Origin of the sequence: Streptomyces sp. NPDC005706 (assembly GCF_040631045.1) — a bacterium.
In the GTDB taxonomy this organism is placed as follows: Bacteria; Actinomycetota; Actinomycetes; order Streptomycetales; family Streptomycetaceae; genus Streptomyces.
In genome coordinates this window covers 343,149-573,834 of sequence record NZ_JBEXYS010000001.1, presented here as the reverse complement: position 1 = coordinate 573,834, position 230,686 = coordinate 343,149, and the positions used below count along the sequence as shown (strand labels likewise).

The 230,686-nt window shown below is 72.3% G+C and carries 195 protein-coding genes, 4 tRNA genes and 2 pseudogenes (2 of these 201 only partly in view); 77 read left to right on the top strand and 124 right to left on the bottom strand.

Going from position 1 to position 230,686, the window contains the following annotated elements; genetic code table 11:
• The 3 genes and pseudogenes from ABZ478_RS02515 to ABZ478_RS02505 all read right to left on the bottom strand — a co-directional run.
• On the bottom strand, nt 1-193 hold the 5' portion of the coding sequence (locus ABZ478_RS02515) for a hypothetical protein (RefSeq protein WP_359544656.1). The gene continues 176 nt to the left of window position 1, outside the view; 193 of the gene's 369 nt are visible here — the first part of the coding sequence; it begins with the start codon at nt 191-193; its stop codon lies beyond the left edge, outside the window.
• Between the two features lie 256 nt (nt 194-449).
• Nucleotides 450-686: pseudogene (locus tag ABZ478_RS02510) on the bottom strand (RHS repeat-associated core domain-containing protein); the annotation flags it as partial.
• 73 nt (nt 687-759) lie between these two features.
• Complete coding sequence (locus tag ABZ478_RS02505) at nt 760-1,947, bottom strand: sialidase family protein (protein ID WP_359544655.1); 1,188 nt, start codon at nt 1,945-1,947, stop codon at nt 760-762.
• Between the two features lie 145 nt (nt 1,948-2,092).
• Here ABZ478_RS02505 and ABZ478_RS02500 point away from each other — a divergent pair, with 145 nt between their 5' ends.
• The 4 genes from ABZ478_RS02500 (at nt 2,093) to fxsT (ending at nt 10,511) form a co-directional block, all read left to right on the top strand.
• Nucleotides 2,093-3,343: a hypothetical protein gene (locus tag ABZ478_RS02500; RefSeq protein WP_359544654.1), complete on the top strand. Its 1,251-nt coding sequence runs from the start codon at nt 2,093-2,095 to the stop codon at nt 3,341-3,343.
• A 120-nt stretch (nt 3,344-3,463) separates the two neighbouring features.
• Nucleotides 3,464-5,059 (top strand): hypothetical protein, encoded by a 1,596-nt coding sequence (locus ABZ478_RS02495; RefSeq protein WP_359544653.1) that lies wholly within the window; start codon nt 3,464-3,466, stop codon nt 5,057-5,059.
• Nucleotides 5,060-5,121: 62 nt separating this feature from the next.
• Nucleotides 5,122-6,120 carry a MoxR family ATPase gene (locus tag ABZ478_RS02490; protein WP_359544652.1) on the top strand — a complete coding sequence of 333 codons (999 nt, stop codon included), beginning with the start codon at nt 5,122-5,124 and terminating at the stop codon, nt 6,118-6,120.
• Complete coding sequence (gene fxsT, locus ABZ478_RS02485; RefSeq protein WP_359544651.1) at nt 6,117-10,511, top strand: FxSxx-COOH system tetratricopeptide repeat protein; 4,395 nt, start codon at nt 6,117-6,119, stop codon at nt 10,509-10,511. The genes ABZ478_RS02490 and fxsT overlap by 4 nt, the downstream gene beginning before the upstream one ends.
• Nucleotides 10,512-10,524: 13 nt before the next feature.
• On the opposite strand, the gene ABZ478_RS02480 is transcribed toward fxsT, so the two are convergent.
• From ABZ478_RS02480 to leuA, 3 genes are all read right to left on the bottom strand, one after another.
• Nucleotides 10,525-11,694, bottom strand: a complete 1,170-nt coding sequence (locus tag ABZ478_RS02480) for a hypothetical protein (protein ID WP_359544650.1) — start codon at nt 11,692-11,694, stop codon at nt 10,525-10,527.
• 81 nt (nt 11,695-11,775) lie between these two features.
• A complete protein-coding gene (locus tag ABZ478_RS02475) occupies nt 11,776-12,471 on the bottom strand; it encodes a TerB family tellurite resistance protein (RefSeq protein WP_359544649.1) in 696 nt (231 codons plus the stop codon).
• 184 nt (nt 12,472-12,655) lie between these two features.
• Nucleotides 12,656-14,377, bottom strand: a complete 1,722-nt coding sequence (leuA, locus tag ABZ478_RS02470) for a 2-isopropylmalate synthase (protein WP_359544648.1) — start codon at nt 14,375-14,377, stop codon at nt 12,656-12,658.
• A gap of 352 nt (nt 14,378-14,729) precedes the next feature.
• Between leuA and ABZ478_RS02465 the strand changes: the two genes are divergently transcribed.
• From ABZ478_RS02465 to ABZ478_RS02450, 4 genes are all read left to right on the top strand, one after another.
• Nucleotides 14,730-15,800, top strand: a complete 1,071-nt coding sequence (locus ABZ478_RS02465; RefSeq protein ID WP_359544646.1) for a M4 family metallopeptidase — start codon at nt 14,730-14,732, stop codon at nt 15,798-15,800.
• A gap of 21 nt (nt 15,801-15,821) precedes the next feature.
• Complete coding sequence (locus ABZ478_RS02460) at nt 15,822-16,088, top strand: protealysin inhibitor emfourin (RefSeq protein WP_358927307.1); 267 nt, start codon at nt 15,822-15,824, stop codon at nt 16,086-16,088.
• Nucleotides 16,089-16,157: 69 nt separating this feature from the next.
• A complete protein-coding gene (locus tag ABZ478_RS02455) occupies nt 16,158-17,471 on the top strand; it encodes a GH1 family beta-glucosidase (protein ID WP_359544645.1) in 1,314 nt (437 codons plus the stop codon).
• The gene (locus tag ABZ478_RS02450) at nt 17,468-18,718 is read left to right on the top strand and encodes an MFS transporter (RefSeq protein ID WP_359544644.1); all 1,251 of its coding nucleotides are present in this window, start codon (nt 17,468-17,470) and stop codon (nt 18,716-18,718) included. Before ABZ478_RS02455 ends, ABZ478_RS02450 begins: the two co-directional genes overlap by 4 nt.
• A 3-nt stretch (nt 18,719-18,721) precedes the next feature.
• On the opposite strand, the gene ABZ478_RS02445 is transcribed toward ABZ478_RS02450, so the two are convergent.
• Nucleotides 18,722-19,567 carry an NAD(P)-dependent oxidoreductase gene (locus ABZ478_RS02445; protein ID WP_359544643.1) on the bottom strand — a complete coding sequence of 282 codons (846 nt, stop codon included), beginning with the start codon at nt 19,565-19,567 and terminating at the stop codon, nt 18,722-18,724.
• Between the two features lie 123 nt (nt 19,568-19,690).
• On the opposite strand from ABZ478_RS02445, the gene ABZ478_RS02440 reads away from it, so the two are divergent.
• Nucleotides 19,691-20,539 (top strand): helix-turn-helix transcriptional regulator, encoded by an 849-nt coding sequence (locus ABZ478_RS02440; RefSeq protein WP_359544642.1) that lies wholly within the window; start codon nt 19,691-19,693, stop codon nt 20,537-20,539.
• Nucleotides 20,540-20,557: 18 nt separating this feature from the next.
• On the opposite strand, the gene era is transcribed toward ABZ478_RS02440, so the two are convergent.
• The gene (gene era / locus ABZ478_RS02435) at nt 20,558-21,511 is read right to left on the bottom strand and encodes a GTPase Era (protein ID WP_359544641.1); all 954 of its coding nucleotides are present in this window, start codon (nt 21,509-21,511) and stop codon (nt 20,558-20,560) included.
• A gap of 174 nt (nt 21,512-21,685) precedes the next feature.
• Between era and ABZ478_RS02430 the strand changes: the two genes are divergently transcribed.
• Both ABZ478_RS02430 and ABZ478_RS02425 read left to right on the top strand, forming a co-directional pair.
• Entirely contained in the window at nt 21,686-23,008 is a 1,323-nt protein-coding gene (locus ABZ478_RS02430) for an ammonium transporter (RefSeq protein WP_359544640.1), read from the top strand.
• On the top strand, nt 23,005-23,343 hold the full coding sequence (locus ABZ478_RS02425; RefSeq protein WP_358927314.1) for a P-II family nitrogen regulator: 339 nt from the start codon (nt 23,005-23,007) through the stop codon (nt 23,341-23,343). Before ABZ478_RS02430 ends, ABZ478_RS02425 begins: the two co-directional genes overlap by 4 nt.
• A gap of 19 nt (nt 23,344-23,362) precedes the next feature.
• Here the strand turns inward: ABZ478_RS02425 and ABZ478_RS02420 are convergent, their stop codons facing one another.
• Nucleotides 23,363-23,722, bottom strand: coding sequence for a cytidine deaminase (locus tag ABZ478_RS02420; protein WP_359544639.1), 360 nt, complete (start codon nt 23,720-23,722; stop codon nt 23,363-23,365).
• Between the two features lie 28 nt (nt 23,723-23,750).
• The gene (locus ABZ478_RS02415) at nt 23,751-24,572 is read right to left on the bottom strand and encodes a helix-turn-helix transcriptional regulator (protein WP_359545002.1); all 822 of its coding nucleotides are present in this window, start codon (nt 24,570-24,572) and stop codon (nt 23,751-23,753) included.
• 148 nt (nt 24,573-24,720) lie between these two features.
• On the opposite strand from ABZ478_RS02415, the gene ABZ478_RS02410 reads away from it, so the two are divergent.
• Entirely contained in the window at nt 24,721-26,154 is a 1,434-nt protein-coding gene (locus ABZ478_RS02410) for an MFS transporter (protein WP_359544638.1), read from the top strand.
• Here the strand turns inward: ABZ478_RS02410 and ABZ478_RS02405 are convergent.
• The 8 genes from ABZ478_RS02405 to ABZ478_RS02370 form a co-directional block, all read right to left on the bottom strand.
• Nucleotides 26,139-27,158 carry a S66 peptidase family protein gene (locus ABZ478_RS02405; RefSeq protein ID WP_359544637.1) on the bottom strand — a complete coding sequence of 340 codons (1,020 nt, stop codon included), beginning with the start codon at nt 27,156-27,158 and terminating at the stop codon, nt 26,139-26,141. The two genes, ABZ478_RS02410 and ABZ478_RS02405, sit on opposite strands and share 16 nt — an antisense overlap.
• 41 nt (nt 27,159-27,199) lie before the next feature.
• Nucleotides 27,200-27,559, bottom strand: a complete 360-nt coding sequence (locus ABZ478_RS02400) for an MmcQ/YjbR family DNA-binding protein (protein ID WP_359544636.1) — start codon at nt 27,557-27,559, stop codon at nt 27,200-27,202.
• A complete protein-coding gene (locus ABZ478_RS02395) occupies nt 27,556-28,854 on the bottom strand; it encodes a hemolysin family protein (protein ID WP_359544635.1) in 1,299 nt (432 codons plus the stop codon). Before ABZ478_RS02395 ends, ABZ478_RS02400 begins: the two co-directional genes overlap by 4 nt.
• A gap of 16 nt (nt 28,855-28,870) precedes the next feature.
• Entirely contained in the window at nt 28,871-29,368 is a 498-nt protein-coding gene (gene ybeY, locus ABZ478_RS02390) for an rRNA maturation RNase YbeY (protein ID WP_359544634.1), read from the bottom strand.
• A gap of 12 nt (nt 29,369-29,380) precedes the next feature.
• A complete protein-coding gene (locus ABZ478_RS02385) occupies nt 29,381-30,460 on the bottom strand; it encodes a PhoH family protein (RefSeq protein WP_359544633.1) in 1,080 nt (359 codons plus the stop codon).
• Nucleotides 30,461-30,606: 146 nt separating this feature from the next.
• A complete protein-coding gene (locus tag ABZ478_RS02380) occupies nt 30,607-31,731 on the bottom strand; it encodes a PfkB family carbohydrate kinase (RefSeq protein ID WP_359545000.1) in 1,125 nt (374 codons plus the stop codon).
• 126 nt (nt 31,732-31,857) lie between these two features.
• On the bottom strand, nt 31,858-33,147 hold the full coding sequence (locus ABZ478_RS02375; protein ID WP_359544632.1) for a glucarate dehydratase family protein: 1,290 nt from the start codon (nt 33,145-33,147) through the stop codon (nt 31,858-31,860).
• Entirely contained in the window at nt 33,144-34,040 is an 897-nt protein-coding gene (locus ABZ478_RS02370) for a 5-dehydro-4-deoxyglucarate dehydratase (RefSeq protein ID WP_359544999.1), read from the bottom strand. The genes ABZ478_RS02375 and ABZ478_RS02370 overlap by 4 nt, the downstream gene beginning before the upstream one ends.
• 371 nt (nt 34,041-34,411) lie before the next feature.
• Between ABZ478_RS02370 and ABZ478_RS02365 the strand changes: the two genes are divergently transcribed.
• Entirely contained in the window at nt 34,412-35,647 is a 1,236-nt protein-coding gene (locus ABZ478_RS02365) for an MFS transporter (RefSeq protein WP_359544631.1), read from the top strand.
• On the opposite strand, the gene ABZ478_RS02360 is transcribed toward ABZ478_RS02365, so the two are convergent.
• The 10 genes from ABZ478_RS02360 to hrcA all read right to left on the bottom strand — a co-directional run bounded on the left by ABZ478_RS02360 (nt 35,611) and on the right by hrcA (nt 46,465).
• Nucleotides 35,611-36,603: an adenosine deaminase gene (locus ABZ478_RS02360; RefSeq protein WP_359544630.1), complete on the bottom strand. Its 993-nt coding sequence runs from the start codon at nt 36,601-36,603 to the stop codon at nt 35,611-35,613. The two genes, ABZ478_RS02365 and ABZ478_RS02360, sit on opposite strands and share 37 nt — an antisense overlap.
• A gap of 20 nt (nt 36,604-36,623) precedes the next feature.
• Nucleotides 36,624-37,529: a ribonuclease Z gene (locus ABZ478_RS02355; RefSeq protein WP_359544629.1), complete on the bottom strand. Its 906-nt coding sequence runs from the start codon at nt 37,527-37,529 to the stop codon at nt 36,624-36,626.
• A 6-nt stretch (nt 37,530-37,535) separates the two neighbouring features.
• Complete coding sequence (locus ABZ478_RS02350; protein ID WP_359544628.1) at nt 37,536-37,889, bottom strand: histidine triad nucleotide-binding protein; 354 nt, start codon at nt 37,887-37,889, stop codon at nt 37,536-37,538.
• Between the two features lie 65 nt (nt 37,890-37,954).
• Complete coding sequence (locus ABZ478_RS02345; protein WP_359544627.1) at nt 37,955-41,161, bottom strand: PDZ domain-containing protein; 3,207 nt, start codon at nt 41,159-41,161, stop codon at nt 37,955-37,957.
• A gap of 46 nt (nt 41,162-41,207) precedes the next feature.
• Nucleotides 41,208-41,762, bottom strand: coding sequence for a hypothetical protein (locus ABZ478_RS02340; protein ID WP_359544626.1), 555 nt, complete (start codon nt 41,760-41,762; stop codon nt 41,208-41,210).
• Nucleotides 41,763-41,921: 159 nt separating this feature from the next.
• Nucleotides 41,922-42,314, bottom strand: coding sequence for a VOC family protein (locus ABZ478_RS02335; protein WP_359544625.1), 393 nt, complete (start codon nt 42,312-42,314; stop codon nt 41,922-41,924).
• 15 nt (nt 42,315-42,329) lie between these two features.
• Nucleotides 42,330-43,082, bottom strand: coding sequence for a 16S rRNA (uracil(1498)-N(3))-methyltransferase (locus tag ABZ478_RS02330; RefSeq protein WP_359544624.1), 753 nt, complete (start codon nt 43,080-43,082; stop codon nt 42,330-42,332).
• Entirely contained in the window at nt 43,079-44,155 is a 1,077-nt protein-coding gene (locus tag ABZ478_RS02325) for a nitronate monooxygenase (RefSeq protein WP_359544623.1), read from the bottom strand. Before ABZ478_RS02325 ends, ABZ478_RS02330 begins: the two co-directional genes overlap by 4 nt.
• 156 nt (nt 44,156-44,311) lie before the next feature.
• On the bottom strand, nt 44,312-45,448 hold the full coding sequence (dnaJ, locus tag ABZ478_RS02320) for a molecular chaperone DnaJ (RefSeq protein ID WP_359544622.1): 1,137 nt from the start codon (nt 45,446-45,448) through the stop codon (nt 44,312-44,314).
• Nucleotides 45,449-46,465, bottom strand: a complete 1,017-nt coding sequence (gene hrcA, locus ABZ478_RS02315; protein WP_359544620.1) for a heat-inducible transcriptional repressor HrcA — start codon at nt 46,463-46,465, stop codon at nt 45,449-45,451.
• 161 nt (nt 46,466-46,626) lie between these two features.
• Here hrcA and ABZ478_RS02310 point away from each other — a divergent pair, with 161 nt between their 5' ends.
• Both ABZ478_RS02310 and ABZ478_RS02305 read left to right on the top strand, forming a co-directional pair.
• Complete coding sequence (locus tag ABZ478_RS02310; RefSeq protein ID WP_359544619.1) at nt 46,627-47,349, top strand: MBL fold metallo-hydrolase; 723 nt, start codon at nt 46,627-46,629, stop codon at nt 47,347-47,349.
• A gap of 34 nt (nt 47,350-47,383) precedes the next feature.
• Nucleotides 47,384-48,238, top strand: a complete 855-nt coding sequence (locus tag ABZ478_RS02305; protein WP_359544617.1) for a DUF3097 domain-containing protein — start codon at nt 47,384-47,386, stop codon at nt 48,236-48,238.
• A 41-nt stretch (nt 48,239-48,279) separates the two neighbouring features.
• Here ABZ478_RS02305 and hemW read toward each other — a convergent pair whose 3' ends face one another.
• The 4 genes from hemW to lepA form a co-directional block, all read right to left on the bottom strand.
• On the bottom strand, nt 48,280-49,512 hold the full coding sequence (gene hemW / locus ABZ478_RS02300) for a radical SAM family heme chaperone HemW (protein WP_359544616.1): 1,233 nt from the start codon (nt 49,510-49,512) through the stop codon (nt 48,280-48,282).
• A gap of 27 nt (nt 49,513-49,539) precedes the next feature.
• Nucleotides 49,540-51,351, bottom strand: a complete 1,812-nt coding sequence (locus ABZ478_RS02295) for a SpoIIE family protein phosphatase (RefSeq protein WP_359544997.1) — start codon at nt 51,349-51,351, stop codon at nt 49,540-49,542.
• Between the two features lie 187 nt (nt 51,352-51,538).
• Complete coding sequence (locus tag ABZ478_RS02290) at nt 51,539-53,413, bottom strand: AMP-dependent synthetase/ligase (RefSeq protein ID WP_359544615.1); 1,875 nt, start codon at nt 53,411-53,413, stop codon at nt 51,539-51,541.
• 261 nt (nt 53,414-53,674) lie between these two features.
• Nucleotides 53,675-55,549, bottom strand: coding sequence for a translation elongation factor 4 (lepA, locus tag ABZ478_RS02285; protein ID WP_359544614.1), 1,875 nt, complete (start codon nt 55,547-55,549; stop codon nt 53,675-53,677).
• 226 nt (nt 55,550-55,775) lie between these two features.
• On the opposite strand from lepA, the gene rpsT reads away from it, so the two are divergent.
• A complete protein-coding gene (gene rpsT, locus ABZ478_RS02280) occupies nt 55,776-56,042 on the top strand; it encodes a 30S ribosomal protein S20 (RefSeq protein WP_358927340.1) in 267 nt (88 codons plus the stop codon).
• A 189-nt stretch (nt 56,043-56,231) separates the two neighbouring features.
• Here the strand turns inward: rpsT and ABZ478_RS02275 are convergent, their stop codons facing one another.
• From ABZ478_RS02275 to leuS, 9 genes are all read right to left on the bottom strand, one after another.
• Nucleotides 56,232-56,627, bottom strand: coding sequence for a nuclear transport factor 2 family protein (locus ABZ478_RS02275; protein WP_359544613.1), 396 nt, complete (start codon nt 56,625-56,627; stop codon nt 56,232-56,234).
• A gap of 140 nt (nt 56,628-56,767) precedes the next feature.
• Complete coding sequence (gene holA, locus ABZ478_RS02270; RefSeq protein ID WP_359544612.1) at nt 56,768-57,757, bottom strand: DNA polymerase III subunit delta; 990 nt, start codon at nt 57,755-57,757, stop codon at nt 56,768-56,770.
• Nucleotides 57,758-57,904: 147 nt separating this feature from the next.
• The gene (locus ABZ478_RS02265; protein ID WP_359544611.1) at nt 57,905-58,150 is read right to left on the bottom strand and encodes a hypothetical protein; all 246 of its coding nucleotides are present in this window, start codon (nt 58,148-58,150) and stop codon (nt 57,905-57,907) included.
• 33 nt (nt 58,151-58,183) lie between these two features.
• Nucleotides 58,184-59,056 carry an arylamine N-acetyltransferase gene (locus ABZ478_RS02260; RefSeq protein ID WP_359544610.1) on the bottom strand — a complete coding sequence of 291 codons (873 nt, stop codon included), beginning with the start codon at nt 59,054-59,056 and terminating at the stop codon, nt 58,184-58,186.
• 28 nt (nt 59,057-59,084) lie between these two features.
• Complete coding sequence (locus tag ABZ478_RS02255; RefSeq protein ID WP_359544609.1) at nt 59,085-61,667, bottom strand: ComEC/Rec2 family competence protein; 2,583 nt, start codon at nt 61,665-61,667, stop codon at nt 59,085-59,087.
• Nucleotides 61,664-62,851, bottom strand: a complete 1,188-nt coding sequence (locus tag ABZ478_RS02250) for a helix-hairpin-helix domain-containing protein (RefSeq protein WP_359544608.1) — start codon at nt 62,849-62,851, stop codon at nt 61,664-61,666. Before ABZ478_RS02250 ends, ABZ478_RS02255 begins: the two co-directional genes overlap by 4 nt.
• Before the next feature lie 181 nt (nt 62,852-63,032).
• Entirely contained in the window at nt 63,033-63,878 is an 846-nt protein-coding gene (locus ABZ478_RS02245) for a DegV family protein (RefSeq protein ID WP_359544607.1), read from the bottom strand.
• 70 nt (nt 63,879-63,948) lie between these two features.
• The gene (locus tag ABZ478_RS02240) at nt 63,949-64,683 is read right to left on the bottom strand and encodes a hypothetical protein (RefSeq protein WP_359544606.1); all 735 of its coding nucleotides are present in this window, start codon (nt 64,681-64,683) and stop codon (nt 63,949-63,951) included.
• 152 nt (nt 64,684-64,835) lie between these two features.
• Nucleotides 64,836-67,706 carry a leucine--tRNA ligase gene (gene leuS / locus ABZ478_RS02235; protein WP_359544605.1) on the bottom strand — a complete coding sequence of 957 codons (2,871 nt, stop codon included), beginning with the start codon at nt 67,704-67,706 and terminating at the stop codon, nt 64,836-64,838.
• 428 nt (nt 67,707-68,134) lie between these two features.
• Between leuS and ABZ478_RS02230 the strand changes: the two genes are divergently transcribed.
• The gene (locus ABZ478_RS02230) at nt 68,135-69,427 is read left to right on the top strand and encodes a cytochrome b/b6 domain-containing protein (RefSeq protein WP_359544604.1); all 1,293 of its coding nucleotides are present in this window, start codon (nt 68,135-68,137) and stop codon (nt 69,425-69,427) included.
• Nucleotides 69,424-71,034, top strand: coding sequence for an NADH-ubiquinone oxidoreductase-F iron-sulfur binding region domain-containing protein (locus ABZ478_RS02225; protein WP_359544603.1), 1,611 nt, complete (start codon nt 69,424-69,426; stop codon nt 71,032-71,034). The genes ABZ478_RS02230 and ABZ478_RS02225 overlap by 4 nt, the downstream gene beginning before the upstream one ends.
• A gap of 187 nt (nt 71,035-71,221) precedes the next feature.
• Here ABZ478_RS02225 and ABZ478_RS02220 read toward each other — a convergent pair.
• Nucleotides 71,222-71,294: transfer RNA gene (locus ABZ478_RS02220), tRNA-Ala, on the bottom strand.
• Nucleotides 71,295-71,408: 114 nt separating this feature from the next.
• Here ABZ478_RS02220 and ABZ478_RS02215 point away from each other — a divergent pair.
• Nucleotides 71,409-72,638, top strand: coding sequence for a glycosyltransferase 87 family protein (locus ABZ478_RS02215; RefSeq protein ID WP_359544602.1), 1,230 nt, complete (start codon nt 71,409-71,411; stop codon nt 72,636-72,638).
• Here the strand turns inward: ABZ478_RS02215 and ABZ478_RS02210 are convergent.
• The 8 genes from ABZ478_RS02210 to ABZ478_RS02175 form a co-directional block, all read right to left on the bottom strand.
• Nucleotides 72,617-72,850 (bottom strand): hypothetical protein, encoded by a 234-nt coding sequence (locus tag ABZ478_RS02210; protein ID WP_006136074.1) that lies wholly within the window; start codon nt 72,848-72,850, stop codon nt 72,617-72,619. The genes ABZ478_RS02215 and ABZ478_RS02210 overlap by 22 nt on opposite strands.
• 552 nt (nt 72,851-73,402) lie before the next feature.
• A tRNA-Ala gene (locus ABZ478_RS02205) sits at nt 73,403-73,475 on the bottom strand.
• Between the two features lie 130 nt (nt 73,476-73,605).
• Nucleotides 73,606-74,274, bottom strand: a complete 669-nt coding sequence (locus ABZ478_RS02200) for a histidine phosphatase family protein (protein WP_359544601.1) — start codon at nt 74,272-74,274, stop codon at nt 73,606-73,608.
• Complete coding sequence (rsfS, locus tag ABZ478_RS02195) at nt 74,271-74,717, bottom strand: ribosome silencing factor (RefSeq protein ID WP_359544600.1); 447 nt, start codon at nt 74,715-74,717, stop codon at nt 74,271-74,273. The genes ABZ478_RS02200 and rsfS overlap by 4 nt, the downstream gene beginning before the upstream one ends.
• Before the next feature lie 98 nt (nt 74,718-74,815).
• Entirely contained in the window at nt 74,816-76,552 is a 1,737-nt protein-coding gene (locus ABZ478_RS02190) for a LytR C-terminal domain-containing protein (RefSeq protein WP_359544599.1), read from the bottom strand.
• A gap of 16 nt (nt 76,553-76,568) precedes the next feature.
• Entirely contained in the window at nt 76,569-77,231 is a 663-nt protein-coding gene (gene nadD, locus ABZ478_RS02185) for a nicotinate-nucleotide adenylyltransferase (RefSeq protein WP_359544598.1), read from the bottom strand.
• A 56-nt stretch (nt 77,232-77,287) separates the two neighbouring features.
• Nucleotides 77,288-77,452: a hypothetical protein gene (locus ABZ478_RS02180; RefSeq protein WP_351659421.1), complete on the bottom strand. Its 165-nt coding sequence runs from the start codon at nt 77,450-77,452 to the stop codon at nt 77,288-77,290.
• Between the two features lie 143 nt (nt 77,453-77,595).
• The gene (locus ABZ478_RS02175) at nt 77,596-77,760 is read right to left on the bottom strand and encodes a hypothetical protein (protein WP_358927355.1); all 165 of its coding nucleotides are present in this window, start codon (nt 77,758-77,760) and stop codon (nt 77,596-77,598) included.
• Nucleotides 77,761-77,862: 102 nt separating this feature from the next.
• On the opposite strand from ABZ478_RS02175, the gene ABZ478_RS02170 reads away from it, so the two are divergent.
• Nucleotides 77,863-78,981, top strand: a complete 1,119-nt coding sequence (locus tag ABZ478_RS02170) for a M48 family metallopeptidase (protein WP_359544597.1) — start codon at nt 77,863-77,865, stop codon at nt 78,979-78,981.
• 45 nt (nt 78,982-79,026) lie between these two features.
• On the opposite strand, the gene ABZ478_RS02165 is transcribed toward ABZ478_RS02170, so the two are convergent.
• The 5 genes from ABZ478_RS02165 to proB form a co-directional block, all read right to left on the bottom strand.
• Entirely contained in the window at nt 79,027-80,097 is a 1,071-nt protein-coding gene (locus ABZ478_RS02165; RefSeq protein ID WP_359544596.1) for a hypothetical protein, read from the bottom strand.
• A gap of 89 nt (nt 80,098-80,186) precedes the next feature.
• Entirely contained in the window at nt 80,187-80,786 is a 600-nt protein-coding gene (locus ABZ478_RS02160; protein ID WP_359544595.1) for a hypothetical protein, read from the bottom strand.
• Nucleotides 80,787-80,868: 82 nt separating this feature from the next.
• Nucleotides 80,869-82,155 carry a glutamate-5-semialdehyde dehydrogenase gene (locus ABZ478_RS02155; protein ID WP_359544594.1) on the bottom strand — a complete coding sequence of 429 codons (1,287 nt, stop codon included), beginning with the start codon at nt 82,153-82,155 and terminating at the stop codon, nt 80,869-80,871.
• A gap of 114 nt (nt 82,156-82,269) precedes the next feature.
• Nucleotides 82,270-82,704 (bottom strand): hypothetical protein, encoded by a 435-nt coding sequence (locus ABZ478_RS02150; RefSeq protein WP_359544593.1) that lies wholly within the window; start codon nt 82,702-82,704, stop codon nt 82,270-82,272.
• Between the two features lie 150 nt (nt 82,705-82,854).
• Nucleotides 82,855-83,970, bottom strand: coding sequence for a glutamate 5-kinase (gene proB / locus ABZ478_RS02145; protein WP_359544995.1), 1,116 nt, complete (start codon nt 83,968-83,970; stop codon nt 82,855-82,857).
• A gap of 230 nt (nt 83,971-84,200) precedes the next feature.
• On the opposite strand from proB, the gene ABZ478_RS02140 reads away from it, so the two are divergent.
• The gene (locus ABZ478_RS02140) at nt 84,201-85,604 is read left to right on the top strand and encodes a polysaccharide pyruvyl transferase family protein (protein WP_359544592.1); all 1,404 of its coding nucleotides are present in this window, start codon (nt 84,201-84,203) and stop codon (nt 85,602-85,604) included.
• Between the two features lie 24 nt (nt 85,605-85,628).
• Here ABZ478_RS02140 and ABZ478_RS02135 read toward each other — a convergent pair whose 3' ends face one another.
• The 12 genes from ABZ478_RS02135 to ABZ478_RS02080 all read right to left on the bottom strand — a co-directional run bounded on the left by ABZ478_RS02135 (nt 85,629) and on the right by ABZ478_RS02080 (nt 103,822).
• Nucleotides 85,629-86,867, bottom strand: coding sequence for a glycosyltransferase (locus ABZ478_RS02135; RefSeq protein ID WP_359544591.1), 1,239 nt, complete (start codon nt 86,865-86,867; stop codon nt 85,629-85,631).
• A gap of 228 nt (nt 86,868-87,095) precedes the next feature.
• A complete protein-coding gene (locus tag ABZ478_RS02130; RefSeq protein ID WP_359544590.1) occupies nt 87,096-89,216 on the bottom strand; it encodes a hypothetical protein in 2,121 nt (706 codons plus the stop codon).
• Nucleotides 89,217-89,392: 176 nt separating this feature from the next.
• The gene (locus tag ABZ478_RS02125; protein ID WP_359544589.1) at nt 89,393-90,889 is read right to left on the bottom strand and encodes a bifunctional cytidylyltransferase/SDR family oxidoreductase; all 1,497 of its coding nucleotides are present in this window, start codon (nt 90,887-90,889) and stop codon (nt 89,393-89,395) included.
• A gap of 211 nt (nt 90,890-91,100) precedes the next feature.
• Nucleotides 91,101-92,264 (bottom strand): hypothetical protein, encoded by a 1,164-nt coding sequence (locus tag ABZ478_RS02120; RefSeq protein WP_359544588.1) that lies wholly within the window; start codon nt 92,262-92,264, stop codon nt 91,101-91,103.
• Nucleotides 92,265-92,375: 111 nt separating this feature from the next.
• Nucleotides 92,376-93,929, bottom strand: coding sequence for an alkaline phosphatase D family protein (locus tag ABZ478_RS02115; protein ID WP_359544587.1), 1,554 nt, complete (start codon nt 93,927-93,929; stop codon nt 92,376-92,378).
• A 491-nt stretch (nt 93,930-94,420) separates the two neighbouring features.
• Entirely contained in the window at nt 94,421-95,869 is a 1,449-nt protein-coding gene (gene obgE / locus ABZ478_RS02110; RefSeq protein WP_359544586.1) for a GTPase ObgE, read from the bottom strand.
• A 116-nt stretch (nt 95,870-95,985) separates the two neighbouring features.
• The gene (gene rpmA / locus ABZ478_RS02105; RefSeq protein ID WP_018846648.1) at nt 95,986-96,240 is read right to left on the bottom strand and encodes a 50S ribosomal protein L27; all 255 of its coding nucleotides are present in this window, start codon (nt 96,238-96,240) and stop codon (nt 95,986-95,988) included.
• 14 nt (nt 96,241-96,254) lie between these two features.
• Nucleotides 96,255-96,575 carry a 50S ribosomal protein L21 gene (gene rplU, locus ABZ478_RS02100; RefSeq protein ID WP_007381993.1) on the bottom strand — a complete coding sequence of 107 codons (321 nt, stop codon included), beginning with the start codon at nt 96,573-96,575 and terminating at the stop codon, nt 96,255-96,257.
• A gap of 232 nt (nt 96,576-96,807) precedes the next feature.
• Complete coding sequence (locus ABZ478_RS02095; RefSeq protein WP_359544585.1) at nt 96,808-100,995, bottom strand: Rne/Rng family ribonuclease; 4,188 nt, start codon at nt 100,993-100,995, stop codon at nt 96,808-96,810.
• 262 nt (nt 100,996-101,257) lie between these two features.
• Complete coding sequence (locus ABZ478_RS02090; protein ID WP_359544584.1) at nt 101,258-102,034, bottom strand: TIGR03936 family radical SAM-associated protein; 777 nt, start codon at nt 102,032-102,034, stop codon at nt 101,258-101,260.
• Between the two features lie 46 nt (nt 102,035-102,080).
• The gene (locus ABZ478_RS02085; protein WP_359544583.1) at nt 102,081-103,172 is read right to left on the bottom strand and encodes a hypothetical protein; all 1,092 of its coding nucleotides are present in this window, start codon (nt 103,170-103,172) and stop codon (nt 102,081-102,083) included.
• 50 nt (nt 103,173-103,222) lie between these two features.
• Nucleotides 103,223-103,822, bottom strand: a complete 600-nt coding sequence (locus ABZ478_RS02080) for a hypothetical protein (RefSeq protein ID WP_359544582.1) — start codon at nt 103,820-103,822, stop codon at nt 103,223-103,225.
• A 317-nt stretch (nt 103,823-104,139) separates the two neighbouring features.
• Here ABZ478_RS02080 and ABZ478_RS02075 point away from each other — a divergent pair, with 317 nt between their 5' ends.
• Together ABZ478_RS02075 and ABZ478_RS02070 are read left to right on the top strand one after the other, a co-directional pair.
• Nucleotides 104,140-104,493 carry a DUF805 domain-containing protein gene (locus ABZ478_RS02075; RefSeq protein ID WP_359544581.1) on the top strand — a complete coding sequence of 118 codons (354 nt, stop codon included), beginning with the start codon at nt 104,140-104,142 and terminating at the stop codon, nt 104,491-104,493.
• Between the two features lie 282 nt (nt 104,494-104,775).
• Nucleotides 104,776-105,696, top strand: a complete 921-nt coding sequence (locus ABZ478_RS02070; protein ID WP_359544580.1) for a hypothetical protein — start codon at nt 104,776-104,778, stop codon at nt 105,694-105,696.
• Nucleotides 105,697-105,764: 68 nt separating this feature from the next.
• Here the strand turns inward: ABZ478_RS02070 and ABZ478_RS02065 are convergent, their stop codons facing one another.
• The 3 genes from ABZ478_RS02065 to ABZ478_RS02055 all read right to left on the bottom strand — a co-directional run bounded on the left by ABZ478_RS02065 (nt 105,765) and on the right by ABZ478_RS02055 (nt 109,662).
• Nucleotides 105,765-108,332: an amino acid permease gene (locus ABZ478_RS02065; RefSeq protein ID WP_359544579.1), complete on the bottom strand. Its 2,568-nt coding sequence runs from the start codon at nt 108,330-108,332 to the stop codon at nt 105,765-105,767.
• Nucleotides 108,333-108,536: 204 nt separating this feature from the next.
• Nucleotides 108,537-108,812: a hypothetical protein gene (locus ABZ478_RS02060; protein ID WP_359544578.1), complete on the bottom strand. Its 276-nt coding sequence runs from the start codon at nt 108,810-108,812 to the stop codon at nt 108,537-108,539.
• 79 nt (nt 108,813-108,891) lie between these two features.
• Nucleotides 108,892-109,662, bottom strand: coding sequence for a hypothetical protein (locus tag ABZ478_RS02055; RefSeq protein WP_359544577.1), 771 nt, complete (start codon nt 109,660-109,662; stop codon nt 108,892-108,894).
• A 484-nt stretch (nt 109,663-110,146) separates the two neighbouring features.
• Between ABZ478_RS02055 and ABZ478_RS02050 the strand changes: the two genes are divergently transcribed.
• The 3 genes from ABZ478_RS02050 (at nt 110,147) to ABZ478_RS02040 (ending at nt 111,568) form a co-directional block, all read left to right on the top strand.
• The gene (locus ABZ478_RS02050) at nt 110,147-110,662 is read left to right on the top strand and encodes a hypothetical protein (protein WP_359544576.1); all 516 of its coding nucleotides are present in this window, start codon (nt 110,147-110,149) and stop codon (nt 110,660-110,662) included.
• Between the two features lie 205 nt (nt 110,663-110,867).
• Nucleotides 110,868-111,152, top strand: coding sequence for a hypothetical protein (locus tag ABZ478_RS02045; protein WP_359544575.1), 285 nt, complete (start codon nt 110,868-110,870; stop codon nt 111,150-111,152).
• 122 nt (nt 111,153-111,274) lie between these two features.
• On the top strand, nt 111,275-111,568 hold the full coding sequence (locus tag ABZ478_RS02040; protein ID WP_359544574.1) for a hypothetical protein: 294 nt from the start codon (nt 111,275-111,277) through the stop codon (nt 111,566-111,568).
• A gap of 93 nt (nt 111,569-111,661) precedes the next feature.
• On the opposite strand, the gene ABZ478_RS02035 is transcribed toward ABZ478_RS02040, so the two are convergent.
• From ABZ478_RS02035 to ABZ478_RS02005, 7 genes are all read right to left on the bottom strand, one after another.
• Nucleotides 111,662-112,006: a hypothetical protein gene (locus tag ABZ478_RS02035; protein ID WP_359544573.1), complete on the bottom strand. Its 345-nt coding sequence runs from the start codon at nt 112,004-112,006 to the stop codon at nt 111,662-111,664.
• 229 nt (nt 112,007-112,235) lie between these two features.
• On the bottom strand, nt 112,236-112,541 hold the full coding sequence (locus ABZ478_RS02030; RefSeq protein ID WP_359544572.1) for a hypothetical protein: 306 nt from the start codon (nt 112,539-112,541) through the stop codon (nt 112,236-112,238).
• A 166-nt stretch (nt 112,542-112,707) separates the two neighbouring features.
• On the bottom strand, nt 112,708-113,052 hold the full coding sequence (locus tag ABZ478_RS02025) for a hypothetical protein (RefSeq protein WP_359544571.1): 345 nt from the start codon (nt 113,050-113,052) through the stop codon (nt 112,708-112,710).
• A gap of 54 nt (nt 113,053-113,106) precedes the next feature.
• The gene (locus ABZ478_RS02020; protein ID WP_359544570.1) at nt 113,107-113,358 is read right to left on the bottom strand and encodes a hypothetical protein; all 252 of its coding nucleotides are present in this window, start codon (nt 113,356-113,358) and stop codon (nt 113,107-113,109) included.
• Nucleotides 113,359-113,556: 198 nt separating this feature from the next.
• Entirely contained in the window at nt 113,557-114,984 is a 1,428-nt protein-coding gene (locus ABZ478_RS02015) for a condensation domain-containing protein (protein WP_359544569.1), read from the bottom strand.
• A gap of 206 nt (nt 114,985-115,190) precedes the next feature.
• The gene (locus tag ABZ478_RS02010; protein WP_359544568.1) at nt 115,191-115,733 is read right to left on the bottom strand and encodes a DoxX family protein; all 543 of its coding nucleotides are present in this window, start codon (nt 115,731-115,733) and stop codon (nt 115,191-115,193) included.
• 189 nt (nt 115,734-115,922) lie between these two features.
• Entirely contained in the window at nt 115,923-116,675 is a 753-nt protein-coding gene (locus ABZ478_RS02005; RefSeq protein WP_359544567.1) for a helix-turn-helix domain-containing protein, read from the bottom strand.
• A 118-nt stretch (nt 116,676-116,793) separates the two neighbouring features.
• Here ABZ478_RS02005 and ABZ478_RS02000 point away from each other — a divergent pair, with 118 nt between their 5' ends.
• Together ABZ478_RS02000 and ABZ478_RS01995 are read left to right on the top strand one after the other, a co-directional pair.
• Nucleotides 116,794-117,348 (top strand): DUF2231 domain-containing protein, encoded by a 555-nt coding sequence (locus ABZ478_RS02000; protein WP_359544566.1) that lies wholly within the window; start codon nt 116,794-116,796, stop codon nt 117,346-117,348.
• Between the two features lie 79 nt (nt 117,349-117,427).
• A complete protein-coding gene (locus ABZ478_RS01995) occupies nt 117,428-117,877 on the top strand; it encodes a hypothetical protein (protein ID WP_359544565.1) in 450 nt (149 codons plus the stop codon).
• 27 nt (nt 117,878-117,904) lie between these two features.
• Here ABZ478_RS01995 and ABZ478_RS01990 read toward each other — a convergent pair whose 3' ends face one another.
• Nucleotides 117,905-118,582, bottom strand: coding sequence for a GAP family protein (locus tag ABZ478_RS01990; protein ID WP_359544564.1), 678 nt, complete (start codon nt 118,580-118,582; stop codon nt 117,905-117,907).
• 397 nt (nt 118,583-118,979) lie between these two features.
• On the opposite strand from ABZ478_RS01990, the gene ABZ478_RS01985 reads away from it, so the two are divergent.
• Genes ABZ478_RS01985 through ABZ478_RS01975 form a run of 3 tightly spaced genes read left to right on the top strand, consistent with a single transcriptional unit; the run spans nt 118,980 to nt 121,847 of the window.
• A complete protein-coding gene (locus tag ABZ478_RS01985; protein ID WP_359544563.1) occupies nt 118,980-119,219 on the top strand; it encodes a ferredoxin in 240 nt (79 codons plus the stop codon).
• Complete coding sequence (locus tag ABZ478_RS01980; protein WP_359544562.1) at nt 119,216-120,610, top strand: FAD/NAD(P)-binding oxidoreductase; 1,395 nt, start codon at nt 119,216-119,218, stop codon at nt 120,608-120,610. Before ABZ478_RS01985 ends, ABZ478_RS01980 begins: the two co-directional genes overlap by 4 nt.
• 13 nt (nt 120,611-120,623) lie before the next feature.
• Nucleotides 120,624-121,847 (top strand): cytochrome P450, encoded by a 1,224-nt coding sequence (locus ABZ478_RS01975; protein WP_359544561.1) that lies wholly within the window; start codon nt 120,624-120,626, stop codon nt 121,845-121,847.
• A gap of 200 nt (nt 121,848-122,047) precedes the next feature.
• Here the strand turns inward: ABZ478_RS01975 and ABZ478_RS01970 are convergent, their stop codons facing one another.
• The 12 genes from ABZ478_RS01970 to ABZ478_RS01915 all read right to left on the bottom strand — a co-directional run bounded on the left by ABZ478_RS01970 (nt 122,048) and on the right by ABZ478_RS01915 (nt 138,584).
• Nucleotides 122,048-122,965, bottom strand: coding sequence for a DUF5996 family protein (locus ABZ478_RS01970; protein WP_359544993.1), 918 nt, complete (start codon nt 122,963-122,965; stop codon nt 122,048-122,050).
• A 241-nt stretch (nt 122,966-123,206) separates the two neighbouring features.
• Nucleotides 123,207-125,135, bottom strand: coding sequence for a TIGR03960 family B12-binding radical SAM protein (locus tag ABZ478_RS01965; protein ID WP_359544560.1), 1,929 nt, complete (start codon nt 125,133-125,135; stop codon nt 123,207-123,209).
• A 70-nt stretch (nt 125,136-125,205) separates the two neighbouring features.
• Nucleotides 125,206-126,705, bottom strand: a complete 1,500-nt coding sequence (locus ABZ478_RS01960; RefSeq protein WP_359544559.1) for a CYTH and CHAD domain-containing protein — start codon at nt 126,703-126,705, stop codon at nt 125,206-125,208.
• Nucleotides 126,706-126,758: 53 nt separating this feature from the next.
• Nucleotides 126,759-127,958 (bottom strand): rod shape-determining protein RodA, encoded by a 1,200-nt coding sequence (gene rodA, locus ABZ478_RS01955; RefSeq protein ID WP_359544558.1) that lies wholly within the window; start codon nt 127,956-127,958, stop codon nt 126,759-126,761.
• Nucleotides 127,955-130,204 (bottom strand): penicillin-binding protein 2, encoded by a 2,250-nt coding sequence (gene mrdA, locus ABZ478_RS01950; protein WP_359544557.1) that lies wholly within the window; start codon nt 130,202-130,204, stop codon nt 127,955-127,957. Before mrdA ends, rodA begins: the two co-directional genes overlap by 4 nt.
• A gap of 116 nt (nt 130,205-130,320) precedes the next feature.
• On the bottom strand, nt 130,321-130,995 hold the full coding sequence (gene mreD / locus ABZ478_RS01945) for a rod shape-determining protein MreD (protein ID WP_359544556.1): 675 nt from the start codon (nt 130,993-130,995) through the stop codon (nt 130,321-130,323).
• A 13-nt stretch (nt 130,996-131,008) separates the two neighbouring features.
• Nucleotides 131,009-131,947: a rod shape-determining protein MreC gene (gene mreC, locus ABZ478_RS01940; RefSeq protein ID WP_359544555.1), complete on the bottom strand. Its 939-nt coding sequence runs from the start codon at nt 131,945-131,947 to the stop codon at nt 131,009-131,011.
• A gap of 188 nt (nt 131,948-132,135) precedes the next feature.
• Nucleotides 132,136-133,155, bottom strand: coding sequence for a rod shape-determining protein (locus tag ABZ478_RS01935; RefSeq protein ID WP_116151120.1), 1,020 nt, complete (start codon nt 133,153-133,155; stop codon nt 132,136-132,138).
• 313 nt (nt 133,156-133,468) lie between these two features.
• Nucleotides 133,469-133,882, bottom strand: coding sequence for a nucleoside-diphosphate kinase (ndk, locus tag ABZ478_RS01930; protein WP_104780585.1), 414 nt, complete (start codon nt 133,880-133,882; stop codon nt 133,469-133,471).
• Nucleotides 133,883-133,945: 63 nt separating this feature from the next.
• Nucleotides 133,946-134,317: a DUF4233 domain-containing protein gene (locus ABZ478_RS01925; protein ID WP_359544554.1), complete on the bottom strand. Its 372-nt coding sequence runs from the start codon at nt 134,315-134,317 to the stop codon at nt 133,946-133,948.
• Between the two features lie 10 nt (nt 134,318-134,327).
• Nucleotides 134,328-135,842, bottom strand: coding sequence for a folylpolyglutamate synthase/dihydrofolate synthase family protein (locus ABZ478_RS01920; protein ID WP_358931365.1), 1,515 nt, complete (start codon nt 135,840-135,842; stop codon nt 134,328-134,330).
• Between the two features lie 117 nt (nt 135,843-135,959).
• The gene (locus ABZ478_RS01915) at nt 135,960-138,584 is read right to left on the bottom strand and encodes a valine--tRNA ligase (protein ID WP_359544553.1); all 2,625 of its coding nucleotides are present in this window, start codon (nt 138,582-138,584) and stop codon (nt 135,960-135,962) included.
• A 137-nt stretch (nt 138,585-138,721) separates the two neighbouring features.
• On the opposite strand from ABZ478_RS01915, the gene ABZ478_RS01910 reads away from it, so the two are divergent.
• Nucleotides 138,722-139,672, top strand: coding sequence for a hypothetical protein (locus ABZ478_RS01910; protein ID WP_359544552.1), 951 nt, complete (start codon nt 138,722-138,724; stop codon nt 139,670-139,672).
• A gap of 71 nt (nt 139,673-139,743) precedes the next feature.
• Here the strand turns inward: ABZ478_RS01910 and clpX are convergent, their stop codons facing one another.
• From clpX to ABZ478_RS01885, 5 genes are all read right to left on the bottom strand, one after another.
• Nucleotides 139,744-141,030: an ATP-dependent Clp protease ATP-binding subunit ClpX gene (gene clpX, locus ABZ478_RS01905; RefSeq protein ID WP_359544551.1), complete on the bottom strand. Its 1,287-nt coding sequence runs from the start codon at nt 141,028-141,030 to the stop codon at nt 139,744-139,746.
• 171 nt (nt 141,031-141,201) lie between these two features.
• Nucleotides 141,202-141,867, bottom strand: coding sequence for an ATP-dependent Clp protease proteolytic subunit (locus ABZ478_RS01900; RefSeq protein ID WP_358931373.1), 666 nt, complete (start codon nt 141,865-141,867; stop codon nt 141,202-141,204).
• 70 nt (nt 141,868-141,937) lie between these two features.
• Nucleotides 141,938-142,543 (bottom strand): ATP-dependent Clp protease proteolytic subunit, encoded by a 606-nt coding sequence (locus ABZ478_RS01895; RefSeq protein ID WP_199213517.1) that lies wholly within the window; start codon nt 142,541-142,543, stop codon nt 141,938-141,940.
• A 289-nt stretch (nt 142,544-142,832) separates the two neighbouring features.
• Nucleotides 142,833-144,200: a trigger factor gene (gene tig, locus ABZ478_RS01890; protein WP_359544550.1), complete on the bottom strand. Its 1,368-nt coding sequence runs from the start codon at nt 144,198-144,200 to the stop codon at nt 142,833-142,835.
• A gap of 179 nt (nt 144,201-144,379) precedes the next feature.
• Nucleotides 144,380-144,456 (bottom strand) — tRNA-Pro (locus ABZ478_RS01885).
• Between the two features lie 162 nt (nt 144,457-144,618).
• Between ABZ478_RS01885 and ABZ478_RS01880 the strand changes: the two genes are divergently transcribed.
• A tRNA-Gly gene (locus ABZ478_RS01880) sits at nt 144,619-144,689 on the top strand.
• 161 nt (nt 144,690-144,850) lie between these two features.
• Here the strand turns inward: ABZ478_RS01880 and ABZ478_RS01875 are convergent.
• Nucleotides 144,851-145,045 carry a hypothetical protein gene (locus ABZ478_RS01875; RefSeq protein WP_136325240.1) on the bottom strand — a complete coding sequence of 65 codons (195 nt, stop codon included), beginning with the start codon at nt 145,043-145,045 and terminating at the stop codon, nt 144,851-144,853.
• A 534-nt stretch (nt 145,046-145,579) separates the two neighbouring features.
• Here ABZ478_RS01875 and ABZ478_RS01870 point away from each other — a divergent pair.
• Nucleotides 145,580-146,674 carry an acyltransferase family protein gene (locus ABZ478_RS01870; protein ID WP_359544549.1) on the top strand — a complete coding sequence of 365 codons (1,095 nt, stop codon included), beginning with the start codon at nt 145,580-145,582 and terminating at the stop codon, nt 146,672-146,674.
• A gap of 27 nt (nt 146,675-146,701) precedes the next feature.
• Here ABZ478_RS01870 and ABZ478_RS01865 read toward each other — a convergent pair whose 3' ends face one another.
• Nucleotides 146,702-147,169 carry an HD domain-containing protein gene (locus ABZ478_RS01865; RefSeq protein WP_358931381.1) on the bottom strand — a complete coding sequence of 156 codons (468 nt, stop codon included), beginning with the start codon at nt 147,167-147,169 and terminating at the stop codon, nt 146,702-146,704.
• A gap of 41 nt (nt 147,170-147,210) precedes the next feature.
• Nucleotides 147,211-148,383, bottom strand: coding sequence for a PP2C family protein-serine/threonine phosphatase (locus tag ABZ478_RS01860; RefSeq protein ID WP_359544548.1), 1,173 nt, complete (start codon nt 148,381-148,383; stop codon nt 147,211-147,213).
• Nucleotides 148,384-148,557: 174 nt separating this feature from the next.
• Between ABZ478_RS01860 and ABZ478_RS01855 the strand changes: the two genes are divergently transcribed.
• A complete protein-coding gene (locus ABZ478_RS01855) occupies nt 148,558-149,799 on the top strand; it encodes a GNAT family N-acetyltransferase (RefSeq protein WP_359544547.1) in 1,242 nt (413 codons plus the stop codon).
• A gap of 33 nt (nt 149,800-149,832) precedes the next feature.
• Here the strand turns inward: ABZ478_RS01855 and ABZ478_RS01850 are convergent, their stop codons facing one another.
• Nucleotides 149,833-150,642, bottom strand: coding sequence for a DNA-formamidopyrimidine glycosylase family protein (locus ABZ478_RS01850; protein WP_359544546.1), 810 nt, complete (start codon nt 150,640-150,642; stop codon nt 149,833-149,835).
• A gap of 94 nt (nt 150,643-150,736) precedes the next feature.
• Nucleotides 150,737-151,222, bottom strand: a complete 486-nt coding sequence (locus ABZ478_RS01845; RefSeq protein ID WP_359544545.1) for a ribose-5-phosphate isomerase — start codon at nt 151,220-151,222, stop codon at nt 150,737-150,739.
• Between the two features lie 203 nt (nt 151,223-151,425).
• On the opposite strand from ABZ478_RS01845, the gene ABZ478_RS01840 reads away from it, so the two are divergent.
• On the top strand, nt 151,426-152,850 hold the full coding sequence (locus ABZ478_RS01840) for an amino acid permease (protein ID WP_359544544.1): 1,425 nt from the start codon (nt 151,426-151,428) through the stop codon (nt 152,848-152,850).
• A 108-nt stretch (nt 152,851-152,958) separates the two neighbouring features.
• Here the strand turns inward: ABZ478_RS01840 and ABZ478_RS01835 are convergent, their stop codons facing one another.
• The gene (locus ABZ478_RS01835; RefSeq protein WP_359544543.1) at nt 152,959-153,540 is read right to left on the bottom strand and encodes a biotin transporter BioY; all 582 of its coding nucleotides are present in this window, start codon (nt 153,538-153,540) and stop codon (nt 152,959-152,961) included.
• Nucleotides 153,541-153,962: 422 nt separating this feature from the next.
• Between ABZ478_RS01835 and ABZ478_RS01830 the strand changes: the two genes are divergently transcribed.
• The 8 genes from ABZ478_RS01830 to ABZ478_RS01795 all read left to right on the top strand — a co-directional run bounded on the left by ABZ478_RS01830 (nt 153,963) and on the right by ABZ478_RS01795 (nt 162,547).
• Nucleotides 153,963-155,162 (top strand): ROK family transcriptional regulator, encoded by a 1,200-nt coding sequence (locus ABZ478_RS01830; RefSeq protein WP_359544542.1) that lies wholly within the window; start codon nt 153,963-153,965, stop codon nt 155,160-155,162.
• Between the two features lie 240 nt (nt 155,163-155,402).
• Complete coding sequence (locus ABZ478_RS01825; protein WP_359544541.1) at nt 155,403-156,470, top strand: ABC transporter substrate-binding protein; 1,068 nt, start codon at nt 155,403-155,405, stop codon at nt 156,468-156,470.
• A complete protein-coding gene (locus tag ABZ478_RS01820) occupies nt 156,467-157,315 on the top strand; it encodes an ABC transporter permease (protein WP_359544540.1) in 849 nt (282 codons plus the stop codon). Before ABZ478_RS01825 ends, ABZ478_RS01820 begins: the two co-directional genes overlap by 4 nt.
• Nucleotides 157,291-158,025: an ABC transporter ATP-binding protein gene (locus ABZ478_RS01815; RefSeq protein WP_359544539.1), complete on the top strand. Its 735-nt coding sequence runs from the start codon at nt 157,291-157,293 to the stop codon at nt 158,023-158,025. Before ABZ478_RS01820 ends, ABZ478_RS01815 begins: the two co-directional genes overlap by 25 nt.
• Nucleotides 158,022-159,359 (top strand): LLM class flavin-dependent oxidoreductase, encoded by a 1,338-nt coding sequence (locus ABZ478_RS01810; protein ID WP_359544538.1) that lies wholly within the window; start codon nt 158,022-158,024, stop codon nt 159,357-159,359. Before ABZ478_RS01815 ends, ABZ478_RS01810 begins: the two co-directional genes overlap by 4 nt.
• Before the next feature lie 14 nt (nt 159,360-159,373).
• Nucleotides 159,374-160,264: a TauD/TfdA family dioxygenase gene (locus tag ABZ478_RS01805; RefSeq protein ID WP_359544537.1), complete on the top strand. Its 891-nt coding sequence runs from the start codon at nt 159,374-159,376 to the stop codon at nt 160,262-160,264.
• 119 nt (nt 160,265-160,383) lie between these two features.
• Nucleotides 160,384-161,766 carry an amino acid permease gene (locus tag ABZ478_RS01800; RefSeq protein WP_359544536.1) on the top strand — a complete coding sequence of 461 codons (1,383 nt, stop codon included), beginning with the start codon at nt 160,384-160,386 and terminating at the stop codon, nt 161,764-161,766.
• A 133-nt stretch (nt 161,767-161,899) separates the two neighbouring features.
• Nucleotides 161,900-162,547, top strand: coding sequence for a superoxide dismutase (locus tag ABZ478_RS01795; protein ID WP_359544535.1), 648 nt, complete (start codon nt 161,900-161,902; stop codon nt 162,545-162,547).
• A 108-nt stretch (nt 162,548-162,655) separates the two neighbouring features.
• Here ABZ478_RS01795 and ABZ478_RS01790 read toward each other — a convergent pair whose 3' ends face one another.
• Nucleotides 162,656-163,318 carry a DsbA family protein gene (locus tag ABZ478_RS01790; RefSeq protein WP_359544534.1) on the bottom strand — a complete coding sequence of 221 codons (663 nt, stop codon included), beginning with the start codon at nt 163,316-163,318 and terminating at the stop codon, nt 162,656-162,658.
• 164 nt (nt 163,319-163,482) lie between these two features.
• Between ABZ478_RS01790 and pepN (ABZ478_RS01785) the strand changes: the two genes are divergently transcribed.
• Both pepN (ABZ478_RS01785) and ABZ478_RS01780 read left to right on the top strand, forming a co-directional pair.
• Entirely contained in the window at nt 163,483-166,065 is a 2,583-nt protein-coding gene (gene pepN, locus ABZ478_RS01785) for an aminopeptidase N (protein WP_359544533.1), read from the top strand.
• A gap of 207 nt (nt 166,066-166,272) precedes the next feature.
• Nucleotides 166,273-167,310: a hypothetical protein gene (locus ABZ478_RS01780; RefSeq protein ID WP_359544532.1), complete on the top strand. Its 1,038-nt coding sequence runs from the start codon at nt 166,273-166,275 to the stop codon at nt 167,308-167,310.
• Between the two features lie 34 nt (nt 167,311-167,344).
• Here the strand turns inward: ABZ478_RS01780 and ABZ478_RS01775 are convergent, their stop codons facing one another.
• The 5 genes from ABZ478_RS01775 to ABZ478_RS01755 form a co-directional block, all read right to left on the bottom strand.
• Complete coding sequence (locus ABZ478_RS01775) at nt 167,345-168,484, bottom strand: serine hydrolase domain-containing protein (RefSeq protein WP_359544531.1); 1,140 nt, start codon at nt 168,482-168,484, stop codon at nt 167,345-167,347.
• Nucleotides 168,485-168,577: 93 nt separating this feature from the next.
• Nucleotides 168,578-170,326, bottom strand: a complete 1,749-nt coding sequence (locus ABZ478_RS01770; RefSeq protein ID WP_359544530.1) for a TIGR03767 family metallophosphoesterase — start codon at nt 170,324-170,326, stop codon at nt 168,578-168,580.
• 200 nt (nt 170,327-170,526) lie between these two features.
• Nucleotides 170,527-171,015, bottom strand: coding sequence for an NUDIX hydrolase (locus ABZ478_RS01765; RefSeq protein WP_359544529.1), 489 nt, complete (start codon nt 171,013-171,015; stop codon nt 170,527-170,529).
• Nucleotides 171,016-171,024: 9 nt separating this feature from the next.
• Entirely contained in the window at nt 171,025-171,912 is an 888-nt protein-coding gene (locus ABZ478_RS01760) for a pyridoxamine 5'-phosphate oxidase family protein (RefSeq protein ID WP_359544528.1), read from the bottom strand.
• Between the two features lie 11 nt (nt 171,913-171,923).
• The gene (locus ABZ478_RS01755) at nt 171,924-172,373 is read right to left on the bottom strand and encodes a VOC family protein (RefSeq protein WP_359544527.1); all 450 of its coding nucleotides are present in this window, start codon (nt 172,371-172,373) and stop codon (nt 171,924-171,926) included.
• A 109-nt stretch (nt 172,374-172,482) separates the two neighbouring features.
• Between ABZ478_RS01755 and ABZ478_RS01750 the strand changes: the two genes are divergently transcribed.
• Nucleotides 172,483-173,025, top strand: a complete 543-nt coding sequence (locus tag ABZ478_RS01750; protein WP_359544526.1) for a CGNR zinc finger domain-containing protein — start codon at nt 172,483-172,485, stop codon at nt 173,023-173,025.
• A 157-nt stretch (nt 173,026-173,182) separates the two neighbouring features.
• Nucleotides 173,183-176,491 (top strand): S8 family serine peptidase, encoded by a 3,309-nt coding sequence (locus ABZ478_RS01745; protein WP_359544991.1) that lies wholly within the window; start codon nt 173,183-173,185, stop codon nt 176,489-176,491.
• A 209-nt stretch (nt 176,492-176,700) separates the two neighbouring features.
• On the opposite strand, the gene ABZ478_RS01740 is transcribed toward ABZ478_RS01745, so the two are convergent.
• Nucleotides 176,701-177,561 carry a hypothetical protein gene (locus tag ABZ478_RS01740; protein ID WP_359544525.1) on the bottom strand — a complete coding sequence of 287 codons (861 nt, stop codon included), beginning with the start codon at nt 177,559-177,561 and terminating at the stop codon, nt 176,701-176,703.
• Nucleotide 177,562: 1 nt separating this feature from the next.
• Nucleotides 177,563-178,105, bottom strand: a complete 543-nt coding sequence (locus ABZ478_RS01735) for a sigma-70 family RNA polymerase sigma factor (RefSeq protein WP_358931628.1) — start codon at nt 178,103-178,105, stop codon at nt 177,563-177,565.
• 345 nt (nt 178,106-178,450) lie between these two features.
• Here ABZ478_RS01735 and ABZ478_RS01730 point away from each other — a divergent pair, with 345 nt between their 5' ends.
• From ABZ478_RS01730 to ABZ478_RS01720, 3 genes and pseudogenes are all read left to right on the top strand, one after another.
• A complete protein-coding gene (locus ABZ478_RS01730) occupies nt 178,451-179,470 on the top strand; it encodes an aspartate-semialdehyde dehydrogenase (protein WP_359544524.1) in 1,020 nt (339 codons plus the stop codon).
• A 125-nt stretch (nt 179,471-179,595) separates the two neighbouring features.
• Nucleotides 179,596-182,166 (top strand): aminopeptidase N, encoded by a 2,571-nt coding sequence (gene pepN, locus ABZ478_RS01725; RefSeq protein WP_359544523.1) that lies wholly within the window; start codon nt 179,596-179,598, stop codon nt 182,164-182,166.
• A 133-nt stretch (nt 182,167-182,299) separates the two neighbouring features.
• Nucleotides 182,300-182,710 (top strand): annotated as a pseudogene (locus tag ABZ478_RS01720) (DUF1203 domain-containing protein); the annotation flags it as partial.
• On the opposite strand, the gene ABZ478_RS01715 reads toward ABZ478_RS01720, so the two are convergent.
• Complete coding sequence (locus ABZ478_RS01715; protein ID WP_359544522.1) at nt 182,617-183,630, bottom strand: EamA family transporter; 1,014 nt, start codon at nt 183,628-183,630, stop codon at nt 182,617-182,619. The pseudogene ABZ478_RS01720 and the gene ABZ478_RS01715 sit on opposite strands and share 94 nt — an antisense overlap.
• Nucleotides 183,631-183,716: 86 nt before the next feature.
• Complete coding sequence (locus tag ABZ478_RS01710; RefSeq protein WP_359544521.1) at nt 183,717-185,006, bottom strand: MFS transporter; 1,290 nt, start codon at nt 185,004-185,006, stop codon at nt 183,717-183,719.
• Nucleotides 185,007-185,114: 108 nt separating this feature from the next.
• Between ABZ478_RS01710 and ABZ478_RS01705 the strand changes: the two genes are divergently transcribed.
• The gene (locus ABZ478_RS01705; RefSeq protein WP_359544520.1) at nt 185,115-185,633 is read left to right on the top strand and encodes a MarR family transcriptional regulator; all 519 of its coding nucleotides are present in this window, start codon (nt 185,115-185,117) and stop codon (nt 185,631-185,633) included.
• Here the strand turns inward: ABZ478_RS01705 and ABZ478_RS01700 are convergent.
• A complete protein-coding gene (locus ABZ478_RS01700; protein ID WP_359544519.1) occupies nt 185,630-187,120 on the bottom strand; it encodes an FAD-dependent monooxygenase in 1,491 nt (496 codons plus the stop codon). The genes ABZ478_RS01705 and ABZ478_RS01700 overlap by 4 nt on opposite strands.
• Nucleotides 187,121-187,275: 155 nt before the next feature.
• Here ABZ478_RS01700 and ABZ478_RS01695 point away from each other — a divergent pair, with 155 nt between their 5' ends.
• Nucleotides 187,276-187,884, top strand: a complete 609-nt coding sequence (locus ABZ478_RS01695; RefSeq protein ID WP_359544518.1) for a TetR family transcriptional regulator — start codon at nt 187,276-187,278, stop codon at nt 187,882-187,884.
• Nucleotides 187,885-187,982: 98 nt separating this feature from the next.
• On the opposite strand, the gene ABZ478_RS01690 is transcribed toward ABZ478_RS01695, so the two are convergent.
• From ABZ478_RS01690 to ABZ478_RS01680, 3 genes are read right to left on the bottom strand one after another with little or no spacing between them, the layout of a single operon-like run.
• On the bottom strand, nt 187,983-188,258 hold the full coding sequence (locus tag ABZ478_RS01690) for a hypothetical protein (protein WP_359544517.1): 276 nt from the start codon (nt 188,256-188,258) through the stop codon (nt 187,983-187,985).
• Between the two features lie 58 nt (nt 188,259-188,316).
• Entirely contained in the window at nt 188,317-190,395 is a 2,079-nt protein-coding gene (gene malQ / locus ABZ478_RS01685) for a 4-alpha-glucanotransferase (protein WP_359544516.1), read from the bottom strand.
• A complete protein-coding gene (locus ABZ478_RS01680; RefSeq protein ID WP_358931444.1) occupies nt 190,396-190,641 on the bottom strand; it encodes a hypothetical protein in 246 nt (81 codons plus the stop codon).
• Between the two features lie 138 nt (nt 190,642-190,779).
• Here ABZ478_RS01680 and ABZ478_RS01675 point away from each other — a divergent pair, with 138 nt between their 5' ends.
• The 5 genes from ABZ478_RS01675 to ABZ478_RS01655 all read left to right on the top strand — a co-directional run bounded on the left by ABZ478_RS01675 (nt 190,780) and on the right by ABZ478_RS01655 (nt 195,382).
• Nucleotides 190,780-191,397 (top strand): RNA polymerase sigma factor, encoded by a 618-nt coding sequence (locus ABZ478_RS01675; protein ID WP_359544515.1) that lies wholly within the window; start codon nt 190,780-190,782, stop codon nt 191,395-191,397.
• Nucleotides 191,394-192,269: a zf-HC2 domain-containing protein gene (locus ABZ478_RS01670; protein WP_359544514.1), complete on the top strand. Its 876-nt coding sequence runs from the start codon at nt 191,394-191,396 to the stop codon at nt 192,267-192,269. Before ABZ478_RS01675 ends, ABZ478_RS01670 begins: the two co-directional genes overlap by 4 nt.
• Before the next feature lie 409 nt (nt 192,270-192,678).
• Nucleotides 192,679-193,455 (top strand): ATP-binding cassette domain-containing protein, encoded by a 777-nt coding sequence (locus tag ABZ478_RS01665; protein ID WP_359544513.1) that lies wholly within the window; start codon nt 192,679-192,681, stop codon nt 193,453-193,455.
• Complete coding sequence (locus ABZ478_RS01660; RefSeq protein WP_359544512.1) at nt 193,452-194,783, top strand: hypothetical protein; 1,332 nt, start codon at nt 193,452-193,454, stop codon at nt 194,781-194,783. Before ABZ478_RS01665 ends, ABZ478_RS01660 begins: the two co-directional genes overlap by 4 nt.
• Nucleotides 194,780-195,382: a hypothetical protein gene (locus tag ABZ478_RS01655; RefSeq protein ID WP_359544511.1), complete on the top strand. Its 603-nt coding sequence runs from the start codon at nt 194,780-194,782 to the stop codon at nt 195,380-195,382. The genes ABZ478_RS01660 and ABZ478_RS01655 overlap by 4 nt, the downstream gene beginning before the upstream one ends.
• A gap of 44 nt (nt 195,383-195,426) precedes the next feature.
• Here ABZ478_RS01655 and ABZ478_RS01650 read toward each other — a convergent pair whose 3' ends face one another.
• Nucleotides 195,427-195,963 (bottom strand): HNH endonuclease, encoded by a 537-nt coding sequence (locus ABZ478_RS01650; RefSeq protein ID WP_199210575.1) that lies wholly within the window; start codon nt 195,961-195,963, stop codon nt 195,427-195,429.
• 315 nt (nt 195,964-196,278) lie between these two features.
• On the opposite strand from ABZ478_RS01650, the gene ABZ478_RS01645 reads away from it, so the two are divergent.
• The 14 genes from ABZ478_RS01645 (at nt 196,279) to ABZ478_RS01580 (ending at nt 215,059) form a co-directional block, all read left to right on the top strand.
• Complete coding sequence (locus ABZ478_RS01645) at nt 196,279-197,382, top strand: mechanosensitive ion channel family protein (RefSeq protein ID WP_359544510.1); 1,104 nt, start codon at nt 196,279-196,281, stop codon at nt 197,380-197,382.
• A 233-nt stretch (nt 197,383-197,615) separates the two neighbouring features.
• Entirely contained in the window at nt 197,616-198,827 is a 1,212-nt protein-coding gene (locus ABZ478_RS01640) for an ROK family transcriptional regulator (protein WP_359544509.1), read from the top strand.
• A gap of 60 nt (nt 198,828-198,887) precedes the next feature.
• Nucleotides 198,888-200,231 (top strand): ABC transporter substrate-binding protein, encoded by a 1,344-nt coding sequence (locus tag ABZ478_RS01635; protein WP_359544508.1) that lies wholly within the window; start codon nt 198,888-198,890, stop codon nt 200,229-200,231.
• Between the two features lie 2 nt (nt 200,232-200,233).
• A complete protein-coding gene (locus ABZ478_RS01630) occupies nt 200,234-201,175 on the top strand; it encodes a sugar ABC transporter permease (RefSeq protein WP_359544507.1) in 942 nt (313 codons plus the stop codon).
• Nucleotides 201,176-201,178: 3 nt separating this feature from the next.
• Nucleotides 201,179-202,072: a carbohydrate ABC transporter permease gene (locus ABZ478_RS01625; protein WP_359544506.1), complete on the top strand. Its 894-nt coding sequence runs from the start codon at nt 201,179-201,181 to the stop codon at nt 202,070-202,072.
• Nucleotides 202,073-202,079: 7 nt separating this feature from the next.
• On the top strand, nt 202,080-203,348 hold the full coding sequence (locus tag ABZ478_RS01620) for a 6-phospho-beta-glucosidase (protein ID WP_358931465.1): 1,269 nt from the start codon (nt 202,080-202,082) through the stop codon (nt 203,346-203,348).
• The gene (locus ABZ478_RS01615) at nt 203,339-204,316 is read left to right on the top strand and encodes a BadF/BadG/BcrA/BcrD ATPase family protein (protein ID WP_359544505.1); all 978 of its coding nucleotides are present in this window, start codon (nt 203,339-203,341) and stop codon (nt 204,314-204,316) included. The genes ABZ478_RS01620 and ABZ478_RS01615 overlap by 10 nt, the downstream gene beginning before the upstream one ends.
• A 234-nt stretch (nt 204,317-204,550) precedes the next feature.
• Nucleotides 204,551-205,933: a hypothetical protein gene (locus ABZ478_RS01610; RefSeq protein WP_359544989.1), complete on the top strand. Its 1,383-nt coding sequence runs from the start codon at nt 204,551-204,553 to the stop codon at nt 205,931-205,933.
• 14 nt (nt 205,934-205,947) lie between these two features.
• Complete coding sequence (locus ABZ478_RS01605) at nt 205,948-206,985, top strand: glutamate ABC transporter substrate-binding protein (protein ID WP_359544504.1); 1,038 nt, start codon at nt 205,948-205,950, stop codon at nt 206,983-206,985.
• A 45-nt stretch (nt 206,986-207,030) separates the two neighbouring features.
• A complete protein-coding gene (locus tag ABZ478_RS01600) occupies nt 207,031-208,338 on the top strand; it encodes a hypothetical protein (RefSeq protein ID WP_359544503.1) in 1,308 nt (435 codons plus the stop codon).
• Nucleotides 208,335-210,824, top strand: a complete 2,490-nt coding sequence (locus ABZ478_RS01595) for a tetratricopeptide repeat protein (protein ID WP_359544502.1) — start codon at nt 208,335-208,337, stop codon at nt 210,822-210,824. Before ABZ478_RS01600 ends, ABZ478_RS01595 begins: the two co-directional genes overlap by 4 nt.
• A 3-nt stretch (nt 210,825-210,827) precedes the next feature.
• Nucleotides 210,828-212,165, top strand: coding sequence for a PP2C family serine/threonine-protein phosphatase (locus tag ABZ478_RS01590; RefSeq protein ID WP_359544501.1), 1,338 nt, complete (start codon nt 210,828-210,830; stop codon nt 212,163-212,165).
• 102 nt (nt 212,166-212,267) lie between these two features.
• Nucleotides 212,268-213,614, top strand: coding sequence for a VWA domain-containing protein (locus ABZ478_RS01585; RefSeq protein WP_359544500.1), 1,347 nt, complete (start codon nt 212,268-212,270; stop codon nt 213,612-213,614).
• Nucleotides 213,615-213,691: 77 nt separating this feature from the next.
• Nucleotides 213,692-215,059 (top strand): FHA domain-containing protein, encoded by a 1,368-nt coding sequence (locus ABZ478_RS01580; protein WP_359544499.1) that lies wholly within the window; start codon nt 213,692-213,694, stop codon nt 215,057-215,059.
• A 6-nt stretch (nt 215,060-215,065) separates the two neighbouring features.
• On the opposite strand, the gene ABZ478_RS01575 is transcribed toward ABZ478_RS01580, so the two are convergent.
• Nucleotides 215,066-216,043: a methyltransferase domain-containing protein gene (locus tag ABZ478_RS01575; protein ID WP_359544498.1), complete on the bottom strand. Its 978-nt coding sequence runs from the start codon at nt 216,041-216,043 to the stop codon at nt 215,066-215,068.
• Nucleotides 216,044-216,138: 95 nt separating this feature from the next.
• Here ABZ478_RS01575 and ABZ478_RS01570 point away from each other — a divergent pair, with 95 nt between their 5' ends.
• From ABZ478_RS01570 to ABZ478_RS01555, 4 genes are all read left to right on the top strand, one after another.
• A complete protein-coding gene (locus ABZ478_RS01570; RefSeq protein ID WP_359544497.1) occupies nt 216,139-216,543 on the top strand; it encodes a globin in 405 nt (134 codons plus the stop codon).
• Between the two features lie 156 nt (nt 216,544-216,699).
• Nucleotides 216,700-220,059, top strand: a complete 3,360-nt coding sequence (locus ABZ478_RS01565; RefSeq protein ID WP_359544496.1) for an ABC transporter permease — start codon at nt 216,700-216,702, stop codon at nt 220,057-220,059.
• 1 nt (nt 220,060) lies between these two features.
• Nucleotides 220,061-222,772, top strand: coding sequence for an FtsX-like permease family protein (locus tag ABZ478_RS01560; protein ID WP_359544495.1), 2,712 nt, complete (start codon nt 220,061-220,063; stop codon nt 222,770-222,772).
• Nucleotides 222,773-222,971: 199 nt separating this feature from the next.
• On the top strand, nt 222,972-223,955 hold the full coding sequence (locus tag ABZ478_RS01555; RefSeq protein ID WP_359544494.1) for an ABC transporter ATP-binding protein: 984 nt from the start codon (nt 222,972-222,974) through the stop codon (nt 223,953-223,955).
• 127 nt (nt 223,956-224,082) lie between these two features.
• Here the strand turns inward: ABZ478_RS01555 and ABZ478_RS01550 are convergent, their stop codons facing one another.
• The 4 genes from ABZ478_RS01550 to ABZ478_RS01535 form a co-directional block, all read right to left on the bottom strand.
• Entirely contained in the window at nt 224,083-224,760 is a 678-nt protein-coding gene (locus ABZ478_RS01550) for a hypothetical protein (protein ID WP_359544493.1), read from the bottom strand.
• On the bottom strand, nt 224,757-225,185 hold the full coding sequence (locus tag ABZ478_RS01545) for a thioesterase family protein (protein ID WP_199210584.1): 429 nt from the start codon (nt 225,183-225,185) through the stop codon (nt 224,757-224,759). The genes ABZ478_RS01550 and ABZ478_RS01545 overlap by 4 nt, the downstream gene beginning before the upstream one ends.
• Before the next feature lie 6 nt (nt 225,186-225,191).
• Nucleotides 225,192-226,856: an energy-dependent translational throttle protein EttA gene (ettA, locus tag ABZ478_RS01540; protein ID WP_359544492.1), complete on the bottom strand. Its 1,665-nt coding sequence runs from the start codon at nt 226,854-226,856 to the stop codon at nt 225,192-225,194.
• 352 nt (nt 226,857-227,208) lie between these two features.
• Nucleotides 227,209-227,379, bottom strand: coding sequence for a hypothetical protein (locus ABZ478_RS01535; protein ID WP_359544491.1), 171 nt, complete (start codon nt 227,377-227,379; stop codon nt 227,209-227,211).
• 51 nt (nt 227,380-227,430) lie between these two features.
• Between ABZ478_RS01535 and ABZ478_RS01530 the strand changes: the two genes are divergently transcribed.
• Nucleotides 227,431-227,922: an FUSC family protein gene (locus ABZ478_RS01530; RefSeq protein WP_359544490.1), complete on the top strand. Its 492-nt coding sequence runs from the start codon at nt 227,431-227,433 to the stop codon at nt 227,920-227,922.
• Here the strand turns inward: ABZ478_RS01530 and ABZ478_RS01525 are convergent.
• The 3 genes from ABZ478_RS01525 to ABZ478_RS01515 all read right to left on the bottom strand — a co-directional run.
• Entirely contained in the window at nt 227,905-228,612 is a 708-nt protein-coding gene (locus ABZ478_RS01525) for a DUF1254 domain-containing protein (RefSeq protein ID WP_359544489.1), read from the bottom strand. The genes ABZ478_RS01530 and ABZ478_RS01525 overlap by 18 nt on opposite strands.
• 359 nt (nt 228,613-228,971) lie before the next feature.
• Complete coding sequence (locus ABZ478_RS01520; RefSeq protein WP_359544488.1) at nt 228,972-230,015, bottom strand: hypothetical protein; 1,044 nt, start codon at nt 230,013-230,015, stop codon at nt 228,972-228,974.
• Nucleotides 230,016-230,469: 454 nt separating this feature from the next.
• Nucleotides 230,470-230,686, bottom strand: the final stretch of a protein-coding gene (locus ABZ478_RS01515; RefSeq protein WP_359544487.1) for a DinB family protein. It continues 353 nt past the right edge of the window; only the last 217 of its 570 coding nucleotides appear in the window; the start codon falls outside the window, past its right edge — the gene reads right to left on this strand; the stop codon is at nt 230,470-230,472.

Below are 230,686 nucleotides of genomic sequence, written 5' to 3'. Positions count from 1 at the left end.
TTGTTGCGTCAAGCACCCATTCGAGTTGAGTGGGAATGCTCTGAACGGCATCCTCGATGAACTGGTCGACGCCTTCTTGCAGAGCTTTATAGCGCCACCCAATGTAGGCCACTTGATGATAGCCGCACTCGTCGTTGTATTCCGCTGGCAGCTTGAACCAGGCGAGTTCGCCAAACCTACTGAGAGCTTTCATCGCGTCTACGGTTCGGGTCGACATGAAACGTCCGATCTGTACTACCAAAGGGGGCCAGAGTATCCCTCATCATCAATGATGATCTTACCTCGCCCGCCGCTCTCTCGGGAATATATGAAGCGATCTCCGAGCAGTCTATGTTCCCATCTATCGGCGCGGACCTCATAGCACTTACTGCCGCTTCATCTGGGGGGTAGTTCGGGTTGGGGTCCCTGAAATCGAATTTCCCGCGCGATGTCTCGCCGTCGGGATAGTCCGGTGCGAGACCTAGGGAATCGGAGTGGATGTAGGGGTCGTAGACGTAGCTCGTAGGATTGGGGGCAGGCACAAGCCCGAGAGGGTCGGCCGTGAGGTAGCGAGAGGTCTCTGGGGTGTAGTGGCGGAATTAGTTGTAGGGGAGGCCGGTTTCTGGGTCGTAGTACTGGCCTGGGAAGCGCAGAGGTGTGTATGCAGTGCTGTTGGCTGCCCACACCGTGGTGCCGCAAAGGATGGCCAACTCACCCTGCCATCGGGACGGTTCCTATCGCCGCCCCGGGCCGTCGTGCCCGTGGCGCAGGCCACTACGGTCAACGCGTCGCCCCCACCGGCAGCCGCCGGAACTCGATCGTCTCGTACGGCCCCTTCGCCCCCGTCTCGTACAGCAGCCCGACCGTGTCCGCGTCGATGCGGACGAGGTCGGAGTAGGCGGCGGGCCGGTCCGCGAGGGTGAGGGCTCTGACGAAGGTTCGTCCGCCGTCGGTGCTGTGCCACAGGGCCATCGAGCGGCGGGCCGTGGGCACCGAGGGGGCGGAGAAGAGCAGCGGCGCCTGATCGCCCGGTAGTTGCAGGACGCTGCCCTGGACCACCGGGACGTCGTTCAGGGTGCTCTGGACGGCGTAGGGGGCGTCCAGGGTCTCCCCCGCGTCGCTCGACCAGGCGTCGAGCCGGTTGCCGGGGCTGCTGCCGTTCTGGTCGCGCGAGGCGAAGTACAGCCGTCCGTCGGGAAGTTGTGCGGCGCTGGTCTCGTTGGCGTTGGTCACGCCGTCGTAGGTGTCATCCACGAAGCCCAGGTGCCAGGTGTGGCCGCCGTCGTCGCTGCGGAGGGCGTGGGCGCCGTAGTACCGGGGCTCCTGGCCGGTGTCGGGGGAACCGGGAGGCGGCGCGGTGGAGTGGTCCGCGGGGACGAGGAGGCGGCCGGCGTGGGGGCCGCGGGTCACGGCCAGGGCGTGGCCGGGGCCGGTCGCGTACCAGCGCCAGTGCGGTGGCTTCACCGCGGCCGTGATGTCCCGCGGCGGCGTGAAGCGGCGGCCGTCGTCCCGGCTGCGCTGCACGAACACCCGGCGGCTCTGTGCGGGGGTGACCTCGCCGCGCATGATCTGCGCCTCGGTCACCGCCCCGCTGTTGTACGAGGTGACGAGCACGACCGTGCCGGTGCGCGGGTCGATCACGGGTGCCGGGTTGCCCCGGGTGTCGCCCCGCCCGGCGGCCACCACCGTCATCGGTCCCCAGGTGCAGCCGCCGTCGGTGGAGCGGCGCAGCACGACGTCGATGTCGCCGCTGTCCCCGGCACCGTCGTGCCGGCCCTCGGCGAAGGCCAGCACGGTTCCGCGGCCGGTGACGACGGCCGCGGGGACGCGGTAGGTGTCGTAGCCGCCCTGCCCGGCCGTGTACGGCACGGAGGAGACGCAGTGGGCGGCGGCGTGGGCGGGCGGGCCGACGGTGAGCGGGGCGAGGAGGGCGGGTAGGACGAGGAGGCAGCGGCTCGGCAGGGGCACCCGCCCATGTTCGCCGGGACGACGCGGAGTTCGGGGAAGCGCGGGCGTGTCGGGGGTACTGCCCGGGGCGGGCGCGGGGCAGGATCACCCCCGGGGAGCAACCGCCGGCTCGTGAGGTCCCGCGGGGCCGAAGGGGGAGACGCGCATGGTGACACTTCTGTTCGTGCACGGCACCGGGGTACGCGAACCCGGTTACGGCGACGCGCTGCGGCGGGTCCGGGAGGCGGTCGCCGCGCGTCGTCCGGACGTTCGCGTCGAGCCGTGTGACTGGGGCTCCGCCCTCGGCTCGTATCTGCGTGACGGAGGAGTGTCCATCCCGGGCTTCGCACAGCAGGGCGGCCGCGGGCCCGAGGCTCCGGGCCCGGACGACGAACAGGTGGCCCGATGGGCCCTGTTGTACGCCGACCCGCTGGCGGAGCTGCGGCTGTCCGCGCTCACCGGTACGGCCACCGCAGCCGGGCCCGCGCCGTTCGTACCGGGGGGCGCCGCGCCGGGGGACGAGCTGCTGGAGGCGCTGGCCGCGCTGCCCTCATCGGACGCCGCGGACGGGGCGTGGACCGAGGCCGGCCTCGGTCTGCCGCTGGCCCGTGCCGCGGCCGAGCTGGCCGCGGCGGCGGACCTGCGCCGGGCGGTCGCGGCGGACGGCGGGTCCCCGTCCGTGCTGCCGAGGCTCACGGCGCGCGCCCTGGTGGCACACGCCCTGCACCAGGGAGGCGACCCGGGCCGGGTGCCGGCGGCGGCACGCGACGCCCTCGTGGACCGGCTGACCGGGGCGCTGGGCGGTGACGACCGCGGGGTAGGCGAAGCCCTGGCCGCCGGGGCCCGGTTCGCCGCCCGGCTCTTCGAGAACGTGCTGGGCTCCCGGCTGGCGGTCGCCCACCGGACCGCGCTGAGCGGCAAATCCGTCGGCTTCGTCGGCGACATCGTGAGTTACCTGGTCCGCGGCGAGGCCGTCCGCGCTCTGGTCGCCGAGCGGGTGCGCGCCCAGTCCGGCCCGGTCGTGGTGCTCGCCCACAGCCTGGGCGGGATCATCTCCTTCGACCTGCTGGCCTCGGGGGTGCTGCTGGACGGCGCGGAGACGGGCCCCGGCGCCCGCCCCCGCCAGGTCAGGGCCCTGGTCACCGTCGGCTCCCAGGCACCGCTGCTCTACGAGCTGGACGCCCTCCCCTCGCGTCCGTACGGCAGCGGGCTGCCGCGGGGCTTCCCGCTCTGGGTGAACGTCTACGACCGTCGGGACCTGCTCTCGTACCGGGCGTCCGAGGTGTTCTCCGGCGGGGTGACGGACGTGGAGGTCGACAACCGGCAGCCGGTCTCGGCGGCGCACAGCGCCTACTGGTCGAACGACACCCTCTGGACGGTGCTCGACGACGTCCTCGACCGGGTCGCTCCATCCTGAGGCACACAACCGCTCCGCTGGGTACGGTCGTTGTGAGCCAGTTGACGGGACATGCGCGCCGGCCCGCCGCCGGGTGCGGCGTCCCGCGTTCGTACCAGGACATGTACGAAGGGAACGCGCGTGGCGACGCACCACCGGTTGAACGAGGACCAGCTCCGCATCATCGAGGAGATCGTGGCGGTCCTCGAGGACCCCGACGCCAATCTGATGCGTGAGGACGGGCGCCGGCTGTGGCTGCAGCTTCTGCGGGACGCGGTCGACGGTCTGCCCGAGGAGTCGTACGCCGTGCCGCGTCAGGAGCTGGTGAGCGTCGTCCGCGCGTGCGTCGTACGCAAGGGCGCCCTCACGCCCCTGAGGCAGGCCACCGAGCTGGTGGCGCCCGCGCTGGACCGGCACCTCCAGCCCCTGCTGGAGGAGTGGCAGGCGCACGCCGTCCACGGCACCCGGAGCTGGGCCCCGCTGCGCGAGGCGCTCCAGCGGCAGCTGGAGCCGGGTGAACTGGCCGCGATGGTGTCCCGCGTGACCGACGGCCGGCGGGTGCTGCCCCCGTACTGCACGACCCCGTGGCAGGCGTTCGTGCACCTCTCCGACCTCAACTCCCCGGCGTCGGGCCTGCCGCCGTCCATGGTGCTGCTGGAACACCTGGCGTGTCTCCCTGAGTTCGCGCCCTGTGCCACGGAGATCGTCCGCTGGAACGACCACTTCGCGCGGCAGTGGGGGCTGCTGCACGAGGACGACGGCCTGCTCGCCCTGCGGGCCGGCCTGCGGACGGCGCCGCCCGGCTCCGGCACCGAACCGGCGCGCCCGGCGAGACCGCGCCGCCCGGAGATCCGCGTGTACATCCGCGTGGCGCCCGACCAGCGGCCACAGGCCGCCGGGGCGCGCAGGCGCGCACCCCGGTCCCAGCGCTACCACGTGTCGGCCTGCGTCAAGTACTGGGAGTCCCCCGCCCTCCACCGGGAGCCGGGCACCGACTCCGGTGCCCCGGTCACCCGCGCGCAGCTCGGCGCCTGCGTCTCCGGGCTGCTGAGCAGGATGGCCCCGCAGTGGCGCGACCGCTCGGAAGAGGTGGCCCTGGAGTTCTTCCTCCCGCTGGAACTGCTGACCGAGCCGGTCGAGTGGTGGGACCGCGATCCGGCACGGCGCTTCCCCAAACCGCTGCTGAGCCAGTACCGGGTGTCCCTGCACAGTCTGGAGCGGGTGCAGCGCCAGGAGTTCCACCGGGCGTGGCGGGCGCGCTGGGCCCACTACAAGGCGGCCGCCGGCGACGGGCCGCGCACCGGGACCACGGTGTACCAGTGCCCTTCCGACCCCGCTGTCGCCGACGCGGCCCACCTGGGGCGGCTGGACGTCGCGGTGGGCAGCGACCACGATGTGATCGGCCTGCTGCTGTGCGCGCCCCCGATGCGGAAGGGCGAGCTGGGGGCCGAGGAACTGGTGCTGGCGCTGGAGCTGGGCGTTCCGATGCTGCTGTATCCCCGCGAGAGAGGGGTACCGGACGCCTGGCCGGCCGCGGTGCGGGAGATGCCGGCCGGCGAGGGGCTGCGCGGTCTGCGCCGGCTGGCGCAGCAGTGGCGGATCGACGCCGCGTCCGGCCGGCCCGCGCCGCACGACCTCACCGCGATCCGGTCGATGGGCCTGATCTGGGACAACCCCGATCATCTGCTCGACGGGGGCCCGAGTGCTCCCGCCACGTTCGTAGGGGGGACCGAGTGAGCATGATGCCGCAGCCGGGGTCGCGGCCGCCGGGGCCTCTGTACCGAGGGACGGGCGTACCCGTGCCCGAGGTGCCCTACGAGCAGCGCACATGGCCGGCCGGACCGCCATGGCGCACCTTCGGCACCCCGCCGGCCATGCCCGCCCCGCCGGACGACGAGGAGGCCGGGCGCAGGCTCGGCCGGACCTCGGTCCACCGGCTCCCCCGCCACGACGAGGTCCGTCTGGTCAACGCCGCCCTGCTGCTGCGCCGGCCCCTGCTGGTCACCGGACGTCCGGGCGTCGGCAAGTCCGGCCTCGCCTACCGCATCGCCAGTGAGCTGCGCCTGGGCCGCGTGCTGCAGTGGGCCGTCACCAGCCGGACCACCCTGGCCGCCGGCCTGTACGAGTACGACGCGATCGGACGCGCCCAGGCCGGTCACGCGGCGTCGCGGCCCGCGGAGGCGCCCAGCACCGGGAACTACGTCCAACTGGGACCGCTGGGAACGGCGTTGCTGCCCTACCGGCTGCCGCGGGTCCTGCTGATCGACGAGATCGACAAGTGCGACATCGACCTGCCCAACGACCTGCTGACCCTGTTCGAGGACGGCTACTACGAGATTCCCCCGCTGATCCGGGTGAAGACGCAGGAGCCCACCGCCGTCGTCCACACCGCGGACCCGGGCCAGACGGCGACCGTCTCCTCGGGGGTGGTGCGCTGCCACGCCTTCCCGGTCATCGTGATGACCTCCAACGGCGAACGGGAGTTCCCCGAGGCGTTCATGCGCCGGTGCCTGCGCCTGGACATCCCCGAGCCGGACGCGGCGGCGCTCGGGGAGATGGTCGCCGCGCACTTCGGCGACCGGCTGGGAGCGCGGCAGGACCGGCTGATCGAGGAGTTCATGAGACGCAGTGACCGGGTGGGCGGTCTGGCGGCCGACCAGTTGCTCAACGCGGTGCACCTGATCGCCGCGGGGCACTTCCCCGAGAACCTCGACAGCCCGGCCGCCGCGGAGGAGTGGACGGCCCTGCTGGAGTCCGTGTGGCACCCGCTCGGCGGTGAGGAGGCGGCGCCGGAGTGAGCGGTGACGCCGTGCCCGGGGAGCGCGACGAGCGGGGCCGGGACGGACCACGCGTGGCGGACGGCCCGTCAGGGCTGCCGTCGCCCTCCGGCCTCGAGCCCCGGGAGCTCGCCGATGCCCTCTGGCTGGCGAGCGAGCACCCGTGGCTCACCGTGCCGTCCGCCCGCCGCCGGCCCGGCGGCGGCAAGCGCGGCGAGCGGGACCCGCGCGCCCGCCCCGGGGCGGGGGCCCGTCCTGGGGCGGGAGAGCCGCACCGGGACCGCGCGGATCCCCACGCCGACGGGACCGGGCCGGAGCCCGGCGCACAGGAAGCGGAGCCGCGGGCGCGGGAGCCGGGCGCGGACGGTGCCGGCGGCGCGGACGGTTCCCGGCCGGCCCCGGGTGCCGGTGCGCGCAAGGTGTCGTGGCTCCTTCCGCGGTCCGGTGAGCGACGGCCGAAGGGCCGGGCCGTCGGCAGAGCCCTGCGCCCGTTCCGCACCGCGGTGCCCTCGGCGCACACGAACGAGCTGGACGAGGACGCCACCGCCGACCGGCTGGCGCTGGCGCCGTTCCTGCCGCCCGTGCTGCGCCCCTCACCGGAGCGCCGCTGGCGGGTGATCCTGCTGGTGGACACCGCGCCGCAGATGGCCGTTTGGCGGCCGGCCGTGGCGCGCCTGACCGAGGCGACCCGGCGCTTCGGAGGCTTCCGGGACGTCACGGAGCTGGCCCTGGACGCCTCCGTCGCCGGCCAGGCCGGGGTGTCCCTGCCCGGTCCCTACCTCAGCGCGCGGCGTGTCCCGCCCCGCAGCCTTGTCGATCCCGCCGGACGGACCGCTGTGCTCGTCCTCACCGACGGAACGGCTCCCGCCTGGCGCTCGGGAGCGGCCCAGCGGCTGCTCGCGCTGTGGGGCCGGCGGCAGCCGGTGGCGGTGCTGCACATGCTGCCCCAGCGCCTGTGGCACCGCACCGGACTCCACCCCTACCTGGTCAGGCTGCGTACCGCGGGCGGCCGGGCGGCACAGTGGCGGCCCGGCTGGGAACCGGCCGAGGCGGTCTCCGCCCTGCTGTGGTCGCGTTCCCGCCCCGAGGACACCGTGCCGGTACCGGTGCTGGAGCCGCACCCGGCCTGGCTGGCGCCCTGGTCCCGGTTCGTCGCCGGGGACGGCCCGCGCGAGCTGGTGCTCGGCGCCGTCCTCACGGGCGCCGCCCCGGCCGAGCCCGCGTCCGTGCCGCGGGCGGCGACGGCCTTCGAGAAGGTCGCCGCCTTCCGCGGCTGGGCCTCCCCGGAGGCCTTCCAGCTCGCCACGCGCATAGCGGCCGCGCCGCTCGAACTGTCCACGATGACCGAGGTCCAGCGGCGCACCCTTCCCGGCACGCACGCCGAGCACATGGCAGAGTTCCTGCTCGGCGGGCTCGTCTCGCCGGTGCTGTGGTACGACGACGGCCGGTGCGAGTACCGGTTCGGGCCGGGCGTACGGGAGGAGTTGCTGGCCCACGGCACGCGGAGCGCCACCGAGCAGGTGATCGAGCAGACGGCCGAACTGCTCGCGCCGCGCAGTGCCGCGGCCCGGGACCTGCTCCGCTATCTCAAGGGGGAGCGGTCGTTCGTCGTCCAGGCCGATGACGCCGACCAGGACTTCCGGGCGGTCGAGCGCTCGGTGCTGCACGCCCTGAGCGGTCCGCACGCGCGTCGGGCGAGCGCGCTGGACGCCGTGGAGGACGGCACGGTGCGGCATGTGCGCTCGTCCGGGGCGGCGCCGTCCGTGGACGCCGCTCCGATGGCCGTGCAGGGGGCGGGCGGTGCGTCGGACGCCGAGGGGGAAGCCGACGGGGAAGGGGAAGAGGAGACCGTACGAGGGACCGCCGCGCCCGGCGCGTCCGATGCCCGACAGGACGACGGCGGCCGACCCGTCCGGCAGCCCTACGTCCCCAGACCTGCCGTCTGGGGGTATGTGCCGCCGCGCAACCCCCGGTTCACCGGCCGTGGCGAACTGCTCGACGAACTGAGGGCGGGGCTGTATTCGGACCCGGTGGCGGCGGTGCTGCCGCACGCGCTGCACGGGATGGGCGGCGTGGGCAAGTCCCAGCTCGCCCTGGAGTACGTGTACCGGCACGCCGCCGAGTACGACCTGGTGTGGTGGGTGCCCGCCGAGGACGAGACCCGGATGAGAGCGGCGTTCACCGAACTGGCCCGGAGAATGGGACTGACCGAGCACGCGGATGCCCCGAGGGCCGTGTCTCTCGTGCTGGAAGCCCTCCGTACCGGCCGGCCGTTCCAAAGGTGGCTGCTGGTCTTCGACAACGCGGAGGACCCGTCCCTCGTCCGGCCCTATCTGCCGAACGGCCCGGGCTCCGTGATCGTCACCTCGCGCAACCCGAGCTGGGGCGCCGTCGCCCACTCGGTGGAGGTGGACGTGTTCACCCGCCAGGAGAGCGTCCAGTTGTTCCGGCGCAGCGGCCCCGGGGCCACCGAGCAGGAGGCCGACCGGATCGCGGAGCTCCTCGGGGACCTGCCCCTGGCCGTGGAGCAGGCTTCGGCCTGGGTCGCGGAAACAGGTATGTCGGTGGACGAGTACGTGGCGATCTTCGAGCAGCAACGCGCCGAGATCCTGGAGATGTCCGACCCTTCGCCGTCGTACCCCGAGGCGGTCGCCAGGGCTTGGGACATCTCCCTCGACCACCTGGAGACGAGGAGCCCCCAAGCAGTGCACCTGCTGAGACTTTGCTCGTTCCTGGCCGCGGATCCGATCCCCCGGTCGTTCCTCCGGCAGCGCGGCCGGCAGCACATCACGGCGGAGCTCGACGCCGTCCTGGGCGACCCCCTCCGGCTCGGCAGGGCCCTTCGGGACATCAATCGCTACTCGCTCGCCCGCATCGACCACCGCGCGGACTCGATCCAGCTGCACCGGCTCGTCCAGACCGTGCTGCGCAACCGCATGACCCCGGCCGAGGAGGAGCTTTTCCGGCACGCCGCCCACTTGGTGCTCGCCGACAACCTGCCGGGAGAGCCGGCCGATCCGGGCCGATGGCCGTCCTTCCAGGCGCTGTACCCCCACGTGCTCGCCTCACGGGCCTGGGAGTCGTCCGACCCCTACGTGCGGCAACTGACGTACGAGGTGGCCCGGTTCCTGTTCCACTGGGGCGCGCACGACACCTCTCTGGACTTTACCGAGAGGGTGTACGCGCACTGGCGGGAGCGGTTCGGAGAGGCGGACATCCGGGTGCTGTTCCTCGGGCAGCACCTGCACCGGGTGCTGCGGAGCGCGGGACGTCACGAGGACGCCGCATGGCTCACCGCCCGTATGGTCGCCGTCCTGGAGGAGGCGGAAGCAGATGGGGAGGAGTATCTCCGCACCCAGCTTCTGGCCGCCGATGACCTGCGCGCACGCGGCGACCTCGGCGGCGCGCTGCGGCTGGACACGGACATCCACGCACGTTCCGCGCGGGAATTCGGCGACACGGATCCCTTCACCCTGGAGTGCGCCTCCGCCCTCGCGGTGAGTCTGCGGGCGGGCGGCGACTTCGCCCGGGCCCTGGAGGTGTCCGAGGAAACGCGGTCGCAGGCGGCGGAGATGTACGGAGACGATCACCCCCTGACGCTGGGCGCGCTGGCCTCGGTGGCGCTCGACCGCCTGGAACTGGGCCAGTACGCGCAGGCGCTGTCCTTGTCCGAGACGCACGTGGAACGGGTCCGCGCCGTGTTCGGCGAGGACCACCCGGAGACGGCTCTCGCGGTCACGCGGCTGGCGGTCGTCCTGCGCAGGGCGGGGCGGGTCGCCGAGGCGGAACGAAACTCGGACGACGCCCTCGAAACGCTCACCCGCCGTTTCGGCGCGGAGTACCCCGACGCGTTGCGCGCCGCCGTCAACCACGCCGTCGACCTGCGTCACGCGGGCTGGTCGCGGGACTCGGTCCTGCTCAGCGAGCGCACGCTCGGGGTCCTCGAGGCCCTCTTCGGCCCCCGGCATCCGCACACGCTCTGCGCCGTGGTCAACCACGCGGTGACACTGCTGGGGCTGTACGAGCCCGACCGGGCCGGGCCGTTGCTCGAGCGGGCCCTGGCGCAACTGGCGGACACGCTGGGCGCGGGCCATCCCTTCACCACGCTGACCGAGATGAACCTGGCCGGCGTCCACTTCGCGCTGGGCGACCCGGACCGCGCGCGTTCCCTGGACGCCCAGGTCCTGGCCCGGCTGCGGGAGCACCGCGGCGAGACGCATCCGCTCACTCTCACCGCACAGACGAATCTCGCGACGAGCCTGCGCGCGCTGGGTCTGTCGGACGAGGCGGCCGACCTGCACCGCCAGGCGGCCGAGCGGATCGAGGAGTCGTTGGGAGCCGGGCATCCGCAGTGTCTGCGGGCTCAGGCCTGGGAGCGGGCCGACGCCGATCTCGACCCGCTGTACCTGTGAGAGCGCGCCTGGTTCAGCTCCGTCGTTCCGTGTCCTGCTCCGGTGCGCCGCTGTACCACTCCGGGAACTCCCGCAGTACGGCCTCCAGGTCGTCGCGCGCGTCGGTGCCGGCGTCCAACAGCGAGACGGCGCCCCAGAGATGACCCAGACCGTTCTCGAACAGCGCGCAGGTGCCCAGGAGTTCCAGGATCTCGATCCGCATGACCGGGGAACGCGGCACCGACGAGCAGATCTCGGGAGGAAGGCGGGTGATGACGGCGGCCCTCAGTCCCGGGTCCCGCATCACCGGTACGGCGGCCAGCGCCTCGTACAGCCTGCGCTGGTCCGCGATCGACAGACGCCGTCGCGCGCGGGCGCGGGTCACCTCGGTACGGCTCGACCGGCCGGCGTCGTCGAACCAGAGCGAGGTGGGCGACCGCGCCCCCGGCCTGCGGTGCGCGCCGGCGCGGAACTCCTGCCGCAGCGCCGCGGTCAGAGGTTCGGTGTCGGTCGCCCATCCGGGGTGGGCCCGCAGCAGATCGAGGACGGCGGCGCTGAAGGGGCCGGCGGCCCGCACGAGCCGCGCGCCGTCCGCCGGCCCGCGCAGCTCCCCGGGCTCCTCGTCGGGGCGGTTGGCGGTGGTTCCGCCCGGCCCGCAGGCGAACAGCGCCCGCTGCCCGGACACGTGCCGCAGCCGGCCCCGGGGCACCGGGTCGGGGCGCAGGGCGTAGGCCGACGCGGCGGCGTCGACGAAGGTCTGGCAGGTGTCGATCACCCAGAGCTGCCGCGGAAACCCGGGTGCCACGTCCGAGCGGAACGCGGCGAGCGCGGCCTCCAGATCCAGACTGCGCAGGTCCCCGGGAGTGGCGTCGAGGTACGGCAGGCGCCGGTGTCCGTCCATGTCGATGAGCCCGTGCCCGGACCAGGCCACGTAGAGCCAGTCCCCGGACTCTTCGGCCACCTCGCGGAACAGAACCCGGTGGACGTTCTCCCGGGTGGCCGCGCGCCAGTCGACGCCGTGGTCCGTCAGCAGGTCACTGCTGTGCGGCAGGGGCGCCGCGAGCACCGTGACCGCGTCGGGGGCGAGCCCCTGCTCCAGGAGCCAGGCGCGGTGGGCCAGGACATCGCGCACGGGGCCGTCCAGCTCCCACGCGCTTCCGGCCTCGTAGGTCTCGACCGCGACGAGTACCGCTCGGCTGCCCACCGGCTCCCCCTGACGCCACTGTGCTGAACCGGTGGCCGCGGCGGTCGGTGCGCCGGCCGGCCCCCGGCCCGGGCCTGGACTCTACGACGGCGTCCTCGCGGCCGCCAGCAGCCGGGCCACGTCGTCGGCGCAGATGGTGAGGGCGGCGCCGACGGTGGTGAGGGCGTCGCGTTCGGCGGGTGTGTAGGGGCCGTCGGCCAGGGCGATGCGGGCGGCGTCGAGGAACAGGGACTCGCGGCCGGCCGGGGCGAGGTGCGGGGCGAGCGGGTCCAGGGCCTCGTGCAGCTCTATGGCGAGGCTCGCGCCGCACGGCCCGCCGAGGACCCGGCCGGTGTCGGCGGCGAGCGCCTCGACCAGGGCGGCCAGCCGGTCCTCGGTGCACTCCTGGAAGCCGGCGGCGCGGACGGTGCCGGCGGCCGTCTCCAGGACCGTGCGGGAGGAGGTGCCGCCCGCGGCGAGGACGGCGAGGGCGACGGTGTGCACCGCGTCGCGGAGCATCGCGGAGAAGCGGCGGGTGGTGGGGTGGTCGAGGACCTCGGTGCCGTAGTGGTGGGCGCAGGCGGCGCACTCCACGACCGGCCCGGTGGCGCCGCGCGGCAGCAGGGGCACGCCGAGGAGGGTGAGGCGGCGGCGGCCGGAGAGCCGCTGGTAGTTGCGGTCGCCCCCGCAGCCCGGGCAGTAGAACTCGCCGTCCCCCACGGGCGTCCACGCGGTGCGGGTGCCCAGGATGCGCGCAGCCCTGGCGGCACGGCCGTCTCGTCCCCGTACTGGCAGCACGTCGCACCTCCGTAACCGCGCGGCAACATCGCAGCGCTTGCGTGATGTTAGCCACATCCCGGAGCCTGAGTCAGTACCCCGTACGAGACCTTTCCGTGACCTGCCCGGTGCGATGGCCGATATTCGACGGGGCCCCGGTCGCCGTGAACGGCGGCCGGGGCCCCGAAAAGCCCGGTCGGAGGGGTCAGCGGGCCGCGCGGTTCACCGCGGAGACGACGGCCTTCAGCGACGCACGCGTCGTGTTCGCGTCGATGCCGATGCCCCACAGAACCTTGCCGTCGATCGCGCACTCGATGTAGGAGGCGGCCTGCGCGGAGGCGCCCTCGCTCATCGTGTGCTCCTGGTAGTCCAGCAGGCGTACGTCGACGCCGACGGACTGCAGGGCGTCGAAGAAGGCCGAGATCGGGCCGTTGCCGGAGCCGGTCAGGACGGTGTCCTCGCCGTCGACGGTCGCCTCCACGGTCAGCGTGTCCACGCCGTCCGTGTCCGTGGTCGACTGACCGGTGCGGACCTGGATGCGGCCCCACGGGTTCTGCGGGTTGGGCAGGTACTCGTCCTGGAAGGTCGCCCAGATGTCCTTCGGCGTGATCTCGCCGCCGTCGGCGTCCGTCTTGGCCTGGATGAGCTTCGAGAACTCGATCTGCATCCGGCGCGGCAGGTCCAGCTTGTGGTCGTTCTTCAGGACGTAGGAGATGCCGCCCTTGCCGGACTGCGAGTTGACGCGGATGACGGCCTCGTAGGAGCGGCCGACGTCCTTGGGGTCGATCGGCAGGTACGGCACCGCCCACTCGATGTCGTCGACGGTGACGCCCCTGGCCTTCGCGTCGGCCTCCATGGTGTCGAAGCCCTTCTTGATGGCGTCCTGGTGGGAGCCGGAGAAGGACGTGTAGACCAGGTCGCCCACGTACGGGTGGCGCGGGTGGACCTCCATCTGGTTGCAGTACTCCCACGTACGACGGATCTCGTCGATGTCGGAGAAGTCGATCTGCGGGTCGACGCCCTGCGAGAACAGGTTCATGCCCAGGGTGACCAGGTCGACGTTGCCGGTGCGCTCGCCCTGGCCGAACAGGCAGCCCTCGACGCGGTCGGCGCCGGCCATCAGCGCCAGCTCGGCGGCGGCGACGGCGGTGCCGCGGTCGTTGTGCGGGTGGACGGACAGGCAGACGTACTCGCGCCGGGACAGGTTGCGGTGCATCCACTCGAACCGGTCGGCGTGCGTGGACGGGGTCGAGCGCTCCACCGTGGCGGGCAGGTTGAGGATGATCTCGCGGCCCGGGCCCGGCTGGTACACGTCCATCACCGCCTCGCAGACCTCCAGCGCGAAGTCCAGCTCGGTGTCGGTGAAGATCTCCGGGGAGTACTGGTAGCCGAACTCCGTCTCCGGGCCCAGCAGTTTCTCGGCGTACTCCATCACCAGGCGGGTGCCGTCGACGGCGATCTGCTTGATGTCGTCCTTGGAGCCGCGGAAGACGACCCGGCGGAACACCGGAGCGGTCGCGTTGTACAGGTGGACGGTGGCCCGCCTGGCGCCCTTCAGGGACTCCACGGTCCGCTCGATCAGGTCCTCGCGGGCCTGGGTCAGGACGGAGATCGTCACGTCCTCGGGGATCGCGCCCTCTTCCTCGATGATCGAGCGTACGAAGTCGAAGTCGGTCTGGCCGGAGGCGGGGAAGCCGACCTCGATCTCCTTGTAGCCCATCGCCACCAGCTGGTCGAACATCCGGCGCTTGCGCTCGGGCGACATCGGGTCGATCAGGGCCTGGTTGCCGTCGCGCAGATCGGTGGAGAGCCAGCGGGGGGCGACGGTGATCCGCTTCTCCGGCCAGGTGCGGTCCGGGATGCCGACCTGCTCGTAGCGGCCGTACTTGTGGATCGGCATGGAACTGGGCTGCTGGCGGTTGGCCATGATGCGTGGGCTCCTCAGAGTGTCCGGATGTCCGACTGGACGGCCGACAACGCAACGCCAGAGCTCCGCGGGGAGGGGGTCGGCCTTGTCTACAGGCCCTCGCCGCGGCAGCTAAGGAGAAGCAGCCCGAAACGCATGATGCTCCGCAGCCTAGCCGAGCCGCACCGGATGCGCGGGCCTGTCCCAGTATGCGGGACCGCCGGGACTATTCGGACATAGAGTGCGCAATCCCACCCACCGACCCTCATCTCTTACCACTCCGTGACGCTGTGCGACGTGGGATGTCCGGGTATTTCACCAATCATGGTTGCGAGTAGTGACAGTGGTGTCACGGAGTGCGATGGTGCCGGGTATGACCACCAACGGGGGCTACGAGCCCGTCTTCTGCACGATCGTCCCGCCGCACGTCCTCGACCGGCTCGCGCAGGCCGAGGACTCCGCGGTCTCCGGTCCCGCCCGCCGGTCCCTGGAGCACGACGCCTTCCAGCGCACCAAGCGCCGCCTGACCACCGTGCTCGGCGCGCCCGCAGTCGCCCCGCCCGCCGGTGCGGCCGCCGACCGGCCGCACCGCACCGTCTACGACGCCCGGCACCGGCAGGACCTGCCCGGCACCAAGGTCCGCGAGGAGGGCTCCGAGCCCGGCACGGACGCCTCGGTCAACCGCGCCTACGCGGGTCTCGGCGCCACCTTCGACCTGTACCTGAAGGCCTACGGCCGCAACTCCATCGACGGCGAGGGCCTGCCGCTGGACGCCAGCGTGCACTTCGGCACCGACTACGACAACGCCTTCTGGAACGGCGAGCAGATGGTGTTCGGGGACGGGGACAACGAGATCTTCCTGGACTTCACCATCCCGGTCGACGTCATCGGCCACGAGCTGACCCACGGCGTCACCCAGCACACCGCCAACCTCACCTACTTCGGCCAGCCCGGCGCGCTCAACGAGTCGCTGTCCGACGTCTTCGGCTCGCTGATCAAGCAGTACAGCCTCGGTCAGACCGCCGCCGAGGCCGACTGGCTGATCGGCGCGGGCCTGCTCGCCCCGGGCGTGCACGGCACCGCCCTGCGCTCGATGAAGGCACCGGGCACGGCGTACGACGACCCGAACCTCGGCAAGGACCCCCAGCCGGCGACCATGGAGCACTACGTCCGCACCGGCCGCGACAACGGCGGCGTGCACATCAACTCCGGCATCCCCAACCACGCGTTCTACCTGGTCGCCACCGCCATGGGCGGCCACTCCTGGGAGAAGGCCGGGCAGCTCTGGTACGACGTGCTGACCGGCGGCGAGCTGAAGCAGCAGGCCCTGTTCACGGACTTCGCCACGCTGACCGTCAAGGCGGCCCGCGAGCGGTACGGCTCCGGCGACGAACTCGAGGCCGTGCGGAAGGCCTGGGACCAGGTCGGGGTGCGGACGCTGTAGTTCCGTACTAGACAGACACCCATGCGTATTCAGGTACGGCGCACGGGCGGGTTCGCGGGCATCGAGCGCCGGGCCGAGGTGGACACCTCGGCCCGGCCCGACGACCGGGAGTGGCGGTCCCTCGCCGAACGGGTCCTGGCCTCCGGCAGCCCCACGCCACCGGCGGGGGTACCGGACGGCTTCGCCTACGAGATCACGGTGGACGGCCGCACGGTCTACGCGGCCGACCCCCGACTGACGGAAGAACAGAGGGAGTTGATCACAAGGGTGCTGAAGGAGGGGGCCTAGGCGGGCCGCTCGCGCCAGTTCGGGCCCGGGCGTTGACTTCCGTTACCGGCGGTACGGATGATCCGGGCCATGGCGACTGACGCAGGCAAGGCGATCCCCCGTTTCCCGGCCGGCTTCCTGTGGGGCGTGTCGACCTCGGCCCATCAGATCGAGGGGGCGGCCGAGGAACGGGAGCCGTCCGTGTGGGACGTGTTCACGGCCGGCCCGGGGCGGGTGAAGGACGGTTCGACGGCGGCGGTGGCCTGCGACCACTACCACCGCTACCGGGAGGACGTGGCGCTGCTGGCCGGCCTCGGCGTGGACGCGTACCGCTTCTCCGTGTCGTGGCCCCGGGTGAACTCGCCCGGCGGCCTCGACTTCTACGACCGGCTGGTGGACGAGCTGTTGGCGGCGGGCGTGCGGCCCGTGCCCACCCTCTTCCACTGGGACCTGCCCGCCGGGCTGGACTGGCTGGAGCGGGACACGGCCGCCCGGTTCGCCGAGTACGTGTCCCTGGTCGCCGGGCGGCTCGGCGACCGGGTCACCAAGTGGATCACGCTCAACGAGCCGGCCGAGCACACCCTGCTGGGCCACGCACTCGGCGTGCACGCCCCCGGCCGGAAGCTGCTGTTCGACGCGCTCCCCGTCGCCCACCACCAGCTCCTCGCCCACGGCCTCGCGGTGGGGGCCCTGCGCGCCGCCGGGGCGGCGGACATCGGCATCGCCAACTCCCACGGCCCGGTCCGGCCGGCCTCCGGGGACCCGGCCGACCTGGAGGCGGCGGGCTTCTACGACCTGCTGCTCAACCGGCTGTTCGCGGAGCCGGTCCTGCTGGGCGCGTATCCGGAGGGCGTCGGCGAACTGATGCCGGGGGACGTGGAGTCCGACCTGAAGGTCATCTCCGCGCCGGTCGACTGGTACGGCGTCAACTACTACGCCCCGTCCCGGGTGGGCGCCCCGCAGGGCACCGCGACCGAGTTCGGCGGTATCGGCATGCCGGCCGAACTCCCCTTCTCGCTACGGCCGATCGAGGGCCGGCCGGTGACAGACTTCGGCTGGCCGGTGGTCCCCGAGGGGCTGACGGAGCTGCTGACCGGCTTCCGCGACCGGTACGGCGACCGGCTCCCGCCGGTGGTCATCACCGAGAACGGCTGCTCCTACGAGGGCCTCGACGACCAGGACCGGATCGCCTACCTGGACGCCCACATCCGCGCCCTGCACACGGCTCTCGACGCGGGTGTCGACGTGCGCGGCTACTTCGTCTGGTCGCTGATGGACAACTTCGAGTGGGCGGAGGGATACGCCCGCCGCTTCGGCCTGGTGCACGTGGACCACGAGACGCTGAAGCGCACCCCGAAGGCCTCCTACCACTGGTTCCGGGACGTGCTGCGGGCACAGAGATGACCGCCGCCGCGTCGGCCGCCCTGGCCGAGCCCGTCGAGCCGCTCCGACCGGGCTGGACGGCGGCGCTGGCGCTGGCCAACGGGGCGATCTGGGTGGGCTGGTTCGGGCCGCTGCAGATCCTGCTGGCCTCCCAGGCGAAGGACTTCGCGCCCGGCGCCGGGATGCCGAAGGAGACGGTCCTGGCCTGGGTGACCGGCGCGGGCGCGGTCGTCTCACTGCTGGCCAACCCGCTCTTCGGCGCCCTGTCCGACCGCACCACCGCCCGCCGGGGCCGCCGTACCCCGTGGATCGTGGCCGGCGCGGCGGGCGGCGCGCTCTCCCTGCTGCTGCTCGCGGGCGCGGGCGGGGTGTGGACGATGGCACTGGGCTGGTGCCTGGCGCAGCTCACCCTGAACGCGGCGTTCGCGGCGGTGACGGCGGCCGTCCCCGACCGGGTGCCGCGCGGCCGGCGGGGCGTGGTGGGCGGCTGGCTGGGCGCGGCCCAGATCCTGGGCGTGGTCGGGGGCACGGGTCTGGCCACGGCGGCGGGCGGGACCGGGGCCGGGTACGCGGCGTGCGCGGTGTTCACGGTGGTGGGTGTGCTGCCGTACGTGCTGCGGTACGAGGATCCGCGGCTGGCCGGGGCGGACCGGCCGGTCTGGTCCTGGCGGGCCTTCCTGGCGGGTTTCTGGCTGAGCCCGCGCCGCCACCCGGACCTGGGCTGGGCCTGGCTGACCCGCTTCCTGATCAACCTCAGCAACGCGCTCGTCCTGCTGTACCTGCTGTACTACCTGCGGGACCGCCTCCATCACGGCGATCCCGACGAGGGCGTGCTGATCCTGACGGCCGTGAACGCTGCGACCCTGCTCGCCACGGTCGTCGTGGGCGGCGTGTGGTCGGACCGCACGGGGCGCCGCAAGCCGTTCGTGATCTGGTCGGGCGTGCTGATGGCGGTGGCGACGGCGGCCCTCGCCGTCTGGCAGACCTGGCCCGGCGCGATCGTCGCCGCGGCGGTCCTCGGGGTCGGCTTCGGGGTGTTCACCTCGGTCGACTTCGCGCTGATGACGGACGTCCTGCCGACGGCGCTGGACCGCGGCAAGGACCTCGGCGTGATCAACGTGGCCAACGCGCTGCCGCAGGTCGCGGCGCCCGCCCTCGCCGCGCCGATCGTGACGTACCTGGGCGGCTACCGGGTGCTGTACCTGGTGGCGGCCGTGATCGGTCTGGCGGGGGCGGTGCTGGTGAGGCGGATCAGGGGCGTGGAGTGAGGGTCACAGGGCGCCGGCGTCCCGGGCGCTCCACAGTGTCGGGAAGTAGGGGCGGTAGCCGAGCTCGCGGCGGATGCGGTCGGTGGAGACCAGCCCGTACCAGGGGTCGGGGTCGGGGCCGTCCGCGGGCGGCTCGGCGCCGAGGAGCTGATGGATCTCCAGCACCGTGACCGGGGCGTCGTCGGCGATGTTGTAGATCCGGCCGCCCGCGCCGGGGGCGTGGAGCAGGCGCGTCAGCCCCTGGGCGACGTCGGCCACGTGCACCAGATGGTGCCGTTTGGTGGCCGGCTGGCTCGCTGTCCAGCGGGTGATGCCGGGCAGGTGCGGGTCGCCCTCGCCGTAGACGAAGGCGAGCCGGCCCACCCGCACGTCCAGCCCGTCCAGCGCCAGCAGTGCGCGCTCGGCCTCCAGTTTGGACTCCGGGTAGGTCATCCACATCGGGCCGCCGGGCACCGTCGGATCGTCCTCGACGAGCGGCCGGCCGCGCCCGGTGCCGTACGACAGGATCGTGCCGGTCTGCACGAAACGCCGTACCCCGGAGGCGACCGCCGCCCGGCCGAGTTCCACCGCGGCGTCCCGGTTGACCGCCCACACCTCCTCGTCCGGCACGCCGCGGAACGAGGCGGCGACGTTGACGACGGCGTCGGCCCCGGCGAGGGCCTTGCCGAGCACGTCGGTGTCGCGGAGGTCGCCGACGACGACCTCGGCGCCGCGGTCGGCGAGGCCGGCGGCACGGGTCTCGTCGCGCACGAGCACCCGGATCCGATCGTGCGGCCCGGACTGTGCGAGCAGGCGGGGGGCGAATCCGCGTCCCACCTGTCCGGTGGCGCCGGTGATCAAGGTCAGCATGGCTGGGTTCCTCTCGTTCGGTGCTCCCAGCCTCGGCCGCGTTCGGCGGCGCCGGGAGAGACCTCCCGATCGGGGGACCGGCGGTCCCTGGATAACGCCGCCGCAGTGCCGCAGCCTTGAAGGGTGAACCGAGCCGAACTCGCCGACTTCCTGCGCCGCGGCCGGGCCCGCCTGGAACCGTCCGACGTGGGCCTCGCGGCCGGCGCCCGCCGCCGTACCCCGGGACTGCGCCGGGAGGAGGTGGCCCAGCTTGCCGGGATGTCCGTCGACTACTACACCCGGCTGGAACAGCGCCGCGGCCCCCGCCCGTCCCGCCAGATGCTGACGGCGCTGGCGCGCGCCCTGCGCCTGTCCGACGACGAGCGGGACCATCTCTTCCACCTGGTGGGCGAGGAGCCCCCGCGGCGGGGCGCGGCGTCCGCGCATGTCCGCCAGGGTCTCCTGCTGGTCCTGGACCGGCTGTACGACTCACCCGCCCAGGTGGTGACGGACTGCGGCACGGTGCTGGCGCAGAACGCCCTGGCCAAGGCGCTGGTCGGGGACGCGCTCGCCCGTCCGCCGCGCGAGCGGAACCTGACCCGGCGGTTCTTCCTGGACCCGGCGGCCCGCGGCCTCTTCCCGCCGGAGGACCGTCCGGCGCACGCCTTCGACCACGTGGCCGGCCTCCGCGCGGTGGCCGCGGCCCGCCCCGACGACCCGGAACCGGCCGCCCTGGCGGCCGAACTGCGCGCGGCCAGCGAGGAGTTCGCCCGGCTGTGGGAGGCGCACGAGGTGTCCCTGCGCCGCCCGTCCACGAAGCGCTTCGTGCACCCGGTGGTGGGCCTGCTGGAACTGGACTGCGAGGTCCTGCTGAGCCACGAGGGCCATCAGCAACTCATCATCCACACGGCCCGTCCGGGCACGGAGTCGTACGAGAGGCTGCGGCTGCTGAGGGTGGTGGGGCTGCAGGACATGGCCCCGTCGAGCCCGTGAGCCCGTCCGGGGCCGCCCTCAGAAGCCCAGGCGGCGCAGCTGCTTGGGGTCCCGCTGCCAGTCCTTCGCCACCTTGACGTGCAGGTCCAGGAAGACCGGCGTACCCAGCAGCGCCTCGATCTGCTTGCGGGACTTGATGCCGACGTCCTTCAGCCGCTTGCCCTTGGGCCCGATGATGATGCCCTTCTGGCTCGGGCGCTCGATGTAGAGGTTGGCGTGGATGTCGAGCAGCGGCCGGTCCGCCGGGCGGTCCTCGCGCGGCAGCATCTCCTCCACGACCACCGCGATGGAGTGCGGCAGCTCGTCGCGGACGCCCTCCAGGGCCGCCTCGCGGATGAGCTCCGCGATCATCACCTGCTCGGGCTCGTCCGTGAGGTCGCCCTCGGGGTAGAGGGCCGGGCCCTCGGGCATCAGCGGGATCAGCAGGTCGGCCAGCAGGTCGACCTGCTTGTTCGCGGTCGCCGACACCGGGACGATCTGCGCCCACTCGATGCCCAGCTCCTTGCCGAGCTGGTCGATCGCGATGAGCTGCTCGGCCAGGGTCTTGGAGTCGACCAGGTCGGTCTTGGTGACGATGGCGACCTTCGGGGACTTCCGGATCCCGGCCAGCTCCTTGGCGATGAAGCGGTCGCCGGGACCGATCTTCTCGTTCGCCGGCAGGCAGAAGCCGATCACGTCGACCTCGGCCCACGTCGTCCGCACGACGTCGTTGAGCCGCTCGCCGAGCAGGGTGCGCGGCTTGTGCAGCCCCGGGGTGTCCACCAGGATCAGCTGGGCGTCGGGGCGGTGCACGATGCCGCGGACCGTGTGCCGCGTGGTCTGCGGCTGGTTGGCGGTGATCGCCACCTTCTGCCCGACCAGAGCGTTCGTGAGGGTGGACTTGCCCGCGTTGGGGCGGCCCACGAAGCAGGCGAAGCCGGCGCGGTGGGCGGTCTCGCCCGACGGCTCGGATGACTGGGTACGAACGCTCATGGCGTTCATTGTCCCTGATCCACGGGACCGCGCCGTACCAACGGCCGCCACCGTCTCTTGATGTGAGCTTGACGAAACCCCTACGCAACGAAACGTCACGGAAACACACCCGTACGCAACCGGAAATGCCGACCGGTGAACCTCTGACGAGCCCCCACACCGTTGGAGACGCCCGTGATCCTCGCCGCAGCCCACGTCGACACCGGCGACACCGCCTGGCTCCTCGCCGCCACCGCCCTCGTCCTGCTGATGACCCCGGGTCTGGCCCTCTTCTACGGCGGCATGGTGCGCACGAAGAGCGTCCTCAACATGCTGATGATGAGCTTCGTGTCGATCGCCCTGGTGACGGTGGTCTGGCTGGCGGCCGGCTACTCGCTCGCCTTCGGGGACGACGTCTTCGGCGGGCTGATCGGCGGCCTGGGGCACTCCGGCATGAGCGGGATCGGCCCGGGCAGCGTGCACGGCACCGTGCCCACCCTGCTCTTCGCCACCTTCCAGCTCACCTTCGCGATCATCACGGCGGCCCTGATCAGCGGCGCGGTCGCGGACCGCACGAAGTTCTCCGCCTGGCTGGTGTTCGTCCCGGTCTGGGCGCTCGCCGTATACGTTCCCGTGACCCACTGGGTGTGGGGTCCCGGCGGCTGGATCGTGGACCGGCTCGGGGCGCTCGACTTCGCCGGCGGCATGCCCGTGGAGATCACCTCCGGTGCCTCCGGGCTCGCCCTGTGTCTGGTGCTCGGGCCCCGGCTCGGGTTCAGGAAGGACGCCATGCGTCCGCACAACCTGCCCATGGTGATCCTCGGCGCCGGTCTGCTGTGGTTCGGCTGGTTCGGCTTCAACGCGGGCTCCGCGCTCGGCGCGAACGGCCTCGCCGCGGCGGCCTTCCTCAACACGCTCGCGGCGGGCTGCACCGGCCTGCTCGGCTGGCTCTTCGTCGAGCAGAGGCGCGACGGCCATCCGACCACCCTGGGCGCGGCCTCGGGCGCGGTGGCCGGCCTGGTCGCGATCACCCCGTCCTGCGGCACGGTCTCCCTGCTGGGCGCGCTGGTGGTGGGCCTGGCCGCCGGTGTCGTCTGCTCCTACGCGGTGAGCTGGAAGTTCCGGCTGAACTACGACGACTCGCTGGACGTGGTCGGCGTCCACCTGGTCGGCGGCGTCATCGGCACCCTGCTGATCGGCCTGTTCGCCGAGAAGGCGATGACCGGCGGCGCCGAGGGCCTGTTCTACGGCGGCGGGCTGGCCCCGCTGGGCAGGCAGCTGCTGGCGGTGGCGGCCGTCGGGGCGTACGCCTTCGGGGTGACGTACGGGCTCGGCAGGCTGATCGACCGGGCGCTGGGCTTCCGGGCGAGCGAGGAGCAGGAGCACACCGGCCTGGACCTTACGGTGCATGCCGAGACGGCTTACGATCACGGGGTCCTGGGCCATGGCGCCCCGGTCACCCACTCCCTCGTCGCCGCCCAGCAGGCACCCAGCCGGAAGGTCGAGAGCCAGGCATGAAGCTCATCACCGCGATCGTCAAGCCGTACCGGCTGGACGAGGTCAAGACCGCCCTGCAGGAACTGGGCGTGCACGGCCTGACCGTCAGCGAGGCGAGCGGGTACGGCCGGCAGCGCGGCCACACCGAGGTCTACCGGGGCGCCGAGTACCGGGTCGACCTGGTGCCGAAGGTGCGCATCGAGGTCGTGGTGGAGGACGCGGTCGCCGACGACGTGATCGACGCGATCGTCGGGGCCGCGCAGACCGGGAAGATCGGGGACGGCAAGGTCTGGGCGCTGCCCGTGGAGACCGTCGTACGGGTACGGACCGGCGAACGCGGCCCCGACGCCCTCTGACGGGCAGCGCCGTAGGCGACTAGGCGGTGGCCGCCGGGGCGGTCCGCCGCACCTCTCCGTCGGGTCCGGCCAGCAGCACCGGCGTCCCGGCCCCGCCGAGGTCCGCCACGGCGGCCAGGTCCTCCGCCGCGACCTCCTCGGCCTCGCTCACCACGGCGGCCGCCTCCAGCGACCGCGCGCCGGAGGCCACCGCCATGGCGACGGCGGTCCGCAGGGCGCTCAGCCGCAGCGAGGGGAGCTCCACCGACCCGGCGGCGTAGGTACGCCCGGTCTCGTCCCGTACGGCCGCCCCCTCGGGCACAGCGTTGCGGGCGCGCACGGAGCGGGCCAGCGTGACGATCTTGCGGTCCTCGGGGTCAAGCGCGTTGCTGTCGGTCATGGCCGAAGCATACGAAGCCACCGCGGGCTCACCCCGCCACGGGGTGCATGGCGTCCCGCCGCCCCTCGGGAGAGGCCAGCCACTCCAGCTTCGCCGCGGTGTTCTCCTCGTCCAGCGGAGTGTGCAGCACGATCATCAGATCGGGCCGGGCCGGCACCTTCATCACCGTCGACTCCACCACCAGCGGCCCGACCAGGGGGTGGGTCAGCTCCTTGCGCACCTGTCCCTGGTCCTCGATGTCCCGCTCGGCCCACAGCGCCACGAACTCCGGGCTGCGCGCCGACGCCTCGGCGAGCACCGCCCGGAACCCCTCGTCGTCCGGCCGGGCCGCGCACGCGGCCCGGAACTGGGCCACGACCGTCCGCGCGTTCCGCTCCCAGCTGTTGCTGCGCGAGCGGTACAGCGGATCGACGAAGAAGTCGACGAGGCAGTTCTGGGTGATGTCCGGCCGCATGCCGAGGACCAGCGCCGCCGCGTCGTTGTACATCACGCAGTTGTAGTACGTGTCCATGATGTGCGCCGGGTAGGGCATCCAGGTGTCGATCAGCCGCCGCAGCCCCTCGCACATGTCCTGTTTCTCCGGGGCCACTTGGGGTGCCGGCGGGTTCATCCCGGCGAGCAGGTACAGGTGCCGGCGTTCGGCGTCGCTGAGCCGGAGCACCCGGGCGACGGCGTCGAGGACCTGCGGCGAGACGGAGATGTCCCGCCCCTGTTCGAGCCACTGGTACCAGGACGCGCCCACCCCGGCCAGCACGGCGACCTCCTCCCGGCGCAGTCCGGGCGTCCGGCGCCGGCCCCCGCCGCCCGGCAGCCCGGCCTCCTGCGGGCTGACCCGGGCCCGCCGGCTCATCAGGAACTCCCGCAGCTCGTCCCGCCGTTGACTGTGCGTCGCCTCCGCAGCGGTCACGTGCCGCTCCTCCCCCGTCGTGTCTGGTGGTGCCACCACCACCATAAGTTCCGACTCCCCACGCGTATTCCGATCGCCCGAAGCTCTGTCCATGGCGTTCGACACCACCACTCAGACCACCACCCAGGACCCCGCCCCCGCGGGCGAACCGCTCGGCACCCTCCGGCTGTCGCCGCGGGACAAGCTGGTCCTCTTCGTCCTGTGCGCGGCCCAGTTCATGGTCGCGCTGGACTTCTCCGTCCTGAACGTGGCCCTGCCCGAGCTGGGCACCGACCTCGGCATGAGCCGCTCCGCCCTGCAGTGGGCGGTCACCGCGTTCGCGCTCCCCTCCGGCGGCTTCCTGCTGCTGTTCGGCCGCGTCGGCGACCTGTACGGCCGCCGGAAGCTGTTCCTGACCGGCCTCGCCCTGTTCGGCGCGGCCTCCCTGCTGGCGACCCTGGCCTGGGACCCGGCGTCCTTCCTGACCGGGCGCGCGCTGCAGGGCCTCGGCGCGGCGGCGATCGTGCCGACGGGCATGTCCCTGCTCACCACCACCTTCCCGGAGGGCCCGGCCCGCGACCGCGCCCTCGGCATCTCCGGCACGCTGCTGTCGCTGGGCTTCACGGTCGGCATGGTGGCGGGCGGCGTCCTGACCGACGCGTTCGGCTGGCGCTCCACCATGGCCCTGCTCACCGTGTTCGCGCTGATCGTGCTGCCGCTGGCGCCGGGGCTGCTGCCCGAGTCCCGCACCCCCGACCGCCCGCGCCTCGACGTGCCCGGCGCGGTCACCGTCACCGCCGGCCTGCTGTCGCTGATCTACGCCCTGTCCACGGCCGCCGACCGCGGCTTCGGCCGCACCGACGTCGTCGCCGGGCTGATCGCCGGCCTGCTCCTGCTGATCCTGTTCACGGCCGTGGAGTCCCGCTCGGCCTCGCCCCTGGTGTCCCTGCCCATGCTGCGCCGCCGCACGGTGGCGTGGGGCAACCTGGGCGGTCTGGTCACCTTCTCGATGATGTCGACGGTGATCTTCGTCCTGACCCTGTACTTCCAGGAGACCCTGCGTCTCTCGGCCTTCGAGACGGGCCTGGTCTTCGGCTTCCAGGGCGTGCTGTCGGCCGTCGCCGGCACGCTGGCGCCCCGGGTCATCGGCCGCTTCGGCGCCCGCCGTACCCTGGTCGGCTCGCTGACCGGACAGGGCGCGCTGGTGGCCACCCTGCTGTCGCTGAACGCCCACACCTGGTCGGTGTGGCTCGCCGCGGCGGCCGTGTCCCTGGCGAGCATGTGCCACCTGGGCGCGATCATCTCGTACGGCCTCACGGTCACCTCCGGCGTCCCGGACGGGGAACAGGGCCTGGCCACCGGCCTGGTGACCGCCACCCAGCAGGTGGGCATCACGGTCGGCATCCCCCTGCTGGGCGTGCTGGCCACCACCTCGCGCGACCTGCTGTCCGGCGTCCACACGGTGCTCGCGCTGGACGCGGCGATCGTGCTGACCGCCGCCGTCCTCGTCGGACTGGGCCTGCGCCGGGGTCAGTCCAGGGTCTGAACGATCTCGCTCCGCGCGGCCGTGTGCACCACACGGCCGCGCGCGCCGTTCACCAGCGCCAGGTAGGGCGGCACGTGCCCGCACTCGACGTCGGCGACGATCGGCACCCCGAGCGGACCGAGGGCGTCGAGGACCGCCTCGTGCTGGGTGAGGGTGCGGCCGTCGGGGGCCTTGGTGCGGCCCACGAGGACGGCGGCGGCGCGGTCGAAGAACCCGGCGAGCCGCATGCCGTGCAGATTGCGGCAGATGGTGTAGGCGTTGTCCTCGCAGGCCTCGACGTAGACGAGCAGGTCGTCGCCGTCGGCGAAGGACCGCGTGTCCAGCAGGCGGGTGCCCGCGAGGTTGACCAGGGTCTCGATGCAGCCGCCGATCAGCCGGCCCTCGACGTCCACGTCGCCCGTGCCGTCGAGCCGGGTCCAGGTGCCGGCCGTGTCCAGGGTGAGGTCGCGGATCTCCGGGTACAGCGCGTAGTCGTCCCAGCCGGTGGCGCGGTGACGGCCGGGCGGGGTCTGGGCGAGCGGCTGTCCCTGCGGGGCGGTCACGACGTCCAGCCAGGACAGCAGGCCCTCGGGCGTCCGGTAGGGCGTGTCCATGAGGTTGTTGCCGTGCACGGTGGCGACACCGGTGAGCAGGGTCAGCGGGGTGATGATCGTCGAGATGTCCGACCAGCCGACGACCCAGGTGGGCTCGGCACGCCCGATCGCCTCGAAGTCGAGCAGCGGCAGCAGGTCGACGGCGGTCTCGCCGCCCCACGGCGGCACCACGGCCCGGACGGCGGGGTCGGTCAGCATGCCGGTCAGTTCGGCGGCGCGTTCGGCGGCCGGGGCGCTGACGTGGGTCGAGCCGTCCATGCACCGGCCGACGACGACCTCGTAACCGCGGGCTTCGAGGTCCCGGATCGCGACGTCGAGCCGCCCCCGGAGCTCCTTCGCCACTCCGCTGGACGGAGAGGTCACGCCGATACGGTCACCGGGGCGCAGGGGGCGCGGATATCGAACAGTCATGCGCGATTCTGACATGCCCTCAGCGGGCCGGAGCAAGGCGTTTACGGCCGGTCCAGCCGCAGCCGCTCCGCCCTCGGCAGTCCCGCGACGACCAGGTCGTAGGAGTCCTCGATCAGCTCCCGCACCAGGCGGTCCGGCAGGGAGCCGTCGACGGTCACGGTGTTCCAGTGGCGCTTGTTCATGTGCCAGCCGGGGACGATCAGCCCCTCGTGCTCGCCGCGCAGCCGGGCCGCGTCCTCCGGGTCGCACTTGAGGTTCACCGTCAGGGGCCGCGCGCCCAGGTTCGTCAGGGCGAACATCTTGCCGAGGACCTTGAACACGGAGGTCTCCGGGTTGAACGGGAAGTCCTCCACGACCGCGTTGAAGGACAGGCAGAAGGCGCGCAGCTCCACGGGCGTCACTCGGGCGTCTCCTCCTCGACGGGCTTGCCGGCCGGCTCCACCAGCACGGTCACGATCTTGTTCCGGCGTCCGGCCGCCGCCTCCGCGGTCAGCCGCAGCCTGCGCTCGTCGGGGAGCTCGACCTCGGCGGACGCGCCGGCGATGGGGACGCGGCCGAGCGCCTTGGCGAGCAGCCCGCCGACGGTCTCCACGTCCTCGTCGTCGTACTCCTCCAGGCCGTACAGCTCGCCGAGGTCGGTGATGTCCAGACGCGCGGTGACCCGGTGGCGGTCGTCGCCGAGGTCCTCCACGGGCGGGAGCTCCCGGTCGTACTCGTCGGTGATCTCGCCGACGATCTCCTCGAGGATGTCCTCGATGGTGACGATCCCGGCGGTGCCGCCGTACTCGTCGATGACGACGGCGACGTGGTTGCGCTCCTTCTGCATCTCGCGCAGCAGGTCACCGGCGTTCTTGGTGTCGGGCACGAAGACCGCCGGGCGCATGGCGGTGGACACCAGGTCGTTCTCGGCGTCGCGGCTGATGTGCGTCTTGCGGACCAGGTCCTTCAGGTAGACGATCCCGACGATGTCGTCCTCGCTCTCGCCGGTGACCGGGATGCGGGAGAAGCCGGAGCGCAGGGCGAGGGTGAGCGCCTGCCGGATGGTCTTGTAGCGCTCGATGACCACCAGGTCGGTGCGCGGCACCATCACCTCGCGCACCAGGGTGTCGCCGAGTTCGAAGACCGAGTGCACCATGCGGCGCTCCTCGTCCTCGATGAGCGACTCCTTCTCGGCGAGGTCCACCATCGCGCGCAGCTCGGCCTCGGAGGCGAAGGGGCCGCGGCGGAAGCCCTTGCCGGGGGTGAGCGCGTTGCCGATGAGGATCAGCAGCGACGGGATCGGGCCCATGATCCGGGCCAGCGGCAGCAGCACGTACGCGGCCGCCGTCGCCGTGTTGAGCGGGTGCTGGCGGCCGATGGTGCGCGGCGAGACGCCGACGGCGACGTACGACACCAGCACCATGACGCCGATGGCGACCAGCAGGGCCTGCCAGGTGGCGGCGAACTCCTGCAGGCAGGCGTACGTCACCAGGGCCGCGGCCGCCATCTCGCAGGCGACGCGGACCAGCAGGGCCACGTTCAGATAGCGGGTGGGGTCGGCGGCGACCTGGGCCAGCCGGGCGCTGCCGCGCCGGCCCGACTTCACGGCCTCCTCGGCCCGGAAGCTGGAGACGCGCGCGATGCCCGCCTCGGCGCAGGCGGCCAGCCAGGCGACGACGACCAGCGCGATCGCGCCGATCACGATCTGCGGATTCATACGTGGACCGACCCGCCTACGAGACGGTCGGCGCCGGGGAAGGCCCGGTCAGTCCCCGCTCGGACCGCCATCCGTCGACGATGGCGGCCTGGAGCCCGAACATCTCGGCCTTCTCGTCGGGCTCCTCGTGGTCGTACCCGAGCAGGTGCAGCACGCCGTGGACGGTGAGCAGCTGGAGCTCCTCGTCCATGGAGTGCTGCGTCGGCGCCTCGTCGCCCTGCTGCTTGGCGACCTCCGGGCACAGCACGATGTCGCCGAGCAGACCCTGCGGCGGCTCCTCGTCGTCCTTCGACGGCGGCCGCAGCTCGTCCATCGGGAACGACATGACATCGGTGGGCCCGGGCAGGTCCATCCACTGGATGTGGAGCTGCTCCATGGCGTCGGCGTCCACGACGATCACCGAGAGCTCGGAGAGCGGGTGGATGCGCATCCGCGCGAGCGCGTAGCGGGCGATGTCGAGGATCGCCTGCTCGTCGACCTCGGTGCCGGACTCGTTGTTGACGTCGATCGACATGGGCGTGCTGGTCTACTTCCCCTTGGGACCCTTGGCGCCGGTTCTGCCACGGCCGCCCGGGTGGGTGCCGTTCTCGGTGCCGTGCTTGCTGTCGTACATCTCGTACGCGTCGACGATACGGCCCACCAGCTTGTGCCGTACGACATCCTGCGACGACAACCGGGAGAAGTGGACGTCCTCGACGCCCTCCAGGATCTCCTGCACCTGCCGCAGACCGCTCTTGGTCCCGTTCGGCAGGTCGACCTGGGTGACGTCACCGGTGATCACGATCTTCGAGTCGAAGCCGAGGCGGGTGAGGAACATCTTCATCTGCTCGGGCGAGGTGTTCTGGGCCTCGTCCAGGATGATGAAGGCGTCGTTGAGCGTACGGCCGCGCATGTACGCCAGCGGCGCGACCTCGATGGTCCCGGCGGCCATCAGGCGCGGGATCGAGTCCGGGTCGAGCATGTCGTGCAGCGCGTCGTACAGCGGGCGCAGGTAGGGGTCGATCTTCTCGTAGAGCGTGCCGGGCAGGAAGCCGAGCCGCTCGCCCGCCTCCACCGCCGGGCGGGTGAGGATGATCCGGTTGACCTGCTTGGACTGCAGGGCCTGGACCGCCTTGGCCATGGCCAGGTAGGTCTTGCCGGTACCGGCGGGGCCGATGCCGAAGACGATCGTGTGCTTGTCGATCGCGTCGACGTACCGCTTCTGGTTGAGCGTCTTGGGCCGGATCGTCCGGCCGCGCGAGGACAGGATGTTCTGCGTCAGTACCTCGGCCGGGGTCTCCGGGCCGTCGCTCGTCCCGTTCTCGCTCGCCTTGAGCATGGCGATCGAGCGTTCCACTGCGTCCTCCGTCATCGGCTGCCCGGTGCGGAGCACCAGCATCATCTCGTCGAACACGCGTGAGATCAGGGCGACGTCCGCGGGTTCGCCGACCGCGCTGATCTCATTGCCCCGGACATGTATGTCGGCTGCCGGGAAGGCCTTCTCGATCACGCGCAGGAGGGAGTCGCCGGAACCCAGCACGGTCACCATGGGGTGCTGGGCGGGGACGGTGAGCTGTGCTCGCGCCTGCTCCCGCGCGGGGATGTGAGCTTGGGGTGTCTGAGTCATGGGCCGGCGCTTAAGGCCTGCGGTTCCTCCTCGTCACGGCCGCGTAGCTGAGGGCGGCCTCGCACTGTCCAGAGTACGACGGGCCACCGACAACGCCGTAGGGCTTTTCCGCGGGAGGACCCCGCGGCCGGGGCGTCACCGCACCGTCAGGCCGAACGCCCGAACCCGATCGTCGGCACCGCCCGCCGCAGCGGCCACGGCCGGTCCAGTTCCTCGGGCACCAGCCCGTCGAGGAAGCCGTACCGGCGCAGCGCCTCGGGGTTCTGGCCCGGCACCGACTGGACGCGGCGCCACCACGCCCCGATCTCGGACCACCCCGGCGCCGACAGCGAGCCCCCGAACTCCTGCACGGACAGGGCCGCGGTGAGTCCCGCGAGCGCGAGCCGGTCGGCGAGCGGCCGGCCGGCCAGGGTCCCCGCGACGAACCCGGCCACGAAGACGTCCCCGGCCCCGGTGGGATCCAGCGCCTCCACGGCGATCGCCGGGACCTCCGCGGCCTCCCCGGTGCGCCGGTCCACGGCGTACGCCCCCTCGGCGCCGAGGGTGACGACGGCCACCGGGACGTGCTCGGTCAGCGCGTGCGCGGCCGCGCGCGGGCAGTCGGCCCCGGTGTACCGCATCGCCTCCGCCGCGTTGGGCAGGAACGCCTCGCAGTGCCCGAGATCGGGGAGCCCGGCCAGGTCCCAGGCCCCGGTCTCGTCCCAGCCGACGTCGGCGAAGATCCGGGTGCCCGCGCGGGCGGCCTCCGCGATCCAGGGGGCGCGTTTGCCGGGGGCCAGGGAGGCGACGGCGGCCCGCGCGCGGGGCGGGAAGTCCGGCGCCGGTTCCTCCGGGGGCGGTTCGTGGCCGTGGGAGACCATCGTCCGCTCCCCCTCGTACGCCATGGAGACGGTGACCGGCGAGTGCCAGCCGGGCACGGTCCGGGAGGGCGTGAGGTCGATGCCCTCGCCCCGGGCGAGGGCGTCCCAGCAGTACTCGCCGTAGTGGTCGTCGCCGAACGCGGCGGCGAGGGAGGTCCGCAGGCCGAGCCGGGCGAGCGCGGTGGCCATGTTGGCGACCCCGCCGGGGCTGGAGCCCATTCCCCGGGCCCAGGACTCGGTGCCGCGCACGGGCGCCGAGTCCAGGCCGGTGAAGACGATGTCGAGGAAGACGGTGCCCGTGAGGTACACGTCCCAGGGCGGGTCGCCGGGGGCCCTCAGGGCGGCGAGCGGGTCGACCTGGGCCTGGCGGCGCGCTGCCTGTGTGAGGTGTTCGGGTTCCTCTCCGGCGATCGTGCGGGACGGGGTCACGGTGCGCTCCCTGAGCTGGTGCGGATCTGGCCAGTGTGCACCACTTCCCGCCAGGGATACGGCCGCTCGCAACGACGGCGGCGTCACCGCCGGGGCGTCACCAGCACGTCACCAGCGGGGCATCGCCGGCGTCCGCCATCCGGGTTCGGCCCGCCGCATCGCCGCCGCGTCGTCGCGGTCCCGCAGCGCGCCGTCGTCCCGCGTCCACCGCCGGTGCAGGCGGGCCAGTTCGTCCCGGTCCAGCTCGACGCCGAGGCCGGGCGCGTCGGACACCGCGACCCGGCCGCCGGTGAAGGCGAGCCGCTCGGTGAGGACGTCCTCGGACTGCCAGGGGTAGTGGGAGTCGCAGGCGTGGTGGAGGTTCGGCACGGTCGACGCCACGTGGGTCATGGCGGCGAGGCTGATGCCGAGGTGGGTGTTGGAGTGCATGGACACCCCGACGCCGAAGGCGGCGCAGATCGCGGCCAGCTGACGGGTGTTGCGCAGCCCGCCCCAGTAGTGGTGGTCGGAGAGCACCACCTGCACGGCGTCCCGGGTGAACGCCTCCCGGATCTCGCCGAAGGTCGTCACGCACATGTTGGTGGCGAGCGGGATGCCGGTCCCGGCGGACACCTCGGCCATCGCCGGGGTGCCCAGCGTCGGGTCCTCCAGGTACTCGAGGACGTCACCGAGTTCCTTCGCGACCTTCAGCGAGGTCTCCACCGACCAGGCGCCGTTGGGGTCGAGGCGCAGCGGGTGGCCGGGGAATGCCTCGGCGAGGGCGCGTACGGCGGCGATCTCCTGCTCGGGCGGGAAGACGCCGCCCTTGAGCTTGAAGGAGGTGAACCCGTACCGCTCCTTGAACAGGCGTGCCTGGGCGACGACTCCGGCCGGGTCGAGGGCGGCGCCCGGTTCGTCCGGTTCGCAGGCCACGCCGTCGGGGTGCCCGGCCCACTTGTAGAAGAGGTAGGCGCTGTACTCGACGGCGTCGCGGAGCCTGCCGCCGAGGAGCGCGTGCACGGGCAGTCCGAGCGCCCTGCCCTGGGCGTCGAGACACGCCACCTCGAAGGCGGACAGCACGGACAGCCGGAGTTTGTCGGCGCTCTGCACGCCCCGCAGTCCGCCGGCGTCCACGGCGCCCTGGACCCGGCTCTCGTCCACGGCGAGGTCCAGCGCGAAGAGGCCGTTCACATCCATGACCGAGCGTCCGGTCAGCCGCTCGGCCAGCGGGCGGGCCAGCTCCAGGTACTTCGTGTCCCCGTAGGTCTCGCCCAGGCCGGTGATCCCGTCGGCCGTGACGACCTCCACGATCAGCCGGGGGGTGTACGGCTGGTGCACGCCCTGGGTGTTGAGCAGTGGCGGGTCGGCGACCAGGATCGGCGTCAGGCGCACCTCGGCGATGGTCAGGTCACGGGTCACAGGCAGGCTCCTACGAGGTCGAGTCCGGCGGCGAGCAGGGTCCTCAGCTCGGCGAGGTCGGCGGGCGAGGGGTCGGTGAGCGGGGCCCGGACCGGGCCGACGCGCTCCCCGCGCAGCCGGGCCGCCGCCTTCACCAGGGACACCGCGTATCCGGGGACGCGGTCGCGGAGTTCGACGAGGGGGACGTAGAAGTCGCGCAGCAGTTTCCCGGTCGCGGCGTGGTCGCCGTCCCGCAGCGCGGTGAAGAAGGCGCCGGCGATCTCGGGGGCGAAGGCGTGCACGGCGGAGGAGTAGGCGGGGACGCCGACGGTGGCGTAGGCGCGGGCCTGGATCTCGGCGGTGGCGGCGCCGTTGAAGAACAGGAAGTCCCCGGGGGCGGCGAGGGTGAGGCGCTGGAGGCGGTCGAGGTCACTGTGGCCGTCCTTGAGGCCGATGACGTTCGGGATGCGCGCGATACGCCGCAACGACGTCACGGTATAGGCGACCTGGCCGCGCTGGTAGGCGACGATCGGCAGCCGGGTGCGCTCCGCGAGCCGCTCGAGCTGGGCGGCGAGACCCTCCTGCGGGGCGGCGACGAGGTAGTGCGGCAGCACCAGCAGGGCGTCGGCGCCGGCGTCCTCGGCGATCCGCGCGAACCGGGCGGCCTGCGCCCAGCCGTACCCGGTGCCGGCGACCACGGGCACCCGGCCCGCCGCCTCCTCGACGGCGATGGTGACGACCTGCCGGTACTCCTCCTCGTCCAGGGAGAAGAACTCCCCCGTGCCGCAGGCCGGGAAGACGGCTCCCGGTCCGGCGGCGAGCCGGCCCGCGACGTGCGCGCGGGAGCCGTCGGGGTCGAGGGTGCCGTCGTCGTGGAAGGCGGTGAGCGGGAAGGAGAGCACACCGCGCGCCATGCCCTCCTTCAGTCGCCGCGCCACGTCCTGCGGACTTCGGTCGCCACTCACCAGATCATCTCCCGTTGTGAATGCCGTCTATGTATGAGAACAGAGGCTAGGTACACGCACAGGGGGCCGTCAATGGCGCCCACAGAGCCGGACAGCGGCCCGACGGGCGGGAATTCAGGGGCAGACGCCCGGCAAAGCGCGCCCCTTTACCCGTGACCATTCGACCCAAACGCAAGAGTGATCCAGATCACTCCATCCGAACTTCTTCTGGAACCGCGTGCTTGATACAACTTGCTCGCGCGTTCCCGTCCGTCGACGGCCGTCGCCCTCCCCTCTCCCCCGGCTCTCGAGCCGCTCCTTCGCCTGCCCTGGGAACGCCCGTGTCCGCCCCCCGCTCCATGCCCTGGCCCCTCGTCGCCCTTTTCACGGCCGGGTACCTCGCCCCGTATCTGCTGCCGACCACCGTCGGCCGGCTGGACACCGGGCTTCCGCTCACCACCACCCAGGCCGGGGCCATCGGCAGTGCCCTGCTGCTGAGTTCGGCGGCCGCAGGCTTCCTGCTGGCCTCCCGGGTCGAGCGGGCCGGCGCCCGCACCCTGGCCCGCCTCGGCCTCACGCTCGCCTTCCTCGGCTACGGCGGGGCCGCGCTCAGCGAGGCCGTACCGGCCGTCGTCGTGGGCGCGCTCCTCGGCGGGTTCGGCTCCGGCACGGTCACGGCGGTCGCCGCCAGTGGCATCGCGGCCCAGCGGGATCCGCACCGGGCGACCACGTTCGGGCTGCTCGGCGTCTCCGCGCTCGCCGGTGTCCTCTACCTGACGATCCCCCACCTCGGCCCCGGCCATGGTCTGCCGCTCGCCGCGATCGCCCTCACCGCGCTCGCGGTGTGGCCGTTCACCGGCCGGCTGTCCGCCGCCACGGCTCCGGCCCGCCGGCCGGCGGGACCCGGTGCCCGGCTGCCCCACCGGCGGGCCGGACTGCTGCTCGCCGCGGCCATGCCCTGCTGGTCGCTGGCGCAGAACGCGCTGTGGGGCGTCAGCGGACGCATCGGCCTCGGCCAGGCCCACCTGACCGAGGTCACCGTCGGCGCGGTGTTCGCCGTCGCACTCGGCGCCGGGCTGGTCGGCGTGCTGGGCGCCGGGGCGCTCGGACCGCGCCTCGGCCGGGCGGTGCCGATCGGCGCGGGTACGGCGCTCATCGCGGGCTGCATCGTGCTCAGCGCCTCGGCCGACGGCCTGCCGGCCTTCGCGGCGGGCGAGATCTCCTGGAACCTGCTCTACCCGGTCGTGCTCTCGTACGTCATCGGGCTGGCCGCGTCCCTGGACCCGCGGGGCCGCTGGGCGGTGCTGGTCGGCTCGGCGGCGTCGCTGGGCACGGCGGCGGGCCCGCTGACCGGGAGCGTGCTGGCGGCGGGGGCGGGATTCCCGGTCATGGGCCAGGTCCTGGCCGTCGGCCTGCTGGCGGTCGCGGTGCCGATGACGCTGGTGGCGCTGCGCGCGGGCCGGCTGCCGCTGCCCGTGGTGGAGATCCAGGTGGAGGCCCCGGTCCCGGCCGCGCAGGAGGCGTACGACACCGCCGCCGCCTACCCGAACTCGTACGCCTCCACCTCGGCGAGGTAGCGGGCCCGGCGCTCCTCGTCGTCCTCCAGGAAGGAGGCGAGGAAGGAGTTGCGGGCCAGTTCCCGGAGCCGCTCGTCGCCGAGTCCCAAATCCGAGCGCACCGCGTCGAAGTTGTCGCCGGCGTACCCGCCGAAGTAGGCGGGGTCGTCGGAGTTGACCGTGCACCGCAGCCCGGCGTCCAGCATCGCGGGCAGCGGGTGCCCGGCCAGCACGTCCACCGTGCGCAGCCGGACGTTGGACAGCGGGCACAGGGTCAGCGGGACGCGGTCCCGGACCAGCCGCTCGACCAGCGCCGGGTCCTCCATGCAGCGCAGACCGTGGTCGACGCGCTCCACGCCGAGGACGTCCAGGGCCTCGGTGATGTACTCCGGCGGCCCCTCCTCACCGGCGTGCGCCACGCGGCGCAGCCCGAGCGCGGCGGCGGCCTCGAACACCTCCCGGAACTTCACCGGCGGGTGGCCGACCTCGGCGGAGTCCAGGCCGACGCCGGTGATCCGGTCCAGGTGGGGCCGGGCCGCCTCAAGGGTCTCGAGCGCCGACTCGGCGGACTCGTCGCGCAGGAAGCACAGGATCAGCCGGGTGGAGACGCCGTGGTTCTCCTCGCTGCGGCCCAGCGCCCGCCACAGCCCCTCCACGACGGTGCCCATGTCCAGTCCCCGGGCGAGGTGGGCCTGCGGGTCGAAGAAGATCTCCGCGTGCCGGACGCCCTGCGCGGCGGCGCGGGCGAGGTAGGCGTCGGCCAGGTCCGCGAAGTCCTGTTCGGTGCGCAGGACGGCCATCAGCTCGTAGTACAGGTTCAGGAAGGACTGCAGGTCCTCGAACCGGTAGGCCTCGCGGAGCCGTTCGGTGTCGGCGTAGGGCAGCTCGACACCGTTGCGGGCAGCCAGCTCGAACGCCAGCTCGGGCTCCAGGGTGCCTTCGATGTGCAGGTGCAGTTCTGCTTTGGGGAGGGGCATCGCAGCATCGTACGGGGGTTTTATCTCCGTTTCGGAACCGGCACCCGCAGCAGGTCGTAGGCCACGGTCAGCTCGCCCTCGAACCCGGCGGCCCGCGCCTGCCGCTCGAACTCCTCCGGGTCCGGGTAGCGCTGGCTGAAGTGGGTGAGGACGAGGTGCCGCACCCCGGCGTCGCGCGCCACGGCCGCCGCCTGTCCCGCCGTCAGATGGCCGTGGTCCGCCGCCAGCGCGACGTCCTCGTCGAGGAACGTGGACTCGATGACGAGCAGGTCGCAGCCCTCGGCGAGGGCGTGCACCCCGTCGCACAGCCGGGTGTCCATGACGAAGGCGAACCGCTGCCCGCGCCGCACCTCGCTGACGTCCTCCAGCGTCACGTCCCCGAGCCGGCCCTCGCGCTGGAGGCGGCCGACGTCCGGGCCGCCGATGCCATGCGCGGCGAGCCGGCCGGGCAGCATCCGGCGCCCGTCGGGCTCGGTCAGCCGGTAGCCGTAGGACTCCACGGGGTGGGACAGCTTCCGGGCCTCGAGCGTGTACGACGGGGTCGCGGCGAGGACGCCGTCGGCGGCGACCGGTGCCTCGGTGAGGCGGACCGTCTCCCGGTAGGCGGTCGCGTACCGCAGCCGGTCGAAGAAGCGCTGACCGGAGCGCGGGTAGTGCGCGGTCACCTCGTGCGGCACCTGGTCGAGGTTGATCCGCTGGATCACTCCGGCCAGCCCGAGGGAGTGGTCGCCGTGGAAGTGGGTGACGCAGATCCGGTTCAGGTCGTGGGCGGCGACCCCGGCGCGCAGCATCTGCCGCTGGGTGCCCTCGCCGGGGTCGAACAGGATGCCCTCGCCGTCCCAGCGCAGCAGGTAGCCGTTGTGGTTGCGGTGCCGGGTCGGGACCTGGCTCGCGGTACCGAGGACGACGAACTCACGGACGGACACGACCGGTTATCCAGGGGGCCATTCGAGGCCACGGCCGCCGAGGACGTGCGCGTGGGCGTGCCAGACGGTCTGGCCGGCGCCGCTGCCGGTGTTGAAGACGACGCGGTAGCTGTCCAGCTTCTCGTCGTCAGCGACGGCCTGGGTCTCGGCGAGCACGTCGGCGGCGAGCTGCGGGGCGCCTGCGGCGAGTTCGGCCGCGTTCTTGTAGTGGGCCTTGGGGATCACCAGGACGTGGGTGGGGGCCTGCGGGTTTATGTCCCGGAAGGCGACGGTGGTCTCGGTCTCGCGGACGACCGTCGCCGGGATGGCCCCCGCGACGATCTTGCAGAACAGGCAGTCGTCCTGCGGTTCCCCTGCCATGCGTGTGCCTCCTCACGCCGGTGATCAGTACCGGGGCATCGTATCGGGGGTGCCGCAAAATCCGGTCACGGCAGTTCTGGCGGCATCTTGGCGGGAGTCGCCTCCAGCGCCTCCAGGGCCAGCCGGATCGCCTCGTCCAGCTGGACGTCCCGGCCCGCCGTGTGGTCCTGCGGGCGCTGCACGACCTCCACGTCGGGGTCGACGCCGTGGTTCTCCACGCCCCACCCGGCCCCCTCCAGCCAGAACGCGTACTTCGGCTGGGTGATCAGGGTGCCGTCGACCAGGCGGTAGCGGCTGTCGATGCCGATGACCCCGCCCCAGGTACGGGTGCCGACGACGGGGCCGATGCCGAGGGCGCGGATCGCCGCGTTGACGATGTCACCGTCGGAGCCGGAGAACTCGTTGGCGACGGCGACGACGGGTCCGCGCGGGGCGTCCCTCGGGTAGCTCTCGGGCCGCATCCCGCGCGGCAGGTCCCAGCCGACGATCCGCCGGGCCAGCTTCTCCACGACGAGCTGGGAGGTGTGGCCGCCGCGGTTCTCCCGGACGTCGACGACCAGCCCCTCGCGGGCCACCTCGATCCGCAGGTCGCGGTGGATCTGGGCCCACCCGGGCGCCTGCATGTCGGGCACGTGCAGATAGCCGAGCCGGCCGCCGGACCGCTCGTGGACATGGGCGCGGCGGCCGGCGACCCAGGCGTGGTAGCGCAGGGGCTCCTCGTCCGCGAGCGGGACCACGACGACGTGCCGCAGATCGCCGCCGCCGGCCGGCGAGACGGTCAGTTCGACGGGCTTACCGGCCGTGCCGGTCAGCAGCGGGCCGGGGCCGGTGACCGGGTCGACCGGCTGCCCGGCGACCGCGACGATCGCGTCCCCGGGGCGCACGGCGACGCCCGGCGCGGCCAGCGGGGAGCGGGCGTCCGGGTCGGAGGTCTCCGAGGGCAGGATGCGGTCGACGCGCCAGCCGCCGTCATCGTGACGGGAGATGTCGGCGCCGAGCAGCCCCTGCCGGGCGCCGTCACCGAAGCCGCCGCGCGGGGTGACATAGGCGTGCGAGGTGCCGAGTTCGCCCTGCACCTCCCACAGCAGGTCCACCAGGTCGTCGTGGGTGGCGAGGCGGTCGAGGACGGGCCGGTAGCGGTCGAGGACACCGTCCCAGTCGACGCCGCCCATGTCGGCCCGCCAGAAGTTGTCCCGCATGATGCGGCCGGTCTCGTCGTACATCTGCCGCCATTCGGCGACCGGGTCGACGGTCTGCCGGATCCGGGTCAGGTCGACGGCGATGTTCGAGTCGCCGTCCTCGTCGTCGGAGGCGCGCCGGTCGGCGGGTACGACCCTGAGCCGGCCGTCGCTCCACAGCAGCACCCGCTTGCCGTCGCCGCTGACCTCGAAGTGGTCGGCGTCGGCGGCGAGATGCTCCAGGCGCTGCTGGGCGAGGTCGTAACGCTCCAGCCGGGTCTTCGGGTCGGGGGCGTCGGGGGTGGCGCGGCCCGCGCCGAGGACGCCGCGCACCGGGTGGCGCAGCCAGAGCATCCCGTCCCTGGCCGCGCGCAGGTTGGAGTAGCGGGCGGCCTCGACCGGGAAGGGCACGATGCGGTCGGCGAGGCCGTCGAGGTCGATCCGGGTCGCCGGGGTGCCCTCGCTGTCCGGCGTCTCCTCCTTGTCGGGGGTGCCGAAGGGCCGGCCGTGCCGCTGCGGCCCGAACGGGGACGGGGTGGTCGCGGCGAGGGTGATCAGGTGCGGGCGGACGCCCTCCACGAAGGCCAGGTCGAAGACGTGCTCGTCGTAGACCGGGTCGAAGGAGCGGCTGGAGAGGAAGGCGAGGTGCTTGCCGTCCTGGGTGAAGGCGGGCGCGTAGTCCTGGAAGCGCAGCGGGGTCGCCTCGGTGACGGACAGGTCGGTGGTGTTGGCGAGGCGGAGCTGGGAGAGGGGCTGGGGCCCGGGGTGGGCCCAGGCGAGCCAGCCGGAGTCGGGTGAGAACGCGAGGCCGTGGACGTCGCCGTGTTCGCTGCGGGTCACCTCGCGCACCTCGCCGGTCTCCCGCTCGACCAGCAGCAGCCGCCCGTCGTGCGCGGCGACGGCGGCCCGGCTGCCGTCGGGTGCCATGGCCAGTTCCAGGACGCGGCCGAGCTCCCCGGCGGCGAGCCGGCGCGGGGGCGTGCCGAGGGCGGCGCCGGTGGCGGGCGCGAACTCCAGGGCGTCCTCGCCCTCGGCGTCCGTCACCCACACCGCCCACTCCTCGCCCTCGGAGCGGAACGTGCGCGGCAGCCGGGTCCGTACGCCCGGCTGGGCGGCGAGCGCGCGGGCGGGGCCGGAGCGATGGGTGACCCAGTGGACGGCGCCGCGCACGGCGACCGCGCTGCCGCGCGCGGTGTGGTCGGGGGCGGCGGAGCCGAACCAGTGGGCGGCGTTCACCGGGAACGGCTGGAGGTCCATGCGCGGTCCGCCGAGCCGGATGTCCAGCCGGCGCGGTTCGGCGCCGTCGAGGTCGTCCAGGAGCCAGAGTTCACCGGCGCGGGAGTAGACGACCCGGGTGCCGTCGGTGGCGGCGTGCCGGGCGTAGAAGCCCTCCAGCGGGGTGTGCCGGCGCAGGTCGGAGCCGTCGGCGAGGGAGGAGTAGAGCGCGCCGGTGCCCTCGTGGTCGGAGAGGAACGCGATCCGGTCGCCGGCCCAGAGCGGGTACTCGATGTTGCCGTCCAGCTCCTCGTGCAGCCGGACGAACTCGCCGTCGCCCTCCCGGTCGATCCACAGCTTGCCCGCGGTGCCGCCCCGGTACCGCTTCCACCAGGCGGCCTCGCGGCCCATCGGGGCGGACAGCAGCACGGTGTGCGGGCCGTGGGCGACATCGCCGACCGGCCCGTACGGCAGGGTGGTGGCCGGTCCCCCGTCGAGCGGGACGGCCCGGGCCCAGCTCCGGCGCAGGCTCGCCCGGCCCTGGGTACTGAGCGCGAGCACCTCGCCGTCCGGGGTCCAGCCGCGCACCTGGGTCCGCCAGCTGCCCCAGTGCGTCAGGCGTCCGGCGGGGCCGCCGTCCACCGGGGCGACGTGCACCTCGGGGGCGCCGTCGCGGGTGGAGGTCCAGGCGACGGCGGTGCCGTCGGGCGAGACGCGGGGGTGGTTCACCGGCACGTTGTCCGCGCTGATCCGCCAGGCGCGCCCGCCGTCGAGCGGGGCCAGCCAGACGTCGTCCTCGGCGACGAAGGTCACCAAGTCGCCGTGCGGGTGCGGGAATCGGAGGTAGCCGGAGGATGCCGTCGAAGCCGCCTGAGTCACCCCGTCACTGTACGCAGCGACCGGCGTCCCCCGCTCCCGGTTCCGATCACTTGCCCTCCACGGGCCGGCAACTGGGATCGTGCTTGCACCAGATGGTCCGCGTCACGGTCACGGTCACGGTCGGCTGCCCGCCCCACCGGGTGGGCGGCCGGTACGTCGGACCGGGTGTGGCGTCGCAGTCGCCGAGCCCGCTGACCCGGAACACTTGCCTGCCGCCGACCCTGGCCGTCAGGTCCCCGCGCACGCAGGCCCCGTCCACGGCCCGGGTCACCTTCCCCTTGACCGTGATCCTCCGCCCGTCCTTGGTCTGCCCCTGGCAGTCGACGGACACGACGGTGCTCTCCGTCGGCGAGGGCGAACTGCGGGACGTGCCACCGCCCTTGCCGCCGTAGTTGCCGGTGCAGGTCAGCCAGCTCACGTCCACGTGCCGCCGTTTCAGCTCGGCGGTCGCGGTGCTGTCGGTGGTGTACGCGGCCGAGGCCGAACTCAGGTCCCCCGGCTGACACGCCACCACCGCGCCCGCGCCCAGCACCACGAGCCCCGCCACGGCCACACCGCGCACGGCCCGCGGCCGGCGCCGAATCCGCCTCGATGCCCCCATGGAGGGCAGCGTGCCACCGCCGCCCCCGGGACGGAAGGCCGCATACGGCCACTCACCCGATCGGGCAGCGACGGCCGGTGCGCTCCCCCGCCGTCAGGTGCGCAGGAGGAGCCTGCGCCACCTCCGTCAGGTGCGCAGGAGGAGCCTGCGCCACCTCCGTCAGGTGCGCAGGAGGAGCCATTCCTGGAGTTCCACCAGGTTGCCCTCCGGATCCTTGAGGTGGGCCACGCGCATGCGTTCGGTCATCAAGGCCGGCCCGTGCAGCACGGTCGCGCCCCGGGCGGTGATCTCCGCGCAGTACGCGTCGAGGTCGTCCACGCGCAGCACGACCAGGGAGCGGTGCCCGGTGGCGGTCTCGCCCAGCTCCGCCAGGATCCCGGCCATCATGGCGCGGTCCTGCAGCGCGATCCCGGCCGAGCCGGCGTGCGGGCTGAACTTCTCGTACGGTCCCTCGCCGGTGCCGGACTGCGGCTTGAGGCCGAGGACGTCGGCGTAGAAGCCGTAGCAGGCGGCGAAGTCGGTGACCAGGAGCCGGACTTGGGCGAGTTCCATGGTGTTCCCCGGTGTTCAGGACCAGCGGCCGGTGCGGCCCAGCAGGAGGGCCGTCGCGGCGGTGCCGGCGGTGGATGTGCGCAACACCGTAGGGCCCAGCACGCACGGCTTGGCGCCCGCCTCCTCGAAGAGCGCCAACTCGTCGCGCGCCACGCCTCCTTCGGGCCCCACTACCAGCACGATCTCGCCCCGCTCGGGGAGTTCGGCGGTGGCGAGGGGAGCGCTGTCGTGCTCGAAGTCGGAGTGGAGCACGGCGGCGAAGTCGGCCGCGGCGAGCAGGGCGGCGACCTGTCGGGTCGTCGCGGTGTCCGCGACCTCGGGGAAGCGGAGGCGGCGGGACTGCTTGCCGGCCTCGCGGGCGGTGGCGCGCCACTTGGCGAGGGCCTTCTGCCCCCGGTCGCCCTTCCACTGCGTGATGCAGCGCGCGGCCTGCCAGGGCACGATCGCGTCGACGCCCGTCTCGGTCATCGTCTCCACGGCCAGCTCACCGCGGTCGCCCTTGGGGAGGGCCTGGACCACGGTGATACGAGGGCTGGGTTCGGGCTCCACCGGGAACGCGCGGGGCTCGACGACCATGTGGTCCTTGCCCGAGGTACTGAGGACGACCCCGGACACTCCCCGGCCCCTGCCGTCGGTGACCACGACTTCCTCGCCGGGCTGCAACCGCCGTACCGAGACGGCGTGCCGCCCCTCGGGTCCCGCCACGTCGACGGTCGAGCCGGGGCCCACGCCCTCGAGCGAGTCGACGACGAACACCGGCGCGGTCATCGCGCGTCACCCCCGGCCGACAGCGCGGTCCAGGCCGCGGCGAGTTCGGCCGTCAGCACTTCCACCAGCTGCCCGGCCGGCAGCTCCCGGGCCAGCCGGTGGCCCTGGCCCGCCCACAGTGCCATGCCCTGCGCGTCACCGGCCTTGGCGGCGGCCCTGCGCAGCGGCGCCGTCACATGGTGGACCTCGGGGTAGGCGGCGGGGGCGTAGGGGCCGTGCTCGCGCAGGAAGCGGTTGACCAGGCCGCGCCCCGGGCGGCCGGAGAAGGCGCGGGTCAGTTCGGTGCGCGCGAACAGGGGGTTGGTCAGCGCCTGCTTGTGCAGGGCGTGGGCGCCGGACTCCGGGGTGGCGAGGAACGCCGTGCCGAGCTGGGCGGCGCTCGCGCCCGCCGCGAGGACGGCGGCGATCTGACCGCCGCGCATGATGCCGCCGGCGGCGACGACCGGGATGCGCACGGCCTCGCGGATCTGCGCGAGCAGCGACAGCAGCCCGATGCCGGAGCCGTCGTTCTCGGGGACGTCCCGATGGGTGCCCTGGTGGCCGCCGGCCTCGACGCCCTGCGCGATCACCGCGTCCGCCCCGGCCCGCTCGACCGCGCGCGCCTCCTCCGGGGTGGTGGCGGCGACCAGGGTGAACGTCCCGGCGCGGTGCAGGGAGTCGATGGCCTCGCGGGCCGGAACCCCGAAGTGGAAGGAGACCACCGGCACCGGGTTGTCGAGCAGCACGGCGAGCTTGGCGTCGTAGCCGTCGTCCCGGGCGCTGTCCGGGTCGCCCAGCTCGGTCTCGTACCAGGCGGCCTCACCGGCGAGCTGGTGGGTGTAGAGCTCCACGGCGCCGGACTCCGCGTACTCGGGCTGCGGCATGAAGAGGTTCACGCCGAAGGGCCGGCCCGTCAGTCCCCGCAGCTGCTTGATCTCCTGGTACATGCCGTCGGCGGTCTTGTACCCGGCGGCGAGGAAGCCGAGCCCGCCCGCCTCGGACACGGCCGCGGCGAGCTGCGGTACGGAGACCCCGCCCGCCATGGGAGCCTGCACGATCGGCCTGGGGAAGAGATCGGTCAGCGCGGAGGACATGTCCGCATGTTGTCACGTCCGGGGGTGAGCGCCGAATCGGGTCTTCCCCTTGGCACATGCCACTTTCCGGCCCACCGGGCCGCGTGATGGGCGGGCAGACGGGGGTCCATGGGGCCGGGCCCCCGGCCGGTGCCGAGGGGCCGCGGCCCCTCGGCCTCAGCGCCCGTTGAACGCGTCCTTCAGCCGCGAGAACAGCCCCTGCTGCCCCGGCTGGAACTGCCCCGTCGGCCGCTCCTCGCCCCGCAGTTTCGCCAGCTCGCGCAGCAACCGCTCCTGCTCGGGATCCAGCTTGGTCGGGGTGGTGACCTCGACGTGGACGATCAGGTCGCCCCGGCCGCCGCCGCGCAGATGCGTGACGCCCCGGTTGTGCAGCGGGATCGACTGTCCGGACTGGGTGCCCGGCCGGATGTCGACCTCCTCCATGCCGTCCAGCGTCTCCAGCGGCACCTTGGTGCCGAGGGACGCCGCGGTCATCGGGATGGTGACCGTGCAGTGCAGGTCGTCGCCGCGCCGCTGGAAGGTCGAGTGCGGCAGCTCGTGGATCTCGACGTAGAGGTCACCGGCCGGACCGCCGCCGGGGCCGACCTCGCCCTCGCCGGCGAGCTGGATCCGGGTGCCGTTGTCGACACCGGCCGGGATCTTCACGGTGAGGGTGCGGCGGGAGCGCACCCGGCCGTCGCCCGCGCACTCCGGGCACGGGGTCGGCACGACCGTGCCGAAGCCCTGGCACTGGGGGCAGGGACGGGAGGTCATGACCTGGCCCAGGAAGGACCGGGTGACCTGCGACACCTCACCGCGGCCGCGGCACATGTCACAGGTCTGGGCGGTCGTGCCCGGAGCCGCGCCCTCGCCGCTGCAGGTGTTGCAGACGACCGCGGTGTCGACCTGGATGTCCTTGGTCGTGCCGAAGGCCGCCTCGTCCAGTTCGATGTCGATCCGGATCATCGCGTCCTGGCCGCGCCGGGTGCGCGAGCGCGGCCCGCGCTGCGACGCCGTACCGAAGAACGCGTCCATGATGTCGGAGAAGTTGCCGAAGCCACCGGCCCCGAAGCCGCCCGCGCCCGCGCCGCCCGCCTGGGAGAGCGGGTCGCCGCCGAGGTCGTAGACCTGCTTCTTCTGCGGGTCCGACAGCACCTCGTAAGCGGCGTTGATCTCCTTGAACCGCTCCTGGGTCTTCGGATCGGGGTTGACGTCCGGGTGCAGCTCGCGCGCGAGCCGGCGGAACGCCTTCTTGATCTCATCCTGCGACGCGTCGCGGCGCACGCCGAGAACGGCGTAGTAGTCCGTGGCCACTTACGACTCCGCCAGGATCTGTCCGACGTACCGTGCCACTGCGCGTACCGCTCCCATCGTTCCCGGGTAGTCCATGCGGGTCGGTCCGACCACGCCGAGCTTGGCAACCGCCTCGCCGCCCGAACCGTAGCCGACCGACACGACGGACGTGGAGTTGAGTCCCTCGTGTGCGTTCTCGTGCCCGATGCGCACCATCACGCCCGGATCCTTCGCCTCGCCGAGGAGCTTGAGGAGCACGACCTGCTCCTCGAGGGCCTCCAGGACGGGCCGGATCACGAGGGGAAAGTCATGTCCGAAACGGGTGAGATTGGCGGTGCCGCCGATCATCAGCCGCTCCTCGTTCTCCTCGACCAGTGTCTCCAGCAGAGTGGAGAGCACCGTGGAGACCGTACCGCGATCCTCGTGCTCGAACCCCTCCGGCAGGTCCTCGACGAGACGCGGCACGTCGGAGAACCGGCGGCCCGCGACCCGGCTGTTGAGCCTGGCCCGGAGGTCGGCGAGGGCCGTCTCCCCGAACGGCACCGGGCAGTCCACCATCCGCTGCTCGACCCGGCCGGTGTCCGTGATCAGCACGAGCATCACGCGCGCGGGGGCGAGCGAGAGCAGTTCCACGTGCCGCACGGTGGACCGGGTCAGGGACGGGTACTGCACGACGGCGACCTGCCGGGTCAGCTGCGCGAGCAGCCGCACCGTGCGCGCGACGACGTCGTCGAGGTCGACGGCGCCCTCGAGGAAGTTCTGGATCGCCCGGCGCTCGGGGCCGGTCATCGGCTTGACGCCCGCGAGCTTGTCGACGAACAGCCGGTAGCCCTTGTCGGTGGGGATGCGCCCGGCGCTGGTGTGCGGCTGGGCGATGTATCCGTCGTCCTCCAGGGCGGCCATGTCGTTGCGCACGGTCGCCGGGGACACGCCGAGGTTGTGCCGCTCGGTGAGCGCCTTGGAGCCGACCGGCTCCTCGGTGCCCACATAGTCCTGGACGATGGCGCGCAGCACCTGAAGTCTGCGTTCACTCAGCATCCGCGCGCACCTCCAGCATGTCTTCCGCTCGGCCCTTCGGGTCGTCCGCCTGGCACTCTGCGTGTCCGAGTGCCAGCGTTCCCCGGCCAGTGTACGGCCGTGGGGTACTCACTGGGCAAGGTCGGTCCCGCCACATCGCGTCCTACCGTTAGCGTCGCGTTATGTCCGTGACTTGGGAAGAGCTGGGATGGGAGCGGTTGGCCGACGGGGTCGGGCGGTGCCGGCTGCCCGGCTGGGACTGCACCGCGGGCCTGGTGCTCGGGGCGGGTACGGCGCTGATGGTGGACGCCGGGTCGAGCCTCGCCGAGGGCGCGCGGCTGCGGGCGCGGGCGCAGCGGCTCGCGGGGCACCGTGTGACCCATCTCGCGCTCACCCATCCCCACTTCGACCACGTCTTCGGGGCGTCCGCCCTCGCCGGGGCCGAGGTGTACGCGGCGGTCGGCACGGACGCGGTGCTGGCGCACGGGCGCGGGGAGCTGCGCCTGGACGCGGTCAGGAACGGCCTGCCGGTCCCGGACGCCGACGAGGCGGTGGACGCGCTGGTGCCGCCCCGGCACCTGGTCTCCGGGGAGTGGACGCTGGACCTCGGCGGCGGGCGTCAGGTGCTGCTGGCCAACGTGGGTCCCGGCCACACGGCCCACGACCTGGCGGTGCTGGTGCCGGGCGACCCGGAGGTCGTCTTCTGCGGCGACCTGGTGGAGGAGTCGGGCGACCCTCAGGCGGGCCCGGACGCGGTCCCGTCCCGCTGGCCGGACGCGCTCGACCGCCTGCTGTCCCTGGGCGGCGAGGACGCGCTGTACGTGCCCGGTCACGGAGCGGTGGTGGACGCGGCCTTCGTACGGCGCCAGCGCGAAGAGCTGGCGGCGCGTTTCGGCGTGTCATGAGCACAGACCCGCCGGTTCTCCTATCGTCATCCGAATGCGCCCACCCGTCTCCCGCCACCGCCCTTCCAACGAGGGCCCTTCGGGCCCGCGCCCTCGTGTGTACGCCTCCGATCTGACCCCGCCGTGGAAGAAGTCCCAGCCCGTGCCGGAGGTCGCGGCGGAGCCGGGGCTGGTGGTGGAGGAGCCCGGTTCCGGGTTCTGCGGGGCGGTGATCCGCTGCGAGGCGGGCACGGTCACGCTGGAGGACCGCTTCGGCAAGCACCGGGTGTTCCCGCTGGAGCCGCGCGGTTTCCTGCTGGAGGGCCGGGTGGTGACCCTGGTGCGGCCGTCGTCGGCTCCGGCACGGCCCACCCGCACGGCGTCCGGTTCGGTGGCCGTTCCCGGCGCACGCGCGCGCGTGGCCCGCGCCGGCCGCATCTACGTCGAGGGCCGGCACGACGCGGAGCTGGTCGAGAAGGTGTGGGGCGACGACCTGCGCGTCGAGGGCGTGGTCGTGGAGTACCTGGAGGGCGTGGACGACCTGCCGTCGATCGTCGCGGAGTTCGCGCCGGGCCCGGACGCGCGCCTCGGCGTCCTGGTGGACCACCTGGTGCCGGGCACGAAGGAGTGGCGCATCGCCGGATCCGTGACGAGCGAGCACGCGCTGGTCGTCGGCCACCCGTACATCGACATCTGGGAGGCGGTGAAGCCGGCCTCACTGGGCATCGGGTCCTGGCCCCGCGTCCCGCACGGCCAGGACTGGAAGACGGGCGTGTGCCGGGCGCTGGGCTGGCCGGAGAACACGGGGGCGGCCTGGCAGCGGATCCTGTCCGGGGTGCGGTCCTACAAGGACCTGGAGCCGGAACTGCTGGGGCGGGTGGAGGAACTGATCGACTTCGTGACGGCGTAGCGGTGCGGCCGGCGCACCCGCCGGTGCCGGACGCCGGGTGATCAGTCCACCAGATCCCGCACCACCGCGTCCGCCAGCAGCCGCCCGCGCAGGGTCAGGACGGCGCGGCCCTCGCCGTAGGGGCCCTCCTGGAGCAGTCCGTCCGCCAGCGCCCGGCGTGAGGCCGCCAGCCCCTCCTCCTTCAGCAGCGGCAGCGGCACCCCCTCCCGCAGCCGCAGCTCCAGCAGGATCCGCTCCACCCGCCGGTCCTCGTCCGAGAGCAGTTCGCGGCCCGCGCCCGGGGACCGGCCCGCGGCCAGCGCCGCCGCGTAGGCGCCCGGGTGCTTGACGTTCCACCAGCGCACCCCGCCCACGTGCGAGTGGGCGCCGGGTCCCGCGCCCCACCAGTCCGCGCCCCGCCAGTACAGCTCGTTGTGCAGGCAGCGCCCGGACTCGGAGGTGGCCCAGTTCGAGACCTCGTACCAGTCGAAGCCCGCGGCGGACAGGGTCTCCTCGGCGATCAGGTAGCGGTCCGCGTGGACGTCGTCGTCCGTCATCGGGACCTCGCCGCGGCGGATGCGGCGGGCGAGCTGGGTGCCCTCCTCGACGATCAGGGCGTAGGCGCTGACGTGGTCGGGGCCCGCGCCGATCGCCGCGTCCAGCGAGGCCCGCCAGTCGTCGTCGCTCTCCCCCGGGGTGCCGTAGATCAGGTCCAGGTTGACGTGCTCGAAGCCCGCCGCCCGTGCCTCCGCCACACATGCCTCGGGGCGGCCGGGGGTGTGCGTGCGGTCCAGGATCCGCAGCACGTGCTGCCGCGCGCTCTGCATGCCGAAGGAGATCCGGTTGAAGCCGCCCTCACGGAGGGTGGTGAGGTACGCCGGGTCGACCGACTCCGGGTTCGCCTCGGTCGTGATCTCCGCGTCCGGCGCCAGACCGAACTCGTCGCGGATCGCCGCCAGCATCCGTACCAGGTCGTCGGCGGCCAGCAGGGTGGGCGTGCCACCGCCCACGAAGACCGTGCGGACCTGGCGGGGGTCGTCGCCGAGGACCTTCCGCGCCAGCCGGATCTCGTCCGTCAGGGTGTCCGCGTAGTTGTCCCGGGAGGCGAGCACGCCGCCGGTGCCGCGCAGCTCGGTGGCGGTGTACGTGTTGAAGTCGCAGTAGCCGCAGCGGGTCGCGCAGTACGGGACGTGCAGGTAGAACCCGAGGGGGCGGCCGGCGGCCCCGGCGAGCGCGGAGGCGGGCAGCGCGCCGTCGTCGGGGACGTGCTCACCGTCGGGGAGTGCGGAAGGCATGTCCCCCATTGTCCCGTACGGCGGGAGTCACCCCGCCTGGAGCACCAGCAGGGCCAGGTCGTCCTCGGGCAGACCGCCGCCGAAGTCGTGCACGAGACGGCGGATCCGCTCGGCGATCTCCTCGGCGGTCAGGCCCGCGCAGCCGGACAGGGCCCGCGCGAGCCCGTCGCCGTCGTCGAACTGGCGGGAGCCGGAGCGCCGCTCGGTGACGCCGTCGGTGACGCACAGCAGGCTGTCGCCGGGCCGCAGCTCGACGGTCTCGCTGGTGTATGTCTCGTCCTCGACGACACCGAGCAGGGTCTGCGGGCGGGCGGCGGTGCGCACCTCGCCGTCGGGGCGCAGCAGCAGCGGCAGGGGGTGCCCGGCGGAGGCGAGGGTGCAGCGGACGCCGCCGTCCGCGTGGGGCGTCAGCTCGCCGTAGAGCAGGGACAGGAAGCGGGTCTGCGGTCCGTCCCCGGCGGCCACGGGCCGGCCGCCGGCCGCGACCAGCGCGCGGGCGGCGGCGTCGGCGGCCTCGGTGGCGTCGTCGAGGAGGAGCTGGTTGAGCCGGTCGAGGACGTCGGCGACCCGGTAGCCCTCGCGGGCGAGCAGGCGCAGCCACGGCCGGGCGAGCCCGATCACGACGGCTGCCTCCGGGCCCTTGCCCTGGACGTCGCCCACGGCGAAGCACCAGCGGCCGTCGCCCGCCGGGAACAGGTCGTAGAAGTCGCCGCTCGGGCCGCCCTTGTCGCAGGGCTCGTAGACGAGGGCGCTGCTCATCCCGGGGATCTCGGCGACCGCTCCGGGCAGCAGCCCGCGCTGCAGGACGGCGCTGATGGTGGCCTGCCGGGCGTACTGGCGGGCCGCGCCGATGGCGAGGGCCACCCGGCGGCTCAGGTCCTCCACCAGGCCGGTGACCTCGTCGGGGAACCGGGGCTGCCCGCACCGCCCGAGGACCAGGGTGCCGAGCGGGCGGCCGCCCGCGATGAGGCGGAAGGCGAGGGCCGTGCCGTGGGTGCCGAGCGCCTCACCGGGCCACGGGTGGGGCTCCGGGTCGGGCCTCAGGCCCTCCGGCGGCCGGGGCGGGTCCTTCTCCAGGGCGCGGTGCAGTTCCTCGGCGCGGTCCTCGTCGGCCACCCAGACCCCGGCGGGTGCGCCGCCGTCGCCGCCGCGTACGGTCGCCTCGTCCTCCAGCCACACCGCGCACCAGTCGGCGAGCCGGGGCACGATCAGCCGGCCGGTGAGGGCGGCGACCAGGTTCTCGTCGAGCTGTCCGGCGAGCAGGTCGGAGGCCTCGGCGAGGAAGGACAGCGCGCCCCGGCCGAGCCAGTCCCGGTCGCGTCCCTCGCCCCGCGGCCGCGGGGCGAGGACCTCGGCGATGTCCAGGGTGTGGTCGGCAGCGGGACCTTCCAGCGGTTCGCCACCGGGCCGCAGCCGCGCCCACACGGTCTTCTCGCCCCGGCGGTAGGTGACGCCCCAGGATTCGGCGAGGTCGGCGACCAGGCGCAGTCCGCGCCCGTACTCGGCCGTCTCGCTCGACGTGTCGCCGGTGCCGGGGTCGCGCGGGGGTCGGGCGGGATGGCGGTCGCCGACCTCGACGACGAAGGCGCCGGTCGTCTCCAGGCGCCAGTCGACGTCGACGTCGGTGCCCGCGTGGACGACGGCGTTGGTGACGAGTTCGCTGACGACGGCCAGGGCGTCGTCCACGAACCGCCGGGGCAGCGCGGGGACCTCGGCGAGCGCGGCGCGCACCAGGGCGCGGGCGGAGCCCGGGGCGAGGGGGCTGCCGGGCAGGCCGGCGTGCCCGCGCACCGCCGGGGCGTGGGTGTCGTACTCCCGTTGCGTCGGTATGGCCGCCATGTCCATGCGGCCAGGGTGACAGACAGGACGCAAGCCTAAGCGGTGAGTCACGAAGCGGGCGGCAACGCGTGAGAACTGTGCTACTGGGGCGGAGGAAGACGGTCAGTTGCGGGCGGGATGCGAAGCGAGTCGTAAGAGGGCGGGGGCCGCACCGGGGTGCGGCCCCCGCCGTCCTCACGCGATGGCGTCAGGATTCCCGGGCCCCCGTGTACATCTCGTCGATGAGGTGCTTGTACTCCCGCTCCACGACGGGCCGCTTCAGCTTCAGGCTCGGCGTGATCTCGCCGTGCTCCACGTCGAGGTCACGGGGCAGCAGGCGGTACTTCTTGATGGTCTGCCAGCGCTGCAGGTTCTGGTTGAGCTCCTTGACGTAGCCGTCGACCATCTCGACGGTCTGCGGCGCGGCCACCACCTCGGCGTACGACTTGCCGTCGAGGCCGTTGTCCTTGGCCCACTGCAGGATCGCGATCTCGTCGAGGGCGATGAGGGCGGTGCAGTAGTTCCGGTCGGCGCCGTGCACCAGGATGTTGGAGACGTACGGGCACACCGCCTTGAACTGGCCCTCGACCTCGGCCGGGGCGACGTACTTGCCGCCGGAGGTCTTGATGAGGTCCTTCTTGCGGTCGGTGATGCGCAGGTAGCCGTCGGGGGACAGCTCGCCGATGTCGCCGGTGTGGAACCAGCCGTCGGACTCCAGCACCTCGGCGGTCTTCTCGGGCTGCTGGTGGTAGCCGTCCATGATGCCGGGGCCGCGCAGCAGGATCTCGCCGTCGTCGGCGATGCGGACCTCGGTGCCGGGCAGCGGCTTGCCGACGGTGCCGGTGCGGTAGGCCTCGCCGGGGTTGACGAAGGAGGCGGCCGAGGACTCGGTGAGGCCGTAGCCCTCCAGGATGTGGATGCCGGCGCCGGCGAAGAAGAAGCCGATCTCCGGGGCGAGCGCGGAGGCGCCGGAGACACAGGCGCGCAGCCGGCCGCCGAAGGCCTCACGGAGCTTGCCGTAGACGAGAGTGTCGGCGACCTTGTGCTTGGCGCCCAGGCCGAACGGCACCGCGTGGGCACCGGTGCGGCGGAAGTTGTCCTGGGAGACCTTGGCGTACTCGCGGGCGACCTCGGCGGCCCACTGGAAGATCTTGTACTTGGCCGCGCCGCCCTCGCGGGCCTTGGCCGCGACGCCGTTGTAGACCTTCTCGAAGATGCGCGGCACGGCCGCCATGTACGTCGGCCGCACCACCGGCAGGTTCTCGATGATCTTGTCGACGCGGCCGTCCACGGCGGTGACGTGGCCGACCTCGATCTGCCCGGAGGTGAGCACCTTGCCGAAGACGTGCGCCAGCGGCAGCCACAGGTACTGCACGTCGTCGCCGCTGACCAGGCCGGTCGCGGCGATCGCCTTGGCCATGTACGCCCAGTTGTCGTGCGGCAGGCGCACGCCCTTGGGACGGCCGGTGGTGCCGGAGGTGTAGATCAGGGTGGCGAGCTGGTCCCTGGTGATCGCGCCGACCCGCTCCTTGATCAGCTCGGGGTGCTTCTCGAGATAGGCGGCGCCGCGCTGCTCCAGCTCGGTGAGGGTGGTCACCCAGTCGCTGGTCTCGACACCGGCCGGGTCGATGACGACGACCTTGGTCAGCGCGGGCAGCTCGGCACGCTTCTCCACGGCCTTGGCGAGCTGGGCCGCGTCCTCGGCGATCAGGATCCGGCTGTCGGAGTCGGAGAGGATGAACGCCGACTCGTCGGCGTTGGTCTGCGGGTAGATCGTGGTGGTGGCACCGCCCGCGCACATGATGCCGAGGTCGGCGAGGATCCACTCGACCCGGGTGGAGGCGGCGAGCGCGACCCGCTGCTCCGGCTGGAGGCCCAGCTCGATGAGGCCGGCGGCGATGGCGTAGACCCGCTCGGCCGCCTCGCCCCAGCTGAGCGACTTCCAGTCGTCGGGGCCGTCCCCGGAGGCCGGGGGCACCGGATGGCGGTAGGCCTCGGCGTCCGGTGTGGCCGCCACGCGCTCCAGGAAGAGGGCCGCCACGGACGGCGGACGGTTCTCGATCAGGGTCTGTGTGTCGCTCACGACATCCTCCGGGGCCCGCGACGGTGCGGCTGGCTCAGGTGCGGCTGGGTTGACTCACGGTGGGGTTGGGACTCGTTGTTTAACTCGCGAGTAACTATCGAGCAGGCATCAGGGTAAGGGGCGACCGGCCGCTGCGTAAGGGGCATCGGCCTGTCACTTTCCACTCAGAGCGACGCTACGCACGCGTAGGGACCCGCCGCACTTTCGCACGACGAGCCCCTCCGTGTCCGTTTTACGGATGCGACCGGCTGTAACCTCCGGTTACTTCTTGCCCTTGCCCGACCCCGCGCTGTCATCGCTGGACAGGACGGCGATGAAGGCTTCCTGCGGAACCTCCACGGAACCCACCATCTTCATCCGCTTCTTGCCTTCCTTCTGCTTCTCCAGCAGCTTCCGCTTACGGGAGATGTCACCGCCGTAGCACTTGGCGAGGACGTCCTTGCGGATGGCGCGGATGGTCTCACGGGCGATGACCCGGGAGCCGATGGCGGCCTGGATGGGCACCTCGAAGGCCTGCCGCGGGATGAGCTCGCGCAGCTTGGCGACGAGCCGCACGCCGTACGCGTAGGCCGCGTCCTTGTGGGTGATCGCCGAGAAGGCGTCCACCTTGTCGCCGTGCAGCAGGATGTCGACCTTGACCAGGCTCGACGTCTGCTCGCCGGTGGGCTCGTAGTCCAGCGAGGCGTAGCCGCGCGTCTTGGACTTCAGCTGGTCGAAGAAGTCGAAGACGATCTCCGCGAGCGGCAGCGTGTAGCGGATCTCGACCCGGTCCTCCGAGAGGTAGTCCATGCCGAGCAGGGTGCCGCGCCGGGTCTGGCACAGCTCCATGATCGAGCCGATGAACTCGGTGGGCGCGAGGATCGTGGCGCGCACGACCGGCTCGTAGACCTCGTCGATCTTGCCTTCGGGGAACTCGCTCGGGTTGGTGACCGTGTACTCGGTGCCGTCCTCCATGAGCACGCGGTAGACCACGTTGGGGGCGGTGGCGATCAGGTCGAGACCGAACTCGCGCTCCAGGCGCTCCCGGATCACGTCCAGGTGCAGCAGGCCGAGGAAGCCGACGCGGAAACCGAAGCCGAGGGCGGCGGACGTCTCCGGCTCGTAGACCAGCGCGGCGTCGTTGAGCTGCAGCTTGTCCAGGGCCTCGCGCAGCTCGGGGTAGTCGGAGCCGTCCAGCGGATACAGACCCGAGAACACCATGGGCTTGGGGTCCTTGTAGCCGCCGAGCGCCTCGGTGGCGCCCTTGACCTGGCTGGTGACGGTGTCACCGACCTTGGACTGGCGGACGTCCTTCACACCGGTGATCAGGTAGCCCACCTCGCCCACGCCGAGGCCGTCGGCGGGAAGCATCTCGGGCGAGTTGGTCCCGATCTCCAGCAGCTCGTGCGTGGCGCCCGTCGACATCATCCGGATGCGCTCGCGCTTGTTGAGCTGGCCGTCGATGACACGGACGTACGTCACGACACCGCGGTAGGAGTCGTAGACCGAGTCGAAGATCATCGCGCGTGCGGGGGCGTCGGCGACGCCGACCGGCGCCGGGATCTCCTTGACGGCCTTGTTCAGCAGGGCGTCGACACCCAGGCCGGTCTTGGCGGAGACCTTGAGGACGTCGTCCGGGTCGCAGCCGACCAGGTTCGCCAGCTCCTCGGCGAACTTCTCCGGCTGCGCGGCCGGCAGGTCGATCTTGTTCAGCACGGGGATGATCGTGAGGTCGTTCTCCATCGCCAGGTAGAGGTTGGCGAGGGTCTGCGCCTCGATGCCCTGGGCGGCGTCGACGAGGAGGATGGTCCCCTCGCAGGCGGCCAGCGACCGCGACACCTCGTAGGTGAAGTCGACGTGACCCGGGGTGTCGATCATGTTGAGGATGTGGGTCGTGCCCTGGTCGGGGCCCTCGGTCGGGGCCCAGGGCAGACGCACCGCCTGGGACTTGATCGTGATGCCGCGCTCGCGCTCGATGTCCATCCGGTCGAGGTACTGAGCACGCATCTGCCGCTGCTCGACCACACCGGTCAGCTGGAGCATCCGGTCGGCGAGCGTGGACTTGCCGTGGTCGATGTGCGCGATGATGCAGAAATTGCGGATCAGCGCCGGGGCGGTACGGCTCGGCTCGGGCACATGGTTAGGGGTCGCGGGCACGCAGGGTCCTGTCTCTTGAGGCGCCTTATGCCTCGGGTCGGATCGATACGTAGTCTCCATGGTCCCACGCGGAGGAACCATGGACCGTTTTGGGCCGCTCGCAGGGCCACTGGTACTGTAGATGGCTGTGCCTCATGCCCTCTCAGCGCGAGGCACGACCAGATAATTTTGGATCACCGGTACGGGACCCGAGCGGCCCCGCGCCTGAACCTGAAAAGGCTCCTTCGTGGCGAACATCAAGTCCCAGATCAAGCGGATCAAGACCAACGAGAAGGCTCGGCTGCGCAACAAGGCCGTCAAGTCCTCCCTGAAGACCGCGATCCGCAAGGCCCGTGAGGCCGCTGCCGCGGGTGACACCGAGAAGGCCACCGAGCTGCAGCGCGCTGCCGCGCGTGCGCTCGACAAGGCCGTCTCGAAGGGTGTCATCCACAAGAACCAGGCCGCCAACAAGAAGTCGGCGCTTGCTTCCAAGGTCTCGTCCCTCCAGGGCTGAACCTCCTTTCTGATCTGACCGCCGGAAGGACCCAGAGCGGGCCCTCTCTCATCCGCTCCCGTCCGGCACCCCGGATTCGTACGCGGCCTGCGTTCGCCACGCGGGTGCGAATCCTCAGTCTTGATCCGAAGGCCCCGGCGCTCTCCCTTCCCCAGGGCGGGCAACGGGGCCTTCGGCATGCCCTGGGCCTCAGCCCCAGAACGCGTTCTCCTTGTCGACGTCGTCGACGCACTCGTCGATGTCGGTGATCCTGTCGCCGACGACACGCAGGACGAGGCATCCGTCGACGCGGTGACGTCTGCCCTCACGCTCGGCGGTGATGTGGTGCAGGGCCACGGCATGGCCCCGGCCGTCGACGAACACATGGCGCAGCTCGGCACGGAAGCTGCCGCCGGTCTCCTGGAAGAGCCTGCGGTACAAGCCGATCACCGCGTCCTGGCCCTTGAAGTCGCCCGCGAGCGCGTGGCTGCCGGGCACGTGGTGGGTGACGTCCGCCGTCATCATCCCGCGCAGGGCGTCCAGGTCGACGCGGAGGAAGGCGTCGTAGGCCTCGCGGACGAGGGTCGCGTGCGGATGCTCAGCCATGGCGATCGCCACCTTTCAGTGCGTCGGCGATGTACGGCTGATACGTACGATTCTCCTCGCCGGCCGCCGCGGGGCGACTGGATCAGGCCCGGCTCTCCCCGGGCCGGTGCCGGTGGGCCGGTGGCGAGAGGTGACCGCTGTCAGCCCCGGCCTCGGGATCGCGCGGCCCGGGCGATGGTCACGACCGCCTTCTCCAGCGCGTACTCGGGGTCGTCACCGCCGCCCTTCACGCCCGCGTCCGCCTCGGCGACCGCGCGCAGGGCCACGGACACGCCGTCCGGTGTCCAGCCCCGCATCTGCTGGCGCACCCGGTCGATCTTCCAGGGCGGCATGCCCAGCTCCCGCGCGAGGTCCGCGGGCCGGCCGCCGCGCGCCGAGGAGAGCTTGCCGATCGCGCGCACTCCCTGGGCGAGCGCGCTGGTGATGAGCACCGGGGCCACGCCGGTCGCAAGTGACCACCGGAGCGCTTCCAGCGCCTCCGCCGTCCGTCCCTCCACGGCCCGGTCGGCGACCGTGAAGCTGGAGGCCTCGGCCCGCCCGGTGTAGTACCGGCCGACGACCGCCTCGTCGATCGTCCCCTCGACGTCCGCGACGAGCTGCGACACCGCGGAGGCCAGCTCCCGCAGATCGCTGCCGACGGCGTCGCAGAGCGCCTGGCAGGCCTCCGGTGTCGCCGACCGGCCGAACGAGCGGAACTCCCCCCGTGCGAAGGCCAGCCGGTCCGCCGGCTTGGTCATCTTCGGGCAGGCCACCTCCCGCGCGCCCGCCTTGCGCGCGGCGTCCAGCAGCCCCTTGCCCTTCGCGCCGCCCGCGTGCAGCAGCACGAGGGTGATCTCCTCGGCGGGCGACCCGAGGTACGCCTTCACGTCCTTGACCGTGTCGGCCGAGAGATCCTGCGCGTTGCGCACGACCACGACCTTGCGCTCGGCGAAGAGCGAGGGACTCGTCAGCTCGGCGAGCGTCCCCGGCTGCAACTGGTCCGGCGTCAGGTCCCGTACGTCGGTGTCGGCGTCGGCGGCCCGGGCGGCGGCCACCACCTCCTGCACGGCACGGTCGAGCAGCAGGTCCTCCTGGCCCACGGCAAGGGTCACCGGGGCGAGAGGCTCGTCATTCGCAGTCTTTCTGGCCATCGCCTACAGCATCCCACGCGGCACCGACAGCGGACCGGCCCGCGCACCCGGACCGGACCCCGGCTTCTCCCCCGGCTTCTCCCCCGGCCTCTCCTCCGGCCTCTCCCCGGCCCGGGCCCCGAGCCGCGCCCAGAGTGGAGCCTGGGGTCACGGCTCCTCGCGCCAGCCGTCCCACCGGCCCGCGAACGCGTCCAGCTCGGCGGGGTCGAGCCGGCCGGCCTCGTCGCGCAGCGCCAGCAGCCACTGGGCGTCCTCGGCGTCGTCCTCCCCGGCCAGGGCGTCCCGGACCGGCCGGGGATCCTCGTCGACGCCGAAGTGCTCCGCGAGCGCCTCGGCCACCTCCTCGGCGGTGTCGCGGTCGGGCAGCACCAGCACATGTCTCACATCGCTCACGGACACATTCTCCGGCACCGGGCACGGGCCGGTTCAGCCCGCCCGGTTTCCCTGCCGCACCGTCGGCACGGCGGCCAGCTCGATGCCGAACCCCTCGCGGTACAGCGCCAGCACCTCCTCGTCCGTCGCCGGCTCCCGTGTCTCCTTCCTCCCGTCGGGTGACGTGGTGGTCAGCGCGCGTCCGCCGAGGGTGATCCGCCCGCCGTCCTCGGTCACCAGCGAGCACACCAGGGACCGGGTGAAGTGCGAACGCGGCGAGGTGCTGTGCCACCAGGCCCCGCCCGTGAAGTCCCCGAGCGCCCGCGGCCGCGTCTCCAGCCGGTACTGCGGTCCGCCGTCCCGCAGCACGTCCAGGTCCCCGCCCCCGTCCGCCGGACCCACGGCACCCATCACGCCGGCCGGACCCGCAGCCGCACCGGTCACGCCGGCCAGGTCCGGACCGGCCTCCGTCACCCGGAACGTCCCGCCGGGGTCCTTCTGCTCACCGCGTTCGGCGAGCGCCAGCGGAAAGTGGCTGTGTGCCCCGAACCCGACATCGGCGAGCCAGTCGGTGCCGTCCGCCGTGCACACCCGCAGCGCGAGATGGTCGTACGGGATGCCGAGACGGCCCTCGTTCCCGTACACCCGTCCCGCCAGCAGCGCGACCTCGAAGCCGAGGGAGGCGAGCAACGCCCCGAAGGCGCCGTTCAGTTCGTAGCAGAAGCCGCCCCGTCGCCGTCCGACCACCTTGTCCAGCAGACGCTCCTCCTCCAGGACGATCTCCTCGCCCAGGTGGATGGAGAGGTTCTCGAAGGGGACGGTCCGCAGATGGCGCAGGTGCAGCTCGCGCAGCGCCTCGGCGCTGGGACGGTGCGGGCGCGCGGCCCCGATACGGCGGAGGTAGGCGTCTGCCTGGGCTGAGTCCATACGCCCAGTCTGGGCGAACACCCGCCGCTCAGTCTCCCGTCACCCGCACCTCCCCCTCCGTCCCGCCGTCGCCGCCGACCGCGAGCGCCCCGTCCCGGTCGGTGCGCAGCACCGTCGCCCCGCCGGCCCGCAGCGCGGCCACGGTCACCGGTGCCGGGTGACCGTAGGGGTTGCCGGCGCCGGTGGAGATGAGCGCCACCCGCGGGGCGGCCAGCCGTATCAGGTCCGGGTCCTGGTACGCCGAGCCGTGGTGGGCCACCTTCAGCACGTCCACTCCCGCGAGTCCGGCCACGGCCGGGGACCGCAACAGGGCCTGCTGGGCCGGGGGTTCGAGGTCTCCGAGCAGCAGCAGTCGCAGCCCGCCGGACCGCACGAGCAGGACGACACTGGCATCGTTCGGGCCGTCGGGTTCCAGTACCGGTGCCCGGCCCGGGGCGGGGGCCGCGGGTGGCCACAGCACCCGCCAGCTCAGTGTCCCGCTGCGCCGCTCCTCCCCCGCCGCTGCCGTGGTGAGTGGGATGTGCCGTCGCGCCGCCTCCCTTCTGACGAAATCGGCCTGGTCGGCCGGTTCCTGGTGGTCCGTGGTCTCGATCTCGGCCACCGAGCGGCCCCGCAGGACACCGGGCAGGCCCGTGACGTGGTCGGCGTGGAAATGGGTCAGGACGAGCAGCGGGACCCGGGTGACGCCGAGTGCGCGCAGGCAGTGGTCCACGAGTTCCGGATCTGGCCCGGCGTCCACCACCACCCCGGTCCCTTCACCGGCCGCCAGCACGGTGGCGTCGCCCTGCCCGACGTCGCACATCGCGTACCGCCAGCCCGGGGGCGGCCAGCCGGTGATCACCCGGGTCAGCGGTGCCGGCCGGACCACCGCCACCAGGAGCAGCACGGCCAGCGCGCCGCACCACCAGGGGTGCCGCAGCAGCCGCCGCCCGGCCGGCACCGCGGCCACGGTGACCGCCGCGAGCAGCAGCGCCCCGGACCAGCTCGCCGGCCAGTCCACTCCCGCGCCGGGCAGCGCCGCGCCGGTCCGGGCGATCTTCGCGATCCATCCGGCGGGCCAGCCGGCGCACCACGCGAGCGCCTTGGCCGCGGGCATCGCCGCCGGTGCGACGGCCAGGGCCGCGAAGCCGAGCACCGTGGCCGGGGCGACCGCCACCTCGGCGAGCAGATTGCAGGGCACCGCCACCAGGCTCACCCGGGCCGACAGCACCGCCACGACCGGCGCGCACAGGGCCTGTGCGGCGGCGGCCGCGGCCAGCGCCTCGGCGAGCCGGGCCGGCACCCCGCGCCGGCGCAGCCCCTCGCTCCAGCCGGGCGCCAGCACCAGCAGCGCACCGGTGGCCAGCACGGAGAGCAGGAACCCGTAACTGCGGGCCAGCCACGGGTCGTACAGCACCAGCAGCAGCACGGCCGTGGCCAGGGCGGGGATCATGGATCTGCGGCGTCCCGTCGCCAGGGCGAGAAGGGCGACCGAGCCGCAGGCCGCGGCCCGCAGCACGCTGGGGTCGGGCCGGCACACGATCACGAAGCCGAGCGTGAGCGCCGCCGCCAGCAGCGCGGTCGCCCGCAGCGGAAGTCCCAGGCGTGGGGCGAGTCCGCGGCGCTCGGCGCGCCGGGCCAGGCCGGGCGGCCCGAGGAGCAGGGCGAGCAGGATCGTGAGGTTGCTGCCGGAGACGGCGAGCGTGTGCGCGAGGTCCGTCTCCTTGAACGCCTCGTCGAGTTCCGGCGTGATCCGTGAGGTGTCGCCGACGACCAGCCCGGGCAGCAGCGCCCGGCCGTCCGCGGGCAGTTCCTCGGTCGCCTCCCGCAGTCCGGCCCTGAGCCGGCCCGCCAGCCGCTGCGGACCGTTCGGCCCCGCCACCATCTCCGGCTCCGGATCACCCCGTACGCGCAGCACGGCCGCGGTGCGGTCCCCGCCCGTCAGGGCGGGCGCCAGCCGGGCGGTCACCCGCAGCCGGGTGGACGGCAGCAGTCCGAGCCAGGCCGTGCGCGCCTCGTGCGGGGTCCGCGCGGTGGGCACGGCTCCGCCGGGTGGCGCCCTCGGCGCCGGGACGTCCCGGTCCACGACCATCAGTACGGGGCTCCGCGTCCGCACGGTCCTCCCGTCGTCCTGCTCGACGCGCCGCACCTCCGCCCGGGCCAGTACCGCCACCGGTGCCGCGTGGTCGCCCCGCACCCGTGGTCTGCTGAGCCAGGGGTCGCCGCTCAGCTCGACCTCGGCGGTCACGGTGGCGAACCGCCGCGCGGACTCCGGCACCGGGCCCCGCCGTACGTCCGCTCCGTGCAGCCCGGCGGAGGCGGCGGCCGCTGCCACGCACAGGAGCATGGCGGCGACCGGAGCGCGGGACCGGTCGAGCCGGCCGGGACCGGTCCGGCGCCGCGCCGACAGCAGAGCGGCGCCGGCGATACCGCAGCCGACAGCGAGGGCGGCACTCCAGGCGGGCGAGGCGCCGAGCACCACGGCAGCCGTCCCCCAGGCCGCGAGGGCGGGCGGCACCAGGCGCAGGTCGGCCGGGGCCTCGGGCTCACCCGGGTGGCTCCTCCCGCGCTGCTCCCCGGGAGTCTCCTCGGCGGGTCGCGCTCGCCCCGCTCCGGCCCCTCCCCCGCTCATGGCCGCACCATCGCGCGCAGGTCGGCGAAACGGCGGTCGCCGATCCCGTTGACCTGGCGCAGTTCGTCCACCGAACGGAAACCGCCGTGCCGGGTGCGGTAGTCGATGATGTGCTGGGCCAGCACCGGACCGACCCCGGGCAGGGCGTCGAGCTGGTCCACGGTCGCCGTGCTGAGGGAGACCGGGGCCGCGGGTCCCGCGCCTCCCGCCGCTCCGCCCGCGCCGTTGCCGGGCCCGGGCGGGGCGGGCGCCGCCCCGGCGGGCGCGCCGACCAGCACCTGTTCGCCGTCCACCAGGAAGCGGGCCCGGTTGAGCCCCTCGGTGCTCACCCCGGGCCGGACCCCGCCCGCCGCGCGCAGCGCGTCGGCCACCCGGGAGCCGGCCGGAAGCCGCCGGATCCCGGGCCTGCGGACCTTGCCGCCGACGTCCACGACGATCGCCGCGGCGGGCGCCGTCGCGGCGTCCGTAGAGGACGTGTCCACCGCGGAGGCGCCGGTGGACCGGCTCGGCTTCGCGTTCTCGTCCCTGCCCGCGTACGGCCCCTCGGCGCGCACCACTTGAGGAGCGCTCACCGTCTCCGTGCGGCCCGTCCAGAAGTGCTGGACGGCGAACACGGCGGCCACCACGAGCACCACGGCCAGCGCGACCACGCCCCGCCGCTCCACCCCGCACCGCGTCTGCAGCCAGACCGGCAGCCGCTCCCGCAGAGCGAGCCCGGTCCGCTCCCGAAGAGTGGGCGCGGACTGCTCCCGCAGAGTGGGCGCGAGCCGTTCCGCAGGCTCGAATCGGCCTGTGAAGTCCGGCCGTTGTGTGTCGTGAGCGCCGACCGGATCCGTGCCGTCGGCCGGGGTGGGCGGATCGGCCTCACGAGCCGCCTCGCTCGTCCCGCCCGGAGCAGTTGGTGCCGTGCTCGGCGACCGCGGTCCGGGCGCCGGCCCCGTCGTACTCGCCGTGTTCGCGGGTGGCCGGCCGTCCGGCGGGGCGTTGCCCGACTCCGGCCAGTGCACGGCGTGTTCACCGAAGAGGAGTTCCGCGCGGCGGCGCAGCCCCTCGGCGGGTGCGGGCGAGCGGTGACGGGGGCGGGGACGGTCGGCGGGGCGGCGGTGGACGCGGCCGTCGGAGCCGGGGCCACGGCCCGGTCCGCTGGTCGGGTCGGCGGTGCGTGAACGTGATCGAAGTGCCATGCGACGAGGATCGGGCAGTCCGCCGAGTCGCGATGATCTTGGTCAATTTCCGTGGACCACGGCCCTCTTGTGGAAAACTCCACCACCCGTACGAGTGATCACATCCCGGGTGCCGACATCCCGCGCGCCGACATCATGGGCCATCACACCCCGCACGGGCACACCGCCGAGCGGCGCCCGCTCAGCGCGGCGAGACGACCGCGCCCAGCAGCCCCGGCCCGGTGTGCGCCCCGATCACCGCGCCGACCTCGCTGACGTGCAGGTCGGCCAGCCCGGGCACACGGACCCGCAGCCGGTCGGCGAGGGCGGACGCCCGGTCGGGGGCGGCGAGATGGTGGACGGCGATGTCCACCTCGGCGCCGCCCGCCCGGTCGGCGACGATCTCCTCGAGGCGGGCGATCGCCCGGGACGCCGTGCGCACCTTTTCCAGCGGTTCGATACGGCCGCCCTCCAGCTGGAGCAGCGGCTTGACGGCCAGCGCGGAACCGAGCAGGGCCTGTGCGGCGCCGATGCGCCCGCCGCGGCGCAGATAGTCGAGCGTGTCGACGTAGAAGTAGGCGGAGGTGCCCGCGGCCCGCTTCTCCGCGGCGGTGACGGCGTCGTCCGCGGTGCCGCCCGCCTCCGCCGCCTCGGCGGCGGCCAGGGCACAGAAGCCCAGCGCCATCGCGATCATCCCGGTGTCCACCACCCGCACCGGAACCGGCGCCTCGCGCGCCGCGAGGACCGCCGCGTCGTAGGTGCCGGACAGCTCGGCGGACAGATGCAGGGAGACGATGGCGCTCGCGCCGGATTCGGCGACCTTGCGATAGGTCTCCGCGAACATCTGCGGGCTGGGCCGGGAGGTGGTGACCGGACGACGTTTCTGCAGTGCCTGGGCGAGGGAGCGGGTCGAGATCTCGGTGCCCTCTTCGAGCGCCTGGTCGCCGAGGACCACGGTCAGAGGCACCGCGGTGATGCCGTGGCGCTCCATCGTCCGTGGCGGCAGGTAGGCCGTTGAATCGGTGACGATCGCGACATGGCGGGACATGAGCTGGAGGTTACCTGCCGTGGTGCCCGTACGGCAGACCGGCCCCTGTCCGCCTCCCGGAGCGGTCCGGTCAAGTGGTGCTCTCCGGGCGCGGTTTCTTCTGCCAGGGGTAGGCCGGGCGCGGCGCGGGCGGGGTGAGCGCGGCCGGGGCCGGCGTCTCCTCGGAGCGGGGTGCTCGCGGATCGGTCCCGGGCTGCCGGCCGGCGGTGCCGTCGGCCGCGGGGGCGTCCGGCCACGGCTGCGGCGCCTGCTGGGGTTCGGGCTGCGTCCAGTGCCGCAGGGCGCCCGTCTCGATGTCGATCTGCGCGCTGAGCGAGTCCAGGTCGTCCTCGGCGAAGCGGTGGGCCCGGTCGCGGGCCGCCCAGCGGAGCGAGTCCGCGGAGTGGGTGATCCGCTCCGTGCGACGGCGCAGTCCGGGAAGGTGCGCGGCGAGCGTCGCCCGGTCCGGCTCGGACTCCAGGCGCTTGAGGTCGGCGTCCAGTTCCTGCCCGAGCGCGCTGAGCCGCTGGAAGAGGCCGAGGGACTCCCGGAGCGACTCGTCCTCCGCCACGCCCGCGTGCAGCGCGTCCTGGGTGGCGCGCATCGAGCCGCGCAGCGCGAGCCGCAGCTGGGCGATCTCACCGGCCGGGCCGGCCTGGGCGATGGATTTGGCGCGCAGGGTGTGGTCCTCGACCGTGCGGCGGGCCTGCGCGATCGTGCGGTCCACACCGCGCTTGGCGGCGCCGACCGCCTTGACCGTCACGTACGCGCCGAGGCCGATGAAGACCAGGAACAGCAGGGCGAACACGGTGATCACAGTTTCCATGCCGCTCCTCCTCAGCCCGGTGGGGCTTTCACAGCTTGTGCTCTCCACGGTAAACGCAGCGGGCAGGCCCGGGGTTCCGGAAGAACCCCGAACCTGCCCGTAGGGGACTACCCCGAGGTGCCCGCACCCCGGCCCCAGACGCGCTCACGCGCTCACGCGGTAACGATGTTCACCAGCTTCGGCGCCCGCACGATCACCTTGCGGATGGCCGCGCCGTCCAGCGCGGCGACGACCTTCTCGTCCGCCAGCGCCGCCTTCTCCAGCTCCTCGTCGGAGATGGCCGGCGACACCTCCAGACGGGCCTTGACCTTGCCCTTGACCTGCACGACACAGGTCACGGTCTCGTCCACCACGTACCGCGGGTCGGCGACCGGGAAGTCCCGGTGGACGACCGAGTCGGTGTGGCCCAGCTTGCGCCACAGCTCCTCGGCGACGTGCGGGGCCAGCGGGGCGACCAGCAGCACCAGCGGTTCGGCGACCGAGCGGGACAGCTCGCCACCGGCCTTGGTCAGGTGGTTGTTCAGCTCGGTCACCTTGGCGATGGCGGTGTTGAAACGCAGGCCCTCCAGGTCCTGGCGCACGCCGTCGATCGCCTTGTGCAGGGCGCGCAGCGTCTCCTCGCCGGGCTCGGCGTCGGTGACGGTGACCTCGCCGGTGCTCTCGTCCACGATGTTGCGCCACAGCCGCTGCAGCAGCCGGAACTGGCCGACCACCGCGCGCGTGTCCCACGGCCGCGACACGTCCAGCGGACCCATCGCCATCTCGTACAGGCGCAGCGTGTCTGCGCCGTACTCGGCGGCGATCTCGTCCGGAGTCACCGCGTTCTTCAGGGACTTGCCCATCTTGCCCAGCAGGCGGGTGACCTTCTCGCCCTGGAAGTAGTAGGCGCCGTCCCGCTCCTCGACCTCGGCGGCCGGCACCGCGATGCCGCGGCTGTCGCGGTAGACGTAGGCCTGGATCATGCCCTGGTTGAACAGCTTGTGGAACGGCTCCGCGGAGGAGACGTGCCCCAGGTCGAACAGGACCTTGGACCAGAAGCGCGCGTACAGCAGGTGCAGCACGGCGTGCTCGGCGCCGCCGACGTACAGGTCGACACCGCCGTGCGGCAGGCCCTCGCGCGGGCCCATCCAGTACCGCTCGATGTCGGGGTCGACCAGCTGCCGGTCGTTGTGCGGGTCCAGGTAGCGGAACTCGTACCAGCAGGAACCGGCCCAGTTGGGCATGGTGTTGGTCTCGCGGCGGTACTTCTTCGGCCCGTCGCCCAGGTCCAGGGTGACGTTGACCCACTCGTCGTTGCGCGACAGCGGGGTCTCGGGCTGGGTGTCGGCGTCGTCCGGGTCGAAGGTGCGCGGGCTGTAGTCCTCGACCTCGGGCAGCTCCAGCGGCAGCATCGACTCGGGCAGCGCGTGGGCGACGCCGTCCTCGTCGTAGACGATCGGGAAGGGCTCGCCCCAGTAGCGCTGGCGGCTGAACAGCCAGTCGCGCAGGCGGAAGTTGACGGTGCCCTCGCCGATGCCCCGGCGCTCCAGCCACTCGGTGATGCGGGCCTTGGCCTCGGTGACGCCCAGGCCGTCCAGGGAGATGTCGTCGTTGGCGGAGTTGATGATCTTCGCGTCGTACGACCCGAAGGCGTCCTCCCAGGTGGAGGTGTCCGTGCCGCGGCCGTCGGTGGGCTCGACGACGCAGTGGATCGGCAGTTCGAAGGCGCGCGCGAACTCGAAGTCGCGCTGGTCGCCCGCCGGGACGGCCATGATCGCGCCGGTGCCGTAGCCCATCAGCACGTAGTCGGCGATGAAGACGGGGACCTGCTCGCCGTTGACCGGGTTGGTGGCGTACGCGCCGATGAAAACGCCGGTCTTGTCCTTGGCCTCGGCCTGCCGCTCGACGTCCGACTTGGAGACGGCCTGCGCGCGGTAGGCGGCGACGGCCTCGGTGGGCGTGGCGTGGCCGCCGGTCCACACCTGGTGGGTGCCCTCGGGCCAGGCCTGCGGCGTGAACTTCTCGACCAGCGGGTGTTCGGGGGCCAGCACCATGTAGGTCGCGCCGAACAGCGTGTCGGGGCGGGTGGTGAAGACCGTGATGCGCTCGCCGTCCACGGGGAAGTCGACGCGGGCGCCCTCGGAGCGGCCGATCCAGTTGCGCTGCTGCAGCTTGATGGCCTCGGGCCAGTCCAGCGCCTCCAGGTCCTCCAGCAGCCGGTCGGCGTAGGCGGTGATGCGCATGTTCCACTGACGCAGCTTGGCCTTGAAGACCGGGTAGTTGCCGCGCTCGGAGCGGCCGTCGGCGGTGACCTCCTCGTTGGCCAGCACGGTGCCCAGGCCGGGGCACCAGTTGACCGGCGCGTCGGAGGCGTAGGCCAGGCGGTACTCGCCCAGGACCTCGGCGCGCTCGACGGCGCTCAGCTCGTGCCAGGGGCGCCCGCCGGGCACCGCGCGCTCACCGGCCTCGAACCGGGCGACCAGCTCGGAGATCGGGCGCGCCGCCCCGGCCTCGTCGTCGTACCAGGAGTTGAAGATCTGCAGGAAGATCCACTGGGTCCACTTGTAGTACTCCGGGTCGATCGTCGCGAACGACCGGCGCTTGTCGTGGCCCAGGCCCAGCCGGCGCAGCTGGGCCTTCATGTTCTCGATGTTCGCCTCGGTGGACACGCGCGGGTGCGTGCCGGTCTGCACGGCGTACTGCTCGGCGGGCAGGCCGAAGGCGTCGAAGCCCAGGGTGTGCAGGACGTTGTGGCCGGTCATCCGCTGGAACCGGGCGTAGACGTCGGTGGCGATGTAGCCCAGGGGGTGACCAACGTGCAGGCCCGCGCCCGAGGGGTACGGGAACATGTCCATGATGAACTTCTTGGGCCTGGCGGCCAGCTCGGGGTCACCGGCCAGATCGCCCTTGGGGTTCGGCGCCGCGTAGGTGCCGTCGGCGTCCCAGAAGTCCTGCCAGCGTGCCTCGATCTCGGCCGCCATGGCGGCCGTGTAGCGGTGCGGCGCGGCCACCTCGGCGGTGGCAGCGGGGTTCGTCTCGCTCATGATCCTCAAAGCTCCATCGATCGTCTCTGCCTGCGGCTGCCAGCGGCTGTGACACTCAGGAAACGAAAAATCCCCTCGCACAGGAGGGGACGCCGCGCCGATGCCGACCACACGGTTCGACCGGTGGGTCGGTACTGATCAGCGCGGCCCGCTAAGCAGAAGGCGTACGGCACGCATGGCGCTAGGGTACCGCAGCCCTTGAGCAAGCCGCGACGCGCTTCCGTATGCCTGGTGGACATGTCACATCGCCCGCCCGCAACTGAACCAAGGTCAGAGATTACTTCGCGTAACAGCCACTAAGGGACACCGTTCCAGTCGCATTGTCCTTTGATAACAACGCAATAACTCAAAGCTCCTACTGATCGGTATGGCGCCACTTAGAGTTCGGCAGCGGGACCGCTTTCCCGAAACTGCTCGGAGTTGCCCCCATGAACCCTCGTCGTAGTAACAGCTCGCTCCCCAAGCCGGGCCGGTCGGCCTATGGGGTGGCGTCCGCCGTCGTCCTGCTGCTCATACCCGTGGTCGTGCTGGTCGGAAGCAGCCAGTTCCAGGAGTTCCTGAACTTCGGAGCGGGCGTGCTGTCCCTGGTCTCGCTGAGCTGTTCGGTGATCTGGGGGCTCTTCGCCCAGGACCGGATCTTCCTGAACACGCGCCAGCGGATCATCGGCCAGGCGGTGCACCGGACGACCGCGGTCGCCTCCATCGCGTTCCTGCTGCTGCACATCACCACCAAGATCGCGCTGGACCACACCAAGCTGATCGCCGCGATCATCCCGTTCTCGCTCGGCGTCACCGGAAGCGGCGGCCTGATCGGCCTGGGCTCGCTGGCGGGCCTGCTGATGATCTTCGTGGGCGTGACCGGCGCCCTGCGCAGCAACTTCGCCACGCCGGCCCCGGTCGCCGCCCGCTGGCGGGCGATGCACATGCTGGCCTATCCGGCCTGGTGCGCGGCGCTGGTGCACGGGCTCTACGCGGGTCGCCAGGCCAAGCCGGTCTTCGTGATCCTCTACAGTCTGTCCCTGCTCGGCGTGATGGGCGCGCTGGCGCTGCGCTCGGCCCCGCGCCCCGTCAAGCGCAGGGTCGCCGACCGGCTCGTCGCCGTCCTGGGCAGCTCGGAGCGACGGGGGTTCGACGAGCTGGAGGCGAGCCGCTCGCGGGTCACCGAGTCCGCCCTGCCGGGCTTCGAGTCCCGGCGCGAGCCGAGGCCGTCGCCGGACGGCCCGCAGGCCGGTCCCGGGGCCGCGCCGCTGTACCAGACCCCCGCCGCGCCCGCCGCCGAGCCGGCGTCCGGCTTCGCGGCCGCCTATCGCGCGGTGTCCACGCCGGGCCGTCCCCAGCAGCCGTTCACGGCCGACCGGACCGCGCGCATGGATCTGCCACTGGACCTGCAGGCCACGGAGGCGATGGCGCGCGTGGACGGCCCGTCGAGCACCTCGGGGAGCTGGCCGATCCCGTCCCCGCCGCCGGTCGGCGAGGCCCCGCCGTCGGCGTACGACCCGCTCCAGGACACCGGATACAACATCCCGGCCTATGGCAATCCGGGCACCGGCGGATACGGCGGACGTGACGTGTACGACACCGGTGAGACGAACGCCGCCTACGAGACGTACAACTCGGGTGACACGTTCAACAGCGGTCCCGCCACCGAAACAAACCCCGGCATGTACGACGCGCCGGGTTCGGGCGAACCTTGGAACACGCCTTCCGGAGGCTATAGGTGAACGAGGCCCTGCCCGACGTCCCGGAAGTCCGCGTGGTCGGCCTTCCCCAGCTGACCTCGGGCTTCGACCTTGTGGAGCGGCTCGACCTGCCCATGCACCTGAAGGTGCACGGCCCTCTCGACCCGCTGGGCGGCGAGCAGCTCGCCCAGCTCGCCGAGCGCATCGGCCTCAAGGGCCGCGGCGGCGCGGGCTTCCCGTTCCACAGGAAGCTGCGCTCGGTCGCCGAGGCGGCGATCAAGCGCGGGGTGCGGCCGGTCGTCGTCGTCAACGGCAGTGAGGACGAACCGGCCTGCCGCAAGGACACGGTGCTCATCAACCGTGCCCCGCACCTCATCCTGGACGGTGCCCTGCTGTGCGCCGAGGCGCTCGGCGCCCGCACGCTCGTGATCGGGGTCACCCGGGAGTCCACCCAGCGCTCCATGGAGGCCGCGCTGGCCGAGCGCGGTCTGAGCAACAGCCGCAGATCGGCACTGCGCGCGTGGGTGCAGCGCAACCCGGTCCGGATGGTCACTGGCGCCGCCGCGTCGCTGATCCGTTCGGTCGACGGCGGCCCGGCCATCCCGCCCGGCCGCAAGATCAGCGCCTCGCAGAGCGGCGTCGGCGGGGCGCCCACGCTGCTGTCGAACGCGGAGACGTTCGCGCAGCTCGCCATCGCCGCCCGCATCGGCCCCGAGCGCTACGGCAACACCGGCCTGTACGACGAGCCGGGCACCGTCATGCTCACCGTCTCCGGAGCGGTCGCCCGGCCGATGGTGCTCGAGGTCCCCACGGGCGTGCCGCTGCGCTACGTCCTCCAGCTGGCCGGCGCCCCGCCGGTGCCGCAGGGCGTGCTGACCGGCGGCTACCACGGCAAGTGGATCGACGCCGCGACCGTCAACGAGGCGATCGTCTCCCGCAACTCGCTGGACGCGGTGGGAGGTTCGCTGGGCGCCGGCGCGATCCTGCCGATCAGCCAGGAGACCTGCCCGCTGGGCGAGTCCCTGCGGGTGGCCCAGTGGCTGGCCGAGGAGAGCGCCGGCCAGTGCGGCCCCTGCTACCTGGGACTGCCCGCCGCCGCGCGCGGCTTGGAGGACATCCTGAACGGCGGCGGACCGGCCGCCCTGGAGGCGCTGAAGCAGGTCGCGAAGAACGTGAAGCGGCGCGGGGCGTGTTCGCACCCCGACGGCTCCGCGATGTTCCTGGAGTCGACCATCAAGGCGTTCACCGACGACCTGGCCGCGCACGTCCTCGGGAACGGCTGCGGACGGCCCGTGGAGGGCGTGCTGCCGCTCTTCGAGGGGGGCAGGGCGCCCACGGGCATCCCGGGCGGCGCGGAGCCCGAGGAGACCGGCGGCAGCCGCCAGAAGATCTACGTCGACTGGACGCTGTGCCGGGGCCACGGCCTCTGCGCCGACATCCTCCCCGAGGTCTTCGAGCTCGGCGCGGACGGCTTCCCGACGGTGGCGCAGGCTCAGGTGCCGCGCTACGCCGAGGCGAAGGCCCTGCGCGCGGTGCGCCGCTGCCCCGCCCTGGCGCTGCGCATCGAGGAGGACACCCGCGGCCAGGCGCCGTCACGCAACCTGCCCGTCCTCTCCCAGGGTCGGGGCCGGCGGGCCCTCGGCCGCTGACGGCACGACCGCGCGCGTCAGGGGGCCGTCCGGCCGGGCGACCCCCGTCGCGCGCGCCGGAGCACACGCGCGCGTGCGAGCCGAACGCGGTGGCGAACACATCCGTGACAGGGAACGCGGCAGGAAACGTGACAGGAAACACGTCGAAGGCGGATCATCCGTCCGGATGATCCGCCTTCGATTTCTGTGGAGCTAAGGAGAATTGAACTCCTGACCTCCTGCATGCCATGCAGGCGCTCTACCAACTGAGCTATAGCCCCTTGTTTTGTTCCGCCCGGTTTCCCCGGCGGCGACGCCAACATTACACGGTCCCCGGGGTGCAGTACCAAATCGGTTTCCGCTTGGCTCCCATACGGGGGCTAATGTCAGCTTTCGTGACCCTTACAGCGTTCCCCGCAGCCCGGCGCCGCGTGCCGGTGGCGGCGGGCGCCTGCCTGGTGTCGTTCACGGCGTTCTGGCTGGCCCAGCGGGCCGCGCACGTGTCGATGATCGACCTGATGGTGTACCGCGCCGAGGGCGCCACCGTCCTCGCGGGCGGTGATCTGTACGCGCTGCGGGCGACCGCCGCGCACCTGCCCACCACCTATCCCCCGTTCGCCGCCCTGCTCTTCACGGCGTTGACGCTGCCGGACACCGCGGTCCTGCGCGCGCTGGCCACGGCCGGGAACCTGGTCCTGCTGCTGGTGTTCGTCCGGCTGTCCCTGAGACTCGCCGGCCACACGCGCGTGGAGAGCGTCTGGTGGGTCGCGGCGGGGGCCGTCTGGTGCGAGCCGGTGTGGACGACCCTGCGCTACGGCCAGGTCAACCTGCTGCTGGCCACGGCGGTGCTGTGGGACCTGACCCGCCGCCCCGCCGACGGCCACGGCCGCTGGGCCGGTGCGGGGCTCGGGCTCGCCGCCGCGGTGAAGCTGACGCCGGCGCTGTTCCCGGTGTTCCTGGTCACCACGGGGATCGTGGCCCGGCTGCGGGGCGGCGACGGGGAGCCGTGGCTGCGTCACGCGCGCGGGGCGGCCGCCGCGTTCGCCGGCGCCACGCTGCTCGCGGCGGCCGCCCTGCCGTACGACTCGTGGCGGTTCTGGACGGACACGGTGCTCCGCTCGGACCGGGTGGGGCACGCCGAGGACACCGCCAACCAGGCCCTGCGCGGCGTTCTGGCGCGCCTGCTGCACACTCCGGACCCGGGAACCGCCTGGACGGCCTGCGCGGTCGCGGTGACCGCCGTGGGGCTCGCGGTGGCGGTGACGGCGGAGCTGCGCGGGCTGCGGGCCTGGGCGGTGTGCGCCTGCGCGGCCACCGCGCTGCTGGTCAGCCCGGTGTCGTGGACGCACCACTGGGTGTGGTGCGTGCCCCTGGTGCTGCTGCTGTGGACGCGCGGACACCGGGCGGCGGCCGTGGGCACGGCCCTGGTGTTCTGCTCGTACGCCCCCTGGTGGGTGCCGCACGGCCCGGCTCGGCCCGAACTGCACCAGAGCGGCGCCCAGATGACGCTCTCCGCCCTCTACGCGGGGGCCGCCGTGCTGTTCCTGGCGCTGGCCCGGACCTCGACATCGTTGCCGGTGCGACGGCAGGGGTCAGCGACACGTCAAGCGGTGACGAAGGAGTAGAACCTCTTGAGCGTGCAGTGCTCCTCGAGCAGACGGCCGTAGATCGGCTCGCCCTCCAGCTCGCGGTAGGTCTCGATCGGGTCCCCTTTTATGATCAGCGCTCGCGCGCATTCCTCGCACCAGTACTGGTAGTCGGGGTTGATCGGCTCCATGTCACGGACGATCGGCGTACCACTGCCGCACCAGTCGCACTTTCGCCTGTGTGCACCCATCGATCAGCTCCAGCTGTGGCCGCAGGCCGTGCACACGAAGGAGATTCCGCCATTGTCGCCGAGAACTTGCGCCACATGCCCGGAACCGCAGGAAGGGCAGCTGAGCCGGGTGGTGGTGTCCCGTATCAACGCAGCATCGAGGAGGTGGCCGACCTCCCCGAGGATGCTCGCAGGCATCGCTACTCCTCCCGTCGGGCCGCGCCCCCTTCCGGCCGTTTGATTCTGCCACGGCCGGGCCGATACGGTCAGCGACGCCTCGGTACCGGTCCGGACACGGCGGCCCTTGCGGCCGGGCCGGCCGGTGTCCGCGCGCCCCGCCGGAAACGCCTCCGTGGAGGTATACGCCCGCGGGACCCCAGGTGACTCAAGCCGGTACGGGACCAGTCTGCCCAACATCGCCCCGCCGGGTCAGCCGGACCAGCCGGTAACGCGAGGACGGGCCGTCCGCAACAGGTCACGTGGCACAGTCGCCGGAACACAGAGGATCCCGCCCCCTGAGGGGGACGGGATCGTCATCATCGATCTCTGACAACTCGACAGAGTGTCGATCCGTGGAGCTAAGGAGAATTGAACTCCTGACCTCCTGCATGCCATGCAGGCGCTCTACCAACTGAGCTATAGCCCCTTGTCCCACGCGGCGAGCCGCATGGTGTTTCGCCCCGCTCGGCGGGGCGAACAAGAAGAACTTTAGCCTGTGACCTGCCGGAAAGTGAAATCCGGGTCCCCGGGTGGAGAACGGCGGGCCCGCGGGCCGTTCAGTCGTCGTCGCCGAGGACGGGCTCCGGGAGGGTGCCCGCGTTGTGCTCCAGCAGGCGCCAGCCGCGGGCGCCCTCACCGAGCACGGACCAGCAGCAGTTGGACAGGCCGCCGAGGCTCTCCCAGTGCGGGGCCTCGAGGCCGAGGAGCCGGCCGATGGTGGTGCGGATGGTGCCGCCGTGGCTGACCACCACGAGGGTGCCGTCCTCGGGCAGCTTGTCGGCGTGCCGCAGCACGACGGGAGCGGCGCGGTCGGCGACCTCGGTCTCCAGCTCACCGCCGCCGCGGCGGACCGCCTCGCCGCGCTTCCACGCCGCGTACTCCTCGCCGTGACGGGTGATGATCTCGTCGTGCGTCAGCCCCTGCCAGACGCCCGCGTAGGTCTCGCGCAGGCCCTCGTCGCGGGCGACGTCGAGCCCGGTGAGGGCGGCCAGCTCGGCGGCCGTGTCCGCGGCCCGTCGCAGGTCGGAGGAGACGATCGCGTCGGGACCGAGGGAGGCCAGCAGCCGGGCGGCGCGGCGGGCCTGGCCGATGCCGGTCTCCGTCAGTTCGACGTCCGTGCTGCCCTGGAAGCGGCGTTCGACGTTCCACGAGGTCTGGCCGTGCCGCCACAGGATGACGCGGCGGCCCCGGCCCCTGCGGTCGGTCACCTCGCCGGTGGCACTCATCGCCAGTCCCCGTCCGGCTCCTCGGCGGCCTCGGTGGCCTGCAGCTTGGCGTGCTCCTCGGCCTTGCCGCGAGTGGCCTTGGCGTCGGCGGGCAGCTCGAGCTCGGGGCAGTCCTTCCACAGCCGCTCCAGGGCGTAGAAGACCCGCTCCTCGCTGTGCTGGACGTGGACGACGATGTCGATGTAGTCGAGCAGGATCCAGCGGGACTCGCGGTCGCCCTCGCGGCGAACGGGCTTCGCGCCGAGTTCCTTCAGCAGGCGCTCCTCGATCTCGTCGACGATCGCCCGGACCTGGCGGTCGTTCGGCGCTGAGGCCAGCAGGAATGCGTCCGTGATCGACAGCACGTCGCTGACGTCGTAGGCGATGACGTCGTGGGCGAGCTTGTCGGCCGCCGCCTGGGCGGCGGTGTTGATGAGATCGATGGAACGGTCGGTGGCGGTCACTACGCGGCTTTCGGTCGGCGGTCTGTTGACCTCAAGGGTCTCACGGACCGCCGGGGCACCCACGCGATTACGCGTCGCGTGGGTGCCCCGGCCCCCGGTCAGGAGGAGGCGGGCCGGTAGTCGCCGCCGAGGACGACCGAGACGTCCGCGCCGGAGGACACGGTGCCCTTGGCCACGGAGCCGGCCGGCAGGCCCAGCGTCTTGGCGACCTCGGCGGCGTCCGCCTTGTGGGCGGCGTCGGCGTAGAGCACCTGGGAGGTGGTCCGGGCGCCGGACGCGGTGCCGCCTTCGAGAAAGGTGAAGCCACCGTTCAGGAGCACGACGCGGGCCTTCTCGGTGTCGTCCTTCACACCGGTGGCGTTCTGCACGGAGACCCGCACCGCCGATCCCGCTTCGGGGCTCTTGGCGGTGCCGCCGAGGATGTCCTTGACCACGCTGTCGCCGGTCGAGGCGCTCAGGGTGCCGTCGGTCTGCACGGGCAGCAGGGCCGTCCGGTAGTCGCCGCCCTTGGCGAGGTCGGCGAGGCCCGCGAGGAAGGAGCCGAGGTCCTTGTCGGTCAGCGGCGGGTCGAGGATCTGCGCCAGTGTCTGCACGGTGGTGGTGGCGGCCGCCGGCTCGGACGAGAGCTTGCGGAGCACGCCCTGCATGACCTGTCCGAACCGCTCGAGCTGGGCGTTCTGGGACTCGCCGGACGCGCGGTAGGTGGCGTAGGCGACGGCCATCTTGCCGCTGAGGGTCTGCGCCTTGCCCCGGTGGACCAGCGCGGAGGAACCCTTCTTCTTGGCGTCCGGGTCGGGCACGTCGGTGTCGGTGTCGATGTCGATGTTGCCGACCAGGTCGACGAGGTTCTGCAGGTACGGGGTGTCCAGGCGCCAGGTGCCCTGGATGCTGGTCCCGAGGACGGTGTCGAGCTGGTCGCGGGTGCCGGAGGCGCCGTCGTCGTCCACGGACTTGGCGAGCGTCGTGGTGGAGCCGTCGTCGCCGCTCAGCGCGAGGGAGTTGGGCAGCAGCACGGTGGTGCCCTGCTTGGTGGTGGTGTTGTCGACCAGCAGTGCCGTGGAGGTGCCGGACTTCCCCGTGTTGTGCAGGTGGACGACGATCACGTCGCGCTTCTGGGCGCCCGCCGGCGTGGCCGTGCCCGTCCTGGAGCCGGAGGAGGACAGGCCGGGCAGCTTCCCGGCGTACCAGAGGTAGCCGACGCCGCCCACGGCGACGAGGGCGAGGACGACGACGAGGGCGATGATCCGGCTGCGGGCGCGGCGGCGGGCCTCCTCGCGGCGCTCGGTGCGGTTCTCGGTGAACGCCAGCCAGTCGATGACGTCCTCGGAGTCGCCGTCGGGCTCCTCGACGAAGGCGAACTGCTCACTGCCGCCGGCCGGTTCGCCGGGGGCGGTGGGGGGCTCGGCGCTCTCGGGCCGCCGCGGGACGGTTACGCCGCCGGGGCCTGCCTGCTGCGGGATGTAGGCGGTCTGTTCGGCCACCCGGGGCTGCTGCCCGCTGGTCGCCGCCTGCCCGTAGGGGTCGTACGGGGCGGAGGTTCCCTGGGCGCCGGTGCCGTAGGCGTCGTACGGGGCCTGGGAGCCGTAGGGGTCGTAGGAGGGCGCGGCGGGCTGCTGCCGGCCGGTGCCGTACGCGTCGTAGGACTGCGGCTGCTGGGGGCCCGTCGCGTACGGGTCGTAGCCGTAGCCCTGCTGGGCGTACGGGTCGTAGGACTGCTGTGGCGCCTGCTGTGCCGGGATCTGCCGGTACACGGGCTGCCCGTACTCGTCGTAGCCGACGAGTTCGTAAGGGGCGGCGCCCTGGTCGGCGTCATCCGCGTCGTATCGGTCGTTCACCGGTGCCCCTCTCGGCTCACTCGCCGCGGTACAGCTCGCGCTTGTCGATGTAACGCACGACTCCGTCCGGCACCATGTACCAGATGGGGTCGCCCTTGGCGACCCTCGCGCGGCAGTCCGTCGAGGAGATGGCGAGCGCGGGAACCTCGACGAGCGAGACGCCGCCCTCCGGCAGCCCCTGGTCGGTCAGGTGGTGGCCCGGGCGCGTGACGCCGATGAAGTGCGCGAGGGAGAACAGCTCCTCGGAGTCCCGCCAGGTGAGGATCTGGCCGAGGGCGTCGGCGCCGGTGATGAAGAACAGGTCGGTGTCGGGGTTGAGGGCCCGCAGGTCGCGCAGGGTGTCCACGGTGTAGGTGGGGCCGCCGCGGTCGATGTCGATGCGGCTGACCGAGAACTGCGGGTTCTCGGCGGTGGCGATGACCGTCATCAGGTAGCGGTCCTCGGCCGGGGAGACCTTCCCGTGGGACTTCTGCCACGGCTGGCCGGTGGGCACGAACACCACCTCGTCCAGCTGGAACTGGGCGGCGACCTCGCTGGCCGCCACGAGGTGCCCGTGGTGGATCGGGTCGAACGTTCCGCCCATGACGCCGAGGCGGCGCTTGCCCGTGTGGGCCGGGCCGTTGCCCGGGCGTGGCACCCGGGTGTGCGCCGGGCCGGTGGGCGTGTCCTGCTGCTCCATGCGTGCAGACCCTACCGGCCCGGTCCGAGGGCCCTGGCCGGGGACGGGGTCCCGGTTCAGCGGTCGCGGTTGAAGCGGGTGGTGATCCACAGCAGGAGCAGCAGGATGATCAGCGCTCCGCCGCCGGTGACCGCCGGGTTCAGGCTGTTGTGGTTGCCACCGTGCTCCTCACCCTCGGCGGCGAGGGTGACCAGCTGGGCGGCGGCGAGGTGGAGGCTCATCAGCACGACCTATCGCGTGTGGGCGGGATGAAGATGTCGGCTCATCGTAAGCGGGCGGCCCGGCGGAGATCACCCCGACTCCGTCGTCGCGGCGGACGCGGGGCGTCCCGGGTGCGCCACGGGCGGGGAACTTCCCCGGCCCGTCAGTCGTCCTTCTGCTTGTAGCCGCGCAGCAGGAGCCATGCGGTCAGTGCGCAGCCGAGGAACATCACGATCAGAACGATCCGGAGCAGATTGCCCGATCCGTGCTGCTGGGCGGCGGTGCCGGCGGCCTCGGTCAGCCAGGTGGCCGGGGGGCGGTACTCCATGACGTGGTCTCCTTCGCTGTACTGCCCGTCCACGGTATCTCCGCCTAGGCTGGCCCCTGCCTCGGGGGCGACAGTGGCACTGACACGCACATGGGGGAAGACATGTCCGACGACGGCCGTGAGCAGACCGGGCACGAGCGCGTGCCGAGCAGGCAGCGCAGGCGCTTCCCGGGGATCTCCTCGCGTGCCTACGAGCATCCGGCCGACCGGTCGGCGCTGGTGGCGCTGCGAAAGCTGAGCGGGTTCGACACCGTCTTCAAGGCGCTCAGCGGGCTGCTGCCGGAGCGGAGCCTGAGGCTGCTGTTCCTGTCCGACTCGGTGCGTGTCTCGGAGCGCCAGTTCGCGCACCTGCACGACATGCTGCTGGACGCCTGCTACATCCTGGACCTGGAGAAGGTCCCGCCGATGTACGTCACGCAGGACCCGCAGCCGAACGCGATGTGCATCGGTCTGGACGAGCCGGTCATCGTGGTCACCACGGGCCTGGTCGAGCTGCTCGACGAGGAGGAGATGCGGGCGGTCGTCGGGCACGAGGTGGGGCACGCCCTGTCCGGTCACTCGGTGTACCGCACGATCCTGCTGTTCCTGACGACGCTGGCCCTGAAGGTCGCCTGGATACCGCTGGGCAACATAGCGATCATGGCGCTCGTGACCGCGCTGCGGGAGTGGTTCCGCAAGTCGGAGCTGTCGGCTGACCGGGCCGGGCTGCTGGTGGGGCAGGATCTGCGGGCCTCTATGCGCGGCCTGATGAAGATGGCGGGCGGTAACCATCTGCACGAGATGAACGTGGACGCGTTCCTGGAGCAGGCCGAGGAGTACGAGGCCGGCGGCGATCTGCGCGACTCGGTGCTGAAGATCCTCAACGTGCTGCCCCGCTCGCATCCCTTCGCCACCATCCGGGCCGCGGAGCTGAAGAAGTGGGCCGAGTCCCGGGACCACCAGCGCTTGATGGACGGCCACTACCCGCGGCGCAGCGAGGACAAGGACGCCTCGGTGAGCGACTCCTTCCGTGAGTCCGCCGCGAGCTACGCCAGCGATGTGAAGACCTCGAAGGACCCGCTGATGAAGCTGGTCACGGACCTCGCGGGCGGCGCCGGCGACATCGGCGGCCGGGTCCGCCGCGGTTTCGACGGTTTCCGGAGCCCGGCCCCGCCGAAGGACGGCCCGCAGGACGGACCGCGAGGCGGGTCCGAGCGGGACGGCGAGCGGGACGGCGAGTAGCCGGACCACGGCCCCGGGGTCCGGCCGGGACGTCGGGCCCCGGCGTCAGACCTTGGGCTGGGCCTCGGTGGCCAGCGTGCCGCACAGGGCCGTGGTGCTGTCCGCGGCGTAGGGGTTGGTGCCCGCCGGGCCGCCGCTCCGGGCGGTCTGGCCGGGCAGCAGGGGACGCAGGTAGGAGGTGGCGTCCTCGGCGCAGGACAGCGGGCCCGCCTGGGTGTAGGAGCTTGCCAGCCGGACCTGGCCGACGCGCAGGTCGTCGCGGGTGAACCGGAAGGCCAGCTCGCGGCGGACGGTGAAGAGGGAGACGGCCGCGTCGGCGGCGGCGCCGGCCGGGCGCAGGGCGTAGACGAAGATCGCGTCGGCGCTGATCTCCAGGGTGGCCGTGTCGGTCTCGGCGGCCCGCAGGGTGCCCTGGACACGGATCCGGTCGTCGGCCAGGCGTGCGCGGGAGGGGTCGATGCGGACCAGCCAGCCGGTGGGTGCGTGGCGGCCGTCCGCCGCCGGGTGGCCGAAGCCGCGGTCGAACTGGACGAGCTGGTCGGAGTCGAGCAGGGCCCGGACCGGGCGGACCTGGCGGCCGGTGAGCACATCGGGGTCGAGGGAGGAGCGGACCAGGTAGGTCCTGGCGATGCTCAGGGCGTCGGTGACCTGGCTGTCCGAGAAGTGCGCGGTGCCGCGGGAGGCGGGCAGCGGGATTCCCGCGGCGCCGACCTCGAACTGGGCGGCCGGGCTGTGCGCGTACAGGTACTCGGCGTCGGTGGCGCCGGGCACCTTGCCCCCCGGGACCAGCGGGATGACGGTCATCCGCAGGGGCTCGACGGTGCGCCGGGCCTGCGGGGAGCCGTAGGGGTGGCGGACGCCCATGTAGACGGCGGTGCCGAAGGCGACGGCGATCAGCAGGAAGAGGATCAGGGCCTGCCGGGTCAGCCCCCGGCGCAGCGGCGGGCGGCGGCGCACGGCGGGCGCGTGGTCGGTCATGCGCTCCTGTGCGGAGAACTCCTGGAGGCGGGCAGCGCGGACGAACGATTCGTCGAACACGACGGATCGGTACTCGTCCTCGCCACCTGTGGGGCCGCCCTCGGGTGTCCCCTCCGGTGGGTCTCCAGGCCCGCCCATACTTTCAGGGTAGGTTCCGGGGGCCTCTGGTAAACGCACCGCTGTACGACAACTTCTGACAGGTTCTCACCAAAAAGGTGCGGCGGCTGTCAGGGGGACGGCGGGATCGCCGAGACCACGGGGCGTCCGGTGCCGGCGGGGGCGGAAGGGCGCGCCGCCGCTCCCTGCTCCAGGCCGGTGGAGGCGGGTGACGGCATCCGGTCGCGGGTGCCGGAGGAGGCGCCCCGGTAGACGGCGGCGAAGGCCAGCGCGACCATGCCGACGCCCATCACCAGCGCGAGCACCCAGGCGACGGGCCGGTGCCAGCGGACCTGCTTGCCGTAGGGCCAGAAGGCGCCGCGGTGGTCGCCGTGGGCGTGGTCGTCGTCGAACTCGTCATCGTCCTGATCATGACCGAATCCGGTGCCCTCGAGGCCGTGGCCGTCGTCGTAACGGTCGCCTCCGGCGCGGGCACGGCGGCCTTCCGCCTCGGAGGCCTCGGCTCTGGCCCGGGCCGCGGCCAGGAGGCGTTCGACGGCGGTCGGCTCGTGCACCACGGCCGCCTGCACGAAGGCCTCGTCGAATACCACGGAGGCGAACTCTTCGTCCGACACCCCGCGGTCGTGGTCGTCGTCGGGCTCCCAGCCGTCCGAGAACGGCGTGCCCCCCACGTCCTCCGGCACGGATCCAGAGTAGACCTGGGGGGTCAATTTGGGCAGACGGTACGGAAATTCATCCGCCTGCTGAGACGCCTTTCCGCCAGGCCTCCTCACCGGCGTGCACACGGCTCGGTCAGCGGCGTACGTGTCCGTCGCCGGTGACGATGTACTTCGTGCTGGTCAGCTCCGGCAGGCCCATCGGGCCGCGGGCGTGCAGCTTCTGGGTGGAGATGCCGATCTCCGCGCCGAAGCCGAACTGGCCGCCGTCGGTGAACCGGGTGGAGGCGTTCACGGCGACGGTGGTGGAGTCGACCAGCTGGGTGAAGCGGCGGGCCGCCTGCTGGGAGGTGGTGACGATCGCCTCGGTGTGCCCGGAGGTCCACAGCCGGATGTGCTCGACGGCCTTGTCGAGGGAGTCCACGACGGCGGCGGCGATGTCGTACGACAGGTACTCGGTCTCCCAGTCCTCCGGGGTCGCCTCGACCACGGTGGCCTTGGAGTCCTTGGCGTGGGCCAGCACGCGCTCGTCGGCGTGCACGGTGACCCCGGCCTCGGCCAGGGCGTCGAGGGCCCGCGGCAGGAACTCGGCGGCGATGTCCTGGTGCACCAGGAGGGTCTCGGCGGCGTTGCAGACGCTGACCCGCTGGGCCTTGGAGTTGACCAGGATCTCGATCGCCATGTCGATGTCGGCCTGCGCGTCGACGTAGACGTGGCAGTTTCCGGTGCCGGTCTCGATGACGGGGACCACGGACTCGTTCACCACGGTCTGGATCAGGGAGGCGCCGCCGCGCGGGATGAGCACGTCGACGAGCCCGCGGGCGCGCATCAGCTCACGGACGGAGTCACGGCTCTCGCCGGGCACGAGCTGGACGGCGTCCGCGGGCAGCCCGGCGCCGCCGACGGCGTCCCGGATCACCCGGACGAGGGCGGTGTTGGACTCGTAGGCGGAGGCCGAGCCGCGCAGCAGGACGGCGTTGCCGGACTTCAGGCACAGCGCGGCGGCGTCCACGGTGACGTTCGGGCGGGCCTCGTAGATGATGCCGACCACACCGAGCGGGACGCGGACCTGGCGCAGGTCGATGCCGTTGGGGAGGGTGGAGCCGCGCACCACCTCGCCGACCGGGTCGGGCAGCTTCGCGACGTCGCGGACGTCGGCGGCGATGGCGCGGACACGCTCGGGGGTGAGGGTGAGCCGGTCGACCACGGACTCGCTGGTGCCGTTCTCCCGGGCCTTGGCCACGTCCTTGGCGTTGGCCTCGACGATCTCGCCGGTCCGGACCTCCAGGGCGTCGGCGATGGCGAGCAGCGCGTCGTCCTTCACGGCACGCGGGAGCGGCGCGAGATCGGCGGCCGCGGCCTTGGCCCGGTAGGCGGCCCGGGTGACCGGGGACATCGAGTCGTACGGCGAGAGCGTGGTCATGAGGGGAAGGGTAGTGCGCGGCACCGGGCCGTTCAGCCGTCGTCCCACACCGCGAGACGGGTCAAAAGGGGGTGAAGCCCGCCGGGGAACCAGCCCCCGGGCGGCACCGGGCCGTCAGAACGGGTGCACACCCACCGGGGTCGCGGGCGCGGGGCCGTATCCCTCGGCGATGCGCTGGTGGTACGTCTCGCGGTCGATGACCTCGAGGCCGACGATCTCCCAGGCCGGCAGTCCGGCGGTCTGCCGGTGCTCGCCCCACAGCCGCAGCGCGACGGCGGCCGCGTCATGGAGGTCGCGGGCCTCCTCCCAGTAGCGGATCTCCGCGTGGTCGCCGGCGTATCTGCTGGTCAGCAGGAAGGGGTGGTCGTGGGCGAGCTGTTCCAGGGCGCGCCGCAGGTCGGGCAGCGGCACCTCCTCCCCGGAGACGCTGAGGGTGACGTGCCACAGCCGGGGCAGGTCCCTGGGCCCCTCACGCCGCTCGTAGGTGTCTCCGGCCGCGACACTCGTCAGAGCACCGCGGGACGCCGGCCCGGGGCGCGCTCGTCTCACGACGGCCTCCTTCTCGCATGACCCTTGACGGAACGTGTCCCATCAACATGTCCCCGAGAGAAAGTTGAGCAGGCCGCCGGGCTCCGCGTGGCGGTTTTACGGAACGTCCCCCACCGGGGGCGTTCCTTACGCCCTGTTCTACGAGTGGCTTTACGAGTGCGACGAGCGCAGCAGTACCAGGTCGTCCCTGTGTACGACCTCGCGTTCGTACGCCGGACCCAGTTCGCGCGCCAGTTCCCGGGTCGAACGCCCGATCAGCAGCGGGATCTCCTTGGCGTCGAAGTTGACGAGTCCCCGGGCCACCGCGCGTCCCGCGCCGTCCCGCAGTTCGACCGGGTCGCCGGCGCTGAACTCGCCCTCCACGGAGGCGATGCCGGCGGGCAGCAGCGAGGTGCGCCGCTCGACGACCGCGCGGACGGCGCCGTCGTCGAGGGTGAGGGAGCCCTGCGGGGTGGAGGCGTGCTGGAGCCACAGCAACCGGTCGGCGGAGCGCTTGCCGCTGGGGTGGAAGTAGGTGCCGGTGTCGCCGCCGCTCAGCGCCTCCGCGGCGTGGACGGCGCTGGTCAGCACCACCGGGATGCCCGCGGCCGCGGCGATCCCGGCGGCCTCGACCTTGGTGACCATGCCGCCGGTGCCGACCCCGGCCTTGCCCGTGCTGCCGATCTCGACCTCGGCGAGGTCCCCGGGTCCCCGCACCTCCGCTATCCGCGAGGTGCCCGGCTTGCTCGGGTCGCCGTCGTAGACGCCGTCGACGTCGGAGAGCAGTACCAGCAGGTCGGCGTGGACGAGGTGGGCGACGAGGGCGGCGAGGCGGTCGTTGTCGCCGAAGCGGATCTCGTCGGTGGCGACGGTGTCGTTCTCGTTGACGACCGGCAGGGCGCCCATCGCGAGCAGCTTGTCCAGGGTGCGGGAGGCGTTGCGGTGGTGGGCGCGGCGGCTCATATCGTCGCTGGTGAGCAGCACCTGTCCGACCCGGATGCCGTAGCGGGCGAGGGAGGCGGTGTAGCGGGCGACGAGCAGGCCCTGGCCGACGCTGGCGGCGGCCTGCTGACGGGCGAGGTCCCTGGGGCGGCGGCGCAGACCCAGCGGGGCGAGCCCGGCCGCGATGGCACCGGAGGAGACCAGTACGATCTCCCGCTCCCCGCCGCTGCGCACCTTGGCGAGGACGTCGACGAGAGCGTCGACACGGTCGGCGTCCAGGCCGCCCGCGGCGGTGGTCAGCGACGAGGAGCCCACCTTGACTACGATCCTGCGGGCCGCGCCCACGGCCTGCCTTGCCTCGGTCACCTTGCCTGCTGTCCCCTCGCCCCGTACCGGCTGCCTGAGCGGCAATCGCTGCCTGTGCGGCAATCTACGCGAAGGGGGCCGGGCGGTGCGCATCGGTCCAGCCCCCGGACAGGCACACAGTAACCGTTTGCTCACGGTTCGCGTACGGCAAAAAGGTTGTACCCGTTGCCTATAGAAATTAAACCCTTCACCAATTTAAATTGACCGTTGTGTCACCTACCGTTCGCCACCCGAAGCGCATCCTGCTCCGATCGGGCAAGAGTCCCTATGACGTCTTCTCCGTGGAGCAGGCACTCCACCAGGACGTCATCGCCACCAACTCCGGCAACCTGATCTTCCAGGACGCCGCGCACAAGATCCTCGAGACGCCGGACACCGAGGTCTTCTCGAACGGCGGGCGCACCGAGGTGGCCGCGGCGGCGCGCATCAACGCGGAGTACGACGCGTTCGTCGTGCCGCTCGCCAACGCCTTCCGCCCGTCCTTCGAGGTGGCGCTGCAGCGGCTGACCCGTCTCATCTCCAAGCTGCGCATCCCGGTCGTGGTGCTCGGCGTGGGCGCGCAGACCGGTGTGGGCTACGACGCGGCGCGGCTGAAGCGGATCGAGCCGACGGTGCGCGCGTTCTGCTCGGCGGTGCTGGACCGCAGCGCCTCGATCGGCGTGCGCGGCGAGTTCACCGAGACGTACCTGCGGGACATGGGCTTCAAGGACATCGAGGTCATCGGCTGCCCGTCCCTGTTCATGTACGGCCGCGAACTCGACGTGCGCAAGCAGGTCCCCGGTCTGACGGCCGAGTCACGGATCGCGATCAACGGCTCACACAGCGCGGTGAAGAAGCAGGGGCTGGGCCGGATCATCAGCCGCACCCACGAGCACTACCCCAATCTGCGCTTCATCGGCCAGAACCTCAGCGACGCGCGGCAGCTGCACTGGCGGGACATGTCGGACCCGAACGCCGCGGTGACCGCGATACCGACGCACCCGGACCACCCGATGTACCGGGAGGACAAGGTGCGGGTGTACGTCGACCCGATCACCTGGATCGACGAGCTGCGCCCGTTCGACTTCTCCTTCGGCTCCCGCATCCACGGCAACATCGCGGCGCTGCTCGCCGGTACTCCGGCGACGGTGCTGTGCGGGGACTCGCGCACGCTGGAGCTGTGCCGCTACTTCGAGATCCCGCACCAGCGCCTGGACAAGGTCGCGAAGGACCCGGAGGCGGCGGACCCGGCGCGGCTGTACGAGCAGGCCGACTTCAGCGGGCTGACCGGCAACCACGCCGAGCGCTTCGATCGGTTCACCGGCTTCCTCGACAAGAACGGGCTGCAGAACACCTTCACGCACGGCGACGGCGGCGCCGCCTTCGAGAAGCGGATGCGGTCGCTGGCGTTCCCGCCGGGCGTGCGCCCCTGGAACGACGCCGACCTGTCCTCGCTCACCACGCGGTTCGGCTGGCTGCACGCCCAGGTCGGCGAGCTGTCCAGGGACAACGACCGGCTGCGGCGGGAGCTGGCCCGGTCCAAGCGCGTCAAGGACGCGGTCCCCGCACCCGCGGCCTCCGTCTACCGGCGCGCCCGCCGCGTGGTGGGCCGGGCGCTGCACTCGGGCAAGTAGCGGGGCGCGCGGCGCCGGCGGGCGTCAGGCCGCCGCCGCGCCGATCCCGCCGCTGGGCAGCAGCCGCCTGATCTTCCGCAGCGCCCGGCGCGGGAGCGAGCGGGCGGCCGGCTCGCGGTATCCCGGGAAGGCACGGGCCTCACGGGGCTCGGCGAGATACACGTCGTCGGGGATGCCGGCCGTCCCGGACCGGAAGTGCGGGTAGGCGAGGTACAGGCGGGTGCCGCGCTTCTCCAGCAGCGCGGCGGCCTGCTTCCCGGCCCGTACGAACTCCACGACGTCCAGCAGCGGCTCGGTCCGCTGCTCGGCCACCAGGTGCAGCCGCAGCCGCTCGTGGACCTTCAGGCGGCGGGCCACCCCGGGCGTCCAGTAGGCGTCCATCAGCGGCTTCGCCAGCTCGAGCTTGTTGCGGCGGACGGCCTCGCCGTCCTTGAGGAACCTGGGCCCGAACTGCGGCAGCAGGGTGATGAGGAAGGGCCGGACCATCAGGTCGTCGCGCCGGGGCCCGGCCGGGACCATGTCGGCGATCAGCTTCATCAGGGCGCGCGCGGAGTCGAAGCGCAGCGTGTAGCTGCCGGTCTTCGTCACGTGCTTGCCGTCCTCGCGGCCCACCAGGTAGTAGCAGGTGTGATCGGCGAGCACGGAGACGCCGTCCGCCCGCAGGTAGGCCTCCAGGGTGAAGAGCGCGTCCTCGCCGGTCCACAGCGATTCGTCGAACCGCATGCCGTGCCGCTCCAGCAGCGCGCGGCGGAACAGTTTCTGCGCGCTCAGCGTGAACTTGATGTTGGAGGAGAAGACGTCGGTCCGCTCGAGGGTCCGGCCGAACATGGACTTCGGCGGGGTGCGGTTGACGCCTTCGACCCGGCCGAGGACGACGTCGGTGCCGTTCCGGTCGGCCATGGCGACCATGCGTTCCAGGGCCTCGGTGCCGAGCCGGTCGTCGGCGTCGAGGAAGAAGACGTAACGTCCGGCGGCCTTGCCGAGGCCGACGTTGCGCGGGCCGCTGGGGCTGCCGGAGTTCTCCTGGCGGACGATGGTGACCGGCATCTCGGCGCGGGCCGCGAACTCCTCCAGGTACTCCCCCGTGCCGTCCGTCGAGCCGTCGTCGACCGCGATGACCTCCATCCGGGCCGGGCCGATGGTCTGCGCCTCGACCGACGCCAGGCACTCGACCAGATACGGCATCGCTTCGTACGCCCCGATGACTACGGTCACATCAGGCTGCGTCACGACGGTCACGGTTCCCCCTTGGTCACAGTACATTTCCCCCGAATCACATCATTCGCAACCTGTTAGACGGGGTCCTGTCGGAAGCGGTTGCCTGACGCCGAGTGATGAGTGAGGCACGCCACACGGGACGCGGCGGCCGCATCCGAAGGTACGCACGCCCGGTAAGAGCTGCTCATCGGTGCGGCAGGGGGTCGGTAAGGGAGACGTGAAAAAGGGCCGGCCCCCGGAGTTCTCCGGGGCCGGCCCTCCGGGGCGGAGTCGTCAGACCGCGCTCACGTCGTCCGTCTCACCGGCGGAGGCGCTCCGCTGGGCCGGCAGCGCGGTGGTCAGCTCGGCCGCCTCGGCGGGGTCGACGTTGGCCGCTCCCACCCGCGACTGCTGGCCGACGTTGCGGGTCTCTGCCTTCAGGGCCAGATCGGCGACCGCGGTGTTGAACTGGTCGATCGACTTCGGCTCGTCCGGGCCCAGCAGGTACTGCTTGAGCTCCTTGCGGTCCCCGGCCAGCGGGTCGGCGGACGGGGCGCGGACCGCGTCCAGCAGGCCGCCCAGCTCGCCGGCGCTGTTGGACAGGATCGTCGCGGCGCGCACGGCCGTGTTCTGCCGCTTGAACTCCTCCACGCCCAGCTCGCCGGAGTCCGTGACCGCGTACGGCTTGCCGCTCGCGATGAAGTCGGAGACCACCGAGGAGATGTCGGAGACCATCGCGTCGGACACGTTGAAGCAGTCGTACAGGCGCGGCTCGGCACCGGTGATGACCTTGTGCTCGTACGCCGGGAAGGACTCCCAGTAGGCGGCGTTCCACTCGGCGCGCAGCCGGGCGATCTCCTGGTGCCGCTCGACGTCGACGATGCCGTCGCGGGTGGCCTCGGCCTCGTCGCCCTTGTCGCCGCCGGCGCCGGCCAGCTCGGCGAGGCGCGCCTCGATCCGGGCCAGCTCGGCCCGGGCCCGCTCCTGCGCGGCGGTGTCGGCGGTGAAGCGGGAGTCGGCGGCACGCTCGGCGGCGGCCTTCTCGACCAGGGCGGTGACGCGGCGGTGCGCGGCGCCGGCCTGGGCGCTGACGGTGCCGGTGAAGGGGTGCGGCTTGTACAGGACACGCACCGGCGGGTCGGCCGCGACCAGCTTCCGCACGATGTTCTCACCGGCCAGCACGATCGAGGTGTTGCCGGGGTTGCCGTCCCAGCCCTCCCAGGTGGGGGCGTACAGCACGGTCGGGATGCGTCCCTCGGGCACGCCCTGCCAGGTGGTGATGGGCGCGAGCTGCGGGCGGCCGACCTCGACGATGTCCTCGTCGCGGACGCCGACGTCGGCGATGGCGTAGCGGTCGCGGCCCGCCCGGCCGGCGGTCCACACCTCGTCGTACACCTTGCTGTACGGGTTGACGCTGGCCAGCTTGTCGCTGTCGCCGTGGCCGATGAAGACGTGCTTCATGGTGGGCACGCGCAGCAGGTGGATGTTCTTGCCCACGTTGGCCGCGTAGAGCGCGACGCGCACCGTCGACAGGTCCAGGTTCATCAGGTGCACCCCTCCGGGCACGCAGATGACGGGGACGGTGGTGGGGGCGATGTTGTTCACGATGGCGCGCTCGCGGAGGATGATCAGCGGCCGGGTCTCCAGCTGCTCCATCGTCTCCAGCCACATGTTGACCTGGTACGCGGAGTCCTTGGAGCCGGAGAAGTACAGGACCGTCTCCGGCTTGTAGGCGGCCAGCCAGTCGTCCACGGCGGCGAGCACGGCATCGGCCTTCGGCGGGGTCCGGCGGCCGCGCACGTACGGCAGCAGCACCGCGACGTAGAGGCAGCCGAGGGCCACGGTGATCCCGGCGCAGATGAAGCCGACGAGGGCGTCGTCCAGCGCGGCGGAGACCAGGAGACCGGCGACCGCGAACAGGTCGAGGTGCAGCATCTTCTCCGCGGAGCGGTGCAGCAGGCGGCGCGGCGGCGCGTCCGGGATGCGGATGCGGGACTTCAGGTCGATGTTGCGGGTGGCGACCGGCATCCGGCGGCGGTTGCGGATCAGCGTCACGAGCGCGCCGTGGGGAGCCTGCAGGCCGTAGAAGGCGATGAAGCAGGCGACCGCGGCGTAGAAGACCAGGTTGTCCGCCAAGGACATCCGGGCCAGCAGCAGGATGAGCAGCAGCTGCCTGATCAGGAACCGGATCGACAGGCCGGCCCGGACCTTGCTCAGACGGTTGATCAGATAGCTGCCCTTGCGGTGCAGAAAGTGGTCCGCCAGGTACGTCACGGCGGCCGCGACCACGAAGGCGTACACGCTGGGGAGGAGCGCGGCCAGCATGAGGCAGGGGAAGCCCAGCATCATGAGGGCCGCCGCGGCCAGCTCGGCCGCGCTGCCCACCCGGGCGACGCGAATAGCGGTGGATATCACGGAGAAACCTGCTCTGGGAGGGGGGAGTGCCGGTTTTGTTCGGTATTGCCGGAATCGAGCGAGGATCGCGGGCCGTACCGACTTTTAAGAGGTGTACGGACTCAGGCCTCTGCGAACGCCCAGTGAATGAGCGAGCGGCAGAGGCCTGAATTCCCAAAAGCTATTTACCGCGATTATTACACGCCGTCCTGACGGTCCAACACGGTGGCCAGAGCCTGCTCGAAGCCGGAGGCCTTGGCGGCGCCCGCGGTCGGGTCCTGCTGGCGGACGTCGATGACGTGACCGGTCAGCTCCGACAGCAGCACGTCCAGGGAGGTGCGGGCCACCGCCTCGGAGGAGAGCAGCGAGCCGGCCGGCTCCTGGCCGAACGCCTTGGTGCGCATCGGGGTGGCGGTGCGCTCGGGGTTGATGCAGTTGACGCGGATGCCCTCGGACGCCCACTCGTCGGACAGCGCCTGGGTGAGGTTCACCATGGCGGCCTTGGTGGAGGAGTAGAGGCTGTACTCGGCGCGGCCGCGGGTGTAGCTGCTGGAGGTGTAGAGCAGCAGCTGGCCCTTGGTCTCCGACAGGTACTTGTAGGAGGAGCGCGCGATCTGCACCGGGGCCAGGTAGTTGACCTTCAGCGCCTCCTCGATGGTGGCGTTGTCGGTCTCGGCGAGCTTGCCGATGCGCAGCACGCCCGCGGTGTTGACCACGTAGTCGATCCGGCCGGTCTCCGCGTACGCCTTGGACAGCGCGTCGTCGACCTCCTCGGGGTTCTCCACGTGGGTGCCGGTGGTGGAGCGGCCCAGCGCGTACACGGAGGCGCCGTAGGACTCGGCGAGTTCGGCGATGTCCTTGCCGATGCCGTAGGAGCCGCCGAAGATGACGACCGTCTTGCCGGTCAGCAGCTCGCGGTAGTCCTCCTCGCCGTTCTGCTCCGGGGCGGCCGTGGAGGCGAGCTGGAACAGCTTGTCGGCGATGAAGACGTCGACCGGCTGGGTCACCTTCATGTTGTACTCGTCACCCGCGACGACGTGGATCGGCACGTCCGGCAGGTACTTGAGCACGACGGAGCAGTCGTCCGTGGCCTGGAAGTTGGGGTCACCGGAGGCGACCTCGTAGGCGCGGCGGATAGTGGACAGCTTGAACGCCTGCGGGGTCTGGCCGCGGCGCAGCCGGGAGCGGTCCGGGATCTCGGTGATGAACTCACCGTCCTCGCCGTGCGTGCGCGTGACGATGATGGTGTCCGCGGACGGGATGGCCACGTCCACGGCCTGGAAGCGCTCCAGCGCGGTCACGCAGTCGTCGATGACGCGCTGCGAGAGCAGGGGACGCACGGCGTCGTGGAAGAGGACGTTGACGTCTTCGCCCTCGGCCAGGCCCTCACCGAGGGCGGAAATCGCGCGCTCGGTGGTCTCGTTCCGGGTCGAACCGCCCTCGATGACCTTCTTGACCTTGGTGAAACCGGCCTTGGCGACGATCTTCTCGATGTCCGGCACATAACCGGGCGCCATCAGCACGATGATGTCGTCGATCGAGTCGGCGTTCTCGAAAGTGGTCAGCGTGTGCTCGATGACTGCCTTGCCGGCGATCTTCAGCAGCTGCTTGGGGATCGAAAGACCCACCCGCTGGCCGGTGCCACCGGCCAGGACGACTGCGGTGGTTCGGGGCTTGGCTATGTGCTGTGACACAGGCTGACCTACCTTGGGGCGACAGGGAACGTTCGAAATGGTCCCACTTCGGGTAACCGCTGTGCAAGGTGAGTGACGTCCCATGCATATGTGCGCGCCACCTGTCATTCACCTTGCGCCCCAGGTGATTGGGCGACGGCCGCCGTGAACCTCCGTGGAATTGCTGTGAGTAAGTCCACAGGTCCCTCACAGACCCCGGCGGGAGGGGTGTTCAGCGGCGCCCCAGCCGCTTCAGGCAGCGGTGACCGAGGACCCGGACGAGCTCCTTCGACGGCGTCCGGTGCACATCGCGCGCGAGGGGGCCGCCCCCGCTCGCAAAGGCGGCTGCCGCGAGTGCGCCGTACAGCGCACGAGCCGCCGCTTCCGGGGTCATCCGGGGCTCCGGCGAGCACGGTACCGGCTGCTCGGGCACCGTGGACAGCAGGCCCGGATCGCCGAGGACCCGGACGCCGAGGGCGCCGATCCGCTCCGCCGCCGAGGCGCCTATCGCGGCAGCCGCCTCGGCCGCCCAGCGGGGGGTGGCGATCCTCACGTCGGCGGGTGTCGGGCTGCACGTGTTCTTCATATGCGTCACGGCACCGTTGCGGACCAGCCGGGAATACAGCCCGTCGGGCAGCCCATTGCCACGGAATTCGACGTTAAGATTCCGCAGCATTTCGGTCTCGGCCAGGGTGAGGGACCGATTCGCGGTGTCCGGAACCGGCCGCAGAAGATTCTCCGGCAGTCCGAGCAGTGCCTCGAAGCTGCGCATCAGCCCGCCGCGGTCGCGGTCGTCCACCACGACGACGGTGACCCGCCCGCTCCCGGCGGCCCGGACCCAGCGTGCCACCAGCCGGTCGTGCCGGTGCCGCCGCCAGAAGCTGGGGCTGGGCTCGTCGTACGGCGGTCTGCGCAGCATGTGCTCCAGCCAGTCCTCGTACCCCATGCGCAGGCCGTTCTGCACGTACTGCTGCCACTGCGAGGGCATGATCCTCGCCAGCGGGCGCAGGATGACCAGGACGTGCACGCGGTCGCCGCCGAGCTGCTCGACGATCCGGGCCGCGGTGGCGTCGTCCGGGGCGTCGGCGAAGAACTCGCTGCTGATGACCGAGGTCTTCTCCCCCGTGGCCCGCACCCGCTCCAGCAGCCGGGTCCAGTGCCTCTCGGTGGGCACGGTGTCGCCCATCATCGCGGGCCGGGCGCAGGCGGCGAGGGCGGCCTCCATGGGGTGCCTGCTGTGCGCGGGGAACACCACGCCGTGCTCCGGCAGCCGGTCCCGCGCCGCGAACAGCGCGCCCTGAACGGCGGTGGTCCCCGTCTTGTGCGGGCCGATGTGCAGCAGCCGGGTGCCCGTGGGCAGCGGCGCGGGCATGTCACTCGTACAGTCCGTCTCCATGGTCAAGGGACGGTAAGAGTTCCGCCTGAGGCGGAACTGAGAGGAGCCTGGGACCCGGATGAGTCCCGGGCCCCGCTCACACAGGTTTCCGGGGCGCCCGAGGAGGCCGCGTCACACGGCCCGGACGCCGGGCTCGTCCGCCTCCACCCGCAGCCGCGTCAGGGTGCCCGCGGCGGACTTCGGCGCCAGCACCGTGTCGACGATCCGCACCTGGGCGTCGAGACCGTCGCGGCCGATGTCGAAGAGGTGGTAGCCGCGGTGGGCGTCGATCACCTTCCAGTGCGGGTTGTCCGCCTTCAGCGGGTCCCACTGGGCGTGGAAGGCGGCCTGGTCCTGGTCGCCGTTGCTGGAGATGGAGGTGCCGACGAACTCGGCGCCGACGACGGCGGACCCGGGGTCGGCGAAGTCCTCCTTGAGGTCGCTGATCATCGTCAGGTGCCGGTCGCCGCTGAGCACGACCGGATTGCGGACGCCGGCGAACTCCCCGAGCAGGGCGTTGCGTTCGGCCTGGTAGCCGTCCCAGGCGTCGTAGTACCAGAGCTTGCCGTCGCCGGGCAGCAGGTCGGTCTCGGCCATCATGATCTGCGAGGCGACGAGGTTCCAGTGGGCCGGTGAGCCGTGCAGCCCGTCCAGCAGCCACCGCTTCTGCGCGGCGCCGAGCATGGTGAGCGACGGGTCCTCGGCGCCGGCCTGGCTCGTGGCCTGGTCGCCGCGGAACTGCCGGGTGTCCAGCACGTTGAGCCGGGCCAGGCGGCCGAAGTCCAGGTGGCGGTACATCTGGATGTGCGGGCCGTCCGGGACGGCGGTGGCGCGGACCGGCATGTGCTCGTAGTAGGCCTGGTACGCGGCGGTCAGCCGGGCCGTGAACGCGTCGTGCGACTGCTTGCCGGGGTCCTGCGGGACCTCACCGGCGTAGTCGTTGTCGACCTCGTGGTCGTCGAAGGTGACCACCCAGGGGGCGTTCGCGTGCATGGCGGCGAGGTCGGGGTCGGTGCGGTACTGGGCGTAGCGGTTGCGGTACTCGGTGAGCGTGTACGGCTCCCCGGTGCCCTCGTGCCGCCGTACGGCCGTCGCGGACGGCGTGGACTCGTAGATGTAGTCGCCGACGAACAGGACGATGTCCGGGTCCTGGGCGAGCATGTCGGCGTACGGCGTGAAGTAGCCGTGCTGCCAGTTCTGGCAGGAGGCGAGCGCGACGCGCAGGGAGCCGCCCCGCTGGTGCGGGTGGGGCGCGGTGCGGGTCCGGCCGGTGGGCGAGAGCTGCCCGCCCACCCGGAAGCGGTACCAGTACCGGCGGTCCGGGCGCAGCCCCCGTACGTCCACGTGCACGCTGTGCCCGAACTCGGGACGGGCCTGGGCGGTGCCCCGGCGGGCGGTCCGGCGGAACCGCTCGTCCTCGGCCAGTTCCCACTCCACCGGGACGATCGTGTCCGGCATCCCGCCGCCGTTCAGCGGGTCGGGGGCGAGCCGGGTCCACAGCACGATGCCGTCGGGCAGCGGGTCGCCGGAGGCCACGCCGAGGGTGAACAGGCCGTCGGGGAGCGGGTTTCCGGCGGCGCGGGCGGTACCCGGCAGCCATAGCTGGGCGGAGGCCGCGGCGCCGAGGACGGCGGCGCCCGCGGTCAGAAAGCGGCGTCGGTCGGGCTGCGGTGCTGCTCCGGTCATTCGGCTGACTCCCTTGCCACACGGGCCTCTTGGGCTTCACTCGCGGACCCACGGAAGCTCCCACGGCCGGACGGCCCGGACGCCGAACGGCAGCGTTCGCATGCATGACAAGTAGGCGGACAACAGAAAACCCGCCGCGGCACCGGGACCACGTGGAGAACGTGGTGGTGCCGCGACGGGTCACGGTCTGTCAGAAATGCTCTGAAGCAACGGAGTTGAGCGTGCTGACGCCCCAACCGACCGGGCCGGTGAGGACGTCCGGGTCAGCGGGGAAACGCGGTGCCGAGCCGGACCTCGGAGGCGCCGGTGCCCAGGGTGCCGGCATGGACCGGGCCGGGACACGTCGGCTCCGGGGCGGGAGAGGGAAGTGTGCGACACGGCAGGGACCGATGTCCCTGCCGTGTCGCACAGTTCGGCTCACCCGGGAGCCGCGTGATTGCCCCGGACGCCGGGACCTTGCCCGGCGTCCACCGCTCCGCGCCCGCCCGGTCCTACTCGAACGGGTCGAACTCGTCGTACTCGCGCAGCGCCTCGTCCCGCTCGGCCTGCTTGTCGCGCCGCCGCTGGGCGGCCGGCCGGGCCGCGTCGAAGCGGTGGTCCTCGCCGCGCCGGCCCAGCATCTCGGCGCCGGCCATGGCGGTCGGCTCCCAGTCGAAGACGACCGCGTTGTCCTCGGGCCCGATGGCCACGCCGTCGCCGACGCGGGCGCCCGCCTTCATCAGCCGCTCCTCGACACCGAGGCGGTTCAGGCGGTCGGCGAGGTAGCCGACGGCCTCGTCGTTGTTGAAGTCGGTCTGCCGCACCCAGCGCTCGGGCTTCTCGCCGCGCACCCGGAACAGCGGCTCACCGCCGGCGTCCTCGCGGGTGACCGTGAAGCCCGCGTCGTCCACGGCCTGCGGCCTGATGACGATCCGCGTCGCCTCCTCCTTGGGCCGGGCGGCGCGCGCCTTCGCGATCAGCTCGCCGAGCGCGAAGGACAGCTCCCGCAGCCCGATGTGGGCCACCGCCGACACCTCGAAGACGCGGTAACCGCGCGCCTCCAGATCGGGGCGGACCATCTCGGCGAGGTCCTTGCCGTCCGGCACGTCGACCTTGTTCAGGACGACGATCCGGGGCCGGTTGTCCAGGCCGCCGTACTGCCGCAGCTCCTCCTCGATGATGTCGAGGTCGGAGACCGGGTCGCGCTCGGACTCGAGGGTCGCGGTGTCCAGCACATGCACCAGCACGCTGCACCGCTCCACGTGGCGCAGGAATTCCAGGCCCAGGCCCTTGCCCTGGCTGGCGCCCGGGATCAGACCGGGCACGTCGGCGATGGTGTAGACGGTCGAACCGGCCGTGACCACGCCCAGGTTGGGCACCAGGGTGGTGAACGGATAGTCGGCGATCTTCGGCTTGGCCGCGCTGAGCACCGAGATCAGCGAGGACTTGCCCGCGCTCGGGTAACCCACCAGGGCCACGTCCGCGACCGTCTTCAGCTCCAGGACGATGTCCTGGAGGTCCCCCGGCTCGCCGAGCAGCGCGAAGCCGGGCGCCTTGCGGCGGGCGGAGGCCAGCGCCGCGTTGCCGAGGCCGCCCCGGCCGCCCTGCGCGGCGATGTACGAGGTGCCGTGGCCGACCAGGTCGGCGAGCACGTTGCCGGCCTTGTCCAGGACGACGGTGCCGTCCGGCACGGGCAGGACCAGGTCCTGGCCCTCCTTGCCGGAGCGGTTGCCGCCTTCGCCGGGCTTGCCGTTGGTCGCCTTGCGGTGCGGGGAGTGGTGATAGTCGAGCAGCGTGGTGACCGACTGGTCGACAGTCAGGATCACGTCGCCGCCACGGCCGCCGTTGCCGCCGTCCGGGCCGCCGAGCGGCTTGAACTTCTCACGGTGGACGGAGGCACAGCCGTGGCCTCCGTTACCCGCGGCGACATGCAGCTCGACGCGGTCCACGAAGGTGGTCATGGTTCATGCCTCCAGAACTACGGTGATGTCTCTTGCGTAACACGCGAAAGGCGGACCCGCCTTCCCGACCGGGAAGTGAGGTCCGCCTCGCGAAAGGTTCGAACGGAACGCTCGGGTCAGGCGACCGGAACGACGTTCACGACCTTGCGGCCACGGTGGGTACCGAACTCCACCGCACCGGGCTGCAGCGCGAACAGCGTGTCGTCGCCGCCACGGCCGACGCCGGCGCCCGGGTGGAAGTGGGTGCCGCGCTGGCGGACCAGGATCTCACCCGCGTTGACGACCTGACCGCCGAAGCGCTTCACGCCGAGCCGCTGGGCATTGGAGTCGCGACCGTTCCGGGTGGACGATGCGCCCTTCTTGTGTGCCATTTCTCCTCAGTCCCTTACTTCGCAGCCGCGGGGATCTCAGTGACCTTGATCGCCGTGTACTGCTGGCGGTGGCCCTGACGACGACGGTAGCCGGTCTTGTTCTTGTAACGAAGGATGTCGATCTTGACGCCCTTGTGGTGGTCCACGACCTCGGCCTGGACCTTGATGCCGGCCAGCACCCACGGGTCGCTGGTCACAGCGTCGCCGTCGACAACGAGCAGGGTCGAGAGCTCGACCGTGTCGCCAACCTTGGCGGTGGAAATCTTGTCAACCTCAACGATGTCGCCGACAGCAACCTTGTGCTGGCGACCACCGCTGCGCACGATGGCGTACACGCGGATCTCACTCTCTCGCTCGGGAACGGCACCCCCGCAGTCCAGCCGCCCGGGCATGAACACGGACGGCCTCTCCCGGCCACCGAGGCACCCGGGAGGAAGAGGTTTACGGGGATGTGGCGTGTCACTCGACACGCCGACGGTCAAGGTTACGGGGCCACGGCCGAAGGGGTCAAACCGGGCCCGGCGGATGTGGGGCCGGTCACGTGGACCGGCCCCACATCCCGGGGCGTCAGCCCTCGTCGCCGGCGGGGACCGTGGTGGTCTTCTTCGCCGTCGTCTTGGCGGCGGCCGTCTTGGCGGTCTTGGCCGCCTTCTTGGCCGTCGTCTTCTTGGCGGCCGTCTTCTTGGCCGCGGTCTTCTTGGTGGCCGCCTTCTTCGCCGTGGCCTTCTTGGCGGTCTTGCGAGCCGTCTTCTTGGCCGGAGCCGCCTCCTCGACGGTCTCCTCGGTCACCGGCGCCTCGGTCACCGTCTCAGCGGCGGCCGGGGGCTCCTCCGCCGCGGCCGACGGGACGACCGTCACGGCCGTCTCCTCGGACGCGGTAGGCGCGGTGGCCTTGCGCACGGCGCGGCGGCGCGGGCGGGCCGGGGCGGCGCTCTCCGCCTCCGCGGCCGGAGCCGGGGCCTCGGCCGCGGGCTGCTCCACCGGGGCCGCGGGCGCGGTCTCGGACACCGTCACCACGGCGGCCTCGGCTCCCGCGGGGGAACCGGCGGGCGCCGACACCTTCCGGGTCGCCCGGCGGCGCGTACGGCCCTTGGGCGCGGCCTCCTCGGCGACGGGCTCGGCCTGCGGCTCCGGGATCATCTGGTCCTCGGCGGCCGCCGGCTCGGCCAGCGCCTCCGCGGCGGGCTCGGGCAGTACCGGGCGCGCCGCCGCCTCCTCGGCGGTGACGTCCTGGGCGGTCGGCGCGGCGGCGGCCACGGCCGCCTCCGTCCTCGGAGCCTTCTCGGTCTCCGCGGCCTTCTCCGCCTTCGGGGCCCGCTCCGCCTTCGGCGCGCCCGCCGGTGCCGAGGCCCGGCGGCTCGCGCGGCGGCGGGAACGACCGCGGCCGGCCGCCGCCTCCGCCTCGGCGACGCTGCTGTACAGCTCCTCGTCCGGCGCGAAGTCCGGCCCGGGCAGTGCGACGGGCTCGGCGAGCTCGGCGGCCACCTCGACGGCGGTCTCCACCTCGGGCTCGACGGCCTCGCCGGTCTCCACCGCCACGGCGGCGGTCTCGTGCACGTGCTCCTGCGCGTCGCCGCCCCGGCCGCGCTTCTTGCGCTTGCCGCCGCCACCGCCGCCGGCCGCGGCCGGCTGCTCCATGTGGACGATGACACCGCGGCCGTTGCAGTGGACGCAGGTCTCGGAGAACGACTCCAGCAGGCCCTGGCCGACCCGCTTGCGGGTCATCTGCACCAGGCCGAGCGAGGTCACCTCGGCCACCTGGTGCTTGGTCCGGTCCCGGCCCAGGCACTCCAGCAGGCGGCGCAGCACCAGGTCCCGGTTGGACTCGAGCACCATGTCGATGAAGTCGATGACGATGATGCCGCCGAGGTCGCGCAGCCGGAGCTGGCGCACAATCTCCTCGGCCGCCTCCAGGTTGTTCCTGGTGACCGTCTCCTCGAGGTTGCCGCCCTGACCGGTGAACTTGCCGGTGTTGACGTCGACGACGACCATCGCCTCGGTCCGGTCGATCACCAGCGAACCACCGCTCGGCAGCCAGACCTTGCGGTCCAGCGCCTTGGCGAGCTGCTCGTCGATCCGGTAGGTGGCGAAGACGTCGACCTCGCTGGTCCACTTCGACAGCCGCTCGGCGAGGTCGGGCGCCACGTGCGAGACGTAGCCGTGGATGGTCTGCCACGCCTCGTCGCCGCTGACGACGACCTTGGAGAAGTCCTCGTTGAAGATGTCGCGGACGACCCGGACGGTCATGTCCGGCTCGCCGTAGAGCAGCGTCGGGGCGTTGCCGCTCTTGGCCTTCTTCTGGATCTCCTCCCACTGCGCCTGGAGCCGCTCGACGTCACGGCGCAGCTCGTCCTCGCTCGCGCCCTCGGCGGCGGTGCGCACGATGACGCCCGCGTCCTCGGGGACGATCTTCTTGAGGATGGTCTTCAGCCGGGCCCGCTCGGTGTCGGGCAGCTTGCGGCTGATGCCGGTCATCGAGCCCTCGGGCACGTACACGAGGTAGCGGCCCGGGAGGGAGACCTGGCTGGTCAGGCGGGCGCCCTTGTGGCCGATGGGGTCCTTCGTCACCTGGACGAGGACCGACTGGCCGGACTTGAGGGCGGCTTCGATACGGCGCGGCCCGTTGGCCATGCCGAGCGCCCCGAAGTTGACCTCACCGGCGTACAGGACGGCGTTGCGGCCCTTGCCGATGTCGATGAAGGCGGCCTCCATCGACGGCAGCACGTTCTGGACCTTGCCCAGGTAGACGTTGCCGACGTACGAGGTCGACTGCTCCTTGTTGACGTAGTGCTCGACCAGCACGTCGTCCTCGAGCACGCCGATCTGGGTGCGCTCGCCGTGCTGGCGCACGACCATCACGCGCTCGACGGCCTCGCGGCGGGCCAGGAACTCGGCCTCGGTGATGATCGGGACGCGGCGGCGGCCCTGCTCGCGGCCTTCGCGGCGACGCTGCTTCTTGGCTTCCAGACGGGTCGAGCCCTTGATGGACTGCACCTCGTCGGACGGCTCGGCGGGCTTGCGGGGCTCGCGGACCCTGACGACCGTGCGCTCCGGGTCGTCGGTGGACGGCTCGGCCTCGCCGCCGCTCTCACCGGCACGGCGACGGCGGCGACGGCGCCGGCGGCTGGAGCTGGAGCCCCCGGACTCCTCGTCCCGGGCCTCCTCGGAGTCCTCGTCCTCCTGCTCGGCGGTGTCCTCGGCGTCCTGTGCGGCCTGCTCGGCGGCGAGTTCGTCGGACTCGGCGTCCGCGCCCTCACCGGCCTCGCCGTCGGCGGCGTCACCACGGCGACGGCGACGGCCGCCCCGGCGGCGACGGCGGCGCGAACCGGACTCCTCGGAGCCCTCGGCCTCGTCGCCCTCGTCACCCTCGGCGAGGTCCTCGGCGGCCTCCTCGGCCTCCTCCGGCTCCTCGGCCTCGGCGGGCCGAGTCTCCTCGGCGGCGGCACCCCGGCGGCGACGGCGGCGGCGCGCGCCCGCCTCGGCGCGCTCCTCCGGGTGCGCCTCGGTCTCCTCCTCGGTCTCCTCCTCGGGCTCCTCCGTCACGGCGGCCTCGGCCGCGGCCTGGGCGGCGGCCCGCTGCGGGGTCTGGAACTGCGGCTCGGCGAACACCGGCGCCTGGAACACGGCCACGGCGGGCCGGGCCGGGCGGCGCGGCGCTCCGGCCTCGTCGGCCTCGGTCTGCGCGGGAGCGGCGAATCCGGTCGCGGCCTGCCGGACGACCCGGCGACGGCGACGCGGGGCACCCTCCTCGGCGGGGGCCTCGGCGGCGGGGGTCTGCGGCGCCTCGGGAGCCTTGGTCTCCTCGGCGGGCCGGTCGGCGGCCGCGGTGGCCTCCTCGGCCGCGGGAGCGTCGGCGGACGCGGCGGCACCGCGGGTGGCGCGGCGGCGGGTACGGCGCGGAGCGGCTTCCTCGGCGGCCGGGGCGGGCGCGGGCTCCTCCGCCGCTGCCTCCGCCTCGGGGGCGGCGGCCGTCACGACGCGCTCGGTGGTCTCGGCGGCGGCCGGGGTTCCGGTGGGCGCGGAAGCACGGCGGGTCGCCCGGCGGCGGGTACGGCCGGCGGGCGCGGCCTCCTCCGTCGCGGCGGGAGCCTCGGCGGCCGGGGCCTCGGCGGCGGGGGCGGCCTCTGCGGCGGGAGCCGCCTCGGCGACCTCGGGAGTCTCGGTGGCCTTCGGCTCACCGGCGGGCGCGGAGGCGCGCCGGGTGGCACGGCGACGCGGGCGAGCCGGGGCGGCGGCCTCGGACTCGGACTCCACGGCTGCCTCCGCCTTCGCCTCGGTCCCGGCGGCGGGCACCACGGCCTCCGCCTCGGCCGGGGTTCCGGCAGGCGCGGCGGCACGGCGCGTCGCCCGACGGCGGGTCCGGGGCGCCGCGGGTTCCTCGGCGGTCCCAGCGGTCTCGACCGCCTCGGCCGGCGCGGCGGACCCGGCTGCCTCGGCGGCCGGTACGACCGTCTCGGCGGCCTCGGCGGCGGCCGGCGACCCGGCCGGCGCGGCGGCACGGCGGGTGGCCCGGCGGCGGGCCCGGGCGGGGGGCGCGGCCTCCTCGGCCGCGGCGGGTGCCTCCGCGGTCTCCGCCTCGGCGATCTCATCCGCTTCCGCGGCCGGTACGGCCGGCACGGTGACCTCGGCGGGGGCCCCGGCGGCACCGGGCGGGCCCGCCGGGCGGGAAGCGGCACGGCGACGCCTGCGCGGCGGCAGGGTGTCGCTCGGCGTGTTCAGTTCGGAACCCTCGTTGGGTTCGGTCGGTTCGAGCATGCGGGCGTTTCTCCCGTCAGGCTCCCGGGCGCCGCGCCTGGTCCGGCGACGGTCTCGAGGGACCGTTCACCGTTGACGTCCGCGGTCCGCGCGATGCGCGGTGACCGCCGTCCGGGGCGCGGGCGCCGCACGGGAGCACTCTGTGTCCTGTCTCGCCGGTTCCGTACGCCTTGTCGGTACGGCCTGGCGAAAGTCTTCTGGTCGGTGCGCTGCCCGACCCAGGTGGCTCCCGAGTACGAGGGCTGCGCTACGACGTCCGTCCCTACGCGGAACCTTCCGGCGTCGGCGTCGTCGCGGCGGCGGCCGGTGCGGCCGTCAGGGCCTCGGCTGCCTCGCGGTCGGGCGCGAGCGGGTCGGTCACCGTGCCGGTCTCTTCATCGAGCAGCCCCTGCGCCAGCCTGGTCACCGCTGCGGGGACCGGCGGCGCCAGGTCGGCCACGGCGCGGAGACCGGACAGGACGTCGTCGGGTCGTACGGCAGGCGTCACGTGCCGAACAACCAGCCGCAGTATCGCACAGGGCTGGTCGGTCGGCCCATCAGCCCGCGAACTGTGTGTTTCCAGGTTCGCGACCGCCGGGCGGGCGTCGAAGGTACGGACGCCGTTCTTGGTCATGCGCTGCACCTCGACGGTGTCGGCCTTGATGAAGGCCTCCACCGCGCGCCCGGCGTCGAGCGGGTCGACGCCGTCCAGTCGCAGCTCCCATACGGAGGCCGTGAGCCGGTCGGCGAGTCCCGAGGTCCGTGCCTCGACCGCGTCGACGATGTCCAGCCCGGTGGGCAGCGACTCGTCGAGGAGGACGCGCAGGGTCTCGGGGTCCCGCGCCGCGGTCAGCGCGATCTCCAGGTACTCCGCCTCACTGCCCGTGCCGGTGGGTGCGGCATTGGCGTACGACACCTTCGGATGCGGTGTGAACCCCGCCGAGTACGCCATGGGCACCTCGGCGCGGCGCAGCGCACGCTCGAAGGCGCGCTGGAAGTCACGGTGGCTGGTGAACCGGAGGCGGCCGCGCTTGGTGTAGCGCAGTCGGATGCGCTGCACCGCGGGTGCGGGCGGCGGGCCTTCGGGCTGTCGCTTGCCCAGTGTCCTAGTCCTTCGTGAGTGCGGTGGTACTCCTACCAAGAGTACGTGTCCCGCGGCCCCCGGGTTCCCGCCGGTCCACAGCGGCCGGCGGCCCGGGCTCGCCGAGCAGCGCCCGCCGGAGGTCCGCGCGGACCTGCCGCACGGTGTCCCGGGCTGCGGCCAGCGCCTGCCGTACGCTCCGCCCCACCACGCGCGTCGCCGCCGCGGCGGGCCGCAGCACATGGTCCCGGACGACGTGCCCGACGGGGGTGAGGACCGTCCGGTACACCCGGCGCACCGGTTCCACGAAGATCCACCGCAAGAGGGTCCCGAGCACCCGCCCCACGACCCGGGAGATCCGCCCGGCGATCCGCCAGGCGTGCCTGAGGGCCTCACCGGTCTCCCGCACGACGACGGCCAGGACCCGGCCCGCGGGCACGAGCACCCGGCGCCACAGGGCCAGGGCGGGCAGAACGAGCAGGACGCGTGCCGTCCAGTACAGGACGGCACCGAGCCCCGTGACGACGGCGGCCACGAGCCACGCCAGCGCCCGGCCCACGGGCGCGAGCACCCACGCGTACAGCCACCGCGCCGGGACGACCAGCAAGTACCGCGCCAGCCAGGCGATGACGGCGAACACCCCCGCCCCGGCCGCCGCGAGCAACAGGCCGGCGCCCCTCAGCAGCCAGGCGGTCCCCCGCCCGACGGGGGCCAGCACGCGCGCGTACAGCCAATCCAGAGCGGCCCCGACCGCCCGCGCGCCCCGGGCGAGACCGTGCCCGAGTGGGGTCAGCACGTACCGGTGGAGCCAGAGCGCCGGTACGACGACGAACACGTTCCCGAGCCACCCGAGCGCCTTCCCGGCGGGCACCACGACCCACCGCCACAGCGCGGCGAACGGCCATACGAACAGGGCCCGGCCGAGCCACCGCAGCGCGCGCCCGAGCGGGCGCAGCACCGAGCGGGACAGGAACCGCCCGGCGACGGTCAGCGCGTCCCACACCAGCCGCACCGGCACCACCAGCACGAGCACGACGATCCGCACCGGAACGCGGATCGCCACGGCCAGGCACCCTTCCGGGTACTGGGGCTGGGCGGGCGGCTTGTCGAGGTCCATACCCGGGTAGACGCGGCGAACGCCCCGACGGATGCGCCAGGGCCCGGACTCTAAGTCACGCGTGCCTTGTACGACTCGGGATAGCGCTCGGTGAACTTGACGACGCCGACCAGCAGGGCGATCGGGACGACCCAGTTGAACCAGTCGTCCATGGACGGGTTCCGGACGGCCAGCCAGGTGGAGAGCGCCATGAGGGCGAAGACCACGCCCCAGGCCGCGGTCAGCACCCGGTTGATGTGCGCGAAGACGGGCGAGTCCCAGTATTCGCGGGGTGTCTGCTGCCGGGCGTACTGCGCCGTGAAGGGGTCGGCGAACAGCGACCCCAGCGCGACGACGGCCACGACGCCGTTGGAGATGACCTGGGCGTAGGTCTCCAGCCAGATGAGCTGCGAGCGGTCCAGGGCGAGCGCCAGGACCGTGATGACCGCGAAGAACACGATGCCGACCATGTCCAGGACGAAGAACCTGCCCCGGAGCGTGTCCCTCCCCGACAGCACGATCGCGGCGATCAGCGCGGCGAGCGCGGCGTACTCCCAGGTGCTGGGGGCGGCGACCACTCCGAAGATGATCCAGGGGGCGAACGAGAGGAACACGCCGCCCGCGCCGGCGGGCTTGCGGGTCGGTGCCTTCGCCTCCGTCTGCTGCGCCATGGGAGTCCTCCCGTCGGATGTCGGCACCCGCCCCTCCCCCATGGTCCCGTGGCCGGTCGCCCGCCGCCCGTCGTGCGCGGCGGGCGCGCGGCCCAGGAGGGTGCGCACCTGCACTGCGAGCCGCTGGGCCGGGCCCTGTTCGAACAGCGTGTCTTCGACTGGCCGGACACCCGCCCGGCCGCCGCCGGGACCCCCCTGTCACCGAACGACCACAGCCGGGTAACACATTGACCCGCCCACGCCAAAGACATGGTTTCAAGTCACCGTGACTGGTTCGATGGGAAGCCAACTGAGCTTGAATTCCTGGGGGGACAACCATGCACTGGTACATCGACGTCCTGAAGAAGTACGCCGTGTTCAGCGGCCGCGCGCGGCGGCAGGAATACTGGATGTTCTTCCTGTTCAACATCATCATCAGCATCGTGCTGGCGATCATCGACGCCGCCATCGGCTCGAGCGTCCCCGCGATCATCTACTCGCTCGCCACCCTGCTGCCCGGCCTCGGCGTCGCCGTCCGCCGGCTGCACGACACGGACCGCTCGGGCTGGTGGATCCTGATCGGCGCGATCCCGCTGGTCGGCGCGATCATCCTGATCGTCTTCCTGGCCACCGAGGGCAAGCCGGAGACCAACCAGTACGGCCCGAACCCGAAGTACGCCCAGGCCGCCTGAGCGGACATCAGCCTCGAAAGGCCCGCCGGAACCCTCCGGCGGGCCTTTCGCGTGCGGTCCCGGCGGGTAAGGGCCCGCGCCGGCAGCGCAGCGGTCGCCGGAAGGCAAGCCCGGTACGGCCATCGGACGCACGGCACAGGACCATCGGATGGAAACCGACCGGTAACGGGCGAGCCCGGGCGCGCCTGCGGGGAGTGCTGTTCCGACCCCCTGCCCGAGATGGTCCAGGGCCCTTCGGTACGGCCGGACGCTCGCGGCGGGCACGACTCGGAAAGGACCCCCATGCTCACTCGGAAGTCACTCGCCCGGACCGCCCAGGTGCTGTGCATAGGCGCGGCCGCCACCCTCGCCCAGACCGCGCTGGCCCCCGCCGCGTCGGCCGCCGTCCTGCCGGTGGGGTGCAGCCAGACCGCCCTTGTCAACGCGATCAACACGGCCAACAGCACCCCGGGGAGCGACACTCTGAACTTGGCGCCCAGCTGCCCGTACTCGCTGACCGCCGCGCTGCCCCCCATCACCTCGCAGATCGTTGTCAACGGCAACGGCGCCCTCATCACCCGTGCCAACACGGGGCCCAGTGACCCGAAGTTCCGCATCATCACCGTCAACGGCGGCAACCTGACCCTGCGGGCGCTCAGCATCGCCCACGGCGACGCCGCGGGTAACCCGATCGCGCCGGGGGCGGGCGGCGGCATCGTCGTCACGGGCAACGGCACCCTGAACGCCAACGCAGTCGTGATCCGGAACAACGAGGCCGACTTCGGTGGCGGTGTCAGCAACTTCAAGGGCTCCACCACGACGATCAACGCCAGCGTGGTCTCGAACAACCACGCCAACAACAACGGCGGCGGCCTCGTCAGCGACGGCAATCTGACCGTCACCGCCTCGAACATCTCGAGCAACAAGGCCGACGTCGCGGGCGGCGGCATCGCCAACATCGGACAGCTCACGGTCCGCGCCAGCAACATCAGGAGCAACGAGGCGAACACCGGCGGCGGCCTCGCCAACGGCGTACCCAACGCACCCGGCGGCACCTCCACGATCAGCATCAGCAACATCAGCAACAACACCGCCCACGGCACCAACCCGGGCGGCATTTCCAACGACCACGGCACCGTGAACCTGACCCTCAGCACGGTCATCAACAACACCCCCAACAACTGCGCGACCAGCCCGACCCCGGTCCCCGGCTGCTTCAACTGACCGGCGCGAACCGGCACGAGGCGCCCCCTCCGGTCGAGAAAGCGGCTGGTCGGGGCGCCCGCGCCCGCTCAGTCCCCCGGGATTCCGGGGGACTGGCCGTCCGGCGACGGCAGGTCCTGCTCGGTCCAGAGGGTCTTGCCCGTGGGGGTGTAGCGGGTGCCCCAGTGGTGGGTCATCTGGGCGATGATGAACAGGCCCCGGCCGCCCTCGTCGTCGCTCGCGGCATGGCGCAGATTGGGCGTGGTGTGGCCGGTGTCGGAGACCTCGCAGATCAACGTCCGGTCGCGGATCAGACGCACCTGGATCGGGCCGCCGACGTAGCGGATGGCGTTGGTGACCAGTTCGCTGACGATGAGCTCGCTGGTGAACGCCAGGTCCTCAAGGCCCCAGTCCCGCAGCTGCTTGCTGACGGCGGTGCGGATGCCGGCCACCCCGGCCGGGTCGGGCGGCAGCTCCCACTGGGTGAACTGACTCCGGTCGAGCAGCCGGGTGCGGGCCACGAGCAGCGTGGCGTCCACGTCGACCGGCCCGGGCAGCAGGGCGGTCACCGCCCGGTCGCAGAGCCGGTCCAGGGACGTCCGGTCACCGGCGAAGATCCCGGACAGCCGCGCGAGCCCGGCGGCACGGCCGGCGGTGGCCTGCAGCAGGCCGTCCGTGCACAGGGCGACGAGACTGCCCGGCGGCAGCCGCAGCTCCGCGCTCTGGTAGGGCACACCGCCGACGCCCAGCGGTGGTCCGGGGGGCAGCTCCGGATAGCAGACGGCACCCGTGTGCGGGTCGACGACCGCCAGCACCGGGTTCCCGGCCCGCGCCAGGCTGCACTGCCCGGAGACCGGGTCGTACACCGCGTACAGGCAGGTCACGCCCCTCGCCTCGTCCGCCTGTGACTTCGCGAGGGCCGGGCCGCCGTGGCCGTCCCCGCGCTCGTGCGCGGTCTGCTCGACCAGGTCGTCAAGGCGGGACAGCAGTTCGTCCGGGGTCAGGTCGAGACGGGCCAGGACGCGCACCCCGGTGCGCAGGCGGCCCATCGTGGCGGCGGCGCGCAGGCCGTGCCCGAGCACGTCCCCGACGACGAGGCCGACCCTGGTGCCCGACAGGGGGATCACGTCGTACCAGTCGCCGCCCACCCCGGAGCCGTTGTCGGCGGGCAGGTAGCGGCTCGCCGAGTCGAGGGCGGTGTGCGGTGGCAGGCGCCGCGGCAGCAGGCTCCGCTGCAGCTTGAGGGCCACCCCGTGCCCGCGGGTGACCACCGGCATCAGCAGGAGACCGAGCAGCAGGGCGCCGAGACCGATGACGGTGACGCCGCCGGTCGGCCCGAAGAGCGGCAGGTCGACGCTGGTCGCACCGTAGTCCGGGGCCGCGTAGACATAGGTGGCGTAGAGGAACAGGACGAGCATGATCAGCCCGCCCAGACCCGGCAGCACACCCTTGAAGACGAGGTCCTTGGTACTGCGGTCGAGGATCTTGCGGTAGTACCAGAGGCAGGCGAAGCCGGTCAGGCCGTAGTGGAACGTGATCGCCAGGCCGACCGAGTCGACCGAGTCGGCCAGCGCGTTCCCGCTGAAGGAGGCCAGCAGCACGAGGAAGCCGATCGAGACCGCGCCCATTCCGACGGTCGACCAGGTCGGGGTGAGGAACCTGCGGTGCACCCGGGCGAACCGGGCGGGGACGGCCTTGTGGACCGCCATGGAGAAGACGGTCCGGGCCAGGGGCAGGATGGTGGTCTGGGTGGACGCCAGCGCCGAGGTCAGCACCATGAGGATCAGCAGTCTCGACAGCACCAGACCCGTGTCGCCGCTTCCGAAGACGGCCTCGCCGAGCCCGGAGAAGACGTCGTCCGAGTTGTCGGCGTTCCCCAGCCCGACACCCGAGCCGCCGGTTCCCGCGAAGGCCTGCGCCGAGGTGGACACCAGCGCGTACAGGATCAGCAGCAGCACGGTGGACATGACCGCGGCGCGGCCGGGGATGCGGGTGCTGTCGACCGTCTCCTCGTTGATCGAGACGGCGGTGTCCCAGCCCCAGTAGATGAAGACCCCGGCCAGGAGACCCGAGGTGAGCCCCTTCACCGAGGTCACCTCGAAGGGGTTGAACCAGGAGGCGGAGACATGGATCGCGGTGGACGGGGCGTCGGTGTAAGCCCTGACCAGCGCGGCGACGGCGAAGACCAGCAGCATCCCCACTTCCATGCAGAGCAGCCAGCGCTGCAGGGCGGCGGAGAACTCTATGCCGACGTAGCAGACCGTGGTCATCACGACGATCCAGGCGATGCCGGCGACGGTGGTCCACAATCGGTCCTCCGCCAGCCCGTCCAGGCCCACCAGCCGAAAGCTGTAGGTGCCCGCGATCTCGGCGAGGCTCGCCATGACGATGACGTTGGCGACGACGATGCCCCAGCCACCCATCCAGCCGGTGCGGGGGCCGAAGGCGCGGGTCGCCCAGGTGAAGGTCGTCCCGCAGTCGGCGTTGCTCGCGTTGAGTTCCCGGAAGGCGTACGCGATCAGCAGCATCGGGACGAACGACAGCATGATGACGATCGGTGCCTGCAGGCCCACCGCCGCGACGATCAGGCCCAGTGTGGCGGCGAGGCTGTAGGCGGGGGCGGTGGAGGCAAGCCCGATGACCACCGAGGAGAACATGCCCAGCGCGTCGTTCTTGAGCCCTTTGCGGCCGGCCCCCGTCCCGGGAGCGGGGCGGCCGGCGGACCCGTCGCCGCCAAAATGCCACACACTCGATTGCAACGCCGGGCCACTCGCCCCGCAACAGCGCGGGGCGCCCGCGAATCCCTGATTCGCGGGCGCCCTCCGGCCGGTCCGTGCCGGTCCGCCGCTGCCCGGGGCCGGTCAGAACGCCTGGTTGTTGCAGCCCATGTCCGAGCCGAGGTGGCTCTGCTGCGCCCCGGGGTTGCCCTCGCCGTTCAGCAGGTTGCTCGCGGCGCCGGTGAGCGCGCCGACGCTGCCGAGCACCTCGATGTTCATGTCGTGCGAGCGGCACTCGACGCCCTGCGTGACGTCGAAGTCGTGGCCGGGCTCACCGTGGGCGAAGGCGGTGTTGGCGCCGAGCGAGCCGACGGTGCCGAGCATGGCGCCCAAGAGGACGGCCTTGTGCAACTTGCGCATGGGTTCTCCGTTGTTCGGGAGTCTGGAATCTGCGACGGGTACGGATCGGGTGGGACGCGGGCGTCCGCGAGGGGCGCGGTCAGCCGAGCCGGGGCAGTCCGAGCTGGCCGACGGGCGGCGCCGCGACCTGGCCGAGGCCGACCGGTGACAGCCCCGGCCCGCCCCCGGGCGCGATGATCGGGTTGACGAGCGGGTTCACCTGGGGGTTGACCTGCGGGTTCACCTGCGGGGCGACGTGCGCCGGGGGCTCCTGGGCGGCCTGGGGCATGGCCACCTGCGGGGCGACCTGAGGCATGACCTGGGGCATCACCTGCGGAACGACCTGCGCCGGCTGCGCGGGGGCGGCCTGCTGGTACGGCGCGGGCTGCTGGTAGGGCTGCTGCTGCGGGTACGGCGCCTGCTGCGCGTACGGCGCCTGCTGCGCGTACGGCTGCTGCGGCGCGTACGGCGACACGGTGGCCTGGGCCGAGCCCTGCGACACCGCCGACGCCGAGGCGTAACCGGTCTGCTGGGGCGCCTGCGGGGCGGCCTGCTGCGGAGGCGGAGCGTAGACCTGGGGGGCCGGCTGCGCAGCGGGGGCGTAAGCCGGCGGCGCCTGCTGTGGCACCTGCTGTGGAGCCGGAGCGTAGGCCTGGGGGGCCGGGGCCGGGGCCGGGGCCGGGGCGACCGCCTGAGGCGCCGGCTGTGGAGCGGGGGCCGGGGCGTAGGCCTGCGGAGCCGGCTGCGGGGCCGGCGCCGGAGCGGCGCTGCCCTGCCCGACTGGTGAATCGGCATGGCTGACGCCCACGCCGATGACGGACAGACCGCCGGCCGCCGCTACAACGAGCGCGGCCTTGTGAAGCTTGCGCATGAAACCCTCGGCCCTTCGATACCTGAAAAGGGAAAGCAATTGCGTTCGGTGCCGCCACACGCGCAGTCGATGCGATATTCACACCGCACCGTCAGCAGCGTTACTCCTGACCGGCACGCGGACGTCGCGTGGGAGCGGGCAGCGAAATTCCTCGCCCTTTTCGAGTCGAGTCCATACCGCTGCCTTCTCCCCGTCGGAACGAGAATTTCCGCGCCGTGGTCACGGCACCCGAAGGCCTGTCACCCATTTGCCGCATTCCCGGGTGGGGCGTTACGGCATATGCCGGTCCTTGTCTTTGCGTCGAATGGGTGACCCCGGACGGGTGGCCGTATCCGCGACTGTTCCCGCCTCGTTCCCCACGGGCCGGACTCGACGGTCCACAGCGACCGTCGGCCGCACCGAGCGGCGGGACAGCGAAAGCCGTGCCGCCCCATCAGCGTTTCACCAGGTTCCGCGCACAGGTCAACGAAGGGCCGAGGATTCCATGCGCAAGCTTCACCACGTCGCGCTCGTCATCGCAGCTGCGGGCGGTCTGTCCGCCGTCGGCGCCGGCCCGAGCTCCGCCGCCCCCGCCACCTACAACGGGACCGTGCCGCCACCCGTATCACAGCCGGACGCCCAGGCCGCCTCGGCCACCTCCTCCCAGGCGACCGCGCAGACCTACGGCTCGCCGGCCGCACAGCAGGCGGCCCCGCAGCAGGCGACCCCGGAGCGGGGCGCCGAGGTCACCCCTCAGGTCAACCCCCAGCTGAACCCGCAGATCAGCCCCCAGATCACCCCCCAGGCCCAGCAGACCCCGCAGGGCGCCCCGCAGACGATCAACCAGGGCGGTCCGGTGACCCAGAGCAACCTGTTCCGTCCGTACCAGGAGTGCAGCCCGCAGAACCTGCTCGACGCGAACGTGCCGATCGCCCTGCTCGCCGCCGCCCAGACCCGGGGCGTCGACTGCACCCAGGCCAACAGCCAGTCGAACTCCCTGGCCAGCGCCCAGCGGTACTGACGCCGGCCCCGGTGCCCCGTCCCGGTCTGTCACGGGCACCGGACCCGACGGTCCGTCACATCCCTGACGCGGCCGGGACTTTCCGGGGGTGCGACGCGAAGATCGGCGCGTCGCCACCCGATTTGGGGCATTTCGCACTAATCTCCCGTAACTGTAAAACGTCGATCTGCCACAGATCGCACACCCCCACTCCACCGGAGATGACATGCGCAAGCTTCGCAACGTTGCCGTCCTGGTCGCCGCCCTCGGCAGCATCGGACTCGTCGGCGGCACGGCCCACGCCGACGGCGGCAAGGGCGGCGACCACGGTGACAGGTTCAACATCCAGCAGAGCACCAACTGCAAGTCGCACGACCTGAACCTCGACCTCCTCGGCAACGTCGGCCTGCTCGACGGCGTGCTGGGCAACGGCCTGAACGGTGAGGGCAACCCGGGCGCCAAGAACACCCACAACGGCTCGACCATGGGCTGCAACAACAGCGCGTTCTGAGCCCCCGGTCCGGCGCACCGACGCCGGAGTGTGATGGTCCCGGCACCGCGCCCCCGCGCCCGGCGCCGGGACCATCGACGTCCCTCACGTTCTTGACCCCCCTCACTCCACCGGGAGATCACATGCACAAGCTCCGCACGGCCGCCCTCCTCCTCGCCACCATCGCCAGCGTCGGGTTCCTCGGAACCGGCGCCGCCCACGCCGGCGAAGGCTGGGGCGGCAAGGGCGGCGACGAGTTCAACATCGAGCAGAGCACCAACTGCAAGTCGCACGACATGAACCTCGACATCCTCGGCAACGTCGGCATCGGCAGCGGCCTGGGCGGCAACCTGCTGAACGGCGAGGGCAACCCGGGCGCCCACAAGACGTCCAACGGCTCGTCCATGGGCTGCAGCAACAGCGCGTTCAGCGAGTAGCAGACCGGACAGCGAGCCCCGGTGCCCCGACCAGTGGTCGGGGCACCGGGGCTTTCGCCGTTTCCCGGCTCGGACCGGCCGTGCCGGCGGCGTTCAGAAGTCGACGTGCGGCTTCTTGAAGCCCTTCGGCAACTCCGCCTTGTTGGAACAGTCGATGTCCTGTCCGGTACTGACGGAGCCCTTGCCCGAGGCCTCGTCCGCCGGGAACATCACGTTCGGACGGTCGACCGACGAGCAGCCCTGATTCTGCTGGATGACGTGCGTGCCGTCCTTGTCGACGTGGGAATCGTTCTTCTGGACACACACGGCGCCACTCTCCGCGGCGCTCCCGCAGCCACTCGGGAGCCCGCCGGCGGAGGCCTGGCCGGCGCCGAGGCAGAGCACGGCGAGACTTCCCACGAGCCCCGTGACGGTGGCGATCTTCTGCGCGTTGAACATGTGCTGCGTTTCCCTTTCCCTCTCAAAACGGAGGCCCGGACGCCGTCGCCTTTGACCGGCGTGCGCCCGGGCCGATATTCCTGAACCACGCCCCGGTCGGCCGGACTCGAGGTCCGGCGCGACCCGACGGTGGAATCGCCGCAGCCCGGGCGCGTGCCGTTACGGCCGGCGCGCACCCGGGCTGCCTTCGCCACGGTGTCACCCGGACACCGCTGGACGGAGTACTTCCTTACTTGTCCTCGCCGTGCTCGCCGTAGCCCTGCTCGGGCTCGTCGTTCTTCTGCTCCTCCTGCGGCTGAGCCTGGGGCTGCTCCTCCGGCTGACCCTCCTGCTGGGCCTGCGGCTGCTCCTCCGGCTGACCCTGCGGCTGGGTGTAGTAGCCACCACCGACGGCGACGGCGTTGGCCGAGGAGTTGGCCACGGCGCTGATCGACGGAGGCGCGTCGTTCTCGCCGGCGAAGCTGGCCCCGGCGCCAAGGAAGGACAGTCCGGCAACCGCCGCCGCTACGAGCGCAGCGCGCTGAAACTTGCGCATGTAAGACCCTTTCGTACCCGGGCAAGGCGCCCGGCTCGACTACGTATTGTGAGCATATACACACGCAACGTAGTTCCGGCGGATCTACACCCTTCATGTCGCGTCAGCAAGTTCAGCGGCGGCGGAGGGGTGACGGGACGCCCGGAATGCTACGGACTCCCCGGACTCAGGACATCAGGCCGAACAGCGCCTCGTCCCCGTCGCCCCTCTCCGGCGGCACCCCCTTCGCCGCGGGAGCACAGGTGACCTCGGGCCCGAGCCGGGTGACCCCGCTGCCGCCGGCGGCCGGCAGCGTGAGGGGCTGCACCCGCGCGCAGGTCTCCTGATGAGGGATCACGCCACCCTCGGGCACCTCACCCACGATCCGCTGCGAGCACCTGACGTTGCCCTGGAGGTCGGAGGCACAGGGCGCCGGCCCACTTGCGGCGAATGCCTGGGTGACACCCGCGCAGGCCACGGTGAGGCCGCCCACGAGCCCGGCGACGGCCGCGATCTTCATCCTGCTGAACATGTGATGCGCCTTTCTCTGCGGGAGCGCCCGGGAACCGGCCGCAACGGGCCTGACTCAGCGAATGAAAGCCGTGTTGGCGGTGTTGTACTGGGCGCAGGTGGTGTCCACGGTGCCGGCGATCCCGAGCACGCCGACCGGGATGTTGCTCTCGGCCACCGTCTGCGGGCTGCACTCCTGGTAGGGGCGGTAGGAGTCGGCCACCTTCGGCCCGTTGCCGGGGCTGTCGGCGACCGCCGTGCCGACGCCGATGGCGGACAGGCCGCCGGCCGCCATTGCCGCGATCACAACCTGCTGGAACTTGCGCATGGAACCCTCAGTCCTTTGCTGAACAACGGAATCGATTGCCTAGCGTGACCGGCCAGACACTAGCAGTAGCGGGACGGGGCATTCCACATTCCTGGTCCGGCCGGGGGCGGTACAGCCCAACGGAGGTCACCGCTGGACGCCAATTGACCCCGTGAGGCCACGGAGTTGACGAACTTCTGTGCGATCGGCGGGAGTTCGTCAGAGGAAGACCGGCTGCCCGGCCCGCAGCCGATCGTGCGCGGGGCGGTCCTGCGCGGGCACGGAGAGGATCAAGTCCCGCAGTTTCTCCGTGTACAGCCGCACGTTCTTGTACGCGACCTCGGTGTCCGGGTAGCGGCAGGCGAACCACAGGCCCTCGTCCAGCCGGTTGACCCAGGCGCACACCTGATCGCCGTACGACACCCGGATCAGCCCGTACGCCTTCTGCTCGGCCCAGCGGCCGGAGCCGGGAGTGGGGCGGGCGTCAACGTACGAGACGATCGAGTACATGTCGGGCGAGGTCGGGCGGAAGTCCGCGCCCAGCAGGCGCAGTACGCGGGCCAGCGGGATGCGCGCCAGCGACCGGTTGGCCTTCAGCTCGGCGCGGACCGTGGCGAGCGCGCAGTCGAAACTCCGCGCCGCGGGCACCTCGATCGGTGCGCCGCCGACGTACCAGCCGACGGAGTCCGACCACGCCGACTTCAGCCGGGTGTGGAACGGCACGACAGTGCGGTAGACCGGCTGCCCGCCCAGCTCGTGGACGATCAGGCTCGTCGCGGCCAGAACGCCCACCAGGCTGCCGCCGTAGGGCCTGCAGTACGCCTCGAACGCGGCGGCGGCGTCCGCGTCGACGAGCGGCTCGCACATCAGCTTCTGGGTGGGCAGCTCATATCCGGGCCGGAGACCGAGGTCGACGGGGAACTCCGGGAGCCTGCCGTCGCACCGGGCGATGAACTCCCGCCAGCGGGCGACGATCGCGTGGGTGTCGTCGATCCCGTCCGCGCTCGTCCGCTCCTGCTCGCAGAAGTCGACGTAACTGCCGGGAGGCGGGCCGGCCGCGGGCCGCCCCGTGACGTCCGCGGTGTACAACTCGCGGATCTCGTCGGGGATGCGCTGGAGCGAGTAGGCGTCGACGTTGGTGTGGTCGAAGGCCATGTACACGCTGGTGGAGTCCTCGCGGACGACCGCCGTGTAGATGAAGTTCGGCCAGCCGAGCGCGTCCGCCGCCACGTCGAATCGGTCCTGCAGGTACCGGATCAGGGCATTGGTGTCGGCGAAGTCGCCGACCACCTCCCGGTGCAGGGACACGTCGACCTCGTCGAGGGTGAACCGGTGCATCTCCTCCTCGGCCCACCGGAATCCGCTGCGCAGCGTCTCGTGACGCAACGTCCAGCTGCGCAACGCCCGTTCCAGCGCGTCGAGATCGGCCGGCCCCGGCAGGTCGAACGCGGTGCCCAGCCAGGTCGGTACGAACAGTCCGTCCTCCCGCACCGAACGGGCCGTCCGGATGTGCGACTCCTGGATGTACGCCGGCGGCCGCGGGTCCGGCGGCAGCACTGCCGCGGCCTGGACGGTCGCAGGGCTGAACGTCCATTCGACGAGTCGTCCGGGCCGGACCTCGCAGCGCTGGATGTCAGAAATTCGCACGGTGGCGTCTCCTTCGCAGAAGACACCAGCTTGGTGAAGGGGGCGCCGTGCGCGAGCGGCGGCCGCCGTGTCGCCGTCATTTCAGCGGGACGTGTGACGCGTCGAACGGCGAAGCGATCATGCGGAGTTCACCTGCGCCGCGCGTGACCGGCCCTGGCTCGGCGGCTCGGGCGTTGCGCCGGCCCGGAGCGAAGGCCGGCGCGGGTTCACAGGCTCAGCGTGATCGCGGCGCCGAGGCCGCCCAGGCCGAGGGCGAAGGCCGCCTCCTTCCAGCCGCCGCCTCCCCAGAGGAAGAGGCGGTCGACGGCCAGCCGGCCAGGACCGATGGCGGCCACGGCCAGGGCGACGACCGCGATGCAGACGCTGTATTCCACACCGCCGTCCGCTTCCCACAGGCCATGGGCGCCGGTGACCGTGGCCATCGCGTTGATCATGACACCGATCAGGGCGGCGGCGGCCAGCGGCGTCAGCAGCCCGAGAGCAAGACCCAGGCCGCCGAGGAACTCGGACAGACCTCCGATCACTGCGTAGAGCCTTCCCGGGCGATAGCCCAGGCCCGCGAAGCCCTTGCCGGTCGCGGTGAGGCCCGGGCCCCCGAAGAGCCCGAAGAGTTTCTGGGCCCCGTGGGCGGCCATCAGCAGGCCGAAGGCCAGCCTGATGAGCAGCAGGCCGGCATCGGCGGCGGTGACGGGACGCGCCACCGTTTCCGCGGAACGAGCAGGGCGGTTCAGTATGCGCTTGGTCAACATGGCAATGCTCCGGTCGGAACGCCGGAACGGGCGTCTTCCCCCAGCTCGGACGGATACCGAGCAACCGGTGACGGGCGGGCTCCGCGCGGGCGGCGGAGCGCGCTCCCCCACACGATCCTTGCGCCGGAAGCGGCATCGGGCATCCGGGCGGCGGTCCGGGGACGGACGGGCGGGCGGCCCCGCCTCGCGTCAGTGGTCCCGGACCGGCCGGCTGTCGCCGTCGTGGCCGCCGGGGGCGAGTCGCACGCAGCACTCCCCGGGCTCGGGGGCCAGGACGGCCTCGACTCCACCGACCTGAAGGCCGTCGAGGCAGCCCTTGAGGAAGGCGTGGTTCATGCCGCACACCAGATCCGGGGCCTTCGCGGCCAGCGGGTGGAACGGGCAGTTGCGCAGCCGCAGCAGCGTGGGGGTGTCCCGGACGGGTTCGTAGCCGTACCTGTCCAGCAGGCGCTCGCACGCGGTCAGCCCGCGCTCGGGGCCCAGCCGGCCCGGCCGGGTCTCCTCCCGCGCGGCCTCGCCCAGCTCCCGGCCGCGCCGCTCGGCGGTCCGGACCGCCGCCTGCGCGGCGCTCTCGTCCGCACCCTCGGTCAGGACGGCGTCCAGCAGCAGATCGGCCAGGAGTTCGTGCCGGCGGTCGGGGATGCTCACGGTGATCTGGGCGCCGGTGGGCTCGTACACCTTCGGCTGCCTGCCGACCTTGCGGATCGCGCCGGGCGTGCCGTACCGCGCCCGCAGCAGGCCGGCGTCGACGAGCTTGTCGAGGTGGAAGGCCGCGAGCTTGCGGGAGATACCGACGCTGGCGGCGGCCTCGTCGCGGGTGACGGCGCGGCGGGCACGCCGGATGAAGGTGAACATGCGCCTCCGCGAGTCCTCGCTCAGGACGCTGACGGAGTCGATGGCGCTGTCGGCCGCGTCGGCCCGGGCGCTCGGATCGGGAGTCACCCGACCACAGTAACTCCCATCGCCGTGGGCACAAGCGTTCTTCACTCGTCGTGGGCTGTACGTCTTGACTCCCTCCCGCAATAAGACCAAGCTTTGTTGGTGAAATAAGGAGGTTGCGATGACCCCTGAGCCACAGCTTCAGGCGAAGCGCCCGGTCAGCGCCTCGCTCGCCGGCCCCTACGGCCACCCGTTCCACCCGATGCTGGTGACCGTGCCGATCGGAGCCTGGGTGACCAGCCTGGTGTTCGACATCGCGTCCCACGTCGTGCACCGTCCGGGCTTCCTGACCCAGTCGTCGCAGTGGCTGATCGCGGTCGGGGTGATCGGCGCGCTGCTCGCGGCCATGGCCGGATTCCTCGACCTGTTCGCGATCCCCGCCGGCACCCCGGCATTCCGCACCGCCCTGGTGCACATGACGCTCAACCTGCTGGTGACCGCGGCCTACGCCGTCAACTTCCTGTGGCGCCACGGCGAGCACACCGGCGGCGGGAGCGTCGCGACCGGACAACTCGTCCTGTCCGCGTTCAGCGTCGCGGCCCTGGGTGTGTCCGGATTCCTCGGCGGCAAGCTCGCCTACCGCTACGGAGTGCGCGTCGCCGACGAGACCACCCAGGCCGAGGGATACGCATCCCACGGCGGCCCCGGGAGCAGCCACGCCCGCACTCCCGTCTGACCCGGCCCCGCCTTCCCGTCACCGCGGCCCGGCCGGACCACCGGCCGTCGCCGCCACCGATCTCATCCGGGAGTTCCCCATGGACATCGCCGCACTGATCACCTGGGTGGTCACCGCTTCGGGCGGCTTCTACATGCTCGGCACATGGATCCAGCGCGGCGGCCTCCGCCAGCAGCGAACCGGTACCAGCCGCCTGCCCGCACCGGTCCTTTTCGGGCACTTCGCCCTGGCCGCGATCGGGCTGGTCGTATGGATCGTCTATCTCGTGGCCGACCGGACCGCCCTGGCCTGGACGTCGTTCGGCCTGCTCCTGCCCGTCGCCCTGCTGGGCTTCGTGATGCTGGCCCGCTGGCTCCCCGTCCACCGCGCCGGCGCCGGGGCGGCACCGGCCGCGGCGGGCCGGGCGGCCGAGGCGACCGTCCCCGCCGAACGGCACTTCCCGGTGCCCGTCGTCCTGGCCCACGGCCTGTTCGCCGTGGCCACCCTCGTCCTGGTCCTGCTGACCGCCCTGGGCGTGGGGGGCAGCTGACACGGTCGGTGGCCGCGCCGGCGGCGGTCAGGAACTCAGCACGCCGATGCCGTCCCCCAACAGCTTCAGCCCGAACACGAAGAACAGGACCGCCATGACGGCGATGTTGTGCCGCGCGGCCCAGTCCTTCCAGTTGCCGAGCGTGCCCTTCGCCCGCTCCCTCATGATCAGGAAGACCCCCAGCGGGACCAGCAGACCGAGGGAAGCGACGACCACGAAGATCGCCAAAACTCCGATCTGCTGTCCGGCCGGCAGTCCCGACGAACTGATGGACGCCGCCGCGGCGATGGTCAGCGGGGCGTTCTTCAGGTTCCCGGCCGACAGCAGCAGAGCGAGAAGAAAGACCTTCAGCGGCGGGAAGCGGTCGAGCGCGGCCATCCACCGGGGCAGTCGCGCCTCCGTCACGTCGGCGGGGCGATGACGCCACATCCGCACGGCGAAAAGCACCAGTGCCACTCCCAGCGCCAGCTTCAGCGCGCCCACCCAGTCGGCCGGCTCCCCCTGGCCGGCTGCGTCTCCCTGGCCGCCGATCACCAGCATCACCCCGCCCAGGCCGGACAGGCCCACCACCCAGCCGAGGGTGAACACCAGCCCGTTCACGCGTCCGCGAGGTGTCGCCAGCACGATGATGAGCGCGACGATCGGAAGAGGACTGACGGCGACACCGGCCGCCAGGCCCAGTACATCACCCAGCACTTGTCCCATACGTGCCTCCGGCACATCGAAGAACCGCACCGACCCCGGCGCGCGGATCCACCCGCCGCCTCACCCGCCATGCGTAAAGGATCAACGACACGACGTCGCCCCGACCGCAGGGGCACGCGGCGCGCGAGTGAACGCTGCGCCCGGTGTGCGGGTGATTTGTGCCGGGACTAGGCTTTTCTCACGGCAGGGTCAGCTTATCCGGGCGGTTTCACAGGCGCCGTTCGCCCTGTTCGCGACGATCAAATCCTTCTGCAGAGACCCGACGAGCGCGGTGCGCCCCCCTCGCGGTGCGCGGGGACGGCCGGCGGCCCGCATCCTCTCACCGAGGCTTGTCCCGCGCTGCGCGTGCCGCGCCGGCTTTCCGGGTCCGCAGTTCGCAGTCCCTGTGGAGGTCGGGATGAGAGTTGTCGTTGATCTTTCCCGGTGCCAGGGGTACGCACAGTGCGCGTTCCTGGCTCCGGAGGCGTTCCGGATGCACGGCGAGGAAGCGCTGATGTACGACCCGCAGCCCGACGACGCCCGCCGCGAGCAGGTATTGCGGGCCGCGGCGGCCTGCCCGGTCCAGGCGATTCTGGTCGACCAGTTGGAGGGACGGCTCGGGGGACGGGACGTACCGGTTGAGGCGTCGACGTCATGACCAGCGCCGATACCCTGCGAGCGTTCAAGCGCGACGGCCGCATCGTGGTCGTCGGGGCGTCACTGGCGGGACTGCGGGCCGCGGAGACCCTGCGCGACGAGGGGTTCACCGGGTCGCTGACCATGATCGGTGACGAGCTGGGCGAGCCCTACGACCGCCCGCCCCTGTCCAAGCAGGTACTGACCGGATGGGTCCCGGCCGGGAACACCACGCTCCCCCGGCGCCGTGACGTCGACGCGGAGTGGCTGCTGGGGGTGCCCGCCAGCGGGCTGGACCTGGCGGCCAACCACGTTTGTCTCGCCGACGGACGGGAGATCCCCTTCGACCGGGTGCTGATCTCCACCGGAGTGCGGGCCCGTCCCTGGTTCGTCGAGAGCGAGGCGGACCTGGACGGCGTGTTCGTCCTGCGCACACGGGAGCACGCCGAGGGACTGCGGCAGGCACTCGCCTCCGGGCCCTCCCGCGTACTGGTCATAGGTGCCGGATTCACCGGCTCCGAGATCGCCTCGATCTGCCGTGAGCGGGACATCCCGGTCACCGTCGCCGAACTCGCGCCGTCCCCCCTCGTCGGGGCGCTCGGCGCCATGATCGGTGAGGTCGCGTCGGACATGCAGCGCGCCCACGGCGTGGATCTGCGCTGCGGAGTCAAGGTCACCCGGCTCGAGGGCGACGCACAGGGGCACTTCCGCCGCGCGCACTTCGACGACGGCAGCACGGTCGACGCCGACGTGGCCGTGGTGGCCCTCGGAGGCATCCGCAACACCGAGTGGCTGCGGGGCTCCGGACTGGCGGCCGGTGTGTGGGGCATCGCCTGCGACACGGGCTGCCGCGCCCTCACCCTCGACGGCCTGATCACCGACGACATCTTCGCCGCCGGGGACGTGGCCCGATGCCCCAACCCGGTCTACGAGTACCGGCTCATCTCACTGGAACACTGGGCCAACGCCGTGGAACAGGCCGAGATCGCGGCGCACAACATGGTCAGCGGCCAGGCGGACCGCTGGCCCCACCTGACCCTGCCGGTGTTCTGGTCGATCCAGTTCGGCGTCAACATCAAGTCCGTCGGCGTGCCGACCTTCGCCGACGAGGTCGTCGTCGCCCAGGGCTCGGTCACCGACCACCGTTTCGTCGCCGCGTACGGCTACCGGGGCCGTGTCACCGCGGCGGTCACCTTCAACAACGCGAAGTGGATCGACCACTACCGGGGGCTGATCGAGACGGCCGCACCCTTCCCGCCCCCGGGCCCCACGCCCGACCAGCCCCTCGACATGAAGCCCGTGCCCGTCGACTTCCCCGGACCCCAACTGCTCGCCCAGGGCGCCACCGTGGTCGTCACCGGTCACGACCCCGGCGAACGGCGGGTCACGGCCGCGCAGCAGCACCACCGGTAGGAGGGAGAGCGAGATGACCACGACCGAGGCGGCACCCGACACGCTGCGCCGGATCCTCGACTACTCCTCCCGGGCCGACCCGTACCCGCTGTACGCCGAACTGCGCCGGACCCCGGTGGCCCGGCAGGAGGACGGCAGCTACGTCGTCAGCACCTACCGCGAGATCGCGGACCTGCTGCACGATCCCCACCTGAGCTCCGACGTCCGCAACCTGGCGAATCCCATGCCCTCGCACCAGGGGGACACCACGCCGGCGTTCATCAACCTGGACCCGCCCGAGCACGACCGTCTGCGGCGCATGGCGATGCGCCACTTCGGCCCCCCGCACACCCCGGGGCTGGTGGCCGGCATGGAAGACGATCTGACCGCCGTCGTGAACGGTCTGATCGACGGCTTCGCGGGCAAGGAGCAGATCGACGTCGTCGACGACTTCGCCTACCCGTTCCCCGTCACCGTGATCTGCCACCTGCTCGGTGTGCCACGCGAGGACGAACCGCGCTTCCACCTGTGGGTGGACGCCCTCGTCAACTCGATCGACTACAACCCCAAGACCGATCCGAAGGAGAAACTGGAGAACGGGCTGCAGGCCCGCAAGGACCTGCGCCAGTACCTCGGCGGGCTGCTGGAGCAACGTCACGGCCGGCCGGGCGAGGATCTGCTGGCCCGCATGGCCAACGACGACGGTCCGGACGGGCGGATGGCCGACGAGGAGATCATCGCCACCGCCAATCTGCTGCTGATCGCCGGTCACGAGACCACGGTCAACCTCATCACCAACGGCATGCTGACGCTGCTGCGCCACCCCGAGATACTGCAGCGACTGCGCGACGACCCGGGTCTCGTCGTACCGCTGGTCGAGGAACTGCTGCGCTACGAGCCACCGGTGCACATCATTCCGTGGCGGGCGGCGTACAGCGACATCACCGTCGCGGACACCGTCGTCCCCAAGGGCTCGCAGATCATGCTGATGCTGGCCTCGGGCAGCCGTGACCCGGACCGCTTCCACGAGCCCGACCGCTTCGACCCCGACCGCCGGGACAACCAGCACCTGGGCTTCGGCAGCGGCATCCACCTGTGCTTCGGCGGCCCGATGGCCCGGCGGGAGGCCCACATCGCGCTGACCGAGCTGGTACGCCGGCTCGACCGGCCCCGGCTGGTCACCGACCCGCCGCCGTACCGCCGCAGCCCCATCCTGCGCGGCCCGATCCACCTGGGCGTGGAGCAGGGCAAGGGCTGAGGGGAGAGACGGACGCAACGAGCCCCCTTCCTGACCGGAAGAGGGCTCGGAGGGGATGCCGTGCGCGCGGGAAATCGTCGTCGCCGCCGTGCGGCTCCGTGCGGGGCGGCTCGTCCAGCTTGTGGCTTTCGTTTTACGACGAGGAGACCGCGGGTGCACCGTCGTGACCGCGCTCGACCGTCGGACTTTCCGGACCGGGGTCAGATCCGCCGGACCACGTCCGTGATGCCTCCGGGGCACGCGAGCGTCGCGATGTCCCATTCGGCGCGTCCGGCCCCGGCCCGGTAGGCGCTTTCGTAGAAGGCGAGTACGGCGGCACGGGGATCGGTCTCGACGCGGGCCGCGTCGTAGCGCAGCACGGCCAGGTGACTGTCGCCGCGCGCGACCCACCGCGCGGACGCGGGGCTGAGCGGCTCCCCGGCCAGGCCGGCGGGCTCGGGGGCGGTATAGGAGTAGAAGGCGGGCTCGGTGAAGGTGTCGTCGCCGAACCAGAAGCCGAAGCTGATCACTTCCCTGGAGTACGCCTCCCGGGTAACCGGGTCGACCTGCCGAGGCTGGTCGATCTGTCGCCCGGAGAACCGGCTGTGGGCGATGTCGAAGGTGTGCCAGAAGTGGTGCACCGGGCTGCTCTTTCCCGAGTAGCCCGCCGCGAACTCCTCCAGCACGGACGCCACCTGGCTCAGGACCCGCCAGTAGCGGTTGGCGGCCCGCGGATCGTAGGTCGCGTGCTCGGTGTCCCGGGCGAACGGCCGGCCGGCGTCGGGCAGGTCGAAGGGCCTGGGAATGGCGATGTCCACCCGGACGCCCAGCGCGGTCAGGGCGGCCAGGGTCGCGTCGTGGAAGGACGCGACGGACTGGCCCGGAAGCGGGAAGGACCGCTCTTCGCCGTCCAGTGTCGCGACGATGAGCCGGTGGTCGACGAAGTCGAAGTCGATCGTGAAGATCGGATTCCCGTCGAGCTGACCCATCGGACGCGTGGTGATGCCCCGCCCCGTGACATGGAACGGGACGTTCCACCAGTGGTTGCGCCGGGCGCTCGCCGCCAGGCGGATCTTGCCGACGATCTGCTCGAAGCGGTGCAGGGTCTCCTTGGTGTCCCGCCACTCCGTCAACGGCATCGGTGGGAAAAGCTCCGTCACGGTTCCATGATGACCTCGTGAGCGGCGTCCGGCACCCGCGCCGGGTGGCCGGAGGCACCGCCGCACCGGAGCCGCGGCACCGGCAGCGCGCCCGCGCCGAGGACCGCGTCCGCGCCGCTCGCGCCACCGGCCTGCGCAACCTCCCGCTCCAGGACGCCGCCCTGCCTCCCGAAAGCGGAAGGGCCCCCTGCGTTCCCTGCTGCGCAAGGGGCCCGACCGGCTACTTGTCGACCACGGTCAAAGGCAGGAGCTTCTTGCCCGTCGGACCCACCTGGATGTTCGTGTCCATGGCCGGGCAGACGCCGCAGTCGAAGCAGGGCGTCCAGCGGCAGTCGTCGACCTCGGTCTCGTCGAGGGCGTCCTGCCAGTCCTCCCAGAGCCATTCCTTGTCCAGGCCGGAGTCGAGGTGGTCCCAGGGGAGGACCTCCTCGTAGGTGCGCTCGCGGGTGGTGTACCAGTCGACGTCCACGCCGAAGGAGGCGAGGGCCTTGTCCGCGCACGCCATCCAGCGGTCGTAGGAGAAGTGCTCGCGCCAGCCGTCGAAGCGGCCGCCGTCCTCGTAGACCGCGCGGATGACGGCGCCGATGCGGCGGTCGCCGCGGGAGAGCAGGCCCTCCACGATGCCGGGCTTGCCGTCGTGGTAGCGGAAGCCGATCGAACGGCCGTACTTCTTGTCGCCGCGGATCTTGTCGCGGAGCTTCTCGAGGCGGGCGTCGGTCTCCTCGGCGGAGAGCTGGGGCGCCCACTGGAAGGGGGTGTGGGGCTTCGGGACGAAGCCGCCGATCGAGACCGTGCAGCGGATGTCGTTCGACCGGGAGACCTCGCGGCCCTTCTGGATCACGTGGGTCGCCATGTCCGCGATCTGCAGGACGTCGTCGTCGGTCTCCGTCGGCAGGCCGCACATGAAGTACAGCTTCACCTGGCGCCAGCCGTTGCCGTACGCCGTGGAGACGGTCCTGATCAGGTCCTCTTCCGAGACCATCTTGTTGATGACCTTGCGGATGCGCTCCGAGCCGCCCTCGGGGGCGAAGGTGAGGCCGGAGCGGCGGCCGTTGCGGGTCAGTTCGTTCGCCAGGTCGATGTTGAAGGCGTCGACTCGGGTGGAGGGCAGCGACAGGCCGATCTTATCCTCCTCGTACCGGTCGGCCAGGCCCTGCGCGATGTCACCGATCTCGGAATGGTCCGCCGAGGACAGGGAGAGGAGGCCGACCTCCTCGAAGCCCGTCGCCTTGAGGCCCTTGTCGACCATGTCGCCGATGCCGGTGATCGAACGCTCACGCACCGGACGGGTGATCATGCCGGCCTGGCAGAAGCGGCAGCCGCGGGTGCAGCCGCGGAAGATCTCGACCGACATCCGCTCGTGGACCGTCTCGGCGAGCGGGACCAGGGGCTGCTTGGGGTAGGGCCACTCGTCCAGGTCCATGACGGTGTGCTTGGAGACACGCCACGGGACCCCGGACCTGTTGGGCACGACACGGCCGATACGGCCGTCGGGCAGGTACTCCACGTCGTAGAACGCGGGGATGTAGACGCCGCCCGTCTTCGCCAGACGGAGGAGGACCTCCTCGCGGCCGCCGGGACGGCCCTGCGCCTTCCACTCGCGGATGACACGGGTCATGTCGAGGACGGCCTGCTCGCCGTCGCCGATGACCGCCGCGTCGATGAAGTCGGCGATCGGCTCCGGGTTGAAGGCCGCGTGGCCGCCGGCCAGGACGATCGGGTCGTCCAGTCCGCGGTCCTTCGACTCCAGGGGGATGCCGGCCAGGTCCAGCGCCGTCAGCATGTTGGTGTAGCCCAGCTCCGTGGAGAAGCTGAGGCCGAACACGTCGAACGACTTCACCGGGCGGTGGCTGTCCACGGTGAACTGCGGGACGCGATGCTCACGCATCAGCGCCTCGAGGTCCGGCCACACGCTGTAGGTGCGCTCGGCGAGGACGCCCTCCTGCTCGTTGAGTACCTCGTAGAGGATCATGACGCCCTGGTTGGGCAGTCCGACCTCGTAGGCGTCCGGGTACATGAGCGCCCAGCGGACGTCGCACTCGTCCCAGTTCTTGACGGTGGAGTTGAGCTCACCGCCGACGTACTGGATCGGCTTCTGCACGTGGGGGAGCAGAGCTTCGAGCTGCGGGAAAACCGACTCGACAGGCATCTCGCGAACCTTCATGAGCTGACAGGGGTGACCATTCAGCGTAACCCGCCCGGAGGGCTCCCCCGTACGCTCAGACGGACGCCCCCGACTTGATCTTCGCCCACAGGCCCGGCAGCTCGGCTTCCGCCGCCGCCGCGCGCCGCTCCTCCCGGCCGTACAGCAGGCCGTACGTGAAGGTGCTCTCCCCCGCCGCGTGGGCGACCGCGGCGAACTCGCGCAGGATGTGGCGGGCCATGACGCTGTCCTGGTGGTCGCCCAGCAGAGAGGTGAGGGACTTCATCGACTTGGCCAGGGATTTGGCCGGGGCGCCGAGGGCCGGGATGGCGGCCTCGGCGGCGTAGCGGGTGCGCTTGGCCTTCTTGCGGGCCTCGTGCAGGGCGACGTCGCGCTCCTGGCCGGGTGGCAGGTCGAGCGCGTGGGTGATCAGGCGGGTGACCTTGGCGAGGTCCTTGCGTACGGCCTTGGCGAGCACCTTCGCGGGTTTCTTGCCGGCCTTGCCGCGCAGCGGCGGGTCGGCGAGGAGGGCGTCGAGGGTGTCGAGCAGGGCCTGGTGGCGGGCGGAGTCGAGGATGGCGATGAGATGGCCGCGGGTGCTGCTGTGCCGGGCGTCGGCCCAGGAGGCGAGCCGCTGGGGCACGGGACCGAGGACCAGCTCGGACGGGAGTTCGTCCAGGGCGGTGCTGAGGCGCTCCGCCAGTACTTCCTGGTCACGGTCGGCGCCCAGCTCGCGGGCCAGCCATTTCAGCTCGGTGGCGACCGGGGCGGTGACGGCGGGGTCGAGGACCGTGCCGAAGGTGCGGAAGGTGCTGCGCATACGGCGGGTGGCGACCCGCATGCGGTGCACGGAGTCCGGGATGTCCCGGCGGACGGCCGGGTCGCGGTCGAGGATCTCGTCGCGTTGTTCGCGCAGGTAGGCGAGGACGTGGTCGCCGGCGGTCACGGGGGGTGCGGGCTCGGCGGGCCGGGTGCGGGTGCCGCCGGTCTGCTCCAGCGCCCGGGCCAGCTTGGACGGTGAGGTGGACGGGCGTACGCCCGCCTTGCGCAGGCGTTTGTCGACCTTGTCGAGGAGGGCCGGATCGGCGTCGTCGGCCAGCTCCACCTCGATCTCGGTCCAGCGGGTGGTGCCGCCGGCCCGGTTGAGCCGTTCGGCGGTGACCGTGTCGACGCTTGCCTCGGCCAGCAGTGTGCCGTCGGCGTCGACCAGGTGGCGTACGTCGCGGGCGGAGCGGAGCCGGACGACGGGGACCAGTTCGGCGGCCCGGACCCGGGAGCGGACCAGGGCGGCGAGTTCCTCGGGAACGGTGTCGGACAGCGGTGCCCTGATCTCGTCGCGGACACCGGGGGCGACCGGGAATTTCAGGTGCCAGCCGTCGTCCGAGCCGCCGGTGCGGCGGCGCAGGGTGAGGGAGGCGGCGGCCAGGCGTTCGTCGGCGGTGTCGTAGTAGGTGGCGTCCAGCTCGACCAGGCCCTGGTCGAGGACGTCCGCCACCTTGCCGGCGCCCGTCAGGTCGGGGAGCCCGCTCTCATCGGATTCGTACTTGCGCTCGATCTCGCGTTTCGTATCCGCCATGAACAGAATCTAGCCGCGATGGGCCTGCTCAGTCCCCTTTCGTGCGGTCGGATTCACGCGGACATCGGACGTTGCACCTTGATGGACTGCAAGAGGCCGACGGCGATCCATACTGCGAACATCGACGTGCCGCCGTAGGAGACGAAGGGCAGGGGCAGGCCGGTGACGGGCATGATGCCGAGGGTCATGCCGATGTTCTCGAAGGACTGGAAGGCGAACCAGGCGATGATGCCGGCGGCGACGATCGTGCCGTACAGCTCGGTGGAGTCGCGGGCGATGCGGCAGGCGCGCCACAGCAGGATGCCGAGGAGGAGGATTATCAGTCCGGCTCCGATGAAGCCGAGTTCCTCGCCGGCGACGGTGAAGACGAAGTCCGTCTGCTGTTCGGGGACGAACTGGCCGGTGGTCTGCGAGCCGTGGAAGAGGCCCGCGCCGGTGAGGCCGCCGGAGCCGATGGCGATGCGGGCCTGGTTGGTGTTGTAGCCGACGCCGGCCGGGTCGAGGTCGGGGTTGGCGAAGGCCGCGAAGCGGGCGATCTGGTACTCGTCCAGGATGTGCAGCTGCCAGACGGCGATCGCGCCGACGGTGCCGGCGGTGATCAGGCCGAAGACCCAGCGGTTGGAGGCGCCGGAGGTGAGCAGGACGCCGAGGATGATGACCACCATGACCATGACCGATCCGAGGTCGGGCATGAGCAGCACGATGAGGATGGGTACGGCGGCCAGGCCCAGGGACTGCAGGACCGTGCGGTGGTCGGGGTACTTCTTGTCGCCGGCGTCGACGCGGGCCGCGAGCAGCATGGCCATGCCCAGGATGATCGTGATCTTCACGAACTCCGAGGGCTGGAGCGAGAAGCCGCCGCCGAGCACGATCCAGGAGTGGGCGCCGTTGACGGTGGAGCCCAGCGGGGTCAGCACGGCGAGGATGCCGAAGACGGACAGGCCGTAGAGGATCGGCACGGCGTTGCGCAGGGCGCGGTGGCCGAGCCAGAGCGTGCCGATCATCAGGACGAGCCCGATGCCGGTGTTCATCAGGTGCCGGAGCAGGAAGTAGTACGGGTCGCCCTGGTTGATCTCGGTGCGGTTGCGGGTGGCCGAGAAGACCAGCAGGGAGCCGATCCCCGAGAGGGCGAGTGCCGACAGCAGTATCGGCCAGTCGAGCCGGCGGGCCAGTGAGTCGCGGGCGAAGAGTCTGGTCCAGCCGGCCCGCTCGGGTCCGTAACCGGAGACGGAGAAGCTGTTGGCGCTGGTCATGTGAGCATCCTCCGGCTTCCCCTCCTGCGGTGGCGCCTGCGGGTGTCGCGGTTGCCCGTGGTGGGCGAGGGCGAGGTGGCCGGGGTCTGGCCGTCGTCGTTGCTGGGGTTGTCCTGCTGGGAGGCCTCGACGTCCTTGGCCGGGTCGCCGGCGATCTTCGGGGAGGCGATGGTGCCGTCGGTGCGGACCTTGGGCAGGCTCTTCTGCGGTTGGGGCAGCAGTGCCTTCTTGTTGTCGATGGAGCCGTCGCCGCCGACGCCGTAGAGCGCGCTGTAGATGTTGCGCACGGCCTCACCGGAGGCTCCGGAACCCGTACCGGCCTGGGCGATCGTCATGATCACCGTGTAGTCCTTGGAGTAGGTGGCGAGCCAGGAGGTGGTCTGCTTGCCGTAGACCTCGGCGGTGCCGGTCTTGGCGTGCAGCGGGATCTTGTCCTGGGGCCAGCCGCCGAACTTCCAGGCGGCGGTACCGCGGGTGATGACGCCGGCGAAGGCGTCGTTCATGCCCGCGAGGGTGGCCTTGGTGACCGGCAGCCTGCCGTTCTTCTTCGGCTTGATCTCCGTGACCGTCCTGCCGTCCGCGCTGATGACCGCCTTGCCGATGGTGGGCTGGTACATGGTGCCGCCGTTGGCGACGGCGCCGTAGATCGCGGCCTCCTGGATGGGGGTGACCAGGGTGTCGCCCTGTCCGATGGAGTAGTTGATCGAGTCGCCCTCGCGCATCTTGTTGCCCTCGAGGCAGTTCTCGTACGCGATCTTCTCGACGTAGCTGCCGTCCTTCTTGCCGGACTTGCACCAGGCGTCCTTGTTGGCCTTCCAGTAGTCCTGCTTCCACTGGCGGTCCGGGACGCGTCCGGTGACCTCGTTGGGGAGGTCGACGCCGGTCTCCTTGCCGAGGCCGAACTGATGGGCGGCCTTGTAGAAGTAGTCCTTGGGCTTGCCCTTCTTGGGGTTGATCCCGCCGTCGCGCTTCCACTCCCTGTCGGCGAGACCGTAGAAGACGGTGTCGCAGGAGACCTCGAGGGCGCGGCCGAGGGAGATGGGGCCGAAGTTCTCGCCCTCGAAGTTCTTGAAGACCTGGCTGCCGACGGAGTAGGAGCTGGTGCAGGGGTAGCGGCCGTCGAAGGGGTAGCCGGCCTCGACCGCGGCGGCCGTGGAGACCACCTTGAAGGTCGAGCCGGGCGCGGCCTGGCCCTGGATGGCCCGGTTGAGCAGCGGGTAGTCGGAGTTCTTGCCGGTGAGGGCCTTGTAGTCCTTGGCGGAGATACCGCCGACCCAGACGTTCGGGTCGTAGGTCGGTGCGGAGGCCATGGCCACTATCCGGCCGGTCTTGGCCTCCATGACCACGACGGCACCGGAGTCCGCCTTGTAGTTCTCGCCGGTGATCTTGTCGTACTGCTGGCGGGCGACCTTCATCGCCTTGTCCAGCTCGTACTCGGCGACGCGCTGCACCCGGGAGTCGATGCTGGTGACCAGGTTGGAGCCGGACTCGGCCGCGTCGGACTGGGCCTTGCCGATGACCCGGCCGAGGTTGTCCACCTCGTAGCGGGTGACGCCGGCCTTGCCGCGCAGCACCTTGTCGTACTGGCGCTCGAGGCCGGAGCGGCCGACCATGTCGGAGCGCAGGTAGGGCGAGTCGGTGTCCTTGGCCTTCTGGATCTCCTCGTCGGTGACCGGCGAGAGGTAGCCGAGGACCTGGGAGGTGTTGGACTTGCCCGGGCCCGGGTAGCGGCGCACGGCCTCGGGCTCGGCGGTGATGCCGGGGAAGTCCTCGGCGCGCTCGCGGATCTGCAGGGCCTGCTTGGCGTCGGCCTCGTCGGTGATCGGGATCGGCTGGTAGGGCGAGCCGTTCCAGCAGGGCTGGGGGGTCTCGGCGTCGCACAGCCGGACCTTGCGCATGACGTCGGCGGGCTTCATGCCGAGGACGCCGGCCAGCTTGGTGAGGACGGCCTTGCCGTCGTCCGCCTGCTTGAGCAGATCGGTGCGGGAGGCGGAGACGACCAGGCGGGTCTCGTTGTCGGCGAGCGGCACGCCCCGGGCGTCGAGGATGTCGCCGCGGACGGCGGGATCGACGACCTGCTGGACGTGGTTGCCGGAGGCCTCCTTCTGGTACGCGGCGCCCTCACGGATCTGCAGGTACCACAGGCGGCCGCCGAGGGTGCCGAGGAGGGAGAGGACGAGGATCTGGATGACGACGAGGCGGATCTGGACCCGTGGGGTCCGTCCGGTCTCGGGGATGTTGGTCACTGCGGCTGTCTCCCCCTCTCAGTGCGCGGACGTGTGTGCGCCGACGAATGATGAACGATCCGCCTGTGCGGCGCCGTTCCGCCGCGATTGCCCCGTTCGAGTGAACTCTGGTGCGTTCACAGCCGCTTGACCCCCTTGATGCGGCCGACCCTGGTGGAGCGGGTGCGGGCCTTGGCCTTCAGGGCGCCGAGGCCGCGCTGACCGCCGATGCGCAGCCCGGTGCCGGAGGAGAGCCAGCCGGAGGAGATGTCGCCGGCCTTGGCGGCGGGACTGGTCTCGGCGAGCGGGTCGTTGTCGGAGCGGCGGGCCAGCCACATGATCGCGGGGACCACGAAGGGGGCCAGCAGCAGGTCGTACAGGGCCGCCGAGAACAGCAGGCCCGGCAGGCCGACATGACGGGCGGCGGTGTCGCCGACCAGGGCGCCGACGCCCGCGTACAGCAGGGTGGAGCCGACGGCGGCGGCGACCACGACGGCCATCGGGCCGGTGGCGGACTTCAGCCGCCCGTTTTCCGGCTTGATGAGTCCGGCGAAGTAGCCGATGACGCACAGCACCAGGGCGTAGCGGCCGGCCGCGTGGTCGGCCGGCGGGGCGAGGTCGGCGAGCAGTCCGGCGCCGAAGCCGACGAGGGCGCCGCCCACGTGGCCGTACACCATGGCGAGGCCGAGGACGGTGAGCAGCAGCAGGTCGGGGACGGCACCCGGCAGGTGCAGGCGGGCGAGGACGCTCACCTGGATCACCAGGGCGACGACGACCAGCGCGATCGAGAGCAGGATCCGGTTGGGACGCATGGGGATTCAGCTCCTACTGCTGCTCGTTGGTGCCGGGCGCGCCGGCCGAGGGGCTGACCGTGACGGTCACGGTCGGCGTCGGTGTCGGCTTGGGCTTGCGCGGCAGGACCTCGTCGCGCGGGTCCCGCTTCGGGCCCTGGACGACCACGCCGACGACGTCGAGCTTGGTGAAGCCGACGTACGGAGTGACGTAGAGGGTGCGGGTGAGGCCGCTGCCGGAGGGGTCGATCCGGGAGACCACGCCGACCGGGACGCCGGGCACGAAGGGCTTGTCGGCCTGGGAGCCGAAGGTGACGAGCCGGTCGCCCTTCTTCACCTCGGTCTTGCCGTTGAGGAGTTCCACCCGCAGCGGGCGGTCGCCCTGGCCGGAGGCGAAGCCGAGTTCGTCGCTGTTCTCCATGCGGGTGCCGACGGTGAAGTCGGGGTCGTTGGCGAGCAGCACGGTGGCGGTGTCCGGGCCGACGGTGGTGACGCGGCCGACGAGTCCGTCGCCGTTCAGCACGGTCATGTCCCGCTCGATGCCGTCGTTGGCGCCGGCGTCGATGGTGATGGTCCAGGAGAAGCCCTGTGCCGACCCTATGGCGATGACCTGGGCGCCCTTGATGCCGTACTGGCCCTCGCCGGCGATCTTCAGCATCTTGTCGAGCTGGTTCAGGCGGCTGCGGTTGCGGTCGTCGCTGCCGAGTTTCGCCTTGAGGGCCGCGTTCTCCTTCTCCAGCGTGGCGAGCCGGTCGTGGCGGGTGCCGGAGTCACGGACGGCGGAGACGGCGTCGCCGACCGGGTTCACCGCCGAGGACAGCCCGTTCTCGATCGGGCCGAACGCCGCGGCGGCGGCCTGCCGGGCGCCGTCGACGGGGGAGTTGCGGCCCCCTCGGATGTCCACCGTGATCAGCGCGAACGCGATGGCGATCAGCAGGACCAGGAGCAGCCGGCTCTCTTTCGTGTCCCTCACGTGCGGCGGCCGTGCCCTTCCTCGAGTGGAATTCGGGGACCCCCGGTGATGCGCCGGTGGTGCGGCGCGAACCCTGGGGGCCCATGTGCGGAGCTTGTGCCTCTATGTCAACGACCCGCCGCACGAGAGGGATCGTCTCGTACGGCGGATCCGGGGAACCGCCCGATCGGCGGATCCGGGGAACGGCCTCATCGGCGGGGCTGGGCGTCCAGTACCTGCTGGAGCGCCTCGAACTCCTCGACGCACTTGCCGGAGCCGAGCGCCACGCTGTCCAGCGGGTCCTCGGCGATGTGGATCGGCATTCCGGTCTCGCGCCGCAGCCGCTCGTCCAGACCGCGCAGCAGGGCGCCGCCGCCGGTCAGCACGATTCCCCGGTCCATGATGTCGCCGGACAGCTCCGGCGGGCACTTGTCGAGGGTCGTCTTGACGGCGTCGACGATGGCGTTGACCGGCTCCTCGATGGCCTTGCGGACCTCGGCGGCGGAGATGACGACGGTCTTCGGCAGCCCGGAGACCAGGTCGCGGCCGCGCACCTCGGTGTGCTCGTCGGCGTCGAGTTCGTACGCGGAACCGATCGTGATCTTGATCTGCTCGGCCGTGCGCTCGCCAAGCAGCAGGCTGTACTCCTTCTTGATGTACTGGATGATCGCGTTGTCCAGTTCGTCGCCCGCGACCCGGATGGACTGCGCGGTGACGATGCCGCCGAGCGAGATGACCGCGACCTCCGTGGTGCCGCCGCCGATGTCCACGACCATGTTGCCGGTGGCCTCGTGGACCGGCAGACCGGAGCCGATGGCGGCCGCCATGGGCTCCTCGATGATGTGCACCTGGCGGGCGCCGGCCTGCGAGGACGCCTCGATGACGGCGCGGCGCTCGACGCCCGTGATGCCCGAGGGCACACAGACCACGACGCGCGGGCGGGCCAGGTAACGCCGCTTGTGGATCTTCAGGATGAAGTAGCGCAGCATCCGCTCGGTGATCTCGAAGTCGGCGATCACACCGTCCTTCAGCGGACGCACGGCGACGATGTTGCCCGGGGTGCGCCCGATCATCTTCTTCGCCTCGGCACCGACCGCGAGGATGCCACCGGTGTTGGTGTTGATCGCGACGACGGACGGCTCGTTGAGCACGATTCCGCGACCCCTGACGTACACCAGCGTGTTGGCGGTCCCGAGGTCGACAGCCATGTCACGGCCGATGAACGACATTGAGTTCCCCATCCGGATTCATCTGGCCTTCCTGAGCTTTTGAGGGCATATCAGGTCGGCGAGGCGGGTGCTGTGACGTGAAGGCTTCCATCGTAAACGCGCCTGCACGAACACTGCGCGAGGGTCTCCGCCATTGTCATCAGATGGCGCGCCGCCTCGCTTGTGGAGACGGCCCATCGGGGGCACACGTTCCCCCGATCGGCAACGCATATGCCGAAGGACGGCCGAAAAGGTACGGCCGTCCCAGGTCAGGACTCCGAGCGGACCTGACGCCCCCTCAGAAAAATTCGCGAAGATTCGGCCGGCCGGCGGCTCAGGCGCGGCCCGGGAAGAAGATCTTCACCTCGCGCTCGGCGGACTCCTCCGAGTCGGAGGCGTGGATCAGGTTCTCCCTCACGATCACGCCGTAGTCGCCCCGGATGGAGCCGGGCGCGGCGGCGATCGGGTCGGTCGGGCCGGCCAGCGCGCGCAGCCCCTCGATGACCCGCTCGCCCTCGACGATCAGCGCCACGACCGGGCCGGACGCCATGAACTCCACCAGCGGCTCGTAGAAGGGCTTGCCCTTGTGCTCGCCGTAGTGCTGCTCCAGCGTGTCCTGGTCCAGGGTGCGCAGCTCCAGCGCGGTGATCTGCCAGCCGGCCTTGCGCTCGATACGGCTGATGATCTCGCCGGTCAGGCCGCGACGGACGGCGTCGGGCTTGAGGAGGACGAGGGTGCGCTGGCTCACGAGGGGCTCCTTACGACTGACATGTGCGGTGGGACGAGGTTACAGGGCGTGTCCCCGCCGCCGTTACGCAGCGTCAGGTGCAGGGGGGCCGGGGTCCCCGGACTCTCCCTGGGCCGCGAACCTGGCCTTCGCCGCGTCGACCTTGCGCCCGTAGTGGACCGACGCCCACCACAGGGCGGCGAACACCGCGCCCATGAAGTACATCGTCGGGACGAAGACGCCGGAGGCGATCAGGGCGAGCTGGAGCGCCCAGCCGAGAGCGACGCCGCCCGGCCGGGTCACCATGCCGCACAGCAGCACGCACAGGACCATGGCGATGCCGCTGACCAGCCACACCGTGGACGTGGCCAGATCCGGGTCCTTCATGGCCACGAGAGCGGCGAACCCGATGACGAAGAACTCGCCGATCAGCGTCGATGAACAGAGCGTACGCACGACGGACTCCTCAGCCCTTTCCCAGGAGCAGGCGGGCCTCGCCCACCGTGATGACCGAGCCGGTGACCAGCACCCCGCCGCCCGCGAACTCGCCCTCCTCCTCGGCCAGCGTGATCGCGGCCTCCAGGGCCTCCGGCAGTCTCGGCTCGACCTGGACGCGGTCCTCGCCGAACACCTCGACGGCGATCGCTGCCAGCTCGTCCGCGTCCATGGCGCGGTGGCTGGAGTTCTGCGTGACGACGACCTCGGCGAAGATCGGCTCGAAGGCCTCCAGCAGCCCGCGCACGTTCTTGTCGCCGCTCGCCCCGACCACGCCGATCAGCCGGCTGAAGTCGAACGCCTCCCGCACGGCCTCGGCGGCGGCCTCGGCGCCCGGCGGGTTGTGGGCGGCGTCCAGGACGACGGTGGGAGAGCGCCGGACGACCTCCAGGCGCCCCGGCGAGGAGACGGCAGCGAAGGCCTTGCGCACCGCGTCGATGTCCAGCCGCTCCGCGCGCTGCGCGCCGACCCCGAAGAACGCCTCCACCGCGGCGAGCGCGACGGCCGCGTTGTGCGCCTGGTGGGCGCCGTGCAGCGGGAGGTAGACCTCCTCGTACTCGCCGCCCAGCCCGCGCAGGGTGAGCAGTTGCCCGCCGACGGCGATCTGCCGGGCGGTCACGCCGAACTCCAGACCCTCACGGGCCACGGTGGCGTCGACCTCGACGGCCTTCTTCAGCAGCACCTGCGCCGCGTCCACCGGCTGCTGGGCCAGGATCACGGTCGCGCCCTGCTTGATGACGCCGCCCTTCTCCCCCGCGATCTCCCCCGGCGTGCTCCCGAGCCGGTCGGTGTGGTCGAGGCCGATCGGGGTGATCACGGCGACGTCGCCGTCGATCACGTTGGTGGCGTCCCAGGAGCCGCCCATGCCCACTTCCACGACGGCCACGTCGACCGGCGCGTCCGCGAAGGCCGCGTAGGCCATGCCGGTGAGCACCTCGAAGAAGGACAGCCGGTACTCCTGCGAGGCGTCGACCATCTCGATGTACGGCTTGATGTCCTGGTACGTCTCGATGAACCGCTCGGCGGAGATCGGCGCGCCGTCCAGGCTGATCCGCTCGGTGACCGACTGCACGTGCGGGCTGGTGTAGCGGCCGGTACGCAGCTCGAAGGCGCCGAGCAGGGCCTCGATCATGCGCGCCGTGGAGGTCTTGCCGTTGGTCCCGGTGATGTGGATCGAGGGGTACGAGCGCTGCGGCTCGCCGAGGACGTCCATCAGCGCGGCGATCCGGCTGACGGAGGGCTCCAGCTTGGTCTCGCCCCAGCGGGTGGCCAGCTCCGTCTCGACCTCGCGCAGGGCCCTGTCGACCTCGGGGTCCGCCGGCCGGGCCGGTACGTCGGCCTCGGGCGGGCCGCCCTGGGTGCGCAGGGTGCGGCTGCCCGCCTCGATCACGGCGAGGTCGGGGTCGCGGGTCGTCTCGGCCTCGATGATCTCGTCGAAGCCGTCGAGGGGATCGGGGGTGTCGCTGGTGCCGGGGTGGTCGCTCACGGTGCCAGTCTACGGAGGCGCGGTGACATGGGCGGGCGAAGGCCCCCGGAGCTGTGGAGTTCCGGGGGCCTTCGGCTGCCGTGCGCGCGGGGCGGCGCCTGCGCGCCGGCCGTGGCGCTACGCCGCCGGGAGCCGGTCCAGCTGGGCCTGGATGCGGGCGATGTCCTCGTCGGCCTTGGCGAGGCGGGTGCGGATCTTGTCGACCACGTTCTCCGGGGCCTTCGCCAGGAACGCCTCGTTGCCGAGCTTGGCGGTGGACTGGGCCTTCTCCTTCTCGGCGGCGGCCAGGTCCTTCGCCAGGCGCTTGCGCTCGGCGGCCACGTCGATGGTGCCGGAGAGGTCGAGGGCGACCTCGGCGCCGGCGACCGGCAGGGTGGCCGTGGCCGTGAAGGAGTCGCCCTCCGGCTGCAGGCGCAGCAGCTGGCGGATGGCGGCCTCGTGCGGGGCCAGCGCCGTACCGTCCAGGGTCAGCCGGGCCGGGACCCGCTGGCCCGGCTGGAGGCCCTGGTCGGCGCGGAAGCGGCGGACCTCGGTGATGACGGACTGCAGGGACTCGATCTCCTGCTCGGCCGCGCGGTCGCGGAACCCGCTGTCGGCCGGCCACTCGGCGATGACGACGGACTCGCCACCCGTGAGTGTGGTCCACAGCGTCTCCGTGACGAACGGGACGACCGGGTGCAGCAGCCGGAGCGTGACGTCGAGGACCTCGCCCAGGACGCGCTTGGAGACCTCGGCCGCCTCGCCGCCCGCCTGGAACGTCGTCTTGGACAGCTCGACGTACCAGTCGAAGACCTCGTCCCACGCGAAGTGGAAGAGGGCGTCGGAGAGCTTGGCGAACTGGAAGTCGTCGTAGAACGCGTCGACTTCGGCGACGACCGAGTTGAGCCGGGAGAGGATCCAGCGGTCGGTGGCGGACATCTTCGCCGGATCGGGCAGCGGGCCGTCCACCGTCGCGCCGTTCATCAGCGCGAAGCGGGTGGCGTTCCAGATCTTGTTGGCGAAGTTGCGGGAGCCCTGGACCCAGTCCTCGCCGATGGGCACGTCGACGCCGGGGTTGGCGCCGCGGGCGAGGGTGAAGCGCAGGGCGTCGGAGCCGTACTTGTCCATCCAGTCCAGCGGGTTGACCGCGTTGCCGAAGGACTTCGACATCTTCTTGCCGAACTGGTCGCGGACCATGCCGTGCAGGGCGATGGTGTGGAACGGCGGGGTACCGTCCATCGCGTACAGGCCGAACATCATCATCCGGGCGACCCAGAAGAAGAGGATGTCGTAGCCGGTGACCAGGACGGAGTTCGGGTAGAACTTCGCGAGGCTCTCGGTCTGTTCGGGCCAGCCGAGGGTGGAGAACGGCCACAGGCCGGAGGAGAACCAGGTGTCGAGGACGTCGGTGTCCTGGTGCCAGCCCTCGCCGCTCGGGGCCTCCTCGTCCGGTCCGACGCAGACGACCTCGCCGTTGGGCCCGTACCAGACCGGGATGCGGTGGCCCCACCACAGCTGCCGCGAGATGCACCAGTCGTGGAGGTTGTCGACCCAGTCGAAGTACCGCTTCTCCATCTCCTGCGGATGGATCTTGACCTTGCCGTCGCGGACGGCGTCACCGGCGGCCTTGGCCAGCGGGCCGACCTTGACCCACCACTGCATGGACAGGCGCGGCTCGATGGTGGTCTTGCAGCGCGAGCAGTGGCCGACGGAGTGCACGTAGGGGCGCTTCTCGGCGACGATCCGGCCCTCGGCGCGCAGCGCGGCGACGATGGCGGAGCGGGCCTCGAGCCGGTCCAGGCCCTGGAAGGGACCGTGCGCGGTGATGACGGCGTGCTCGTCCATCACGGTGAGGGACGGCAGGTCGTGCCGCTGGCCGATCTCGAAGTCGTTCGGGTCGTGGGCCGGGGTGACCTTGACGGCACCGGTGCCGAACTCGGGGTCGACGTGCTCGTCCGCGACGACCGGGATGGAGCGGTCGGTCAGCGGGAGCCTGATGAGCGTGCCGACGAGGTGCTTGTAGCGCTCGTCGTCGGGGTGGACGGCGACGGCGGTGTCGCCGAGCATGGTCTCGGCACGGGTGGTGGCGACGACGATGGTGTCGTCCCCCTCCCCGTACTTCATGGAGACCAGCTCGCCGTCGTCGTCCTGGTACTCGACCTCGATGTCGGAGATGGCCGTCAGGCACCGGGGGCACCAGTTGATGATGCGCTCGGCGCGGTAGATCAGCTCGTCGTCGTAGAGCCGCTTGAAGATGGTCTGGACGGCCTGCGAGAGGCCCTCGTCCATGGTGAAGCGCTCACGCGACCATGCGACGCCGTCACCGAGGCGGCGCATCTGGCCGGAGATCTGGCCGCCGGACTCGCCCTTCCACTGCCAGACGCGCTCGACGAAGGCCTCGCGGCCGAGGTCGTGGCGGGACTTGCCCTCCTTGCCCAGCTCGCGCTCGACGACGTTCTGGGTGGCGATGCCGGCGTGGTCCATGCCCGGCTGCCACAGCGTCTCGAAGCCCTGCATGCGCTTGCGGCGGGTCAGGGCGTCGATGAGCGTGTGCTCGAAGGCGTGGCCCAGGTGGAGGCTGCCGGTGACGTTCGGCGGCGGGATGACGACGGTGAACGGCGGCTTGTCGCTCTTCGCGTCCGCCTCGAAGTAACCGCGCTCTACCCAGCGCTCGTACAGCGGCCCCTCTACATCGGCCGGCGCGTACTGGGTCGGCAGTTCGGAGTCGGGCGCGGGTGGCTGCTGCTGAGCGTTCTCGGTCACGAGGGTCAGTTTAGGGGTGTCACGGGGTGGTCCCGAAACACGTTTGTTCTGTAACGGTGCGGCCCCCGGTGCCGTGTGTTCCCGGCGCCTGGGCCAGGATGTCAGGAACACATAAGCATCTGAGGGGGAACCCAGAAATGAGCAACAACCAGCCGGGCCCGTACGGCCAGCAGCCGCCCTACGGCCAGCCGGGGCAGCCTGGTCCCTACGGCCAGCAGGGCCCCTACGGCCAGCAACCGCAGGCTCCCCAGCCCGGCTACGGCTACCCCCAGCAGACTCCCCCGGCCCCGCCCCAGCCCGGATACGGCTACCCGCAGCAGGGCGGTGTGCCGCAGCAGCCGAACCCGTACGGCCAGCAGCCGGGCGCCTACCCCCAGCAGCCCTACGGCGTCCCGCAGCCGCCGGCGCCGGGCGGCGGCAAGAAGAAGACGGGCCTGATCATCGGCGCGGTGGCCGTCGTCGCGGCGATCGCGGTGGGCGCGTACTTCGTGCTGGGCGGCAGCGGCGGCTCGGACGTCGCGGACGACGGCCCCCACAAGCTGACGACACCGGCGACGGTTCTGGGCGAGTACAAGAAGTCCAAGAGCGACAGCGGCACGATGACCGCCAAGGACATGAAGGACGCGAAGAAGTGGGGCGTCGAGGACCCCCACGACGTCAGCGCCGGGTACAAGTCCGGGGACGTCGACAATCCGCTGAGCCAGAAGATGATCCAGTTCGGCGGTGTCTACGGCACGATCGACGACCCCGAGAAGACCGTCGACGCGATGTTCGCCTACATGAAGAGCGAGTCCCAGAAGGACAGCGGCAGCAAGGACGTCGCACTCCAGGGTGAGCCGAAGGCGTACGAGCCGGCCGGTCTCGACGGCGCGGTCCTCAAGTGCCAGCAGGCGAAGGCTCCCACCGACTCCACCAGTGGCGGTCCGAAGGACGTCACGATGACGATCTGCGTCTGGGGTGACCACAGCACCATCGGATTCGTCATGCCGATGGACATCGCGAACCTCGCCGCGGGCCGCAGCAGCGACCCGGCGGTCGACGCCGAGCTGGCCGCCAAGTTCCGCAAGGAGATCCGCGTCAAGGCCTGACGGCACAGGCTCAACGGCGAAGGGGCCCCGGTCGGTGACCGGGGCCCCTTCGTATGCCTTGCCGTGGGCGGCTACGCCGTCTTCTGCTCCCCCGTCCCCCGCCCCCGGACGTCCCGGGGGATCAGGGTCGGGTTGACGTTGGAGTGGACGACGTCGGCCGTGATGACGACGCGGGCGACGTCCTTGCGGGACGGGACCTCGTACATCACCGACATGAGGACCTCCTCCATGATGGCGCGCAGGCCGCGGGCGCCGGTCTGGCGGAGGATGGCCTGGTCGGCGATGGCCTCCAGGGCCTCGCGCTCGAAGTCCAGCTCCACGCCGTCGAGTTCGAAGAGGCGCTGGTACTGCTTGACCAGGGCGTTGCGGGGCTCGACCAGGATTTGGAGCAGGGCCTCGCGGTCCAGGTTGTGCACCGAGGTGATCACCGGCAGGCGGCCGATGAACTCGGGGATCATGCCGAACTTGACCAGGTCCTCGGGCATGACGTCCTCGAACTGGTCCTTGGCCTCCAGCTCGCGCTTGGAGTGGATCGTGGCGCCGAAGCCGATGCCCTTGGCGCCCGCCCGGGACTCGATGATCTTCTCCAGGCCGGCGAAGGCACCGCCCACGATGAACAGGACGTTCGTCGTGTCGATCTGGATGAACTCCTGGTGCGGGTGCTTGCGGCCGCCCTGCGGCGGGACCGAGGCCGTGGTGCCCTCGAGGATCTTCAGCAGGGCCTGCTGGACGCCCTCGCCGGAGACGTCACGGGTGATCGACGGGTTCTCGCTCTTGCGGGCCACCTTGTCGATCTCGTCGATGTAGATGATCCCGGTCTCGGCCTTCTTGACGTCGTAGTCGGCCGCCTGGATCAGCTTGAGGAGGATGTTCTCCACGTCCTCGCCGACGTAGCCCGCCTCGGTCAGCGCCGTCGCGTCGGCGATCGCGAAGGGCACGTTCAGCATGCGGGCCAGGGTCTGCGCGAGGAGCGTCTTGCCCGAGCCCGTGGGGCCGAGCAGCAGGATGTTGGACTTCGCCAGCTCGATGGCGTCGTCACGGCTCTGGGCGCCGCCGTTCTCGCCCGCCTGGACCCGCTTGTAGTGGTTGTACACCGCGACGGAAAGGGCCTTCTTGGCGGCCTCCTGGCCGACCACGTAGCCCTCGAGGAACTCGTAGATCTCGCGGGGCTTGGGAAGCTCCTCCCAGCGCACCTCGCTGGTCTCCGCGAGCTCCTCCTCGATGATCTCGTTGCAGAGATCGATGCACTCGTCGCAGATGTACACACCGGGCCCTGCGATGAGCTTCTTGACCTGCTTCTGGCTCTTGCCGCAGAACGAGCACTTGAGCAGATCGCCGCCGTCACCGATGCGTGCCACGGTGTGCTTCCCCTTCGCCTGGGAGACGACTGGACGCTTTCGAATCCAGCGGCTCCTGGTGCTGCCTTATGTCCGACGGTACCTTGCCGGGCCCCGTGTTCGGGTCCCCCTTGGCAGGGTTCACTTTGACGTGCATCCTGCCAAGGGGGCCTGAGCGTACGCCGCCTCGGGTCAGCGGACCGCTTCGTTGTTCATCTTCCGGGTGGAGATGATCTGGTCGACGATGCCGTACTCCAGCGCTTCCTCGGCAGTGAGGATCTTGTCGCGCTCGATGTCCTCGCGGACCTTCTCGAGCGGCCGGTTGGAGTGCTTGGCCAGCATGTTCTCCAGCTGCTCACGCATCCGGGTGAACTCGTTGGCGATGATCTCCAGGTCGGAGAGCTGGCCGCGGCCGGTGGAGCCGGCCGGCTGGTGGATCAGCACGCGCGAGTTCGGCAGCGCCATGCGCTTGCCCGGGGTGCCGGCGGCGAGCAGGATGGCCGCGGCCGAGGCCGCCTGGCCCATGCACACCGTCTGGATGTCCGGCTTCACGAACTGCATGGTGTCGTAGATGGCCGTGAGAGCCGTCATGTCGCCACCGGGGCTGTTGATGTAGATCGAGATGTCCCGGTCGGGGTCCATCGACTCCAGGCACAGGAGCTGCGCCATGACGTCGTTGGCGGAGGCGTCGTCGATCTGGACGCCCAGGAAGATCACGCGCTCCTCGAAGAGCTTCGCGTACGGGTCGTACTCGCGGATGCCCTGGGAGGTGCGCTCGACGAAGCGCGGGATGACATAGCGGCTGTCGGGCCGGGGCCCTTCGTACATACCGCTGGCGGCGCCGGGGAAGTTGCTCATGAGGGTGTTCACCGTCCTGGTGGCGTTCGGGGGGCTGGTGTCTCGGCGGTGCGTTGCGTGGCCGGGCCGGTCAGGCACCGGTGCCGCCGCCTCCCGGAACACCCGAGGCGTTCCTGATGATCTCGTCGATGAGGCCGTACTCCTTGGCCTCTTCCGGGGTGAACCAGCGGTCACGGTCGGCGTCGCGGAGGATCGTCTCGACCGACTGGCCGGAGTGCAACGCGGTCAGCTCCGTCATGGTCTTCTTGGTGCGCAGCAGGTACTGGGCCTGGATCTTGATGTCCGAGACCGTACCGCCCAGGCCCGCGGAGCCCTGGTGCATCATGATGTCCGTGTGCGGCAGGGCGAAGCGCTTGCCGGCGGTGCCGCCGGTGAGCAGGAACTGGCCCATCGAGGCCGCCATGCCCATGCCGATCGTGACCACGTCGTTCGGGATGAACTGCATGGTGTCGTAGATCGCCATGCCGGCCGTCACCGAGCCGCCGGGGCTGTTGATGTAGAGGTAGATGTCCTTGTCGGGGTCCGCGGCGAGGAGCAGCAGCTGTGCGGTGATCTTGTTGGCGATGTCGTCGTCGACCTGCTGACCGAGGAAGATGATCCGCTCGTTGAGCAGCCGGTTGTAGACCTGGTCGCCGAGGCCACCACCGATGGAAGGCTCGCCGGCGGCGGAGGGCATCAGATTCGTCACGTATCCACCTGCTCGTCTTACGACGGCGCCGGGCCGTCTCACGTCGTCCTGCCGGAGGCTTGGCTGGGGGTTTCAGGAGACTCCCCTGCCCCCGTATTCAAGGACCCTAACGCTCAGGTCCCCTCGGGGAATCCCGGAGATGACAGTGTTCGCCGGGGGCGTAGCGGCCGCGCGGCGGGGGCCGGGCGCGGACGCCCGGGCCGAACGGCACGGGCCCCCGGGGAAGCACACTCCCCGGGGGCCCGTCCTACGCGCTGCGGAGGCGCCGTGGAGGCGCTCAGCCCTCGGCGTTCTCCTCGGAGGTCTCCGACGCCTCGGCGGCCTCGGTCTCCTCCTCGTCGTCCAGGTCGACGACCTCGCCGTTGGTGTCCTTCACCGTGGCGGCCTCGACCACGACGGCCAGGGCCTTGCCCCGGGCGACCTCGCCGACCAGGAGCGGAACCTGGCCGCCCTCGACGACGGCCTGGGCGAACTGGTCGGGGGACATGCCGGAGGAGGCCGCACGCCGCATGAGGTGCTCGGTGAGCTCCTCCTGGTTGACGTTGAGGTTCTCCTTCTTGACCAGCTCGTCCAGGACGAACTGGGTCTTGATGCCCTTGACCGCGGCCTCGCGGGTCTCGGCCTCGAACTCCTCGGCGGTCTTGCCCTGGATCTCCAGGTACTTGTCGAGGTCCAGACCCATCTGGCCGAGCTGGTGGTGCTCCAGGTTGTGCTTGCGGGTGTTGATCTCGTCCTCGAGCAGCTTCTCGGGGACCGGGACCTCGACCAGCTCGAGGAGCTTCTCCAGCACGCGCTCCTGGGCCTGGGTGGCCTGGTCGTACTGCTTCATGTTGGCCAGGCGCTTGCGGCTGTCGGCCTTCAGCTCGTCCAGGGTGTCGAACTCGGAGGCGAGCTGCGCGAACTCGTCGTCCAGCTCGGGCAGTTCGCGGGCGGCGACCTGGGTGACCTTGACGGTGACCTCGGCCTCCTTGCCCGCGGCGGAGCCGCCCTTCAGCTCGGAGGTGAAGGTGCCCTCCTCGCCGGCGGACAGGCCCTTGACGGCGTCGTCGATGCCGTCCAGCAGCTCACCCGAGCCGATGGTGTAGGAGACGCCGTCGGCGACGCCGTCCTCCAGGACCTCGCCGTCGACCTTGGCCTGCAGGTCGATGGTGACGACGTCGCCGTCCTCGGCGGCGCGCTCCACCGGGGAGGTGGAGGCGAAGCGCTCACGGAGCTGCTCGACGGACTTCTCGAGGTCCTCGTCGGTGACCTCGACGGCGTCGACCTCGACCTCGATGCCGGAGTAGTCCGGGATCTCCAGGGCCGGGCGGACGTCGACCTCGGCGGTGAAGTTCAGCGTCTCGCCGTCCTTCAGGTCGGTGATGTCGACCTCGGGCTGGCCCAGCGGGCTGAGCTCGGCCTCGTTGACCGCCTCGGTGTAGAACTTCGGAAGCGCGTCGTTGACGGCCTCCTCCAGCACCGCACCGCGGCCGAACCGCTGGTCGATGACGCGGGCCGGGATCTTGCCCTTGCGGAAGCCCTTCACCGTGACCTGCTGGTTGATCTTCTTGTACGCCGCGTCGAGGCTGTCCTTGAGCTCCTCGAAGGGCACCTCGACAGTGAGCCGAACCCGGGTCGGGTTCAGGGTCTCCACGGCGCTCTTCACGGTTCGGTCTCCTTGTGGCTGACTTCTTGGTTTCTGCCGGAGCCAGACTGGTCCGGCGGATTTCGCCGCCCGGAGGAGTTCGTAGGCCGAGTGGGCCGGGACACACGGGCGCGCAGCTTGCATAGTAACCGCAGCCGGTCAGCGCCCCAAAAGGCGATCATCAGGATGCCGTGAGCCGGTGGTCGGGGTGGCGGGATTTGAACCCACGGCCTTCCGCTCCCAAAGCGGACGCGCTACCAAGCTGCGCCACACCCCGTCTGGTGCGACACGTAGGGTACATGTCCCGGCCGATTCCTTCGGCCGGTTTCACCACCGCCGCGCGTACGACATCGCCGCAGTCCAACACGTTGGCCTCCGCGGCGGGCGACCCGCTACGATGCTCTCCAGTGCCACGGTCGCAGACCGGCGGCGCGTTGTCGCGGGCGTAGCTCAATGGTAGAGCCCTAGTCTTCCAAACTAGCTACGCGGGTTCGATTCCCGTCGCCCGCTCCGCACGGTTCAGGGCCGGATGGTGGATCACTCCTCCATCCGGCCCTGAACGTTTTCCGCGGCGCCCCGCCCGTTCCCGGCGGAGCGATCACCCCGCCCCCGCACCCGCCCCGCCGGCCCTGGTGCGGGGCGCGCGCCGGTCGCGGGTGGGCGGGGTGCGGTCAGAAGCTGATCTGGTTGATCGTCTCCGCTATCGAGTTCATGAAGCGGTTGATCGACGGCGCCATGCCGGTCGAGGCGAGGAAGAAGCCGAAGAGGACGGCGACGATGGCCGGGCCGGCCTTGATGCTCCCCCCTCGGATCAGCACCACAAGGATGATCGCCAACAGCAGCACCACGGACAGTGAAATGGCCACAACTGATCACACCTTCGGTCGGTCCGCTCTCCCGGCCCTGGGACGCGGCCCCGCGCACCCCAGCCAGAACCATCGTGCCACCAACCCGGCCCTTGTATGCGGGTCGTGACACAACGTCGGGTGCCGGTCCGGCCCCCGAGAGGCCCCGCACGGTAATTCGACGCGCACACCGGCACCTGCGGCACAGGGAATTGCGCAGCTTGGTTTCCATGTCCACACATCATGTGCGCAGGTAATTCGAATTGATGACACAGAGGCAACGTATGCCCCAATTAGTCGGGATGAATCGGTACATCGGGGGCGAACGAGGGGTGTCGCTGTGCCCACCATCACGTGGACAGGGCAGGCAAGTTATGTAAATCAGGGGGTATCCGAACGTGATAACCAGGAATAACAGGCGGGGTTTTACGGAATCCCACAGTCGACGCTAGGGTGCCTGAGATGTTTGAAGCCGCCTCGTCCCCCGGCCAGAACCGCAGACCACTCCCCCCGGCGCAGTCGCCGGCCGACGGAGTGCCCGGTCCGCGTACCCCGATGAGCGAACAGAAGGGGCGGACGACGGTGGACAGACCGGGCAAACAGCGCGACTCGTTCTTCGACAACGCCAAGTACCTGGCCATCGCGCTGGTCGCGATGGGTCACGCCTGGGAGCCGCTGAAGGGCGACAGCCGCATCCTGGAAGGCCTCTACACGGTCGTGTACACCTTCCACATGCCGGCGTTCATCATCATCTCCGGCTTCTTCTCCCGCAGTTTCGACATGCGCCCGGACCGGCTGAAGCGGCTGATCACCGGCGTGGCCGTGCCGTACGTCCTCTTCGAGACGGCGTACCCGCTCTTCAAGAACGCAATCGACCACTCCCACGAGGAGATCAGCCTCCTCGATCCCTGGTACCTGACCTGGTTCCTGGTCGCCCTGTTCGTCTGGCGGCTCACCACCCCGGTGTGGAAGCTGGTGCGCTGGCCGCTGCCGGTGGCCATCGGCATCGCCATGCTGGCCAGCGTCACCCCGAACATCGGTGACGACCTCGACCTCCAGCGCGTGCTGCAGTTCCTGCCCTACTTCGTGCTCGGTCTGTGCATGAAGCCCGAGCACTTCCACATGGTGCGCCGGCGCTGGGTGCGGATCGCCTCGGTGCCGGTGTTCGCGGCCGCGCTCGCGTTCGGCTGGTGGGCGGTGCCGCGCATGAACACGGCGTGGTTCTACCACCGTGACTCCGCGCAGGAGCTGGGCGCGCCGTGGTGGATCGGCCCCGTGATGGTGCTCGCGATGATGGGCTGCTCGCTGCTGCTGACGGCGTGCTTCTTCGCCTGGGTGCCGCGCCGCCGCATGTGGTTCACCGCCCTGGGCGCGGGCACCCTGTACGGCTACCTGCTGCACGGCTTCCTGGTGAAGTTCGCCGACTACCGGGGCTGGTTCGACCACCCCGCGCTGCACCACCCGCTCGGCGAGATCCTGGTCACCGTCGTCGCGGCCGCCGTCGTCACACTGCTGTGCACCGCTCCGGTGCGGCGGATGTTCCGGTTCGCCATGGAGCCGAAGATGGCCTGGGCGTTCAAGCAGGACGCGGCCGAACTGGCCCGCGAGCGCCAGCAGAAGGAGCGCGAGCGCGAGAAGGTCAGCGCCTAGCCTCCCCTCTCGGCACCAGCCTCCCGCTCAGCGCCCGGCCTCACCCTGGCCGAGACCGAGAAGCGCGCGCATCCGCGCGTACTTCTCGGTCAGTCGTCTCCGGGTCGGTTCGTCCAGCACCGCCAGCCGGGCCGGGTCGGCGTTGTGCGCCAGGTCGGCCTCCTTCACCAGCAGCGCGCCCGGGGTGGCGAGGATGCGCCGCGCGTACGCCCCGGGTTCCTCGCCGGCCCGCTTGGTGACGGCGCGCACGACGGCCTTGGTGCGTTCCGTCAGGGCGGCGCCCTCGAGCCACTCCTCGCTCAGCGCGCCGTCCTCCACGGCGTCGTGCAGCCAGGCCGCCGCGATCTGTTCGGCGTCACCGCCACGGGCGCGTACCCCTTCGGCGACGGCCGCGAGGTGTTCGGCGTACGGCCGCCCCGCCTTGTCGGTCTGTCCTTCGTGCGCGGCCCGCGCGAGGCTCTCGACCTCGTCGGGGCCGAGTGGCGTCCCGTTCATCGCCCCAGTGTCCCCGGTGCGCGGAACGTCCGGTACCCGGGTCAGCGGGGGACCGACGAGGTCTCGCGGCAGATCAGCAGCAGGGCCCGGTCGTCGTTGACGTCCTTGGCGACCGCCTCGATGAGGTGCCAGGCGGCGCCGTGGAAGCCGCCGGCGACATAGCGGTCGGCCTCGCCGGTGAGGCGGTCGATGCCCTCGACGATGTCCCGGTCCGAGGTCTCCACCAGGCCGTCCGTGAAGAGCATGAGCACGTCGCCGGGCCGCAGCGAGCCCTTGGTGGAGTCGAACTGGGCGCCGTCGTACACCCCGAGCAGCGGGCCCTCGGCGGCCTTCTCCTCCCAGCGGCCGTTGCCCGCGCTGAGCTGGAGGCCCGGCGGGTGCCCCGCGGAGTACAGCTCGTAGTCACCGGAGTCCAGGTCCAGGACGAGGTGGATGGAGGTGGCGAAGCCCTCGTCCCAGTCCTGGCGGAGCAGGTAGCCGTTGGCCGCCGGGAGGAAGGCGTGCGGCGGCAGGGAGCCGAGCAGGCCGCCGAAGGCGCCGGAGAGCAGCAGGGCGCGCGATCCGGCGTCCATGCCCTTGCCGGAGACGTCCGTGAGGACGACCTCGAGGGTGCGGCCCCCGTTGGTGCGGGCCGCGACGACGAAGTCGCCCGAGAAGGACTGGCCGCCCGCCGGGCGCAGCGCCATCTCGTGGTGCCAGCCCTGCGGCAGCTTCGGCAGCGTGCTCTGCACCCGGATCCGCTCGCGCAGGTCGAACAGCATGGTGCCGCCGCGCCGCCAGGGCACGCCGACCCGGCTGCGGAACTGTGCGGTGAGCAGACCGAAGAAGCCGCACGCGGCGACCACCAGGACGACGCCCGGGGTGACCCGTGAGGGCCCCTCGGTGTACGGGCCGAGCCGCACCGACTCCACGATCAGCGCGGTGGCCGCGGCGGCGTACAGGCCGAGCAGGCTGGCCGGGCGCAGCACCAGGCCGCCCGCGACGATCGGCAGCACCAGCGCGCCCGGCGAGAACCACACGGAGTTGCCGAGTGTCAGGGCCGTGAGGACGGGAATGGTGAGCAGCAGGCCGACGAGCGCGATCCAGTCCGAGCCGTTGCCGCGGAAGTAGTCCACGGCGCTTCTGCGCAGGCCGACGCGGACCCGGTGCCACTGCATCTTCCACCGGGCCGTGAACGTCTCGGCCTTCGCTCGCCGCTCTCGTCCTGCTGCCATCAGTTCGGGACCCTATCCATCGGACCAGCCACTTGGCACGGGAGGTCCCACTTGTCCCCCGTGCGGGCTCCGCTTCGCGGTTCGACTTCACAGTGAACGGCACTCGGGGCCGTCGCGCCGCCGCCTGGGAGAAATTCGCTGGCTCGTCCCGGGACGCGCTGGTAGGCATGGTTCATGGCGACCGAGCGTGTGACCGAGCTGACAGTGCTGCGCCCCGAGCAGTGGGACGGGTGGTTCGACCACCTGATCCGTGCCTTCGGTGCCGGTGAGGCCTCCGCCGAGGAGCGCGAACTGGACCGGTCGGTCACCGAGTTCGACCGTTCCCTGGCGGCCCGGGACGGGGACACGCTCGTGGGGACGGCCGGGGCCTTCAGCTTCCGGATGACCGTGCCCGGCGGTGCCCGGGTGCCCACCGCGGGCGTCACCATGGTGAGCGTCGCCGCCACGCACCGGCGGCGCGGGGTGCTGACCTCGATGATGCGGCGCCAGCTCGACGAAGTGCGCGCGCTCGGTGAGCCGCTGGCGGCGCTGACCGCCTCCGAGCCGGCGATCTACGGCCGGTTCGGGTACGGCGCGGCGACCTTCCAGCTGCAGGCGGAGATCGACACGAGCCGGGTGGCGCTGGCCCCGGTCGCAGGCGCCGGGGAGGTGCGGCTGCGGTACGCGCAGCCCGCCGAGGTGCTGGCCGAGTGCGAGTCGGTGTACGCGGCGCTGGTGCCCCGCAGGCCCGGGATGCTGGCCCGGCAGCCGAACTGGGAGCGGGCCGGTCTGGTCGACCCGGCGAGCGGCCGGGACGGCGCGTCGGCGCTGCAGTGCGTGGTGGCCGGGCGGGACGGCGCGGTCACCGGGTTCGCCCGGTTCCGCACCAAGCTCGGCTGGGGTCCGAGCGGGCACGACGGCACGGTGACGCTGGAGGACCTGGCCGCGCTGGATCCGGCGACCGACGCGGCGCTGTGGCGCTTCCTGTTCGACATCGACCTGATGACGACCCTGAACGTGCGCGGGCGGCCGGTCGACGACGCCTGGCAGTACCTGGTCTCCGACATCCGGCGCTGCCGGCCGCGCTTCCGGGACGCGTGCCATCTCCGTCTCGTCGAGGTCGGTGCGGCGCTGTCGGCCCGCACCTACCAGGCGCCGGTCGACGTCGTGTTCGAGGTGGAGGACGCCTTCTGCCCCTGGAACGCCGGGCGTTGGCGGCTGACCGGTGACGCGAAGGGCGCGTCCTGCGAGCGCACCCGGGACGCCGCCGATGTGGAGCTGTCCGTACGGGAGTTGGGGGCGGCGTACCTGGGCGGGGTGTCGCTGCTGTCGCTGGCGGCGGCCGGCCGGGTGCGTGAGCTGCGGCCGGGGGCGCTGGCGGAGGCGTCGGTGGCGTTCGGCTCTCCGGTGACGCCGTGGCTGCCGCACGGCTTCTGACGCGGAGGGGCTGAGCCCCGCCCGCCCCTCGGGTCAGGGTTTCTGGCAGGTGGGGCACCAGAAGAGGTTGCGGGCGGCCAGGCCGGCGGTGCGTATGCCGGTGCCGCAGATGTGGCAGGGCTGGGTGGCCCGCCGGTACACGTACACCTCGCCGCCGTGGTCGTCCACGCGGGGCGGGCGGCCCATGGCCTCGGGGGTGTGCTCGGGGCGGACGGTGTCGATGCGGTTGTCGCGCACGCCCTCGCGCATGAGCGCGACCAGGTCGGCCCAGATCGCCTCCCACTCGGCCGGGGTGAGGTCCCGGCCCGGGCGGTAGGGGTCGATGCCGTGCCGGAAGAGGACCTCGGCCCGGTACACGTTGCCGACCCCGGCGATGACCTTCTGGTCCATCAGCAGCGCGGCGACGGTCGTACGGCTGCGGGAGATCCTGCGGTACGCGGCGCCCGGGTCGGCGTCCGCGCGGAGCGGGTCGGGGCCGAGCCGGTCGTGCACCGCCCGCTTCTCGGCGTCGGTGATCAACGCGCAGGTGGTGGGGCCGCGCAGGTCGACGTACGCGGTGTCGTGGGCGAGCCGGAGCCGGACGGTGTCGGTGGGCGGGGGCGCGGGGGCCGGGCCGAAGGCGACCTTGCCGAAGAGGCCGAGGTGGATGTGGACCCAGTCGGTGTCCCGGAACCGGAGGAACAGGTGCTTGCCGTGGGCCTCGGTGCCGGTCAGAAGGGCGCCGTCCAGCAGGTCCGCCGCATCGGAGAACTTGCCCTGGGGGCTGGTCACCCGGGGGGCGGTGCCCTCGAAGCGCTCGGCGTAGTCCTGGGCCAGCCGGTGGATGGTGTGCCCTTCTGGCACGGCTGAGGTGTCCTTTCCTGCCGCTGCCCGCCGGCCCGTCCCGGCCGGTTGAGAGGCTGCGAGGGCCCGGTACCGGTCCGGGCCCTCGGGGGCGCTACTGCTGCGGGTGGTGGGCCGGGATCGGGGGCAGGTCGCCGGTCGTCTCGTAGGCGGCGAGCATGTCGATGCGCCGGATGTGACGCTCGTCACCGGAGAACGGGGTGTTGAGGAACACCTCGACGAACTTCGTCGCCTCCTCCGTGCTGTGCATGCGCGCGCCCACGGCGACGACGTTGGCGTCGTTGTGCTGGCGGCCGAGCCCGGCGGTCTCCTCGCTCCAGGCCAGCGCCGCGCGCACGCCCTTCACCTTGTTCGCGGCGATCTGCTCCCCGTTGCCGGAGCCGCCGATCACGATGCCGAGCGCGTCGGGGTCGGCGGCGGTCCGCTCGGCCGCGCGCAGGCAGAAGGGCGGGTAGTCGTCCTGGGCGTCGTAGATGTGGGGCCCGCAGTCGACGGGCTCGTGCCCCGCCGCCTTGAGCCAGTCGACGAGGTGGTTCTTGAGTTCGTAGCCCGCATGGTCGGAGCCGAGATACACGCGCATGGGACGAGTGTGACACGCCGGTTTCGGGGCAGCAGCCGCGGGTGTGACATCGGCAGAATGTGAATCGGGCCATAGATCCTCAAGAGAACCTCAAGTAACAATCTGGATTCAGAGGTTCCTGAATCCGTTCACCTCGGATTCACTGGACCGGCTCGTACACCGCTCGTGCGGGCAGCTCCACCTGGCGTAAAGGAAATCCGTCCATGACCCCTGGTTCGGGCCTTCAAGCAGGACTGAAAAACCGCCATCTGACGATGATCGCGATCGGTGGCGTCATCGGAGCCGGCCTCTTCGTCGGCTCCAGTACCGGTATCGCCACCGCGGGACCGGGCATTCTTCTGTCGTACGCGCTCGTCGGCACGCTCGTGGTGCTGGTGATGCGCATGCTCGGCGAGATGTCGGCCGCCAACCCCACCTCCGGTTCGTTCTCCGCGCACGCCGACCGTGCGCTGGGACCCTGGGCCGGTTTCTCCATCGGCTGGCTCTACTGGTTCTTCTGGGTCGTCGTGCTGGCCGTGGAGGCCACCGCCGGCGCGAAGATCCTCGAGGGCTGGATACCGGCCGTGCCCCAATGGGGCTGGGCGCTCATCGTGATGACCGTCCTGACCGCGACCAACCTGGTCTCGGTCGGCTCCTACGGCGAGTTCGAGTTCTGGTTCGCCGGCATCAAGGTCGTGGCGATCGGCGCGTTCATCGTCGTCGGCCTGCTGGCCGTGTTCGGCGTGCTGCCGGGCGCGCACACCGACAAGGCGAGCTTCGCCAACCTCACCTCGCACGGCGGCTTCCTGCCACACGGCCCCGGCGCGATCCTCACGGGTGTGCTGCTGGTCGTCTTCTCCTTCATGGGCAGCGAGATCGCTACTCTCGCGGCCGGCGAGTCGGAGGACCCGCAGCGCGCCGTCACCAAGTCCACCAACAGCATCATCTGGCGTATCGGCGTCTTCTACCTGGGCTCGATCCTGATCGTGGTCACCCTGCTGCCGTGGAACGACCCGGCCATCCAGAAGGACGGCTCGTACGTCGCCGCCCTGGGCTCCCTGGGCATCCCGCACGCCGGCCAGTTCATGAACTTCATCGTGCTGACCTCGGTGCTGTCCTGCCTGAACTCCGGTCTGTACACGGCCTCCCGGATGGCGTTCTCGCTCGGCCAGCGCGGTGACGCGCCCAAGGCGTTCGCGCGGACCACGTCCCGCGGTGTGCCGCGGGCCGCGATCCTCGCGTCGGTGCTCTTCGGTTTCGCCGCCGTGTTCTTCAACTACAAGTTCCCGGACACGGTCTTCCTCTTCCTGCTCAACTCCAGTGGCGCGGTCGCCCTGTTCGTGTGGCTGGCGATCTGCTTCTCGCAGCTGCGGATGCGCCGGATCATCCAGCGGGAGGCGCCGGAGAAGCTCGTCGTGAAGATGTGGCTGTACCCGTACCTGACCTGGGCCACGGCCGTGCTGATCATCGGCATCTTCGGCTACATGCTGACCGACACCGAGGGCGAGAGCAGCGGCCGGACGACCGTGGAGCTCTCCCTCCTGGTGGCCGCACTCGTGATCGCGGCCTCTCTGATCAAGCAGAAGATCGCGGGCCGCCGGCCGGCTCCGGCCGTGGAGGACGCCGCGGAGAAGGTGTCCGTCGGCTGACCGCACCCGGCACACCGCCATGACGAAGGGGAGGGAGTCCCGTCGGGACTCCCTCCCCTTCGTCGTTCGTACGCCCGGCCGGGGCGTGGCCCCCGAAGGGGCGGGGCGTCAGCGCCTGCCGGTGAGCTTCCAGGCGGCGGGCAGCGCGCCCATGGCCAGCGCCGCCTTCAGGGCGTCGCCGATCAGGAACGGGGTGAGGCCGGCGGCGACGGCCTGGGAGAAGGACAGGTGGGCGGCCAGGGCCAGGTACGGCACGCCGACCGCGTAGATGATCGCCTCGCCGAGGACCATCGTGCCCGCCATGCGCAGCGGGGAGCGGTCGGCGCCGCGGCGGGCCAGGGCGCCGACGGCGGCGGAGGCGAGCAGCATGCCGAGGACGTAACCGAAGGAGACGGCGCCCGCGCCGGAGCCGCCTTCCGCGAACCACGGCAGGCCGGCCACGCCCGCGAGCGCGTAGAGGGCGAGGGAGAGGAAGCCGCGGCGGGCGCCGAGGGCGGTGCCGACGAGCAGCGCGGCGAAGGTCTGGCCGGTCACCGGCACCGGGGAGCCGGGCACGGGCACCGAGAGCTGGGCCGCGAGGCCGGTGAGCACGGCACCGCCGAGCACAAGCGCGATGTCGCGGGTCCGCGAAGCGGGCAGCAGGTCGGCGAGGACTTCGCCGGGGCGGACGGTTGCGGTGGCGGTGCTCATGGGGACTCCGCGTGGGGCGAGGGCAGATGGGACACCGTGACGCTATCCCGACGGCCACGCGGTGATCACCGTCAGCGCTCGACAAAGGGGGGAACGAGGGCTTGGTGGGCTCCCGACAAAGGGTGGCGGTTACACCCGGTACGGCGTGACAACGGTCACTGAGGCGGGGACGCGCAGCTCACTCGGCGGGCCGCCGACGGGACTGTGGAACCCCGCCAATGAACCCTAGTGGACTGGTCGGATTCCCCCTTCCTGCCCTACGCTTCCGGCATGGTTGCCCAGGCCCGGTACTTCACGTCGCGTCGCTATGTCGACCTGCGACGGCAGGGCACGGCCACCTGTCGCCGTCCGGGGTAGGGGCGCGTCCCGGCGCGCCCTCGCCCTCCGAGACGTGTCGGCCCCGTTCCCGAGGACGGTCCCCCATGCCCCGTACCGCGGCATCCACCCTTGTCTCCCCCGTTCCCCGCGCCGCCGACAGCGACCGGCGGCGCACGAGTGCCAGTGTCGTGCTGCGGTCCGTACTGGAGCACGGACCGGTGGCACGCAGCACCGTCGCCCGGCTGACCGGGCTCTCCCCCGCGGCCGTGACCGAGCACTGCGCCCGGCTGGCCGGACTCGGGCTGCTCCGCGAGGAGGCGGCGCCGCGCCGCTCGAACGGCGTCGGCCGTCCGCATGTCCCCGTCGACCTCGACACCGGGCGGTTCGTGGTCGGCGGGGTGCACGTGGCCGTGCCGTACACCACGGTCGCGCTGCTCGATCTGCGCGGCCGGGTGGTCGCCCGGCGCGAGCTGAAGCACGAACGGCCGGACCCGCACCGGGTGCTGGCCCGCGCCGCCGACGGGCTGGCCGCGCTGCTCGCGCGGGCGCCGGACCGCCGCCCGCTGGGGATCGGTGTCGCCGCCGGCGGCTGGGTGGACCGGGAGTCGGGCACCGTCGTCGAGCACGAACTGCTGGGCTGGCGCGAGGTGCCGGTGCGGGAGCTGCTCGAGGACCGCACCGGCCTGCCGGTCCATGTCGACGGGCACGCGCGGGCGTTGGTGAGCGGTGAGCGGCTGTTCGGGCGGGCCCGGGGCAGCCGGAGCGTGCTGCACCTGTTCGTCGGCAACATGGTCGACGCGGCGTTCGCCACCAACGACGAGGTGCACCACGGGCCCCGCTCGCAGGCCGGTGCGATCGCCCACCTTCCGGTGCCGGGCGGCACCGAACGGTGCGTCTGCGGCCGTACGGGGTGCCTGCAGGCCGAGTTGAGCGAGCGGACGCTGTGCCGGCGGGCCCGGGCGGCCGGTGTGACCGACTCGGGCAACCCGATGCACGTGGTGGCCGCGGCGGCGGCCGGTGACGCGGTGGCCCGCCGGCTGCTGGTGGAGCGGGCGCGGGCGACGGGCCGGGCGGCCGGGCTGCTGCTGGACGTGCTCAACCCGGAGACGGTCGTGGTGACCGAGGTGGGCGCGATGCGCTTCGACGACTGCCTGGCCGCGCTGCGGGAAGCGGCCGGGAAACGACGGGCGGCATCCGTGGTGCCGACGAGTTTCCCCGATTCGGTGCTCGCGGTGGCGGGCGGCTCGGTGATGCTTGACGTGCTGTTCCGGGATCCGCTGGGCGCGTCACCTGAGGCTATTTAATTCAGAAACTCGGAATGTTGACAGGGGGCGGCGATGGCGGAGAACATGCTGGTCATGAACCCGCTCACGAGTTGTCGCACCCTCTGTTGCTGACATGTTGCCGCGCATGAAGCGCGTGTTTCCGTCTGCGTGAGTTCTCTTTCCAACAGCTCTCCCATGAGCTTTTCTTCCGGCTTTCCGCCGGGAATTCCGGCTGCCTTCCGGCTTGCCTTCCGCTTTGCGTACCCAGGGAGTCCTCCCATGTCTGCTCCGCCTGTCACCGGTCTCGACCGCCGCCTGTTCCTGACCTCCCTGCTCGGCGCGTCCGCCGCCGTCGCGGGTCTCAGCGGCTGCGCGGGCGGCAGCGCCGCCGCCGACAGCGAGGGCGCCCTCACCCGCCCCCTCGCGGCCAAGGTCCCGGCCGGCACCAGCCTGAAGATCTCCTCCTACCAGAACGTCCAGCAGCTCCAGTTCAAGCTGGCCAAGCTGCCCGCGCTGCCGTTCGAGGTGTCCGACTGGCTCAACATCGGGGCCGGCCCCGACGTCATCAACGCCTTCCGCGCCAAGTCCCTCGACCTCGCCAACAACGCGGGCATCCCGCCGATCCAGGCGCACTACCAGGGCTTCGACGCGAAGATCGTGGCGATCAACGTGACCCGCAAGCCCAACTACCTCTTCGCCACCAAGCCCGGCAGCGACATCCGCAGGGCCGAGGACTTCCGCGGCAGGAAGCTCGCCTTCTCGCAGGGCCAGGCGCAGGGTGTCGTGCTGCTGCGGGCGCTGAAGAAGGCGGGCCTGAAGTACGACCAGGTGACGCTGGTCCCGCTGACCAGCAACCAGTTCCTGACCGCCCTGCAGTCCGGCCAGGTCGACGTGGCCCCGCTCGGCAACAGCCAGGCGCCCGCCTATCTCAAGCAGTACGGGAGCAAGGGCGCCCGCGTCATCAAGACCGACGTCGTCGACCTGCTCAACCTGCTGTGGGCACCGCGGTCCGTGCTCGCCGACCCGGCGAAGGCCGCCGCGGTCGCCGCGTACATCCCGCACTGGGCCAAGGGCCAGGTGTGGAGTTACGAGCACCCGGACGTGTGGGACGAGGAGTTCTACGTCAAGACGCAGAACCTGACCCTCGACCAGGCGAAGTCCATCACCGCGCTCGCCAACAAGCCGCTGTTCCCGCCCAGCTGGGACGAGGCGATCAAGTGGGAGCAGGAGACCGCCGACCTGCTCGCCGAGGGCGGATTCGTGAAGAAGTTCGACGTCTCCTCGCTCTTCGACCACCGCTTCGAAGCCATCGCCGCCCGGGCCGTGGCGGCGGAGTACCGGAGGTGAGCGCCGTGACCACGACCACGACCGCCGTGGCGGCACCGGCCACCCCGGAACCGCCCCAGGTGCGCCGGCGCCGGCGGCTCTCCCCCGGACGCCGGCTGCCCGCCGCCCGGCTCGCCGGCCCGCTCGCCGTCCTCGTCCTGTGGGCCGTCGCCTCGGCCGCGGGCGCGCTCGACCCGGGCGCGATACCGGCGCCCTGGACGGTGCTGAGGACCGCCGGCCACCTGTGGACCGACGGCACGCTGCCCACGGACGTGCTCACCTCGCTCAGGCGGGCCGCCTACGGCTTCGCGATCGGCCTGACCGCCGGGGTGCTGCTGGCGCTGGCCTCCGGGCTCAGCCGGGCCGGGGAGGCGCTGATCGACGGGACGGTGCAGCTCAACCGGGCGATCCCGACCCTGGGTCTGATCCCGCTGTTCATCCTCTGGCTGGGCATCGGCGAGACCTTCAAGATCGCCATCATCGCGATCGTCGTCTACATCCCCATCTACCTGAACACGCACGCCGCGCTGTCCGGCATCGACACCCGGTTCGTCGAACTCGCGGAGGTGCAGGGCCTGTCCAGGTTCGCCTTCGTCCGGCGGGTGGTGATCCCCGGGGCGCTGCCCGGATTCTTCGTGGGTCTCCGGCTCGGTGTCACCGGCTCCTGGCTGGGCCTGGTGGTCCTGGAGCAGATCAACGCCACCAGCGGCCTCGGCTACCTGATGTTCCAGGCGCAGAACTACGGCCAGAGCGACGTCATCCTGGTCGGCCTGCTGATCTACGGCGTCTTCGGCCTGATCTCCGACAGCGTGGTCCGACTCATCGAACGGAGGGTGCTGTCGTGGCGCCGCACACTGAGCAGCTGACCCGGCCCGCGGTACGACTGCGCGGCCTGACCCGGTCGTTCGGCGGCCGTACCGTCCTCGACGGCATCGACCTCGACCTGCCCGCCGGCCAGTTCACCGCCCTGCTCGGGCACAGCGGCTCGGGCAAGTCCACCCTGCTGCGGGCCGTCGCCGGACTCGATCACGGAGTCGCCGGCAGCGGGCGGCTCAGCGCCCCGGAGCGGGTGTCGGTGGTCTTCCAGGACTCCCGGCTGCTGCCCTGGGCCCGGGTGCTGGACAACGTCCTGCTCGGCACCGAGGGCAAGGACGCCGAACAGCGCGGCCGGGCGGCCCTGGAGGAGGTGGGTCTCGGCGGCCGCGAGCGGGCCTGGCCGGGCGAGCTGTCCGGCGGCGAGGCACAGCGCGCCGCCCTCGCCCGCTCCCTGGTCCGCGAGCCCGAACTGCTGCTGGCGGACGAGCCGTTCGGGGCGCTGGACGCGCTGACCCGGATCCGGATGCACAACCTGCTGCGCGAGCTGTGGAAGCGGCACCGGCCCTCCGTGCTGCTCGTCACCCACGACGTGGACGAGGCGATCGTGCTCGCCGACCGGGTCCTCGTCCTGGACCGGGGCCGCATCGGCCTCGACCTGACCATCGACCGTCCCCACCCGCGCTCCTACCGGGAGCCGGTGCTGGGCGAGTACCGCGAGCGGCTGCTGGCCGCGCTCGGTGTCACGGAGGACCACGAGTGACCGCGAGACAGCTTCACCTCAACGCGTTCCTGATGAACACCGGCCACCACGAGGCGTCGTGGCGGCTGCCGGAGAGCGATCCGTACGCGCACGTCGACCTCGCCCACTACGTGCGGCTGGCCCGGATCGCCGAGCGCGGCACCTTCGACTCGCTCTTCCTCGCCGACGGCCCGCAGCTGTGGAGCAACCTGGCCCAGCGCCCGGCCGGCGCCCTGGAACCGCTCACCCTGCTCACCGCGCTGGCGACGGCCACCGAGCACATCGGGCTGATCGCCACCGCCTCCACCTCCTACAACTCCCCCTACAACCTGGCCCGCAGATTCGCCTCGCTGGACATCGTCAGCGGCGGCCGGGCCGGCTGGAACATCGTCACCACCGCGGGCCGGGAGGCCGCCCGCAACTTCGGTCTGGACGCCGAACCCGCGCACGCCGAGCGGTACGCCCGCGCGGCCGAGTTCCTCGACGTGTCCCTCAAGCTCTGGGACAGCTGGGAGGACGACGCGATCGTCGCCGACAAGGCGGCCGGCGTCTGGGGCGACGACAGCAAGATCCACCCGCCCCGGCACCAGGGGACGTACTTCGGCGTCGAGGGCGCCCTGAACGTGCCGCGTTCCCCGCAGGGCTACCCGTTGCTGGTGCAGGCCGGCTCCTCCGAGGACGGCAAGGCCTTCGCCGCCCGGTACGCGGAGGCCGTGTTCACCGCCCAGCAGACCCTCGCGGACGCCCAGGCCTTCTACGCCGACCTCAAGTCCCGCACGGCCGGGGCGGGCCGGGACCCCGAGCACATCAAGGTGCTGCCCGGCATCGTCCCGGTGCTCGGCTCGACCGAGGCCGAGGCGCGGGCCGGCGAGCGGCTGCTGGAGGACCACATCGTGCCCGAGCACGGCCGGGCCCGGCTGGAGAGCCTGCTGCACCTGGAGCCCGGCACCCTCGAACTCGACCGGCGGCTGCCCGAGGACCTGCCGCCGGAGTCCGCCATCGAGGGCGCCAAGAGCCGCTACACCCTCGTGGTGGAGCTGGCCCGGCGCGAGCGGCTGACCGTGCGGCAGCTGATCGGCCGGCTCGGCGGCGGGCGCGGGCACCTCACCTTCGCCGGGACGCCCGAGCAGGTCGCCGGCCAGATCGAGACCTGGTTCGCCCAGGGCGCCGCCGACGGCTTCAACATCATGCCCGCCGTACTGCCCTCCGGCCTGGAGGCCTTCGTCGAGCACGTCGTGCCGATCCTGCGCGAGCGCGGCCTGCTGCGCACCGGCTACGGGCCGCGCCGGACCCTGCGGGAGCGCTACGGCCTGCCCCGCCCCGCCAACCAGTACGTCACGCCCGCCCTCGTCTGAAAGGACCACCGAACATGTCCCTCGAGATCACCAAGGTCACCGCTCGCATCGGCGCCCGTGTCTCCGGCGTCGACATCTCCCGGCCGCTCGCCCCGGAACAGGTCGCCGGCGTCCGCGAGGCGCTGAACGCCCACAAGGCGCTCGTCTTCGACGACGTGCGCCTGGACGACGCCGGCCAGCAGGCGTTCGTCCGTCACCTCGGCGACCTCACCACCGCCCATCCGACGGTCGGCGCCGTCGAGGGCTCCCCGAACGTGCTGCCGGTGGACAGCGAGCGGGGCCGCGCCAACCACTGGCACACCGACGTCACCTTCGTCCTCAACCCGCCGCAGGCCAGCACCCTGCGCTCGATCACCGTCCCGCCGTACGGCGGCGAGACCCTGATCGCCAACGCGGCGGCCGCCTACCGCGACCTGCCCGAGCCGCTGCGCCGGCTCGCCGACACCCTGTGGGCCGAGCACACCAACGACTACGACTACGCCGTGCCGGAAGAGGCGGTCGACGAGGAGAAGGCCGCCCAGCGCGCCCGGTTCACGTCGATCAAGTACCGCACCGCCCATCCGGTGGTCCGCGTCCACCCGCTGACCGGTGAGCGCGGGCTGTTCATCGGCGGGTTCGCGCAGCGGATCGTGGGGCTGTCGGTGGGCGAGTCCCGCAAGATCCTCGATCTGCTCCAGGCGTACGTCACCCGCCCGGAGAACGTGCTGCGCCACCGCTGGTCGCCGAACCAGCTCGTGCTCTTCGACAACCGCATCACCCAGCACTACGCCATCGACAACTACGACGGGCGGCCGCGCCGGCTGCACCGGGTGACCGCCGCCGGTGACGTCCCGGTCGGTGTCGAGGGCAAGGAGAGCTACTCGATCGAGGGCGACGCCTCGCACTACACCCCGGTCGCCGCGTAACCGGAGTCTCACCCTTCGTACAGCGCGTGTCCGGATGCTGGGCGGCCCCTTCGCGGGAGCGAACGGGCCGCCCAGACTGGCCGGGTTTTTGCCCGCCGATGACTGGACGAGCCGCGCCCATGCCCCACAGCACCCTCCAGACGCCACCGCGGCAGCGGTCCGGCGACTCCCTCTCCCACGGTCTCAAGCAGCGCCACCTGTCGATGATCGCCCTCGGCGGAGTGATCGGCGCCGGCCTGTTCGTCGGCTCCGGCGCCGGTATCGCGGCGGCCGGACCCTCCATCGTCGTCGCGTACGCGATCTCCGGTGTGCTGGTGATGCTGGTGATGCGGATGCTCGGCGAGATGTCGGCCGCCTACCCGTCCTCGGGATCGTTCTCCGCCCACGCCGAGCGGGCCATCGGCCCCTGGGCAGGGTTCGCCGCCGGCTGGTCGTTCTGGGTGCTGCTGTGCACCGCGGTGGGCCTGGAGGGCATCGGCGCCGCGAAGATCGTGCAGGGCTGGCTGCCGGGCACCCCGCAGTGGGCCTGGGTGGCGCTGTTCATGCTGGTGTTCTGCGGTGCGAACCTCGCGGCCGTGAAGAACTTCGGCGAGTTCGAGTTCTGGTTCGCGGCGCTGAAGGTCGGCGCGATCGGCCTGTTCCTGGTCCTCGGCGGCCTGGCCGTCGCCGGCGTCCTGCCCGGCACCCACTCCCCCGGCACCTCCCACCTCGGCGACTTCCTGCCCAACGGCAGCGAGGGCCTGGTGATCGGCCTGCTGGCCTCGGTCTTCGCCTACGGCGGCCTGGAGACGGTCACCATCGCGGCGGCCGAGTCGCAGGACCCGGTCAAGGGCGTGGCGAGCGCGGTGCGCACCGCGATGTGGCGGATCGCCCTGTTCTACATCGGCTCGATGGCGGTCATCGTGACCCTGGTCCCGTGGAACGCGAAGTCCGTCGTGACGGACGGCCCGTACGTCGCGGCCCTGCGGCAGATCGGCCTCCCCGGCGCCGACCAGGTGATGAACGTGGTCATCCTGGTGGCCCTGCTGTCGGCGATGAACGCCAACATCTACGGCTCCTCGCGCATCGCCTACTCGCTGGTCGAGCGCGGCCAGGGTCCGAAGGCGCTGGCGAAGGTCTCCGGCGGGGTGCCGCGCATCGCCGTCCTCGTCTCGTCGGTCGTCGGCTTCGGGTGCGTGCTGCTCAGCTACTGGCGGCCGGACGACGTCTTCGCCTGGCTGCTGAACATGATCGGCGCGGTGATCCTGGTCGTCTGGATCTTCATCGCGGTCTCCCAGCTGCTGCTGCGCCGCCGCATCGAGCGCGAGGCGCCCGAGAAGCTGGCCGTGCGGATGTGGGCGTTCCCGTACCTCACCTGGGTCGCCCTGGCCGGCATGGCGGCGATCTTCGTCCTCATGGCCCGGGAGCCGGACACCCGCCTGCAACTGCTGTCGACCGGCGGCATGACGCTGTTCCTCGCGGCCGTGGGCTACGCCCGGCAGCGGGCCCGCGCCAGGAGCTGACCCGGCGCCGCTCCGCTCCCACCCCGAAGGCCCCCGTGTGCGACACACGGGGGCCTTTGTGTCGCCCACGCCTTGTTGTTGCTAGCGTGTAGTTGCAAGAGACTTGCAATAAGGTTCGGAGGGGAACCCGCCCATGCCCGTGTACGCGCTGCCCGACCTGCCCTACGACTACTCCGCGCTCGCCCCCGTGATCAGCCCCGAGATCGTCGAGCTGCATCACGACAAGCACCATGCGGCCTATGTGAAGGGCGCCAACGACACCCTGGAGCAGCTCGCCGAGGCGCGCGAGAAGGAGGCGTGGGGCTCGCTCAACGGCCTGGAGAAGAACCTGGCCTTCCACCTCTCGGGGCACATCCTGCACTCGGTCTACTGGCAGAACATGACCGGCCCGAAGGAGGGCGGCGGCGAGCCCCTCGCGGCCGACGGCGTGGGTGAACTGGCCGAGGCGATCAGGGAGTCGTTCGGCTCCTTCGCCGCCTTCCGGACCCAGCTCTCCAAGGCCGCCGCCACCACTCAGGGTTCAGGCTGGGGCGTACTGGCGTACGAGCCGCTGAGCGGCCGGCTGATCGTGGAGCAGGTCCACGACCACCAGGGCAACGTCGGCCGGGGCTCGACCCCGATCCTCGTCTTCGACGCCTGGGAACACGCCTTCTACCTGCAGTACCGCAACCAGAAGGCGGACTTCGTCGAGGCCATGTGGCAGGTCGTGAACTGGCAGGACGTGGCCCGGCGCCACGAGGCCGCCAGGTCCCGCGCGGACGTGCTGCCGCCCGCCCCCTGAGAACGTCCCGCCTCGTGATCGTCTTCTCACCCTTCACGACGGCGGGCGGATGAGGGAGGGCCCCCGCGAGGACAGGACTCGCGGGGGCCCTCCGGCTGTGCGCGGGCTCTACAGGTTGCTGAAGTCCGGGCCCTTGGTGCGGGTCCGCTTGATCTCGTAGAAGCCGGGGACGGAGGCGACCGCGAGGGTGCCGTCCCACAGGCGGGCCGCCTCCTCGCCCTTGGGGGCGGGGGTGACGACGGGGCCGAAGAAGGCGATCTGCTCGCCGTCGGGGCCCGGCACCGCGATGACCGGGGTGCCGACGTCCTGGCCGACCTTCTCGATGCCCTCCTTGTGGGAGGCGCGCAGCTCGGCGTCGAACTCGAAGTCCTGCTGCTCGGCGTACTCGATCAGCTCGGCGGGCAGGCCGACGTCCGCGAGCGCGCCCGCGACGGCCTCCAGGGTGGGGCCCTCGCCGTTGTTGTGGATGCGGGTGCCGAGCGCGGTGTAGAGCGGGCCGAGGATGTCCGCCCCGTGCTTCTGCCAGGCGGCGGTGACCACGCGCACCGGCTGCCAGGCCTTGGTGGCGAGCATGTCGCGGTAGTCCTCGGGCAGCTCGTCCAGCCGGTTCTCGTTGAGGACGGCGAGGCTCATGATGTGCCAGCTGACCTCGATGTCCCGGACCTTCTCGACCTCCAGCACCCAGCGGGAGGTCATCCAGGCCCAGGGGCACAGCGGGTCGAACCAGAAGTCCACGGGGGTCTTGCCGGAGGGGTTCGCGGTCTCGGACATGCTTCTCCTCAGCGAAGGTCGTTTGAAGCGGCAACAGAACCGCCGCTGCGGCCATTCCCGCCCCGGCCGTGTCGAGGGCTTTCCCTGATGTGCCGTGTCAGGTGCGCATGGCAGGATCGGTCCTGTTGTGAGGTGACCGTGCGACCACGAAGGAGTGCCACGACGTGCCCGGTGAGAATCTGACCCGTGACGAGGCCCGGGAGCGGGCCGCCCTGCTGTCGGTGGACGGCTACGAGGTGGCGCTGGACCTGCGGTCCGCCCCCGGGGGCGGGGGCGCCGAACCGCACACCTTCCGTTCGGTGACGGTGATCAGGTTCCGCTGCAACGAGCCGGGCGCGTCGAGCTTCGCCGACCTGATCGCGCCGGGCGTGACCTCGGTCACGCTCAACGGGAAGGACCTGGACCCCGGCGCGGTCTTCGACGGCTCCCGGATCCTGCTGGAGGACCTCGCCGCCGAGAACGAGCTGACGGTCGACGCCGAGTGCGCCTACTCCCGCACCGGCGAGGGCATGCACCGCTTCGTCGACCCCGAGGACGGCGAGGTCTACCTCTACACCCAGTACGAGCCGGCCGACGCCCGCCGGGTCTACGCCAACTTCGAGCAGCCGGACCTGAAGGCGCCGTACCGCTTCGAGGTGCGGGCGCCCGAGGGCTGGACGGTGTGGAGCAACGGCGCAGGTGAACTCGTGGACGGCGTCTGGCGGTTCGCGGAGACCAAGCCGATCTCGACGTACATCACCTGCGTGGTGGCGGGGCCGTACCACTACGTGACGGACCGCTACGAGCGGGTCTTCGAGGACGGCACGAGGCTGGAGATCCCGCTGGGCGCGATGTGCCGCAAGGGCCTCGCCCCGCACTTCGACGCCGAGGACGTCTTCCTGGTCACCAAGCAGGGCCTGGACTTCTTCCACGACCACTTCGACTACCCGTACCCGTTCGGGAAGTACGACCAGGCGTTCGTCCCCGAGTACAACCTCGGGGCGATGGAGAACCCGGGTCTGGTGACCTTCCGCGAGGAGTACATCTTCCGCGGCAAGGTGACGCAGGCGTCGTACGAGGCGCGGGCCAACGTGATCCTGCACGAGATGGCCCACATGTGGTTCGGCGACCTGGTCACCATGGAGTGGTGGGACGACCTGTGGCTGAAGGAGTCCTTCGCGGACTTCATGGGCACGTTCGCCAACGTCGGCGCGACCCGCTTCACCGACGCCTGGATCACCTTCGCCAACCGTCGCAAGGCCTGGGCCTACCGCGCGGACCAGCTGCCCTCCACGCACCCGATCACGGCGGACATCCGCGACCTGCAGGACGCCAAGCTCAACTTCGACGGCATCACGTACGCCAAGGGCGCCTCCGTGCTCAAGCAGCTGGTGGCGTACGTCGGCCGGGACGCCTTCCTCGAGGGCGCCCGCCGCTACTTCAAGCGCAACGCCTACGGCAACACCCGCCTCGGCGACCTGCTGTCGGTGCTGGCGGAGACCAGCGGCCGGGACATGACGGTGTGGGCCCGGTCCTGGCTGCAGACGGCCGGCGTCAACTCGCTGACCCCGCAGGTGCTGCTGGACACCGAGGGCGGCCGGATCGCCGAGCTGGCCGTGGTCCAGGAGGCGCCCGAGACGCACCCGGAGCTGCGTCCGCACCGGGTCGCGGTGGGCCTGTACCGGCGGACGCCCGAGGGCGCGCTGGAGCGGTACGCGCGCGTGGAGACGGACGTCGAGGGTCCGCGCACGGTCGTGGCGGAGCTGGCCGGTGCCCAGGCGCCGGAGCTGGTGCTGGTCAACGACGACGACCTGACGTACTGCAAGGTCCGCTTCGACGAGACCTCGCTGGCCACCCTGCGTGAGCACCTGGGCGCGCTCACCGACCCGCTGGCCCGCGCCCTGTGCTGGTCGGCGCTGTGGAACTCGACCCGTGACGGCCTGCTCCCCGCCCGGGACTTCATCGGCCTGGTGCTCCGGTTCGCGGGCCGCGAGTCCGACATCGGGGTGCTGCAGATGCTGCACGCCTGGGCCAACTCGGCGCTGGTGCACTACGCGGCGCCGGCGTGGCGGGCCACCGGCGAGCGGCTGGTGGCCGAGGGCGCGCTGCGCGAGCTGCGGGCGGCCGGGCCGGGCAGCGAGCAGCAGCTCGCCTGGGCGCGCTTCTTCGCCGCGGTGGCGTCGGCGGAGGCGGACCTCGCCCTGCTGAAGGGCCTGCTGGACGGCACGGAGACGGTCGAGGGACTGGCGGTGGACCAGGAGCTGCGGTGGGCGTTCCTGGAGCCGCTGGCGGCGCACGGCACGGCGGACGAGGCGGCGCTGGCGGCCGAACTGGCCCGCGACGACACGGCGTCCGGCAAGCGGCACCAGGTCCGCTGTCTGGCGGCCCGCCCGTCGGCGGCGGTGAAGGCGCAGGCCTGGGCGCAGGTGGTGGAGTCCGACAAGCTGTCCAACGCGCTCGTGGAGGCGACCATCGCGGGCTTCGGCCCGCCCTCGCAGCGGGAGCTGACCGCGCCGTACGCGGAGAAGTACTTCGCGGTGATCGAGCGGGTGTGGCGGGAGCGGTCGATCCAGATCGGCATGGACGTCGTGCGCGGTCTGTACCCCTCCCACCAGGACCGGCCGGAGACGCTGGCGGCGACCGACGCCTGGCTCGAGGCGCACGCGGACGCTGCCCCGGCGCTGCGCCGGCTGGTGCTGGAGGCACGGGACGATCTGGCGCGGGCGCTGCGCGCACAGGAGTGCGACGCGGCGGCGGCCGGCCGGTGAGCCTTGGCCAGGGATTCCGCTCTCGGTGACCGTTACGGAATTCAGTCAATAGCAGCCGTAACCCCTGGTCCGTAACCGAGCGGACCAGGGGTTTCCGGCCCCTACTCGGCATCCGAACACCCGTCCTTTAATACCGTGTTGTCCGCATTCTTCGACGAGCCTGTAACAGCGGTTACAGGAGGGACGAAGCACGGGAACGTCGACGCCATGACGCACGACACCCCGCTCTCCCCCCGCACCCTGCGCCACCTCCCCGACGTCCGCCGGCGCCTCATGACGCCCGCTCAGCTCCGGTCCCACGGGGTCTCCACCGCCGAGCTGAACGAGCAGTGCCGTCCCGGCGGCACCTGGCAGCTGCTGCTGCCGAACGTGGTCCTGCTCCACCCCGGCCCGCCGACCAGCGAGGAGCGGCTGCACGGCGCGCTGCTGTACGCGGCGCGGGAATCGGCCCCGGGCGTCCCCACGCAGCCCACGGCCGGCGACCCGCACCGCCCGGTCTACCCGGAGACGATGATCACGGGTCTGGCGGCGCTCACCCTGCACGGCTTCTCGTCCACCCCGCCGCTGCTCTCCCTGGACCGCGTCGACGTCCTGGTCCCGCGGCTGCGCCGGCTGCGCACCACGGGCTACGTCCGTGTGCTGCGCGCCCCGGACCTGCCCACGCCGGTGGCGGTGACGGGACTGCCGGTGGCGCCGGTGCCGCGCGCGCTGGCGGACGCGGTGGCGGGACTGACGGACGCGGGCGCGGTACGCCGGCTGCTGACCGAGGCGGTGCGCGACGGCCACTGCGAACCGGCGGCGGTGGTGCGCGAACTGACCCGGGCGAAGCTGCTGAACCGCCCGCACGTGGTGGGCGCGGTGGACTCGCTGGTGGCCGAGGGCCGGGCGGTCGCCGAGAACCGGCTGTACCGGATGGTCGGCGAGCACGGGCTGCCCGACCCGGTCTGGAACGTGGACCTGCGCCTGCCCGGCGGACCCCACCTCGGCGGTCTGGACGCGTACTGGCCCGAGCAGGCGGTCGGGGTGGAGCTCGACACCCGCGCGCCCCGGCAGGACGACGACGCGATGTGGTCGGAGTACGCGCGCAAGCGGGAGCACCTGGAGCGGCTGGGGATCACGGTCGTCCACATCACCCCCCGCAAGCTCAGGGAGTCCATGGACCAGCAGGCGGCGGTGGTCCGGACGGCCCTGATGGCGTCCGGCGACCGCGATCCGGCCGCGTACGTCGTGGTGCTGCCCCGGTAGTCCGGGCTCCCGGACGGCCGGCGGGCGCGGAGGACTAATCTCCGCAGAACTCCTTCTCGGTCACGGCGCCGGTGCCTCCCACCCAGTCGCCGTTGAAGTTGAGCGCGAGGGAGTGCCGGCCGTCGGCCGTGGTCATCGCCGAGGAGGCGGAGCCGTGGATGCCGCCGTCGTGGCCCCAGACATGGACGCCGCAGCTCAGCCTGGTGTCCATCAGGCCCAGTCCGTAACCGGTGTCGGGGGAGCCGTCGACCCGCACGGTGGTCTTCATCTCCTTGAGCTGCCGGGACGGGAGCAGCTTTCCGCTCAGCAGGGCGGAGTAGAAGCGGTCGAGATCCGCCGAGTCGGAGATCATCTCACCGGCCGCGGAGGCGATGGAGGGGTTGAGCTCGGTGACGTCGTAGGTCGGACCCGTCGATGTCGGGGCGAGCTTGGAGTAGGCGCGGCTGCTGGGCCGGGGGACGGTGACCCGGATGCCGGGCAGCGAGGTGGCGGTGAGCCGCAGCGGCCGGATGACGCGCCTTTCGATCTCGGTGGCGTACGACCGGCCCGTCACCTTCTCGATCACCATGCCGGCGACGACGTAGTTGGTGTTGGAGTACTTCCAGGACGTGCCCGGCGCGAAGTCCGGCTCGTGCCGCATGGCGGTCGCCACCAGGTCGCGCGGGGTGAGCGTGTCGTAGCGGTGCCGGAAGAAGCCGTCCTTGAGGAAGTAGGCGCTGACGAAGTCGGCGTCGGAGGTGTAGTTGTAGATGCCGCTGGTGTGGTTCAGCAGCTGCCGGACGGTGATCCGGCGGCCGTCGTGGCCATGGCCCCTCAGCAGCCCGGGCAGCCAGGTGTCCACCGTGTCGTCCAGGGTGAGCCGGCCCTCCGCCTCCAGCTGGAGCAGGACGGTGGCGACGAAGGTCTTGGTGATGCTGCCGACGCGGTAGCGGTCGGCTGCCGAGCGCGGCGCTCCGGTGACGACGTCCCCCACGCCCGCGGTCGCCGACCACGTGCCCCGGCTGTCCTTCGCGGTGACGGTCACGCCGGGCACACCGGCCGCGACCGCCGCCTCGACCGCCCGGCGGGTGGCCACGTGGCCGCCGGCGCCGGGGCCGGCCGCGACGGCCGGGCCCACCAGGGCCGCCGACAGGAGCAGGGCGGTGGTGCCCACCAGGGCGGTGCGGACGCGCATGCTGTCCCCCAACGTGTGGTGTTCGGTGCCGTCGGGGGGAGATACCCGGCAACACGCGCGATCGTGCCTGCCCGTGGCCCGGTTGAGTGACTCTCAGCCCTTCTTCAGCACCAGTTCCGTGTTCCGGTCCACCGCGTCGCCCGCCAGCGCCTTGTTCGCGCCCGGGGCGTTGTAGGACAGCTCACGGTAGAGGGCGGCGAGGCCGGTCTGCGAGAGGTCGGTGTGGTCGGTGCGGTGCGGGGCGGCGGATTCGACCAGGGTGGTGAAGACGGAGAGCGTGCCGTCCTTGTTGTCGACGAGTTCGACGACCCGGGCGAGCTGGGGGAAGTCGACGTGCGAGGCGGTGGAGATCTCCCAGAAGGAGCCACCGCCGGAGGCCCGGTGCGGGGTGATGTCGTTGCGGTGGATGTGGCCGTTCACCCAGGCGAGCACATTGCGGTGGGCGGAGAGCACCGAGACCACCTCGGCGCCGTTGTGCCGGCGCTCCCCCGGGCGGCCCGGGTCGGGGCGGGTGTTGGTCATGGTCCTGCTGGTGTGGTGGCTGAAGACGACGGCGTAGGAGTCCTTGTTGTCCTTGAGTGTCCTGTCGAGCCATTTGAGCTGGGCGGTGCCGACGGACCCCTCGTAGTGGCCGCCGGGGTCGGTGGTGTCGAGGCTGATGCCGATGACGTCCTCGGAGACGCGGAAGGCGTAGTACTGGGTGTCCGCGTCCAGGTTCGCCGAGGAGTAGCCGTGGCCGGCCGGGCCGACGCCCTGGTGGGCGGGGTCCAGGTGGGCCTTCAGGTAGTCGGCCCGGGTGTACGGGGCCCGCTTCTCGTCCGGGGTGACCTGGCGCATGGAGCGGGCGTGGGCCTTGAGGAAGTCGCGGTAGCCGACGCCCTTGGGATCGGTCGCCTTCTTGATGGTGTCCTGCAGCTTTTTGGCGTCGGCGGCGGAGACGCTCATGAGCTTCCGGCCGCCGATGGCCGCCTCGGTGAGGTACGGGTCGCCGTGGGAGCCGTAGCAGCCGAGCGGGAGGGCGTCGTGGTTGCCGACGGTGGAGTACCAGGGCAGGTTGAGGCCGGGGCTGCGGACCTCGCGGGTCGCGGCGGCCAGGAAGCCCTTCAGGTAGGGGAAGCCGAGCGCCTTGTCGCCGTCGCGTGCGGTGGAGCCCGGCTGCCAGTACAGCTTCAGGCCGCTGTTCTGCACGCCCTCGTAGTGGCGCGGGTCCCCGGAGTCCGGGGTGATGCGCCCGCCGCTCATCACCTTCATGAACCACTCCAGTTCGGAGCGGGCGTTGTTGTCGGTGTTGTCGCCGGTGGTCATCACGAAGTGCAGCGGGGCGCCGGTGACGGGGGCGCCGCGCAGCGCGTTGACCCGCTCGACGAGCGAGACGGCGCCGGGCACGGTGAGCGCCTCGTGCGGACGCCAGGCGTGCGGGTCGTGGGCGCGCAGGAACTCCAGGCGCAGCGGGTGCTGCACATCCATCAGGTGCAGGTCGGTGAACTGCACGAACGCCGCGAGGGTGGTACGGCGGCCGGTGCGGCCGGACTTGGGGGCGGCCAGCTCGTCCCGCACGACCCGCTTCCAGCCGGGGCCGTCGCCGAGCCGCCGGTAGCCGGAGCCGCTCAGCGGCGCGGCGACGGAGGCGAGGGTGGTGCCCTTGGTGTAGGGGGCGGGCGGGGCCGGCGCCGCCTTGCGGGAGTTGGCGACGGGCTGCTCGGCGGTGGTGGCGGCCTGGCTGTCGGTGGGGCGCAGGGCGTAGCCGACGCCCGCGGAGAGCGAGACGGCTCCGGCGGCGGCGAGCACGGTACGGCGGTGGACCCCCAGCGTGGAGGTGGCGACAGAGCGTATGCGCGACATGGCGCGATCTCCCCGGGTGCGAACGCGTCGGCGGTGGTCGCGGGCCGTCGCAGGCGCGAACGCCCCGCTCGCTCTGGATGGTTGGCACCGGGGATGACCTGTGCGTGAACAGGGCGGCAACGCGCGACACCGATCACCGTACGTGGATCACGGGGTGCGGAGCGCGGTCATGGAGTGGAACGCGGGGGGCCGGAAGGCGGTCACTCCTCGTTCATCTGCCGGGGTAGGGGATGGGCCCCGGGCCCGAGATGTCCGGTCTCCGGGCGCTCGCGCCACAGCCGCAGCGCGACGTCGACGAGGCGGATCCGGTTGAGTCCGGGCACCGCGTCCAGGTCCTGCCAGGCCGCGAAATCGGTGGAGCCGCCGATCTCGTGGCGGAGTTCGCCGCCGGTGATCTCGGCCTCGTAGACGATCCGCACCCCCTGGTGGTCGGTGCGGCGCGGCGGCCGGCCGCCGCGGAAGACATGGCGGGAGGAGTCCACACCGAGCAGCCGGGTCACCTCGACCCGGTAGCCGGTCTCCTCGGCGACCTCGCGCCGGACGGTGTCGTAGGGGTCCTCGCCGTGTTCCATGCCGCCGCCCGGCAGAACCCACTCGTGGGTGCCGCCGGGGGCCGGTGAGCGGGCCAGCAGGATCTGTCCGTCACGGACGCACACGGCGTAGGCCGCCACCCTCAACTTCTCTCGCATGACCGGACGTTAGCGCGGGTTGTCCGGATTGGCGGGTGAATACTCCGGCGCGGACCAGCGCAGCGGCAGGGCGGCCGGGGTGTGGACGGCGCCGGTGACGGTGAAGCGGACGGTCCGCTCGCCGCCGGTGCCGAACCCGGTGCGGGCCGAGCCGGTGAGCTGGAGGGTGGTGCCGGTCGTCCAGTCCGGGAAGAGCAGTCCGGCACGCGGGTCGGCGTACAGGTTGCCGAGGCTGCGGAACATGGCGTTGCCGGGATAGTCCGGCCAGGCCAGTTCACGCGGTGAGACGACCCGGACGAAGCCGGGGTCGCCGCCGCGGTGGCTGACGTCGGCGCCGTCGGTGTGCACGGTGGCCAGGAAGAAGGTGTCGGCCGCCGCGACGAGCGCGGCCTGCTCCGCGCCGAGCCGGGTCAGCGGGCGTGGCGCGCCCGGCACGCGGTCCGGCACCCGCTCGAAGGTCTCCCGGCGCTGGATGTACTTGGGGCAGTTGGCGAACACCTGCTCCGCCTCGACGGCGAAGCCGCGGGGTGCGGGCCGGAGCCGGCCGTTGAGGCGCATCCGGCGGCGGGTCCGCGGATCGAGGGCGATGGTGCCCACGGAGGTGCCCGGCGTGGCCAGGGCCGCCGCGAGCGGGTCGGCCGGGTGCGGCCCGCCCGTGACGGACATCCGCCGGGGCCCGGCGGCCCGGACGAAGCCCGGGGTGCCGGCGACCGGCGAGGCCCACACCCGGCCCGTGGCGGGGTCGGCGGCGCCCACGACGAGCAGCGGCTGCAACTCCAGGAAGGCCGCCGCGACCGGTTTGACGTCCGGCCCGAGGGAGCGGCCGACGTGGTCGGCGCGGTCCCGCACGCCGACCAGGTCCTGCACGGCGCGTGAACCGGCGTGATAGACGCTCATGGCGCGGGGTCCTAGAAGAAACCGCAGGTCGGAGCGGATGCGTGCGGAGCGGGCGCACCCTCGGCGCCGTGCGGGACGGAGATCTCCAGGCGGGTGCCGTCCGGGTCGTGGAAGAAGATCCCGCCCGAGGCCGAGCCCTCCTGGTGGGCCACCACGCCCTCGTGGGCGAACTCCACCCCGGCGGCCCTGAGCGCCGCCTCGTACTCCCGGACCCGGTCCACCGAGCCGGCCGTGAAGGCGAGGTGGTGCAGTCCGGCCCGGCCGCCGTCGTAGGAGTCGCGGGCCTGCTGCCAGAGGGTGAGGACGGGCCCGTCTCCCCCGGCCTCGCCGAGGAACGCGTACCTGCGGCCGTCCTCCTTGCCCTCGGCGAGCGGCGCGAAGCCCAGGACGTCCCGGTAGAAGGCGAGGGAACGGTCGAGGTCGGTGACGTTCAGGCCGGTGTGGCCGGTGCGCAAGGTCATGGCTCTCCCCTTCGGACTGTCTAACCTTCGTAAACCATGTTAGAAGGTTAGACAGCGAAGCGTCAACCGGTCACGTACGCTTGAGCGGTTAGCAGAGAAGGAGCCCCTCATGTCCACCGCCCGTGAACCGCGCCCGCTCACCGGTGAGCCCCTTGCCCTCGACCTGCTCAACACCCGGTGGATCAAGGAGGGCGCGCCCCAGGACCTGCTCGACGGCACCGAGGGCCTCGCGGTGTGGCTCGCGGACAACGGGCTGGCCGGCGAGCACCCGGCCGACGCGGACGTGCTGCGTCATCTGCGGCAGGCGCGGGACGCCCTCGGCGCCGCGGTGGACCGGTCACTGGAGGAGGGCGCGCCGCTCGTGGACGCCGTGCTGGCGCACGGGCGCATCAGGGCGCGGCTGACCGGCGAGGGGGCGTTCGAGGAACCGGAGTTCACCGACGCCTCCTGGGCTCCGGCCTGGCTGGCCGCCCGCGACTACCTGGACCTGCTCGACCGGGCCCCGGACCGGATCCGCCGCTGCGCCCACGAGGCGTGTGTCCTGCACTTCTTCGACACCTCAAGGAACGGCACCCGCCGCTGGTGCTCGATGGCGTCGTGCGGAAACCGCGCCAAGGCGTCCCGGCATTACGCCCGCACCAAGGAGAGTTGAGCCAATCCGGGACACGACGGGATTCATCCCGCCAAATCCCATCGCGGGTTTTCCCCATACATTGATTACGTTCAGGTCAACGGTCCCCAAATTCCTTTGCCTTGGGTAAAGCTGTGCGCTCGTCCGGCACTGGTTTCCTCACCTGCAAGGGATGCCGATGACCCACACCCCCGAGCGCGACCCGATATCCGGCCCGAGACGCCTGGCCCGCATAGCCGTGGCCGTCGGCGTGGTGGCCGCCCTCTCCGCGGCCGGGCCCCTGCCGCTGGCCCTCGGCGCGGACGCGCCACCCGCCACGGCCGATCCCGCCGTCAAGTCCGCCCACGACAAGCTCGGTTCGGACGACGCCGACCGGCTCGCCGAGGCCAAGGCGGACGGCGACAAGAACGTCACGATGATGATCGCCACCGCTCCCGGGCAGACCGAGCAGGTCGCCTCGGAGCTGGACGCGGTCAAGGGCGGCTCGGTGGGCCGCACCTACGACAAGCTCGGCTACGTCCGCGCCACCGTGCCCACCGCGAAGGCGGACTCGGCGATCGCGGCCGCCGCGAAGCTGTCCTCGGTGCACGCGATCGACCTGCGCCAGGAGATCGCGCTGGACGACCCGACGCCCAGCGCGGACACTGCCCAGAGGGCCAAGGGCAAGGACTCGGCGGCCACCTACTCCGGGCCGGGCAAGAGCACCCCGGCCGAGAACCCGTACAACCCGTCCTTCGAGACCGGTGCCGTCGACTTCGTCCAGGACCACCCGAAGGCGGACGGCCGGGGTGTCACCATCGGCATCCTCGACTCCGGCGTGGACCTCAGCCACCCGGCGCTGCAGAAGACCACCACGGGCGAGCGGAAGATCACCGACTGGGTGACCGCCACCGACCCGATCGTCGACGGCGACGGCACCTGGCGCCGGATGACCAACCCGGTCAGCGGCCCGTCGTTCGCCTACGGCGGCGCGACCTGGAAGGCGCCCGAGGGCAGCTACCAGGTCAACCTGTTCCGCGAGTCGTCGACGGCCGGCGGCGACGCCAAGGGCGACGCCAACCGGGACGGCGACACCACCGACGTCTGGGGCGTCCTCTACGACCCGGCCGCCGGCACCGTGCGCGTCGACCTGAACAACAACTTCGACTTCACCGACGACAACCCAATGAAGCCGTACAAGGACGGCTACCAGATCGGGTACTTCGGCACCGACGACCCGAAGACCGACGTGGTCGAGCGGCAGCCGTTCGTCGTCCAGATCCGCAAGGACGTGCCGACCGACCCGTACGGCGGCGACTGGGTCGGCAAGAAGGCCGACTTCGTCAACATCGGCGTCATCGAGTCCGAGCACGGCACGCACGTCGCCGGCATCACCTCCGCCAACGGGCTGTTCGGCGGGAAGATGAACGGCGCGGCCCCGGGCGCGAAGATCGTCTCCTCCCGGGCCTGCACCTGGAGCGGCGGCTGCACCAACGTCGCGCTCACCGAAGGCATGATCGACCTGGTCGCCGACCGCGGCGTCGACATCGTCAACATGTCCATCGGCGGTCTGCCGGCGCTGAACGACGGCAACAACGCGCGCGCCGAGCTGTACACGCGGCTCATCGACACCTACGGCGTCCAGCTGGTGATCTCCGCGGGCAACTCCGGCCCCGGCGCCAACACCATCGGCGATCCCGGTCTCGCGGACAAGGTGATCTCCGTCGGCGCGACCATCTCCAAGGAGACCTGGGCCGCCAACTACGGCTCGGCCGTGGAGACCCGGTACGCGATGATGCCCTTCTCCTCGCGCGGCCCGCGTGAGGACGGCGGCTTCACCCCGACCCTGAGCGCCCCCGGCGCCGCGATCAACACCACCCAGACCTGGCTGCCGGGCTCCCCGGTCGCCGAGGCGGGCTACCCGCTGCCGGCCGGCTACTCGATGCTCCAGGGCACCTCGATGGCCTCCCCGCAGGCGGCGGGCGCGAGCGCGCTGCTGCTGAGCGCCGCCAAGCAGAAGGGCATCGACCTGACGCCCGCGAAGCTGCGCACGGCGCTGACCTCGACCGCCGACCACATCAGCGGCGTCCAGGCCTACGAGGAGGGCGCCGGCCTCATCGACATCGTGGACGCCTGGGACGCGATCCGCGACGGCGCCACCGCCCACGACTACACCGTGAAGGCCCCGGTCGACACCGCGATCGACTACGCGCTGAAGACCCCGGGCTTCGGTACCGGTCTGTACGACCGCGAGGGCGGCCTGAAGGCCGGCCAGCGCAAGACGTACGACGTCACCATCACCCGTACCTCCGGCCCGGACCGTGCCCTGCGGCACGAGCTGAGCTTCGAGAACAACGCCGGCCGGACCTTCCGGATCCTCGGTGACGACGAGGTGCGCCTGCCGCTGAACCAGCCGGTGACGGTCAAGGTCCAGGCGGCTCCGGGCTCCGCGGGTCTCAAGAGCGCGATCCTGGACGTCGACGACCCGCGCACGGAGGGGGTCGACAAGCAGATCCTCACCACCGTCGTGGTCGCCGCCCCGGTGAACTACACCTGGTCCGCGTCCGGTTCGGTGCAGCGCAACAGCACCCGGTCGTACTTCGTGACCGTGCCCGAGGGCGCCAGGTCGCTGGAGGTCGCGATCGGCGGACTGAAGGACAAGAGCCAGACCCGGTTCATCTCGATCCACCCGTACGGCACTCCGGTGGACAACACCAGCACCCCGTACTGCTACAACAACTACCTCGACGGCAACGGCTGCAAGCCGGACGTCCGCTCCTACGCCGACCCGCAGCCCGGCGTCTGGGAGGTCGAGGTCGAGGCCCGCCGTACGTCCCCGCTGCTCGACAACCCGTACAAGCTGGACGTCACCGTGCTCGGCGCGGCCTTCGACCCGGAGACCGTGACCGTGCCCGAGGCGAAGGTCGGCACGCCGGCCACCGTCTCCTGGAAGGTGACCAACAAGTACGCGGCGCTGGACGGCAAGCTGGTCGGCGGCCCGCTGGGCTCCTCCAAGTCGGACCGCCCGGCCATCAAGGAGGGCGAGACGCAGACCACCACGGTCGATGTCCCGGCCGGCGCCAAGTCCCTGGACGTGGCGATCGGCAACGTCTCCGACGCGGCCTCCGACCTGGACCTGACCGTGTACGACGCGAACGGCACGCAGGTCGCGCAGTCCGCGGACGGCGACTCGGAGGAGGCGGTCTCCATCCCGTCCCCGGCCGCCGGCACGTACACCGTCAAGGTCGTCGGCTACTCGGTCCCGTCCGGCTCGACCGACTACGACTACCGGGACGTGTTCTTCTCCGGCACGCTCGGCAACGTCACGGTCGACGGCTCGGCCGCGGTCAAGCTCGGCACGGGCGACTCGGCCACCGTGAGCGGGCAGGTCACGGCCGCCGCCGAGGCCCCCGCGGGCCGCGAGTTCTTCGGCCGGGTCCAGCTGGTGAACGGCCGCGGCACCGCCGCGGGCACCGGCAGCGTGAAGATCGAGAAGGTCACGCCGTAACGGGGTGATCCCAGACGAGGGGCGGGTGTCCGGACACGGGCACCCGCCCCTTCGCCGTCCCCCGGCGCGGTCCGTCCCGGCCGCCGCAAGCGGGACGGACGTCCGCGTGACCTCGCTCAGGCACGACGAGGACGGCGACCTCCGCCGCGGCGAGCAACGGCGGCGCTCCCGCGGCAGCGGCCCGGCGCCACGGCCTCACGGTGCCCCGCTCACGGCTCGTCGCAGGGGGTGGGCGCGGACTCGGACGCGGTACCGGTGAGCCGGGCGCGTTCGGCGGCCACACGGGTGTCGCCGACGGCCCACAGGGTCGCCTCCGGCCGGCCCCGGCCCACCCCGGCCAGCACGTGCTGCCCCCGGCGCGGGGCGGGGCTCGCGGCGTCGCCGAGGAGGAAGGCGACCTCCGACGGGCCGTGGGCGGGGCGGTAGGAACGGGTCACGGTGAGCACGACGCGGATTTTGGGGGCCCGCGTCCGCCGGTCCACCCGGGCCACGGTGCCCTCGGCGAGCAGCCGGTAGCAGGAGAGCGCCGACCCGCCCGCGGCCTGGGCCGGGGCATCCGCCCCGCTCTTGGCGTCGGCGCTCTTGTCCGAGCTCATCGAGGCACCGCCGCCCGACCGCACCACCACCCAGCCGAGCCCCGCCACCAGCCCGAAGGCCATCACCCCGGCGACCGACCCGAGCACCACCCGCACACCCCGCCGGACCCCGCCCGCCCGCGCGGGCCGCCCGGCACCGCCCGGCCGTCCGACACTCCGAGGACGGCCGGCGCCCCTGGCGAAGGGCTCAGCCCGGCCGGCGCCCGCGGCGGCCGCCCCGGACGCGGCCCGGCCACGCTCCTCGGCGGCCGCCGGCCCCCGTGCCGACCGCTCCGGCAGAGGCTCCCCCGTCAGGGCCTCCGCGAGCCAGTCCAGTTGTTCCCTGAGTACCGTGACGTCCGCCTCGGCCGACCGGTGTTCCGCGAGGAAGGCGGGGTCGTCCTGGGCGTCCGGCGGGAGGGGGGTGCCCGTGATGGCGGCCATCAGGGCGTCCATGCCGCCGTGCTCCCCGGTGCCCTCGTGTCCGGCGGGCATCTCACACCACCTCGTCCTCGTGCAGTCGCCGGCGCAGGGCGCGGACCGCCGTGTGCAGCCGGCTCTTGACCGTGCCCTCGGGAACGCCCAGCTCCTCGGCGATGCCGCGCACCGGCAGGTCGGCGAAGAAACGCAGGATCAGGACCTGGCGCTGGGCGTCGGGCAGTTCGTCCAGGCCCCGGGCGACGGCGAGCGAGAGCACGCTGGTCTCCTCGCCCGACGGGTGCGCGGGCTCGCGCAGGGCCGCCAGCCGCTCCCCCAGCCGCTCCTGGCGCCGTTTGGCCCGGTGCCAGTCCATGGCGAGGTTGGAGGCGACGACCGCCGCCCAGGCCGACACGTCCCGCGGCGCCTCGCGCCCGCTCGCGGCCCGCTCCAGCAGCCGCAGGCGGACCTGCTGCACCCCGTCCGGCAGGTCCGCCTGCGGCACCCCGCCGAGCGCGAGCACCGCCCGCACCCGGCGTTCCTGGGCCGCGTCCAGTGGGTCCCCGCCGGTACGGTCCGCACCGGCGTACGCCCTCTGGCCGCGGCGCGCCCCTCCGCGCAGCACAAGCCACCCCCTCACGCGTTTGCCCCTACGACGCACGAGGGGGCGGAAACGTTCGGCCGGGTCCCGGGGAGGTGGGAGGCGTACGTCACACCGCCGTGTGGGCGGGACCCCGATGGGCAGGGGCGGCACAGCACAGCTTCCGGCGCGAGGCCGCCGCCGGGGAAACATCTGCAGCTCAGCGCGGTGTACGACGGAGGTCCGGAACCGGACACCGGGTGATCGTGTCCCACTTTCCGGGCAGACGCCGCAAAGAATTGGACAGGTGGACCGGGACTGGCCGCATGATGGAAAAGCCCCGGTCATGCGAAGGCAAGCAGCAACAGACACACAGAGGGAGTAGCCGTGAGGGTCGGAATCGTCGGAGCCACCGGTCAGGTCGGCACGGTCATGCGCAGGATCCTCGTGGAGCGGAACTTCCCGGTCACCGAGCTGCGCCTGTTCGCCTCGGCCCGCTCGGCCGGGACCGTGCTGGACGGCGTGACGGTGGAGGACGCGGCGGCCGCCGACTACTCCGGCCTGGACATCGTGCTCTTCTCCGCGGGCGGCGCGACCTCCAGGGCGCTGGCCGAGAAGGTCGCCTCCCAGGGCGCCGTGGTGATCGACAACTCCTCGGCCTGGCGCCGCGACCCCGAGGTGCCCCTGGTGGTCGCCGAGGTGAACCCGCACGCCATCGCCGACCGGCCCAAGGGCATCGTCGCCAACCCGAACTGCACCACGATGGCCGCGATGCCGGCCCTGAAGCCGCTGCACGAGGAGGCCGGCCTCGAGGCGCTGGTCGTCGCCACCTACCAGGCGGTGTCCGGCTCCGGCCTGGCGGGCGTGGCCGAGCTGCACGGCCAGGTGCAGAAGGTGGCCGCCGAGGCCGACAAGCTGACCCACGACGGTGCGGCGGTCGACTTCCCCGAGCCGCAGGTCTACAAGCGCCCCATCGCCTTCAACGTGCTCCCGCTGGCCGGCTCCATCGTCGACGACGGTCTGGGCGAGACCGACGAGGAGCAGAAGCTGCGCAACGAGTCCCGCAAGATCCTGGAGATCCCGGAGCTGAAGGTCTCCGGCACCTGCGTGCGCGTCCCGGTCTTCTCCGGCCACTCCCTCCAGGTCAACGCCCGTTTCGCCCGGCCGCTCAGCCCGGAGCGGGCGACCGAGCTGCTCGCGGGCGCCCCGGGCGTCGCCCTGTCCGACATCCCGACCCCGCTGCAGGCGGCCGGCCAGGACCCGTCGTACGTCGGCCGCATCCGCCGCGACGAGACGGTGGACAACGGCCTGGCGCTGTTCGTCTCCAACGACAACCTCCGCAAGGGCGCCGCGCTGAACGCGGTCCAGATCGCGGAACTGGTGGCGGCCGAGCTGTCCGAGAAGTAGGCACCCGGTGCGAAAGGGGCGGTCACGTGCGCGTGACCGCCCCTTTCGCATGCCCGGGCTCATCGCTTTCCCCGTGGCCGCCATGGAAGGATGGCGCAACCCACACATAACGAGGAGATGACCGCGTGCCTGGCACAAACCTGACTCGCGAAGAGGCGCGGCAGCGGGCGAAGCTGCTGACCGTTGACTCGTACGAGATCGATCTCGACCTCTCCGGCGCGCAGGAGGGCGGCACCTACCGGTCCGTGACCACGGTGCGCTTCGACGTGGCGACCAGGGACGCCACGTCCTTCATCGACCTGGTGGCCCCGGCCGTCCACGAGGTGACGCTGAACGGGGACTCGCTCGACCCCGCCGAGGTGTTCGCCGACTCGCGCATCGCGCTGCCCGGTCTGCTGGACGGGCGCAACATCCTGCGCGTCGTCGCCGACTGCGCCTACACCAACACCGGCGAGGGCCTGCACCGCTTCGTGGACCCGGTGGACGAGCAGGCGTACCTGTACACCCAGTTCGAGGTGCCGGACGCCCGCCGGGTCTTCGCGTCGTTCGAGCAGCCCGACCTGAAGGCGACCTTCCAGTTCACCGTGAAGGCGCCGGACGGCTGGACGGTCATCTCCAACTCGCCGACGCCGGAGCCCCAGGAGAACGTCTGGGTCTTCGAGCCGACGCCGCGCATCTCGTCGTACGTCACGGCGCTGATCGTCGGCCCGTACCACTCGGTGCACAGCGTGTACGAGCGGGACGGGCAGAGCGTGCCGCTCGGCATCTACTGCCGTCCCTCGCTGGCCGAGTTCCTGGACTCGGACGCCATCTTCGAGGTGACCCGGCAGGGCTTCGACTGGTTCCAGGAGAAGTTCGGGCTGGCGTACCCGTTCAAGAAGTACGACCAGCTCTTCGTGCCCGAGTTCAACGCGGGCGCGATGGAGAACGCGGGCGCGGTCACCATCCGCGACCAGTACGTCTTCCGGTCCAAGGTGACCGACGCGGCGTACGAGGTGCGCGCCGAGACGATCCTGCACGAGCTGGCCCACATGTGGTTCGGCGACCTGGTCACCATGGAGTGGTGGAACGACCTGTGGCTGAACGAGTCGTTCGCCACCTACACCTCCATCGCCTGCCAGGCCGCCGCGCCCGGCTCCCGCTGGCCGCAGGCGTGGACGACGTTCGCGAACTCCATGAAGACCTGGGCGTACCGGCAGGACCAGCTGCCCTCCACGCACCCGATCATGGCCGACATCCGTGACCTGGACGACGTGCTCGTCAACTTCGACGGCATCACGTACGCCAAGGGCGCGAGCGTGCTCAAGCAGCTCGTCGCGTACGTCGGCGAGGACGAGTTCTTCAAGGGCGTGCAGGCCTACTTCAAGCGGCACGCGTACGGCAACACGCGCCTGTCGGACCTGCTGGGCGCCCTGGAGGAGACCTCCGGCCGCGATCTGAAGACCTGGTCGAAGCAGTGGCTGGAGACGGCCGGCATCAACGTGCTGCGCCCGGAGGTCGAGACGGACGCCGAGGGCGTCATCACCTCCTTCGCGGTCCGCCAGGAGGCCCCGGCGCTGCCCGCCGGCGCCCAGGGCGAGCCGGTGCTGCGCCCGCACCGCATCGCGATCGGCCTGTACGACCTGGACGGCGCCGGCAAGCTGGTGCGCACCGACCGGATCGAGCTGGACGTCGACGGCGAGCTGACGGCCGTGCCGCAGCTCTCGGGCCGGCGCCGGCCGGCCGTCGTGCTGCTCAACGACGACGACCTGTCGTACGCGAAGGTCCGGCTGGACGAGGAGTCGCTGCGGACCGTCACCGAGCACCTCGGCGACTTCGAGGCCTCCCTGCCGCGCGCCCTGTGCTGGGCCTCGGCCTGGGACATGACCCGCGACGCCGAGCTGGCCACCCGGGACTACCTGTCGCTGGTGCTGTCCGGCATCGGCAAGGAGTCCGACATCGGTGTGGTGCAGTCGCTGCAGCGCCAGGTGAAGCTGGCGATCGACCTGTACGCCGACCCGGCCGCCCGTGAGGCCCTGCTGACCCGCTGGACCGACGCCACGCTGGCCCACCTGCGCTCGGCCGGCCCGGGCAGTGACCACCAGCTCGCCTGGGCCCGGGCGTTCGCGGCGACGGCCCGCACGCCGGAGCAGCTCGACCTGCTGGACGCGCTGCTGGACGGCTCGCAGACCATCGAGGGTCTGGTCGTCGACACGGAGCTGCGCTGGGCGTTCGTGGAGCGGCTCGCGGCGGTCGGCCGCTTCGACGAGGCGGAGATCGCGGCGGAGTACGAGCGGGACCGGACCGCGGCCGGTGAGCGGCACGCGGCCACCGCCCGGGCGGCCCGGCCGACGCCGGAGGCCAAGGCGGAGGCGTGGGCGTCGGTCGTCGACTCCGACAAGCTGCCGAACGCCGTGCAGGAGGCCGTCATCGGCGGCTTCGTGCAGACCGACCAGCGGGAGCTGCTGGCGCCGTACGCGGAGCGGTACTTCGAGGTCCTCAAGGACGTCTGGGACGCCCGTTCGCACGAGATGGCCCAGCAGATCGCGGTCGGCCTGTACCCGGCGGTGCAGATCTCCGAGGAGACGCTGGCCCGGACCGACGGCTGGCTGGCCTCGGCCGAGCCCGGTGCGGCCCTGCGCCGGCTGGTCTCGGAGTCCCGCTCGGGCGTCGAGCGCGCGCTGAGGGCCCAGGCGGCGGACGCGGCCACCGCGTAACGCCGGTACGGCCACGAGGGCGCCCGGTCTCGTACCGGGCGCCCTTTTCCGTGCGGCCGGTGCGGCCGGTGCGCCGGGTTCGACGTCCGGATTCCGCCGGTGCGCGGCACCGTCGGCGGGCCACGCTGGCCGTATGACGACCTACACCGCACGGCCCCTGCCGCCCCCGGTCCTCGCGGAGCTGCGCGTCTCGGACGACGCGGCCCGCCCGACGGCCGCCTTCGAGGACACCGAGGGCGGCGCGCCGCTGCGCTGCTGCCTGCGCCGCAGCGCACCCGGCGAGCGCGTCGCCCTGGTGTCGTACGCGCCCCTGCGCCGCTGGGCGGCCGCGACGGGCGCCGACCCGGGGGCCTACGACGAGCAGGGCCCCGTCTTCATCCACGCCGGGGAGTGCGCCGGACCGGACGGCGACGCGCTCCCCTTCACGGGCGCCCACCGCACGCTGCGCCGTTACTCCGCGGACGGCCGCATCCTCGGCGGCCGGCTGGTCGAGGACCCGGACGGCTTCGAACCGGCGTTCACGGAGGCCTTCGCCGATCCGGAGGTGGCGCTGGTGCACGTGCGGGCGGTGGAGTACGGGTGCTTCCTGTACGAGGTACGGCGCCCGTAGGCCGCTCCGCTCCCGAGCTGCCCGGCCGCCGTCGCCGCGAACGCCAGGGCCATGCCGAGCACCTGCACGGGAGTGAGCGCCTGTCCCAGGGCCGCCCAGCCGGTCACGGCGGCGGTCAGCGGGGAGAGCGGGCCGAGGAAGCCGGCCCGGGTGGCGCCGAGCCGGCCGATGCCGCGGAACCAGAGCCAGTAGGCGACGGCCGTGTTCGCCAGCGCGAGGTAGAGGTAGCCGCCGATCGCGCGGCCGTCGAGCGCGGGCGGGGCCCCCTCGGCCAGCAGGGCGACCGGGGCGATGAGCAGGCCGCCGGCGGTAAGCTGCCAGCCGGTGAGGGCGAGCGGACCGACGCCGTCCGGCCGGCCCCAGCGCCGGGTCAGCACGGTCCCCGCGGCCATCGAGGCGGTGGCGGCGACGGCCGCGAGCACCCCGGCCACGTCGAGGGCGCCGGCCCCCTTGAGTACGACGAGGCTGACGCCGAGCGCGGCCACGGCCCCGGTGACCAGCGTGCGCACGGCCGGCCGCTCCCGCAGCAGCGGTACCGAGAGGCCGACCACGAACAACGGCCCGGCCGAGCCGACCACGGCGGCCATCCCGCCGGGCAGCCGGTACGCCGACACGAACAGCAGCGGGAAGAAGGCACCGATGTTCAGCGCGCCCAGCACGGCGGCCTTCGCCCACCAGATGCCGCGCGGCAGCACCCGGGTGAGGGCGAGCAGCAGCAGTCCGGCGGGCAGGGCGCGGACCAGGGCCGTGAACAGGGGGCGGTCCGGCGGCAGGAACTCGGTGGTGACGGCGTAGGTGGTGCCCCAGGAGACCGGGGCGAGGGCGGTGAGCAGGACGGTCGTGGGGCGCTTCATGAGACCGGGCCCTTTCGCGGGGTCTTGGCAGCGGCTTCGGGCGGCTTGACGGGTGGCTGCGGAGGGTCCTCGTCGAGGAGCGGGAGTCACACCGTGGAGGGCGCCGGGGACGGGGAGCCGCCGCGGGCGATGATCGCGGTGGCCGGCCACACCGCGTCCGCCGGGAGCCGGCGCTCGGCCCGGATCAGCAGGGCGGCCGCCATCGCCGAGGTGAGGATCAGGAAGACCCACGGCACCCGGCCGTCCACCGCGAGCAGGGTGGTGAACAGCGAGGGCGCCAGGGCCTTCGCCAGCGACCAGGACATCTGGTAAGCCGCCATGTACCGGCCGCGCACCGCCTCCGGTGCCGTCGAGACGGCGAGCACCTGGGCGGCGGGGCTGTGGATCAGTTCGCCGAGCGTGTAGACGACGGCCACGGCGGTCAGGAGCGCGGCGAGCAGCGGTCCGGAGGCCGGCCGTACGCTCGCGAGCACGCACAGAGCGGCGAAAGAGGCCGCGAACAGCGCGCAGCCCAGGGCCGCCGCCCGGGTGCGGCGGGCACCGGCCCGGCGGACCAGGCCGCCGACGAAGACCCCGGCGACCGCGCACAGTGCCGTGTTGATCGTGAAGGCGGCGCCGCTCAGGGCGGCGGACCCGTGCAGCGTCTCCACCAGGAACAGCGGGAACAGCACGGCGAGCGCCGAGTAGCTGAGCGCGTTGAGGAAGTTGGCGCCGGTGACGACGAGGAAGGGACGGTCGGCGAGGACGAGCCGGTAGCCGGGGCCGGTGCCGCGGACCCTCGCTCCCGGTTCCGGACGCGCCGGGCGCAGCGGGCGCAGCAGCAGCGCGGCGAGCGCGAAGGAGAGGGCGTTGCCCCAGGCCGCGCAGGCGTAGCCGGTGCCGCCCGCGAAGGCCAGGAGCAGGGAGGCCAGGAGGGCTCCGGCGCCGTTGCCGGCGTTCTGCAGCGCACGCGAGGAGGCCTGCAGCCGGTCCCGGTGGGCGCCGCTTGCCACCTCGCCGATCAGGGACTGCTGTGCCGCCGGGAAGGCCCGGTCGGCCGCCGCCGTGATGAGCGCGAGGCCGGCGAAGGCGGTCAGGGAGCCGGCGAAGGGAAAGAGGGCGAACCCCGCGGCCCGTACCCCGTAGAGCACGTACTGCACGGGCCGGGCCCCGTACCGGTCCACGGCCACCCCGGCGACGGGCAGCGCGGCCAGCCCGACGAGGCCGGTGACGGTGAGCACGGCGCCCACGACCGTGAAGGACAGCCCGGTGACGTGGTGGAAGAACACAAGGGTGAACGGGACGTACATGCCGGTGCCGACGCCGTTGACCGCGGCGGCTACGGGCAGCGCCCACTCCCCCGCTATGCGCTCGCTTCGTCCGCTTCCCGTCCGCATGATGCCGCCCCCTCCGAAATGACTTAGGAGCAAGTAGCTTAGCTTCAAGCAACTTGCCGTCAAGCCACTTTCTTGCGGGCGACCGTCAGGACGGCGATACTCGGACGCATGAACGCAGGCCGGCAGCAGCCCAACGACCCCGTCGACGCGATCATCGGGCAGTGGGCGGCCGTCCGCCCCGACCTCGACACCAGGGCGATGGAGGTCTTCGGGCGGATCTACCGCCTCTCCCGCACCATGGGCGACCGCATGGAGAAGGCCTACGAGCCCTACGGCGTCTCCCGGGGCGAGTTCGACGTGCTGGCCACCCTGCGCCGCTCCGGCGAGCCGTACGCCCTGTCCCCCCGCCAGCTCTCGGCGACCCTGATGCTCACCACCGGTGGCATGACCGGCCGCCTCGACAAACTGGAGCGGGCCGAACTGCTGCGCCGTTCCCCCGACCCCCACGACCGCCGGGGGCTCCAGGTGACCCTGACCGAGAAGGGGCTGGACGTCATCGACCGGGCGGTCGGCGCGGGCCTCGCCGTCCAGACGGAGGCCCTGTCCCACCTGGACGACGAACAGGCCGGCCAACTGGCCGGCCTGCTGAGGGAGTTGCTCTCCGGGACGCGGGAGACGGGCAACTAGCCGCCGACATGTCCGGCCACGGCCGCCCCGATCTCCGCGGGGCCGGCCGAGTCGGCCGCCCAGGCCACGTATCCGTCGGGGCGCACCAGCAGCGTCGTACGGCGGTCACCCGCCCAGCGCGTCACGGCCAGCCGGTCGCCGTGCCCGCCCTCGTACGGCTCCGGGGTGATCAGCACGAACCGGCCCCCGCGCAGCGCCTCGTAGAGGCGGCCGCCGCCGGCCAGGGCGACGTCCGGGACCCGGGCGCCGGTGAGGCGGTGGGCACCGCGGGGCGCGGGGTAGCGGTAGCCGATGCCGGTGACCTGGCCGGCGACCTTGCGGCGGGCGGGGCCGACGGCGTCGAGGAACGCGGTGAGCGCGCCCCGGGCCGCCAGCGTCCAGGGGCGCTTGGCCATGGCGAGGCGCACGATCCCGCCGCTGCTGCGCAGCACCGCCCTGCCGACCGGGTGCCGCTCGGCCTGGTAGCTGTCGAGCAGTTCGGGATCCGCGTGACCGCCGACGACCGCGGCGAGCTTCCAGCTCAGGTTGGCCGCGTCCTGGAGCCCGGTGTTCATGCCCTGACCGCCGGCGGGGGTGTGCACGTGCGCGGCGTCCCCGGCGAGGAAGACCCGGCCGGCCCGGTAGGCGGGCGCCTGGCGCTCGTCGCTGTGGAAGCGGGACAGCCAGCGGGCGTCGTGCATCCCGTAGTCCCGGCCGAGGGCGAGCCGGGTGATCTCCTTGACCTCGGCCAGGTCCAGCGGCTCGTTGTCGGGGACGTCGCGTCCGCGGTGCCAGCCGATCACCCGGTAGTAGCCGTCGCCGAAGGGCGCGAGGAAGGCGAAGGCGTCGCCGACGGCGTTGACGGTGAGCAGGGCCGGGGGCTTCTCGGCGAGCCGGACGTCGGCGAGGACGACGGACCGGATCACCGACCTGCCCGGGAACGGCAGCCCGATCGCGTCCCGTACGGCGCTGCGCATGCCGTCGGCGCCGACGAGGTAGGCGGCCCGCAAGGTTTCCGCGCGCCCGCCGGGGCCGCTGACCTCGACGGTGACTCCGTCGGCGTCCTGGGTGAGGCCGGTCAGCTCGGTCTCGTACCGGAAGTCGACGCCGGCTTCGAGCGCCCGCCGCTCCAGCGCCTTCTCCACCTCGTACTGCGGGAGGACGAGGAGGTGGTTGAAGCGGGAGGGCAGGGCGGCGAGGTCGACGGTGAGCCGGCCGAAGAGGCGGAGCCGGTCCAGGGGCTGCCCGAGGGCCTCCAGGCCCTCGGCGAGGCCCCGGGCGTCGAGCTGTTCGAGTGTGCGGGCGTGCAGGACGAAGGCGCGGGAGAGGTTGCTGATCCCGTGGGGGCGCTTCTCCAGCACGGTGACCGGGACGCCCGCGGCGGCGAGATCACCGGCGAGGAGGAGTCCGGTGGGGCCGGAGCCGACGACGAGGACGCGAGGGTGGACGGGGTTGGAGGCGGGCCTGGGAGCAGCGGTGGGGCCGGTGTTTCCAGTGGTGCCGTTCATGAGGACCTCCTGGTGCCAACATTTGTTGGCCTACGCCTGCTGGCCCGCGCTCGCCGGTCAACAGCTGTTGGTCAACGCTTGTTGGCAAAGCTACGGCGACCTCGATTGCTTGTCAACGCTTGTTGGCCAACGCTCGTGGGCCTACGCTTGTAGGCATGACCGTCAGCACCAGCAGCAGCGGCGACTCCGGCAGCGGCAAGAGCACCAGTCAGTCGCGCCGCTCGAACGCCACCCGCACCGCGATCCTCGCGGCCGCCCGCGAGCGCTTCGCCACCGACGGCTACGAACGGGCCACCATCCGCGCCATCGCCAAGGACGCGCGCATCGACCCCTCCATGGTGATGCGGTACTTCGGCAGCAAGGAGGGCCTGTTCGCGGCGGCCGTCGCGCTCGATCTGCGGCTGCCCGATCTGGGGCCGGTGCCCCGGGACGAGGCCGGCCGGACGCTGGTCACGCACTTCCTCGGCCTGTGGGAGGAGAACGAGGAGCTGACGGCGGTACTGAGGGTGGGTGCCACCAACCAGGCCGGGGCCGAGCGCATGCAGGGCATCTTCCGGGACCAGCTGCTGCCGGTGGCCCGGCAGGTGTGTCCCGACCCGGAGCAGGTTCCGGCCCGCGCGGCGCTGTGCGCGGCGCAGCTGCTCGGGCTGGCCCTCACCCGCTATGTGCTGCGGCTGCCGCCGGCGGTGGCGCTGACGCGCGAGGAGCTGGTGGCCTGGCTGGGGCCGACCGTGCAGCGGTACCTCACCGCGCCCAGCCCCTGAGCCCGCCGGGAAACGCCGAGGGCGCCGACCTCACCCTGGTACGGCGGTGTGCGCGTACCGGAGGGAGGACGGCGCCCTCGGCGGGACGGGGCGGCCGGTCAGGCCTTCGCCTCGCCCTTCACGTTGATGTTGGACGTCGTGGTGTCCTTCTTGGCGTGGGACTTCCCCAGCACCATGACCAGGCCCGCGATGATCACGAACAGGGCGATCGGCGCCACCACATAGAGGCCCAGCGTCTGGATGACGCTCAGGCCGGGGCCGGGGTCGTCACCGTCGTCGCGGGTCAGCGCGAGCGCGGGGGACGACATGAGCAGCATCATCAGCGTCGTACCGGCGGCCAGGGCGCCGGCGCGCAGGGCGTTCTTCTTGTCCACACCCTCAAGTTAGCGAACCACCCGGACGGACGCGCGCCCGGGGTCCCCTACGCGGCCCTCACCGTCCCGTCCCCTCCCTGAACACGTCCAGCAGCGCCCGGAGCCGGGGCGAGGCCGCCAGTTCCTCCAGCGTCATCGGGCGGCCCTGCGGATCGGCGACGGGCAGCCGCCAGTTCGGGTACTCGTCCCAGGTGCCGGGCAGGTTCTGCGGACGGCGGTCGCCGACGCCGTCCGGGAGCCAGACGCCGACCAGCCGGGCCGGGGTGCGCAGCAGGAAGCGGTGGACGCCCTGGATCTCCGCCTCCTCGTCGCTGCCGGGCGGTCCGGCCGCCGGGCTGTCCAGCAGACCGAGGCTGCCCAGCAGGGCGAGCCACTCCGCCGTGTCCGCGGCCGCCTCGGCGCTCTCCTCGGCGGCGGAGCGGGTGAGCAGGCCCAGACGGTCGCGCAGGCCGACGTGGTCGCCGGTGAGGCGGGCGGCGGTGGGCGGCAGGTCGTGGGTGGTGGCGGTGGCCAGGCAGTCGGCGCGCCACTGTTCCGGGGGCAGCGGGCGGCCGTCGCCCTCCCAGTCCCGTTCGAACCAGAGCACGGAGGTGCCGAGCACCCCGCGCCGCTGCAGCCGCTCACGCACCCCGGGCTCCACGGTCCCCAGGTCCTCGCCGATCACCACCGCCCCGGCCCGGAACGCCTCCAGGGCGAGCAGGGCGAGCATGGCCTCGGCGTCGTGGCGGACGTAGGTGCCCTCGGTGGGCGGGCTGCCCTGGGGCACCCACCACAGCCGGAACAGGCCCATCACATGGTCGATGCGCAGGGCGCCGGTGTAGCGGAACAGGGCGCGCAGCAGGTGGCGGTAGGGGGCGTGGCCGGAGGCGGCCAGCCGGTCGGGGCGCCAGGGCGGCAGCCCCCAGTCCTGGCCGTGGGCATTGAAGGCGTCGGGCGGGGCGCCGACCGACATCCCGGCGGCGAAGTGGTCCTGCTGCGCCCAGGCGTCCGCGCCCTGGGGGTGCACGCCGACGGCGAGGTCGTGCACGATCCCGACGGGCATGCCGGCCTCCCGCGCGGCGCGCTGGGCGGCGCGGAGCTGGCCGTCGGTGAGCCAGGCGAGCCGGGAGTGGAAGGCGACCCGGCCGGCGAGCCCGGCGCGGGCGCGGGCGGTCTCGGCGGAACGCGGGTCGCGCAGGCCGGCGGGCCACTGGTGCCAGTCGGAGCCGTGGGCCTCGGCGAGCGCGTACCAGGTGGCGTGGTCCTCCAGGGCCTGCCCCTCCTCGGCGCGGAAGGCGTCGTAGGCGGCCTGCCGTCCCGGTCCGAGGGGGACGGCGAGGACCAGTTCCAGTGCCTCCCGCTTCAGCTCCCATACGGCGTCCCGGTCGATGAGGGCGCCCTTGTCGAGGACGTCGGCGCGCAGCCGCGCGGCGCGTTCCAGCAGGGTGCGGACCCGGTCCTGGTCCTCGACGTGGGCGAACTCGTCGATCAGCTCGACGCGCAGGTGCACCGGGTCGGGGAAGCGGCGTGAGGACGGCCGGTACGGCGAGGGGTCGGTCGGGGAGCCGGGCACGGCCGCGTGCAACGGGTTGACCTGTACGAACCCGGCGCCGGCGGTGCGTCCGGCCCAGCCGGCCAGCTCGGCGAGGTCACCGAGGTCGCCCATGCCCCAGGAGCGCCGGGAGAGCAGCGAGTAGAGCTGGACGAGCAGGCCGTAGGAGCGGGTGGCCGGGGTGGGCAGCCGGTCCGGCGCGACGACGAGATGGGCGTGCCCGGTGCGGCCGTCCGGCGCGACGGCGGTCACCCGGTGCGCTCCGAGGGGCAGTCCCTCGGCCGTGTCCCGCGTCTCGCCCTGCTCGGTCCGGACGGTGAGGCGGGTGCCGGCGGGCAGTGCGGCGAGGGCGGCGGGGCCGCCCGGGTCGCCGGCCCAGTGCACGACCGTCGGCGGGAGCAGCCGCTCGCGCAGCTCGCGCTCCCGTTCGGCGAGCGCGGCGCGTACCGCGTCCGGGGTGCCCGCGTCGACGCCGAGGGCGGCCAGGGCGGCCACCACGGCGGAGGCGGGGACGTCGACCGTGCGGTCCGGGGCGGGGCGGTAGGAGGTGTCCACCCCGTGCAGTGCGGCGAGCCGGGCCAGCTGTTCGTCGGCGGCCGCGGCCATCTACAGTCCCGCGCCGAAGAAGTCGGGGATCGGGTCGGACTCGCTGGTCAGCGGGGCGGCCTCGGCGAGCGGTGGCTCGCTGGTCAGGGGTTCGGCGTCGGGCAGGGGCGGCTCGCTGGTCAGCGGCGCCTCCACGCAGGCGCTCTCCGCGCTGAAGACGCACAGCCGCGCGTCGTCGGTCTCGGCGGACGGCTCCGCCAAGGGTTTCCACTGGGCCGGAATGGTGGGATGAGCCGGTGCGGCCACGGGGGCCTCCTTCTCTCTCGATCGCTTGGTGGTCAGGGCAGGCCTACCCCGCGACGCCGAAGCCACTCACCACACCGCCCGGGCACGCGCGTGCGCATCCCGTGAACCGGTGCCGGGCGCGTGGTCGATAGAGGGGGTGTGAGACTGTTCCGCCCCGTGGGGGGCCAGCGGGAGAAGGACGGCGACGGGGACGCGGCACTGCTGCGGGCCGTCGCGGCGGGCGATCCGGCGGCCATGGCCGATCTGTACGACCGGCACGCCGGCTGGCTGCACGCGCGGCTGACCCGGCGCTGTGCCGATCCGGAGGTCGTCCGGGAGGTGCTGCAGGACACGTTCGTCACCGTGTGGCGGTCGGCGGCCGGGCACCGCGGGCAGGAGGCCGGCGGCTGGCTGTGGACGATCGCGGCACGGCGGCTGGTCGACGCGCGGCGGGCGCAGGAGCGGGCCGCGCGGGTGGCGGGTGCGCCGCTGGAGTCCGCGGACGGCGTCCACGAACCCGCCGCGGCGCCCTCCGCCGAGGACAGGGTGCTGGCCGGTCTCGAGTACGGGGACGTCGGCGCCGCGCTGGACCGGATCTCCCCCGAGCTGCGCGAGGTGCTGCGGGCGACCGTCGTCGACGGGCTGAGCACCCGGGAGGCGGCCCGGCTGCTCGGCATACCCGAGGGCACCGTCAAGTCCCGTGCCCGGCGCGCCCGTACGGAGCTGCGGTCGGCGCTGGCCCATCTGAACCCGTCCCCGCTGGGAGGTACGGCATGATCCACGGCAACGCGCACGTCTGGCACGCCTCGGCCGGCCTCGTCGCCCGGTATGCCGACGGCTCCCTGGCGGAGCCGGACGCGTGGTCCCTGGAGAAGCACCTGGAGTACTGCCCGGGATGCGCGGCGCTGGTGTCGCGGGCGGTGCGCGGCACGGCCGCGGGGACGGTCTTGGACGAGGTGCGGGAGACGGTGCTGGGGGCGGCGCCCGCGGGGGCGGCGCGCTTCGTGGCGGCTCCGGCGCTGTCCCGGCGGGCCCGGCTGCTCTGGGCCGCCGGGCCGGCCGTGCGGGGGGCGTGGCTGCCTGCCGTGCTGCTCGTCGCGGTGGGGGCGATGGCCCTGGGGTACGGGGGCGGCGTGCCCGGCGCTCGGGCGCTGCTGCTGGCGATCGCGCCCGTGGTGCCCGTGGCCGGGGTCGCGCTGTCCTACGGGCCGCACGCCGACCCGCTGTACGAGGTGGCGGCGGCCAGCCCGGCCGGCGGGCTGCGTCTGGCGCTGACCCGGACGGCCGCCGTGCTCGCGGTGAGCCTGCCGCTGCTGACCGTGGCCGGGCTGCTGCTGCCCGCCTCCGGCGCCCCGGCCGCCGCGGCCTGGCTGCTGCCGGGGCTGGCCCTGACCCTGGGCACGCTCGCCCTGGCCTCCTTCACCGGCTGCCGTACGGCGGCCGGGGTCACGGCCGGGGGCTGGCTGTGCGCCGTCGGCGTGCCCGTGTCCGGTACCCCGGGCGGCGAGGTCACCACGCCTCTGACCGAGCAGCTGTCCCGCTGCTTCGACGGTGCGGGGGCGCAGGGCGCGTGGGCGGCGGCGGCCGTCCTGAGCGCCGCCCTCCTCACGGCCCGCCGCCCGGCCTACGACCGCCTGCTCCGCCGGTGATCGCGGGCCCTGCGGCGCCGCCCGGCCCCTGACCGCATCACCCGCGAGCACCCCGAACCAGCCCGGCGGACGCCGCGCCCGGACCGGGGCCCCGCGGCCTTGGTGTCGCGGGGCGACCATCACGGGGCCGGCCGCCCCCTGGCCACCGGGCCGGCGGTCCGAGCACCGCCGGTCCGCCCCGATCACCCGATCCCGGGCGGCACGATGGCAGCCGCCGCGACGCCCCCCGGGGACGCCGCATGCGCCCCCTGGGCCACGCCCCTCGGGAACGCGAACCCACCGGAACCGAACCACGCACCACCCACCACGGCGGCAGCCACCGCGCCGCCCCGCTGACGATCACCTGATCCGCCGACGCTCCGCCACCACCCCGGTGGCCCGGCCCCGGCAAGCCATCTCTGGAGACCCCTTGAGTTCCATACTCGTGTCCGGCCTGCGGGTCCGGCACCGGAAGCACCTCGCGCTGGACGGCGTCGATCTGGACCTGGGCACCGGTGTGCACGGGCTGCTCGGGCCGAACGGTGCCGGGAAGACCTCACTGATCCGGGTCCTGGCCACCGTGGCCCGGCCGTCCGCCGGGCGGGTGGAGATCCTCGGCCAGGACACCGCCGGCCACCGCGGGCGGTCCGCGGTCCGGCGCCGGCTGGGCTATCTGCCGCAGGAGTTCGGCTACTACCCCGGCTTCACGGTGCGGGAGTTCGTCGCGTACGTGGCGTGGCTGAAGGAGATGCCCGCCGCGCGCGTCCCGGCCGCCGTGGCGGACGCCGTGGCCCGGGTTGGTCTCGCGGACCGCGCCGACGCGAAGATCCGCACCCTGTCCGGGGGCATGGTCCGCCGGGTCGGCATCGCCCAGGCCATCGTCAACGAGCCGAGCGTGCTGCTGCTGGACGAGCCCACCGCCGGTCTCGACCCGGAGCAGCGGGTGGAGTTCCGCGAGCTGCTGCGCGAACTCGGCACCGCGGCCACGGTGGTCGTCTCCACCCACCTGGTGGAGGACGTGGCCGCCGCCTGCACGGAGGTCACCCTCCTCGACGGGGGCCGGATCGCCTACCGCGGCACCCCGCATGCGCTCACGCGGATGGGCGAGACCTCGGGCGGGCCCGGCGACCACCCGATCGAGCGCGGTTACACGGCCGCGCTGCGGGCCCACCGCGGCGGCGCGGGGACGCGGGAGTCGGTGCGATGAGCCTCGTGACCGACCAGAGGACACCCGTCGCGCGGGCGCCCCATCCGCTGCGCGCTCAGTCCCTGCGCGGATTCCCGCCCTTCGCCGGGGCCGCCGTACTGCTCACCCTCGGTGTGCTGCTGGCCGGCTCCGCCGCCCGCTGGCAGGGCGGCTGGGCGGAGACCGCAACCCAGACGCACATCACCGTGCTGATCGCCGCCCCGTTGGCCGCCGCCGCGGGCTGCTGGCAGGGCGGACGGGAGCGGCGGCGGCGTACCGAGGAGCTGTGGGGGACGGCCGTCCGGGGGCGGCTCGCCCGGTTCCTGGCCTCGGCGCTGCCCGTCACGCTCTGGACGGCCGCCGGCTATCTGGCCGCGGCGGGCCTCGCGATGCTCGCCACCTGGCCCTACGCGCAGGGCGACCGGCCGCACCCCGAGCTGCTGTCCGGTGACACCGTGGCGGTGGCGGCGGCCGCGCTGCTCGGGCATGTGGTGGGGCGGGCCGTGCCCACCCGGCTGGCCGCGCCGGTGCTGGCGATCGCCGGGTACGTGGGGCTCGGCGTGCCGTCGGTGAGTCATTCGGGCTCCGCGCGGCATCTCAATCCGGCGTTCCCGGTCCTGGCCCCCGACGCCCCGGTGTGGTGGCAGCCGGTCTCGATGGCCGTGTGGACCGCGGGCCTGGCGTTCGGCGCCGTGCTGGCGTACGCGGCGCGGCGCCGGGTGACGGCCCTGCTGCCGCTGGCCGCCGCCGTGGCCGCGGGGGCGGTGCTGACGCAGACCGGGGACGGTCTGTGGCACGAGGCCCCGCTCGCGCGCCGGCAGGTCTGCGACACCTCCACCACGCCGGCGGTCTGCGTGAACGCCCGGTACGCGGGGATGCTGCCGCAGGTCACCGAGGCCCTGTCGGGCGTCACGGGCAGGCTCGAGGGGGTACGGAACCTGCCGGTGCGGTGGGAGGAGCGCGACCACGAGTCGCACGACGCCGAGGCCCAGCTGCCCAACCTCACGCCGCTGGGCTGGTCGGTGGTACGGGGCCGGCTGACCGATCCGCGGGAGTTCGCGTGGGAGGCGACGGCGGCCCTGGAACGGCGCCCCGACTGCCTGCACTCCACGGAGCGGATGCGCCGGGCCGACGACGCCGTGGAGGCGTACCTCGCCCCCAGTCCGGCGCAGGAGAGGTTCGACGAGATCGATGCCCGTGGCGACGCGGCTCGCCGCGCCGACCTCCGCAAGCGCCTCGCCGCCCGGGCCGAGCTGGCCGGAATGGGCGCGGAGGAGCGCCGGGACTGGCTGTCGGCGTACTTCGCGACGGCGGGCACCTGTGATGTGAAGGGGGTGCCCGCCCTGTGAACGGCCCCCTCCTCTACGCCCGTTCCCGCGCCCTCCCCCTCACTCTGCTCGCGCTGGCCGGCACCACCGCCTTCGCGGTGTGGGCCGCCGGCCGCCTGGACGCCTATCTCGACCCCTACCGCCGGGTGCCGGTCGTCGCCCTGGCTCCGCTGCTGGCGGCCGCCGTCATCGGCACGAGCCTGTACTCGGCGTCGGACGAGCTGGACCGGACGGCCGTACGGCCCTGGTGGCCGCGGCGGCTGGCGCAGCTCGGGGCGCTGACCGCGCTGGCGGCACTGGTGCTGCCGCTGGCGGTGCTCGGGCACGCGGAGACCTTCGGGCCGCCCGCGGTCGTCCGCAACACCCTCGGGTGCACCGGTGTCACGGCCGCCGCGGCCGTCCTGCTGGGCGCCAGGCTGAGCTGGCTGCCCGCCTTCGGCTATGTGACGGCCGTCTATCTGGCCTCCTCGGGGGCGCGCGGGCGCGCGGTCACGGTGTGGGCGTGGCCGATGCAACCGGGCGCGCAACCGGGCGCCTGGGCCGCGGCGCTGACCGCGTTCGTGGTGGGCGCCGGGCTGTACGCGGTGCGCGGGGCGCGTGCCGAAGGCCCCCGCGGCTGAACGAGGCGCCGTCCGGCCACGGGGTGCGCGAAGGCCCGGAATCGTCAGGCTGAGATGCCGTCGATCCGGGCCATGGCGTCGTCCGCGCCGTACGGCTGCAAGTAGGGCAGCCAGCGCGGGTCCCTGTGGCCGGTGCCGATGATGCGCCAGGCCAGACCGGTGGGCGGGGCGGGTTTGTGGCGCAGCCGCCAGCCGATCTCGACGAGGTGGCGGTCGGCCTTCACGTGGTTGCAGCGGCGGCACGAGGCCACCACGTTGTCCCAGACGTGCTTGCCCCCGCGGCTGCGCGGGATGACGTGGTCGACGCTGGTTGCGACGCCACCGCAGTACATGCACCGGCCCCCGTCGCGCGCGAACAGCGCCCGGCGGGTGAGAGGAACGGGACCCCGGTAGGGAACCCGTACGAAACGCTTCAGCCGGACCACGCTGGGTGCGGAGACTGTGACGGTCGCGCTGTGCATAAAGGCGCCGGATTCCTCGAGGGAGACGGCCTTGTTCTCCAGGACGAGGACGAGCGCGCGGCGGAGCGGTACGACGCCGAGCGGCTCGTACGACGCGTTGAGGACCAGGACGTGCGGCACGGGTGCCTCCTTGGGCGTCGGCGGCGCGTGGCTCGCGCCGGGACGATCTGCAGTCAGTCTCCCCTCATGCCTGGTGAACGCGCCACCATGTCCCGGTAACGGGCTGGGAGTGTTTTCGACCACACCTGATGTGTCCCCCGGATCATGGCGTGTTCAAGCCCAGGTGAGACCCGTCTCCCTTGGGCGGAACGGCGCGGAGCACACACAATGCCCCGTTAGTGTGTTGGTTCTGTCCGTCCGGTGACCTTTTCGTGATCCCGAAGACCTTGACCGCCCCGCCGGAACGGACCGCGCAGCACCATGGAGGTACCTGCCGTGTCATTGCCCGTCGTCCTCGCGGCCGCCGGCGCGTCCCCCTCGCCGTCCCCCTCCGGTTCGACGACGCCGCCCGTTCCCAGCCTGCAGGACGCCCAGGAACACGCGACGAACGCCGCGAGCTGGGTGGAGCAGAACTGGTCGACCTGGCTGGCGATGGGTCTGCAGATCGTGCTGGTCGTGGTCGTGGCGGTGGCGCTCAGAGCGGTGGTGCGGCGGGCGATCACCAAGCTGATCGAACGCATGACCCGGACGGTGCAGGCCTCGGAGGGCAGCGCGCTGGGCGGGCTGCTGGTCAACGTCGAGCGGCGCCGGCAGCGGTCGGCGGCGATCGGCTCCGTGCTGCGCTCGGTGGCCAGCTTCCTGATCCTCGGCACGGCCGCGCTGATGGTGCTGTCCACCTTCAAGATCAACCTGGCGCCGCTGCTGGCCTCGGCCGGTGTGGCGGGCGTGGCGATCGGTTTCGGCGCCCGGAACCTGGTCACGGACTTCCTCTCCGGCGTCTTCATGATCCTGGAGGACCAGTACGGCGTCGGCGACATCATCGACGCGGGCGTGGCCTCCGGCGAGGTGATCGAGGTCGGGCTGCGGGTGACCAAGCTGCGCGGTGACGGCGGCGAGATCTGGTACGTCCGCAACGGCGAGGTCAAGCGGATCGGCAACCTCTCGCAGGGCTGGGCGACCGCCGGGGTCGAAGTGACCGTGCGGGCGAGCGAGGACCTGGACCGGGTGAAGACCATCCTGGACGAGGTCGCCGAGAAGATGAGCAAGGAAGAGCCCTGGAACGAGCTGCTGTGGGGCCAGGTCGAGGTGCTGGGCCTGGACAGCGTGCTGATCGACTCCATGGTGCTGCGGCTGACGGCGCGGACCATGCCCGGCAAGTCGGTGGCCGTGGAGCGCGAGCTGCGCTGGCGGGTCAAGCGGGCCTTCGACGCGGCGAGCATCCGCATCGTGGGCGGCGCGACGGCCGTGGAGGACGTCGAGGACGCCCCGGATCCGGCCGCGGCGGTGGCGGCGCCGTCGGTCTACGCCAACGCGGAGTCCCCGCAGTCGGTGGCGGCGACCCCGATCACCCCTCAGCGCCCGGCCCCTCCCGGCAAGTAGCGAAGCGGTCGCGCGCGGCGCCGCCGGCGCCCGGGCCCCACGCCCCCGAGGTAACGACTCCGTTGCCTCGGGGGCGTTGTCTATTGACGCCCTCTTCGTCCTGGGCTTACGTTCCTCCCACGCCAATAGGAAAGTTTCCTAACAGTGATCTTCCGGGCGCCCGTTGATCAAGGCTGGACGTCATGCCCGGCGCACTGAAAAGCTGGGCAGTTGGAAAGGCAGGTGTCGACCGCATGGCAGGAACCGCCGGTACGCCGGGCACCCCGCGCGTCCTGCGCGCCATGAACGACCGTGCCGCGCTGGACCTCCTCCTGGAGCACGGGCCGCTGTCCCGTACCCGCATCGGCAAGCTCACCGGCCTGTCCAAGCCGACCGCGTCCCAGCTCCTGGCCCGCCTGGAGGCGGCCGGGCTGGTCCGGGCCACCGGCACCAGCGAGGGCCGGCCGGGCCCCAACGCCCAGCTGTACGCCGTGAACCCGGGCGCCGCCCACGCGGCCGGGCTCGATGTCACCCCGCACCGCATCCGCGCCGCCGTCGCCGACGTCACCGGCCGCACGGTCGGCGAGTACGAGCTGCCCACCCCGGGCCGGCGTCCGGCCCGGCCCGTCGTGCAGCAGGTCACCGAGGCCCTCGACGGCGCCGTGAAGGCCGCGGGTCTCACCCGGTCCGACGTGCACCGGCTGGTCATCGGCACCCCGGGCGCCTTCGACCCGGGCACCGGCCGGCTGCGCTACGCCTCGCACCTGCCCGGCTGGCACTCCCCCAGCCTGCTCGACGAACTCGCCGCCGCGCTGCCGATGCCGGTCGAATACGAGAACGACGTCAACCTCGTCGCCATCGCCGAACAGCGGCTCGGCGCGGCCCGCGGTCACGCGGACTTCGTCCTGCTGTGGAACCAGGAGGGCATGGGCGCCGCCCTGGTGCTCGGCGGACGGCTGCACCGCGGCTGGACCGGCGGCGCCGGCGAGGTCGGCTTCCTGCCGGTGCCGGGCACCCCGCTGGTGCGCCAGGTGACCAAGGCCAACAGCGGCGGCTACCAGGAGCTGGCCGGCTCCCAGGCCGTACCGCGACTGGCCCGCGAACTCGGCATCACCGACCTGCCGGCGGGTCCGTACCCCGACGTGGCCGCGGCCCTCCTGGCGCGCGCGGCCGACCACGCCGGCGGACCGCACCGGGAACTGCTGCGGACCTACGCGACCCGGCTGGCCACCGGTCTCGCCTCACTGGTCTCCGTCCTCGACCCCGAACTCGTCGTCCTCAGCGGCTCCGCCCTGACGGCCGGCGGCGAGGTGCTGCGCGCCCTCGTCCAGGCCGAGCTCGAGGAACTCGCCGCGGCCCGCCCCCGGCTGGTCGTCGGCGACGTGACGGAACACCCCGTGCTGCGCGGCGCCCTGGAGTCCGCGCTCGCGACCACCCGCGACGAGGTCTTCGACACCTCACGCTGAGCGCCCGAGCCCCACCGAAGCACTCCCTCCTCACCCACCCCGTCCCCGGGAGACCTCGCCATGCCCACAGCCGTACCCAAAACCGCCCGAAAAGCGGCCTTCGCCCTGACCGCCTCGCTCGCCCTGCTCGCCACCGCCTGTACCGGCCAGTCGGGCTCCGGCGCCACCGACGACGCCTCCAAGGAGACGACGATCAACTTCTGGCACGCCTGGAGCGCGCCGAACGAGGTCAAGGCGGTGAAATCCCTGGTCGCAGGATTCGAGAAGGCCCACCCCAACATCCATGTGAACGTCGTCGGCAACATGACCGACGACAAGATCAACCAGGCCCTGCGCGCCGGCGGCGACCGGGCCCCCGACGTCATCTCCTCCTTCACCACCAACAACGTCGGCAAGTTCTGCTCGTCGGGCGCGCTGATCGACCTGAACCCCTTCTTCGAGAAGGCGGGCATCGACCCGGAGACGACCTTCCCGAAGGCGATGAACGAGTACACCCGGTTCGAGGGCGACCGCTGCACCGCGCCGCTGCTGGGCGACGCCTACGGCCTCTACTACAACAAGACGGCGTTCCGGAAGGCCGGCATCTCCGCCCCGCCGAAGACCTGGTCGGAGTTCGAGGCCGACGCCAGGAAGCTGACCGTCACGCGGGGCGACGGCTACGAGCAGCTCGGCTTCATGCCGGACTACCACGGCTGGGAGTCCACCACCGAGCACTACTTCGCCCAGTTCTCCCCGGTCTACTTCGGCAAGGACGGCAAGTCCCGCCTCGCCGAGGACCCCGCCTTCGAGAAGGGCTTCACGCTCCAGAAGCGGCTCGTCGACGAACTCGGCGGATTCCAGAAGCTGGAGCGGTTCCGGGCCACGCTCGGCGACGAGTGGGGCCCCAGGCACCCCTTCCACACCGGGCAGGTCGCCATGCAGCTCGACGGCGAGTGGCGGCTGGGCATGGCCGAGGAGGCCAAGCCGAAGTTCGAGATCGGGGTGGCCCCGCTGCCCGTCCCGGACGACCAGGCCGACCAGTACGGCAAGGGCTACATCACCGGCACCGTCACGGGCATCGCCGCCACCAGCCACAAGCAGAACGCGGCCTGGGAACTGGTGAAGTACATGACCACGGACACGGACGCGGTGGTCGGCTTCGCCAACGGCATCCACAACGTGCCCTCCACCCTGGCCGCGCTGAAGTCGCCGAAGCTGAAGTACGACCCGAGGTTCAAGACCTTCCTGGACATCGCCGCCGACCCGCACTCCACCACCACCCCCGCCTCGGTCAACGGCGGTGTGTACCTGGTGACGATCCAGCAGTTCGGGTACGACTACGAGAGCGGCAAGGTCACCGATCTGAAGGCCGGCCTGAGGAAGACGGCCGCGCAGATCGACACGGACATCGCGCAGGCGAAGTAGCCATGGCCGCGCCCACGTTGGGTTCCAGGCGCCGCAGGGCGGCGCTGCGCACGGCGGCCTTCATGTCGCCCTGGCTGATCGGCTTCGCGGTCTTCTTCGCGTACCCGCTGATCTCGACGGTCTACTTCTCCTTCATGCACTACGACGGCTTCCGGCCGCCGGCGTGGAGCGGCACGAAGAACTGGACCTACGTCTTCGAGCACTACCCGCTGTTCTGGCCCGCGCTGCGCAACACCCTGTGGCTGGTCGTGGTGATGGTGACGCTCCGGGTCGTCTTCGGGCTCGGGGTCGGGCTGCTCATCACGAGGATCAGGACGGGGGCCGGTGTCTTCCGCACCCTGTTCTACCTGCCCTATCTGGCCCCGCCGGTCGCCGCGACCATGGCCTTCGCCTTCCTGCTCAACCCCGGCACCGGCCCGGTCGACTCGGTCCTGGAGCGGATCGGCCTCCCGGCGCCGGGCTGGTTCAACGACCCCGCCTGGTCCAAGCCGGCCCTGACCCTGCTCGCCCTGTGGGGCATCGGCGACCTGATGGTCATCTTCATGGCAGCGCTGCTCGACGTACCGGCGGAGCAGTACGAGGCCGCCGAGCTGGACGGGGCGTCGGCGTGGCAGCGCTTCCGCTACGTCACCCTGCCGAACATCTCCCCGATCGTGATGTTCGCCGTGGTCACCGGCGTGATCCAGACGATGCAGTACTACACGCAGCCGCTGATCGCGGGAAAGGTCGCCTCGGGTGTGATCCAGGGCGCGGGCACCCAGTTCGAGCCCGGCTACCCGGACAAATCCACGCTCACCCTCCCCCAGCTCGTCTACAACCTCGGCTTCCAGCGCTTCGACTACGGCTCGGCGTGTGTCGTCGCGCTGGTCCTGTTCGCCCTGTCGATGGCGTTCACCGCGCTGCTGATGCGGCGCCGCGGCGGCCTCGTCCAGGCAGGTGACTGACCCATGACCCAGGTACTGGAGAAGCCGCTGAAGGCGGCCCCGGCCGTTCCGGGCGCCGAGCGGACGGCCCGGCGCCGGGCCCTGCTGGAGTGGATCGCGGTGCACTCCCTCGGGGTCGCAGCCGCGCTGTTCTTCACCCTTCCCTTCGTGTTCGTGTTCCTCACCTCGCTGATGAGCGACAGCCAGGCCCTGAGCCGGGATCTGGTCCCGCACACCTGGGAGTGGGGCAACTACCACGAGGTCCTCGCCACCCCGGGATTCCTCACCTGGTGGCGGAACACCCTGGTCTACGCCGGGCTCGGCACCGTGCTCACCGTGGCGTCCTCGATACCGGTGGCCTACGCGCTGGCCAAGTTCCGCTTCCGGGGCCGGAATCTGTCACTCATGCTGGTGATCTCGATGATGATGCTGCCCCCGCAGGTGGTCATCATCCCGATGTACCTGTTCTGGGCGAAGCAGCTCGGCCTGTCGGGCACCCTGTGGCCGCTGATCGTCCCGATGGCGTTCGGGGACGCGTTCTCCATCTTCCTGCTGCGCCAGTTCCTGATGACGATCCCGAACGAGTACGTGGACGCCGCGAAGGTGGACGGCTGCGGCGACCTCAGGACCCTGGTCCGGGTGGTGCTGCCGATGGCGAAGCCCGGCATCGCCGCCGTGGCCCTCTTCCAGTTCTTCTACGCCTGGAACGACTACTTCGGCCCGCAGATCTACGCCTCGGAGAACCCCGGTGCCTGGACACTGAGTTACGGCCTGGAGTCCTTCAAGGGCGCCCACCACACCGACTGGAACCTCACCATGGCCGCCACCGTGCTGGTCATGGCACCCGTGATCCTCGTGTTCTTCTTCGCCCAGAAGGCGTTCGTCGAGGGCGTCACCCTCACCGGAGTAAAGGGTTGATCCACGTATGAAACTCACCGTGGTCGGCGGCGGCTCGACCTACACCCCCGAACTCATCGACGGCTTCGCCCGGCTCAGGGACGCCCTGCCCGTCGAGGAACTCGTCCTCGTCGACCCGGACGCCGAGCGTCTGGAACTGGTGGGCGGCCTGGCCCGCCGGATCTTCGCCAGGCAGGGCCACGGCGGCCGCATCGTCACCACCTCCGACCTGGACGCGGGCGTGGACGGCGCCGACGCCGTACTGCTCCAGCTCCGGGTCGGCGGCCAGGCCGCCCGGCAGCGGGACGAGACCTGGCCGCTGGAGTGCGGCTGCATCGGCCAGGAGACGACCGGCGCAGGCGGCCTCGCCAAGGCGCTGCGCACGGTCCCGGTCGTCCTGGACATCGCCGAGCGCGTGCGCCGTACCAACCCGCGTGCCTGGATCATCGACTTCACCAACCCGGTCGGCATCGTCACCCGCGCCCTGCTGGAGGCCGGGCACCGGGCGGTCGGCCTGTGCAACGTGGCGATCGGGCTGCAGCGCAAGTTCGCGGCCCTGCTCGGCACCGACCCCAAGGACGTGCACCTGGAGCACGTGGGCCTGAACCACCTGACGTGGGAGACGGGCGTGCGGCTCGGCGGCCCCGAGGGCGCGGACGTCCTGCCCGAACTGCTCGCCCGGCACGGCGACGCCATCGCCGGTGACCTGCGCCTGCCCCGGCCCCTGCTGGACCGGCTGGGTGTGATCCCCTCCTACTACCTGCGCTACTACTACGCCCACGACGAGGTGGTGCGGGACCTGCGCACCAAGCCGTCCCGGGCGGCGGAGGTCGCCGCCATGGAGCGCGAGTTGCTGGCGATGTACGCCGATCCGTCCCTCGACGAGAAGCCGGCGCTGCTCGCCAAGCGGGGCGGCGCCTTCTACTCGGAGGCCGCCGTTGACCTGGCGGCGGCCCTGCTGGGCGGCGGCACGGGAAGCCCGTACCAGGTGGTCAACACGCTCAACCGGGGCACGCTGCCGTTCCTCCCGGACGACGCGGTGATCGAGGTGCAGGCGGCGGTCGGCCCGTCCGGTGCCGCGCCGCTCGCCGTGCCGGACCTCGACCCGCTGTACGCGGGCCTGGTGGCGAACGTGACGGCGTACGAGGAACTGGCGCTCCAGGCGGCGCTGCGGGGCGGCCGGGACCGGGTCTTCCGCGCCCTGCTGGCCCATCCGCTCGTCGGCCAGTACGAGTACGCCGAAGCCCTCACCGACCGGCTGGTCGCGCACAACCGGGAGCACCTCGCGTGGGCCTGATCCCGACCGTCCTCGCCATCGACGCGGGCAACAGCAAGACCGACGTGGCCGTGGTCACCGCCGGGGGCGAGGTGCTGGCCACCGCCCGCGGCGGCGGCTTCCGCCCGCCGGCGGTGGGTGTCGGCGCGGCCGTGGACGCCCTCGCCGAACCGGTCGCACGGGCGTTCGCGGACGCGGGCCTGACCACCGCCTCGCACGTCTCCGCCTGTCTCGCCAACGCCGATCTGCCGGTGGAGGAGGAGCAGTTGGCGGCCGCGCTGCACGCGCGCGCGTGGGGCGCCTCGGTGGAGGTCCGCAACGACACCTTCGCGATCCTGCGGGCGGGTGTGCCCGAGCCCAGGGGCGTGGCCGTGGTGTGCGGCGCGGGCATCAACTGCGTCGGGATGCGCCCCGACGGCCGCACCGCCCGCTTCCCGGCCATCGGGCGGATCTCCGGCGACTGGGGCGGCGGCTGGGGCCTGGCCGAGGAGGCCCTGTGGTACGCGGCCCGGGCGGAGGACGGCCGGGGCGAGGCGACCGAACTGGCCCGCGCCCTGCCCGCCCACTTCGGCCTGCCGTCCATGTACGCGCTGATCGAGGCCCTGCACCTGGGGCACGTCGAGCACGGCCGCCGGCACGAGCTGACCCCGGTGCTGTTCCGCACGGCCGCGCACGGGGACCGGGTCGCCCGCTCCCTCGTGGACCGTCTCGCGGAGGAGGTCGCGACAATGGCCACGGTGGCCCTGACCCGGCTCGACCTCCTGGGCGAACAGACCCCGGTCCTGCTGGGCGGCAGCGTCCTGAGCGCCGGTCACGCCCGGCTCGACGACGGCGTACGCGACCTGCTGGCGTCCCGCGCCCCCAAGGCGGACGTCCGCGTGGTCACGGCCGCCCCGGTCCTGGGCGCGGCCCTCCTGGGCCTGGACCACCTGCGCGCGCGGGAGGCGGCCCTGGAACGGGCCCGGGCCCACTGGGACACCGGGCGCTGACACCGGCCGGCGCCGCGCCGGCGGGCGCTCCGGACCAGGTGGCCGCGGGAACCGAACAGGTGCCCACGGCGTATTCATGGACAGGGGACGCAGCGATCCGATCAAGATCAAGCGAAGGCCGGTGCGGATGTCGGTCCGTGCCGCAATACTTGGCGGCGAACGGATGACCATGGGGGAGGTCAGGTGACACACCCGCCGAAGAGCAGCACGGCACCGCCGTCGGCGGGCGCCGTCATGCCCGCGATCCCCCAGCAGCCCGCGCCGCCGGTGCCGCCCGCCCGGCCCGGCCCGCCCCCGGCGCCCCGCCGTACCGCCTTCGCCGAGGGCGTCGACCGGCTGCGGGCCGCCGCGACCACCGAGCCGGGGCGGCTGCGCGTCATCGGTGCCGTCCTCGCCGTGCTGGTCGTCGCGTTCGGCGCGGTCACCGCCTGGCAGACCGCCGAACGCGCGGCCGCCGCCGACGACGTGCTGCACAGCAGCCAGCCGCTCAGCTCCGGCGCCGCCGACATCTACCGCTCGCTGGCCGACGCCAACACCGCGGCCTCCAGCGGGTTCCTGGCGGGCGGTCAGGAGACCGCGGACTCGCGGGACCGGTACGAGAAGGACATCCGCACGGCCGCCGCCGGCCTCGTCACCGCCGCCGCCAACTCCGAGCCGGGCTCGCCGTCGGAGGCGGCCGTCGCCAAGCTGAACAAGCTGCTGCCCGAGTACAAGGGGCTCGTGGAGCGCGCCCGCACCTACAACCGGCAGGGCTATCCGGTCGGCGGCGCCTATCTGCGGTACGCGAACGAGAAGATGCAGAAGGAGATGCTCCCGGCGGCGGAGGACCTCTACAAGAAGGAGAACCAGCGGCTGAACGCCGACTACGGGGACGCGACGCCCTACCCGTGGGCGGCGATCGCGCTCGGCGTACTCACCCTGGCCGCGCTCGGCTGGGCCCAGCACCGCACCTACCGGCGTACCAACCGCGTCCTCAACCACGGCCTGGTGGCCGCCTCCACCGCCACCGCGGTGGCCCTGCTGTGGCTGGTGGTGGGGCACACGCTCGCCAGGTCGGGCCTGGACGGCTCCTACGACAACGGCGTCCGCTCGCTGAACGTCCTGCACGACGCCCGCATCGCCTCCCTGAAGGCGCGGGGCAACGAGAACCTCAGCCTGGTGGCGCGCGGCGCCGAGACCGTCACGGTGGGCGGACAGACGTACGACGCCTACTACTACGACTTCGACCGGGACATGGGCGTCCTCGCCAAGGGCCTCACCGACGCCCGCGGGCTCGCCGACGACGACGCGGGCACCGGGCCGGTCAAGGCGGCCGAGGGCAACATGGCGGTGTGGAAGCAGCGCCACGCCTCGGCCCGCGCCGAGGACGAGAACGGCAACTACCAGCAGGCGCTGGACAAGGTGATAGGCGGCGCCGACGCCACCGGCGCGTGCTTCGACAGCGTGGACCGCAATCTCGCCAAGGCCATCGGCCACGAGCAGACCGAGTTCCAGCGGGCCGCCGGTGACGGGCGGAACGCGATGACCGGGCTGCCCGTCGGCGCCGCCGTACTGGGCGTGCTCGGCGCGGCGTTCGCGGTGGCCGGTGTCGGGCGCAGGCTTTCGGAGTACCGGTGACAGGGGGCGTGACGATGTACGCGAGCCGTGTACGTGCCTCCTTGCGGGGCTGGGGCGGGGTCGGCGCGATGGCGGTGCTGTGCGCGCTGGCCCTGGCCTTCGCACTGCTGCTGCCGTGCACGCAGCCGCCTCACGACGACAGCGGCGCGCGGACCGCCGGCCCGGGCGTCGCGAAGGGCAGCCAGGCACGCGCCGGCGACTGCGAGGACTCCGAGGCGCAGAAGCAGACGCTGTCCCCGTCCGGCGCGGACGGCCCGACCATCGACGCCATCAAGTCCCGTACGGGCGCCAAGCGCAAGCTGGTCGTCGGCGTCGACCAGAACAGCTACCACTGGGGCTACCGCAACCCGAACACCGAGACCGCCCAGCTCGAGGGCTTCGACATCGACCTCGTCCACAGAATCGCCGAGGACATCCTCGGCGACCCGGACGCGGTGCAGTTCAAGGCCATCCCGACCAGCCAGCGCATACCCGCGATCAAGGACGGCCGGGTCGACATGGTGGTCCGCACGATGACCATCACCTGCGAGCGCCTCGACGACGTGGCGTTCTCCGCGCCCTACTTCAAGACCGGGCAGCAGGTGCTCGCCCCCAAGTCCTCGCCCGTCAAGGGCTACGACGGCACGCTCGCGCACAAGAGGATCTGCACGGCGTCCGGTTCCACGGCGTACGGCAAGCTGAAGGCCGACCGGGACGCGGGCGACCTGCCCGCCTCCGCCGACATCTCCACCACCGTCCCCAACCAGCTCGACTGTCTGGTGCGGCTCCAGCTCGGTGAGGTCGACGCGGTGGTCACCGACGGCGCCCTCGCCGCCAGCCAGGCCGCCCAGGACCCGACGGTCGCTCTGAAGGGTGACGCGTTCACCACCGAGTACTACGGCGTGGCGATGAAGAAGGACGCCACCGACCTGGTACGCCGGGTCAACCGCATCCTGGTCGACTACCGCGCGGACGGCTGGCAGGCGTCGTACGACAGGTGGCTGTCGGCCACACTGGGCAAGGACTCGGACCCTTCCAAGCCGCCCGCGCCGCAGTACCTGCGCAAGAGCTGAACCCGACCCGACCCAGGCCAACCACACAGCAGCGAGAGGTGATCGATGGGCGTCACGGACCCCGCCGGGCCGGTGATGGACCGGGACGAGGTGGACCGTGCGCTGGCGCGGCTCGGCGCGGAGCACGAGGCGATCGAGACCTCGCTGCTCGCCCTCCAGGACCACGCGGGCCGCAGACTCCTCGAAGGCGCCGAGCTGACCGGCGTCACCCAGCTCCGCTGGCAGGCCACCGAGGCGTCGATCACCCTGCTGTGGGCGTACTTCGACGCCTACACCGCGGCGCTGCGCTCCGCCCGGGAGATCCGCGCCCGGCGCCGCTGGTCCAGCCGCGAGGACCTGGCGGAGCTGACCGAGCTGCTGCGCGGCGCTTCCGTCACCGTGCCCGGCGGCACCGGTCCCGCGGCCACCGCGAAGCTCAGCGAGAGCTTCTCGCTCACCACCCTGGTCGACCGGATGAACGAGCTGTACGCGTCCTCGCTCGACCTGGTCGTCACCGCCGACGCGGTCTGGTCGGCGCTGCCCGCCCGGATCGATTTACTCGCCGCGGAGCTCCAGCGCACCCGCAGGCTCGCGCACTCCGTCGGCGTCCGCCCGGGCGAGCACCCGGCCGGTGACGACCTGGAGCACATCACGCGCACGCTGACCGCCCTGCGCGCGGACGTGGTCTCCGACCCGCTCGCCTTCTGGGTGCGGGCCGAGGGCAGTTCGGCGCCCGGCGGCGGGCGTCCGGACACCACGGTGTACGACCGCGAGGCGCGCGCCCTGGAGGACGTGCGGCGGGAGATCGACGCGGTGCTGACGGTCCGGCAGGACGCGGAGGCGCGGCTGATCCGGCTGCGGGACGTGCTCTCCCGCGCGGACCGCACCCTCGCCGAGGCGCGCACCGCGCGCGGAGAGGTGCTGGCGAAGATCGCGGCGACCGAGGTGCCGGTGGTCAGCGGACCGCCGACCGCGCTGCAGGAGCAGCTGGCCGCGGCCGCCGAGTACCGGCGGCACGCGCAGTGGCACCGGCTCTCCCCGCTGCTGGAGTCCCTGGAGCGGAAGGCCGACGACGAACTGCTGCGCGCGCGTGAGTCGCTGACCGCCGTGACCGCGCCGCTCGCGGTCCGCGCCGAGCTGCGCGGCCGGCTGGACGCGTACCGGGCGAAGACCACCCGCAACGGCCTCGCCGAGGACCCGCTGCTGGTCGAGCGGTACGACGCGGCCCGTCGGATGCTGTGGAGCGCCCCCTGCGACCTGCGCGTCGCCGAACAGGCCGTGCTGCGCTACCAGCAGGCGGCGGCCGAGCTGCTCGGCGCACCGGGCGTCCCCCGGCAGGGCGGACCCGAGGACCGTAGAGGTGAGTCGTCATGAGTCAGGCACAGCGGACGTGCCAGCGGCCCGGCTGCGAGGGCTCCTACGAGGACGTCGGCGGCGGCGAGCTGTACTGCGACACCTGCGGTCTTGCCCCGGTCGTGTCGCCTGGGGGTCCCCCCTCCGGGGGAGGCATGGTCGGCTCGCCGGCCACGGGCGTCACGAAGGGCTCGGCGGCGAGCGGCGGTTCGGGCGCCGGCTCTCGCAGTACGCGCACCTCCTCGCAGTCGTCGAGGTCGCGGCGCTCGGTGTCGGGGCGGCTGTCGCGCTCCCTGTCGGGCGGCTCCAGCGCCCGCTCGGTGTCGGTGCGCAGCTCCGGCGCGTCCTCCGGCACCTCGACCCGCGGCCGGCTCGGCGCCGGGCTGGTCTCGGTGCCGCAGGTGCCGCGGCCCGACCCGCGCGCGATGGTGCTGGAGAACCCGGAGGTGCCCGAGCGCAAGCGGTTCTGCTCGCGGTCCGACTGCGGGGCGCCGGTCGGGCGCGCCCGGGGCGAGCGGCCGGGACGCACGGAGGGGTTCTGCACCAAGTGCGGGCACCCGTACTCGTTCGTGCCGAAGCTGAAGGCCGGGGACATCGTGCACGGCCAGTACGAGGTCGCGGGCTGTCTCGCGCACGGCGGCCTCGGCTGGGTCTACCTCGCCGTGGACCGGGCCGTGTCCGACCGGTGGGTGGTGCTCAAGGGCCTGCTGGACACCGGCGACCAGGACGCGATGGCGGCGGCCATCTCCGAGCGGCGGTTCCTCGCGGAGATCGAGCACGCCAACATCGTGCGGATCTACAACTTCGTCGAGCACCTCGACCAGCGCACCGGCTCCCTCGACGGCTACATCGTCATGGAGTACGTCGGCGGCAAGTCGCTGAAGGAGATCGCCAACGCCCGCCGCACGCCCGACGGCAGACGTGACCCGCTGCCGGTGGAGCAGGGCTGCGCGTACGGCATCGAGGCCCTGGAGGCGCTCGGCCATCTGCACAGCCGCAACCTGCTGTACTGCGACTTCAAGGTCGACAACGCCATCCAGACCGAGGACCAGCTCAAGCTGATCGACATGGGCGCCGTGCGCCGCATGGACGACGACGAGTCGGCGATCTACGGCACGGTCGGCTACCAGGCGCCGGAGGTCGCGGACGTCGGCCCGTCGGTGGCCAGCGACCTGTACACGGTGGGCCGTACGCTCGCCGTCCTCACCTTCGACTTCCAGGGCTACACGAACGTCTTCGTGGACTCCCTGCCCGACCCGGACAACATCGAGGTCTTCCACCGCTACGAGTCCTACTACCGGCTCCTCGTCCGCGCCACCGACCCCGACCCGGCCCGCCGGTTCGCCTCCGCGCAGGAGATGTCGGAGCAGCTGACCGGCGTGCTCCGCGAGGTCGTCTCCCTGCAGACCGGGCAGGCCAGACCCGCTCTGTCCACGCTGTTCGGGCCCGAGGTGAAGGTCGTCGACACGGAGCTGTTCCCGAAGGCGCACGGGGACGTGTCGCTGCTCGGGGCGCGTCCGGCGCGCGGTGCCGTACCGGCCGCCGCGCTGCCCGGGCCGGCCGTCGTCAGGCCCGTGGACACGGCCGCCGCCGCCCTGGCGCTGCCGGTGCCGCTGGTCGACCCGAACGACCCCAACGCCGGTTTCCTGGCCGGGCTCATGGCGTCCGCGCCGGCCGAGCTGATCAGCGCCCTGGACGCGGCGCCCGCGCCGAGCGTGGAGTCGCGGCTGCGGCAGCTCAGGGCCCGGCTGGAGAGCGGCGACCACCGGGCCGCGCTCACGGCCCTGAACGAGCTGGAGGGCGAACGGCCCGACGACTGGCGGGTGGTCTGGTACCGCGGGGTGGCGGCGCTGGTCACCGGGGACTTCGAGGGTGCCGCGCTGGGCTTCGACGCGATCTACGACGCCTTCCCCGGCGAGGCCGCGCCCAAGCTGGCGCTCGGCCTGTGCGCGGAGGTGCTGGGCCAGTTGGACAACGCGGCCGAGTACTACCGCCTGGTGTGGTCGACCGACCCGAGTTTCGTCAGCGCCGCCTTCGGGCTGGCCCGGGTGCGGCTCGCGGCCGGTGACCGGAGTGGTGCCGTCGGCACCCTGGAGTCGGTGCCCGAGTCGTCCATCCACTACACGGCCGCCCGGGTCGCCGCCGTCCGGGCCCGGCTGCGCGGGCGTACGCCGGGCGCCGGTGACGTACCGTTCCTCGACGACCTGACGGCCGCCGCCGGGCAGGTCGAGGCGCTGGACGCGTACGGTCTGGACCCGGCACGCCGCGAGCAGTTGTCCGCCGAAGTGCTCGGCAGCGCGCTGGACTGGGTACTCTCCACAGGCCGGGACACCGTCCCGCCGGCCGCCGGCGGACGGCGGGTGCTCGGCAGCGGTCTGGACGAACGGGGCCTGCGCTTCGGCCTGGAACGCGCGTACCGCACGCTGGCCAGGCTGGCGCCCGGCGGCGAGGAGAGGATCGAGCTGGTGGAACGGGCCAACCGTTACCGCCCCCGGACGTGGGTGTAGTTGATGTCACAGATGCCCCAGCAGGCCGCACTGGCGAAGTGCCCGAGCTGTGCCGAGCCGCTCGAGTCGGGTGACCTCTTCTGCGGCGCGTGCGGATACGACCTGTCCGTCGTGCCCGCCGCGCCGCAGGACCACCCGACCCTCACCATGACCGGCTCCGCCGGGACCGGGGACGGCGTGGACTGGCCGGCCCCGGAGCCCGCCGGTTCCGGCAGCACCCAGCCGGCGGCGCACTCGTCGACCGATGTGCCCGGCACCGACTCGGGCGGCAACGCGCTGCACCACGAGGAGCCGGCCGCGCCCGGCGTCCGCTTCGACCGGCGCCCGGAGCCCGACGAGTACCCGCTGCAGGCCCCCGACCCGCGTGCCTCGGCCGGTCCCGCCGCGCCCTCGGCGCCGGCCGCTCCCGACCCGGCCGCTGATCCCGCGCAGGTCTGCGTGGCCTGCCGGGCCGGGCGGGTGGACGACGACGGCTACTGCGAGAACTGCGGGCACGCCCAGCCCCGGGAACGCGACCGCATGGAGCGGGAGTCGGGCCCGGTCGCCGCGGTCAGCGACCGCGGCCTGCGCCACCACCGCAACGAGGACGCGTTCGGCGTCGCCCACACCGCGCTGCCCGACGGCTCCCCCGCGACGCTGGCCATCGTGTGCGACGGTGTGTCCTCGGCGACCCGGCCGGACGAGGCGTCGATGGCCGCCTCGCAGGCGGCCGTCGACACCCTGCTGGCCGCCCTGCCCCGCGGCACCCACCCGCAGGCGGCGATGCACGAGGCGATCGTCGCCGCCGCACAGGCCGTCAACTCCCTGGCCGAGGAGCCCGAGGCGGCGCGCGAGCACGACCCGCACCAGAACTCCCCGGCGTGCACCATCGTCGGCGCGATCGTCACGGGCGGGCTGCTGGTGGTCGGCTGGGTGGGCGACAGCCGCGTCTACTGGGTGCCGGACGACAGGTCCGCGCCCCCGGCCCGGCTCACCGAGGACGACTCCTGGGCCGCGCAGATGGTCGCGGCCGGCCTGATGAGCGAGGCGCAGGCGTACGCCGACGAGCGCGCCCACGCGATCACCGGCTGGCTCGGCGCGGACGCCTACGAACTGGAGCCGCACACCGCCGCCTTCAAGCCGGACCGGCCCGGAGTCGTCCTGGTGTGCACCGACGGTCTGTGGAACTACGCCGAGACGGCCGAGGAGATGGCCGAGGTCGTACCCGCGGACGCGGCCGCCCGTCCGCTGCACAGCGCCCAGGTTCTGGTCGGCCACGCCCTGGACGGCGGGGGCCACGACAACGTAACAGTGGCCGTCGTGCCGTTCCCCGCACCGCCGCAGGGGGCAGGATCGGCCTGAGGCCGCACCACCACGGGGAAGTCCCGGCGGGCCGGAGGGGACCGGTCCGTCCAACGGCATTGCCTCGCGCCAGCGGGGCGTCACAGGGGGATCTGAACAGTCATGGCCAATTTCGCCAAGCCGAACGTCCCGCAGTTCTCGGTCGACGTCTACCAGAACGAGTACCTGCCCGAGGGCGGCCGTGAGGTCAACGCCATCGTCACCGTGACCGCCACCGGCGGCGGCACGGTGGGCGGCGCCGTCGCGGCCCCGCACCTGTACGCGCCCGGCCAGGGGCCCTCCGCGGCGGTCGCCCTCATGGTCGACTGCTCGGGCTCCATGGACTATCCGCCGACCAAGATGCGCAACGCCAGGGACGCCACGGCCGCCGCGATCGACACCCTGCGCGACGGGGTGCACTTCGCGGTGGTCGGCGGTACGCACGTGGCCAGAGACGTCTACCCGGGCGGCGGGCGGCTCGCGGTCGCCGACGCCACCACCCGCGAGCAGGCCAAGCAGGCGTTGCGCCGGCTCGGTGCGGGCGGCGGCACGGCCATCGGCACCTGGCTGCGGCTCGCCGACCGACTGCTGTCCTCGGCGGACGTGGCCATCCGGCACGGCATCCTGCTGACCGACGGCCGCAACGAGCACGAGTCGCCGCAGGACCTGCGGGCGGCACTGGACGAGTGCGCCGGCCGGTTCACCTGTGACGCGCGTGGCGTGGGCACCGACTGGGAAGTGAAAGAAGTCACAGGCATCGCCTCCGCGCTGCTCGGCACCGCCGACATCGTCGCCGACCCGGCGGGGCTGGCCGCCGACTTCACGCGGATGATGGAGAAGGCGATGGGCAAGGAGGTCGCCGACGTGGCGCTGCGGGTGTGGACCCCGGCCGGCGCGAACCTCCGGTTCGTCAAGCAAGTGGCGCCCGCCGTCGAGGAGTTGACGGACCGCCGCACCGAGGCGGGACCGCGGGCCGGGGACTATCCCACCGGGTCCTGGGGTGACGAGTCGCGCGACTACCACCTGTGCGTGGAGGTTCCGGCGGCCGGTCTCGGCCAGGAGATGCTGGCCGCCCGGATCTCCCTGGTCGTGCCGCAGCCGGACGGGGAGGTGCGCAACCTCGGCGGCCAGGGGCTGGTCAGGGCGGTGTGGACCGACGACATGGCGGCCTCCACCTCCATCAATCCCCAGGTCGCCCACTACACCGGGCAGGCCGAACTGGCGCAGGCCATCCAGCAGGGCCTGGACCTTCGCAAAGCGGGCGATTTCGAGCGGGCAACGGCCAAACTGGGGCGCGCCGTTCAGCTCGCGAGCGCCTCGGGCAACGCGGACACCGCGAAACTCCTTTCGAAGGTGGTGGACGTGGTCGACGCCGCGACAGGTACTGTGCGGTTGAAGGCGAAGGTCGCGGAGGCCGACGAGATGACCCTCGAGACCCGGTCCACAAAGACTGTTCGTGTAAAGAAGTGACCCGCGGGAGACCGCGGGACGACCAGGAAGAGATCCGGACGTACCGGAGGACCCTCAGGAGAAGGGGAAGCGCCGACATGCCGACCTGCCCGAACGGACACCAGTCGGGTTCCGACGACTGGTGCGAGGTCTGCGGTCACCGCATGGCCGGTGCCGTACCCCCGCCCCCTCCGCCGCCCCCGCCCGGCGGTGGCTACGGCTTCCCGCCGCAGGGCGCCCAGTCCGGCGGCCGCCCGCCCGGCGGCCACGAGCCGGAGCTGTGCCCGCAGTGCCGCACGCCCCGCGAGGGCGGCGCGCCGTTCTGCGAGGAGTGCCGGTGGAACTTCCTGACCAACACGGCCACTTCGTACACCCCGGCCGCCCCGCGCACGCCGCAGCCCCGCTTCGAGCCGCCGAGCACGACGTACGGCGGCGGTGACTCGTACGAGTACCAGGGCTCACGTCCCTCGCAGGTGAACCGGCCCGCCGAGCCGATCCCGTCCTTCGGCAGCGAGCCGTCGGGCCCGACGCCGTTCGCCGGCGAGCGCGGTCCGTCCGGCTTCGGTGGCGGCGGCCGGCCGCCGGCCGGTCAGCCGCCGTTCGGGGGCGTACCGGGGCAGCAGGGCCCGGGCGGCCCCGGTGGCCCCGGCGGTCCCTCCGGTTTCGGGAGCGGTCCGGGCGGTCCCGGTGGTCCGGGCGGCCCGCCGCCGTTCGGCCGTGAGCCCGGTGGTCCGGGCGGCCCCGGTGGTCCCGGCCCCTCCGGCTTCGGTGGCGACCCCTCCCGTACGGTTCCGCCGCCGCCCGGCCCGACCCCGCCCGCGGGTCCCGGCGGCCCGGCCGGCGGTCCGCCGCAGGCCTTCCAGCAGCCCGGCGCGCCCGCCTTCCCCCAGCAGACCCGGCCCCCGGCCGGCGGCGGGCCCTTCGGCGGCGGTGAGGACGACTGGGTGATCTCCCCGCCGTCCGCCGGCCCCGGTGGCCCCGGCGGCGGCTACGGCTACCCGCAGCCCGGCGCCACCCAGGCCCCGCCCGGCCATGGCTTCCCGCAGGCCGCGCAGGGCCCTGCCACCTGGACCGCGACCATCGGCCCGGACCGCGACTACTTCATGGCGATGATGCAGCGCTCCGGTCCCGAGGCCGCGGGCCTGAACCTGCCCGCCTACTCGCCCGAGCAGCAGCGCACGCTCAGCGGCAACCAGGTCACCATCGGCCGTCGCCGGCACTCCACCGGCGACACCCCCGACATCGACCTGTCCGTGCCGCCGGAGGACCCGGGCGTCTCGCACCAGCACGCGGTGCTGGTGCAGCAGCCGGACGGCAACTGGGCGGTCGTCGACCAGAACTCGACGAACGGCACCACGGTCAACGGCTCCGACGAGCCGATCCAGCCGTTCGTGCCGGTGCCGCTGCAGGACGGCGACCGGGTGCACGTGGGCGCCTGGACGACGATCACCGTCCGCAGGGGCTGAGGCGCCTCACGGGAGGGGCCAGGCGTACGGCCCCTCCGGGTCGTCCAGCCAGGCCCAGGTGCGCCCGTCGCCGACCGTGACGCCGTAGCGCTCCCGGTCGGGACAGCCCTCGCGCTCCCACAGCGCGTGTGCCGCCCGCGGGTCCAGCGTGCCCCGGGTCAGGTCGAGCAGGAACCGGAACGCCTCCTGCTCGCCGGCCCGGCCGGGCAGCCCGCTCAGGGACACCGCCTCCGCTTCCGCCCGGCCCGCGCCGCGCAGCGGCACGAAGTAGGCGGCCGTGGGCAGGAAGCGGCCCTCGGCGTGCCCGGGGTCGCGGACGGTGAGGGCGAGCAGACCGGTGGCCAGCGGCGTCAGGATCCGCCCTCCGGGCCGGCACTGGGCGAGCCAGGCGCCCGGCACCGTGGGCAGCCCGCAGGTGGCGATGATCCGGTCGAAGGGCGCGCGCTCCGGCACTCCCCGGGCGCCGTCGCCGGTGACGACGGCCGGGTGGTGACCGGCCGCCGCCAGGTGCTGCCGGGCCGACTCGGTGATCTCCGGGTCGAGGTCGACGGTGGTGACGAGGTCGTCGTCGCCGAGCCGGTGGGCGAGCAGAGCGGCGTTGTAGCCGGTGCCGGCGCCCACCTCCAGGACCCGGTCGCCGTCCTCGACGCGCAGCGCGGCCAGCATCAGCGCCATCAGGGAGGGCTGGCTGCTGGAGGAGAGCAGTTCGCCGTCGCGCAGCCGGGTCGCCAGCGGGGTGTCGGCGTAGGCGCCGCACACCCAGCGCTCCCGGGCCTCGGGGTCCGGGCTCTGCCCCCAGCGGCGTTCGTAGCCGCCCCTGACCCCGACGTAGTAGTACGGCACGAACAGGTGCCGGGGCACCGCCGCGAACGCCTCCCGCCACACCGGGTCCTCGGCCCAGGACCCCTCGGCGTCGATCTCCCGCACCAGCGCGGCCCGCGCCACGGTGGCCAGACGTTCGATCCCGGTGTCGTAGGCGCCCATACCCCCACAGTAGGGGCGCGGTGTGCCGAGGAGCCCCGGACGGACCGGGTCCTAGGCCTGGAGTCCTGGGTCACCCGGTCTGAGACGATGGACGGGTGAATGAGATTCGGCGCGGCACGCTTCAGGAGCAGACGTTCTACGAGCAGGTCGGCGGGGAGGAGACCTTCCGCCGGCTCGTCCACCGTTTCTACGAGGGGGTCGCCGAGGACCCGCTCCTGAAGCCGATGTACCCGGAGGAGGACCTGGGCCCGGCCGAGGACCGGCTGACCCTGTTCCTCATCCAGTACTGGGGCGGCCCCAGCACCTACAGCGAGAGCCGCGGCCACCCGCGGCTGCGCATGCGGCACGTGCCGTTCACCGTGAACCGTGCCGCCCACGACGCCTGGCTGAAGCACATGCGGGTCGCCGTCGACGAGCTGGGCCTGACCGAGGAGCACGAGCGCACGCTGTGGAACTACCTGACGTACGCGGCGCAGTCGATGATCAACACCCCCGACTGACCGGCTGAATCCCGGATTCCGTGCATTGGGCGCCGGATTCCGGTCACGATCCGGTATAGACCGGTCGGCAACCGGTTACCCGTGACCGGCCCCCTCTGCGAGCATCAGCCGAGATCGACAGAGCGCTTGCGGAAGTCCGGACGACACGGGGGTCGGGTGACGGGGTTCGTCGTCTCACGCGCGCGGGCACACCGCCTGCTGCTCGGCTCCGCGCTGCTCACGGTGCTGCTGACCACCGCCGTGCTGGCCACGCTCACGGCGTACTCGGGCGCGATCGGCACCGCGGCGATGCGCCACGTGCTGAACGACCCGCGCAACGCGGCCGCAACGGCGCTGATCGTCAAGGCCGACGTCCCCGCCGGGCAGCGCGCCGCCGCCGACACCGCCGTGCGCGAGGGCGCCCGGAACACCTACGACGGGCTGCCGGTGACCGTGCGGACGCTGCGCCGCTCCGGCCCGTACGCGCTGCCCCTGTCCCTGCGGCCGCCCGCGCGGCGCTCGGGCGACCCGGACCTGACCTACTTCGCGGCGCTGGACCACACCCAGGTGCGGCCCACCGCCGGGCGGCTCCCGGGGCGCGGGGCCGGCGAGATCGAGGTGGCCGTCCCGCAGGCCGCCGCCCGGCCGCTCGGCCTCGGACCGGGCGACCGCCTCACCCTGGCCGACCGGCTCGGCGACCGGAAGGTCCGGGTGCGCGTCACCGGGCTCTATCGGCCCGCCGCCACCACCGCGTCGTACTGGCGGCTGGACGACCTGCTCGGCCGCGGTGTGAAGAGGTCCGGCTTCACCACGTACGGTCCGATGCTCGCCGATCCCTCGGTCCTCGCCGGCAAACGGGTGAGCACCGGTGGGACGGCCTGGCTGGCGTCGGCCGACTTCGGCACGATGACGACCGGGCGCACGGGCGAACTGCGCGAAGCCGTACGGGCGGGGAGCGGGGACCTGCGCAAGGCCACCGCCCTGCGCGGTGCCACGGCGGTGACTACCTCGCTGCCGGACGTGCTGGACCGCATCGACCGCTCGCTGCTCGTCGCCCGCTCCACCCTGCTGATCGTCGCGCTCCAGCTGGTGCTGCTCGGCGGGTACGCGCTGCTGCTGGTGGCCCGGCTGCTGAGCGCCGAACGGGTCGCCGAGACCCGGCTGCTCAGGGCGCGCGGCGCGTCCCGCCCCCGGATCGCGGCCCTCGCCGGGGCCGAGTCCCTGCTGCTCGCCCTCCCCGCGGCCCTCTGCGCGCCGTTCCTCGCCGGACCGCTCACCACCCTGCTCACCGACCGCGGCCCGCTGGCCGGTCTCGACCTGCGCCTCGACCTCCCGCCCGCCGGGAGCCCCGGGGTGTGGCTGGTGGCGGTGGCGGTGGCCCTGGGCTGCGCGCTGACGGTGACACTCCCCGCGCTGACGGGCACCGGCGCGGAACCCTCCGGCCGTCGCGGGCGGCGGGGCGCGGAGTCCGGCCGGGCACGCGGTCCGCGCGCTCCCCGGTTCCGCGTGCGCCGATCCGGGGGCCCGCACGGGGCCCGGCCTCGCCGCGCGGGCGGCGGGCTCGTTCCCACCCCGCTCCGCGCGGGCGCCGACATGGGCCTGCTCGCCGTGGCCGGGGTCGCCTACTGGCAGTTGGGGCAGCAAGGCTCCGGGGGCGTAGCCACCGACCGGTCGGGGACGCTCGGGGTGGATCCGCTGCTGGTCGCCGCGCCCGCGCTGGCGCTGCTCGCCGGGACCGTGCTGACGCTGCGGCTGCTGCCGCCGGTGGCGCGGCTCGCGGAACGGTGGGCGGCGGCCGGCCGGGGGCTGCCGGCGGCGCTGGCCGGCTGGCAGTTCAGCCGCCGCACCGCGCGCGCGGCGGGGCCGGTGCTGCTGCTGGTGCTCGCCGTCGCGCTCGGCATGCTGGCCATCGGCCAGGGTGCCTCCTGGAACCGCTCGCAGGACGACCAGGCCGACTTCCGCGCCGGGGCACCGGTGCGGGTGCTGGACGCCGGGCAGGGCGGACTCGGCCGTACGGAGGTCTACTCGGCCCTGCCGCAGGTCCGCGAGGCGGTGCCCGTCGAACGCGGCGAGCAGGGCCTGTCCGGTGACCGTACGGCGACCGTGCTGGCCGTGGACACCGCGCACGCGGCGAGCGCGCTGCTGATGCGCCCGGACCTCGCGGACGAACCCGTGAAGTCACTGCTGGCCGGGCTGACGCCGAAGGACCCCCCGGCGGGGGCCCGGGTACCGGCCCACACCGCCCGGCTGCGGCTGACGGCGGGCCTGCGCAGCTCCACCGGGCCCGGGACGACCGCCCAGGTCACGGTCCGGCTGGAGGACGCGGCCGGGGTGTCGTACTCGATGCCGGCCGGACCGCTGCCGGCCGACGGCCGCCCGCACACCCTCGTCCTCGACCTCGGCTCCGCCGCCGGCCCGGCGCTGCTCACCGGGCTACGGCTCGACATGCCCCAGCCCGCCGGGCGCGCCGAGCGGCACCGGATCACGATCCAGGACCTGACCGCCGAGGCCACCGACGGAACCCGGAGCCCGCTCGCCCTGCCGGCTTCCTGGACCACGGCCGTGGAGACCGGCGGCGCGGCCGTCCCGTCCCCGCGCACGGACCCCACCCGGCCCCGGGTCGTCTCCACCCGTCCCCTGGCCTTCTCCTACGGCACCGGCTACCTGCCGGATCCCGACATCTGGACGGTCGCCACGGTGTCCGTGCGGTTCCAGGTGGCGCGGCCCGCGCCGCCCGAGGTACGGGCCGTCGCGACCGACCGGTTCCTGACCTCGGCGGGCGCCCGCACCGGCCAGCGCCTGGACGTCACCGTCGGCGGCGAGAGCCTGACGGTGCGGATCGTCCGGTCGGTACGGGCGCTGCCCTCCACCGGAACCCCGGCCGCCATCGACCACGACGGCGGCGCGGTGCTGGTCGACCTGCGCGCCGCGAACCGGGCGCTGCAGGCGCGGTACGGGGAGAGCGCCGCCCCGAACGAGTGGTGGCTGCGGACGGCGCCCGGTAACGCGGCCCGGGTGGCCGCCGCGGTACGGGCGCTGCCGGACGTCGACCCGGAACAGGTGGTGGTCCGCGACGAGATCGCCGCCGAGCTGCGCGAGGACCCCTTCGGCGCCGGGCCCACGGCCGCGTTCACCGCGGCCGCCGTGGTGGCGGCGGCGCTCGCCGCGGTCGGCTTCGCGGTGGGCGCCGCCGGCTCGCTGCGGGCACGCGAGGCGGACTTCGCGGTACTGCGCGCCCTCGGTGCCCCGCGCCGCCGGCTGGCCCGGACCGTCGCCGCCGAACTCGCCGTACTGGTGGGCCTGGCCCTCGTGGTGGGCGCGGTCCTGGGCACCGTACTGGCCCGGGGAGTACTGCCATTGATCGTGCTGACCGGCGAGGCCACCCGGCCCGTACCCGGGCTGCTGGTGCGACTGCCTCCCGGACAGGTGGCGTTGCTGCTGGCGGGCGTCGCCGCGGCGCCGCTGGCGGTGGCCGTGGTGACGGCGCTGCGCCGGGCCGATCCGGCCCGGGCACTGCGTGGACACGGGGGTGAGTGACGTGCGTTCCGTACCGTCCGTGGTCGCGCCCTGGGTACGGACCCGGCTGCGGGCCGCTCCCGGTGCCGCGCCGGCGCTCGCGCTGCTGGTCGCGCTGACCTCCTGCCTGGCGGGCGCGCTGCCGCGCGCGGTGGACCGGTACGAGGACGCGGGCCTGCGGCACTCCCTCGGCCAGGCGGGCCCCGAGCGCACCACCGTACGGGCGACCGCGTCGATACCGGAGTACGGCGAGTCCGGCGAGGATCCGGACGTCTCGTTCAGCCCCGAGGCCGTCGAACGGCGGTTCGGGAAGCTGCTGCCCGTGGTGGACGGTTCGGTGTCCGTCGACCGTGCCCAGTCGGCGTACGGCACCACCACCGACGACGGCAGCCCGGCGCTCGAACCGTGGCTCCCCCGCCCGACCGGACTGCCCGCCGAGGTCACGCTGGTCGCGCAGAGCGGCCTGGCCGGACACGCACGCGTCAGCGAGGGCCGGCTGCCCCGCGCCACGGGCCGGCCGGACGTGGACGAGGCGGAGGCCGCCGTCTCCACCGCCACCGCCAAGGCCATGCACATCAAGCTGGGTTCGGTCATCCACGTGCCCCGGCCCAGCGGCCCCCTCTCCGTCCGGATCACCGGGATCGTCGCCCCGCGCGACCCGGCCGGCGCCTACTGGTCGACGGTGCCACTGCTGCGCACGCCCGCGCTGGAACGACTGCCCGAGCCCGGCCCGCCGCAGACGTACTGGCACGGCGCGCTCCTGCTCTCCCCGAAGGCGACCCTCACCGTGCTGGGCACCGGAAGGAACGCCTTCCGCTACTGGCACTTCGCTCCGGACACCGCCGACGGGCAGGCCCATGACTTGGACCGGCTGCGGTCCGGCGTCGCGTCGCTGGAATCCGGCCCGGACCTGCGGCGGGCCCGTTCCCTCGCCGATCCGGAACTGACCGTGAGTACCGGTCTGGACGACGTGGTCATCGCCTTCGGGCGGCTGCGCTCGGGCATCTCCCCGCTGGTCGGGGTGGCCGCCTCCGGCACCGCCACGGTCGCCGCCGTCGTCCTGCTCATGGCGGGCGGCCTGGCCGCCGAGCGGCGCCACGCCGAACTCGCCCTGCTGCGCGCCCGGGGCGTCTCCCTGCCCGGCCTCACCGGCCGGCTGCTGGCCGAGACCGCCGTGGTCGCCGTCCCCGCCGGGGCGCTGGGCCTCGCGGCCGCCCTCGTCCTCCTGCCCGGCGCCCGCGCCGGTCACGCCGTCGCCGCCGCCCTCGCCGTCACCCTGACCGCCTGCGCCGCCCTCCCGGTGCACGCCGCGCTCACCCACCGCTCGGTGCGGCTGACGGGCCCCCGGGAGGACATGGCCTCGGTACGCCCCTCCCGCCGCCGCACGGTCGCCGAGCTGACCCTGCTGGCGCTGGCGGCCGGGGCGGTGGCCACCCTGCGCGCCCGGGGCACCTCCGCAGGTCAACTGGTGTCTCTGGCGCCGGTGTTGACCGGTGTCATCGCGGCCCTGCTGCTGCTCCGCCTCTACCCGCCGCTGCTGCGCCGCCTGGCCCGCCCGGCCGGCCGGCTGCGCGGCCCGGTGGCCCCGCTCTCCCTGGCCCGCGCCGGCCGCACCCGGGCCTCGGCGGCAATGCCCCTGCTGGCCCTGCTGACCGCCCTGACCACGGCGGCCTTCGGAGGCTCGGTCCTGGTGGGCGTGGCCGGAGCCCGGGACCACGCGGCCCTGCTCACCGTCGGGGCCGACGCCCGCCTGGACTCGGCCACCGCGCTGCCGGCCGGCCTGACCGCCCGGGTAGGCGCCGTGCCCGGGGTGCGCGGGGTGACCGCGGCGGCCATCACCTACGAGGCGACGCCGACGGACGGCGTGGACAGCGTGCCGCTGGTGGGCGTGGACCCGCCCGCGTACGCCGGGTTGACGGCCCGGACGGGCCTCGGGGCCATCACGGCGAAGCAGCTGAAGGGCACGGACCGGCATCAGTTGCCGGCCATCGCGTCCCCGGCCGTCGCACGGAACTACGGCACCCGGCAGCCCTTCTCGGTGCGGCTCGCGGACGGCAGCACGGTCACCGTCCGGATCACCGCCGTCCGCGACCGCACCCCGGCGGCGCCCGCCGGTGACTTCCTGGTGGTGGACCGCGCCGGGCTGCCGTCGTCCGCCGCCCGGGCGACGACGCTGCTGCTGACCGGCGCCCACCCGGACGCCGCCGCGCTGCGCCGCACGGCCCCCGCCTCGGCCACGGCCCGGCTCCTCACCGAGGAGCGCGCCCGGTACGCCGACTCGCCCCTGCAGACCGGCGCCGGGCACGTCTACACGGCGGCGGTGGCGGCGGGTGCCGGCTTCGCCGTCCTCGCCCTGCTCCTCGCGCTGCTGCGGGCGGCCCCGGAACGCGCCGCGCTCCTCGCCCGCCTGCGCACCATGGGGCTCACCCGCGCCCAGGGCCGCCGCCTCCTCGTCCTGGAGTCGCTCCCGCAGGCCCTCCTCGCCGCGGTCGGCGGCATCCTGACCGGCTGGGCCGCCGTCCACGTCCTCTCCCCCGGCATCGACCTGACGACCATCGCCGTGGCCTCGTCCCAGACGCCGGGTGGTGAGGCCGTCCTCCGCCCGGACCCGTGGTCCCTGATTCTCCCGGCCCTCACGGTCGTGGCCCTGGCAGTAGGAGTCGCCGCCACCCAGGCCTGGTGGACGACCCGCCGGAGCTCGGTCCGGGAACTACGGGCGGGAGACCCCCAGTGACCGCGCGCCCCGCAGCCACGGACCGCCGAGCCCGCACAGCCGCGAGCGTGCGTACCGCCCCAACCGCGGGCATACGCGCCGTCCCAGCTGCGGGCATGCGCAACCCCCACGGCCCGCACGACACCGCGCACCTCACAAACACCGGCCCCCGAAACACCCCCGCCCACCGGCAGCCCAGGGCACCCGAGCAGGAGACCCCATGACAGCCGACCCCACGACAACAGGCACCACGACGGACACCACCCTCACCGACCTCACCACCCGCATCGCCGAGTCCCGCGACCGCCCCGCCTACGGCCACGACGCCCTCATCACCTGCGACCGCCTCGTCCGCATCTTCTCCGCGGACGGCATCGAGGTACAGGCCCTCCAGGGCCTCGACCTCCTGGTCCGCAAGGGCGAGTTGATGGCTCTGGTGGGCGCTTCCGGCAGCGGCAAGTCCACCCTCATGAACATCCTCGCCGGCCTGGACACCCCCACCGCGGGCGGAGCCCACGTCGCCGGCCGCGACCTGCTCACCATGACCGCGAAGGACCGCCTCGCCTACCGCCGCGAGGTCGTCGGCTTCGTCTGGCAGCAGACCTCCCGCAACCTTCTGCCCTATCTCACCGCGGCCCAGAACGTCGCCCTCCCGCTCCAGCTCTCCGGCACCCGCACGCGCCGCCGCGCCCGCGCCGAACGCGCCCTGGAACTACTGGACCTGCTCCAGGTGGCCGACTGCCGCGACCGCCACCCGCACGAGATGTCCGGCGGCCAGCAGCAGCGCACCGCGATCGCCGTGGCCCTCGCGAACGCCCCCGCGGTCCTGCTCGCCGACGAACCCACCGGCGAACTCGACTCCCACACCGCCGCACAGATCTTCGACGCCTTCCGCACGGCGAACGAGACCCTCGGCACCACCATCGTCATCGTCACCCACGACCAGGCGGTGGCCGGCGAGGTCCGCCGCACGGTGGCCATCCGGGACGGCCGCACCTCCACCGAGGTGCTGCGCCGCAGCGAGGTGGACGCGGCGACCGGCCACGAGACGGTGGTCGCCCGCGAGTACGCCATGCTCGACCGCGCGGGCCGCCTCCAGCTGCCCGCCGAGTACACACGGGCCCTGAACATGCGGGACCGCGTGGCCCTGGAACTGGAACCGGACCACATAGGGGTATGGCCGGACGACAGCGACGAGAGGTGAGCGCGAGAAGAAGCGACCGGCACCCCGGAACGAAACGGACCTCGAGACCGCCCGAGCCGCGCACCGGCCAGCCGGGCCCCCAGGCACCCGGCGAGCCACAAGGCCGCCCGGGCCCCCGCCACGCTGCTCAGCGCACGCTGACGCCCAGCATGCCGAGCCCCGCCCGTCGCACCGCGACGGACCCGTAGGGCGTCCGCAGCCTCAGCCACGCCCCCGAGGAGAACAGCCCGGTGTCGGCCGCACCGGCCCCCGGCCTGAGGAAGCCGAGGGACTGGGCCGCGTGCACGGCGCGCACCGGAAGCGGGGTGTTCCCGACCTCCCGGGACCAGATGTCCCGCCCTATCCGGTCCAGCTCCGCACGGGTACGCCGCTCCGGCGTCAGCTCCTCCGTACGGGACCGGAACTCGGCGACGGCCTCGGCGACCGTGGTGCGCAGCGCGTCCGGCACGGGCAGCCCCGGCTCGGGCCGCCAGCCGCCGCGCGGCGGCAGCACACCGGCCCACGGCGGTCCGGTGACCGCGGCCGGTACGGCGACCGTGGCCGCCCGTTCGTCCACGGACTCCAGGAGCTCACCGGCGGAGACGGTGACGTCGAGCGTGACGTCGAGCCCGTTCTCGTACGGCTTGGCGAGCCGCACCGCGCGGATCGTCAGCACCTCGAAAGACGGCGGCCGGCCGAACACGGCGAGCGCCGTACCGGCCGCCTGCAGGCGCACCGCTGCTCCACGGTCGTAGCGGAGCAGCCGGGAGAGGAAGGCGGCGAGGTCGGCCGCCTCCGTCTCGTCGGCGAGGTGCAGGACCGTCATGCGGCGACGGCCTCCCCTGGGGTCTCCGCGTCCTCGGCGGCGTCCGTGTACTCCTGGAGGAACTCCCGCTCCTCCTGGGTGATCCGGCGCGGCCGCTGTGCCTCGAAGTCGAACGGCACGATGACGGTGGAGGCCCGTACGTAGACGAGATCCCCGTCCTTCACCTCGTAGGTGATGGTGAAGGACGCGGCCCGGATCTCGGTGACCCACAGCTCGATGTCCACCGGGTGGTGCCGGTGGACGAGCTGCCGCTTGTAGTCGATCTCGTGGCGCGCCACCACGGACCCCTGCTTGAACTCCTTGTCCGGGCGGAACAGGAAGTCGATACGGGCCTCCTCCAGATAGCGGAGGAACACCACGTTGTTGACGTGGCCGTACGCGTCCATGTCCGCCCAACGCAGCGGGCAGCGGTAGATGTGGCGCAAGACCGATCAGCCCCGGGTCAGCTTCTTGTAGGTGGCACGGTGCGGACGCGCGGCGTCCGCGCCCAGCCGCTCGATCTTGTTCTTCTCGTACGACTCGAAGTTGCCCTCGAACCAGAACCACTTCGACTCACCCTCGTAGGCGAGGATGTGGGTGGCGACCCGGTCCAGGAACCAGCGGTCGTGGGAGACGACGACGGCGCAGCCGGGGAACTCCAGCAGCGCGTTCTCCAGGCTGCCGAGGGTCTCGACGTCGAGATCGTTGGTGGGCTCGTCGAGGAGCAGCAGGTTGCCGCCCTGCTTCAGGGTCAGCGCCAGGTTGAGGCGGTTGCGCTCACCACCGGAGAGCACACCGGCCGGCTTCTGCTGGTCCGGGCCCTTGAACCCGAAGGCGGAGACGTAGGCGCGGGACGGCATCTCGACCTGTCCGACGTTGATGTAGTCGAGTCCGTCGGACACGACCTCCCACAGCGTCTTCTTGGGGTCGAGGTTCGCGCGGCTCTGGTCGACGTAGGAGATCTTGACGGTCTCACCGACCTTGATGTCTCCGGAGTCCGGGGTCTCCAGGCCCTGGATCATCTTGAACAGCGTGGTCTTGCCGGCGCCGTTCGGGCCGATGACGCCCACGATGCCGTTGCGCGGCAGCGTGAAGCTGAGGCCGTCGACGAGGACCTTCTCACCGAAGGCCTTGTTGAGCTTGTCGACCTCGACCACGACGTTGCCCAGACGCGGGCCCGGCGGGATCTGGATCTCCTCGAAGTCCAGCTTCCGCATCTTGTCGGCCTCGGCGGCCATCTCCTCGTACCGGGCGAGGCGGGCCTTGGACTTGGCCTGACGCCCCTTGGCGTTCGACCGCACCCACTCCAGCTCTTCCTTGAGCCGCTTCTGCCGCTTGGCGTCCTTCTGGCCCTCGACCTTCAGACGGGTGGCCTTGGTCTCCAGGTACTTGGAGTAGTTGCCCTCGTAGCCGTGCAGGCGGCCGCGGTCGACCTCGCAGATCCAGCCGGCCACGTTGTCCAGGAAGTACCGGTCGTGGGTGACGGCCACGACGGTGCCCGGGTACTTGGCCAGGTGCTGCTCCAGCCAGTTCACGGACTCGGCGTCGAGGTGGTTGGTGGGCTCGTCGAGGAGCAGCAGGTCGGGCTGCTCCAGCAGCAGCTTGCAGAGCGCGACGCGGCGCTTCTCACCACCGGAGAGGTTGGTGACGGGCCAGTCGCCGGGCGGGCAGCCCAGCGCGTCCATGGCCTGCTCCAGCTGGGCGTCGAGGTCCCACGCGTTGGCGTGGTCCAGCTCCTCCTGCAGCTTGCCCATCTCGTCGAGCAGCGCGTCGGAGTAGTCGGTCGCCATCAGCTCGGCGATCTCGTTGAACCGGTCGAGCTTGCCCTTGATCTCGGAGACACCGTCCTGGACGTTCTCCAGGACCGTCTTCTCCTCGTTGAGCGGCGGCTCCTGGAGCAGGATGCCCACGCTGTAGCCCGGCGACAGGTACGCGTCACCGTTGGACGGCTGCTCGAGACCGGCCATGATCTTCAGCACGGTCGACTTACCGGCACCGTTCGGGCCGACGACACCGATCTTCGCTCCCGGCAGGAAGCTCAGGGTGACGTCGTCGAGGATCACCTTGTCGCCGTGCGCTTTGCGCGCCTTGCGCATGGTGTAAATGAACTCAGCCAAGAGAAACCGTCCGGCAGCTTGAAATCTGGCAGTGGGCAGATACACCCCATCTTGCCGTACCGCCACCCCTGTGCGGAAACGCGTCTGCCCGGGCGCCTCTGACCTGGGGTTTCGCTGCTGCGGGCTGAAGGTCGTCTGTCACTGTCGGCCGCCATCGGTCGGCCTCGGGCACCCTCGCACGGCCCAGAGACGGCCCAGGAACGATCACTCGACACCTGTGAGGGCAGGCCGGTCCGTCCCGTATGGCATGGCCGTGATCTCAGCCGGCCCAGCGCCGCCGCGCCGTCTCTTCGGCCGACATCGGGGCCTGTGGACCACGCGCACTCTCCCGGCGGTCGACCGCCTGCCTTCCTCAGCTCGCTTCCACGGCCTTGGCCACCTCGACTGTCTGGGTGGTTCCGTCCCAAGCGAGCACACCGACCAGTGCGTGTCCCTTGTCGAGTTCGCCGTTGATGCGTGCCACGTCCTCGTCGGTCATCTTGAGGCCCTTGTGGAAGAACCGGCCGATGATCCGGCCGCCCACGCCGCCGACGACCGGGGTGCACTTCGCCCGGCACGTCCATGGTCGCGCGCGGTGGCGTTCCTGGACGCCGCGTTGGTGCCGATGGTCGTCTTCTGGACGATCGGACATGAGGAATACCTGCTCAGCGCGTTGTTCAGCCTGCTGTTCGCGGCACTGGGCGACCCCGGAGGCAGCTACGGACACCGCGCCCTCCACATCACCCTCTTCGCGTTGATCGGCGCCGTCGCGGCCGCGCTCCTGCTGTGGGTGCCCGCGGGCGAACACGGGCTCAAGGTGTTCGCCGTGCAGCGCGGACTGGAAATGGTGGCACTCGTCCTGCTGATGCACGGCGCGGGAATCCGCTTCTGGAACTACACGCTCTACAGCGCGGCTGTCGCCGCCGGCGTACTCATCCTGGTGGACCTGCCACAACGCTCCGACAACACGGCCGAGGGCTACCGGGTGCTGTGGACGCTGTGCGGGGTGGGAATCGGGCTGGCCGTCATGCTGCCGGCTGGACTGCTCGCCAAACGCACCGCCAAGACATCACCACAACGAGCCTGACGTACCACTGCTGTGCGCTGCTACAGCCTCGGGCAGACCGTAGATGCCGAGGGTGGCTCCGAGTGCACGGGCGAAGGGCTTGCCGGCGAGCTGGGCGCGGCTGCCGAAGAGCCCGGCGGAGGTCGTGGTGGCGGCGGCCGTCTCGGTGAGTCGGGCGCGGCCGTCCACGATGCCCTGCTCAAGGCTGTCGCGGACTTCCGGCGGGAGCGTGGCGGGTTCGAAGTTGCCCCCGCCGATGCCTAGCTCGGCGAGCCGTGTGCGCAGGTCGGCGTCGGCGGGCAGGACGGGGAAGAAGCCGAGCAGGAAGTCCAGGAAGGTGAAGAACTCCAGGCTGTCGACCACCTCGTCGCGCCAGACCGGCCAGGCCGGCTCCGGGTCAGGGGCGGGCGGCTGGGTGCCGAGGTGTGTGCTGAGCGGCTTGAGCACGTACTGGGCCTGAAGCTGTTTCAGGTTCGGGACGTCCTCGGGGTCGGCCAGGTAGGTGCGACCGAGGATGCCGACCAGGTCGGTGCCGGCGCGCAGTACCCGTTCGAAACCGTCGGGGACCGGGTCCTTCCAGCCTGGCCCGGCGACCAGATAGCGGCCGGCGTGCGATCCCGTGGCCCTGGAGCCGATGAAGCCGACGTAGGTGGTGTCGAGGTCGTGCGGCGGGATCACGTAGTAACGGTCCATCGCCGGGACCTCGATCACCCACGGTTCGGCCCGCAGGTCCAGCCATGCCCAGGAGTAGGGGTGTCGTTGTTCGGGGTGACGATGTCGGTGTTGGCCGGAGTGAAGAGCTGCGGATAGTGCCGGAAGACGCCGAAGCCGCCGACGTACCGGGGGTCGGCGTCGTCCAGGGCCTGCTGGAAGAGCCTCCTGGCGGTCGGTCGGCGCGTCCGGCGTCGGAGGCCGATGCGACTGGCGGTGCGAGGCCTGGCGTCAATGCGAACGGACGAGGGCGCACGGGCACGCCCTCGTCCGACGGTGTGGATGTCACCTGTTGATGGAGTGCGCCGGCGATGTTGGTGCGTCACCAGCCAGGTGCACTCGTAGTGGCTGCCGGCAGATCAGCAGCCGATGACGTTGACGCAGTTGTTGGGGCTGTTCTTGCGAACCGGGCTGTTCACCAGTGTCACATTGCCGGCAGCCGCGCTGTTGAAAATTCCACCGCCGTCTCCAGGCGTTCCGGAAGCACGATTGAATTTGACCGGGCTCCGCGTCAGCGTGGCAGTACCGTTGCCGCCGTTGAAAATTCCGCCACCCTGGGACGGCCCCCCGTCGCTCTTGACGGAATTCCCCTTGGATTCGGCGCCGACAGAACTGTCGGTCAGCACCAGCGTGGAGTCGTTGGAGATGCCACCGCCACGAGCGGAAACCGAACCGGTCACCTTGTTGTCGACCACCTTGGTGTGGTCCAGAGTGGCCAGGCTGCCGTTCTGACTGACGATTCCGCCACCACTCGCATCGGGCCCGGTGACCCGGTTGTGGCTCACGAGGGAGTGGTTCAACCTCACGGTGCTCGAATCCACCTCGATGCCGCCCCCGGCGCTCCGATCAGCTCCCTTGGAAACGACGGTGTTCTTGGTGATGGAGCTGTTGTCGAAGACGGTAATGGCGCCCGCTGCCGAAGCCAGGCCTCCACCAAAAGCGCCGAAAGGGCTGGTCGCAGGGTGAACGACCGAATTTCCTTCTACGGTGCTGTCCGTGACCGTCATCAGACTGCTGTCGTTGTCGAGGGCTCCGCCTTCGAGGTCGGCCGTGTTGCGTTTCAGGTAGCTACGGCTGATCGTCACCTGTCCACCATGGAGCCAGACGGCGCCCCCGACCGCGGCGTTTGCCGGGGAGGCGGCGTGACCGTTCGTCAGGGTGACGTGGTCGAGAGTGAGGACACCGCCCGAGACCACCTCGAAGAAACGGAACTTCGAGGCACTGTCTCGCTTGATGGTGGCGCCGTTTCCCTGGATCGTGACGCCGCTGACGTTAGTGATCGGCACAAATCCATTTGGTGTGCCTGCCGGGTCGGCTTGTGTGAGTCTGTAGGTGCAGCCTCGCTTCAGCTTGACGGAGCCGCCGCCAGGAGCACTGTTCACCTGCGCGACCGCTTGCTGCAACTGGGCACCATTACAGCTCGTCAAGGCCCGTGAAACCGGAGCAGTTGCGGATGCCGCGCCCGGAACGGCAACAGACGCCGCTGCCGCCCCCGCCACAGTCAGAACCAAAGAACGCCTTAGCGTCATACGCACCGTCCTCTGAATGAAAGTCGTGACAGCCAACCATTGACTCAACGCGACGACCCAATAGCACCGCGAGGAACCTAGCACTCAAACGATCAACCTCGGCGTTACCTCGGCGAGGTGTCGTTCGCGACCCTTGATTTGAGCTCGCGCGGCTCTCAACTGCTGACGTGTGGTGGACGGTGTTTCCCCGACAGTCCAGGGCATTACATCTACTTCGGTCCGGCACCCCGCTTTGCTCTTTTCACCTGCTTGGCCCAGACACGGTCGGCGCCGTCGTGTAAGCCCGCGTCGGCATCGAGTGGGGCGATACGCCCTGCGGCGCCGCCGGCTAACCCATGGTCTTGGCGCCGTCCAGGGACTCTCGGATGATGTCGGCGTGGCCGGCGTGCTGGGCGGTCTCGGTGATGATGTGCATCAGCACCCGGCGGGCCGACCATCGCGCGCCCGGCTCGGACCACGGGGCCTTCGGCAGTGCTTGTGTGGCGTCCAGGTCGGGCAGGGAGACGACCAGTTCGTCGGTCCGACGGGCCACCTCCGCGTAGTCG

Coding starts and splice junctions, on each gene's coding strand:
- ABZ478_RS02500 (WP_359544654.1), top strand. CDS start 2,093: ATGGTGACACTTCTGTTCGTGCACGGCACCGGGGTACGCGAACCCGGT.
- leuA (WP_359544648.1), bottom strand. CDS start 14,377: ATGGCCAACCGCCAGCAGCCCAGTTCCATGCCGATCCACAAGTACGGC.
- ABZ478_RS02465 (WP_359544646.1), top strand. CDS start 14,730: ATGACCACCAACGGGGGCTACGAGCCCGTCTTCTGCACGATCGTCCCG.
- ABZ478_RS02460 (WP_358927307.1), top strand. CDS start 15,822: ATGCGTATTCAGGTACGGCGCACGGGCGGGTTCGCGGGCATCGAGCGC.
- ABZ478_RS02455 (WP_359544645.1), top strand. CDS start 16,158: ATGGCGACTGACGCAGGCAAGGCGATCCCCCGTTTCCCGGCCGGCTTC.
- ABZ478_RS02450 (WP_359544644.1), top strand. CDS start 17,468: ATGACCGCCGCCGCGTCGGCCGCCCTGGCCGAGCCCGTCGAGCCGCTC.
- ABZ478_RS02445 (WP_359544643.1), bottom strand. CDS start 19,567: ATGCTGACCTTGATCACCGGCGCCACCGGACAGGTGGGACGCGGATTC.
- era (WP_359544641.1), bottom strand. CDS start 21,511: ATGAGCGTTCGTACCCAGTCATCCGAGCCGTCGGGCGAGACCGCCCAC.
- ABZ478_RS02425 (WP_358927314.1), top strand. CDS start 23,005: ATGAAGCTCATCACCGCGATCGTCAAGCCGTACCGGCTGGACGAGGTC.
- ABZ478_RS02420 (WP_359544639.1), bottom strand. CDS start 23,722: ATGACCGACAGCAACGCGCTTGACCCCGAGGACCGCAAGATCGTCACG.
- ABZ478_RS02415 (WP_359545002.1), bottom strand. CDS start 24,572: ATGAGCCGGCGGGCCCGGGTCAGCCCGCAGGAGGCCGGGCTGCCGGGC.
- ABZ478_RS02410 (WP_359544638.1), top strand. CDS start 24,721: ATGGCGTTCGACACCACCACTCAGACCACCACCCAGGACCCCGCCCCC.
- ABZ478_RS02405 (WP_359544637.1), bottom strand. CDS start 27,158: ATGACTGTTCGATATCCGCGCCCCCTGCGCCCCGGTGACCGTATCGGC.
- ABZ478_RS02395 (WP_359544635.1), bottom strand. CDS start 28,854: ATGAATCCGCAGATCGTGATCGGCGCGATCGCGCTGGTCGTCGTCGCC.
- ybeY (WP_359544634.1), bottom strand. CDS start 29,368: ATGTCGATCGACGTCAACAACGAGTCCGGCACCGAGGTCGACGAGCAG.
- ABZ478_RS02385 (WP_359544633.1), bottom strand. CDS start 30,460: ATGACTCAGACACCCCAAGCTCACATCCCCGCGCGGGAGCAGGCGCGA.
- ABZ478_RS02370 (WP_359544999.1), bottom strand. CDS start 34,040: ATGGCGCGCGGTGTGCTCTCCTTCCCGCTCACCGCCTTCCACGACGAC.
- ABZ478_RS02360 (WP_359544630.1), bottom strand. CDS start 36,603: ATGCCCCTCCCCAAAGCAGAACTGCACCTGCACATCGAAGGCACCCTG.
- ABZ478_RS02350 (WP_359544628.1), bottom strand. CDS start 37,889: ATGGCAGGGGAACCGCAGGACGACTGCCTGTTCTGCAAGATCGTCGCG.
- ABZ478_RS02340 (WP_359544626.1), bottom strand. CDS start 41,762: ATGGGGGCATCGAGGCGGATTCGGCGCCGGCCGCGGGCCGTGCGCGGT.
- ABZ478_RS02335 (WP_359544625.1), bottom strand. CDS start 42,314: ATGGAACTCGCCCAAGTCCGGCTCCTGGTCACCGACTTCGCCGCCTGC.
- ABZ478_RS02330 (WP_359544624.1), bottom strand. CDS start 43,082: ATGACCGCGCCGGTGTTCGTCGTCGACTCGCTCGAGGGCGTGGGCCCC.
- ABZ478_RS02325 (WP_359544623.1), bottom strand. CDS start 44,155: ATGTCCTCCGCGCTGACCGATCTCTTCCCCAGGCCGATCGTGCAGGCT.
- hrcA (WP_359544620.1), bottom strand. CDS start 46,465: ATGCTGAGTGAACGCAGACTTCAGGTGCTGCGCGCCATCGTCCAGGAC.
- ABZ478_RS02310 (WP_359544619.1), top strand. CDS start 46,627: ATGTCCGTGACTTGGGAAGAGCTGGGATGGGAGCGGTTGGCCGACGGG.
- ABZ478_RS02305 (WP_359544617.1), top strand. CDS start 47,384: ATGCGCCCACCCGTCTCCCGCCACCGCCCTTCCAACGAGGGCCCTTCG.
- hemW (WP_359544616.1), bottom strand. CDS start 49,512: ATGCCTTCCGCACTCCCCGACGGTGAGCACGTCCCCGACGACGGCGCG.
- ABZ478_RS02295 (WP_359544997.1), bottom strand. CDS start 51,351: ATGGCGGCCATACCGACGCAACGGGAGTACGACACCCACGCCCCGGCG.
- ABZ478_RS02275 (WP_359544613.1), bottom strand. CDS start 56,627: ATGGCTGAGCATCCGCACGCGACCCTCGTCCGCGAGGCCTACGACGCC.
- holA (WP_359544612.1), bottom strand. CDS start 57,757: ATGGCCAGAAAGACTGCGAATGACGAGCCTCTCGCCCCGGTGACCCTT.
- ABZ478_RS02260 (WP_359544610.1), bottom strand. CDS start 59,056: ATGGACTCAGCCCAGGCAGACGCCTACCTCCGCCGTATCGGGGCCGCG.
- ABZ478_RS02255 (WP_359544609.1), bottom strand. CDS start 61,667: ATGAGCGGGGGAGGGGCCGGAGCGGGGCGAGCGCGACCCGCCGAGGAG.
- ABZ478_RS02250 (WP_359544608.1), bottom strand. CDS start 62,851: ATGGCACTTCGATCACGTTCACGCACCGCCGACCCGACCAGCGGACCG.
- ABZ478_RS02245 (WP_359544607.1), bottom strand. CDS start 63,878: ATGTCCCGCCATGTCGCGATCGTCACCGATTCAACGGCCTACCTGCCG.
- ABZ478_RS02240 (WP_359544606.1), bottom strand. CDS start 64,683: ATGGAAACTGTGATCACCGTGTTCGCCCTGCTGTTCCTGGTCTTCATC.
- leuS (WP_359544605.1), bottom strand. CDS start 67,706: ATGAGCGAGACGAACCCCGCTGCCACCGCCGAGGTGGCCGCGCCGCAC.
- ABZ478_RS02230 (WP_359544604.1), top strand. CDS start 68,135: ATGAACCCTCGTCGTAGTAACAGCTCGCTCCCCAAGCCGGGCCGGTCG.
- ABZ478_RS02210 (WP_006136074.1), bottom strand. CDS start 72,850: ATGGGTGCACACAGGCGAAAGTGCGACTGGTGCGGCAGTGGTACGCCG.
- ABZ478_RS02200 (WP_359544601.1), bottom strand. CDS start 74,274: ATGAGTGCCACCGGCGAGGTGACCGACCGCAGGGGCCGGGGCCGCCGC.
- nadD (WP_359544598.1), bottom strand. CDS start 77,231: ATGGAGCAGCAGGACACGCCCACCGGCCCGGCGCACACCCGGGTGCCA.
- ABZ478_RS02180 (WP_351659421.1), bottom strand. CDS start 77,452: ATGAGCCTCCACCTCGCCGCCGCCCAGCTGGTCACCCTCGCCGCCGAG.
- ABZ478_RS02175 (WP_358927355.1), bottom strand. CDS start 77,760: ATGGAGTACCGCCCCCCGGCCACCTGGCTGACCGAGGCCGCCGGCACC.
- ABZ478_RS02170 (WP_359544597.1), top strand. CDS start 77,863: ATGTCCGACGACGGCCGTGAGCAGACCGGGCACGAGCGCGTGCCGAGC.
- ABZ478_RS02165 (WP_359544596.1), bottom strand. CDS start 80,097: ATGGGCGGGCCTGGAGACCCACCGGAGGGGACACCCGAGGGCGGCCCC.
- ABZ478_RS02155 (WP_359544594.1), bottom strand. CDS start 82,155: ATGACCACGCTCTCGCCGTACGACTCGATGTCCCCGGTCACCCGGGCC.
- ABZ478_RS02135 (WP_359544591.1), bottom strand. CDS start 86,867: ATGTACTGTGACCAAGGGGGAACCGTGACCGTCGTGACGCAGCCTGAT.
- ABZ478_RS02120 (WP_359544588.1), bottom strand. CDS start 92,264: ATGGAGACGGACTGTACGAGTGACATGCCCGCGCCGCTGCCCACGGGC.
- ABZ478_RS02115 (WP_359544587.1), bottom strand. CDS start 93,929: ATGACCGGAGCAGCACCGCAGCCCGACCGACGCCGCTTTCTGACCGCG.
- obgE (WP_359544586.1), bottom strand. CDS start 95,869: ATGACCACCTTCGTGGACCGCGTCGAGCTGCATGTCGCCGCGGGTAAC.
- rpmA (WP_018846648.1), bottom strand. CDS start 96,240: ATGGCACACAAGAAGGGCGCATCGTCCACCCGGAACGGTCGCGACTCC.
- ABZ478_RS02095 (WP_359544585.1), bottom strand. CDS start 100,995: ATGCTCGAACCGACCGAACCCAACGAGGGTTCCGAACTGAACACGCCG.
- ABZ478_RS02085 (WP_359544583.1), bottom strand. CDS start 103,172: ATGGACCTCGACAAGCCGCCCGCCCAGCCCCAGTACCCGGAAGGGTGC.
- ABZ478_RS02080 (WP_359544582.1), bottom strand. CDS start 103,822: ATGGCGCAGCAGACGGAGGCGAAGGCACCGACCCGCAAGCCCGCCGGC.
- ABZ478_RS02075 (WP_359544581.1), top strand. CDS start 104,140: ATGCACTGGTACATCGACGTCCTGAAGAAGTACGCCGTGTTCAGCGGC.
- ABZ478_RS02070 (WP_359544580.1), top strand. CDS start 104,776: ATGCTCACTCGGAAGTCACTCGCCCGGACCGCCCAGGTGCTGTGCATA.
- ABZ478_RS02065 (WP_359544579.1), bottom strand. CDS start 108,332: ATGTTCTCCTCGGTGGTCATCGGGCTTGCCTCCACCGCCCCCGCCTAC.
- ABZ478_RS02060 (WP_359544578.1), bottom strand. CDS start 108,812: ATGCGCAAGTTGCACAAGGCCGTCCTCTTGGGCGCCATGCTCGGCACC.
- ABZ478_RS02055 (WP_359544577.1), bottom strand. CDS start 109,662: ATGCGCAAGCTTCACAAGGCCGCGCTCGTTGTAGCGGCGGCCGGCGGT.
- ABZ478_RS02050 (WP_359544576.1), top strand. CDS start 110,147: ATGCGCAAGCTTCACCACGTCGCGCTCGTCATCGCAGCTGCGGGCGGT.
- ABZ478_RS02045 (WP_359544575.1), top strand. CDS start 110,868: ATGCGCAAGCTTCGCAACGTTGCCGTCCTGGTCGCCGCCCTCGGCAGC.
- ABZ478_RS02040 (WP_359544574.1), top strand. CDS start 111,275: ATGCACAAGCTCCGCACGGCCGCCCTCCTCCTCGCCACCATCGCCAGC.
- ABZ478_RS02035 (WP_359544573.1), bottom strand. CDS start 112,006: ATGTTCAACGCGCAGAAGATCGCCACCGTCACGGGGCTCGTGGGAAGT.
- ABZ478_RS02030 (WP_359544572.1), bottom strand. CDS start 112,541: ATGCGCAAGTTTCAGCGCGCTGCGCTCGTAGCGGCGGCGGTTGCCGGA.
- ABZ478_RS02025 (WP_359544571.1), bottom strand. CDS start 113,052: ATGTTCAGCAGGATGAAGATCGCGGCCGTCGCCGGGCTCGTGGGCGGC.
- ABZ478_RS02020 (WP_359544570.1), bottom strand. CDS start 113,358: ATGCGCAAGTTCCAGCAGGTTGTGATCGCGGCAATGGCGGCCGGCGGC.
- ABZ478_RS02010 (WP_359544568.1), bottom strand. CDS start 115,733: ATGTTGACCAAGCGCATACTGAACCGCCCTGCTCGTTCCGCGGAAACG.
- ABZ478_RS02000 (WP_359544566.1), top strand. CDS start 116,794: ATGACCCCTGAGCCACAGCTTCAGGCGAAGCGCCCGGTCAGCGCCTCG.
- ABZ478_RS01995 (WP_359544565.1), top strand. CDS start 117,428: ATGGACATCGCCGCACTGATCACCTGGGTGGTCACCGCTTCGGGCGGC.
- ABZ478_RS01990 (WP_359544564.1), bottom strand. CDS start 118,582: ATGGGACAAGTGCTGGGTGATGTACTGGGCCTGGCGGCCGGTGTCGCC.
- ABZ478_RS01985 (WP_359544563.1), top strand. CDS start 118,980: ATGAGAGTTGTCGTTGATCTTTCCCGGTGCCAGGGGTACGCACAGTGC.
- ABZ478_RS01980 (WP_359544562.1), top strand. CDS start 119,216: ATGACCAGCGCCGATACCCTGCGAGCGTTCAAGCGCGACGGCCGCATC.
- ABZ478_RS01975 (WP_359544561.1), top strand. CDS start 120,624: ATGACCACGACCGAGGCGGCACCCGACACGCTGCGCCGGATCCTCGAC.
- ABZ478_RS01970 (WP_359544993.1), bottom strand. CDS start 122,965: ATGCCGTTGACGGAGTGGCGGGACACCAAGGAGACCCTGCACCGCTTC.
- ABZ478_RS01965 (WP_359544560.1), bottom strand. CDS start 125,135: ATGCCTGTCGAGTCGGTTTTCCCGCAGCTCGAAGCTCTGCTCCCCCAC.
- ABZ478_RS01960 (WP_359544559.1), bottom strand. CDS start 126,705: ATGGCGGATACGAAACGCGAGATCGAGCGCAAGTACGAATCCGATGAG.
- rodA (WP_359544558.1), bottom strand. CDS start 127,958: ATGACCAGCGCCAACAGCTTCTCCGTCTCCGGTTACGGACCCGAGCGG.
- mreD (WP_359544556.1), bottom strand. CDS start 130,995: ATGCGTCCCAACCGGATCCTGCTCTCGATCGCGCTGGTCGTCGTCGCC.
- ABZ478_RS01935 (WP_116151120.1), bottom strand. CDS start 133,155: ATGTCGTTCATCGGCCGTGACATGGCTGTCGACCTCGGGACCGCCAAC.
- ABZ478_RS01910 (WP_359544552.1), top strand. CDS start 138,722: ATGAGCAACAACCAGCCGGGCCCGTACGGCCAGCAGCCGCCCTACGGC.
- ABZ478_RS01900 (WP_358931373.1), bottom strand. CDS start 141,867: ATGAGCAACTTCCCCGGCGCCGCCAGCGGTATGTACGAAGGGCCCCGG.
- ABZ478_RS01895 (WP_199213517.1), bottom strand. CDS start 142,543: ATGCCCTCCGCCGCCGGCGAGCCTTCCATCGGTGGTGGCCTCGGCGAC.
- ABZ478_RS01870 (WP_359544549.1), top strand. CDS start 145,580: ATGAGCGAACAGAAGGGGCGGACGACGGTGGACAGACCGGGCAAACAG.
- ABZ478_RS01865 (WP_358931381.1), bottom strand. CDS start 147,169: ATGAACGGGACGCCACTCGGCCCCGACGAGGTCGAGAGCCTCGCGCGG.
- ABZ478_RS01860 (WP_359544548.1), bottom strand. CDS start 148,383: ATGGCAGCAGGACGAGAGCGGCGAGCGAAGGCCGAGACGTTCACGGCC.
- ABZ478_RS01855 (WP_359544547.1), top strand. CDS start 148,558: ATGGCGACCGAGCGTGTGACCGAGCTGACAGTGCTGCGCCCCGAGCAG.
- ABZ478_RS01845 (WP_359544545.1), bottom strand. CDS start 151,222: ATGCGCGTGTATCTCGGCTCCGACCATGCGGGCTACGAACTCAAGAAC.
- ABZ478_RS01840 (WP_359544544.1), top strand. CDS start 151,426: ATGACCCCTGGTTCGGGCCTTCAAGCAGGACTGAAAAACCGCCATCTG.
- ABZ478_RS01835 (WP_359544543.1), bottom strand. CDS start 153,540: ATGAGCACCGCCACCGCAACCGTCCGCCCCGGCGAAGTCCTCGCCGAC.
- ABZ478_RS01830 (WP_359544542.1), top strand. CDS start 153,963: ATGCCCCGTACCGCGGCATCCACCCTTGTCTCCCCCGTTCCCCGCGCC.
- ABZ478_RS01825 (WP_359544541.1), top strand. CDS start 155,403: ATGTCTGCTCCGCCTGTCACCGGTCTCGACCGCCGCCTGTTCCTGACC.
- ABZ478_RS01805 (WP_359544537.1), top strand. CDS start 159,374: ATGTCCCTCGAGATCACCAAGGTCACCGCTCGCATCGGCGCCCGTGTC.
- ABZ478_RS01800 (WP_359544536.1), top strand. CDS start 160,384: ATGCCCCACAGCACCCTCCAGACGCCACCGCGGCAGCGGTCCGGCGAC.
- ABZ478_RS01795 (WP_359544535.1), top strand. CDS start 161,900: ATGCCCGTGTACGCGCTGCCCGACCTGCCCTACGACTACTCCGCGCTC.
- ABZ478_RS01790 (WP_359544534.1), bottom strand. CDS start 163,318: ATGTCCGAGACCGCGAACCCCTCCGGCAAGACCCCCGTGGACTTCTGG.
- ABZ478_RS01780 (WP_359544532.1), top strand. CDS start 166,273: ATGACGCACGACACCCCGCTCTCCCCCCGCACCCTGCGCCACCTCCCC.
- ABZ478_RS01775 (WP_359544531.1), bottom strand. CDS start 168,484: ATGCGCGTCCGCACCGCCCTGGTGGGCACCACCGCCCTGCTCCTGTCG.
- ABZ478_RS01770 (WP_359544530.1), bottom strand. CDS start 170,326: ATGTCGCGCATACGCTCTGTCGCCACCTCCACGCTGGGGGTCCACCGC.
- ABZ478_RS01765 (WP_359544529.1), bottom strand. CDS start 171,015: ATGCGAGAGAAGTTGAGGGTGGCGGCCTACGCCGTGTGCGTCCGTGAC.
- ABZ478_RS01760 (WP_359544528.1), bottom strand. CDS start 171,912: ATGAGCGTCTATCACGCCGGTTCACGCGCCGTGCAGGACCTGGTCGGC.
- ABZ478_RS01755 (WP_359544527.1), bottom strand. CDS start 172,373: ATGACCTTGCGCACCGGCCACACCGGCCTGAACGTCACCGACCTCGAC.
- ABZ478_RS01750 (WP_359544526.1), top strand. CDS start 172,483: ATGTCCACCGCCCGTGAACCGCGCCCGCTCACCGGTGAGCCCCTTGCC.
- ABZ478_RS01745 (WP_359544991.1), top strand. CDS start 173,183: ATGACCCACACCCCCGAGCGCGACCCGATATCCGGCCCGAGACGCCTG.
- ABZ478_RS01740 (WP_359544525.1), bottom strand. CDS start 177,561: ATGCCCGCCGGACACGAGGGCACCGGGGAGCACGGCGGCATGGACGCC.
- ABZ478_RS01715 (WP_359544522.1), bottom strand. CDS start 183,630: ATGAAGCGCCCCACGACCGTCCTGCTCACCGCCCTCGCCCCGGTCTCC.
- ABZ478_RS01710 (WP_359544521.1), bottom strand. CDS start 185,006: ATGCGGACGGGAAGCGGACGAAGCGAGCGCATAGCGGGGGAGTGGGCG.
- ABZ478_RS01705 (WP_359544520.1), top strand. CDS start 185,115: ATGAACGCAGGCCGGCAGCAGCCCAACGACCCCGTCGACGCGATCATC.
- ABZ478_RS01700 (WP_359544519.1), bottom strand. CDS start 187,120: ATGAACGGCACCACTGGAAACACCGGCCCCACCGCTGCTCCCAGGCCC.
- ABZ478_RS01695 (WP_359544518.1), top strand. CDS start 187,276: ATGACCGTCAGCACCAGCAGCAGCGGCGACTCCGGCAGCGGCAAGAGC.
- malQ (WP_359544516.1), bottom strand. CDS start 190,395: ATGGCCGCGGCCGCCGACGAACAGCTGGCCCGGCTCGCCGCACTGCAC.
- ABZ478_RS01670 (WP_359544514.1), top strand. CDS start 191,394: ATGATCCACGGCAACGCGCACGTCTGGCACGCCTCGGCCGGCCTCGTC.
- ABZ478_RS01660 (WP_359544512.1), top strand. CDS start 193,452: ATGAGCCTCGTGACCGACCAGAGGACACCCGTCGCGCGGGCGCCCCAT.
- ABZ478_RS01640 (WP_359544509.1), top strand. CDS start 197,616: ATGGCAGGAACCGCCGGTACGCCGGGCACCCCGCGCGTCCTGCGCGCC.
- ABZ478_RS01635 (WP_359544508.1), top strand. CDS start 198,888: ATGCCCACAGCCGTACCCAAAACCGCCCGAAAAGCGGCCTTCGCCCTG.
- ABZ478_RS01630 (WP_359544507.1), top strand. CDS start 200,234: ATGGCCGCGCCCACGTTGGGTTCCAGGCGCCGCAGGGCGGCGCTGCGC.
- ABZ478_RS01625 (WP_359544506.1), top strand. CDS start 201,179: ATGACCCAGGTACTGGAGAAGCCGCTGAAGGCGGCCCCGGCCGTTCCG.
- ABZ478_RS01620 (WP_358931465.1), top strand. CDS start 202,080: ATGAAACTCACCGTGGTCGGCGGCGGCTCGACCTACACCCCCGAACTC.
- ABZ478_RS01610 (WP_359544989.1), top strand. CDS start 204,551: ATGCCCGCGATCCCCCAGCAGCCCGCGCCGCCGGTGCCGCCCGCCCGG.
- ABZ478_RS01605 (WP_359544504.1), top strand. CDS start 205,948: ATGTACGCGAGCCGTGTACGTGCCTCCTTGCGGGGCTGGGGCGGGGTC.
- ABZ478_RS01600 (WP_359544503.1), top strand. CDS start 207,031: ATGGGCGTCACGGACCCCGCCGGGCCGGTGATGGACCGGGACGAGGTG.
- ABZ478_RS01595 (WP_359544502.1), top strand. CDS start 208,335: ATGAGTCAGGCACAGCGGACGTGCCAGCGGCCCGGCTGCGAGGGCTCC.
- ABZ478_RS01590 (WP_359544501.1), top strand. CDS start 210,828: ATGTCACAGATGCCCCAGCAGGCCGCACTGGCGAAGTGCCCGAGCTGT.
- ABZ478_RS01585 (WP_359544500.1), top strand. CDS start 212,268: ATGGCCAATTTCGCCAAGCCGAACGTCCCGCAGTTCTCGGTCGACGTC.
- ABZ478_RS01580 (WP_359544499.1), top strand. CDS start 213,692: ATGCCGACCTGCCCGAACGGACACCAGTCGGGTTCCGACGACTGGTGC.
- ABZ478_RS01575 (WP_359544498.1), bottom strand. CDS start 216,043: ATGGGCGCCTACGACACCGGGATCGAACGTCTGGCCACCGTGGCGCGG.
- ABZ478_RS01555 (WP_359544494.1), top strand. CDS start 222,972: ATGACAGCCGACCCCACGACAACAGGCACCACGACGGACACCACCCTC.
- ABZ478_RS01550 (WP_359544493.1), bottom strand. CDS start 224,760: ATGACGGTCCTGCACCTCGCCGACGAGACGGAGGCGGCCGACCTCGCC.